We start from the raw sequence: 223,605 nt of genomic DNA on the forward strand, positions 1-223,605 counted from the left end.
AGAATATGTCGCGCGACACCGGGCTCGCTTCATGGGTGACCTGCACTGACCGCTTACGCCCGCACGATCGCAGCCTATGATGAGGCAGCAGCAGATCTGGCTGCGCGATATGAGGCGTTGCCTGGCGGCGCTGCCTTTGTGCAGGCTCATGGCCTGTTGCCCAAAAAGGGTTTGGCGCTCGACGTGGGCGCCGGATCTGGGCGGGATGCTGCCTGGCTCCACGCACAGGGATATGATGTCGTCGCTGTTGAGCCTGCTGACGGATTTCGCCTGGAGGGCCGCGCGCGTCATAGCCTAGATATTCGTTGGCTCGACGACCAGCTGCCCAGCTTGAACCAGGTGCATCGGCTCGGCTTGGCATTCGATCTGATCGTGCTGTCAGCCGTCTGGCAGCATGTCGCGCCAAAAGACCGGGCGCGCGCCTTTCGAAAATTGGTGACCCTGCTTCGTGCGGGTGGCGTGATGGTCCTCACTTTACGGTCCGGGCCGGCGCCTGAAGATCGGCCGATGTTCTCTACCTCGAGTGGCGAGATCGAAGGCCTGGCACGAACCTATGGCATGGAGATCCTTAAGGTCCATGCGTCTCACGATCTACAAGGACGCGATGGCGTCAGCTGGACCACTGTCTGTCTGCGTCTGCCTGATGATGGCACCAGTGCGCTGCCTTTGATCCGCGGCATTGTGCTGGGCGACGAAAAGTCATCCACCTACAAGCTCGGCCTATTGCGCGCAGTGGCTCGGATCGCAGAGCAGACGCCAGCGGCCGCCACGCCTTCGCGCGAACTGGATGATGCTGTCGACCTTCCTCTTGGCCTCGTGGCGCTGACCTGGGTTCGCCTCTACTTGCCTTTGATCCGCTTGGGCTTGCCCCAGGCTCCGCGCAACAGTGGTCCCGACGGGTTGGGTTTTGCCAAAATGGGGTTTCGAGCGCTGCTCGCTGATGGCACGGATGCTTCCGACCTACGCGTGGGCTCAGTCTTTGAAGCCGAGCGCGGTACTGCAATCGCGGCGGCAATTACTGAGGCAGCCCGCACCATCACCGCAATGCCTGCCCATTTTACGCGCTTTCCCAATTCTGATCAGCCGGTCTTCGCTGTGCAGCGCGGGCGATCCGGCCGCCAACAGGGTCTGGAGCTTGGTCTTGATCTGCTGCGGGCATGGGGAACCCTCACTGTCCCCGGCAATGTGTGGCGCGCGCTGTCTCGCTTTGGCCCATGGATCGAGCCGATGCTCGTGACAGAATGGGCAAGGCTTATTCGCCGATATGCCGATCACATCGGGCTTGCGGTCCAAGCCGGCAGCGCTGAGGCCGCGCTCGAATGGCGCGAACCCGTGCGAAGCACGGCAACTGCCCGCTTCGCCGCGCAGAAGCTCGTGGCGGGAGGGCCGGGGCTATCTTGTGTCTGGACGGCCCAGAGATTGAGCGAGGGCAAATTGGATGTGGATCACTGCCTGCCTTGGTCGGCATGGCCCTGTGGCGATCTTTGGAATCTTGCGCCCTGCGACTCTCGGATCAACCGCCACGAAAAGCGGGATCGGTTGCCTTCTGCCGCCATGTTCGCCGAAAGCCGCGAACGCATTATCACATGGTGGCGTGATGCCTATCTCGATGATGCGGGCCTGCGCCACCGGTTCCTGCGCGAAGCCGCCGCCGCACTACCTGTCCTGCAAGGCGAGGATCTGAGCGACATTTTCACTGCCTTTGATTGGCGGCGCCTGAGGCTGTTGCAGGATCAGCGCGTGCCGGAATGGCACTGGTCGGCCTGATTGCCACCTCAAGGCCTTCGGCAAATCTCGCATCCGGAAACGCAAACCGGTCGGTCCGCACCTAGGCGGACAAATCAGCGTTGAATGGCTGACATGGGTCGGATTCGGCGGGGTCTGGGATATTGCCGCCCTTCAAGTCCGCCGTCCCGAAGGGCCGCTCCCGCTGTAAGCGGTCATTCCCGATCGCATCTGAGGATGCCGATGTTGGCGAACGATTGGTGGGAAAGCGGACAATCACGGGATCGCATGATCGAGGTCCGCTAGGGTCAGAAGCGGACTGGTGCCGGACGGATCAGGCAGGAAAATGAATTCCGCACAGTTTGTTACCGTCGGGGTCACGAAAATAGGCCAGTTCGATGGTGCCCATGGAGGCAGTTTCGCGCGGTCCGGGCGGAGCTTCGATCGAGGTCCCGCCAGCGGCAACGGCGGTATCGTGAAGATGCTTCACCTGCTCAGGCGAATCGCAGGAAAAGGCGACGGTGCTGCCGTTGGCGACGCTTGCCGGTTCGTCGTTGATCGGCTGGCTGACGATGAAGTTGGTCCCGTTGCCGTTATTGTAGATCAGACGTGTATGGCCGCTGTCGGCGATGTTCCTCGTCCCTTCCCCTGCACCCAAGATGCCGAGCACCGTGTCGTAGAAGCGCTTGGACCGTTCAATGTCGTTCGATCCGACCATGGTGTGAAAAAGCACGCATACTCTCCTGAAGGCTGATCGACTTCCGATCGCCATTAGCGGTCTCACCTAACAGCCATTTAATCCGCGGTCACCCTCGGGCCCGCGGAATGTCCGCTACTGGAGCGCCTGCCGACCGGCGGCTTCATCACGCTCGATCGGCTGCTCCTGTCAAATCCGGACGCTCACGTCCCCACAGGGGAGCGGCGATATCTGGTCGAATCAGGACGAAAGCTAAGTGGCGTTCGTGCACCCGATGATCCACCCTGCGATCTCAGGTAGGGGAGGAGGGGATGGATGGGAGCGGGTTCCTTAAGTTGCGGTTGTAAATAGTCATTCAGCCGGGGAGCCTCGTTGGAGGTTTCTATGTTCCATTCATCTGTTCAAGAGCTTTTGCAGGCAGCGCGTGACTTCATCGCCGATATTCCGCCTCTCGCACTTCTGAACGCACCACGACGCAGGGGACGCAAGCTGGTGATCGATATTGATCAGGTCCTAGCCGCTGCGCCATGGAAGGCCGCGCCTGTGGATTTGCTCGAAGACGCCAGGAAGCACTGGCAAGGGCGCGCAATCCAAATAGACGATGATGCCGTCATGCGCGCCGACGCCGCAGGCTTGTGGGTCGGTGCGTGGGTGCTGGCGGCACCACCGATCACTACGATTTCGACAATAGGGTTTCGGACAGCTCTTGATGCTCTGCCCATAATGGAGCGCGAGGTATATGTCTTGCATCGCGTCGAGGGTCGTCCTTTCAGCTACCTGGCTGAACGCCTGGGCATCACGATTGGACAGGCCGAAACGCTGCTGCTCAATGCCCTGCATCAGCTTCATGTTGCTATCTACGGCCATTGATGGGTGGCCCTCTCTCGTTTGACTTGAACCGGCCCCTACGGCGCTCCATAGCATCAGGCAAAGCATGAAGACCGACCTTTCCCATCTGCCCCAGGCCAAGCAGCGCGAACTTGCGCGCATCGTCCAGTTCCTGTTCGAGGAATTTGGCGACGCAACGGTGATGGCGGAGGGCAAACGGAAGGCCGGGCGTATCCTGAAGGTCATCCTATTCGGTTCACATGCACGAAACGACTGGGTGGATGAGCCGCACACCGCGAAAGGCTATGTCTCGGACTACGACCTCCTGGTTATCGTCAACCAGCAGGACCTCACCGAACCTGATCTCTGGCACAATGCCGAGGAACGTCTGATCCGCGAGACGCAGATCACGAAGGTTTTGCGCACGCCTGCCAACTTCATCGTTCACAGCTTGAAAGAGGTGAACGATGCGCTCGCGCAGGGCCGATTTTTCTTCATGGACATCGCCCGCGACGGGATCGCGCTCTATCAGTCCAGCGATACCGAACTGCACCAACCCAAGCCCAAAGAACCGACCGACGCGTTCGCGATGGCGCAGGAGTATTTTGACGAATGGTTTCCCTCGGCCAGCCAGTTCCATGGTTCGGCGTTGCACTCGATGGGACAGGGTTGGCTGAAGAAAGCTGCCTTTGATCTCCATCAAGCCACCGAGCGTCTCTATCACTGCCTGCTGCTGACAATGACCTTTTACACGCCGCACCGTCATAACATCGCATTTTTACGGTCGAATGCGGATAAGCTCGACGTCCGCTTGGTGAGCGTCTGGCCGCGGGACGATCGGAAAGCGCGCGCGCTCTTCACCAAACTGCGCGATGCCTATGTGAAGGCGCGCTACTCCAAGCATTACAGCGTGACGGCAGACGATCTCGACTGGCTTGCTGCCAGGGTCGAGGAATTGGGGCAGGTGGTGCACACGGTCTGTACTGAGAAAATCGCAGAGCTCAAGCGGATCGCGGGCGTTCTGTAGCTGGCATCATCGCGCTGTTCTTTATCTGTTGCCGGTGACGGCCGATCGACCCATCCAGGGTTCATCCCTTTCCAAGACTGAGTATGCCCCTGACCGAACTCGGCCGGGATGCGCAACTCGCACCCTGCAAGGGCCGTGTTGTCGTCCTTCGGCCGCCTGCCCGCACCACCCCTTTTGCGCGGAGTTTCCCTCGCCTGTGCTCGGTGCGATCCCGACCGTGCCCGATCCTTTCGGGGCTCAGTCAAGGGAAGAGCCCTGGACGGATCGAACAGCATCAGGAAGGTCAGGCACATGAAGAACATAGTCACTCTCGTCGGCTTCGTCGGAAACGCCCCCGAAACCCGCAGGACGCGCGGCGACGCTTCAATCACCAGCCTCTCGCTCGCCACCAACCGCAGCTTCCGTGACGGGGCAGGGGAGCGCAAGAACGAGACCGAATGGCACCGCATCACCTGCTTCAATGGCGTGGGCAAGACCGTCGCCGAGCATGTCACCAAGGGCGCGATGGTCATGGTGACGGGCCGGCTTCACTACTCCCGCTGGCAGGACAAGAATGGCGCTGAGCGCTTTGGATGCGAGGTCATCGCCGAGCGGGTCGACTTCCTCGCCAAGGCGAAGGCTCAGGCCGACACAAGGCAAGGGCAGCTCTTCGCATGAGGCGCAGACCCGGCGGCGATGGCCGCCGGGTCTTTTTACTCAGGTCCTCTTTTGTTTCGCGCCTGCGCTTTTGAGGATCAGTTGGCCAATCCGTTCCGACGCCGACAGCAAGGAGTCATCGGCGAGGTGGGCATAGCGTGCCGTCATCCGGATATGGCTATGTCCCAGAAGCCTGGAGGTACTGAACAGGGTCTCGCCTGACATCACGGCATGACTTGCAAAACTGTGCCGCAGGTCATGAATGCGAAGCGTCGGGGGCAGTGCGGCTGTTCGCCGCACCACCGCCCAGACGCTCCGCACGGCTTCATAATTCTGTCCAGCCGCAAGGGGAAATACCGGAGCCGAGACTGACTGCGCCGGCTTGGGCAATGCGGCCCGATGGGACTTGAAGAAGCGCCGGACCGGCAGGCCGAGGAGAACGTCTCTTGGTCCGGTCTTGGTGTCGCGAAGATGCAGCCTGTCCGGCTGCACATCGCGCCATTCGAGATTGACCGCTTCGCTCACCCGACATCCTGTTAGGGCGAGGAACCGCAACAGGCTCGATCCAATGCATCCTGCCTTTATGCGGCTTTCCAGGATGCCGCCCAGGCGCTGCATTTGCTCCTCGCTCAGGAACGTGCCAACCGAGCGCCGGGCATTCGCCCTGACGCCCGATGCCGGGTTCCGCCACGTATCGGGCAGATACCCCCAATCCTTGGCCTGGCCCAGCATCTGGCGCAATATACCGAGTGCCCGATTGGCTCCGCCAGGCGCTCGGGCACTGTAGCGCTCGAACCAGCGGACGATGTCGTGACGGTCGATGGTTTCGAGCCGCTTGCCCGCGAAAGCGGGCAGCAGCTCCGCCCGGACATAAATCTGATAGGTGTGCAGCCCCGCCGGCTTGTAGCGGGACGCACAGCGGCCTTCATGCTCAGCCTGGTAAAGCTCGAACAGGGGTGAAGTCGGGCGTGACGCCGGAATCGCGACGCCGTCGGCGAGGACAGCGCTTGCGATTTTTCTGGCATCCTTGACCCTGATCTCGGGAAAGGTGCCGAGCGTGTGTCGGGTCGATTTGCCATCTTTCCTAAGGCGCACGATCCACGCCTTGGTTCCGCCTGGCTGTATGCGCAGTGCCAGCCTTCGCTGGCGTTGATCCAGCAGGCTATATTCCTGCACTTCAGGCTGTGCCAAGGCGCAGAGGCGATCAGTCAGGGAGAGCCGGAGACTAGCCATTGGCCACCCCCTTGCTCTTGCATTGGTGGACGTTTTCCGTCCTGGTTGGAAGCCTTTTGGGTAACCGTCCCGTGGCGGATTCTCCGCGCAACGACCGGTCGATCAAGCCCGATACGCGCGTAGCGGACTTCATCAGCGCGTCGCCGCCCAGATGAGCATAGCCGAGCGTGCTGTCGATATCGACATGGCCGAGCAGTTGACCCACGAGACGAAGATCCACGCCGTTCGATACCGCCACTGAGGCGAAGTGATGGCGCAGGTCATGGACCCGCAATCCGGTGATACCAGCCTCGACGCAAACCTGCTTCCATGCCCGGTCGATGACCTTCATCGGTCCTTCACTTCGCTCGGCAGGGAAAACATGTTGCCCTATGCGCTGCTCGCGCCGCGCGTCGAGAATGGCTCTTGCGGGCGCATTAAGCCAGATCGTCCGCGGCCCCTCCTTGCTATCGGCCAGCACGGCTCGCGAACCCACGATATGGTCCCATCCGAGCGATAATATCTCGCTTCGCCTTGCCCCGGTGAGCATCAAGAGCCGTATGGCGTCACACGCATCCGGCTTGGATGTTTGCACCTTGTCGAGCGCCTGCCAGAGGTCACGCACAGTGGAGGCTGGGAGCAGCCTGCCGCGTCGGCTTCGCTCCTTGCGGCGAAGGCCCTTGCAGGGATTGGTGCCCGCTTCGCGCAGTCCATGATCCTCCGCGTAGAGCATGAGGCCCGACAAAGTGGACAGCGCCATGCGGACGGCCTTGCTCCGCGCGGCGACATCGGCGTGCCAGCGCGTGACCTCCTGACGGGTGATCGCCGCAACCTTTCTCGCCCCGATGAAGGGGATGATATGCACTGCCGCCATGGCGCGCATATTCCGCAAGGTACTTTCTTTCCACCGTATGCCGGGCCGCGCCTTTAGGAACTCAGCCAGCAAGTCCGATATCCGTGTGTCGTCGTTATAGACCGCTATCAATGGATCATTGCGCGGGGGTGAAGCGGGGGAGGGGCTGTGCGCGATCGCCATGCGCCGCGCGATGGTGAGGGAGATCATATTCACGCCCCCCAGGGTGTCGCGGACGGTGCGACCATCGCGTTTTCCAAAGACGATCCAGCTTCGCGCGCCACTGGCCCGCACGCGGATCGCCAGGCACTCGACAATGGCGTCGCGCACGACGCGCTCGCCTTTGTCGGGTGAACACAAGGCCTCAATGTCGAGCGTTTCGAGATCAGTCCGTTCAATGTGCCGCATCGGGCAAGGCTCCATAAATCGCGGCTCGGTTCAGAGCCTGTGGAGCGTGTCCGGGATGACACCCAGGACACGCGGGGATTTATGGGCAGCACTGATTCGCACGGCTCGACGGACCTCTCCGTCCGTCCTTGCCAACCCTTCGGAGCGTAGAATATTTCCGTTCGAGATCAGCAATTTACCCGCCATCGGGAGCGCGAGACTGGCGCATTCGCAAGCTCATGCGAAGCAACAGACGCACGCTCCGAAGAGCGTATTTGTAATGCACCGTACGCACGGGTGCTGCGGGCGCGAATCACCAGTGTTTCTGCCGCTTTCGCGGCGTTCCGCCTTGATTTTGAAGTGGCACTGTCTGGCACCGACGGCACATATTGGCTGACCTGCGCGGCTGCGCTGCTAACAAGCCATTGATCTTTCTTGGCAACCTTTGGCTGCCGGCTCTTATACATCTATTCCCTTGAGATCAGGGCAGATTTCGCCTATCTACGGTCTTGCTTCATCACCGTGATCAGGCGTCGAACAGGAGTTCGGCGCTTGGCAAGAGTTACCATCAGATTCAAAGACGCGCTTTACGAGCGTCTCCTCGTCGGCGCGCGTGCTGCCGACACGAACGTCGCGGATTATGTCCGCAACATTCTCGATCGCTACGAAGGTATGGACGCAGGCGGCTATCATGGCCGCTTCGATGAGCTGCATGCGACGAACATCCAGGTATTCGCGATCCTCGCAGCCTATGTGAGTGCACGCCATCCCGACATCCTCGCTCGGGGTACGGCAGATGCTCGGGCTCTCCTCCTCGAACGGGGTCTCATCGATCCCGTGGAGGAGCGCTCATGAGCATCTTCCGAAACGACACGCTTGGGTCCTGGACCAGGGGCGGACAGGCGATCGTCCACAATGTCCGCATGACCACGCAGGTGTTTCTCCAGACCGTGGTGGCCGGCCTAGTCCTGTGGGTAGGCGGCACGCTCTGGTATGTTCTGGAGAAGGCGAACGACTATCAGCGTTACGTCGCGTTCAAGATCGTCGAGGCGACCCTCAAGAGTGACGTTCCAGGCGGCGCGCCCCTCCTGTTCCGAGGACCCGAAGGCCCGGAATATTGGACCAACTCCGATATGCTGTTGGAGTCGGGCGTTGCCGCCCAGGCGCTCCGGGCAATGGAGCATCACCTCCTAGTCGGCGCGGCCCTGGTGGGGAGTTTCTCCCTGCTCATGCTGTTCTGGGCCTGGTTCTACTTTACGAGGACGGGGAGGGGCCTTGGATCCAACCAGTTCCTGCGCGGCGCGCGCTTCGGGACGCCCAGACAGTTGCGACGCTTGCTATGGGGGAGCCGCAAAGGCAGTTTCGCCATCGGAGGTGTGCCGGTTCCGGACGCCTTCGAGCCCGAACATATATTGATCTGTGGCGCCCCGGGGACGGGCAAGACCAACATCATCGTCAAGATGCTTGCCGGCATCCGCGAGGAGGGCCGCAGAGCCATCGTCTATGACGCGGCGGGGACCTTCGTCGAGAAATTCTACAGGCCCGGGCACGACATCCTGCTCAATCCGCTCGACGCGCGGGCTGACAGCTGGTCGCCCTGGGTCGATGTGCCTCGCGACTATCACTACGATCAGATCGCCGAGTCGACCATTCCCGACAAGTCAGGCGATCCCTTCTGGGCAAAGGCTGCCCGGGGCACGCTGGTCGCCGTTCTCCGCAAGCTCGCCCGCGACGACCGCATGCTTGTCTCGGTTCTCCTCGATACGATTCTGCGTTCTCCGCTCAAGGAGTTGGCGACCTTTGCCGAGGGAACCGACGCTGCCGCCTTCATCTCGACGGAGGGCGATCGCACGTCGGCCGGCATCCGCGCCGAGCTCGCCTCGGTCATGCGCAGCTTCTCCTATCTCGACGACACGCTCGATGGCTTCTCGATCCGTGATTGGGTCTCCAATGAGGAGGACGACAGCTGGCTGTTCATCACGGTGAAGGCAGATCAGTTGCCCTCGCTCCGGCCGCTGATCACCGTCTGGCTCGACATCGCCATCAGCGCGATCATGAGCCTCACGCCCGATCGCATGCGGCGACTCTATTGCGTTATTGACGAGCTCCCCACGCTCCAGAAACTTCCCTCGCTCTCGGACTTTCTCGCCCGTGCGCGGAAATATGGCGGCTGCGGCATATTGGGGTTCCAGAGTTACCCGCAGCTTGAGGCGACCTACGGCATCCAGGATGCAGCGGCGATCACCGGCTATTGCTCGACCTGGGTGGCGTTGCGCGCGAACGACACGCCGACGGCCAAGCATGTCTCCGAGAATTTGGGGCAGGTCGAGCAGGTCGAAGCCAATGAAGGCATGTCCTATGGCGTGAACGATATGCGTGATGGCGTGAACCTCTCGCGCATGCAGGTCACGCGGCCGCTCGTCATGCACACGGAGGTGACCAATCTCCCCAATCTGACCGGATTTCTTCGCTTTGGCCGCGATCTTCCAGTTGCGCGCTTCGCCGACAGTTACAACCGGTCCCCGACATGTTTTCCGGCTTTTGAGGACCGGACAGCCCCTGCGGTACGACTGTCCGCCATCGTCCCGGCGCCTGTTCCGGACGCGTCCAAGACCATGGCGAAGAAAGAGCGCTCATCGCGAAAGGAAACCTCATCGCCTGAACTTCCGCTAGAGGGGAGCGGCCCGCCGCGAGACGAGGCTGCTCCTTTTGCCGGCAGTGTGGCGCAGCCACCGCGATCGCCCACGCCGGGACCGGAACTTTTGGGTCGCTCATCCGGCTTTGGCCTATCTCAGCATGGCCGCAGGGGCGGTGCGCGTAGCGCGTCGAGGCCGGCATGATGCATCCTAGACGATTGACCGGCACAGCCGGCAACATCGCGCGCTACTACACGATCGGCGACTACTACACCAAGGGCGGAACGGAGGGCTCGCAATGGGGTGGCGAGCTTGCAGACGAACTCGGCCTTTCCGGCGAGGTCGATCCGAAAACCTTCGAAACTCTGCTCCGTGGCGAGGTCGCGGGCCAGCAACTCGGGCGGCACCGCAAGGAGGGGATCGAGCACCACCCAGGCTGGGACTTCGCACTCAGCGCGCCTAAATCGGTCTCGGTCATCGCACTGGCGGTCGGCGACACACGGATCGCCAGCGCGCACGAGCGGGCGGTCAGCGTCGCGCTGTCATGGATCGAGGAGCAGGCGCAACTGCGACGCCGGGAGGAGGGTACCGTTAGGCACGAGACGACGGGGCGACTTCTCTGGGCGCGCTTTACCGAACATGCGAGCCGCGAGCTCGATCCGCATCTTCATACCCATGTGGTGGTCCTCAACATGACCAATCGCGAACGGGGCGGCCCCATGGCGAGCCTGGAGACCCGGGCGATGTACAGCGAGCAGATGAGTTCCGGGCAGATCTACCGAAACGAGCTCGCGCACGGCCTGCGGACGCTTGGCTACGAAATCGCCGCCGACCCGCGCCGGGGCCTTTTCGAAATCCGCGGGGTGCCCGAAGAGCTGGTCGCGGAAATGTCGCAGCGGGCAGAGCAGATCGATGCCCATGCCCGCGAACATGGTCTGGAAGGACAGGCCGCGCGCCGACAATCTTTCTACGCGACGCGGGGCCCCAAGGAGAAGGTCGGCCTGGAGGCGCTGCATCTCCAGTGGCGGGCTCGGCTCGGGGGACATACCCCAGCGCTCGACAGCCTGCGCCAGGCTGCGGAGCGGCGCGAAGGACGTGCGATCGTGGTCGCGCCCGCCGACTCGGCGCGCGCAGCCTTATTTGGCATCCGGCAAACCGAGGGGCGCGAGGCGGTCAATCCATTTGGCCGATTGCTTGCGAACGGGCTTGCCGCGCATGTAGGCGAGGTCCGTTTCCGGGATGTGCGTCCGCTCATCGATGAACACGAGGCGCGCCGTAAGTTGCTCGCGACCCGGGAGCAGACGGGCGACCAAATCCTCAACCGCGGACGTACGACACGCCGCTCGGCCCGTTTCGAGCAAGCGCTCGCGCTGCACCTCGCCCTTTCGATAGACGATGGCCGGCCGATCGCTTCTGCCGACCGCCTGCTTGCTTCGCTCGATAGGGCTGGATTGTCTCCGATGCAGGAGCGAGCGCTTGTGGACATGGCCCTGAGCCGCGATCGGGTAACGGCTCTTCATGGGGTGGCCGGCTCGGGCAAATCGACACTGATCGCCGCTCTGCACGCAGCTGCGGAGCCCGGCTCCACGCTACATGCTGTAGCGCCAACGTCTTCTGCCGCTGCCAACCTTGGCGACATGGCGGGGATCGGATCACGAACCGTGGCGAGCCTGCTTGCTGAGGGCGGCTATGGCCTTTCCGGGCGGGATGTCCTGATCCTGGACGAAGCGGGCCAGCTGGGGAACCGCCAGGCACTGCGCGTCCTTGAAATCAGTCGCGCAACCGGAGCGCGGTTGGTTTTGCTGGGAGACAACAAGCAGACGGGCGCAATCGAACAGGGGAAAGCGTTCTGGCTCATGCAGCAGCTCGGAATGCCCACCTCGCAGCTTACCGAATCGCGTCGACAGGAGACGGCGCGCATGAAGGATGCGGTCGCCCGAGCGCGTGCCGGCGATTATGCGGGGTCGCTCGAGCAGTTAGACAAGGTCGTGGCCGGGGCCGACGCGGAGGCGTTGGCGAAGGGACTCGTCGGTGAATGGACAAGGCTCCGGCCCGAAACCCGAGCAACAACCAACATGCTTGTTCTGGATAATGCCACCAGGCTGGTCGTCAATACGCAGGTCCGCGAGGCATTGCAGCGCGAAGGGGTGGTCGCCGCGCAGGACAGCAGGCTTTCTATTCTGGCGCCCGCGGGTTTTTCTGAACAGGAAAAGCATCTCGCTCGCTTCTATTCATCCGGTCAGGTCGTGACCTTTGGTCGCGATCACGCCGAAGCGGGCTTGGCCCGTGACGCGGAATATCGCGTGCTCGGCGCGGCGCGCGACGAACGTGGCAGACCGATAGTTCGCCTGGTCGATGAACATGGCCGAGTCATTCGTTGGGATCCACGCCTTACCAAGGCGGGACGGGTCAACGTGTTCGTCTCGGAAACCCGTGACCTTGCCCAAGGCGATCGCATTCAGTGGAGGCTTGTCTCCCACGAACTAGGCATCAAGAATGCCCAACGTGGTACCGTCGAGCGCCTTGAGGGCGCCATCGCCACAATTCGCTGGGACAAAGCGGATCGCACCCAGGAGATCGACCTCGCCAAGCACAAGAGCTGGGATCATGGCTATGCGGAGACCATTTATTCGGCTCAATCGCGAACCTATTCCCGCGTGTATGTTCTGGCGCCCCTTGGCTCACCTCTCGTTACCGGCCAGAACTATTATACGGCAATCACCCGCGCGCGCTTGGGCGTCAAACTTTGGACCCAGGACAAGAAGGCCCTTATCGAAAAGCTGGAGCAAGCCTCTGGCGAGAAAAGCTCCGCGCTGGAAGGGCTGGGCCGGCTTGATCGTGACAGGGCAGATCGGCTCGCAAGCCGCGACCCATCGCGCATCGATAGGCTGCGCCAAGACCAGCAGCAGGAGCGACATGCACATGCAGAGCGCAGCCTAAGCGCAAGACTGGGCAAACGATTGGGCCGCAAGGATGGATTTGCGGTCCGACTGGCGACAAATGCCAGAAACCTGGCGGAAGCCTTAGATCGGCACTTGAATGGACTGCTGGATCGCCCGGAATCTAACCCGCGCCCTGTCGGCCCTGTCCATGCCGAACACACCGAGGTGGGAGGTCGGCATGGCGTCGATCGCTAAAGGCCTTACGGTCGCAGTTGCTCTGCCTCTTGCGCTTGCGGTTGGGCATCCCGCTGTGCACGCGAAGGCCCTGCCCGGTGGCGAAGCTGAGCAGATCGGCAGTTGCATAAAGGCAGCGTCTCGCGACGCTTTGTGGCTGGAGCGTACCTTATGGGGACTTCGCGATCAGGAGGGCGGCTGGATCGGCGCCCAAGTCGCGAACGCAAACGGCACGCACGATTTGGGTCCGCTGCAAGTCAATAGTTGGTGGGTGCCCAAGATTGCGAAGGCCATCGCGATGAGCGAGGAAGCGGTTCGATACCAACTGCGTTTCGATCCCTGCTTCAACGTTGAAGTCGCTCGCTGGATATTCCTCTCAGGTCTGGCGAGCACTCGCGATTACTGGAAGGCGATCGGCATCTATCACAGCCCGATCGGATGGCGACAGCGTCTCTACGCGCGTAGCGTGGTCCGCCATCTGCAACGAAGATATGGGCCGGAGATATTTCGCGGACTGGCGCAAAGGAGTCTCCGACCATGAGGCGGTTGCGCCTTGAAACCACGCCTTATGGTCCGGTTCCTGAACTTCCTGAATCCGCGTCGCCACCACCTTCCGCAAAATGGGATATGGCCGCCGACTCCCGTGAACACCGTTGGGTGACACGGAAAAGCGCCTTCTCCAACGCGTTGGTCGCCGAGGCGCGCGGGCTTTTTGAGGAGCGCCTGGGACGATCGATATCGGAAGGCGAGGCGAGAAACCTGCTGGGCAATCTGGCCGACTATGCTTGGATGCTGGTCAAATGTGAGATCGACCCTCACTCGGAGATGCCAGTCGATCAGGCGGAGCGGCGGCGCATGGGACGCCCACGCAAGAAGCGCGAATCCAAGCCGCCACTGCGTTCTCGCGGTCGACCTAGAAAGCACCCCTTATCCCAGACATGATCCGGGAGGTGGCTGCGCAACAAAGCCGACTTGGACCTTAGGGTCTGGCCTGTCCAGACCGATGTAATGTTCGAGCGGACCAGCATTCCTCGTCTGTTTGTCCGCCGCTTTCCCACAAGCGCCTGGCGCGCCTCCTCGGGAGGAAGGGGAGGGTGGTGGAGATGGTGGCAACAGAATTGGAAGACAGATGGCAAGACCTCGAAAGCCGAAACCGCAGGGCAGTGCGAATGCTCCGAAATCCTCGGCGCAAAGGGCAGTGCTTTATGCACGCGTTTCAACGGCCGAGCAGGAAAAGGAGGGCTTCTCGATCGATGCCCAGATAAACCTCATTCGAGAATATGCGGGGAAGTCGGACCTCAGGATCGTGGAGGAATATGTCGATGTTGAGTCGGCGAAGCGGACCGGTCGCACGCAGTTCGAGGCGATGCTCAAATATCTTAGGGCGCATGCCGGCGTGCGGCATCTGCTCGTTGAAAAGACCGATCGCCTCTACCGAAATCTCAAGGACTGGGTGACGCTCGACGAGTTCGATATCGAAATCCATCTCGTCAAGGAAGGCGCGATCATATCGCGCGATTCCCGATCGTCAGAGAAGTTCATGCACGGGATCAAGGTCCTCATGGCCAAAAATTACGTGGACAATCTCTCAGAGGAAGCGCGCAAGGGCATGCTTGAAAAGGCCAAGCAGGGGCTCTGGCCATCGACCGCGCCGGTCGGGTATCTCAATGTCGTCGGCCCAAGCGGAAAGAAGATCATCGTTCCCGATCCAGCAGCAGCGCCGATCGTGGCACGCATGTTCGAATGGTTTGAGACCGGCAACTATTCGCTCAAGGAGCTGTCGAAGATGGGGCGTGACGCCGGCCTGCTCCGCCATCGCAGCCAACGTCCCGTCAGCGTCTCGACCGTCCACCACATGTTGCGCAACCGTCTATATGCCGGTGCATTTGAATGGCAGGGACGGATGTTTCAGGGCACGCATGAGCCCCTCGTGTCGACAGAGACCTGGGAGAATGTTCAGGAAGTCCTGGACGGGCGAAGCGTCAGCAATATCAGGGCAAAGCCGCTTTTATTCGCCTTCACAGGCCTCATCACCTGCGGGCACTGCGGTTGCGCTCTGGTCGCGGAGATCAAGCGGGAGCGATACATCTACTATCACTGTTCGGGCTACAAGCAGAAGTGCCCGGAGAAATATGTGCGGCAGGGGGCGCTGGTAGAGGCATTTTCCGAACAGCTCGCGCGGCTGCATCTGGACGATCAGGTCTTCGCGCTGATCGAACGCGCCCTTCGCGAGTCGCATACGGACCGGAGTCGCGAACGGATTGAAACGATGACTCGCTTAAGGGCTGAAGCCGATCGCCTGCAGCAGCGGTTAGACAAGCTCTACGTAGATCATCTTGACGGGCGGATCTCTGGAGACATGCACGATCGGATGGCATCGACCTGGCGTGAGGAGCGGGAGCGCTGCTTGCGGCACCTTGAAGGTCTCCACAGCACCGAGGACCTCATTGTCGATGACGGTATCGCGCTTCTGGAGCTTGGCCGGAACGCGCATAAAATGTTCAATAAACAGTCTCCAGGCACCCAAAATGCCCTTTTAAAACTGTTAGTATCGAACACTGTCTGGGCCGGCGGAATGCTAAGAGTAGAGTTCAACGAACCCTTTGGAATGCTTGACAAAATGTCTGATTTTGCGTTGCGTGAAAATCAGCCAGAAGAGGCCGAAAAATCGCAGCGTACAATTTGGCTCCCCGAGTAGGATTCGAACCTACGGCCATTCGATTAACAGTCGAATGCTCTACCGCTGAGCTATCGGGGAGCAACCCGCTTTCGCTGGGCAGGCCGCGCCTATAGCAGCGGCTTTCCTGACATGGCAAGGGCCAAATGACGGAAATTTATGCGATGAATTGTTCCGCCGCGATGCGGTCGTCCAGGGTATGTTCGGGGTCGAACAACAATGTCAGCGGGGTCGCGCGGTCGATGCCGATCTCCACCTGCGCGATGTCGCGCACTTCGCGCTGGTCGGCCACGGCGCTGACCGGGCGCTTGACGGGATCGAGGACGATGAAACGGATGACCGTATTTTCGGGCAGGATGGCGCCGCGCCAGCGCCGGGGACGGAACGGACTGATCGGGGTCAGCGCGACAAGCGCGGACCCCAGCGGCAGGATCGGCCCGTGGGCGGACAGATTATAGGCGGTTGAGCCGGCCGGGGTCGCCACCAGCACGCCATCGCACACCAGTTCAGGCAGCACGGTGCGGCCGTTTACCTGTACCTCCAGCTTCGCGGTCTGGCGGGTTTCGCGCAGCAGCGACACTTCGTTGATGGCGGGAATGGAGAAGCGCTCACCATCGACCGTGTCGACCGTCATGCGCAGCGGATTGACCTTGAAGCTCTTGGCCTTGTCCAGCCGCTGGTCGAGCCGTTCCAGCCGCCATTCGTTCATCAGGAAGCCGACCGTGCCCAGGTTCATGCCGAAGATGGGGACGATCCGCCGCCCTTCCAGCATCGAATGGAGCGTCTGGAGCATGAAGCCGTCGCCGCCGAGCGCGATGATCATGTCGGCCTGCTCGACCGGCACGAAGTCATAGGCGGCGCGCAACCGTTCCTCAGCCGCCCGCGCAGCCTGGGTGGGGGACGCGACCAGAGCGCGCCTTGGTTCGCTGCTCATCCGCCGGTGACGCTCATATGACGCTGCGTGGCGGCGCCTTCGCCCGCGCCGATGCGGAAGTCGTGGGCGGCGGGCTTCAGCCGCAACGCCCGGTCGATCAGGGGTTCTACAGCGGTCAGGCCGCCTTCACGCAGGGCCGCCTTGAAGTCGACATGGTCCTCATGGCCCAGGCACATGAATATCTTGCCCTCGCACGTCATGCGGATACGGTTGCAGTTGGCGCAGAAATTCTGGGTGAGCGGGGTGATGAGGCCCAGTTTGATGCCCATCCCCTCGACCGCATGATAGCGGGCAGGGCCGCCAGTCCGGTGGGAGAGGGGGGTGAGCGCATGTTCGGCGCGAATGCGGTCGGCGACCAGGGTCAGCGGCAGATAATGGTCGGTGCGATCCTCACCGGTGTTGCCGAGTGGCATGGTTTCGATCAGGGTCAGGTCGAACCCTTCTTCGCCGCACCAGCGCAGCATCGGCAGGATTTCATCGTCATTCACGCCCTTGAGCGCGACCATGTTGATCTTGACCGCAAGCCCCGCGGCACGCGCGCCGTCCAGCCCGGCGAAGACCTGATCAATCTTCCCGCCGCGGGTGACATGGGCGAAGCGCTCGGGATCGCGGCTGTCCAGGCTGACATTGATCCGCCGCACGCCCGCATCCGCCAGCATCTCCGCATGGTCGGCCAGCCGCGTGCCGTTGGTGGTGAGGGTCAGTTCCTCCAACTCCGCGCCGATGTGCCGCCCGATCCGGCGAACCAGATCGCCGATGTCCCGCCGCACCAACGGCTCGCCACCGGTCAGGCGAATCTTGCGGATACCGCGTGCGATGAAAAGATCGGCCAGCAGCGCGATCTCCTCCAGCGTCAGCACCTGATTCTTGGGCAGGAACTGCATCTTTTCCGCCATGCAATAGCGGCAGCGCAAGTCGCAGCGGTCAGTGACCGAAATGCGCAGATAGCTGATCCGGCGGCCCAGGCCGTCGGTCATCAATGTGCGTGAGGGATCGGCCATGGCCATGCCGACTAGCTAGGCGATGGACATGGCCGGTGCAAGCGTCGCGGCTTGCGGGGACCATAGGAAGTTGCAGACGAGGCAAGAGGTCGGTAACGCCTATATGCTAGGGCGTGGCGATGCGCGGCGCCGGGGAAAGAAGATTGTGAGCGCGGACCAGAGCGGCGGGGACCAGAGCGGCGGGGGCCAGAGCGGCGGGGGCCAGCGCAGCCTGTTCATCCTGTCGCCCGGAGACCGCGACGGATTAAGCCAGGCCGCGCAGCGTGCCGGCTGGCGCGCTATTGGCGCACGAAGAGCGAAGGATGCGCCGCAGCGTTATCTGCATAGCGAAGCGCAGGTGGCCCTGGTCGATTTGCGCGGCGGCGGCAATGTCGAGGCGCTGCTGACGCCGCTGGTCCCGGCGATGGAAGCGGGCGGCGGTGCGATACTGATATTGATCGATCCGGAGCATCTGGACCAGGCTCCTGCCTTGCTGGCGGTTGGCGCGACCCATTATCTGGTGGGGCCGATCAGCGACATGGGCTTGCGCGCCGCCCTGGCGTCCGCGCATCGACTGGTGGAAAGGCTGGGCGGCGGTGTCGCGCATAACCAGCGCGCGCAGCGCATCCGGCGCGGCGACGCGCTCTATTGGGCGCTCGGGCGTGACGGACAGTTGCGGTTGAGCGACAATCTGGCGCGGCATATGGGATTGGACGACACGCGGATCGCGCCGGCCGCGCTGGTGCGCCGGCTGCCCCGTGTCGAGCGTCGGGCGGTGCTGGCCGGGCTGAGAGCGATGAGGCGCGCAGGGCGACCGGCTGCGCTCGCCCATGCCTTGCCCGAACGACCGGGCCAGCGGCTGGTCCATCATCTGCGTCATAGCGACGGTGCGATCGCCGCCGATGTCGAGTGGTTGTCGGACGGGCAGGCGCAGGATGGCGCCACGCGCGATTATCTGACCGGGCTGCGGTCGCGTCAGGCGGCGCTCGACTGGCTGGATCGGCGGGCGGGCCTTGCCACCACGATCCTGCTACTGTCGATCAGCCAGTTCGACCGGATGAACGCGGCCTATGGCCAGGTTGTCGGCGACGCTCTGCTGGGCCGGATCGCGCGGCGGATCGAGCGGATGGTCGACGATGTCGCGCCCGGCACCATGGTCGCCCGCATCGCGGGAACGGAATTTCTGGTCGGCCTGACCGGCGAAGCAGCCGGGAGTGACCGGGCGACCTTTCTGGCGCGGCAACTGATCGGCGCGGTCGGGCAGCCGTTCAGCGCGGGCGATCACCTCATCCGCCTGATCGCCCGTTGCGGCATTGCGCAGGCCCGGACGGAGGATGACGCCACCCAGTTGCTGCGGCGTGCGGGCACGGCCCTGTCCGATGCGCGGCAGGCAGGCGGCGAAGGCATCCGCATCCTGTCGGCCGAAAAACATAGCCGCCAGGTAGATGCCGACCGGCTGGAGACGGACCTGCGCCTGGCTCTGGACCGGGGCGAGATCGGCATCGTGTTCCAGCCGCAATATCCGGTCGACAGCGACAAGATCAGCGGCGTGGAGGCGCTGGCGCGCTGGAATCATCCCCATTACGGGCCGCTGGGCGCAGGCATTTTATTCGCTACCGCCGAACGATCCGACTATATGCTGCCTCTGTCGGCGCATATCCAGGCGGAGGCGTTGCGGCAGGCGGCGGCCTGGCCGCGCGCGCTGTCCGACCTGCGTCTGTCGATCAACGTCACCGCGGCCGACATCGCCCAGCCGGGCTTCATGACCGGTCTGCTGGGGCTGGTCGATCGCAGCGGCTTCCCACGGTCGCGCCTGACGGTGGAGATTACCGAAAGCGGGCTGATCGAGGATGTCGGCGCGGCGTCGGCGCTGCTCACGGCGTTGAGGACGGAAGGGCTGGGGGTGGCGATCGACGATTTCGGCACCGGCTATTCCAGCCTCTCCTATCTCAAGAATCTGCCGCTCGACTATCTCAAGATCGACAGCGGACTGGCGCAGGATATTGCCGGCACGGCCCGCGACCGCATTATCGTGCGCGGTGTCATCCACATGGCCAAGTCTCTGGGCCTCAAAGTGATCGCCGAGGGCGTGGAGACGGAGGAGCAGTTGCATCTGCTCGCCCGCGAGGGATGCGATTTTTATCAGGGCTTCCTGCGGTCGGCGGGCGTGTCTTCCGCCGACCTCATCAATCTGGTCCTGGCGACTTAGACAGTCAGCAGCGGCCAGAGGGCGATCAATATACCGACCAGGCTAGCCAGGAAGATGACGGTGCGGACCACCGGGATGCCCGCTGCGTAGAGCGGCAGATAGACGACCCGCGCGCCCAGCCAGATCCAGCCGCCCATGGCCGTCCATTCGCTGGTCTTGTCCGCCACCACCACGCCAATGAGCGCGACGATGGCAATGGGCAGGGTTTCCTTGAAATTGGCTTCCGCGCGGACCAGACGTCCCGCGAGCGGATGGAGGGGCGGCAGTTTTTCGTCGCGGGCGCCCATATTCCATTTGGGGCCATATTGCTTCGTCTTCACATGGGCCGCGGCGAATATGTGGACCAGCAGCAGAACCATGGACCAGGCCAGGATCGTGAGTTCGACGGGCATGATATTTCCCCCTCCATATGGAGGGGGAAGGATAGGTCTGCGGCCGCTGCATAACAAGCGGAATAGGCGGTGGCCTAAAGCGTCAATCCGACCTTGGCGATCAGGCTGGCGCCGGCATGGCGGCTGGCGGGGCCGTCGATGCTGCTGTTGGCATAGCGCAGGCCGGCGGACCAGCGGCCCCTATACCAGTCGAGCGCAACGCCATGGTCCCAATAGCCGCCATCGGGACGGAGCCGTGTGGCGCGCGGGGCGTCACGTACATCGCCCGAAGAGTGGCCGACATGGCCCGACAGCGTAAGCGGTGTGCCGGGGATGCCGACAGCGGAACTGGCCGACAGATAGAGGTTGTCGCCGCCGATCGCCGACTGGCGCGGGGCATAGCGAGCGGCCAAATCCATGCTGGCAGGGCCGAGTGAGAAACCGGCGATCGCGCCGACTTCGCCATAGCCCCATCCGTCGCCATTCGCGCCGGATGCGCCGGGGAAGAGATGGTAGCGCCCCTCCGCGCTCAGCCGCCAGCCGCCTAGCTGCCGCATATAGGTGGCGCCCAGGTCGATCACGGCATCGGCGTCGCCATGGCGGTTGCTGCCCCAGAGCGTGGTGGCCGTGCCATCGAGGCTGAGCCCTTGCGCGACCGGCACCGACACCGTTCCGCGCAGCACGGGATCGCCGTCGCTCCAACTAAGGCCGCGGCGACGTTCGTCGCTGGCGGCTTCGAGTGTGACGGTCGGGTCGGACGCCATCTGCGCGGCGGCCGGAACGGCATGGCCGGCGAGCATGATCGCTCCCAGCCATGCCAGGCGATGGAAACGATCAGTTCGACGCAAGATTGCGCACCGAATCCAGTTCGGCCAGCAGCGGCGCGCGATCGGCCTGCGCCACCGCGACCAGATGCGCCGCAATCTTGTCCTGATGCTGGGCGAGATTGCGCTCGCCCGACTGGCGGCCGGGGGTGCAGGCGCCTGCTTCGCTGCCAGAAAACTGCTTGTCGGTCGCGATAGTGCGGGCCAGCGCTGGGCCATGGTCCAGCTTGCGATCAACGACGATGGTCGCGGTCCATTGGCAGCGCTGGGCATCCATCCGGTTGGGGACTTTGGCGCCAACGGTCCTGGTGCGCATTTCCGCGCGGGCGGTGTAGGTTGCGCCGAGCTGCTGGCCGTGATGTTCGATCGAGACGCTATGGGACGCGGCGGCAGCCGCGAGCGCGATTAGGGTGATGCTCATGTCAATTCTCCTGCTGTGACGCCGGACTTTGCTGGCCGGTCGTCAAAAGCGGATTTAGGTTTCCCCTGTTGCTGCTTGTTTGCTGGATGATGAGGAATGGCGACTTGAGGGTCTAGGTGGAAGCGACGCGATCCGTTTTACCCCGCCGCCTTGGCCAGCCCCTTCGACAGTTGCAAAGCGCCGTTCAGGCGCGCCTGCGGATCGGGCCAGGCGCGATTGACGACGATCTTGCTGTCGGGGCGCAGGCGGGCGACGCCATCCAGGCGCTGGACGTAGGCGACCAGACCCGCGGGATTGGGGAAGCGGTCTTCGAAGAAGCTGACCAGCGCGCCCTTGGCACCCATGTCGATTTTGGCGATGTTCGCTGTCATGCAATTCTGCTTGATCTCTATGATCTTGAGCAGGTTTTGCGTGGGCAGCGGGAGCTTCCCGAAACGGTCGATCAGTTCGGCGGCGAAGGATTCGAGGCCCTGACGGTCCTCGATGTCGTTGATGCGGCGGTAGAGGCCCATGCGCAGATCGAGGTCCGGCACATAATCGTCGGGGATGAGGATGGGCGCGTCGACGCTGATCTGGGGGGAGAAGCTGTCGCTGCGTTTTTCGATCCCGACGCCGCCGGCCTTGGCGTCCATGATCGCCTCTTCCAGCATCGACTGGTAGAGTTCGAAGCCGACTTCCTTGATATGGCCCGACTGTTCGTCACCGACCAGGTTGCCCGCGCCGCGAATGTCGAGATCGTGGGAGGCAAGCTGGAAGCCAGCGCCCAGCGTGTCGAGGTCCGAGAGAACCTTGAGCCGCTTTTCCGCCGTTTCCGTGATGATACGGTTGGCGGGTGTCGTCATATAGGCATAGGCGCGCGTCTTGGATCGGCCGACGCGGCCGCGGAGTTGGTAGAGCTGGGCAAGGCCGAAGCGGTCGGCACGATGGATGATGAGCGTGTTGGCGCTGGGGATGTCCAGGCCGGATTCCACGATGGTGGTGGACAGCAGCACATCGTAGCGCTTGTCGTAGAAGGCGGACATGCGCTCCTCCACTTCGGTTGCGCTCATCTGGCCATGGGCGACGATGGCCTTGATCTCCGGCACCTCGTTGCGGAGATACTCCTCGATCTCGGTCAGGTCGGCGATGCGGGGGACGACGAAGAAGCTCTGTCCGCCGCGATAATGTTCACGCAGCAGCGCTTCGCGGATGACTACGCCGTCCCAGGGCATGATGTAGGTGCGCACCGCGAGGCGATCGACCGGCGGGGTCTGGATGACCGATAGTTCGCGCAAGCCCGACATCGCCATTTGCAGCGTGCGGGGGATCGGCGTTGCAGTGAGGGTCAGGACATGGACGTCGGTCTTGAGGGACTTCAGCCGTTCCTTATGGGTGACGCCGAACCGCTGTTCCTCGTCCACGATGACGAGGCCGAGCCGCTTGAACTCCAGTCCCTTGGCGAGCAGCGCGTGAGTGCCCACGACGATGTCGATCGTGCCCTCGGCCAGACCCGCCTTGGTCGCCTTCGCCTCCTTGTCCGGGACGAGGCGGGAGAGGCGGCCGATATTGACCGGAAAGCCGCGGAACCGCTCCTCGAACTGCATATGATGCTGGCGCGCGAGGAGGGTAGTCGGGCAGATGACCACGACCTGCATTCCGGCCATGGCCGCGACGAAGGCCGCGCGGAGCGCGACCTCGGTCTTGCCGAAGCCGACGTCGCCGCAGACAAGGCGGTCCATGGGCTTGCCCGATCCCAGATCCTCCACCACGTCGTTGATCGCGCGGTCCTGATCGTCCGTCTCCTGATAGGGGAAGCGATCTACGAAAGCGGGGTATCCGGCCTGATCCGGTTCGGCGACGGTTGCGGCGCGCAGGGCGCGTTCGGCGGCGGTTTTCAGGAGTTCACCCGCAATTTCGCGGATGCGCTCCTTCATCTTCGCCTTGCGCCGCTGCCAGGCTTCGCCGCCCAGCTTGTCGAGGCTGACGCCTTCATTCTCGCTGCCGTAGCGGGAGAGAACTTCGAGATTTTCAACCGGAACGTAGAGTTTGTCGCCACCAGCATAGGTCAGGGCGACGCAATCATGGGCGGCCTTGCTGACCGGAATCTGCGTCAGCCCTTCATAGCGGCCGATGCCGTGATCCATGTGGACGACGAGGTCGCCGGGCGAGAGGGTGGCCAGTTCCTGTAGGAAGGCGTCGGCGCTTTTCTTGCGCTTGGCGCGACGGACCAGGCGGTCGCCGAGCATGTCCTGTTCGGTGAGGACGGCAACGTCGGGTGCGGTGAAGCCGTGGTCGAGCGGCAGGACGGTGAGCGTGACGCTGCCACTGGCGGCGACGCCCAGCGCTTCTTGCCAGCCGTCGGCGGTGGCGAGGCGGGGGACGTCATGGTCGGCGAGCAGGCCGGACAGGCGTTCGCGTGCGCCGAGCGAATAGCTGGCGATGACGATCTTTTTTTTGGTCCGGCGCAGGCTGGCGATATGCTTGCTGACCGCTTCGTAGATGTTGCTGTTCTGCGCGCGTTCGGGGGCGAAATCACGGGGGCCGTCGACGGCGAAGTCGAGGACGGTCGCACTTTCCGGTTCGTGGAAGGGCGTGGTGTGGTGCATCCGCCGCGTGGCGACGGCGGCGTCCCATTCGGTGGCGTCGAGATAGAGCGAGTCGGGTTTGAGCGGACGGTAGGCGCCAGGATCGGCCGACTTCGCCTGGACGCGGTTGGCATGATAGTCGCGGATCGCCTCGAACCGGTTTTCCGCCGCGCCCGCGACGCCGGGATCGCGGATCAGGACGGCGTCATCGCCCAGATGGTCGGCGAGGGGGACGAGCTTTTCCTCGAACAGGGGGAGCCAATGTTCCATGCCCGCCAGGCGGCGGCCGTCGCTGACCGCCTGATAGAGCGGGTCGCCGGTCGCGGTCGCGCCGAACGTCTCGCGGTAGCGGCTGCGGAACCGCTTGATCGTGTCTTCGTCCAGCAGCGCTTCGGAGGCGGGGAGGAGGGTGAAGCCATCGACATTTTCGATCGTGCGCTGGTCGGCCGCGTCGAATCGGCGGACCGTCTCGATCTCGTCGCCGAAGAAGTCGAGGCGGAGCGGTTGTTCCTCGCCGCCGGGGAACAGGTCGACGATGCCGCCGCGAATGGCGAATTCGCCCCGGTCGTGGACCGTGTCGGTACGGACATAGCCGTTGGCCTGGAGCATGGCGGCCAGCGTCTGGATCGCGATCCGTTCCTTGGGCGCGAGTTTGGCGACAAGCTGACGCACGCGGAAGGGGGTGAGCGTGCGCTGGGTCATGGCCGCCAGCGTGGTGAGGACCAGTTGCGGGCCTTTGGGCGGGGCTTGCAGCGCATGGAGTCCCGCCAGGCGCGCGGAGGCGGCGCGCAGCGAGGGGCTGGCGCGATCGTAGGGCAGGCAATCCCAGGCCGGGATTTCGATGATCTCGATCTCTGGCGCGAAATAATGCGCCGTGTCTGCGACCGCACGCATCAACTGTTCGTCGGACGCGATGAAGACGGCACGGCCGCCAGCGGCCCCCGCCGCGCGGGCGATGTCGGCCAGCAGCCAGGGCTGGAAGCCTGCGGGCACGCCGGACAGGGTGAGCGGCGCCTTCGCCTTCAGGATTTTCTGGAGATCGGTCATTCTGCTTTTCGTCATTCCCGCGAAGGCGGGAATTTATCTCCCGGCCTGTCGCCTAATTGGTCCGTTAGAAGATGGATCCCCGCGCTGGCTTGCGGCCGCTCTTCGGGTCGCGGGGATGACGAGGATCAGTTCTCGATCTTCACGAAATCGAGCTTCAGGAACTTGTCCATCATCGGGCCTTTCCATTCGTCCGGCACTGGGATGGTGCCGAGCGCCCAGCCGATGATGTCGGCGTCCTGCTCCTCCATGAACCGTTCGAACCAATCGATCTCTTCCGCATTCCATTCCGCATGATAGCGTTCGAAGAAACCGCCGACCGTGTAATCCGATTCGCGCGTGCCGCGGTGCCAGGCCCGAAATTTCAGACGGCGCATCAGGGGGGTGTCGTTCACAATTTGTTCCTTTTGCGGGCATGGCAAAATGGCCGATCGGGGATTTGTATGACCGCCCCTGCTCAGCTACAGGCAGCCAGATAGCCATGCGACCCGATATTCTCAATCCGCTCTTTGCCGAAATATCCCTGTTCAAGGGGATCGGCCCCACGCTGGCCCGTCCTCTGGAGCGGCTGGGGCTGGCGCGGGCGGTCGATGTCGCCTTTCATCTGCCGGTTAGCTGGGTGGACCGCCACCTGACCGACAGGCTGGACATGGCCGATGCCGGGCGAGTGGTCGGGATCGAACTGACGCCGGTCGATTATCGCGCCAGCGGCAGCGCGCGCGCGCCCTTTCGCGTCGATGCGGTCGATCGCTACGGCAATCATGTGGCGCTGGTCTATTTCGGCCGGAATAGCGGCTGGCCGCGCAAATTGCTGCCATTGAACGAGCCGAAATTCGTGTCGGGGAAGCTGGAGGCCTATGGCGACAATCTCCAGATCGTCCACCCGGACTATGTGTTGCCGCCCGAAGAAGGCGGCACGGTGCCGCCGCGCGAATCTGTCTATGGGCTATCCGAAGGGCTGACCAACAACCGGATGCGTGACATTGCGGGACAGGCGCTGAGCCGCGCGCCCGACCTGCCCGAATGGATCGAGCCGAGCCTGCTGGCGCGCAAGGATTGGCCTGCCTGGCGCGAAGCACTGGGTCGGGTTCATGCCGACCCGTCCGACGCCATGGCGCGCGAGCGACTGGCCTATGACGAGATTTTCGCCGGACAGTTGGCGCTGATGCTGGTGCGGCAATCCTCGCGCAGGCGGCGGGGTGTCTCGATCCAGGGCGATGGGCGATTGCGGGACATGCTGAAATTGCCCTTCGCGCCTACGGGCGCGCAGCGACGGGCGATCGGCGAGATCGAAGGCGACATGGCGCAGGCGACGCCGATGCTGCGGCTGCTTCAGGGCGATGTCGGGTCGGGCAAGACCTTGGTGGCGCTGATGGCGCTGCTGAACGCGGTCGAGGCCGGGATGCAGGGTGCGATGCTGGCGCCGACCGAGATTTTGGCGCGGCAACATCATGAGACGCTGCGGAAAATGGCGTCGGGCCTGCCGATCGAGATCGCGATCCTGACCGGGCGTGAGAAGGGCAAGGTCCGGGAAGCCACGCTGATGGGGCTGGCGGACGGCAGCATAGACATCCTTGTCGGCACCCACGCCATCTTTCAGGAAGCGGTGCAATATAAGGCGCTGGGTCTGGCCGTGATCGACGAGCAGCATCGGTTCGGCGTGGCGCAGCGCATGATGCTGGCCAGCAAGGCGGAGCGCTCGCCGCATCTGCTGGTGATGACGGCGACGCCGATTCCGCGCACGCTGACGCTGACATATTATGGCGAGATGGACGTGTCGCGGCTGGACGAGATGCCGCCGGGGCGCCAGCCGATCCAGACGCTCGTCATGGCCGCCAGCCGGCTGGACGAGGTGGTGGAGGCGCTGGCCCGCCATGTCGAGGGCGGGGGGCAGGCCTATTGGGTGTGCCCGCTGGTCGAGGAAAGCGAGACGAGCGATCAGGCCGCGGCGGAAATGCGGGCGGAGTCGCTGCGGCAGCGGTTCGGGGCGCGTGTAGGCCTTGTCCATGGCCGGATGAAGGGACCGGACAAGGATGCGGCGATGGAGGCCTTTGCCGCCAATCGCACGCAGATATTGGTGGCGACGACGGTGATCGAAGTGGGCGTGGATGTGCCCAACTCCAGCCTCATCATCATCGAGGGGGCGGAGCGGTTCGGCCTCGCGCAACTCCACCAGCTACGTGGGCGCGTGGGGCGTGGCGACAAGCCGTCGGTCTGCCTGCTGCTGCGCGGCAATGCGCTGGGCGAGACGTCGCGCGCGCGACTGGCGCTGATGCGCGAGACGAATGACGGATTCCGGATCGCCGAGGAGGATCTGAAGCTGCGTGGCGCGGGCGAAGTGCTGGGCACGCGCCAGTCGGGGGAGGCGGAACTGAAGGTCGCAACGCCGGAGCATGTCGCGGCGCTGGTGGATAGCGCGCGGGACGATGCGCATTTGCTGATCGAACGGGACGGCGGGCTGGACAGCGCGCGGGGGCAGGCGGCGCGGACATGTCTGTATCTGTTCGAGAAGGATGCGGCTGTGGGGTTGTTACGGGGCGGATAGCCCTCCAACGGAACCGCTCGTCGCTTTTTTGCTGCAACTGCGAAACGTCAGAGCGGTCATGGCGTTGCCTTGTCGATGACGGATATAAGTTTGACCCACATCACGCCCATGGCGGCGATGTCGATCGCCATTGCGGTGGCTGCCGCTTTCCTGATCCACTGGGCGCTCTACTGGATCGCACTGCGGGTTGCGAAACATTCGAAGATCGAGCCGGTGCTGCTGCCCGCCATCTTCCAGCCGACGCGATGGCTGGTGGTGTTGCTGGCATTGGGCGCGGGCCTCAAGTCGATCGAGGTAGGGCCGGGCACGGAAGATATCTGGTCGATCGGGGCGCGGATGATCTTTGCGCTGCTGGTCGGCTGGCTGATCTTCCGCGTAATGCGCGCGGGCAAGGCGATGCTGGAGGAGCGCGCCGACATCAGCGTCGAGGATAATCTCAAAGCCCGGCGGCGGCGGACCAAGATCAGCATCCTCTACCGCATCTGCCAGTGCATCATCGGCTTCTTCGTGATCGCGATGATGCTGATCGCCATTCCGGGCGTGCGGACGATCGGCGTGTCGTTGATGGCGTCGGCGGGCCTTGCAGCGCTTGCGGTCGGCGCGGCGGCTCAGCCGGCGCTCAAGAATCTGATCGCGGGCGTGCAGATGGCCTTTTCCGAACCGATCCGGCTTGACGACGTCGTGATCGTCGAGGGCGAATGGGGGCGGGTCGAGGAAATCAGGCTGACCTATGTCATCATCCGTATCTGGGACGACCGGCGAATGGTGGCGCCGGTATCCTACTTCCTGGAAAAACCGTTCCAGAACTGGACCACCAAGACGTCCGACCTGCTGGGCACCGTGTTCCTCTATGTCGACCCCACCGCGGATATCGAGCGTATCCGCACCCAATTCGTCGAGGCGGTGAAGGCGAACGGCCGCTGGGACGGGCGGGTCGCGATCCTGCAGGTGACGGATCATCGCGCCGACGCGCTGGAACTGCGCGGGCTGTTGAGCGCGCGCAATGCGGGTATTGCGTTCGACCTGCGCTGCGAAGTGCGGGAGGCTATGTTGAGCTTCCTGCGCACCGAGATGCCCGAAGCGCTGGTGCGCGGGCGTCAGCGGGTGGAGACAGGAGAGGGCTTAGCCCGGCTGGACGTCGCCGGACTTGACGCCATCAGTCCGGAAATTACCAGGCCGTCCGGCGCGGCGGAATGAGCGACAGCATCGCGTCATAGATTTTGGGGCTGATCGGCTCGTAAAACTCCATGCCGAACCGGCCATCCTCCACCCAGCGTATTTCAGCGGGATAGTCCTTTAGGATCGGCAACCAGATGCTGACCCGTTCGCCCTGTAATAAGGCGCTGTCGCTGCGGCACATCAGGCCGAGGGCGGAGATATTGATGATCCGTACGCCATGACTACGCCCCTGCGCCGTGACATGGCTCACCATGTCGACCAGTTCGCGCTGCGCACGGCGTTGATCGACCGCAGGGTCGCGCGAGCGTAGCACATGGCCGAGATTGGCGAAGACGGAGGACGACATGGTCCCGAGTCTAAGCCGTTGGAAATGGACGAGTCGATAGGAAGGAGCGTTAATCGGGTGCTAACGCTCTTTTGCCAGTTTGTTGCCATGGTCGGTCATTGCGAGCGCTCTGCGCTCGCAATGATGAATTTCAGGCGACGACCAGACCGTGCTTCTTCGCACCGAAGCTCAGCTTATCGCCGGGCTTGAGTGTGACGGCGGGGTCGGTGACGACATCGCCATTTACCCGGATTGCGCCTTCGCCCAGTTTGCGGCGCACTTCCTTGTTGGAGGTGGCGAAGCCAAGGCCGGTGGTGGCCTGCACGACGTTCAGGCCGTCCGCGCCGAGGCTGACGGTCGGCAGGTTGGCGTCCGACGCGCCTTCCTCGAAAGTCTTGCGCGCGGTTTCGGCGGCCGCGGTCGCGGCCTCCTTGCCATGGGCCATGGCGGTGGCGGCATGGGCCAGGATCTTCTTCGCCTCGTTGATCTCCGCGCCTTCCAGCGCCTCCAGCCGGGCGATCTCGTCCAGCGGCAGGTCGGTGAAGAGGCGTAGGAAGCGGCCGACATCGGCATCCTGGGTGTTGCGCCAGAATTGCCAATAGTCATAGGCGGGCAGGGCGTCGGCGTTCAGCCACACCGCGCCGTTCATGGTCTTGCCCATCTTCCCACCGTCGGCGGTGGTGATGAGCGGGCTGGTCAGGCCGAAGACCTGCGTGCCGTCCACCCGGCGCGAAAGTTCGATGCCATTGACGATATTGCCCCACTGGTCGGAGCCGCCCATCTGCAGGCGGCAGGCCGAGCGGCGCGACAGTTCGAGAAAGTCGTAGGCCTGCAGGATCATATAGTTGAATTCGAGGAAGCTGAGCGACTGTTCGCGGTCGAGGCGCATCTTGACCGAGTCGAAGCTGAGCATCCGGTTGACCGAAAAATGCTGGCCGATGTCGCGCAGGAAGGGGATATATTCCAGAGCATCGAGCCAGTCGGCATTATCGACCATCACCGCGTCGGTCGGGCCTTCGCCGAAGGTCAGGAATTTTTCGAACACCCGCTTGATGCTGGCGACGTTGGACGCGATCGTGTCGCCGGTCATCAGCTTGCGGGCTTCATCCTTGAAGCTGGGGTCGCCGATCTTGCCGGTGCCGCCGCCCATCAGCACGATCGGCTTATGGCCGGCCTGCTGCATCCGGCGCAGCATCATGATCTGCACCAGGCTGCCGACATGGAGCGACGGGGCGGTCGGATCGAAGCCGATATAGCCGGGCACCACCTGGCTTTTGGCAAGGGCGTCAAGCCCCTGCGCGTCGGTCAGCTGGTGGATATAGCCGCGCGTGTCGAGCAGGCGGAGAAGATCGGACTGATAGTTGCTCATGGCGCGCGCCTGTAGCATTGCGGTTGCGACTGTTAAAGAGGCGGAGTTTTCGATCATGTTGGCAATCGGCCTGATGTCCGGCACATCGCGCGACGGAATCGACGCGGCGCTGATCGAAACGGACGGCGAGGGGCTTAGCCACGCGATCGAATTTCACGCCATGGCCTATGATGACGGCTTTCGCCTGCGGCTGGCCGAAGCGTGCCAGCGGGCGATGGCGATGGATAAGCCTGGCTTCGAGCCGCTGCTCGCCTCGGTCGAGGCGGAACTGACCGAGCGCCATGTGCAGGCAGTCGCGGATTTGCTGGGCCGTAGCGGGCATATCGCCGAGGATGTGGGCGTGATCGGCTTTCACGGCCATACCGTCGCGCATCGGCCCGATCGAGGCTGGACCTGGCAGATCGGCGACGGGGTGGGTCTGGCCGGGGCGTTCGGCATTCCGGTCGTCGCCGACCTGCGCAGCGCCGATGTGGCGGCGGGCGGGCAGGGCGCACCGCTGTTGCCCGTCTATCATCGGGCGCTGGCGGCGGGGCTGGACAAGCCGGCGGCGGTGCTCAACCTGGGCGGGGTGGCGAACATTACCTTCATCGGATCGGACGGCACGCTGATCGCGTTCGACACCGGCATGGCGAGCGGGCTGATCGACAATTGGATGCAGACGCATGGCGATGCCGCCTATGACGCGGGCGGGGCATGTGCGGCGCGGGGGCGCGTTGATGAGGCGCGGTTGGCGGCGATGATGGCCGATCCCTGGTTCGACGCGCTGCCGCCCAAAAGCATTGATCGCGAGCAGTTCAGCACCGATACGGTGCAGGGTCTTTCACTGGAGGATGGCGCGGCGACGTTGACGGCCTTCACTGCGGCGGCAGTGGCGCGGGCGGTCGATCACTTGCCGGAGCGGCCGCGAGCGATCCATGTCGCGGGTGGCGGACGGCATAATGATGTGCTCATGGCTATGCTGACCGAGCGGACCGGCGCGGCAGTGCTGTCGGTCGATGGATTGGGCTGGAACGGGGACGCGCTGGAGGCGCAGGGCTTCGCTTATATGGCGGTACGGCATTTGAAGGGGCTGCCGATCAGCTTTCCGGGGACCACCGGCGCGCCCGAACCGATGACCGGTGGGGTGCTGTTCCGGTCATGAGGGCTAATGATGTAAGAATGGCGATGAAGGGGGCGGTGCAGGCTGGCATTTCTACATTGTCATCCCTGCCGGCGCCTGGCTCAGGCCGTCGACCTTGACGCCATGGTTCACCGTTTGCGCGTCAGTTCGCGCATCGCCGCGTCTATGCCCTGGATCGTCAGCGGGTACATGCGATCGTTCATCAGGTCGCGGATCATCTTCGTCGACTGGCTATAGCCCCAATGCGCTTGCGCCGCGGGGTTGAGCCAGATGCAGGCGGGATAGGTGTGGGCGACGCGCTGGAGCCAGACGGCGCCGGCTTCCTCGTTCATATGTTCGACCGAACCACCTGGATGGGCGATTTCATAAGGGCTCATTGCCGCGTCGCCGACGAAGATGACCTTATAATCATGGCCATATTTGTGGAGGATGTCCCAGGTCGGGATACGCTCCGAAAAGCGGCGGCGATTATCCTTCCACACGCCTTCATAGAGGCAATTGTGGAAGTAGAAGAATTCCATATTCTTGAATTCGCCGGTCGCGGCTGAAAACAGTTCCTCGCACAGCGTGACGAACGGGTCCATCGATCCGCCGACGTCGAGGAAGAGCAGCAGCTTGACCGCATTATGCCGTTCGGGCCGCATACGGATGTCGAGCCAGCCCTGTCGTGCGGTGCCGCGGATTGTTTCATCGAGGTCCAGTTCATCGGCCGCGCCTTCGCGCGCGAAGCGGCGCAGGCGGCGCAGCGCGACCTTGATGTTGCGGGTGCCCAGTTCCTTGGCATTGTCGAGATTGGCGAATTCGCGCTTTTCCCAGACCTTGATTGCGCGCTTGTGCCGGGATTCGCCGCCGATCCGCACGCCTTCCGGATTGTAGCCGCCATTACCGAAAGGGGAGGTGCCGCCGGTGCCAATCCACTTGTTGCCGCCCTGATGCCGGCCCTTCTGCTCCTCCAGCCGCTCCTTGAGCGTTTTCATGATCTCGTCCCAGTCGCCCAGGGATCTGATCTTCTCCATTTCCTCGGGGCTGAGGAATTTTTCGGCGGCGAGGCGCAGCCATTCCTCGGGTATCTCCGCCTCGACCCCATCCTGGCCCAGCACGCCCTTGAACACCTTGGCGAACACCTGGTCGAACCGGTCGAGCAGCCCTTCGTCCTTCACATAGGTGGCGCGGGCGAGATAATAGAAATCCTCCGGCCGCCGGGCGATGACGTCGCGGTCGAGCGCTTCGAGCAGCAGCAGATGCTCCTTGATGCTGGCGTTGATGCCGGCGGCGCGGAGCGCATCGAGAAAGTTGAGCAGCATGGTCCGCTTGTCGGCCAGCGCGCGGCGCGATGCAAGCTGCCGTCGTCGCATGGATTGTCCGAATATTAAGTGTTGCAGTGCATGGTTAATCCGTCACTATCCGCGGCACAAAGATGAGCAGGGGCGCGCTTGGAAAACAGGGACTTGCTGGCTGATCTGGGGGAACGGTCGGGCGACATCGCATTGCAGTGCAGCGAAACGGCTGGATATCTCGGCGAGTTGAACCGTCGTATCCAGGGCGATTCCGCGCATCTGGCGAATTTGCAGGCCAATATGGAAACGCTGGCCGCCAGCCAGAATGAGAGCGTGGCCGCGGCGCAGGAGCTGAGTCTGACCGCACGGCGCGCCGGACGCATCATCGCCGACGGACATGAGGTGATTGGCCTGTCGCTGGGCGAGGTCGCGGGGCTGGTGGAGCATGTCACCGGGCTGGAGGCGCATTTGCGCCAGTTCCTGACCGTGATCGAAGCGGTGGGCGATATCAGCGAGGAACTGGGCGCGATCGCGCGGCAGACACGAATGCTGGGGGTCAATGCCGCGATCGAGGCGGCGCGCGGTGGCGCAGCGACGCAGGGCTTTGCCGTGGTGGCGGACGAGATCAGGCGCCTGGCGGGGCAAGCGGGCGAATCCGCGGCGTCGGCCGGCGACAAGCTGATCCAGCTGGATCGGGATGCGCGTCATCTGATCGGCGGGGTGGAGGCCAATATCGTGCGCGGCCGGGGGGCGGGTGCGCATATCGACCGACTGCGGCTCAGCATGGCGGAAATCGCTTCGCTCGTCACCCAGTTCGGCGAACGATCGGACGCCATCGTCACCTGCACCGATGCGGCCGACGGCGACGTCAATGCACTGCGCCATGGGCTTGCGACGTTCAGCCGGTCCGCCAGCGACAGCGCTGCGCGGGTCGATGTCGCGCGTGAGCAGCTCGAAGGGCTGGAGGGCATGGCCAACGCCATGCTGAATACCGCCGCGCACGGTCCGCAGAAGACGCGAAACAGCCGCTATATCGGACTGGCGGAAGATGGCGCAGACGAGGTGGGCGCGCTGATCGAACGGGCGCTGGAGACGGGGGAGATCAGCCTGTCGCAGCTATTCGACACTGACTATCGCCTGATCGAAGGATCGGCGCCGCCCCAATATCTCAACGGCTTCACCCATTTCGCCGACGGCATGTTGCGGCCGGTACTGGACCGGCGCACGGGCGAGGACAGTGCGATCGTCGGCTGCTGCCTGCTCGACATTAATGGCTATCTGCCCACCCATATCAGCGCGCGCTGCCAGCCGCAGCGGGCCGGTGCTCACGACTGGAATATGGAGAATGCCCGCAACCGGCAGATTTTCATGGACAGCCAGACCAGCCGGGCGTTGCAGGAAGAGGGCGACTTCTTCCTCTATACCTATCGGCAGGATCTGGGCGAAGGTCGATACCGCGCGCTGCGCAGCGTGTTCGTGCCCCTGGTCTTCGGCGGGCGACGCTGGGGACTGTACGAGGTCGGTTATCTGATCTGATCGCGCTTCGTGCCCATGCCGTGGATCAAGGACACGAGCACGAACGAGATGATGATCAGCAGATACCAGCTGCCCAGTTTGGCGACGCTCACCATCTGCCAGCCATGCCGTTGATCGGGATAGGTCCAGGCATTGGCGAAGGTGCCGATATTTTCCGCGAACCATATGAACAGGGCGACGAGGATGAAGCCGATGAGGAGCGGCATCCGTCGCGGTATGTGCCAGGGCGTAAAGACAATCCAGGTGCGGCCGAACAGCAGGATTGCCGCAGCGAACAGCGCCAAGCGCATGTCCGGCAGCCAATGATGGGCAAAGAAATTGACGTAGATCGTGGCGGCCAGCAGCGCCGTGGCCCAGACCGGCGGATAATAGGTGAAGCGGAAGTCGAAGATGCGCCAGATGCGCGCGATATAGCTGCCTACCGCTGCATACATGAAGCCTGAGAAGAGCGGGACGGGGCCGACATGGAGCAGACTGGCTTCCGGATAGATCCACGAACCGGTATGGGTCTTGAACAATTCCATGACCGTGCCGATGAGGTGGAACGCGAAGATGACCTTCGCCTCGCTCCAGCTTTCGAGCCGGAAGCCCAGCATGGCAGCCTGAATGGAGAGCGCCGCCAGCGTAAGGAAATCATAACGGTGAAGCGGCGCTTCGGATGGATAGAAGAGGTGCGTTGCCAGCAGGAGCGTCAGCATCAGGCCGCCGAACAGGCAGGCCCAGCCTTGCTTGAAGCCGAAGAGGAGAAATTCGAACGCCCATGCCGGTGGGCCAGGCGCGATCTGGATCGTTTCCAGCCGCGCGCGGACACGGGCAAAACGGGTCGCGTCTCGCGGCTGAATCATAAGGGCGGATCAAAGCCGATTTTCAGCGGGACAGGAAGAACGCGATCAGCGCCCCTTTTGCGCCAGGCGGCTAACCGTGATCTCGCCATTGGCGGCATAGGTCGCGACGGCCTGCGCTTCGGCGGTTTGGGTGTCTTTGCCGTCGATAATGGCGGCCACCTGACGCGGGCTGGGCACCTTGTCATAGACGCCGTAGATATCGGTCTGGCCGACCATGTGGATCGAGAGCTTATAGCCTTGTCCATCGGTCGCCGGATCGAAGGCGAGGACGGTGCCGCTGTCGTCGATTGGCACGATGATTGCGCCGTCGTCGCGCCCAGCCTGCTGGAGCATGTCGTAGTTGCCATCGGCAGTGGCCACGGTGCCTCGGATGCAGAGTGCGTCCCTGCCGTCGCGCGGGATGCGGACATCCTGGGGTACGGCTTCCTCGGTAAGCTTGGCCGGGGTCAGTCGGGCGTCGGCAGTCGACGCGGCAGGACAGGCGGCGAAGCTGGCCGGAGCAGTGGCATGCAGGCTGGCGGGATCATCGACCGACAGGTTGGCGAGCATGCCGTCCAGGCCGGCCAGCACTTCACCACGTCGCTCGGTCGGCCCGGTCACGCGAAGCTTGACGATCCAGCGTCCGGCATGGACGAAACCGGCGGCGGTCGTCAGCGCGCCGTCGGCGGCGTCGTCATAGACCGCGCGTATAGCGCTGTCCGCGTGGCCGGCGGCAGGGGCGCTGGCATAGGCCGTGCGGCGGGTTTTCGCGCCAAACCTTTCCATCACCGCCTTGTCGGTCATATAGGCGGCCAGCGAGGCGTCGGCATAGGTCGGGAGATAGACATAGAGGGTCGCCTGGATGGCGCCGTCCTCGGACAGATATTGCGCATAATTGTCGACCGCGCGCCCGCCGTTGGATGCTTCGCCGCTCTTGCTGAGCGACAGGCCGGCCACGGTCTGGGGCAGGGCGATGCCGGCCGAAGCGGCGCGGATAGCGCTTTCGGTCGGGGTCCAGGCTTCGGTATCGGCGGCATGGGCAGGCGATGAAATGGCAAAGCACAACGCCGCGCCAGATATCATGACGGCAATGAGGCCTTGGGTGCGCTTCGGCATCGTCATCACTCTCCAGGTCGATACCGTCTTCGCGCGGCATTGAACTATGACAAGGAGGCTACAGGCTAAACCAGGCCGTGCAAGCGCCTATTTCAAACCACCGGCGGGATTTGCGCCGGATAATGGGGCAGGTCGGGATCATGATGTGCCCATGTCGGCGCGGCATCGGTCCAGATGACCGCCTGCGGCCCGATCAACGAGGGATCCTCCAGCGCACCGGCGCGGATGAAGGTCAGATGCGGGCGTGATTCGGCCAGGCTGAACAGCGGCGTGCCGCAGGTCGGGCAAAAGCCGCGCTTCATCGCGTTGCCGCTGTCGGCGATGCTGTCGTGCCACCGCACCTCGCCGCTGGTCATTATCTTGTCCGATGGAAAGCACACGTTCACCGTGGCCGCGCCGCCGCCCAGATACTGGCACAGCCGGCACCAGCACATGCGTGCGGCGATCGGTTCGGCGTCGATGGCGATGCGGACAGCGCCGCAGAGGCATCCGGCGGAATGAGGCATGGTTGGGCTTTCCCTTCAAATCCCTCTCCCTCAGGAAAGGAGAGACATAGGTGATTCAGGTCATCGCCCTTGACGGCGCGCCATGAAGGCGAGGCGCTCGAACATCATGATGTCCTGCTCATTCTTGAGCAGCGCGCCGTGGAGCGGCGGGATCGCCTTGGTCGGGTCGCTGTTCTGGAGGACGTCGAGCGGCATGTCCTCGTTCAGCAACAGTTTCAGCCAGTCGAGCAGTTCGCTGGTGCTGGGCTTCTTCTTGAGGCCGGGAACTTCCCGGATGTCGTAGAAAATATCCATCGCCTTGCTGACCAATATCTTCTGGATGCCGGGGAAATGGACATCGACGATTTGCGCCAATGTGTCGCGGTCGGGGAATTTGATATAGTGGAAGAAGCAGCGGCGCAGGAAGGCGTCGGGCAGTTCCTTCTCGTTGTTCGAGGTGATGATGACGATCGGGCGATCGGCCGCAGCGATCGTCTCGCCCGTCTCATAGACGTGGAAGGCCATGCGATCGAGCTCCTGCAACAGGTCGTTGGGAAACTCGATGTCGGCCTTGTCGATCTCGTCGATCAGCAGGACGGGCAGCTTAGGTGAGGTGAAGGCCTCCCACAGCTTGCCCTTGCGGATGTAGTTGGCGATGTCGTGGACGCGCTCGTCGCCCAATTGGCCATCGCGCAGGCGTGCGACGGCGTCATATTCGTAGAGGCCCTGATGCGCCTTGGTCGTGGATTTGACGTTCCATTCGATCAGGGGAGCATCCAGCGCCTTGGCGATTTCCTGGGCGAGGACGGTCTTGCCGGTGCCCGGCTCACCCTTCACCAGCAGCGGACGGCGCAGCAGCACGGCGGCGTTGACCGCGACCTTCAGATCGTCGGTGGCGACATAGTCCTGCGTGCCTTCAAAGCGCATATTGCTGTTCCGTTCGGTTGCCGATGGCAACCGGACTAGGCAATGCGGCGGACCTGCGCAATCGGGAAAGGGGGAATCAGCCCTGTCGGGCGCGCACGTCGGCGCGGGCCGCGAGCAGATCCCAGAGGCCGCGATGCTGGTTGAGCAACTGGCGCGCGCCGAACTGGATGGCCCGGTCGATGCCATCGTCGCCGCCGATCGCGCGGGCGACGTCCAGCGTCGCATTGCGATCGGGCATGGCATAGGGATGAGGCTCCAGGCCCGCGCGCAGAGCCGCCATGTCGAGCACATGGCGCACGGCGCGCCAGTCGAGCACCAGCGCCATGGCAGCGCCCATGGCGCAACCCCGCCGATCGGACTGGGCCAGCATATCGAGCGCGTGGCGCTGCTGGCTGACGGCGGTTTCGCAATCGGCCTGGCCCGCTGTGCTGGGAGCGGGGCCGGTGGCGACGGTGACCTGGGTCAGATAGGCGCGTTCGCGGGCAAAGGCATCGGCCGTCTCGATCAGCCACTGGCGCGCGGCGTTGTCGGCCGAGCGGGTCGCGGCATGGTCGATCACGCCGGGATGGCGCCCATGGAGCATACAGAGATAATAGGCCGCGTCGGCAAGGTCGGACAGCGATAGCAGCGCGTCGCGGGCGACGCCTGTGCTGGCGCGATTGGCATAGGCATGGGCAGCCGTTCCATCGGCGGCGACCAGCGCCTCCAGGATTCGCGCTATGTCGCCAAATTGATAGCGCGGTGCCGCTTCGCTCATGCCCAAATCCCTGTAATGCCCGCATCGGCAGGCTATAATCACAAGGCATAGTGCGCCCAAGTAAACGTCCGGTTTACGGAAGCAGAAAGGGCGACCGTGAAAGCCGCCCTTTTCCGTCAACGATGGTTAATTTACATTTACCGATCGATTTTAATTTATTGATCGAGGAAGGATCGCATCTTCCGGCTGCGCGACGGGTGCTTGAGCTTGCGCAGCGCCTTCGCCTCGATCTGGCGGATACGTTCGCGGGTCACGCTGAACTGCTGGCCCACTTCTTCCAGCGTATGATCGGTGTTCATGCCGATGCCGAAGCGCATACGCAGCACGCGTTCCTCACGCGGCGTCAGCGATGCAAGGACGCGGGTGACCGTTTCCTTCAGGTTCGCCTGAATCGCGGCATCGACCGGGATGATCGCATTCTTGTCCTCGATGAAGTCGCCCAGATGGCTGTCTTCCTCGTCGCCGATCGGTGTTTCGAGGGAGATCGGCTCCTTGGCGATCTTCATCACCTTGCGCACCTTCTCCAGCGGCATGGACAGACGCTCTGCCATTTCCTCCGGGGTCGGTTCGCGGCCCTGCTCGTGCAGGAACTGGCGGCTGGTGCGGACCAGCTTGTTGATCGTCTCGATCATATGGACCGGAATACGGATGGTCCGAGCCTGATCCGCGATCGAGCGGGTGATCGCCTGCCTGATCCACCAGGTCGCATAGGTGCTGAACTTGTAGCCGCGACGATATTCGAACTTATCGACCGCCTTCATCAGGCCGATATTGCCTTCCTGAATAAGATCAAGGAATTGCAGGCCGCGGTTCGTATATTTTTTAGCAATGGAAATGACGAGGCGCAGGTTCGCTTCGACCATTTCCTTCTTTGCGATGCGGGCTTCTCGCTCGCCCTTCTGCACCATGTTGACGATGCGGCGGAATTCGCTGAGCGACATGCCGGTCGCCTGGGCGATCTCGCTCACCTCGTTGCGGATGCGGTCGACTGCGCGCCCTTCGGCGGCGGCGAAAGCGGCCCATTTCTTGTCCAGGCCCTGAACCTTATCGAGCCAGGCGTCGTCCAGCTCATGATTCACATAGCGGTCGAGGAAATCCTTGCGGCTGACCTTGTGGCGCTCGGCCAGGCGCAGCATCTGGCCGCCCAGTGCGGTCAGGCGCCGGTTATAGGCATAGAGCTGATCGACCAGATATTCGATCTTCTGCTGATGGAACTGCACGCTCTCGACCTGCGCGGTCAGGCTTTCGCGCAGTTCCTGATAATCATCCTCGTCCTTCTGGCTCAGCGTCTCGCCGATCGCCATGGCGACCATGCGCGATTCCTGGGCATTGGAGAAGGCGCGGAAAATCTCGGTGATGGTCGCGAATTTCTCCAGCGCCATCGGCTTGAGAGTCTCTTCCATCTGCGCGAGGGAGAGGGTGTTGTCTTCCTCCTCTTCTTCTTCCACGCGACGAGTCCGACGTTCGGTACCGTCTTCATCCTCGTCGCCGTCGACGGATTCTTCCTCCGGCTCTTCCTCTTCCTTGAAGCTGGGACCGGCGGTTTTTTCGCTGATCTCGCCATCATCGTCCTCGGCGCCTTCCTCCAGACTTTCCGGGGCAGGATCCTTGGAGAGCATGGCGTCGAGATCGAGGATCTCGCGCAACTGCATCTCGCCGTTGTTGAGCGCGGTCGACCATTCGATGATCGCGTTGAAGGTGGTCGGGCTTTCGCACAGGCCCAGGATCATCGTATCGCGGCCGGCCTCGATCCGTTTGGCGATGGCGATTTCGCCCTCGCGGCTGAGCAGTTCCACCGCGCCCATTTCACGCAGATACATGCGAACGGGATCGTCGGTGCGATCGACCGTTTCCTTCTTCTTCTCGGTGATGAGCTTCGGGCCGTCATCGTCGCTCGAACTCATCTTCGGCGTCCTCGGCATCCTCGCGCTCGCGCTGCTCGTCGCCGTCCTCGCTCGCTTCTTCATTCTCGACGATGTTGACGCCCATGTCGTTGAGCGCGGACATCACATCCTCGATCTGCTCGGAGGACATCTGGTCCTGCGGCAAGGCATCGTTCAGCTCGTCATAGGTGATGTAACCGCGCTTCTTGGCGCGGGCGATCAGCTTCTTGACCGAGGCTTCGTTGAGGTCGAGCAGGGGCGCATCGCCGCCTTCATCCCCGCCATCGCCTGCACCCGCCGCACTTTTGCTGTTCGCCTTGGTCGCCATTTATTCGCCTTAACTCCGCCGTCCCTTGGAGGGACGATCACATCAAACCCGTCGTCCCTCCAAGGGACGATCTATATCAAACAATGTCTTCCGACTGCGCCAGTTCCGCCAGTCGACTGTCATGGTCCGCCTTGAGAGCGCGTAAGCGTTGTTGCTCAGCGAGATTTTCCTCGCTGACGTCATTTCTGAACCGCCTCGTAGCCTCCGCCAGCGCCGTTTCCAACTCCGGTCCCTGCGCCATCACCCGGATGGCTTCCTCCAGATCGCGCGCAAGGCGATCGGGATCGGTTGCCATCCTGTGAGGGGTGAGTGTGAACGTGTCGGCCCGGAGCATCCCCTTAGCCATATTATACACTTCACCTTGCCCCAATATGGTAAGGAGGGCCTGCGTTTCAACTGTTTCTTTTCGGAAGGACGCGGCGATCATCGCCGCAAGCAACTGGGCGAGCATCGGGTCGCCGATCTGGAGGCCCGAAAGCGCTTCCCGATGCGGCGCGATCTGGGCCGGGTGCCGCAGCAAGCCGGCGAGGATAGCGCGCAGCAGCCGCTGCTCCATGCCGCTCGCGCCGATCGCGCGTGCCTCGGTGCCGGCGGACGGGATGGGCGGTTTCCAGTTGCCGCGCTTGTCGCGTTGCCAGCGGCCGCCATCCCCGCCGCCGCGCGCTTGCCTTTGCGCCGGGGCGTTGTCGCGCCGGGCGAAGAAGCGGGCGTCATAGCGTTCGCGAAATTCATGGGCGTAGTGGGCGCGGACGTCGGAATGGGCGATCGCGTCCGTTATGGCGCGAAGCCGCTGCTTGAGCGCGGCCTTCTGTTCGGGCGTGTCGAGCGGCATGGCGCTCAGTTCATGACTCCACAGCCGTTCGATCAGCGGCTCTGCCGCTTTGAGCACCGCTTCCATTGCCTCCGCCCCGCTGGTGCGGATCAGGTCGTCGGGATCCTGGCCGGGCGGCAGCGTCGCAAAACACAGGCTATGTCCGGGGCGCAGCAGGGGCAGGGCGCGGGTGGCGGCGCGGATCGCGGCCTTCTGCCCGGCAGAATCGCCGTCGAAGCATAGGATCGGCACTTCGACCATTTTCCAAAGCCGCTCGATCTGATGTTCGGTCAGCGCGGTGCCGAGCGGAGCGACTGCGTCGCTGAAGCCGGCCTGCGCCAGCGCGATCACGTCCATATAGCCTTCGACCACGATCACCCGCTCGGTCTGGCGGCTGGCGGGGGAGGCGCGGTCGATATTGTAAAGCGTGCGGCCCTTGTCGAACAGCGGCGTATCGGGGGAGTTCAGATATTTTGGCTCGCCCGCGCCCAATATACGGCCACCGAACGCAATGACGCGGCCACGAATGTCGCGGATGGGCAGCATCAGGCGGCCGCGGAAGCGATCATAGCTTTCGCGTTTCTTGGCGTTGCCCTGCTCCAGTGCTTCAGGATCGATCAGCAGTCCGGCCTCGACCAGCATCGGCTCGCCAAATTCCTTGAGCGCGCTCTTCAGACGGCCGCGCCCGTCAGGGGAGAAGCCGAAGCCGAAGGCCCGGCGGATGGCTTCGCTGATGCCGCGCTTTTGCAGATAGGCGCGGGCATCGCCACCGTCGATGCCGCCCAGTTGCTCCTCGAAAAATGCCTGCGCCGCCGCCATGGCGTCATGCAGGCCCTTTGCCTGTTCGGCGCGCCTGGCGGCGCGTGGATCGGCGGCGGGGACGTCCATGCTGGCGGCTTGGGCCAGTTCCTTCACGGCCTCCATGAAGGGCAGGCCGCGCTGGTCGGTCATCCAGCGGATCGCATCGCCATGCGCGCCGCAGCCGAAGCAATGGTAGAAGCCCTTTTCATCGTTGATCGTGAAGCTGGGCGTCTTTTCGTTATGGAAGGGGCAGCAAGCCTTATATTCGCGGCCCGCTTTGGTGACCTTTACGGTCTTGCCGATGAGGGTGGAGAGCGATGTGCGTGCGCGCAGTTCGTCCAGCCATTGGGGGGTGAGGGTCATGCCGTTTAAAGCCCCTCCCTTCCAAGTTCAAACGAGTCACGCGCCTCGTTTGAAGGGTTGGGGTGGGTGATCTTCTGCCTCTCAGGCAGCACGCTTGCTCGATCCAGGATGGCCGTCAGCACGCCGTCCAGATTGTCACGAATGTCGGCATTGGAGAAACGCAAAACCAAATAGCCCTGATTGGCGAGATCGAAGTCGCGATCCTGGTCCTTGATCGCATCATGGCGATCATCATCGACTTCCACGATAAGGCCGATGAGAGGGCACAGAAAGTCGCATATATAGGGGGCGATGACAGCTTGGCGGCGGAATTTGAAACCGTGTAACTGCGATGCCCGTAATTTGCCCCATTGGCGTCGTTCATAGTCGGTGGGTTCCCGGCGCATCTCGTGCGCATATTGGCCGAGTTTTGCATTGATGCGTAGCGCCATCACCCACCCCAACCCCTCCCTTGGAAGGGAGGGGCTTTCTATGTCAGCCCTGCATCATCCTGTCACCCCAGCGCAGCCTTCACCAGCCCGCTGGCCTTGCTCATGTCGATCACGCTGCCATGGCGTTCCTTGAGCACGGCCATCACCTTGCCCATGTCCTTCACGCTTGCGGCACCGACCTCGGCCTTGATGCCCTCGATCGCGGCCTTCGTTTCCTCTTCGCTCAACTGCGCAGGCAGGAAGCCTTCGATCACGGCCAGTTCGGCCTGTTCCCTCGCCGCCAGTTCCTCGCGGCCGCCGGTCGTGAACATCTCGATCAATTCGCGGCGCTGCTTGACCATCTTCTGCAACACTTCGACCACGATGGCGTCGTCGTCCGGCACATTGGAGGCGGTGCGCAGTTCGATGTCGCGGTCCTTCAGCTTCGCCAGGATCAGGCGGACGGCGGCCAGCCTTTCCTTGTCGCCGGCCTTCATGGCGGTGACCTGGGCGCTCTTGATGGTATCGCGAATCATCGACGCATTAATCCTGTTGCTTGCGGAAAGGAGCAGATATAGCGCCAAAAGAGATTTTTAACAGACGTTGACCTTGCGGGCGTGGGGGCATAGGTGACCGGCCGTTTAACCCGCACCAGACGGGTTCCCGCAAAAGCATAAAGGACCGACCGCCATGGCTGACGCCAAAACCCTTACCGTGCCTAAAGGAGCGACAGGGGTCGTGGTTTTCGCCGATGGGTCCGCGGTATTTGGCCGCGGCTTCGGCGCGGTCGGCGAGGCTGTGGGCGAACTGTGCTTCAACACGTCGATCACCGGCTATCAGGAGATCATGACCGATCCGTCCTATGCCGGGCAGATCATCAATTTCACCTTTCCCCATATCGGCAATGTCGGCACCAACCTAGACGATGTCGAGGCGGATCAGCCCTATGCGCTGGGCTGCATCGTGCGCGAGGACGTCACCGCGCCGAGCAATTTCCGCAATGTCGAGCCGTTCGACCAATGGATGGCCGAAAATGGCCGTATTGGCCTCGCCGGTGTCGATACCCGCGCGCTGACCCGCCTGATCCGCGTCAAGGGCGCGCCCAATGTCGTGATCGCCCATGATCCCGACGGCGCGTTCGACATCGCGGCGCTCAGCGCAAAGGCGGCGGGCTGGCCGGGGCTGCAGGGCATGGACCTCGCCATCGCAGTCACCGGCAAGGAAACGCGCCTGTGGAAGGATGGCGGCTGGACGCTCGGCAAGGGCTATGATGTCGACGCCACCGACGCGCTGGAGACAGTCGCGGCGGGCTATCCGGCGAGCGATGCGGAGGGCAATGCGCTGCTGTTCGATCAGCAGGATCTGCCGACCCCCGCGCCGCGCCCGCATGTCGTGGCGATCGATTATGGCGCGAAGAACAATATCTTCCGCAATCTGGTGAAGGCCGGCGCGCGCGTGACCGTGCTGCCCGCGACGGCGACGTTCGAGCAGGTGATGGATTTGCAGCCCGACGGCGTGTTCCTGTCCAATGGACCCGGCGATCCGGCCGCAACCGGCGCCTATGCCGTGCCGGTGATCGCGGCGCTGCTGACCGAGAATGTGCCGATCTTCGGCATTTGCCTGGGCCATCAGTTGCTGGGTCTGGCTGTTGGCGCGAAGACGATCAAGATGCATCAGGGGCATCGCGGCGCGAACCATCCGGTCAAGCGGCTGGACGACGGGCTGGTCGAGATCACGTCCATGAACCACGGCTTTGCCGTGGATGCCGCCACGTTGCCAGCCAATGTCCGCGCGACCCATGTGTCGCTGTTCGACGGCAGCAATTGCGGGATCGAGCTGACCGACAGGAACGCCTTTTCGGTGCAGTATCATCCCGAAGCCTCGCCGGGGCCGCAGGACAGTTTCTATCTGTTCAAGAAGTTCGTGACCGGCCTCAAAGGATCGGTCGCGGCGTGAGCCAGAACCTCCCCCCCGTCGATGAAGCGCGCCTCGCCGCCGAGTGGGAGGCGGACAAGGACGTTCTGGCCAACCTCGCCGCCAATGGCGACGTGGCGCGGATCGCGCGGCCGGTGGACGTGTCCTTCCGGGGCAGCGAAAAGGATTTCGAGCGGCTGCTCACCATCGCCAGCCAGTTCGGCTTTGTCGAACTGGACCGGGAAGAGGATGAGGAGGGCGACCTGTACCTGTTCCTGGAATGCGTGCAGCCGGTCGACGAAGCGTCGATCCGCGCCCTGACCAAGAAATGCCTCCAGATCGAAATCCTCTGCGGCGTCGAATATGACGGCTGGGGGTGCGAGGCGCAGGCGGGGGGCGTGCATTGATTTTCGATTGGCTCTTTCTCCATTGGAGGGGCCTATTAGTATGTTTGATAGTCTTGTTTTTGATTGCCTCGCTGGCAGCCAAATTCGTCATCGACTATCGTGCGGTTGCCGCATTTCGTGGAGATGATCTCAGATATTTTAGGTACTGCGCGACCAGTTGGATGTGTGACCGGATCATCAAGAGAGCAGAGCCTCTGGGATGGGAATTGATCAAACGTGAGGATGCTGGAAATCGCTGCGAGTATATAGTTTTCAAAGCCAATGATGATGCGGCGCCGCTCTCACAGCTTTTGATCAAACTTCACTGGTCGGGTTTTCCGATCAAGCCACAACCTCTGCAACTGGATTGCGAAAAGCCTGATGCCTAAAAGAACCGACATCTCCTCCATCCTCATCATCGGCGCTGGTCCGATCATCATCGGCCAGGCGTGCGAGTTCGATTATTCGGGCACGCAGGCGGTGAAGGCGCTCAAGGAAGAGGGCTATCGCATCATCCTCGTTAATTCCAACCCGGCCACGATCATGACCGACCCGGAATTTGCCGACGCGACCTATGTCGAGCCGATCACGCCCGAAATCGTGGCGAAGATCATCGAGAAGGAGCGGCCGGACGCGGTGCTGCCGACCATGGGCGGGCAGACGGCGCTGAATACGGCGCTGGCGCTGTTCAATGATGGCACGCTGGAAAAGTACGGCGTGCAGATGATCGGCGCGGACGCCGAAGCGATCGACAAGGCGGAGGACCGGATCAAGTTCCGCGACGCCATGGACAAGATCGGTCTGGAATCGGCCCGCTCGCGCATCGCGCATACGATGGAAGAGGCGCTGGAAGGGCTGGAGTTTACCGGCCTGCCGTCGATCATCCGCCCCAGCTTCACCATGGGCGGCACCGGCGGCGGCATCGCCTATAATCGCGACGAGTTCATGACGATCGTGCGTGGCGGGCTGGATGCGTCACCCACGACCGAAGTGCTGATCGAGGAATCGCTGCTCGGCTGGAAAGAATATGAGATGGAGGTCGTGCGGGATCGCAACGACAACTGCATCATCATCTGTTCGATCGAGAATGTCGATCCGATGGGCGTCCATACCGGCGACTCCATCACCGTCGCCCCGGCGCTGACGCTGACCGACAAGGAATATCAGATCATGCGCAATGCATCGATCGCGGTATTGCGGGAAATCGGTGTCGAAACAGGCGGTTCCAACGTCCAATTCGCAGTGAATCCGAAGGATGGCCGTCTGGTCGTGATCGAGATGAACCCGCGCGTGTCGCGCTCGTCCGCGCTGGCGTCCAAGGCGACGGGCTTCCCGATCGCCAAGGTCGCGGCGAAGCTGGCGGTGGGTTATACGCTGGACGAGATCACCAACGACATTACCGGCGCGACGCCTGCGTCGTTCGAACCGACGATCGATTATGTCGTGACGAAGATTCCGCGCTTCGCCTTCGAAAAGTTCAAGGGCGCCGAGCCGCTGCTGGGCACCGCGATGAAGTCGGTCGGCGAAGTCATGGCGATCGGCCGCAACATCCACGAATCGATGCAGAAGGCGCTGCGCGGTCTGGAAACGGGGCTGAGCGGCTTCAACACCGTCGACCATCTGGTCGGCGCGCCCAAGGACGATATTGTCGCAGCGCTCGCTGCCCCGACGCCAGACCGGCTGCTGGTCGCCGCGCAGGCGCTGCGCGAAGGCTTAAGCGTTCAGGAAATCCACAATATCGCGAAGTTCGATCCCTGGTTCCTGGAACGGATCAAGGAAATCGTGGACGCGGAAGGCGAAGTGCTGGCCAACGGCCTGCCGCGCGACGCGGACGGGATGCGGCGCCTGAAGGCCATGGGCTTTTCCGACAAGCGGCTCGCCTGGCTGGCGCTCAAGTCCGCCAATCTGGCGGGCAACGAGCGCGGCATCGCGCGCGGATCGGGCCTGATCCACGAAGCGGTCGTCGCCATGACTGGTGGCGTTACCGAGGATGAGGTCCGTGCGCTGCGCCACAAGCTGGGCGTGCGTCCGGTGTTCAAGCGCATCGACACCTGCGCCGCCGAGTTCGAGGCCAAGACGCCCTATATGTACTCGACCTATGAAGCGCCGATCTTCGGCGAGGCCGAGAATGAATCCGCGCCGACGAACCGGGAGAAGGTCGTGATCCTGGGCGGCGGGCCGAACCGGATCGGGCAAGGGATCGAGTTCGACTATTGCTGCGTCCATGCCTGCTTCGCGCTGAGCGATGTTGGCTATGAAACCATCATGATCAACTGCAATCCCGAGACGGTGTCGACGGACTATGATACGTCTGACCGCCTCTATTTCGAACCGCTGACGGCCGAGGATGTGCTGGAAATCCTGAGCGTCGAAATGTCGAACGGGACGCTTAAGGGCGTGATCGTCCAGTTTGGCGGCCAGACGCCGCTCAAGCTGGCGCAGGCGCTGGAAGATGCGGGCATCCCGATCCTGGGCACCAGCCCCGACGCGATCGACTTGGCCGAAGACCGCGAGCGGTTCGCCGCGCTGATCGACAAGCTGAAATTGAAGCAGCCCGCCAACGGCATCGCGCGCAGCCGGGAAGAGGCGATCGCGGTCGCCAATCGCATCGGCTACCCCGTCCTGATGCGGCCCAGCTATGTGCTGGGTGGTCGGGCGATGGAGATTGTCGACGGTCAGGCGCAGCTTGAGGAATATATCACCACGGCGGTCAAGGTGTCGGGCGACTCGCCGGTGCTGATCGACCAATATCTCCGCGACGCGATCGAGGTCGATGTCGATGCGCTGTGCGATGGCGACGATGTCGTCGTGGCCGGCGTGTTGCAGCATATCGAGGAGGCGGGCGTCCATTCGGGCGACAGCGCCTGCTCGCTGCCGCCCTACAGCCTGTCGGACGACATCATCGCGGAGATCGAGCGCCAGACCGAAGTGCTGGCGCACGCCCTGTCGGTGCGCGGCCTGATGAACATCCAGTTCGCGGTGAAAGACGGCGTCGTTTATCTGATCGAGGTCAATCCCCGCGCCAGCCGCACTGTGCCCTTCGTCGCCAAGGCGATCGGTACGCCCATCGCCAAGATCGCCAGCCGCGTGATGGCGGGGGAGAAGATCAAGGATCTGCCCAGGATCGACCGCAACGCGATTGACCATGTGGCGGTGAAGGAAGCCGTTTTCCCCTTCGGCCGCTTCCCCGGCGTCGATCCCGTGCTGTCACCAGAAATGAAGAGCACCGGTGAAGTCATGGGAATCGACAGCAATTTCGCGATCGCGTTCGCCAAGGCGCAGATCGGCGCGGGCACCCTATTGCCGACCAGCGGCACCGTGTTCATCTCGCTCAAGGACAGCGACAAGCCCGTGATCCTGCCCGCCGCGCGCAAGCTGGTGGACATGGGCTTCAGGCTGATCGCGACTGGCGGCACCGCTCAATATCTGGAAGAACAGGGCATCGCGGTGCAGCGGGTCAACAAGGTTGCCGAGGGGCGGCCGCACATCGTGGACAAGATCACCGACGGCGACGTGCAATTGATCTTCAACACCACCGAAGGCTGGCAGTCCTTGAAGGACAGCAAGGCGATCCGCACCAGCGCGTTGCGCCAGAAGGTTGCGAGCTTCACCACGGCCGCCGCGAGCGTCGCTGCGGCCGATGCGATCGAGGCTTTGCGGGGTCATGCCCTTGAAGTGCGCTCGCTCCAGTCCTATTATCCCCTGTCGCAAGCCTGATCCCCTGCACAAGGAAGCATGCTGCGGGTGACCCGACGTTCGGGTCGCCAAAGGGAAGTTTTGACGAAGGATTTGCACTCATGGCGACCGTCGAGAAGATGCCGATGCTGCAGATGGGCTATGACAAGCTCAATGCGCAGCTCCGCGAACTGAAGGCCGAGCGGCCGCTGATCGTGGACGCCATCGAAGAAGCGCGCGCGCACGGCGATTTGTCCGAAAACGCCGAATATCACGCCGCGAAGGAACGGCAGGGCCAGGTCGAGGCAACGATCAACGACTTGGAGGACAAGCTGTCCCGCGCCCAGGTGATCGACCCCACGACCCTGTCGGGCGACAAGATCGTGTTCGGCGCGACCGTGACGCTGCTGGATGAAGACGACAAGCCGGTAAAATACCAGATTGTCGGTCAGGCCGAAGCCGATGCCAAGCAGGGCATGATCAGCTACAACAGCCCGCTGGGCCGCGCCCTGATCGGCCGGACCGTCGGCGAGGATGTGGAAGTGTCCGTGCCGGCCGGGGATAAATTCTACCAGGTCGACAAGATCGATTTCATCTGACCGTGAAACTGCCTGCTGGCCGACTGACCAACGGGATCGCGGCGATCACGGTCGCCGCCTTCCTGCTGCTCTATCTGACGGGACAAGTCGATAACGCTGCGATCGTCGGCGGCTTCATGCCTGCGCGGCTGGGCGATCCGGCGCTGCTGGAGGGCATGGCGGCGGTGCCGGTCTGGCTGACGCCGCTTAGCTGCACCTTCATCCATGCAGGCTGGCTGCATATCGGCTTCAACATGTTAATGCTGATATTTTGTGGTCGGCAGGTCGAACATGTGCTGGGCTGGGGCGGGACGCTCGCCCTTTATGTCGTCGGCGCCTATGGTGCCTGTCTGGCGCAATGGGCGATCGATCCGGGATCGACCAATCCTATGGTCGGCGCCAGCGGCGCGATTTCCGCCATCATTGCGCCCTACGCGCTGCTCTACAGTCAGCAGCAGGTTCGCGCAATCGGGCAACTGTCGGCCAATCTGGTGCGGCTGTTGTGGCTGGCGGGCGCGTGGATCGCGGTACAGTTGATGATCGGGCTGGCGAGCGGGGCGGGGATGAGCGAACTCGGCCAGATCGCGATCGCCGCGCATATCGGCGGCTTCCTCGTGGGGCTGGCCCTGACCCGGCCGCTATTGCGCTGGCGCTTCAGGAAAAAGCCGCGAGCGGTGCATTAAAGGACAAATATGTCCGCTTCGAACGAAGCCGAGAAGTGGTCGGCCCAATGCCCCCTTGTCTGGCTTCGTTCGACACGAACGGATTGGATTTTCCGGTCAGGCGGCCGGAAGTTCCGGTTCTAGCAGGCGGTGCAGATGTACGATAACATAGCGCATCTCGGCATCATCGACGGTGCGCTGCGCCGCGCCGCGCCAGGCCTTTTCGGCGGATGCATAGTCGGGGAACACGCCGACCAGATCGACCTTGCTGAGATCCTGAAATTCAAGCGTCTGCGGATCGGTTACGCGACCGCCCATCACCAGATGCATTTTGCTCATGGCGTTATCTATTCTCCTTTGGATGAACCGCAACCCTAGCAGGGCAGCGCGGTCCATCCAAGGGGCACGAAAGGCTGAACAGATTGCGTTCGGCGCAGGAGCGATTAGCTTTTGGGCAATCGCGCCTTGATCGCATCGCTCAGCGCATCGACCTTCGCCGCCACAAGAGCAGTCACTTCATCGGCGAGTTTTGACGCCTTGGCCGGCAGGTCGGCCGATGCCACGCTGTCGCGCGCATCCGATGCTACGTCGGTTGCGACGTGCAGCGCGTTAGTGGCCCCTTGCTTCACTGTCTCGGCGCCTTCGGCAGCGGCGGCGCGCGCGGCGACGGCCGCCTCCAACATGCGCGAGCCTGCGGTCATGGCCAGGCCCGGCAACGCCTTCATGGCGGCACGGCTCTTGGGGAACATCCAGGCGACGACTGCGCCCACGGCGACGGCGCCGGCCACGGCGACGATCGGATGCTCCTGCACGATCTCATTGGCGCGGGTGGCGACGCGCTGGGTCTTGTCGCGCGCTTCGCCATAGGCTTCGCTTGCCTTGTCGCGGCTGGTCTGGATCAGTTCGCCGGCGCTTTCGCGCGCCTTTTCGCCGGTATCCTTGATCCGGTCGGTGGCGGTCGCTGCGGCGTCGTTCGCCGCTTCACGAACGCGGGTCAGTTGGGCGCGGATATCAGCCATCGTCATTCTCCGAATTATCTGTCTGGGTGTCTTGGAAGCGAACGTATAGCCGCCGGAAAAGTGCCGCCAGCGGACGTCGCGCAAGAAATAGCCCGAAGGCGGCGGCCGCTGCGCCAATTGCGACGGGCCTCTGCTGCGCTTGCGCCGCCACATTCGCCATGCCGTTCAACATTGCGTTGCTCGCCTTGTCCTTCACATCCTGTTTGAGCCGCGCGGGCGCGACGCGCGCCTTGGCTTCCTTCGCCGCCAGGTCCAGGCGTCCACGCGCGGCATCTGCGCGTTCGCAAGCTTGGCGATAGCGGGTTTCCAGGTTCATGGCGCGATCGCCTTCTTCATTCGCGTAATACAGCCCTTGGCCGCCAGCAGTAGCAGCACGACAAGGATCAAAGCGCCGCTCACGACGATGAGGGTCGCCCAGAGCGGCGCCATCAGTTGTGCCAGGGCGATCGTCAGCCCCACCAGCAGCGCGATTATGCTGGCGAAGGCCAGCATGAGCGCTACCATCCCGAAGATCGCGGCATTGCGCACGCCGACGCCGATAATGCCTGCACGCAGCTTCTGCTTTTCCGCTTCGGCCGCGGCATAGGCGCGGCCGTCGGTGTAGAGGCGCGCGAACACTTCACGCACGCTTTCATCGGGCGCGCCGTCGGGCTGCCCATCGGTGCGCGGCGTCACCGCCGTATCCGCTGGCTCGTCAATCAATTGGCCCTCCGTCCCGCCGTGCAGGATCGTGCGTCGGTCAGGAAATGCGCGTCTGCATCAGGCCTTGTCATCCGATCCCTTGGCCAGACGCATCAGCACGAAGCCGACCACTGCCGCCGCGCCGATCGCCACCGCCGGGCTCTTGCGCACGAAATCGCGGGCTTCACCCAGCAACTGGTCGACATCCTTGGCATCGAGCGTGTCGGCCGCGCCAGCGACCGACTCAGCGGCCTGACGGGCATAGTCGCCATATTGCGGGCCGAGCTTGGAATCGACGGTGCCGGCGGTGTCGGCGATCAGTTTCGCCAGACTCTGCAAGGTCGTGCCGGTCTTGTCCTTGGCGACGCCGGCGGCGGACTTGGCGGTCTTGCCAGCCTGTTCCTTAATGGGGTCGATATGCGCCTTCCAATCGACTGCGTTCAGCTTGTCGGCAGCGGCCTTGGCGGCCTTTTCGGCTTGCGCCTTGATCGGGGCGATCTGCGCGGTCCAGCCATGGGCGGCGGCACCGTTGCCCGGCTTCTTGGCGGCAGGTGCCTTGCGCGTGGCGGCTTTCTTGACCGGTGCGGCCTTGACCGCAGGGGCCGACGGCGTCGCGATGGCGGGCTTGGCGGCCTTCGCCTTCACCGGCTTGACGGCTGCCGTCTTCTTCACGCGCTTGATAGGCGGGGTTCCCGGTGTGTCGGCCATGGTCCTCTTGTCTCCCTTTCAAATACGGCATGGCGGCCGCCAAGGCCGCGGGCATCATGGTTCAAATGCATCGCAGCGGCCTACAGTTCCGTTGCCGTTACATTTTCGACCATCGGCATTTTTTGCATCTGCGCAACCCCCCGCATTGCCATTGGAGGAGGCGCTGGCTAAGCGGAGCGCGCATTCCCGGCCACAGGCCGCCCGTTACGACCGCAAGTGCAGGAGCGATCATGACCGCCATTCTCGACATTCACGCCCGCCAGATTCTCGACAGCCGGGGCAATCCCACCGTCGAAGTCGATGTCATGCTGGAAGACGGCAGCTTCGGCCGCGCCGCCGTGCCGTCGGGCGCGTCGACGGGCGCCTATGAAGCGGTGGAAAAGCGTGACGGCGACATGAGCCAATATCTCGGCAAGGGCGTGCTGGCCGCTGTCGCCGCGGTCAATGACGAGATTGCCGGCGAGCTGATCGGCCTGGATGCCGAGGACCAGGGCGAAGTCGACGCCGCGATGATCGCGCTCGATGGCACGGAAAACAAGTCGCGCCTGGGCGCCAATGCGATCCTGGGCGTGTCGCTTGCCGCCGCCAAGGCGGCTGCCGATGCGCGCGGCCTGCCGCTCTATCGCTATGTCGGCGGCGTGTCGTCGCATGTGCTGCCGGTGCCGATGATGAACATCATCAACGGTGGCGAACATGCCGACAACCCGATCGATTTCCAGGAATTCATGATCATGCCGGTGGGGGCGGACAGCATCGCCGACGCCGTGCGGATCGGGTCCGAAATCTTCCATACGCTCAAGAAGGGCCTGCACGACAAGGGGCTGGCGACGTCGGTCGGCGACGAGGGCGGCTTTGCCCCCAACATCGCGTCGACCCGCGACGCGCTGGACTTCATCATGCTGTCGGTCGAGAAGGCGGGCTACAAGCCCGGCGACGACGTCGTGCTGGCGCTGGATTGCGCCGCGACCGAATTCTTCAAGAATGGCAAATATGAGATTTCGGGCGAGGGCCTGTCCCTCTCGCCGGTCGAAATGGCCGACTACCTCGCTGCGCTGTGCGCCGACTATCCGATCAAGTCGATCGAGGACGGCATGAGCGAGGATGATTTCGAAGGCTGGAAGGCGCTGACCGACAAGATCGGCGACAAGGTCCAGCTGGTGGGCGACGACCTGTTCGTCACCAACCCCAAGCGCCTGGCGATGGGCATCGGCAAGGGGCTGGCCAATTCGCTGCTGGTCAAGGTCAACCAGATCGGCACGCTGACCGAAACGCTGGCCGCCGTCGATATGGCGCATCGCGCGCGTTATAGCGCGGTCATGTCGCACCGGTCGGGCGAGACGGAGGACGCGACCATCGCCGACCTCGCCGTCGCCACCAATTGCGGGCAGATCAAGACCGGTTCGCTCGCCCGTTCGGACCGGCTCGCCAAATATAACCAGCTCATCCGCATCGAGGAAGAACTGGGCGATATCGCCGTATATGCTGGACGTTCGATCTTCCGCTAAGCATCGGGAGACTCGGCTGGCCGCAAGCGACGCATTTTTCGCTTGCGGTCGGCCTTTTCCTGTGATTCTTCTGGTCCATGGCGCATATCGCTAAACTTCGTCTCCTCCTCTGGTCGGCCATCGGCCCCGCGATCGCGCTGCTTTTGCTGCTGTTCTTCGCGGGCTATGTCGTGCTGGGGTCCAACGGCGTGCTCGCCTGGGGCGATTATTCGCGCCAGTTGCAGGCGGCGAAAACGGAATTGAAGCATGTGCAGGCGGCGCGGGCCGAACTGCACAACCGGGTCGACCTGCTCAATCCGCGCCGCGTCGATCCCGATCTGTCGGACGAACTGATCCGCCGTCAATTGGGCGTTATCCATCATGATGAAGTGGTCGTGCCACTAAACTGAGCCCGGTCATCCTGCGCAGGCTCATGAAATGATTTTGCGTTGAAAATGCCGTCTCGGTAATTTTGCTGCGAGCCTTGCGAGGCCACCCTCGCAGATGCGCTCCGCGTCATCAATTTTTGGCCGCAGCTATTGGTTCTGCCCGGATTCCGCGGGGTCCGCCGTTGCAATATATGCAACTCTGCCGCTATATCGGCCTTCCTTCCATCCTACCCCCACGCAAAAGGATAAGAGCCTTGGCGAAACCAACGACGCCGCGTCCTTCACGCGCAACGGCAAAGGCGGCTGCACCCGCTGCCGGCGCGGACCATAACCGGCCTCGCCCCCAGACCCCGACCGATTACAAGGCCAGCAAGGACGAACTGCTGGAATTTTATCGGCAGATGGTCCTCATCCGCCGCTTCGAGGAAAAGGCCGGCCAATTGTACGGCCTGGGCCTGATCGGCGGCTTCTGCCACCTCTATATCGGTCAGGAAGCGGTCGCGGTGGGCATCCAGTCGGCATTGAAGCCCGGCAAGGACAGCGTCATCACCGGCTATCGCGATCACGGCCACATGCTTGCCTATGGTATCGACCCCAATGTCATCATGGCCGAACTGACCGGCCGCGAAGCCGGCATTTCGCGCGGCAAGGGCGGTTCGATGCACATGTTCAGCGTCGAACATAAATTCTTCGGCGGCCATGGCATTGTCGGCGCGCAGGTGTCGTTGGGCGCGGGGCTGGGCTTTGCGCATAAATATAATGGCGATGGTGGTGTGTGCGTCGCCTATTTCGGCGACGGCGCGGCCAATCAGGGCCAGGTCTATGAATCCTTCAACATGGCCGAACTGTGGAAGCTCCCGATCATCTTCGTGATCGAGAATAACCAATATGCCATGGGCACCAGCGTCAATCGCTCGTCGGCGGAAGACCAGCTTTATCGTCGCGGCGAAAGCTTCCGCATTCCGGGGCTTCAGGTCAACGGCATGGACGTGCTGGCCGTGCGCGGCGCGACCGAAGAGGCGCTCAAGTGGGTGCAGGAGGGCAATGGCCCGATCCTGCTGGAAATGAAGACCTATCGCTATCGCGGCCACTCCATGTCCGACCCGGCCAAATACCGGTCGCGCGAGGAAGTGCAGGCGATGCGCGACAAGTCCGATCCGATCGAAGGCGTGAAGAAATATCTGATCGAGGCCGGCGTCAGCGAGGACGACATCAAGGTGATCGACCAGGATATCCGCAAGACCGTCGCCGAAGCGGCCGATTTCGCGGAAACCTCGCCAGAGCCTGAACTGTCCGAACTCTATACCGACGTGCTGGTGGAGCAATATTAATGGGTATCGTAATCAAGATGCCGGCGCTCTCGCCGACGATGGAAGAGGGCACGCTGGCCAAATGGCTGGTGAAGGAAGGCGATGAGGTCAAGTCCGGCGACATCCTCGCCGAGATCGAGACCGACAAGGCGACGATGGAATTCGAAGCCGTCGACGAGGGCAAGATCGGCAAGATCATGATCGCCGAAGGCACCGAAGGCGTGAAGGTCGGCACCGTGATCGCCGAGATGGCGGGAGAGGGCGGTGAAGAAGCCGCGCCGGCGCCCAAGGCCGAAGCGCCCAAGGCGGAAGCCGCGTCAGCGCCCAAGAAGGCCGAAAGCGGCACGTCCAAGCTGGCTAGCGACGTCAAGGCGTCGGTCCAGGACCCCGCCATTCCGGAAGGCACCGAGTTCGTCAAGACGACCGTGCGCGAAGCGCTGCGCGACGCCATGGCCGAGGAGATGCGCAAGGACGAGCGCGTCTTCGTGATGGGCGAGGAAGTTGCGGAATATCAGGGCGCCTATAAGGTGACCCAGGGCCTGCTCGACGAATTCGGCGACAAGCGCGTCATCGACACGCCGATCACCGAATATGGCTTTGCCGGCATCGGTGCGGGTGCGGCGATGGGCGGCCTGCGCCCGATCGTGGAGTTCATGACGTTCAACTTTGCCATGCAGGCGATCGACCACATCATCAACTCGGCCGCCAAGACCAATTACATGTCCGGCGGCCAGATGCGCTGCCCGATCGTGTTCCGCGGTCCCAACGGCGCGGCGAGCCGCGTCGGCGCACAGCACAGCCAGAATTACGGTCCCTGGTATGCCGCCGTCCCCGGCCTGATCGTCATCGCACCTTATGATGCCGCCGACGCCAAGGGCCTGCTGAAAGCCGCGATCCGCTCGACCGACCCGGTCGTGTTCCTGGAAAATGAACTTCTCTACGGCCGCAGCTTCGACGTGCCCAAGCTGGACGATTATGTCCTGCCGATCGGCAAGGCGCGGATCATGCGTCCGGGCAAGGATGTGACGCTGGTCAGCTATTCGATCGGCGTGGGGCTGGCGCTGGACGCGGCGGAAACGCTGGCGGGCGAAGGCATCGACGCCGAAGTGATCGACCTGCGGACGCTGCGGCCGCTCGACACCGCGACGGTGCTGGAAAGCCTGAAGAAGACCAACCGCCTGGTGGTGGTGGAAGAAGGCTGGCCGACCTGCTCGATCGCGTCGGAAATCGCTGCCGTGGTCATGGAGCAGGGCTTCGACGATCTCGACGCCCCGGTCCTGCGCGTCACTAACGAAGACGTGCCGCTGCCTTATGCCGCGAACCTCGAAAAGGCCGCATTGATCGACGCGAGCCGCGTCGTCGCGGCGGCCAAGAAGGTCTGCTACAAGTAGGCACGCATCAAAAATGAGAATGAAGGGCGGCTGGAAAGGCCGCCCTTTTCATATCAGCTGCAGGATGCGGTGGCCGATGTGGCGAGATTGCCGGCATTCTTGATCGCCTGGTCGGTTCGCTCGCGCACGTTGAAGGCGCTGGTATAGCGGATGATTTTCGCGCCGAAGATCGAATTGGTGATCAGCGGCTGATAATTATAGGCGACCTCCACGAACATCACTGCGGTACCGCTGGCGGCCGACACTTTCGTCGCGGCCGTCGTGCCCGGTCCCATGCCATTGGCCATGCTGGCCGTGGTGGCGCCATCACCGGCCACGCCATAGCTGGATGTGAAGGTGCCGGAGCCCCAGCAACGCTGCCAGCGGATATATTGGCCGGCGTTCGCACCCGTCTTGCCGTTAGGCTCCAGGTCGGAGAGGAATATCCGGCCATTGGCTTTCAGGCCCAAGGAGTTGGTCGACAGGTCGGCGCCGGTCATGATCTCATTGATGTCCGCTTCGTCGATCGATGTCCGCACGCGCGCGGCATTGTCGGCGACCAGCATCGCGACCTGGCTGACGCGCATATGCGCCAGCGCCAGGTTCGCGCATTCCAGGCCAGCCATGCACAATATGACCAGCACCGGCAGCGAGAAGGCGAATTCGATGAGCGCCAGGCCGCGATCGTCGCGGCGCAGCCGGTGCATCAGGGCGGTGAGGCGGGGGCGTGCCGACATCATGAGCATCGGATCGTCGGCGTGCCCTGGTTCGCCCAGGGCTGGTTGCGGACGATGGTGGTGGCGGTGGCGGACTGGGTCGCGCTCCAGCCCAGCAATTTCGCCATCGGGAACAGGCGCGGCATCGATATGGTGACTTCATAATAGACGATGTCGTCGGCGCTGCCGAGACCGGTCGATCCGCCCGCGGCGTCATAGGCGCCATTGCCGTTGGCGTCCTCATAACAGTCGCCCGCATTATAACTGCCCAATGGTGCGGTGTCGGTGGTGATCTTCTCCGGCTTGCCCACGCGTGAGAAGTTATAATAGCTTTTCTTGATCGTGGAGGTGGTGCCGTTCTTGGAGTTGATCGCGGCCATTTGCGCCTCGATATAGGTGTCGATGTCGGTGCTGTTGAGCGTCCCGACCGATGCGGAGCGGGACGCCTTCTCCAACACGCCACGCGTCACCGCGCGCAGATAGGACTGATAGCCCAGATCGCCGATCGCCATGATGGTCAGGATCAGCGGCCCGGCGACCAGCCCGAATTCCAGCAGCGTCGCGCCGCGCGCATGAGCGCGCAGGCGAGCGAGGAAGCGGCCGATCCGACCGATCATTGCGACAGCCTCAAGCCGCCGATATTCTTGGCGATGTCCTTGAACTTCTGACGCAGCGTGGACGGCTTATAGGCCATGAACCAATGGTTGCTGCTGTTGGCGCAAGTCTGCAACTCGGTGTCGAGCATCGTCGAATCGGCGGTGCCTGCCGGCGGTTGATCCTTGAAGCCGACGACCCAGATGGTGATGCCCTTGCCCTTGACCGCGTTGCACAGCATTTCCAGCCGCCGTTTGTGGATGGCGGTCAGATCGCTGTTACCGGTACTGGCTGCGGCTACGCGCGCGTCCAGCTTCTGATAACCATAGGCTCCATAGACTGCATCATAGGCGCTCATATCGCCGTCTGTCATGAAGATGATGTGGCGCGAGATGTTGAAGCCATTGGGTGCGGCGCCGTTGTCAGTCGCGAAGATACCCGTCGGCGACAGGAAGCGAGCACCCCAGATCATGCCGATGTCGTGATAGGTGCCGCCGATCGCTATCAGGCCATCGACATAGCTGTCGAAGCTGCTGGACATGCCGGTCGGCACGGCTGTGCGGCTGGAATAGCTCGCCAGCTTGCGCGCCTTGCTGGGGCAGGCATTCCAGCCGCCGGTGCCGGAGCGATAGTCGTTATTGCGATTGTCGTTTAGCCAACGGCCGCTGCGATCGAACTCCACATCCGGCCAATGGGGGCGCCATTTGGTGGCGGTGTTTGTGGGCGCGGTATCGATCTGCAGGTCGTAGGCGCCATTCGGGATGGCAGTTGTGGAAGTCGTCGCGGTTATGCTGCTGTCGGTATCGCGTTCCTCGATGCAACCGGCCCATGTGTTGGTCGCGGACACGGTCGTGCCGTTGGCGTCGGTGGTCGCCCCGGTCACGGACGTCGGATTGGTGGTCGCATTGCCGGTGATGTAATTCGACACGTCGAGCGGATATTGCCCATATTGCCAGCTATATTGCGGCGTCTGGGTCACGGTCGTGCTACGCTGTTCGGTGTAGCTGTTATATGTGACGGAGGTCCAATCCTTCCGGTATTTATTGCTGGAATAATAGCAGCTGCCGTTGGTGTAGTTGATGCCGGTGGTGACGCGCGTTTCCGTTCCGGTGGTTGTGATCACCCCGTTGCCGTCAGTCGTGGACGGATTGGACGAATTGCTACTGGTGGAAGTGACGGTATCCGAGCGGTCGTTGGGACAGGTCCAGCGATCGCCGACATCGGTCCCACTGCCGTTGGTCGTAGATCCGGACGTTTTGGTCCAGCTGCCATAGCTGGTGGAACTGGTGTAGCTACTGATGTAGCGGCGGCGGGTCTGGTAATTCCAGGTTTCACCCGTGGTTCCACCTATTAAAGCGCTGGCCGGCAACGAATAACCTACGTTCACGGTCGAACTATAGGGCATGAAGCCGTAGCGGATACGCCCGGTCGTGTCGGACCCGGCGCCCAGCGTATCGTAGAAATCCTTCACCGCCAGCTTGAGCGCGGCCAGCCGCGTCATGACGGTGCCGTCGGTATCGGTCATGTTGCTGGACATGGACCCGGTGGTGTCGAGCACCAGCATGACGTCGGTATTGCCGATGTCGAACCGGCTTTCGCATGTCACGGCGAGCGGGAGGGTCTGATAGCCGAAGATCTTCATGATGGTGGTCGGCATGGTCGTTTCCGCCGTCACCTGCACCGTGGTGGTTTCGCCCGGCTTGCTCTGGATCACGGGGACGAAGGTCGCAGCCTGGAAAGTATTTTGCGGGAAGTTGAAATCGAAGAATTTCTTCGCTTCATCCTTGTCGGCCTGGCTCATGGAGGAACCGGTCATGGCGCGGCGCCCCGCCAGCGCGGCGGCGTCGCAGGCCTGCTGCATCCGGGCGCGCGCCATATAGGCGCGGCTCATGTCGAGTCCGCCGCCGATCAGCGCCGCGAGCGGGATGATCGCCGCAGCGACCATCGCCATGACGTTGCCCGCCTGGTTGCCCGCCAGCCGCTTCAGGAAGCCTTGTCGATGCTCTTCTGTCTTGCCCATTTGCCTGCAATCACCCATGTCGCGCCCGAGACCCCCCACATATGGGTTGGGCAGCCTGTCCGCCTATGCAGGCGCACTCGTTAGAATGTGTATGAGGAAGATGGTTAAAGGACCGATAACCTGCGTAGTCCTTGTCACGACGGGAGTCGCCCGATGAGCCTTGACGAAGACGCCGTGCCGCCGTTCGGCGCGGTGCTGGCGGCCCATGCCGGCGGTGGGCAGGCGGCGCGGCATCGTGCGCTCTGGGCGTTCGATGCGCGGCTGGCCAAGGTCGCGCGCACCACCAGCGAGGCGATGATCGGCCAGATGCGCCTTGCCTGGTGGAATGACGTCATCGCCGATTCGGCCGGCATCAAGGGGCAGGGCGAACCCGTCGTCGATGCGATGCGGGCGACGGGAGCGATCGGTTCGCCGGGATTGGTGGCGGTGATCGATGGCTGGGAAGTGCTGGTGGTCGAGCCGGACATCGACGTGCAGGGGCTGCGCGACTATGCGACGGGACGGGGCGGGGGATTGTTCCGGGCGCTGGCCGATGCGGCGGAGATGCCGCACTGGCTGGCGGCGGCGGGGCAGGTTTGGGCGCTGTGGGATCTGGCCGGGCATGTTGGGGACAAGGCGCTGGCGGAAGCGGCGCTGGCTCTGGCCTCCGAGTTGCTGCCGCAGGTTGACGGCGCGCGCTGGCCGCGGGGATGGAAGCCGCTGCGGATCGCCTTCACCCTGGCGCGGCAGGATGTGCAGGCCAGGCGGGGCGCGCTCAGAGGCATGCCGCGGGCGCTGGCGGGACGGTTGCTGCGGATCGCGCTTGTCGGACGCTAGTCGGTCGGGATAGGCTGGCCGCCTACGGACTTGAGGAGGGCGGCATGGGGCGATTGCTGGCGGGTGGCATGGCGGCGCTGCTGCTGGTCGCGGGCGGCCTGTTCTGGTGGCAGGGGCGGGCGGACAATGCGCCGGTGCCCCAGCTTGCCTCCGCCCCGCCGCCACCGCCGGAGATGGAGGCGCTGCCGGAGGGCGATCCCGATGCCGTCGGCGACGCGCCGCCGATGCCCGGTGAGGCCAGTCCGCAGAGCCGCGAGCAGAAGCGCTTCGCCCGCTACGACCGGAACCGCGACGGCGTCATCACCCGTGTCGAGATGATGGGCAGCCGCACCAAGGCGTTCAAGGCGCTGGACAAGGATGGCGACAATCTGTTGTCGTTCGAGGAATGGGCGGTGGCGACGGCGGACCGGTTCGGCGCGGCGGATGCCGACAAGGACGGCAAGCTGACCCCGGCGGAGTTCGCCGCCACCGCGCCCAAGCGGGCGGTGAAGGCGAAGTGTAAATGTTGATCTCAACGGGAATGGGGTAATCAGGCGAGTTCCATCTCCCCCATCCACAGGCCGAAGGACGCGCGGGCGCGGGAGGTATAGGCTTCCTTGCGCTGCTTTTTCTTCACGTCGTCCAAAGTCGGGAACAGGCCGAAATTGACGTTCATCGGCTGATAGTCGGCGCTCACCACATTGCCGGTCACATGGCCGAGCAGCGCGCCCAGCGCCGTGTCGGCCGGCGGCGGGGTCAGGTCGCGGCCCAGCAGTTCAGCCGCGGCGAAGCGCCCGGCGATCAGGCCGATCGCGGCGCTTTCCACATAGCCTTCGCAGCCCGTCATTTGGCCTGCAAAGCGGATATGCGGCGCGCTCTTCAGCCGCAAAGTCGGGTCGAGCAGCTTGGGGCTCTGGATGAAGGTGTTGCGGTGCAACCCGCCCAGCCGCGCGAACTCGGCATTCTGGAGGCCGGCTATGGTGCGGAACAATTCGGCCTGCGCGCCATGTTTCAGCTTGGTCTGGAAACCGACCATATTCCATAAAGTGCCGCTGGCATTGTCCTGCCGCAACTGCACCACCGCATAGGGCCAGCGGCCGGTGCGCGGATTGTCGAGGCCCATCGGCTTCATCGGCCCGTGGCGCAGCGTTTCCGGGCCGCGCGACGCCATGACCTCGATCGGCATGCAGCCCTCGAAATAGGGGGTGCTTGCCTCCCACTCCTTGAACTCGGTCTTTTCGCCGTCGAGCAGGCCCTGGACGAAGGCCTGATACTGGTCCTTGTCCATGGGGCAGTTGATATAATCCTTCCCCTCGCCGCCGCCGGGGCCGATCTTGTCCCAGCGATTGGCCATCCAGCACTGATCCATGTCGATGCTGTCAAAATGGACGACCGGCGCGATCGCGTCGAAAAAGGCGAGATGCTCCATGCCCGCCGCCCGGCCGATGCTGGTGGCGAGCGCGGGCGCGGTCAACGGGCCGGTGGCGACGATGGTCATGCCGTCGGTGGGCAGCATGTCGATCCGCTCGCGCACGATCTCCACATTGGGATGGTCGGCGAGCGCGCGGGTGACGGCGTCGGAAAAGACATGGCGGTCGACCGCCAGCGCGGAGCCGGCGGGCACCTTGGCCGGTTCGGCGCTCGCCATGATGAGCGAGTCCAGCCGGCGCATTTCCTGATGCAGCAGGCCCACGGCATTTTTGTCCGCATCGTCGGACCGGAAACTGTTGGAGCAGACCAGTTCGGCCAGCCCCTCGGTCTGGTGTGCGGGGGTCATGTCGCCGCTCCCGCGCATTTCCGACAAGCGCACGCGGATGCCGGCCTGCGCCAACTGCCAGGCGGCTTCCGTTCCGGCGAGGCCGCCGCCGATGATGTGGACCTGATGATGGGGCATGGTGCGTGTGACTTTATGGCTGTGTGGGGAATGCGGATGGTGCGGGCGTCCGTGGGACATATCGCCGCTTTGGGCAAGGGCTATAGCCGATGGCGGGCGTGTAGGACAGGGCGGGGTTGGGGGCTTTGGGAGTAGGCGACGATTGGCGAAGGCTGCGAAGTTCACACCGTCGCAGGGTTCGCTTTTGCGCGGGTGCGGCTACGCAGGGCGGACTTCGCAATAGGAGGGTTTTTGCGAAGTGGTGTTCGTTTATGTCGAGAGGGAAGTGGCAGAGATGGTGGTCGGGCAGAAAGGGCGCACATCAAACACCGTGATCGGCATGGTCGATGGAACCGCCGACAGTCTCGTGGGTAGGGCTATAGCCGATTCAAAAAAAACCGAGGAAACCCGATGACCGATCCGTCTGTCCCCCGCACCACTAACGACGCCGGCATCCCTGTCCAGAGCGACGAATATTCACTCAGTGTCGGCAGCGACGGGCCGATCCTGCTCAACGATCACTATCTGCTGGAGCAGATGGCGAACTTCAATCGGGAGCAGATCCCCGAGAGACAGCCGCACGCAAAGGGGAGCGGTGCATTCGGGCATTTCGAAGTCACCGGGGATGTCGCGAAATATACCAAGGCAAAGCTGTTCCAGCCGGGGGCTAAAACCGATGTCGCCATGCGCTTTTCGACCGTTGCGGGCGAGCGTGGCAGCCCCGACACATGGCGCGATCCGCGCGGTTTCTCAGTAAAATTCTATACCGAGGAGGGCAATTTCGATATGGTCGGCAATAATACGCCGATCTTCTTCGTGCGCGATCCGATGAAGTTTCAGCACTTCATACGCTCGCAGAAGCGCAGGGCCGACAATGGCTTGCGCGATCATGACATGCAGTGGGATTTCTGGACATTGTCGCCCGAAAGCGCTCATCAGGTGACCTATCTGATGGGCGATCGGGGGATTCCCAAGACGTGGCGCGAGATGAACGGCTATTCCAGCCATACCTATTCGCTCATCAATGCCGACGGCGAGAAATTCTGGGTCAAGTTCCATTTCCACACCGATCTGGGCGACGGCAACGCATGTTTCACCCAGGATGACGCCGACAAGATGGCCGGCAAGGATGGCGACTATCATCGCCGCGACCTCTTCAATGCCATTGCCAAGGGCGATCATCCAAGCTGGACGCTTAAATGGCAGATCATGCCCTATGAGGACGCCAAGACCTACCGGATCAATCCGTTCGATTTGACCAAGACCTGGCCGCACGCGGACTATCCGTTGATCGAGGTCGGCAAGTTGATGCTGACCCGCAACCCGACCGATTTTCACACCGAGATCGAGCAACTGGCGTTCGAACCCAACAATATGGTGCCCGGCGTGGGCCTTTCACCCGACAAGATGCTGCTCGCGCGCGGCTTCTCCTATGCCGATGCCCATCGCGCCCGGCTCGGCGTCAACTACAAGCAGATACCGGTCAACCAGCCGGTCGCGCCTGTCCATAGCTATTCGCAGGCAGGCGCCATGCGCGTCGCGAAAGCGACCGATCCGGTCTATGCGCCCAATAGCTATGGTGGTCCGGCGGCGCAGGCCGACGCCCATGAGGCCGGGCTTTGGCAGGCGGACGGCGAAATGGTGCGAACCGCATATAGTTTGCGTGCGAACGATGATGACTGGAGCCAGCCCGGCGCGCTGGTGCGCGATGTGATGGACGATGCCGCGCGTGCGCGGCTGGTCGACAATGTCGTGGGCCATTTGTGCGACGGCGTGAGTGAGAAGGTGCTGATGCGCGCCTTTGCCTATTGGCGCAATATCGACCCGGAAACGGGACAACGGATCGAGAAGGGTGTTCGCGACAAGCTTGGCGGAGCATCGGACGCGCCGGGCATGGCGTCAGCCGAAACGGTGCATGAGACCGAGGCGGCGGAATAGAAAGCGCCAAAGAGACGGAACCTGCCCGGATGGAATGGTGGGCAGGTTCCGTATATTGGCAGCGGCTATGCCCTAAACCTCTACCAGCGCGCCCTCGCCATAATAAGCCGCCTCGTCCAATATCCCCTCCCGCTTGGCGACGATGACGCCGACCAGCACCTGTCCCGCGACGTTGACCGCCGTGCGGCCCATATCCAAAATCGGGTCGATCGCCAGCAACAGCCCCACGCCCTCCAGCGGCAGGCCCAGCGTCGAGAGCGTCAGCGTCAGCATCACGATCGCGCCGGTCAGGCCCGCCGTCGCGGCCGATCCGATGACCGATACGAAGACGATCAGCGCATAGTCCACGAAGTGGAGCGGGATGCCGTAGAAGCCCGCGACGAAGATCGCCGCCAGCGCAGGATAGATCGACGCGCAGCCATCCATCTTGGTGGTGGAGGCCAGCGGAATGGCGAAGGCGGCATAGCCCTTGTCCACGCCCAGCCGTTCGGTCACGGCTTCGGTGACGGGCAGGGTGCCGACCGAGGAGCGCGAGACGAAGCCCAACTGGATCGCGGGCCAGGCCTTGGCGAAATAGGGGCCGGGTTTCAGGCCATTGGCGACCAGCAGCAGCGGATAGACGACCAGCAGCACCAGCGCGAGGCCCAGGTAAATGGCGGCGGTGAAGGCGCCAAGCTGCGCCAGCGCGCTCCAGCCATAAGTGGCGATGGCGGTGCCGATCAGCGCGGCCGAGCCGATCGGCGTCAGGCGGATGACCCAGCCGAGCAACGCGCGCACGACCGCGAGCAACGAGCGGACGAAGCCGAGGAAGGGGTCGGCCTTTTCCCCGACCTTCAAGGTGGCGAGGCCGACCGCGATCGAAATGACCAGCAGTTGCAGGATGTTGAAGCTGATACTGGTGGACGCGCTGCCGTCGGTGATCTTGGTGCTGCCCGACAGGGCCAGGCTGTTGGCAGGCACCAGACCCTTGAGGAAATCGAGCCAGCCGCCCATATTCTCGCTCTTGCCCATGGCGAGCGCCGTGCCGTGCAGGCCCGCGCCCGGCTGGACGATGACGCCGATGGCGATGCCGATCGCGACTGCGATCAGCGCGGTGATGGCGAACCAGAGCAGGGTCTGCCCGGCCAGCCGCGCGGCATTGTCGAGCGCGCGCAGATTGGCGATTGACGCGACGATGGCGGCGAAGACCAGAGGCGGTACGATCGCCTTCAGCAGCGAGACGAAGATAGAGCCGACCGTCTTGAGCGCGGTCGCCAGCCAGTTGAGGTCGCCATCCGGCCCCGCGCCGATCTGGCGGGCGACGAGGCCCAGCAAGAGGCCAACGACCATGCCGGCCAGAACCTGAAATCCGAAACTGCGATAAGGAAGGGCCATGTCTGTTTCCTCTGGGCGACCGGCCGCCTATATCGGGTGATGGCCGGTCGATTGCGCGCAAGCAATTCTTGACGTGTGTATAACAGGGATAAGGTGGCCCTCTTTCCGCTGTGGTGGATCAACGCATTGGCGTGATCGATCCGCTATGCCAGACAGGCGATATCGATCCATCGGGGAGTTCACACTATGATGATGCGCGGCGCATGTTCGGCTTTGGCGCTGCTGGCGCTGCCGCAGGGCGCGATGGCGGCGGCGGATGCCGGGGCGGCCAAGGATATCCTGATGCGATCGGTCGCGATCAAGACGGTGCAGGGCGAAGGGCAGGTGCCGAAACTGGCGGCCTATTATGCGGGCGTGCTGAAGGCCGCGGGCTTTGCCGACGCCGATATCGTCATCACGCCGATGGGCGAGACGGCGACCCTCGCCGCGACGATTCTGGGGAGCGACCCGACGCTGAAGCCCATGGCGCTGATCGGCCATATGGATGTGGTCGCGGCGGACCGGGCGGACTGGACCCGCAATCCCTTCGTGCCGGTGGAGGAGAATGGCTACATCTTCGGGCGCGGGGCGGAGGATAATAAATATGACGTCGCGATGATGGTCTCGACCATGGCGCAGTTGAAGAAGGAAGGCTGGAAACCGCGCCGGACCGTCATCCTGCTTTTGTCGGGGGATGAGGAAACCGACATGGTGACGACCAAGGCGCTGGCGGGGCAATATAAGGACATCGAACTGCTGCTGAACGGCGATGGCGGCGGCGGGCTGCTGAACGACGAGGGCAGGCCGGTGCTGTACCAGTTGCAGGCGGGCGAGAAGAGCTATGCGGATTTCGAATTCGCCTTCACCGATGCGGGCGGTCATTCGAGCGCCCCGACGCCGGGCAATCCCATCTATCGCATGGCCAAGGCGATCGACGCGATCGCGGCCTATCAGTTCCCGCCGATGCGGAACGCACTGACCAGGGCGTCGCTGGCGCTGTCCGCCGACCGGATCGGCGGCGAAGTGGGACAGGCGATGAAGCGCTATGCCGATACGGGCGATGCGGCGGCGGCGGAACTGCTGTCGACCCGGCCGGAATTTGTCGGGCAGGTCCGCACCACCTGCGTCGCGACGATGGCGAGCGCCGGCCATGCGCTCAACGCCCTGCCGCAGAGCGCGAAGGTGCAGGTGAATTGCCGCATCTTCCCAGGCGTCACCATCGAGGATGTGAAGGCGCAACTGGTGAAGGTGGTGGCCGATCCGAGCGCGCGCGTGAAGACGCTGGGCGATCCGCTCGCCAGCGACGCGTCGCCCCTGCGCGCAGACGTGATGAAGGTGGTGCGCGATGCGGTGACGGCGCGGTCGCCGGGCGTCGCGGTGATGCCGGGCATGTCAGCGGGCGCCACCGACAGCCTCTATTTTCGCGCGCTGGGGGTGCCCAGCTACGGCGTGTCCAGCCTGTTCATGAAGGCGGAGGATGGCTTCGCCCACGGGCTGAACGAACGGGTGCCGGTGGCGGGGATTAGGGAATCGCTGGAGCATTGGGACGCGGTGGTGCGCGGGCTGGCGAAGTAGGGGACGGGCTTACCCTCTCTATCCCGTTCGGTTCGAGCAGCTTCGAGCGAAGTCGAGAAGCGTCCGTCGAGAACAGTTCTCGACAAGCTCGAACCGAACGGGGGTAGATGTCGGGTAGGCGCTTAACCCCGCACCGCAATCCCATTCGCCGCCGACAGCACCGCCTGCACCGACGCCGTCGCGACATCCGCGTCCGTGCCCACGCCGAAGACTGTGCGGCCGTCGGGGGTGCGGCATTCGACATAGGCGGCGGCGTTCACGTCGCTGCCTGCGCCGATCGCATGTTCGCTATAGTCGGCGATTTCGAGCTGCACGCCGAATTCGTCGCGCAGGGCGGCCAGCACCGAGGAGAGCAGGCCGTTGCCGCGCCCGGAAATGGAGCGCTCCACGCCTTCATGGGTGATCTTACCAGTGAAGATGCGATCGCCCGCCACGCCGCTCTCATGATAGTCGATCAGGCTATAGGCCTGCTCGCCCGACAGACGGTAATGGGTCTGGAACGCGCTCCAGATGTCGGCGGCGTTGAGTTCGCGGCTGCTTTCGTCGGCCATCGCCTGCACAACCTTGGAAAATTCGGCCTGCATCCGCTTGGGCATCTTATAGCCCTTGTCCTGTTGCAGCACCCAGGCGACGCCGCCTTTGCCCGATTGCGAATTGACGCGGATCACCGCTTCATAATCGCGGCCCAGATCCTTGGGATCGATCGGCAGATAGGGCACGTCCCAGATCAGGTCGTTGCGTGCTTCCTGCGCGGCGAAGCCCTTCTTGATCGCGTCCTGATGGCTGCCGGAAAAGGCCGTGAACACCAGTTCGCCGGCATAGGGATGGCGCGGATGGACGGGCAACTGGTTGCAATATTCGACGGTCTGGATGACCTCGTCAATGTCGCTGAAGTCCAACAGCGGGTTGATGCCCTGCGTGTACATGTTGAGCGCCACGGTCACCAGATCGCAATTGCCGGTGCGCTCGCCATTGCCGAACAGGCAGCCCTCGACACGATCCGCGCCGGCCATCAGGCCCAGTTCCGCCGCCGCGACGCCGGTGCCGCGGTCGTTATGCGGATGCAGCGAGATGACGACGCTGTCGCGCTTGGAGATATGGCGACACATCCATTCGATCTGGTCGGCATAGATGTTGGGCGTCGCGCATTCAACCGTCGCGGGCAGGTTCAGGATCAGCGGACGATCGGGCGTGGGCTGGAGGATATCCATCACCGCCTCGCAGCACTCCAGGCTGAAATCCAGTTCGGCCGTGGAGAAGGTTTCGGGCGAATATTCGAAATGCCAGTCGGTGTCCGGCTGGGCCGCCGCATTGTCGCGCAGCAGCTTGGCGGCGTTGACGGCGATTGCCTTGATCTCCGGCCGGCTCATCTGGAACACGATGTTGCGCCAGGCGGGCGACACGGCGTTGTAGACATGGACGATCGCCTTGGGCGCGCCGCGCAGCGATTCGAAGGTGGTCGCGATCAGGTCGGCGCGCGCCTGCGTCAGCACCTGGACGATCACGTCGTCGGGGATTGCGCCGTCGCGGACGAGCCCGGAAATGAAGTCGAACTCGGTCGCGCCCGCAGCGGGGAAGCCGATCTCGATTTCCTTGACGCCGACCTTCAGCAGCAGGTCGAAGAAGCGGCGCTTCTTTTCCGCGTTCATCGGGTCGATCAGCGACTGGTTGCCATCGCGCATGTCGGTCGACAGCCAGCGCGGCGGCGCGGTGATGACCTGCGAAGGCCATTGGCGATTGGGCAGGTCCACCTGCGGGAAGGCGCGGTATTTCTGCGAGGGATCGGTCAGCATCATGGGATCAAACTACTTCTTTGCCAGCGGCGCGCGGGTCGGCGCTTTCCGGTATACGACTTGACTGCGATGAATGCCCTTAGGCGGATCGGTGCTGCCCATAGTCGAAAGGCAGCATAAAAACCACGCCTAAGGGCGTGTAAGTCGTAGCAGGGTAAGAAGGCTGACGCTCTGCATGATGCCTCCCCTTACCCCTTTTGTGGGGGAGGGGTAAAGCTCATAATTGGGCGCGGCTGAAAATGGCATCGACGCTGAGGTCCACCTTGTCGGACACGAAGGGGCGGCCGAAGCCCATGCCGAACTGGCTGCGTTCGACCGTCATGGCGCCGGAGAAATGCATGGTGGACAGGCCCGGCGCTTCGTCCGGGGTCGTACCGACCAGCCGGACGGAGAGAGTGACGGGACGGGTCTGCCCGTGCATCGTCAGTTCGCCGGCAATGGGCGTGGGCGCATCGCTGCGCGCCAGCGGGGCATTTTGCGCCATGAAGCGGATGGTGGGAAATTTCGCCATGTCGAAGAAGCTGTCGCCCTTCAGCATCGCGTCGGTGGAGGCGTCGCCGGTGGTCAGCTTTTCGACCGGGAAGCTGATGTCGACGGTCGCGCGGTCGGGCTGGGCAGGGTCGATCACCACCGCGCCTTCGGGCGCGACGAAGTCGCCTTCATAGCCGCCGACCAGCGCCTTCACATGGAAATGCACCCTGGTCGCCACGCTATCGACCTGATAGCGGCCGGGTGCATAAAGGGCTGGCGGCGCGGCGGCCGCCGGCGCAAGCGCGACGATGCTCAGGAGCAGCGCGGCTTGCACCGGACGGCGCATGGCTTATTGCTTTTCGAAGCCGGCGATGATCTTCAATTCGATCGCGTCGCCGACGACCGGCACGCCATAGCCCATGCCGAAGTCGCTGCGCTTGATCGTGCCGGTGGCGACGAAGCCGACATTTTCCTTCTTGCTCATCGGCTGCACGCCCGCGCCGTAAAATTCGGCGTCGAGGGTGACGGGCTTGGTCACGCCCTTGATGGTCAGGTTGCCGGTGATTTCGGCGCCGCTCGCGCCTTCTGGCTTCACGCTGGTGGACACGAAGGTCGCGGTGGGGAACTTGGCGGCGTCGAAGAAGTCGGCCTTCATCAGATGCTCGTCCAGCTTCGCCACGCCGGTGCGCAGATTGGCGATGGTGAATTCGACCGACACCTTGGATGCGGCGGGGTTGGCCTTGTCCAGCGTCAGCGTGCCGGTCGGCTCGGCGATGGTGCCGGCATTATTGGTGAAGCCCATATGGTCCCAGGCGAAGACGACCTGGGTATGGCCGCCATCGACCTTGTAGGTGCCGCCGGTGACCTTGGCGACGTCCTTGCTGCCGGGGGCAGAGGTCGGCATCTGGGCGACGACGACGGTGCCACCCGCAATGGCGATCAAGGCGGCGGCGGGGATCAGAAATTTCTTCATGAGACAGACTCTCCGTAAACGCTCAAGGGGCGCAGCTTGAATAAGCCACGCCCCTCGATTGTGCCAGAGCCGTAACCGGAAACGGATCGTTCCGGTTACGCTTTCATCTGGGACTTAGTTCTTTTCCTGGTCCACCAGCTTGTTGGCGCCGATCCAGGGCATCATGGCGCGCAGCTTGGCGCCGGTTTCCTCGATCGGGTGGCGCTGGGCCGCGATGCGGCTGGCCTTGAGTTCCGGCTGGCCAGCGCGGTTGTCGAGGACGAAGTCCTTGACGAAGCGGCCCGACTGGATGTCGGCCAGCACGCGCTTCATTTCCTTCTTCGTTTCTTCGGTGATGATGCGCGGGCCGGTCTTGATATCGCCATATTCGGCGGTGTTCGAGATCGAATAGCGCATGTTGGCGATGCCGCCTTCATACATCAGGTCGACGATCAGCTTGAGTTCGTGCAGGCACTCGAAATAGGCCATTTCCGGCGCGTAGCCGGCTTCGACCAGCGTTTCGAAACCGGCCTGGACCAGCGCGGTCGCGCCGCCGCAGAGGACAGCCTGCTCGCCGAACAGGTCGGTTTCGCATTCTTCGCGGAAGTTGGTTTCGATGATGCCGCTGCGACCGCCGCCCACGCCGCTGGCGTAGGACAGGGCGATGTCATGGGCGTTGCCGGTCGCGTCCTGATGGACCGCGATCAGGCAGGGCACGCCGCCGCCGCGCTGATATTCGCTGCGCACGGTGTGGCCCGGACCCTTGGGCGCGATCATGATGACGTCCACGTCCTTGCGGGTTTCGATCAGGCCGAAATGGACGTTGAGGCCATGGGCGAAGGCCAGCGCCGCTCCGGGGCGCAGATTTTCGTGGATGTCGGCGGCGTAGATGGCGGCCTGATGCTCGTCGGGGGCCAGGATCATGAGCACGTCGGCCCAGGCGGCGGCTTCGGCGTTGGGCAGAACCTTGAAGCCTGCGCCTTCGGCCTTCTTCGCGGACGGCGAACCGGCGCGCAGGGCGATGGCGACTTCGGCGACGCCGCTGTCGCGCAGATTCTGCGCATGGGCGTGACCCTGCGAACCATAGCCCAGGATGGCGACCTTCTTGCCCTTGATCAGGCCGATGTCCGCGTCGTGATCGTAATAAACCTTCATGTCTCTTCCCTCATGTCCATTTTCCTCGCCCTTTCAGGGAGAGGATACAAAATCTTGGCCTGGCGCAGCCGGGCCTAGATGAAGTTGGAGAGGGGGAACACGCTAACGAGCGTCGCGGCCCCCTCTCCCAGCTTCGCCTAGGCAGCAAGCTGCCAAGGCTGCGCAACCCTCTCCCCCCAAGGGGAGAGGGAAATCAGTTCGCCTCTTTTCCGCGGATCAGGCCGACGACGCCGGTGCGGCCGACTTCGACCAGGCCGATCTGGCGCATCAGGGCGACGAAATTGTCGATCTTGTCGGTGGTGCCGGTAATCTCGAAGATGAAGCTCTCGATCGTCGTATCGACCACCTTGGCGCGGAACACGTCGGCCAGGCGCAGCGCCTCGATCCGGTCCTCGCCCGTGCCCGCGACCTTCACCAGCGCCAGTTCGCGCTCGACGAAGGGACCGGCTTCGGTCAGGTCGGTCACCTTGTGCACCGGCACCAGCCGGTCGAGCTGGGCGATGATCTGGTCGATCACCTTGGGCGGGCCGTTGGTGACGATGGTGATGCGGCTGACGCCATGGTCCTGCGTGATGTCCGCCACGGTCAGGCTGTCGATATTATAGCCGCGCGCGGTGAACAGGCCCGCGATGCGCGCCAATATGCCCGCCTCGTTCGAAACGGTCAGCGACAGAACGTGCCGCTGGCTGAGTTCTTCCTGGATATGCATCAGATGCTTGTCCCGTTATCCGTAACCGCGCCATCGTCATGATCGTCATAGCGCTGCGAAATCATCGCGGTGAAGGCATAGTGCCAGCCGCCGTCCTGTCGATGGGCGAGGCGAACGGGAAAACCCGTCACCGCATCGAACATGCGGACCAGATGTTCGCCCACATAGCGGGGACCGGCCAGCAATGTGCCGATATGCCGCTCGTGAAAATCGAACCCTTCGTCCAGATGCACTTCCCATTCCTCATTGTCCGGGTCGGCATGATCGGTGGTCCAGCCGGTAATGTCGGCCATGCCCGCGATCCGTTCGAAATCCCAGGGCTCCGTCACATGGATGCGGAGCTTCAGATGCTGCGTCACAGGACGGCCATCATACGAGCGCCTTCGCCTCGTCCGACATCACGCCTTCGACCTGGCTGGGGTCGAGCAGCATGTCGGTGTGCGCCGCGCCCGACGGGATCATCGGGAAGCAGTTGGACATTTTGGCGACGCGGCAATCGACGATCACCGGGCCGTCGGTTTCCAGCATCTGGCGGATGCCGGCTTCCAGTTCCTGCGGCCCTTCGATGCGGATGCCGGTCCAGCCATAGGCTTCGCCCAGCTTCACGAAATCGGGCAGACTGTCCGAATAGCTGTTCGAATAGCGGCTTTCATAGGTCAGTTCCTGCCACTGGCGGACCATGCCCATATATTCATTGTTGAGGATGAACAGCTTCACCGGCAGGCGATACTGGCTGGCCGTGCCCAGTTCCTGGATATTCATCTGGACCGAGGCGTCGCCTGCGATGCAGATGCACAGGCTGTCGGCATTGCCCATCTGCGCGCCGATGGCGGCCGGGAAGCCATAGCCCATGGTGCCAAGCCCGCCCGAGGTCAGCCATTTATTGGGCGCCTCAAAACCGAAATGCTGGGCCGCCCACATCTGGTGCTGGCCGACTTCGGTGGTGATGATGACGTCCTTGCCGGTCGCCTGGGTCGCCTTGTACAGGTCGGCGATCGCGCGCTGGGGCATGATCTCGACGCCGTTTTCGGCATAGTCCAGGCTGCGCTTCGCGCGCCAGCCGTCGATCCGCGACCACCATTGCGTCAGGTCCGCCTTCTGGTGCCCGCGCTGCTTCCACAGCGCGATCATGTCGTCCAGCGCGCTGGCGACGTCGGCGACGATGGCAACATCGACATCGACGATCTTGTTGATCGAGCTGCGGTCGATGTCGATATGGACCTTGCGGCTGTTGGGCGCAAAGGCATCCAGTCGGCCCGTCACGCGATCGTCGAAGCGCGCGCCGATGCACAGGATCAGGTCCGCCTGATTCATCGCCCAATTGGCTTCATAGGTGCCGTGCATCCCCAGCATCCCCAGCCATGCGTCCCCGGACGCGGGATAAGCGCCCAGACCCATCAGGGTCGAGGTGACGGGCGCGCCCGTCAGCGCCGCCAGTTCGCGCAGCAAGGCGCTCGCCTGCGGCCCGGCATTGATGACGCCGCCGCCGGTATAGAGGATCGGCCGTTCCGCCGCCGCCAGCATTTCGACCGCCGCGTCGATGCCCGCCGCATCCGCCTTTGTCTGCGGATGGTAGCTGGCATGGACCTTCAGTTCCGGCTTCGCATAGGGCGCGGTCGCGATCTGGACGTTCTTGGGGATATCCACGACGACCGGGCCGGGGCGGCCGGTGGTGGCGATATGAAACGCCTCATGCACGACCTCGGCCAGCTTGGCCGGCGACTTGACCAGATAGTTGTGCTTCGAACAGTGGCGCGTGATGCCGATCGTGTCGGCTTCCTGGAAGGCGTCGGTGCCGATCAGTTGCGTTGGCACCTGGCCGGTGATGACGACCATGGGGATCGAATCCATCAGCGCGTCGGTAATGCCGGTGACGGCATTGGTCGCGCCGGGGCCGGATGTGACCAGCACGACGCCGGGCTTGCCGGTTGACCGGGCATAGCCCTCCGCCATGTGGGTCGCGCCCTGTTCGTGGCGGACCAGCACATGCTTGATCGTGGGATGATTGTAGAGCGCGTCATAAATCGGCAGCACCGCGCCGCCGGGATAGCCGAACACGACCTCGACACCGAGATCGATCAGGCATTCAACCAATATGTCCGCGCCGCTCTTTTCGGCCACGATAAAATCCTTCTGTTCTGGGTGCAGGGCGACGTCCTTTGCGACAGCACGCCTGCGATGGCAAGGAGGCTGCCTCTAGTGGACATAAAATGACGGGTCAACCCCTATAGTTGTAATTTAGTTGCTAATTCATCAATGATTTTAGCATCTATCTCTCGTCCTTCGCGTGGCCAGGCGGGTGGGGGCTGGTTGGTGAACCAGGTATATTGCCGCTTGGCATATTGGCGGGTGGCCAGGCTCGCCTTGGCGATACAGATGTCCAGATCGCTGTCTCCGCGCAGATAGGCCGCGATGTCCGGCACGCCGATCGCGCGCATCACCGGTAGGTCGGGATGGAGGTTGCGGATCAGCAGCGCCGCCACTTCCGCCACCGCGCCCTGTTCGATCATCTGCGCAAAACGCCGGTCGCACCGCTCGATCAGCCAGTCGCGCGGCGGGCGCAGGATCATGGGGGCCAGGGTGATCTGGTCGCCAATGCCGCCCGCCTTATGCTGCTGCCATATCTTGAGCGGCCGACCCGTCGATCGCACCACCTCCAGCGCGCGAGCGACGCGGGTGGTGTCGGCCGGGGCAAGGCGCGCGGCAGCTTCGGGGTCTTCGCGCGTCAGCGCATCATGGGCATCAGCCACCGGTAGCGCGCGCACGACGGCGCGGATATCAGGGTCGATCTCCGGCACCGGGGCGATACCGTCCAGCAGGGTGCGGATATAGAGGCCAGTGCCGCCGACCAGTATCGGCAGCTTGCCAGCCTCATGCGCGGCGGCGATCTGCGCCTTCGCCTCGGCCGCCCAGCGCGGCGCGGTGCAGGCTTTCGCGCCGTCGATATGGCCGAAAAGCCGATGGGGGACATCGCCCATCTCTTCGGCGGAGGGGCGGGCGGACAGGATCGCGAGATCGGCATAGACCTGGCTGGCGTCGGCATTGATGACGATGCCGCCGGTCGCTTTGGCCAGCGCAATGGCGAGCGCGCTCTTGCCGCTGGCGGTCGGCCCGGCAATAAGCGCGACGCGGGGGCGGGATTCGCCCGATGATGGTTCAGGAGTGTGCATGTTCGTCGCGACCTTAGTGGCAAGTGGCTCGATCGGGCAGGGGGATATTGCACAGGCCGTCGACCGGTTGCGCGACGCCGGATGCCAGCCGGGCGATGTCGCATGGCTGGATGACAGCAAGGCGGCCGATATCTTCTTCGCCGGCGATCCGGTCGCGGCCCGCGCGGCGTTGAACGGCGTGGGCGACAAGGTGGACGTGATCGTCCAGCGGGTTGCGACCCGCGCAAAGACGCTGCTGATCGCCGACATGGATTCCACCATGATTACGGTCGAGTGCATCGACGAACTGGCCGACTATGCCGGGATCAAGCCGCAGATTGCCGAGATCACAGAGCGGGCGATGCGCGGTGAACTGGATTTCGAAGGCGCGCTGCACGGCCGGGTCGCGTTGTTGAAGGGCTTGCCCGACGGCGCCATCGACCAGTGCCGCGAGGAACGCGTCGTCATCATGGGCGGCGCCAAGGCGCTGGTCCGCACTATGAAGGCGCGGGGGGCGAAGACGCTGCTGGTGTCGGGCGGCTTCACCCGCTTCACCGGGCCGGTGGCGGCGGAGATCGGTTTCGACGCCAATGTGGCCAATGTGCTGGAGATTGCCGACGGCGCGCTTCTGGGCACCGTCACCACGCCGATTGTGGACGCCGCGCGCAAGCGGACCGAACTGGAGGCGGCGATCGCGGGCGGCATCGACCGGGCGCTGACGCTGGCGGTTGGGGACGGCGCCAACGACATTCCGATGATCCAGGGCGCGGGATTGGGCGTCGCCTATCATGCCAAGCCGGTGACGCGCGCCGCCGCCGCGGCCGAGATCGTCCATGGCGACCTGTCGGTGCTGCTTTATGCGCAGGGCATCCCTTCGTCGGAATGGGTCGCCTGAATCCAAAGGGCAGCCTGTTCCCGCGCAGGCGAGAACCCAGTCCCAAGGTCTGAACTGGGTTCCCGCCTGCGCGGGAACACCTTCTTCATCCTATGGCGGTTCGCCGCTGATAGGCCACGCTTTATCGTCATTTCGATCGGGTAATGGATTTTATTCCGTGCCTGCACGTTGACGTCGAGCCGCATGGGTCGCGGCGAGGAGTCTAACGGCGCAAGGCGGCCTGCCGCCTGGGGCGTTCAGGGAGTTTTTATGCACTATAAATATCTGGCTTTGGCCGCTGGCGGTCTATTGGCGCTGAGCGCCTGTGCCAAGAATGAAGCGCCGGTCACGGCCGCGCCGCCGGTCGGCCCCGGCGCCATTGCCGGAACCGTCGCCGCCGACCGCGATGGCGACGGCTATGTCGATGGATATTATACTGCCGACGGCATCTATCACGCCGTCCAGGGACCGCCTTGCCCGCCGCCTCCGCCTCCGCCGCCGTCGCGCCGGGGAGAACGCGGCTGATCCACGCGGTATTTCGGGCGCGGCGAGTTCGTCGCGCCCCTTCGCTTTCGCTGCTCGCCTGCCTGCTGGCCGCCGCCGCGGTGCCTTCTGGAGCGCTGGCGCAGAGTGGCGCGGCCGACAAGGCCGCCCAATCGAGCGTCGCCGCCGAAATTCGCGCGGGCGTGAGCGGGAAGCTCAAGGATTTCTACAGCCCGCGCGGTTTCTGGCAGCTCTGGGTGGAAAAGGATCGCATCGGACCGCAGGCCGACGCGCTGCTGGCGTTGATCGAGGATAGCGAGGCCGATGGCCTGAACCCGCGCGACTATGACGCGCGCGACCTCAAGCGCCTGATCGAGGTGGCCGACACCGAGGGCAGCCCGAAAGCGCTCGCCCGCGCCGACCTCGCTCTGTCGCGCGCCTTCGCCGCGCTGGTCGGCGACATGCGCCGCCCGGCCAGGGGCGTGAAGATGCGCTATATCGACCAGGAGGCTGAACCCAAACCGCCCAGCCCGGCCGATATCGTGCGCGCCGCATCGCTCGCCCCGTCGCTGACCGACTATATCCAGACTGCCGGGTGGATGAGTCCGCTTTATATGCGGTTGCGCAGCGCGCGGGCGCATTATCTCGACACATGGGGCGGTCTGCCCGCGGTGCAGATCCCCGAAGGCGTCAAGCTGCGCCCCGGCGGAAAGACACCGGAAATCACGCTGCTGCGCCATCGGCTCGGCCTGTCGGACGGCGTCGCCTATGACAAGGCGCTGGCGGCGAAGGTGAAGGCGTTCCAGACCGACCATGGCCTCAAGCCCGACGGCGTCGCGGGCGCGATGACGATCGCGGCGCTGAACGACGGGCCGGACCGCTACGACCGGCTGCTGGCGCTCAATCTGGAGCGGGCGCGCGTGCTGCCCGGCCCCTGGACCCGTCATGTGGTGGTGGACGCGGCCTCGGCGCGGCTCTGGTATTATAGCAAGGGCGCGCTGGACGGCACGATGAAGGTCGTCGCCGGCACGAAGGAGACGCAGACGCCGCTGATGGCGGGGATGATCCGTTATGCGACGCTCAACCCCTATTGGAACATCCCGTCCGACCTGGTGGAGCGCAAGGTTGCGCCCAAGATACTGAGCGGCGCGTCGCTGAAAAGCCTGCGTTATGAAGCGCTGTCCGACTGGAGCGCCAATCCTGCGCCGCTGGCGCAGAGCGCGATCGACTGGGAGGCGGTGGCGGCCGGACAGAGCGAAGTGCGCGTGCGGCAGTTGCCCGGCGGCACCAATGCCATGGGGCGGATCAAGTTCATGTTCCCCAACGATCTGGGCATATATCTGCACGACACGCCCCAGCGCGACCTGTTCGCCAAGGAGGATCGCCATTATAGCAATGGCTGCGTCCGGCTGGAGGATGCGCAGCGGCTGGGGCGCTGGTTCTTCGGCAAGACGCCGACGACCGACAGCGATGCGCCCGAGCAGCATGAACCACTGCCCCAGCCGGTGCCGGTGTTCCTGACCTATCTGACCGCGGTGCCGACCGCGGGCGGGGTGCAGTTCCTGCCCGATGTCTATGGGCGGGACGGGGAGTAACCAACCTCCGTTCGTTTCGAGCGTGTCGAGAGACGGGGAGCGCTGTGCCAGCGGCTTCTCGACTTCGCTCGAAGCGAACGGATGTGGTCTGGTTTAGTGGATGCCGGCCAGCATCCACGCATTTGGCTAGTGGATGCCTGCCAGCATCCACAGGGCCATCGCGACCATCATCACATTCTCGGTCAGCGATACGAAGCCCAGCGGCACGCTGCTGCTGCCGCCGACACAGGCGCATTTGAGGTCGCGCTTTTCGACATAGACCGCCTGGAAGACGGACACCGCGCCGATGCCGCCGATGAACAGGGCTACGGGGATCGAGAGCCAGTCGAGCGTCCGCGTCAGCATCAGCACGCCCGCGCCCAGTTCCAGGAAGGGATAGACGAGGCCATAGGGCGGCAGGCGGCGGGCGAGCAGGTCGTAGTTCAGGAACATGGTCGCGAACCGGTCCACATCCTGCAATTTCAGCATGGCGAGCAGGATCATCGCGATCGCGACGAACCGCTCCAGCGTCATGAAGGAAACGAGCGGCAGGAAGGTCAGCCAGTCGACCGCCAGCGCCAGCAGCGCCGCTACGGCGAACACCGCCAGCACCGGGACATAGCTGGTCGCGCCGGCGTCCTTCACCTTAAGGCCAAGGAAGCGGCGCAGATCGTCATGGCCACCGATCCGCTGACCGTCGATGAAGATTTGTGGGGTGGTCTTGACGTCATGCTGCACCTTGAAGGCGTCGGTTTCCGCGCGGGTCGTCAGCCAGTGATCGTCCACGGCATAGCCGTGGCGCTCGAGCAGCCAGCGCGCCTTGACGCCATAGGGACAGGTGTGGCCGGGCATCACCATGCGGTACAGGCTGGCGCCGGTTCTGGCATCGGTTCCGGGGGCGGGGCTGGTCATCGGTGCATCCTTGGCAGTGTGGCGGATGCAGCCCATATAGGAGCCGTACCATGGTACGGAGTCAAGCGAGGATTTTTGGGATGAGCATGACGATTTCCGCGCTGGCGCAGGCCGGTGGCGTCGGGGTGGAGACGGTGCGCTATTATCAGCGGCGCGGGCTGCTGGAAACGCCGGCGCGGGGGACGGGCATACGCCGCTATGGCGAAGCGGACGCAAGGCGGCTGTGTTTCATCCGCTCGGCGCAGGGGGCTGGCTTCACGCTGGAGCAGATCGGCGAGTTGCTGCATCTGGACGCCGGGCAGGATCGGGCGCGCGCGCGGGCGCTGGCGGCGGAGCGGATCGCTGCGCTCGATGTGAAGATTGCGGAGATGCAGGCGGCGCGCAGTGCGCTGGAACGGCTGGCGCGGCAATGCCATGCAAGCGACGAGGGGCCATGCCCGATCATCGCGGCGTTCGAGGGGTGAGATTGGGGGATGGGGTGGGCCTCGGTCCGTGCGAGGACCATAGTCCATGCCACGGAGCGAACACGTCGCTAGCCGTCAGGCAGTTCCTGTTCGTTGACGATGACGCTTTCAGCCCCGAAATGATGTCGCCACAGATGCGCGCCCAGGTTCGCGGACCGATCCAGCGACGACCCCACCGTCAACCATTGTAACATGGTCGGATATAGCCCCGCATCGAACAACATGAACCCGGCAGCGAGGCAGCAGGTGTCCGCCTGAATGCCGCATACAAGCACGCGCCCGACATCTTCTTCCTTCAGATAGGCGATCAGCGCGACCGGCGGGGAATAGCCATGCTTCACGAACAGCCTGTCCGTGCGCACCAACGGATCATCGTCGGGCGCCGGTTTCCAACCGAGTTGGCCCCAGAAGGGCGTAACCGACTCATCGTGCCGCTCCACGGTCGCAACCGACAGCATGGTAGATGCAAGCCGTGCAATGCCTTGAACCTGCCATTCCGGCGGGTCGAAGCTGGGCTGCACGTCGATGACGAGGAGAGCTTGTTTCATGCCCCGCCATAGGCGCTCGGCCTCGGTCAAGAAAGCGTGGCGATTATCGCGTCGCCTATGATCCTCAAGCCAGCCTTCGGGCGAACCTATCGCCCTCAGCGCTTCTTGCGGCTCTTCTTCTTCACCGGTCCCTTGGTCGCGGTCGGGCAAGGCCAGGCCTTGCGGGTGGCGGCGAAGACCTGGGAGGAAGCGGATTTCTTGCGGTCGATCGGGTTCTTGCCCAGATAATCGACCGTAGCCGCGCGCAACTGATTGATCGTCACGTCGCCGGGGATGCAGCTTTTGAGCTTGTTGGCCTCCCGCGTCGTGTTGAACGCATCGACCGCGCCGCTGATATAGCCGACGCATTCATAGCTTTTCTCGAAATAATCCTTGCCGTCCTTGTCGGTGGTGCAGACGGCATAGAGTTCGTCGCCGCTGTAGAAGCCGGCCTGCGCCGCGATGGGTAGGCACGCGCCGTTGGCGAGGAGGAGGGCATAGAGAAGATGTCGGGGCTGCATCGTCATGTCACTCCATCCCGGCGACCAGCCCGTCGATCGCCCCTTGCAAGATATAGCTGGCGGCGAGCTTGTCGACCAGTTCGTCGCGGCGGGCGCGGCTGGCGTCGGCTTCCAGCAGGGTGCGAGTCACCGCCTGGGTCGACCAGCGTTCGTCCCACAGCAACACCGGGCAGCCCAGGTCGGCGACATTATGGGCGAAGGCGCGGCTCGACTGGCTGCGCGGCGAATTGGTGCCGTCCAGGTTCAGGGGCAGACCGATGACGATTCCCTTCACATGCTGCTGCGTGATGAAGGCAGCGAGGCCGATCTTGTCCTTGCTGAACTTGCCGCGCGTCACCGTGTAGGCGGGACTCGCGATCGACCATTCTGCGTCACACAGCGCCAGGCCGATCGTCTTGGTGCCGACATCCATGCCGATGAGGCGTCCGCCCCGCGGCAGCGCCGCGCGGAAGACCGCGCGATCCGTTGTAACCAATGTCATGGCGCCCGCCCTGTCATGTCTTCAGCGCAAAGTCACTTCTTCAGGAAAGCCGCCAGTCGTTTCTGCGCATCTTCCCGTACATTGCCCCAGAAGAGACTGTAGTCGTAGACATGGTAATTATTGCCCGGCAGGGTGAACGGCCCCATGTCGACCGGCTCGCCGATCATCAGCACGCCGCTGGTGTCGCAGCGCGCCGGAACGATGCCGGTCAGCAGCTTGGGCGGCTGGCCCTGCTCGCGCGCATCGAGCGTGCCCTTGTTGGCGCTGGCCGGGGCGGCGCCGTTGAAGGCGCCGGTGATCGGGTTGGTGCAGAGCATATGCGTACCCTTGCGGGGCTTGCCGGTATAGCCGGTCTTGCGTTCGAAACTCTCGACCACGGCGGACGGATCGGCCGGTTCGGCATAGCTTTGCCAACTGACGATGCAATGCGCCTGGTCCTGCCGGCCGCAGGCGGGGAGGCCGAGCGCGGGCAGGTCCGCTTCCACCGATACCGGCCAGCCGACCGCATAGACCGCGGCGATGCGGTCGGCGACGGGCTTGCCCGCCACCTGTTCGCGCAGCAGTTGCAACAGGTGGCGCGATCCCTGGCTATGCCCGGCCAGGATCAGCGGGCCGGTGGGATTGGCCTTCAGGAAGGCGGCGAAGGCCTGGGCCACGTCGCGATAGGCGGCGGCCAATGCCTGGTCGCCGGCCGGCTTGTCGGTCAGGAAGGCGCCATAATTGGCCTGGCGATAGCGCGGCGCCCAGACGGCGCCGGCGGCGTTGAAGGCACTGGCCTGGCCCATGACGAAGCGGCGGGCGGTCGCGTCCGCGTCCTTGTCCCCGATCCGGGCGTTCCAGTGCGCATCGCCGAAGGTGGTGATGTAGCTGGTCGGGTGGATGAAGAAGATGGCGGCCTTCTGCGCCGCCCTGGCCGGCGCTGCCCCGGCCGGGGTCCAGAGCGCCACATTGTCCTTCACGATGTCGGGACGGGCGATCCACATATCGGCACTGTCATAGGCATTGGCGGGCAGCGGCTGAAGCTGGGTGAAGGCTTCGCGCGGCACCATCACCAGCCGGATGAGTTGCATCCCCCACACCCGGTAGACGAGCAAGGCAGCGATCACCAGCACGACGAGGGTCGCGATGATATAGAGGAATTTGCGGGCCACCCATGCTCTCCGAATTTGTCGCCCTTGTCTGGCGCATGGCGTGGGCGGGCGCAAGAGGCGCTAAAGCGGCTTGAAGCGGACGGGCGCGGGTGGTAGCGGCGGCCCATGTCGATAGACCTTCAGACCGTGAAAAAGATCGCCAGCCTTTCGCGCATTTCGGTGACGGATGCAGAAGCGGAGGCCATGGTGCCCGAACTCAACAACATCCTTGGCTGGGTGGAGCAACTGGGCGAGGTGGACGTCACCGGCATAGAGCCGATGACCGCCGTCATCCCCAACCACCAGCGGCTGCGCCAGGACGTCGTCACCGACGGCGACGTGCGCGACAAGGTGCTGGCCAATGCGCCGCAGGCCGAACATGGCTTTTTCGCGGTGCCCAAGGTGATCGAATAATGACCGACATTACTGATCTGACGGTCGCGGGCATCCGCGACGGCTTTCGCGCAGGCGATTTTTCGGCGCGCGAAGTGGCGAGCGCATTCAACGCCAACGTCGCCGCCGCCAAGGCGCTGAACGCCTTCATCGTCGAAACGCCGGACAAGGCGCTGCAAGCCGCCGACGCCGCGGACAAGGCGAAAGCCGCTGGCGAAACGCCGGGCGCGCTGGCCGGCGTGCCGATCGGCATGAAAGATCTGTTCTGCACCGAAGGGACGCAGACCACCGCCGCCAGCCATATGCTGGAAGGCTTCGTGCCGACCTATGAGTCGACCGTGTCGGCCAAGCTGTGGGCCGCGGGGGCGGGGATGCTGGGCAAGCTCAACCTCGACCAGTTCGCCATGGGATCGTCCAACGAAACGAGCTATTATGGCAATGTGATCTCGCCCTGGCGGCGCAATGACGGCGGCAATGCCGCCCTCGCGCCCGGTGGGTCTTCGGGCGGTTCCTCCTCGGCGATTGCCGCGCGGCTGTGCCCGGCGGCGACCGGCACCGACACGGGTGGTTCCATCCGCCAGCCGGCCGCCTTCACCGGCATTTCCGGCATCAAGCCGACCTATGGCCGCTGCTCGCGCTGGGGCATCGTGGCCTTCGCGTCTTCGCTGGATCAGGCCGGGCCGATGGCGCGGACGGTGCGCGACAATGCGATCCTGCTGGAAGTCATGGCGGGCTTCGACCCCAAGGATTCGACCAGCCTCGACCTGGCCGTGCCGCAGTGGGAAGCCGGCCTGTCGAACGATCTGCGCGGCAAAAAGGTTGGTATTCCAAAGGAATATCGCCCCGATGGCCTGAACGCGGAAATCTCCGCCATGTGGGATCGCGGCATCGCCTGGCTCAAGGATGCGGGTGCCGAAGTGGTGGAAGTGTCGCTGCCGCATACCCAATATGCGCTGCCGACCTATTATATCATCGCCCCTGCCGAAGCCTCGTCCAACCTCGCTCGCTATGACGGCGTGCGGTACGGCCAGCGCGACCTGCCCGATGGCGCAGGCTTGCAGGACATGTATGCCGCGACCCGCGCTGCCGGTTTCGGGCCGGAAGTGAAGCGCCGCATCATGATCGGCACCTATGTGCTGTCGGCGGGCTTCTATGATGCCTATTATACGCAGGCGCAGAAGGTCCGAGCGCTGATCGCGCGCGATTTCGAACAGGCCTTTGAAAAGTGCGACCTGCTGCTGACGCCGACCGCGCCGAGCGCGTCCTTCGCGCTGGGCGAGAAGCAGGCCGATCCGCTCGCCATGTATCTGAACGACGTCTTCACCGTGCCGGCGTCGCTGGCCGGACTGCCGGCGATGGCTGTGCCGGGCGGGCTGGACAGCCAGGGCTTGCCCATCGGCCTCCAGATCATCGGCAAGGCGCTGGACGAGCAGACGGTTCTGAACGCGGGTCTGGCGATCGAGGAACGGGCGGGCTTCGTCGCACGGCCAGGCAAGTGGTGGTAAGCTAGAGAGACAAGGGCCAGAGGCGGAGAAGGCATGTTCAGGCCAGGCGGTTTTCGGGAACGCAATGTCGAAGTGCTGCGGGAGGCGCAGAATGCGCTGAACGTCGCCTTCGGCGCGATCCTGAGCGCCTATGTCGGCAATTCGCTGACCGATATCGACAATCGGCCGTTCGACCATGTGCTGCTGGCCAAATTCTTCGTTCTCATCGCGCTCTTCATCCTGGGGCTGTGCGTGGGCAATGCGGTGATCCTGCGCGGCGATTTCTGGATGGGCGGGCTTTTCCTGGCCGGTGCGCTGCTGGCGGCGCTGTTCGCGCATCATGCCGGAGCGGAACTGGGCTTTGAAGTCATCGTCCTGCGCGTCTTGACGGCATGTTGGGTTTTCGGCCTGCTCGGCAGCAATGCGGTCCTGACCACGATCAACTATATTCATCATCGGAACATGAAAAAATGAGCAGCTATCGCATCCAGGGCGCAACCGGCGAGTGGGAGGTCGTGATCGGCCTGGAAGTCCATGCGCAGGTGACGTCGAACGCCAAGCTCTTTTCGGGCGCCGCCACCGCCTTCGGCGCGGAGCCGAACACGCAGGTCAGCCTGGTCGACGCGGCCATGCCCGGCATGTTGCCCGTGCCCAATCAGGAATGCATCCGTCAGGCAGTGCGTACCGGCATGGCGATCGACGCGCAGATCAATAAGTGGTCGCGCTTCGACCGCAAAAATTACTTCTACGCCGACCTGCCGCAGGGCTATCAGATCAGCCAGCTCTACCACCCGATCGTGGGTGAGGGGCAGATCGAGATCGTGCTGGACGAGAAGAATCCCGACACCAGCACGAAGGTGATCGGCGTCGAGCGCATCCATGTCGAGCAGGACGCCGGCAAGCTGATGCATGACCAGCATCCCACCAGCTCCTATGTCGACCTCAACCGGTCGGGCGTGGCGCTGATGGAGATCGTGTCGAAGCCGGATATGCGCTCGCCCGCCGAAGCAGGCGCCTATCTGGCGAAGCTGCGCACGATCCTGCGCTATGTCGGAAGTTGCGACGGCAATATGGACCAGGGGTCGATGCGCGCCGACGTGAACGTGTCCGTGCGCAAGCCGGGCGAGGAATTCGGCACCCGGACCGAGACGAAGAACGTCAATTCGGTGCGCTTCGTGATGGCCGTGGTCGAGCATGAGGCGAACCGTCAGGTCGACGTGCTGGAGGCCGGCGGCAAGATCGTGCAGGAAACGCGCCTCTACGATCCGGATCGCAACGAGACGCGCTCGATGCGGTCGAAGGAAGATGCGCACGACTATCGCTACTTCCCCGATCCCGACCTGTTGCCGCTGGAACTGGACGATGCGTTTCTGGCGGAATGCCGCGCCTCGCTGCCCGAACTGCCCGACGTCAAGCGCAAGCGCTACGAGCAGGCGCTGGGCCTGTCGGCCTATAACGCCGCGACGCTGACCGCCGACGCCGACACGGCGCGTTGGTTCGAAACGCTGGTGGCGGAGGCCGCGCACATCCAGGGCAAGAGCGAGAGCGACGTCGCCAAGGCATCGGCCAACTGGCTATTGTCGGAACTCTATGGCGCGCTTAACCGCCTCGGCAAGACGCTGGACACCAGCCCGGTCGGCCCGACCGACGGCGCGGAACTGCTGGCGCTGGTGGCCGACGGCACGATCAGCGGCACGATCGCCAAGCAGGTGTTCGAGATCATGCTCGAAACCGGCGACAAGCCCGGCAAGATCGTCGAGGAAAAGGGGCTGAAGCAGACGTCCGACACTGGCGCGATCAAGGCGGCGGTGGCTGAGGTGCTTGCCCGCAATGGCGACAAGGTCGAACAATATCGCGGCGGCAAGGAAGCCTTGTTCGGCTTCTTCGTCGGCCAGACGATGAAGGCGATGCAGGGCAAGGCCAACCCGCAGGTCGTCAACGAAATGGTGAAGAAGGCGCTGGCGTAAGCCAGCACCTTCTTCTGATATTTCAGTTCGTGTTGAAGTTTGACAACACGACATATCGGATTTTCTGGTTATCGGCCGTCAAGACTTTTATCCGCGCACCACGATAAGCAATCTCTGTTGAGGCCGACAAATCATATTCGGCTTCGTTCGAAAAAGCGGGGCGTGCGATGCTGCCGCTACTTTCCCGATAACCTATTTTGATGCGATCACCGACACGACCGCTGTAAAGGAGGGTCTGCTGCAAATCACGATCGGAAAGGACGGGCTGCCGCTTCCTTTGAAAGGCGTGTTCCGTATCGCACATGGGTCCGTTTAGGCCACCTGTAATGATGCAGGTTTCCTGTTTGGTCTTTGAGGCGCGTATGGACTGAGGGAAGGGCAACGGTAGGCCTAACAAATCGCGTGCTTGGGGCAAATATCCAGCGCCCTCTCGGTTCGGCGTCATACGATAGGAATGATATGTACTGTCTTTATCCTCGGCAATTTGGGGGTAAAATCCTTTGCTGAGTCGATAGCCCTTGATATTGTTCTCTGTCGAAAAATCAATTCCATCTTCCTCAGTGTAGAATCCTTGGCGGAGCATATCCTCTCCGAGCGAAACTTGCGTTTCTTCCCCAAGTTTTGGAAAACTAATCGGCGTCCGTATAGGTGTGTAGTTGGGGGCTGGCGTTGAAGCGCAGGCCGATAAGGCTATAGTTATTGCGACCAGAAAATAAGCACGCATGTTGGCCCCCCTTGTTTGAAAAATTCGGTAGTCCGTCGGTTTATAATTCAACGCGATGAATGTGAAAGCTACTGAATTATACAAACACAACAAAAATAAGGGGCGCCGCCGGGGGGCCGGCGACGCCCCTCTCTTTATGTCCGGCGCCCTTGGGGAGGGATATTGCCGGAGCGGAAGGGACGGACCGGGAGGGTCTGTGGGGTGTGGCCCGTCCTTTCCTGTTCAAGACGTCACAGGACGAAGTTAACCGTCGCCCTAAATGAGATGGCGACGTGATTTTGTTGTTCCTCCGCGCCGAATTCCCCGCCGACGCGGAACGTGTCGGTGCCGCCATAGAGGCGCGCGCGTCCGGTCCAGCCGTTGGTGCGGTCTTCCGATACCAGCGTGAACTGGTCGCCATCCTTGAAGGAGGCGGTGGTGTCGCCCAGCGATCCGCCCAGTATCTGGCGCCGGCCGCCTTCCAGTTCGATGCGGACCCAGCCGTCTTCCCTGTTCAGGCTGCCAAAATCGTATCCGGCCGTGACCGTGCCGTTGGCGGTCAGTTCGTCGCTGGTGCGGCCCAGCACGGTCAGGTTGAACGCGTCGCCGCCGCCGGTTTCGCTATAACCGTCTTCCTTAAGCCGGTAATAGTCGATGCCGACCGCCGGACGCAGGCTGAAGCGGCCCATGTCGATCTGGTAGGCCGCGCCCGCCGTGGCGGACATCAGCGTGCCGTTCCACTTGCCGTCCGCGGTGCGGGTGACGTCGCCGCTTTCGAAATGGCGGGTGCCGTCGAACTTGATGCGGGCGGCCGACAAGCGGGCGAAGCTGAGCAGCGGCCCCCATTGGCCGCGCCAGTGCGCCGCCAGCTCGAACTGGTCGGAATCGACCGCATTGTTCGAACTGCCGCTGCTGTCGCTGCCATGGATATAGGCGAAGGAACCGCCGAACGCGCCAATGTCGCTCAGATATTCCAGGCCGCCGCCCGCACCCCAACCCGTGATGTCGTAGGAAGCGGTGCTGCCCACGCTCTTGGCGCTGCCGAAGGCGACCTGCTGGAGCCAGAAGCCGAGGCGTCCGTCCTTGGTGCGATAAATGCCGTTGGGGTCGGACAGGATGCGGGCGGTGGCGCGCGATCCCGACGTGACCGCTTCGAAGGTGCCGCCGGCATGGTCGGGCAGCATCTGGCGCAGGTTGCTGGTCAGGGTCGCCCCGTCGTTGATCGCCAGATAGGCGCCAGCGACACCGGCATCATTGTCCAGCGCGTTGAAGATCGCCGAATAGGCGCTGGCGGTCGATCCGCTCAGGCCCAGTTCCGATACGCTCTTGGCCGCGACGGACAGGGTGACGGTGCCGGCCGTGCTGTCGCCGGCCACGCTGCCCTTGAACATATAGGGCAGCAGCGTGGTGGTGGCGAGCGTCGGCGAACCGCTGAGCGATCCGGCGCGGACGATGACATAGTCGCCCACCGATCCGCCGACCTGGGTCAGGTTCACCTTGACCTGCGATCCGCTGGCGAAGCTGGCGGCCCCGGCCACGTCATAGACGGTGCTGGCCCCGGTTGCGCCGTTGATGGTGACGCCCAGGGTCGATGTACCGCTGGCGGAGAGCGAGCCGAGCGCGACCGAGCCGGTGGCGCTGCTGCCCAATGTACCGCCATTCAGCACGACGGCGACATTGCCGGCGTTGGCGATCGTGCCCGACAGGGACGATGTGCCACCCAGCGTCAGCGTGCCGGCGCCGCCGCCGAAATCGACCGCGCCGGCGGCCTTGGCGGTGTCCGTCAGGGTCAGGCTGTTGGCACCGGCGCCAAAAGCGATATTGCCGGTCAGGCTGGACGTGCCCGACAGGGCGACGCTGTCATTGCCCGCGCCCAGGCTGAGGTCGCCTGTGATGCTGCCGGCCGACACGGTCAGCGCATCATTGCCCGATCCCAGGCGGATATCGCCGATGATGCTGGGGGCGGTGGCGGTCGAGGATGCCAGCGCCTGGGTCAAAGTGACGCCGCTATTGTTGGCGGACAGGTCGATCGCGATGTTCGATCCCGTCTTGCCGCCGGTGGCGCTGATCTTGCCGGTATTGGCCAGGCTGGACACGGCGCCTGAAGAATCGAAAATCGCGATCGCGCTGCCCTTTTCGGTGCTGCCTGCGGCCGCGCCCACGGCGCCGCTGACGACGATCGATCCCACCGTCGCGCCGGAGTCGATCACCAGGCCGCGTGCGACCGTGCCGTCCTTCGTCGATCCGCTGGCCGCCACCGATCCGCTGACCTCGATCGTGCCGGCGCTCGCGCCGGAGCCGACGCGCAGGGCGGTGGCGTTGCTGTCATAGGAAACGGCCGCAACCGTCCCCTTCACCTGCACGCCCTTGGCGATCGACACGTCGCCGCCCAGGCCGCCGATGACCAGGCCGTTGGCATCGATGCCGTCATAGACGCCATAGCCGGCGATACCGCCATTGACGATCAGGCCGTAACCGGTGTTGCCTGCCGCGACCGCGCCGATGACGGTGTCGCTGTCGGCCGCGCCGATCTGGACCGCTGCCGCCTTGCCATAGGAGATGACGGCGGCCGTGCCTTCGCTGCTGTCGGTCAGTCCGTCGTCATCGACGTCGGTGTCCTTGTCGTCCAGCGTCGGGGGGACGTCGAAAATGATGCCGCCGGTCACATTGCCGGCGATGACGAGCGCGGAACCGCCTTGCAGCAGGTCGTCCGCGTCGAGCTTCGTCACGTCGGTCGGACGGGTCGTGCTGCGGTATCCGGTGCTGGTGATCGTACCCTGGATCTTGACCGCCCCGTTCACATCGCCCAGCAGCGCCGCGCCGATGCTGTTGGCGCCCGCGACGGAGGTGGTGCCGCGCAACGTGACATTGCCGGTCACGTCGTTGGCGACCACGCCATAGCTGTTGTCGCCGATCACGCTAGTGGTGCCGCTGGTCGACAGATTGCCCGTCAGCGCGCCATCGAGGCGGATGCCCGCCGACTGGTTGCCCTCGATCGAGATCGTGCCGCTATGGTCGATATTGCCCGTGTGGCCTGCGCCGGACTGGACCCAGATCGCGGTCTTGCCCGTGCCTTTGGCGAAGGGACCGTCAATGTCGCCATCGCTGTCCGTGTCGGTCGCGGTATAATCTTCGGTCAGCGTGATGGTGCCGCTGTTGGTGATGGCGCCGGTCGTGCCGGGCGCAATCAGGATGCCGGTGACATTGTTCGCGTCGTTGATGGTGATGGTGCCCGCGTTCGACACCTTGTTGTTGCTGTCGACCGTGACCGCGGCGCCGCTGGTCAGCTTGATCGATCCCGCCGCGCTGATGGTGATGTCGTCCGCCGCACCGTTGGCCACGGTGGAGGTCTTGACGGCAGCGGTGGTGGCGGTGGCGATGGTGGTTTCGGCCGCGGCGTTGGCCACGGTAAGGGCCACAAGCACGGGCGCGATCGCCGTGCAGGCCAGTAGATGTCGCATGATGTCTCCTCTGCGTATCGCGCTGTATCAAATGCGCGCGTGCGCATGGGACGACGCCGGACCGTGGCTTCCGTCAGGCGATGCGATGAATGGTTGTTCAGAAAGCGAAATCGATCCCGAAGCGGACGGTGCGTGGCCGCAGCGGCGTATAATAGTCGGTGCGCAGGTCGAACGGCGTGCCGAGCGAGAAGCGGTTGCCGTCGCTGTCCATCAGGTTGGTCAGCGACAGCGAATATTGCACCGGCCCGCGGGTCAGGCTGGCGGACAGGCTGGTATCGACATAGTCGCCCTGGGTCTGACCCAATATCGGCCCGACGCCCAGGCGCGACTTGCCGACATAGCGGGCCGATCCGGACAGGTGCAGATCTATCGCGTCGCCGATCGGCGTCCGATAGTCGAACGCCAGCCGGCCGCCCAGATTGGCGACATTGGGCAGGGTCAGCGACCGGCCGTCATAGGAGAGTGCGCGCACGAAATCATTGGGCTGGGTCAGGCGGCTGTCATTATAGATGACGCTGCCGTCCAGGGTGATCGCCGGGGTCGGCCGTACGACGATGCGCCCTTCGACCGTGTAGATGCGCCCGTCGCCGATATTGGCGGTGGTGGGCAGGCCGATGCGGTCGGTGACATCGGCCTGGATATTGCGCCAGTCGGTATAGGCGATGTTGGCGCTCGCGGCGAAGAGGTCGCGGCCCGGCACGCCCTTGCGCGCGCCGATTTCCACGGTGGACACGCGATCATTCTGGAACCGGCGCACCCGCTGGTCGTCGACGGCCAGGCCGCCGGGGCGGAAGCCCTGCTGGAAGCGGGCGTAGAGCGTCAGGTCGGGGATGGCGTCGGTCAAGATCGAGGCGGAGGGCAGGAATATCGTTTCGCTGCGGTCGGCCTGCGCCTCCGCGCGCGCCAGTTCGCTGTCGGAAAGCGCGGCGACCGGATCGAGCGCCTCGCCCGACAGGCGGCTGTTGGTCAGGCGGCCGCCAAAGGTCGCGATCAGCCCCTTGACCGGTTCGAAGGAGGCTTCGCCGAACAGGGTCGCTTCCTTGACCATGTTGCGCACGCCGGTTGCCGGTGCTGCCATGCCGCGGCCGAACATCGCGACGCCGGGGATGATGACGGGCTGCATCGCGGCGGTGCCGAAGGACGTCAGCGATCGATTGAGGTCGGACGTGCTTTGCAGATAGGAGGCGCCCAATATCCAGCCCAGCCCGTTATCGAGATCGCGCACCAGCCGGTTCTCGGTCGAAAAGATGGTGACCTTGTTGCGCTGGCGGAACAGGGCGGGGGGGCCGTCCGGCTGGGTCGCATCATAGCTTTCGGCCAATATGTTGCGGACATAGCCGGTCGAAGAGACGAAGCGCAGGCTGTCCCATTGCTTTTCGATCCGCAGATTGGCCAGCATATAGTCCGAATAATAGGGCTGGGCGACGGCGGAGGCGCGTTCCAGCCGGCCGACCGATCGGGTCGCATATTGGGCGTCGTCGCCGTCGATATGCTGGTAGACGCCGTTCAGGTCGATGGTCCAGTCGGCGTCGGGCGCGAAGCGCAGCGCAGCGCGGCCGCCATAGGTGCCGGTGCGGTTGACGTCATCCTTGCCGCGATTGACGTCGTCGATATAGCCGCCATCCCGCACGCCATAACCCACGACGCGCAGCGCCAGCTTCTCCGCCACGATCGGCAGGTTGAGCGTCGCACTGATGTCGCCGCCCGGATCGCCATGCTGGGTGGCGGACAGGCCGGCCGACATCTGTCCGCCATATTCGGCGAGATTCGGCGCATTGGGCATGACGCGGATGATGCCGCCCAAAGATCCCGCGCCATAGAGCGTACCCTGCGGCCCCTCCAGCACCTCGACCCGGCCGACATCATAGAGCTTCAGGTCCGGGTCGGGCGCGGCATAGTTCAGGCGCATGTCGCCCAGATACTGGCCGGTGGTCGCCTGGGTCGGTCCGGCGACCCCCGAATCCGCGATCGCGCGGATGAACAGCTTGTTGCGGCCCGCCCCGGCATGGGTGGAACTGAGGCTGGCGACGCGCGCCAGCAACGTGGCGGTGCCACCCGATGCTTCGGCCGTGGTGAACAGGCCGGCGTCCAGCGCCTCGACCATGCCGGCATAGCGGGGCAGCGGCGTGTCGCGCTTGGACGCGGTGACGATGATCTCCGCCGGGGCCTGTTCGGCTGTGGGCGCGATCTGGATCGGGGCGGGCGCAACGGCGGGGCGCGCCGGCGCGATGCGGGCGCGCACGATGCGCCAGCCATTGCCGCCGATCCGCTGCGCCTTTGCGCCGCTGCCCTTGAGGAGTTGCTTGAGCGCTGCCTCCGCGCTCATCCGGCCCTGGACGGGAGGGGTGCGGATGCCGGCCAGCGACTGGTCCGACATGCCGATGCTGGCGCCGGTTTGACGGCCGAGCGCTATCGCTGCCTCGCCCAACCTGCCGGGGGCGATGCTGATATCCTGTCTGTCCGCCCCTGATGCGGGCGTTGCCGTCGCTAGGACGATCGCGATTGCGGGGGCGGTGACGAAAAGGAGGTCAGCTCTGCGGCCCATTCCCTTCTTTCATTGGCCCTTCTTTCATTGGCCCTTCCTGCAAGAGCCAGCCATCGCCCTGACGCACGGCGGTCAGCCCCATCAGCGGCGCGGCCTGCGCAAGGAAGCGCGCCGGATCGCGATCCAGCCGGATCGTGCCGGTAAAACGCATGGCCTGCGCCTGCGGCGTGAAATATACCGTCAGGCCCAGCGACCGGGCGGCGTCTTCCGCCACCTGCGTGACGGGGGCGTTGCTATAGACCAGCTGCCCCTGCCGCCAACTGGCGACGGCGGACGGCGCGATATCCATCACGCGCAGGCCCTGCGCGTCCTCCGCCAGCGCGCGACCGGCAGGCAGGGCGATCGCTTCGGCCTGCGGATTGTAGATCACCTTGCCTTCCGACACGCCGATGCGGGTCGCAGCGTTGGTGTGGACGATGTTGAATATCGTGCCGGCATCTTCGAACACCGTGTCGCCCACGGTCACGCGGAACGGGTTGGCGGCGTCATGGCGCACGGTGAAGGCGGCTTCGCCCGTGTCGAGCGCGGCGAAACGCGCATCCTTGCGATCGAAGCGCATCGTCGTGCCGCCATTTAGTGCGACGCTGGTGCCGTCGTCCAGCGCGATCACGCGGGTTTCGCCGGGGCGGGTGCTGACGCTGTAGATATCGCTGCGGTTGAGGACGGCGATCGAGACGGTCGCGACCAGTGCGGCCGCAATCGCGCCGCCGCCGATCCAGCGCAGCGGACGGCGGGGGCGCACACCCGGATCGTTCGCCGGGACTGGCAATATGGGGGGCATGGCGACCGGATCGGACGGCAGGATGCTGTCCAACTCGCCGTCTGCCAGCATCATCGCGTCATAGGCTGACACATGCGCAGGATCAGCCTCCAGCCATGTGGTGAAGGCGTCCCAGTCGGCAAAGTCGGGATCGCGCGTGCGGACGACCCAGCCCAGCGCCTCCTCGTTTATCATGGCTCCAGCCCCGTTTCTTTTGTGCCCCTTGTCGACACTGACGCCGCCGCCGCGCTCATTCCGTATCCAGTTTCTGCTTGAGCGTCAGCATCGCACGATAGGCTTTTTGCAAATCCTTCTCCACCGTGGTCAGGCTGACCCCCAGTTCATCGGCGATCAGGCGCTGGCCCACGCCTTCGATCCGGAAGCGGCGAAACACCATTTCGACCCGCGGCCCCAGGTCGCGTAGCACGGCGCGGGCCTGGTCCAGCTGTTCGTTGAGGACCATGCGGTCGTCGACGGCGATATCCTCGGTCGGATCGGCCATCACGCCGCCCGCGCCCCCGGCCCAATCCTGTTCGCGCCGCTCGCGCCGCGTGGCCGAGCGATAACGGTCCAGCATCAGATTGTTGGCCATGCGATAGAGATAGGGCAGCGGATCGGAAACGGGGCCAAGATCCTTCGCCTCCAGCTTCATCCACATATCCTGCAACAGATCCTCGGCATCTTCGCCCGCCCCGCGCGCACGCAAGAAGCGGAGCAGGGCGGCGCGGTTGGCCATGAAGATTGCGGAGAGGCCGGTGGCCATGCCTGTCATGCGTCCAGTCAATATGGTCTGGCGCGTTGCCATAGAGGGGCGGGTGGGGTCTTGGCAACGTCCAAGCTGTTTACCTGTCCGCGTCGCTGGGTTAGCGGGAGGGATGATTAGCGGAGCGGCGAGCGGCATGGCGGACGGAATCGGTGCGGAGAGGGTCGGCGCGAACGGCATCGGCGCGAACGGCATCGGCGTAGACGGCATCGACAGGGCGGCGTGTCAGGCGGCGGGGATGGACCCGGACCGGCTGGAGGCGCTGGTCGGCTTTCTCGACCGCACCTATCTGGTCACGGGCAAGCTGCCGCACATGCAATTGCTGCTGTCGCGCGACGAGCTGCCGCTGCTATCGGTGACGCGCGGCGCGGCACGGGCGACCGGGGAGCCGCTACGTGACGACGCGCTGTTCCGTATCGCATCAATGACCAAGCCGGTCACGTCCGTGGCCTTCATGATGCTGGTGGAGGCCGGGCGGGTCGCGCTCGATACGCCCGTCGCCGACGTCATCCCCGAATTTGCCGACCTGCGCGTGGGGCAGGCCAATCGCGCCAGGCCCAAACGGGCGATGCTGATGATCGACCTGCTGCGGCATACGTCCGGCCTGACCTATGGCCTGCAACGCCAGACCCCGATCGATGCGCGCTATCGCAAGCTGGGCCTGGACGAGTTCCAGCAGAAGCGCACCTCAGACCAGTTCATCATCGACCTCGCCACCCTGCCGCTGGAATTTTCGCCGGGCGATCGTTGGAATTATTCGGTGTCGACCGACGTGCTGGGCGTGGTGGTCGAGCGGCTGTCGGGCATGGACCTGGAGACGTTTTTCCGCACCCGCATCTTCGATCCGCTGGCCATGGTCGATACGACCTTCGTCCTGCCCGATGACAAGGCGCATCGCATGACCGACGCCTGGCGGCTGGACGAGACGGGCGGCCTTGCCATCGCGGACATCGGCGCGCGCAGCGGCTGGCGCCGCACCGGGCGTTTCCTGTCGGGCGGCGGCGGGCTGGTGTCGTGCGTGGCGGACTATCACCGCTTCGCCCGCATGTTGCTGCGCGGCGGCGAGTTGGACGGCGTGCGGCTGCTGGCGGCGGAGACGGTGGAGCGGATGCGCAGCAACCAGTTGCCGGGCGGCGGCGACCTGTCCAGCCTGTCCAGCGCAATGTTCAGCGAAGCGGATTATCAGGGCGTCGGCTTCGGCCTGGGTTTCGCCATGGGCATGGAAAGCCACGAATATTATTGGGGTGGTGTGTTTTCGACCTATTTCTGGATCGATCCGGTCGCACGGCTGATCGGCATTTTCATGACCCAGCATCTGCCTTCCAGCACCTATCCGGTGCGCGCCGAACTGCGCGCTGGCGTGGCCGGGGCCGTAATAGGGCGATAACGGCGTAAGGTTCCATCCGAAAACGGCTGAAAACAGCCGATATTTCTTGCTGCGCTGCAAAAATGTGCATGGCGTGGCGCGGGGGGCTGTGTCATCATCGGGTCCGACTCAGCGAAGGGGGACCGCGCCTGTGAATCTCAAGGGCCAGACCAAGCTTCCCATACCCGCACCGCGGCAGGTGGACCCGGAAGTCCTGGCCCATGAGATTGTCGAGCGCCTGACCTATCGCATCGGCAAGAATGCGGCGGCGGCCAAGCCGCATGACTGGCTGCATGCCGTCATCCTCGCGATCCGCGACCGGGTGATCGACGCCTGGATCATCTCGACGCAGAAAACCTATGAGGAGGAAGGACGACGGGTCTATTATCTGTCCCTCGAATTCCTCATCGGCCGGCTGATGCGCGATGCGGCGTCCAACATGGAAATGCTGGACGACATGCAGGCGGCGCTCGCTTCCCTGGGGGTCGATATCGACATCATCGCCGCGCTGGAGCCGGATGCGGCGCTGGGCAATGGCGGGCTGGGGCGGCTGGCGGCCTGCTTCATGGAGAGCATGGCGACGGTGGACGTGCCCGCCTATGGCTATGGCATCCGTTATGTGAACGGCATGTTCCGGCAGGAGATCAGCGACGGCTGGCAGGTCGAACTGCCCGAAAACTGGCTGGCGCACGGCAATCCGTGGGAGTTTGAACGGCGCGAGGCGAGTTACGAGATCGGTTTCGGCGGACGGGTCGATCCGGCCGAGGGCGAGGATGCCGGGCCGCACCAGATGCGCTGGCGGCCGGCCGAGCGCGTCATCGCCACGCCTTATGATACGCCGATCGCGGGCTGGCGCGGCAAGCGGGTCAACACGCTGCGCCTGTGGGAAGCGCAGCCGATCGACCCGATCCTGCTCGACAAGTTCAATGCCGGCGACCATCTGGGGGCGCTCGCGGAGAGCAACCGGGCGGAATCGCTGACCCGCGTCCTCTATCCCGCCGACAGTTCGGCCGCAGGGCAGGAATTGCGGCTGCGGCAGGAATATTTCTTCTCCTCCGCCTCGCTACAGGACATCGTCCGGCGGCATATTCAATATTTCGGCAGCATCCTGACGCTGCCGGACAAGGCGGCGATCCAGCTCAACGATACCCATCCCGCGGTCGCGGTGGCGGAGCTGATGCGCATCCTGCTGGACGATCATGGCGTGGATTTCGCCGAGGCGTGGGACATTACCCGGCGCACCTTCAGCTACACCAACCACACCTTGCTGCCCGAAGCGCTGGAAAGCTGGCCGGTGCCGCTGTTCGAACGGCTGCTGCCCCGGCATATGCAGATCGTCTATGCGATCAACAGCAAGCTGCTGGGCGAAGCCCGCAAATCGGGCCAGTTCACCGACAGCGCGATCGGCGCCATATCCCTGATAGACGAAGGCGGCGACCGGCGCGTGCGCATGGGCAACCTCGCCTTTGCCGGCTCGCACAGCGTGAACGGCGTGTCGGCGCTGCATACCGATTTGATGAAGGTCACGGTCTTCGCCGACCTGCACAAGCTTTATCCGACGCGGATCAACAACAAGACCAACGGCGTCACCTTCCGTCGCTGGCTGATGCAGTGCAATCCGGGCCTGACCGGTCTGGTCCGCGAGGCGATCGGCGACCGTTTCCTGGACGATCCCGAAGCGCTCCGCGATCTGGACGCTTTCGCCGACGACAGCGGCTTTCAGGAAAAGTTCGTCGCGGTGAAGCGCGCCAACAAGGCCGCCCTGTCGGACCTGCTGCGCAAGCGGGTCAATGCGCGGGTCGACCCCGCCGCCCTGTTCGACATCCAGATCAAGCGCATCCACGAATATAAGCGGCAGTTGCTCAACATCGTCGAGGCGGTGTCGCTCTACGACCAGATCCGCTCGCACCCGGAAAAGGACTGGGTGCCGCGGGTGAAGCTGTTCGGCGGCAAGGCGGCGTCGAGCTATCACAACGCCAAGCTGATCATCAAACTGGCGGGCGATGTCGCCCGTGCGGTCAATCACGACCCGGCGGTGCAGGGGCTGCTCAAGCTGCAATTCGTGCCGAACTACAATGTCTCGATGGCGGAGGTGATGATCCCCGCCGCCGACCTCTCCGAACAGATTTCGACCGCGGGCATGGAAGCGTCGGGCACCGGCAACATGAAGTTCGCGGTCAATGGCGCGCTGACGATCGGGACGCTGGACGGCGCCAATGTCGAGATGCGCGACCATGTGGGCGAGGATAATATCGTCATCTTCGGCCTGACCGCGCAGGAGGTGAACGACCGTCGGGCGCAGGGCTATGTCCCGCGCGAGGTGATCGGCCAGAGCCGCGAACTGGGGCAGGCGCTCGATGCGATCGCCAGCGGCGTCTTCTCGCCCGACGACCCCGATCGTTACAAGGGGCTGGTGCAGGGCATTTACGACCATGACTGGTTCATGGTCGCGGCCGATTTCGACAGCTATTCCGCCGCCCAGCGACAGGTCGATGCGCTTTGGCTGGACCAGCCGCTCTGGGCGAAGAAGGCGATCCACAATGTCGCGCGCATGGGCTGGTTCTCGTCCGACCGCACGATCCGCGAATATGCGGCCGACATATGGAAGATCACGCCATGAGCGTAAGCGAAGGATAGGTCGGTGCTGACGCCGGAACAGATCGACCGGCTGGTCACGGGCCTTGACGACGATCCCTTCGCCACGCTTGGCGTGCATCCGGCTGGAAAGCATTTCACCGCCTGCCTGTTGATGCCCGAAGCGGTCAGCGTGACGGCGCAGACGCTGGACGGCAAGCCTGTCGGCGCTCTGGCGCGGGTCCATGGCGATGGCTTGTTCTTCGGCAATGTCTCCATCCGCAAGCGCCAGCCGCTGCGCTATGTCGCCACCTTTGGGGATGGCGGCACCTATGCGTTGGTCGATCCCTATGGCTTCGGGCCGGTGCTGGGGCCGATGGACGACCATTATCTGGCGCAAGGATCGCACGGCCGCCTGTTCGACAAGCTGGGCGCGCATGTGATGACGCATGAGGGTGTCGAGGGCACGCATTTCGCGGTCTGGGCGCCCAATGCGCGGCGCGTGTCGGTGGTCGGCGACTTCAATCGCTGGGACGGGCGGCGCGGGCTGATGCGCCGTCGCGCCGATGCGGGCCTGTGGGAGATTTTCCTGCCCGAAGTCGGAGCGTGCAGCGCCTACAAGTTCGAGATCATCGGCGCGGACGGCGTGCTGCTGCCGCTCAAGGCCGATCCCTATGCCTTTCAGAGCGAATTGCGCCCCTCCACTGCCTCGATCGTCGCGCCGCCGCTTGACCACAAATGGGGCGATGATCGCCATCGGGACCATTGGCGCACAACCGACGCACGCCGCCAGCCGGTGTCGATCTACGAAGTCCATGCCGGATCGTGGCAACGCGACGATCGCGGCGAATTTCTCAGTTGGGACGACCTCGCCAACCGCCTGATCCCCTATGTCGTCGGCATGGGCTTCACCCATATCGAATTTCTGCCGATCAGCGAATATCCCTATGATCCGAGCTGGGGATATCAGACGCTGGGCCTCTATGCGCCGACCGCACGCTTCGGCGATCCGGCGGGGTTCGCGCGCTTCGTCGATGGGGCGCATCGGGCGGGGGTCGGCGTCATCCTGGACTGGGTGCCGGCGCATTTCCCGACCGACGAACATGGGCTGGCGCATTTCGACGGCACGGCGCTCTACGAACATGCCGACCCGCGCAAGGGCTTCCACCCCGACTGGAACACCGCCATCTATAATTTCGGCCGGCGCGAAGTGGCGCAATATCTGGTCAACAATGCGCTATTCTGGGCCGAGCGCTATCATGTCGACGGGCTTCGCGTCGATGCCGTCGCCTCGATGCTCTACCTCGATTATTCGCGCAAGCCCGGCGAATGGGTGCCCAACGACCATGGCGGCCGCGAAAATGTGGAGGCGGTCGCCTTCCTCCAGCAGATGAACAAGGCGCTATATGGTGCGCAGCCCGGCATCATGACCATCGCCGAGGAATTGACCAGCTGGCCCGGCGTGTCGAAACCGGTCCACACTGGCGGGCTGGGCTTCGGCTTCAAATGGAATATGGGCTTCATGCACGACACGCTGCGCTATCTGCAGCGCGATCCGGTGCATCGCGCCCATCATCATGACGATATCACCTTCGGCCTGCTCTACGCCTTTACCGAAAATTTCGTGCTGGCGCTGAGCCATGACGAGGTGGTGCATGGCAAGGCCTCGCTGCTGCACAAGATGCCGGGCGACGACTGGCAGAAATTCGCGACGCTGCGGGCCTATTACGGCTTCATGTGGGGCTATCCCGGCAAGAAGCTGCTGTTCATGGGGCAGGAATTCGCCCAGCGCGGCGAATGGAGCGAAGAGCGCGCGCTCGACTGGGATCTGCTCGACCATGCGCCCCATCTGGGGGTGCAGAAACTCGTCGGCGATCTCAACCATCTCTATCGATCCCGCCCGGCCCTGCATGAGCGCGATTGCGAGGCGGAAGGATTTGAATGGGTGCTGGTCGACGGTGCCGCGGATTCTATCTTCGCCTGGCAACGGCGCGCGCCCGGCATCCGGCCGATCGTCGTCATCAGCCATTTCACCCCGATGCTGCGGCATGGCTATCGCATGCGGCTGCCGTCGGGCGGGCGCTGGCGCGAGATATTGAACAGCGATGCGGCCGATTATGGCGGCAGCGGCGCGGGTAACATGGGTCAGGTGCAGGCGGACGAGGAAGGGTGGGCGAACATCACCATCCCGCCCTTTGCAACCTTGATGCTGGAATTGGATTATTGAACACCGACGGCGCGTGCAGGCAGTCGCGGGCGAAATGAGGAGAGGCCCTATGCAGAGCAAGTATCAGCCGATCGCACGCGACGCCATGGCCTATGTCCTGGCCGGTGGACGCGGCAGTCGGCTGGCGGAACTGACCGACAAGCGCGCCAAGCCCGCGGTGCATTTCGGCGGCAAGGCGCGGATCATCGATTTCGCCCTGTCCAATGCGCTCAACAGCGGCATCCGCCGCATCGGCGTGGCGACCCAGTATAAGGCCCATTCGCTGATCCGGCACTTGCAGCGCGGCTGGAATTTCCTGCGCCCCGAGCGCAATGAAAGTTTCGATATCCTGCCCGCCAGCCAGCGCGTGTCGGAAAGCCAATGGTATGAAGGCACGGCCGATGCGGTGTTCCAGAATATCGACATCATCGAAAGCTATGCGCCCGAATATATGGTGCTGCTGGCCGGCGACCATGTGTACAAGATGGACTATGAGCTGATGCTGCAACAGCATGTCGACAGCGGCGCGGACGTCACCGTCGGCTGCCTGGAGGTGCCGCGGATGGAGGCGGTGGGCTTCGGCGTCATGCATGTCGATGACACGGACAGGATCACCGCCTTCATCGAAAAGCCCAAAAACCCGCCCGGTATTCCCGGCCAGCCTGACATGGCGCTGGCGTCGATGGGCATCTATGTGTTCCAGACCAAATTCCTGATCGAACAACTGCGCCGCGACGCCGACGATCCGAACAGCAAGCGCGATTTCGGCGGCGACATCATTCCCCATATCGTCAAACATGGCAAAGCGGTCGCGCATCGCTTTTCCAGCAGTTGCGTGCGCGCCGAAAGCGAACTGGAACCCTATTGGCGCGATGTCGGCACGATCGACGCCTATTGGCAGGCGAGCGTCGACCTGACCGACGTGGTGCCCAGCCTGGACCTGTACGACCGTAGCTGGCCGCTCTGGACCTATTCGGAAGTCACGCCGCCGGCCAAGTTCGTCCATAATGAGGATGGCCGGCGCGGGTCCGCGACATCGTCGCTGGTGGCGGGCGGTTGCATCGTGTCGGGTTCCTCGCTCCATCGCAGCCTGCTCTTTTCGGGGGTGCGCACCCACAGCTTCTCGTCGGTGACGGAAAGCGTCATCATGCCCAATTGCGAGATTGGGCGCGGGGCGCGACTGCATAAATGCGTGCTCGACTCCGGGATCATCATCCCGCCGGGCCTCATCATCGGCGAACATCCCGAAGAGGATGCGCAGCGCTTCCGCCGCACCGACAGCGGCATATGCCTGGTGACGCAGCCGATGATCGACCGGCTGGTGGCCTGACGCGCGCCATGACGATCAAACTGCTGTCGGTCGCATCCGAAATCTATCCGCTGATCAAGACCGGGGGGCTGGCCGATGTCGTCGGCGCGCTGCCCGGCGCGCTGGCGGGGCAGGGGGTGCAGGTACGCACGCTGGTGCCCGGCTATCCCGCCGTCATCGCGCGATTGGGCAAGGCGAAGGCGGTGCGCCGCTACGACGCCCTGTTCGGCGCGGGCGCCAGCGTGCTGGCCGCGACCGTTGACGGGCTGGACCTGCTGGTGCTGGATGCGCCGGATTTCTTCGCCCGCGAAGGCGGCCCCTATGGCGATCATAGCGGCAATGACTGGGCCGACAATTGGCGGCGTTTTGCGGCCCTGTCGCGCGCGGGGGCCGACATTGCGGCCGACGGGGTGAAGGGCTGGCGGCCCGACATCGTCCATGTCCATGACTGGCAGGCGGCGATGACCGCCGCCTATATGCGTTTCGGTCCGGCGGCGCAGGTGCCCAAGGTCGTGACGATCCACAATCTCGCCTTCCAGGGCCGGTTCAGCGCGGGCATCTTCCCGGATCTCGGCCTGCCGCCCGAAGCCTGGGGCGTGGACGGGGTGGAATATTATGGCGGCACGGGCTATCTGAAGGCCGGGTTGGTGTCGGCCGACGCGATCACCACGGTCAGCCCCAGCTATGCGCAGGAAATCCGCTCGCCGGTCCATGGCATGGGACTGGACGGCCTGATCAACGGCCGGGTCGACCGGCTGCATGGCATATTGAACGGTGTCGATACCGACATCTGGAACCCGGCGACCGATGGGCTGATCGCCAAGCCTTACAGCCTGCGCGCGCCGGGCGGGCGGGCGGTGAACCGCCGCGCGCTCGAACGGCGCTTCGGGCTGGATCATGACGGCGCGCCGATCGTCGTCATCGTCAGCCGCCTGACCTGGCAGAAGGGCATGGACCTGATGATCGACGCGGCCGAACATCTGGTCGCGATGGGCGGCAAGCTGGCCGTGCTGGGATCGGGCGATCATCCGCTGGAAGGCGCGCTGCTGGGCGCGGCGGACCGGCATCGCGGGCGGATCGGCGTGCAGATCGGCTATGACGAGCCGCTATCGCACCTGATGCAAGCGGGCGGCGACGCCATCTTGATCCCCTCCCGCTTCGAACCCTGCGGCCTGACCCAGCTCTATGCGCTGCGCTATGGCTGCGTGCCGGTGGTGGCGCGGGTCGGCGGGCTGGCCGATACGGTGATCGACGCCAATGAGGCCGCGGTGGGCGCGGGCGCGGCGACCGGCATCGTCTTCACCCCGTCCGATCCGATGGCGTTGCATGGCGCGATCAACCGGCTGATGGACCTGTATGGCGACAAGGCGGCGTGGCAGGCGATGCAGCGCGCGGGAATGCGCGCCGACTTCTCCTGGCCCCATAGCGCGGCGAAATATGCGGACCTCTATCGCGCGCTGATAGCGGAGGCGGCGTGAAGCCGGGGGTGTCGGTGGAGCCAAGCGGCACACGCTTTTGCGTCTGGTCGCCCGACGCGACCCAATTGTGGCTCTGCCTGTTCGACGGCGCCGATCGCGAAACCCGCCTGCCGATGCTGCGCGATGCCGATGGCTGCTGGCATGTCGAAGCGGCCGGCGTGGGCGCGGGCGCGCGCTATGGCTTGCGCGCCGATGGTCCCTATGATCCGGGCGCGGGCCTGTGGTTCGATCCCGACAAGCTGCTGCTCGACCCCTATGCACTGGCGATCGACCGGGCGTTCCGCTATGACCCCGTGCTGGCGGCGCCGCGTGGCGAGGGAGGCGACACCGCCCCCTTGATGCCCAAGGGCGTCGTTGCCGCTGCCATCGAACCCTTGCCGCAGGCACCGCCCCGCTTCGCGCCGGGCGGGCTGATCTACGAAGTACAGGTGCGCGGTTTCACCATGTTGCATCCGGACGTGCCGGAAACGCAGCGCGGCACCATCGCCGCGCTCGCCCATCCGGCGGTGATCGCGCATCTGCAAAGCCTGCATGTATCAGCGATCGAACTGATGCCGATCAACGCCTGGATCGACGAGCGGCATCTGGGGCCGCTGGGCCTGACCAACGCCTGGGGCTATAATCCGGTCAGCTATTTCGCGCTCGACCCGCGGCTGGCGCCGGGCGGCATCGCAGAACTGCGCGCGACCGTGGCGGCGCTGCATGAGGCCGGGATCGGCGTGATCCTCGACATGGTCTATAATCATGACGGCGAAAGCGACGCGCAGGGGCCGACTCTGTCCCTGCGCGGGCTGGATGCGCGCGGTTATTTCCGCCACGATGCCGAGGGTCGGCTGATCAACGATACCGGCACCGGCAACAGCATCGCCTGCAACGCGCCGGTCACGCGCCGCCTGATTCTCGACTCCCTGCGGCATTTCGTGGCGCAGGCCGGGGTGGACGGCTTCCGTTTCGACCTTGGCCCGGCGCTGGGGCGGATGGCGGACGGCTTCGATCCACAGGCACCGCTGTTGCAAGAGATGCGCGCCGATCCGCTGCTGGCCGATCGCATCATGATTGCCGAACCCTGGGACATCGGGCCGGGCGGCTATCAGCTCGGCAATTTCGGCGAGGGCTGGCTGGAATGGAACGATCGCTATCGCGACGACATCCGCCGCTTCTGGCGCGGCGACGCCGGGACGCTGGGGGCATTCGCGATGCGGCTGGCCGGATCGTCGGATATTTTCGGCAGCGGCCAGACCCGGAGCGTCAATTTCCTCGCCGCCCATGACGGCTTCACCCTGGCCGACCTCACCGCCTATGAACACCGTCACAACGACGCCAATGGTGAGCAGAATCGCGATGGTCATGGCGAGAATCTGAGCTGGAACAACGGCGTCGAGGGCGTGAGCGACGATCCGGCCGTGCAGGCCGTCCGGACCCGCGACGGCAAGGCCCTGCTGTCCACCCTGTTCGCGACACGTGGCGCGATCATGCTGACGGCGGGCGACGAATTCGGCCGTAGCCAGCAGGGCAACAACAACGCCTATGCGCAGGACAATGCGATCGGCTGGATCGACTGGGAGAGGCGGAATCGCGATCTGGAGGCGCATAGCTTCGCGCTGGCGGCGCTGCGGGCGGAGACGCCCGATCTGCGCGGCACGGCGATGCTGTCCGACGCGGACGTCGAATGGCTGGACGAACATGGACAGGCATTGACGATAGGTCAGTGGGAAGACCCGGCGCGCCGCCGCCTGACGCTGCGCTATCGGGCGAGCGGGGTCGCGATCTGCGTCAATGGCGATACGGAACCCTGCCGCTTTCGGCTGGTGGACGGCGATGCCGATGTGGACGGCCGCTCCGTTGCCCTGATGCGACCGGCGCGATGATGGTGAGTCCAGCTGGGTTCGAACCAGCGACCTACTGATTAAAAGTCAGTTGCTCTACCGACTGAGCTATGGACCCCCGAAGCGGTGGAGGCTGCCCTAAAGGCGGCGGGGCGGATGGTCAACTCTTTGGCGCGGCTTTTTGCAGTCGCGCATGAAGATGGCGCACGGTCATCGCCAGATGCGGGTCGCGCCAGTCGGGGGCGACCGCCAGCAGCGGCGTCAGCACGAAGGCGCGGGTGCGATAGGCGGCATGGGGAATGGTCAGCGTCCGGCTGCGCCATGGGCCGCCCGACCAGAGGATGATGTCGATGTCGACACTGCGCGCGCCCCAGCGGCGATAGCGGCGGCGGCCCAGCCTGTGTTCGATGTGCTGAAGGAAGGCCAGCATCGCAGGCGGCGAGAGCGGGCTTTCAACCAGGATCGCGCCATTGGCGAAGCGGCGTGCGGAAGGACCGAGCGGCGGGGTGGAGAGCGTCGGCGAGATGCGCAGCACCCGTGCCTGTTCGCCCATCAGCGCTATGGCCTCCGCCAGCAGCCGGGCGGGCGTGCGCCGCGCGGACAGCGGCCGGTTCGATCCCAGCGCCAGCGCATAGAGATGGGGCGCGTCTATCGTACCCCGTCCCTGGCCTGCGCCTTCATCTGCGCATAGGCGGCCTCGCGCGTGTCGATGGCCAGCGACAGCAGATAGCGCAGGGCTTCCTTATAGGTCAGGAAAGGCCGATCGTCCGCCATGACCGGGACTGTCCGCCCATTATAGAGCCGTTTCAGCAGCCGCTTTTGCGGACGGCTGAGGTCGTCAGGCTGATCGGTCGCGTCTTCGCCAACGGTCGCGTCCATTCAGATGTCCTGCGCGATCCGGCCGTAAAGCTCCGGCCGACGATCGCGGAAGAAGCCCATGCCGGCGCGATGCATGCGCGCCTTGGCCAGGTCCAGCGTCGCCACCAGCGCGCCCTGGTCCTTCGCATCGGCTTCGGCGGCGAAATCGCCCCATTCGTCGGTGATGAAGCTGTGGCCGTAGAAGAGCTGGCCGTCCTCGTCGCCGATCCGGTTGGCGGCGATCACCGGCATACAGTTGCTGACCGCATGGCCGATCATCGCCCGGCGCCACATGCGGCTGGTGTCCAGCTCGCTGTCATAGGGTTCGGAGCCGATCGCGGTGGGGTAGAAGAGCATCTCCGCTCCCATCAGCGCCATGCAGCGCGCGGTTTCGGGATACCATTGGTCCCAGCAGATGCCGACGCCGATAGTGCCATATTTGGTCGGCCACACCTTGAACCCCGTATTGCCGGGGCGGAAATAATATTTTTCCTCATAGCCCGGTCCGTCGGGAATATGGCTCTTGCGATAGACGCCCATGATCTCGCCTGTGTCATCGATCATCGCGAGCGAGTTGTAATGATGATGGCCGTCGCGCTCGAAAAAGCTGGTGGGGATATAGACGCCCAGTTCTTTCGCCAGCTTGCGCATTGCCTGCACCGCGGGATGGGTGTCGGTCGGCTCGGCGCTGGCGAACAGCGCTTCGTCTTCGACCCGGCAGAAATAAGGCCCCTCGAACAGTTCTGGCGGCAGGATGATCTTTGCGCCGCGGCTGGCGGCCTTGCGCACATGGTCCGCGACCTTGGCGATATTCTCGCCCATATCGTCGGAAAAGCTGAGTTGCAGCGCGGCTACGGTCACTTTGGTCATGTCTGTCCCTGAATTTATCAGACGGATGGCATCTGCTGGCTGCAACAATGGAAGCTGCCGCCGCCCGACAATATGGCGTCACTGCGCAGCCCGACAATATCCCGGCCCGGAAAGAAGGGACGGAAGGCGTCGAGCGCGGCCTGGTCGTTGGGCTGGCCATAGATGGGCACGATGACGGCGGCGTTGCCGACATAGAAATTCATATAGCTGGCCGGGATCGCCTCGCCATCCACCAGCACCAGACCGGGGGAGGGGATGTCCATCACCTCGACGCCATGTGCTTTCGCGCGGCCGCGGGCGTCGGCATAGAGGGCCGCATTGGGATCGTCGTCGGTCGTCGCGATCGGCAGCGCCAGCTTGCCCGGCCCGACGAAACGGGCGAGATTGTCGACATGGCCGTCGGTATGATCGTTCAGCAAGCCGTCGCCCAGCCACAGCATGTCCGACAGGCCCAACGCGCCGGCCAGCAGCGTTTCGATCTTGCCGCGGTCCAGGTCAGGGTTGCGATTGGGGTTCAGCAGACATTGCTCCGTGGTCACGAACAGGCCGGAGCCGTCGGTGTCGATCGCGCCGCCTTCGAACACCCAATGCTGGGTGGAAACGGGCATATCGGTGGTTGCAGCCAGCCGCGCGCCGATATCCTCGTCGCCCGGCATCTGATATTTGCCGCCCCAGCCGTTGAAGCCGAAATCGACCAGTGCGCGACTCCCTGCGCCGTTCAGCACCGCGATCGGCGCGGTGTCGCGCAGCCAGACGTCGCCCAGCTTATGGACGATGATCGATACGCCCGGCGCAACCAGCGCGCGCGCCGCTTGCGCATCGCCCTCATTGGCGACGACCAGCCGCACCTCCTCGCCCTTGCCGTCGGCATGGAGGGCGCTGGCGAAGGCGGCGATCTGCGCGCGCGCCTCCTCGAACGCGCCGGGCCATTCTGCGGGGTTGGTCGGAAAGCCGATCCAGGTCCAGTCGTGCGGCGCCCATTCGGCGGGCATGCGGAAAGTCATGGCTTTTGTCCTTGCTCGACCGGGGGCCGATCCGTGATAGCGGGCGTTGCGCGCGCTCCATAGCGTGCCGGATGGCGTGTGGACAGAGGGCGAAGGCCATGAAGAGACGAGTTTCGACGATCGCGGCCGGGCTGCTGCTGCTGTTCTCCGGCCAGGGTCAGGCGGGCGAACTGCCCGACTGGCTGACCGGCGAATGGCTGCAAAAGCGGGACGATCGCTGGACCGAGGAAGTCTGGACGCTGCCGCGCGGCGGCACGATGATCGGCGTTGGGCGGACGGGGCGCGGGGAAACGCTGCGATCCTGGGAGGTGATGCGCATCGTGCGCGCGCCCGACGGAGCGCTGACCCTCCATGCCGCGCCCGAAGGCGGTGCGACGACGATCTTCCCCGTCGTCGCCGAAGGTGTGCGTGACATCAGCTTCGCCAACCCGAACCATGATTATCCCCAGCGCATCCGCTACTGGCGGGAGGGGCGGCTGCTGATGGCCGAAACCGCCAGGATGGATGGCAGCCAGGCGCAGAATTGGACCTATTCCCCGGCCGGGGAATAGGTCGCTTCCCTCTACTTCCCCGCGCGATCCTTGTCGCGAATGGCGCGGAATTCGTCGCCGTCCACCCAGTTGGGCCAGTCGGTCGTGGTCGCCAGGTCGCGACCTACGCTGTAATAGAGCTTCAGGTCCGCCAGCACCCCGGTCCAGTCCCAATTGGGATCATATTCGTCCTTGGGGCCATGATAGCGGTTCTTGGTATAATCCTCCGCCGCGGCCAGCCCCGCCGCGGTACCGCCCTGCACCAGATCCTCGCCGCCCTCGAAATAGAGCATCGGCAAGCCGTGCTTGGCGAAGCTGAAATGGTCGGAACGATAGTAGAAGCCCTTTTCCGGGGTCGGCTCCAGCGTCGATACCCGGCCCTGCGCGCTCAGCGCCCGGTCGAGATAGGCGTCGAGCTGCGACTTGCCCTTGCCGATCACTACGACATTCTTGGCGAGGCCCGCGACGCTGAGCGCGTCCATGTTGACGCCGCCTACCGTCTTGCTGAACGGGAAGACGGGGTTATCGCCATAATAGGCCGATCCCAGCAGCCCCGATTCCTCGGCCGTCACCGCCAGGAACACCTGGCTGCGGTCGGTCGGACCGGCCTTCACATTGGCCTGCGCCAGCGCCACCAGCGCCGCAGTGCCGGTCGCGTTGTCCACTGCGCCGTTGCAGATGTCGTCGCCGTCCGGCGCCGCCTGGCAATGGCCCAGATGGTCCCAATGGGCGCTGTAGAGCACATATTCGTCGGGCCGCGTCTTGCCCGGCAGCAGCGCCACGACGTTTTTCGACATATGCTTGCGCAGGTCGTTGTCGAACGAGACCGTCGCCTTGACGCCCGTCAGCGCCACCGCCTTGAAGCCCGGCTTCTTCGCCGCGGCCATCTGCGCGTCGAGGTTCAGGCCCGCGCTGGCGAACAAAGCGGCGGCCTTGTCCTTCTGGATCCAACCGATCGCCTGGCTCTGGTCGGCATTGCCGTTGGCGCTGTCGGCGACATGCTGCGCGCCGGTCCAGCTCGACTGCACCACGTTCCAGCCATAGGCGGCGGGCACGGTATCATGCACAATGATCGCGGCAGCCGCGCCTTGGCGTGCGGCTTCCTCGAACTTGTAGGTCCAGCGGCCATAATAGGTCATCGCCCGGCCGTTGAACGGGCCGGTCAGCCCCGGCGTCTCATAATCCGGGTCGTTGACCAGGATGACCACCGTCTTGCCCTTGACGTCCAGCCCGGCATAGTCGTTCCAGCCCTTTTCGGGCGCGTTGATGCCATAGCCGACGAAGACGACCGGGCTGTCCTTGATCGCGATCCTGGGCTGCGTGGTGCGATAGGTGCCGATCACCATTTCGGGGCCGTAGTTGGCGGTGACGGCGCTCTTGCCGCCGGTGAAGCGCAGCGGCGAGACATTCCTGGCATTGATCTCGACCAGCGGCACGTCCTGAAACCAGCTACCCTTGTTGCCGGGCTGGAGGCCGAGCTTGCCGAATTCGGCGGCGAGCAGGGCCAGCGTTTTTTCTTCGCCGGGCGATCCGGGCGCGCGGCCCTCATAGGCGTCCGAAGACAGTAACTGCACCAGCCGCTTCATCGTGTCGATCGACGGCTCTGCGGCGGCCGTTGCGGGCGGCGTTGCGGATGCCGCAGCGGGCGCGGTGTCGGCACCGTCGGTCGCGCAGGCCGACAGGGCAAGGACGGCGGCAATCGCCGCGATGGAGCTACGCATGGAAGTCACCCTTTATTTTACGAATGATCAGGTGATGCCACCGTGCGCGTGCAAGGGCAAGCAAGGCGGTTGCCAACTTACGATGCTTGTCTTAGCCGTTGATACAGAGGGATTTTAGCAGGGGGAATTTTGGGGCATGTATTATTTTGCCAAGTCGGCGCTGCTCGCGCTTCTGGCGACGGGAACGGCGCAGGGCGCACTGGCGCAGGGCCAGCCGGATGCGCTGGCCAGGGCTTTCGGCGCGCGCGAAACGGTGATTTCCGCCAGCCTGTCTCCCGATGGGCAGAAGATCGCGCTGATCGCGGCCGGCAACGGGCGCACGACCAAGGCCTATGTGCTGGAGGCGAAGGAGGGTGCAGAGCCCAAATCGGTGGCGGCCACGACCGGCCAGCCGGAGAATCTCTATCGGTGCAACTGGGTGTCCAATGATCGGCTGGCCTGCGAGATTGGCGGCGCCAGCCGCGTGGGAGACGATGTCTACGGGTTCAGCAGCATCTTCGCCGTCGATGCGGCGGGGGGCAATATCCGTGCGTTGAGTCGTCGTCAGAGCCAGAATGCGCTGGGCTTTGATCTGCGTGGCGGCGATATTCTCGATCTGCTGCCGGCCGAAGACGGCGCGGTGTTAATGACGCGATCCTATGTGCCCGAAGCCAAGATCGGCAGTTTGGTGGATAACAAGCTGCGCGGTTTGGGGGTCGATCGGATCGATACGCGGTCGGGTGCAACCAAGCGGATCGAACAGCCAGAGACGTTGGCCATCGACTATATTTCTGATGGTCACGGCACGGTCCGGGTGATGGGCTTGCAAGAGAATAAAGGCTCCGGCTTCGCCAAGGGCACGTTCCGTTACCTCTATCGTCCGCAGGGCAAGTCGGGATGGAGCGACCTGAGCATCTACGACATGCGCAATCGCAGCGGTTTCTATCCGGTCGCCGTCGATGCCGAAAAGAATATCGCCTATGGCTATGAACGGATCGACGGCAGGCAGGCGCTGGTCAGCGTGGCGCTCGATCCAGGCCTCGAAAAAACGGTGTTGTTCACCCATCCCAGGGTCGACGTTGCCGGGTTGGTCACCGTGGGGCGGGATCGTCGTGTCGTGGGCGTCGGCTATACCGAAGAACATAGCGAAGTCGCCTATTTCGACGAGAAGGTGAAGGCGCTCTCGGCATCGCTCGGCAAGGCGCTAGGTGGGAAGGCCGTCCATATCGGCGATATGAGCCAGGACGGGCAACGCGTTCTGGTGTGGGCGGGCAGCGATACCGATCCCGGTCAATATTATCTGTTCGACCGGACCGCCAAGAAATTGTCACCGGTGATGCCCGACCGGCCGGCGCTGGCCGACCGGCTGCTGGCGACAATGAAGCCGGTTACCTACAAGGCCAGCGACGGCACGACGATCCCAGCCTATCTGACCCTGCCGCCGGGCAAGGAGGATGCGAAGGGTTTGCCCGCCATCGTCATGCCCCATGGTGGGCCGGAGGCGCGCGACGAATGGGGGTTCGACTGGCTGGCACAATATTTCGCCGCCCGCGGGTTCGCCGTGATCCAGCCGCAGTTCCGCGGCTCCAATGGGTTTGGCGAACAATGGCTAATCCAGAACGCGTTCAAATCCTGGCGCACCGCCATCGGTGACGTCGCCGACAGCGGACGCTGGCTGGTGTCACAGGGGATCGCCGATCCTTCAAGGTTGACGATCCTGGGCTGGTCCTATGGTGGCTATGCGGCGCTGCAGGCGCAGGCGATCGATCCCAATCTGTTCAAGGCGGTCGTGGCAATCGCGCCGGTGACCGATATTGGCGACATGCTGCGTCGCGGGCGCTGGAATGCGGACTATGTGATCTCTAGCGAGTATCTCGGGCAAGGGACGAAGGCGCAGGAAGCCTCGCCCGCCAATCATGCGGCCGAATTTGCAGCACCCGTACTGATGTTTCATGGCACAGACGACAATAATGTCGACATCAGCCAATCGAAAATCATGCAGGGTAAATTACAGGGCGTGGGCAAGCGCAGCCGCCTCGTGGTATATGACGGACTGACCCATAATTTGAACGACAGCGATGCGCGCGCCGACATGCTGCAGCAGAGCGCCGACTTCCTGCTGGCGGCAGGAAAATGACAGGAAAGGAGGGCGTGGCGACCCTTCTTCCTTTCCCAATCGTTTCAGACATAAAAGAAGGGCGGCTCCTTACGGGGCCGCCCTTCTTTGTAACTCTGCTCGGAAGACCGATTAGCGCGAATAGAATTCGACGACCAGATTCGGTTCCATCTTCACCGGATAGGGCACTTCGTCCAGCGTGGGCACGCGGACATAGCTGACCTTGGCGGCGCCGTCGGGGGCGACATAGTCGGGGATGTCACGCTCGGGCAGGCTCTGCGCTTCCAGAACCAGCGCCATTTCCTGCGCCTTCTTGCCCAGGGTGATTTCGTCGCCCGGCTTCACCAGACGCGACGCGATGTTGCACTTCACGCCGTTCACATAGATGTGGCCGTGCGACACGATCTGGCGGGCCGAGAAGATGGTCGGCGCGAACTTGGCGCGGTACACGACGGCATCCAGGCGGCGCTCCAGCAGGCCGATCAGGTTCTGGCCGGTGTCGCCCTTCATGCGGCTGGCTTCGAAATAGTTCTTCTTGAACTGCTTCTCGGTGATGTCGCCATAATAGCCCTTCAGCTTCTGCTTGGCGCGCAGCTGGATGCCATAGTCCGACATCTTGCCCTTGCGGCGCTGGCCGTGCTGACCGGGACCATATTCGCGCTTGTTGACAGGCGACTTGGGACGGCCCCAGATATTCTCGCCCATACGACGGTCGAGCTTGTACTTGGCGCTGGTGCGCTTCGTCATAGATAATTCCTAGTCATTGCGTCTAACGTTGTTCCCGGTATCGCCTACGTCCGTTTTGCGTTTGTGCGCTCAGGGGCAGGGCCGCCGCTTCACCGGGATGCGGAGCCAATTGCGAAGGCGCGCCTATGACCAGAAGAGGGATATATGTCAAGCCTCGACAGGTTGCGTGCGGCGGCTTAGTCGGACAGGCATGACTCCCGAACACTATTCCACCATGGCGCAGGTGCGCGCCGGCGTCGACAATCTCGACCGGCAGATCGTGGCCCTGCTGGCCCAGCGCTTCGCCCATATGCGCGCCGCCGCCCGGATCAAGCCCGATCGCAGCGCCGTCCGCGACGAAGCGCGCAAGGCGGAGGTCATCGCCAACGCCTGCGCCGAGGCGGAGGCGTTGGGGGTGCCGTGCGACCTGATCGCGGGCATGTGGGAAGAGCTGGTCGAAGCGTCGATCGCCTATGAAATGGCGGAGTTCGACCGGACGCGGGGTTAACTTGCCCCCGTTCGGTTCGAGCCTGTCGAGAACCCTGGCGCCAGGGTTCTCGACAGGCTCGAACCGAACGGAAGATGAGCTCACCGCTCCCGCGGTCTCGCCAGGTGCGACAGCACGCCGCGCAGCGTCCGTACCTCCAGATGGTTCCAGCCCGGCTTGGTCAGCAGGTTGCGCAGCGTCAGGCGGGTCGCACCGGCGCGGTCGGGCGGGAAAAAATAGCCGGCCTTCACCAGCAGCGCATCGAGCTGCTCGATCATGCCCTCCAGCTCCGCCTGTGGCGCAGGTTCGCCCAGATCGGTGATGGTGGGCTGTGCCAGATCGGCCTGTTTCGACCATTCATAGGCGCACAGGATCACCGCCTGCGCCAGATTGAGCGACCCGAATTCCGGGTTGATCGGCACGGTCAGGATCTTGCGCGCGACCGCGACATCCTCCGTCTCCAGCCCCGACCGCTCCGGGCCGAAGACATAGGCGCAACGGCCCTGCGCGGCATGGATTTCACGCGCGGCTTCCTCCGGTGTCACGACCGGCTTGGTCACGCCGCGCTTGCGGACCGTGGTGGCATAGACATGAGCGCAGTCCGCGACCGCATCGGCCAGCGTCTCATAGACTTGCGCCTGATCCAGGATGAAGTCCGCGCCGGCCGCCGCCGGGCCGGCATCGGGATTGGGCCAGCCGTCGCGCGGGGTCACCAGCCGCATGTCGGTCAGCCCAAAATTCAGCATCGCGCGCGCGGCCTTCCCGATATTCTCGCCCAGTTGCGGGCGGACCAGGATGATGACGGGGGAGGGGTTGGGGCTATTCATTGAACCGTTCTTTTGAAAGGCCTCTTCTTCCGTTCGCCCTGAGCGAAGTCGAAGGGCATCACTGAGCGGAGGCGAAGTGCGGGGCGAAGGCGAGGCGTGGGAAATGGCAGCCTCTTTCAGCTTTGGCCAGTTTCCTGCGATCAGCGCTTCCTTCTTTTTTCTCGACCAGCCTTTAATCTGGAATTCGCTTTCCATCGCCTCTGCCCGTGTTCCGTACTCTTGCGACCACATGAGTTCGACGGGAAGGCGTTCGGACGTGTAACCCTTGATCGCGCCAGACTGATGAGCAGCGAACCGGGCATCCAGATTGTCAGTGTGCCCGGTATAGTAGGAGCCGTCCGCGCATCTCAATATGTAGCTGTAGAAGGCCATATTGCTTCATTAACCTCGCTGCGCTCGGTCCTGGCCTTCGACTTCGCTCAGGCTGAACGGAGGAGAGATTTGTTATGTCTCACTCCCGCCCGACTTCCTTCACCGTCCCGGCAAATTCCTCGAAATCCTTGGCGTCGGTGAAGTCCTTATAGACGCTGGCGAAGCGGATATAGGCGACACTGTCGAGGCGTTTCAGCCCTTCCATCACCAGTTCACCGATCGCGCGGGCGGGGACTTCGCTGTCGCCGCTGGTTTCCAACTGGCGCTGGATGCCGGAGATCAGCTTTTCCAGGCGGCTGGGGTCGATCGGCCGTTTGCGGCAGGCGATGCCGATGGAGCGGGCCAGCTTGTCGCGCTCGAACGCTTCCTTGCGGCCTTCGCTCTTCACCACCCAGATGTCGCGCAACTGGATGCGTTCGAAGGTGGTGAAGCGCGCGCCGCACGCTTCGCACTGGCGGCGGCGGCGGATGGCGTTGCCATCTTCCGTCGGCCGGCTGTCCTTCACCTGGCTGTCTTCATGGGCGCAGAAGGGGCAGCGCATGGGTCTTTTTACTCCGTTCGCCCTGAGCGAAAGTTGAAGCCTGTCCTGAGCGTAGCGAAGCCTTCACTCCGTTCGGGCTGAGGCTTAGACGTCGCTCAGCCCGAACGGATCAGGTATATCAGTAAATCGGGAAGCGCGCGGTCAGGCCCAGCACCTTTTCCCGCACATGCTGCTCGACCTGGCCATCGCCTTCGTCGCCATTGCGCTTCAGGCCTTCCACGACCTCGGCGATCAGGCGGCCGATTTCGCGGAATTCTTCCTCGCGGAAGCCGCGCGTCGTGCCCGCAGGCGTACCCAAACGGACACCCGAGGTGACGAACGGGCTGGTCGTGTCGAACGGCACGTTGTTCTTGTTGCAGGTGATATAGGCGCGATCGAGCGCCTTTTCCGCGGCCTTGCCGGTGGTGTTCTTGGCGCGCAGGTCGACCAGCATCAGATGATTGTCGGTGCCGCCCGACACGATCGACAGGCCGGCATCGGCCAGCGTCTCGCTCAGCGCGCGGGCGTTGGCGACGATCTGATGGGCATAGGCTTTGAATTCGGGCGTCAGCGCTTCCTTGAACGCCACCGCCTTGGCCGCGATGATGTGCATCAGTGGGCCGCCCTGCAAGCCGGGGAAGATCGCGCTGTTCAGCTTCTTGGCGATCGCCTCGTCATTGCTGAGGATGATGCCCGATCGCGGACCGCGCAGCGACTTGTGGGTCGTGGTCGTGGTGACATGGGCGTGAGGGACCGGCGAGGGATGCGCGCCGCCCGCGACCAGGCCGGAAAAATGCGACATATCGGCCAGCAGATAGGCGCCGACCTCATCCGCGATTTCGCGGAAGCGCTTGAAGTCCCACACGCGCGAATAGGCCGTGCCGCCGCAGATGATGAGCTTTGGCTTGCATTCGCGCGCGATGCGGGCGACCTCGTCCATGTCGATCAGATGATCGTCGGGGCGCACGCCATAGGCGACCGGCTTGAACCACTTGCCCGACATATTGACCGGCGACCCGTGGGTCAGGTGGCCGCCCGACGACAGGTCGAGGCCCATGAAGGTATCGCCCGGCTGGAGCAGCGCCAGGAACACGGCCTGGTTCATCTGGCTGCCGCTATTGGGTTGGACGTTGGCGAAGTTCGCACCGAACAGCTCTTTCGCGCGTTCGATCGCCAGTGTCTCGACCACATCGGCATATTCGCAGCCGCCATAATAGCGCTTGCCCGGATAGCCTTCAGCATATTTGTTGGTGAAGATCGAACCGGCCGCTTCCAGCACCGCCTTCGACACGATGTTCTCGGACGCGATCAGTTCGATCTTGTCCTGCTGGCGCTTCAGCTCATTGCCAATCGCGCCGAAGATTTCCGGGTCCGCAAGGCCAAGCGATTCGCTGAAGAAGCCGTCCTGGCGGATGGCGGGGGCGAGGATGTCAGTGCTCATCGAAACTTCCTTTCAGAGCGCGGGCTGGGACAGTTTTTCGACGCGGCCGGCATGGCGGCCACCGCCGAAATCGGTGGTGAGGAAGGCGGTGACGCAGGCTTTCGCCATGTCCACGCCGGTCAGGCGGGCGCCCATGGCGAGGACGTTGGCGTCATTATGCTCGCGCGACAGGGCGGCCGACAGCGGCTCACCCACCAGCGCGCAGCGGCAGGCCGGGTTGCGGTTGACCGCGATCGAAATGCCGATGCCGGAGCCGCATAGCGCAATGCCGCGTTCCGCGTCGCCGGATGCGACCGCTGTCGCAAGCTTGTAACCATAATCGGGATAATCGACGCGGTCGGCGGTCGCGGGGCCGAGGTCGGCGACCGCATGGCCCTCGTCGCGCAGCCACTGCGCAAGTTCCGCTTTCAGGTCGATGGCGGCATGATCGGAAGCGATGGCGATTTTCATAGGTGCAGCCCCTGCGTTCCTGGGGTGATTCGTTCTGCGCGCCTCATAAGGGGACAGGACGGCAATTGCCACCGTCGAGCTTGGCGCTTAAGGCAACGCCCATGGCTGGCACGATTTTATCCATATTGATGCTCGCGGGTATGCTGCTGACCGGCGGCGGCGTCTATGCGATCGTGAAGAAGGGCGACCGCAAGCGCGGCGGCCTGATGATCCTCGCGGGGATCGTCATGTTCGGCAATGTCGCGATCAGCGCGATTCCCGGCCCGGATCTGCCGGCGCTGGAGCAGCGCTAGCCCGAAGCGCCAGCGAGGCCAGCAAATCGGTCTGGGTCACCAGCCCCTGCAATCTGTGATCGGCATCGACGACGATGGCGGCGCGCCGCGCGCCGCTGCTCAGGGGACCGATGAGCCGCGCGACCGGCGTGTCGGCATGGACCAGCAGGGCGCGGCGGGCAATGTCGCCGGCGCGTTCGCCCTCCCGGCCAAGGTCGAGAGCGCCTATGATTCCCTGCACGCGCCCTGCATCGTCCAATACCGGCAGCGACAACAGGTCGCGCGCCAGCATCAAGGCGCGCACCTGCTCCATCGGCTGGCTGGCGGGCACATGGATCACGTCGCGCGCCATGATCTGCGCGCAGGGCACCGCGCCATGCAGCCGTTCGGCCGCGCGCAGTTCGGCGTCCGCCAGCAACTGGCGCAGGTCCGCCTGGTCCACGTCCAGCGCATCGCCATAGCCCTGCACCGCGTCGGCCACGTCCTGCGCGCTCGGACCGGCGCGCAGCAGCGGCGCGGGATCGGCGGTGCCGTGCGGGGCGGGCGCTTTGGGCGCCACATGGGGATAATTATGACCGGCGATGCGATGGAACAGGACCGCCACGACCAGCAGCAGCAGGGTGTTCACCCCCACCGGCACCAGCGCGAACAGATAGCTGCTCGCCACCCCCTTTACGCCCAGCGCGGCGGACAGCGCCACCGCGCCGCCGGGCGGGTGGAGGCAGCGGAGCAGCGACATGATGGCGATCGCCGCGCCCACCGCCAGCGCGGCGGCGAAGGTGGGATCGGGAACGGCCTTCGCCACGAAGATACCGACCAGCGCGGAAATGACGTTGCCGCCCAGCACCGGCCAGGGCTGGGCCAGCGGACTGGCAGGAACCGCGAACAGCAGCACCGCCGACGCGCCCATCGGCGCGACCAGCAGCGGATGGGCCAGACCATTGCCCAGCATCAGCCCGCACAGCAGCCCCGTCACCGCGATCCCGCCGATCGCCCCGCTCGCCGCTTTCAGTCGGTCGACAAAGCCCGGTCCCGACGGACCGGCGGGGATGAAGGCGCTGTAATAGCGGCTCCAGATCAGGCGAACGTCGTTTTTCGGGGCGTCGGACATGGCGCGGATCGCTATCGCCGGCCGGACGGTGCGCCAAGCGGGAAATTATGGGGCGGGGTAAAGGGGGCTTTGCACGGTCGCGTCCGGCTGTCAGGCGCGGCTTGTGCTAGCCGGTATCCTGCGTCCCGCATGTCTGGTAGGATCGACGTCATGCTCAACCGATCGGCCTCGACCATCCTGGCAGCGCTTGGCTGCCTGATTGCGACCCCTAGTCTTGCCGCCCCAGGCCATGCTGCGCCGCCGGCCGTTTCGCCCGTGCCGCCTGCTCCGGCGCAGATCCGCGGCCTGTCCTGTACCGCCGACGACCGATCCGTGCGGGAAATCGTGATCGATTTCACCGCTGGCCGGTGGCGCGAAGGCGGCCAGGGCTGGAACAAGATCGCGGCGCAGGACGATGCGACGATCACCCTGGTCCAGCAAGGCGGCGGGATGTTCAGCGGCCTGCTCAGCGACATGCGGCGGCTGGAGCGGCTGGACCGGTCGACCCTTGTCCTGTCGACCGAACTGCACACCGGCCTGATCGACGAAGTGCGCGCCTACCGCTGCAAGATCGTCACGCCGTTCGATACGAAGCGCCAGATATAGGGAAGGGCGTGAAAGCGGTTGGTCGGGAATCGACCAAAGGTGATCACTCAGCCATTGTCAACCAAAGCCCAAAACTCGCCGCTCATTCAGATGGCAAGTCGAAAGCCGGATACCCGACTCTGGGTAGTTAGCGGTCGTCGCTCGGTGGGCACGTTTTTACAATCGTCACGCATACATGGTCTCCTCCGCAGGAGGCGCCCGTAGCCCAGACATTCGATTGATCGTTAACTGCGGTTGCCTCGGCTAGAAATCTCCATGACTGGAAAGCCCTAGCGATATATCCCGAAGCACGGCCAAAATGACGCTCTTTGGAAAGGAGTTGCGCCCAAGCGAGCATAGCGTGCTGCTCGTCAGCAGCGTACACCTGAAGGCTACTCGTTGTGCCGCGAAAATCTGAAACTACAGTGAAGAGATTATCGGCCATGCGATGATCTAATCCGTTTAGCGCCACGTCCGCAACGGGGCCATTGTTGCGGAATGATCTTAACCGCACTGCTTCTGCGATTGGGGTTCGTCTCCCCAAAAACCGCCAGTCAGCTAACCACCCCTCCCAGCCTCACATTCCACAAAAAAAGGCCGCCTCGCGGGCGGCCTTTCTCGTTCGTAGACTTCCCGATCGCTCAGCGGATCGGGGAATCCGGGGACAGGCGCATGTCGAGATAATTGTCGACCGACTTCATCAACTGGTCCAGCTCATGCTCGAAGAAATGGTTCGCGCCGCGAATTTCGTCGTGATGGATGGTGATGCCCTTTTGCGTGCGCAGCTTGTCGACCAGCTTCTGCACCGCGCTCGCGGTCACCACTTCGTCCGACGTGCCCTGCACGATGATGCCCGACGAGGGGCAGGGCGCGAGGAAGGAGAAGTCGTACATGTTGGCGGGCGGCGCGACCGAGATGAAGCCGCGGATTTCCGGGCGACGCATCAGCAATTGCATGCCGATCCAGGCGCCGAAGGAGAAGCCCGCGATCCAGGTGGTCTGCGCTTCGGGGTGGAAGCTCTGCACCCAGTCGAGCGCGGCGGCGGCATCGCTCAGTTCACCGATGCCATTGTCGAACGTGCCCTGGCTGCGGCCGACGCCGCGGAAGTTGAAGCGCAGCACGGCGAAGCCGCGCTTCACGAAGGTCTTGTAGAGCGCCTGGGTGATGCGGTCGTTCATCGTGCCGCCGCCCTGGGGATGCGGATGCAGGATCATGGCGACCGGCGCACGCGGGCGGGGCGGGGGGCTGAAGCGGCCTTCGAGGCGACCTTCGGGTCCGGGGAAAATGACGTCGGGCATGGCACCTGTTATCGTTCTGGGCCGTCCTGCCCGCATGGGCTGGCGGCGAATGGATGCGGATCGCACAGACGGTCGCATGGGCAAATGCTATTGCTGGCGCTGCGCGGCAGACCGCCTATATAGAAGCCGCCGCCATTTCCGCAATCAATGAGTAACGCCGCTTGGCCGCCGACCGCCTTTATCTCGATCATGCCGCTACCACGCCCATGCTGCCCGCCGCGCGCGACGCGATGATGGAGGCGATGGCGAACTGGGCCAACCCGTCCAGCCCCCATGCCGACGGCCGCGCCGCCCGCGCCCGGTTGGAGGATGCCCGGCGGCGCATCGCGGCGGCGCTGGACTGGAGCGGGCATGTGATCTTCACCTCCGGCGCGAGCGAGGCGATCGCGATCGGCCTGCTGCGCGCGAAGGGCGGGCGCATCGTCACATCGCCGGTCGAGCATGACGCGGTGCTGCGCGTGACGAAGGACGCGGCGCGGCTGGCGGTGGATGGGAATGGGATCGCTATATCCCCCCGTCATCCCAACGAAAGCTGGGATCTCCCTTCTTCTAGTGCGTCGGAAGAACAAAAGAGAGACGCCAGCCTTCGCTGGCATGACGGAAAACAGGGAAACCCGCCACTGCTCGCCATCCAACACGTCAACAACGAAACCGGCGTCATCCAGCCGCTCGACCGCATCGACCGCGACGGCGCGATCCTGTTCGCCGATTGCGCCCAGAGCGCGGGCAAGCTGCCCCTGCCGGACGCGGACATGATCGCGATCAGCGCGCACAAATTCGGCGGTCCGCCCGGCATTGGCGCGCTGCTGATCCGCGACCTGGCGCTGATCGAGCCGAGCGGCGGGCAGGAGCAGGGCTATCGCGCCGGCACCGAAAATCTGCCCGCGATCCTGGCCATGGTGGCGGCGCTGGAGGCGCGGGAGGACTGGCTGCCCCGCGCGACCGCCCTGCGCACGCGGCTGGACGCAGGGATAGAGGCGGCGGGCGGCGTCATCGTGGCGCGCGACGCGCCGCGCCTGCCCGCCATCGCCAGTTACCGGATGCCCGGCCTGTCGGCCCGCGCGCAACTGATCCAGTTCGACCTGGCGGGCATTTCCGTGTCCGCTGGCAGCGCCTGTTCCTCCGGCTCGCTCAAGACCAGCCATGTGCTGGGCGCGATGGGCTGGGACGAGGACGCCGCGGCTGAGGTCGTCCGCGTCAGCTTCGGCCCGCAAACATGCGACAGCGACATGGACAGGTTCCTCGCCATTTGGAAAAGCATGGCGGCCAAGGCTTTTGGGCGAGCAAGCCAATGATCTATCTCGATTATCAGGCCACGACACCGCTCGCGCCCGAAGCCTTCGATGCGATGGTGCCGTTGTTGCGCGACCAGTTCGCCAACCCGCACAGCGCGCATCGCCTGGGCCGCTTCGCCGCCGCGCAGGTGGAGGTGGCGCGGGACGAGATTGTCCGATTGCTCCCCCCCGGCGGCACGTTGCTGTTCACCTCCGGCGCGACCGAAGCGCTCAACATCGCGATCCAGGGCGCGCCGCCGGGCGGCATCGTGACCATCGCGACCGAACATGCCGCGGTGCTGGATACAGCCGAAGCGACGGCCCGGACCGGGCGGGATGTGACCGTGTTGCCGGTCGGACCGGACGGTGTCGTCGATCTGGAGGCCGCGGCCCGCGCCATCGGTCCAGCTGTCGCACTCGTCGTCGCGATGCTGGTGAATAACGAGATCGGCGTGATCCAGCCGGTCGCGGCGCTCGCCGACCTCGCGCACCGCGCGGGTGCGCTGTTCCTGTGCGATGCGGTGCAGGGCTATGGCCGCGTCCCCATTCCGTCCATCTGCGACATGGTCGCGATCAGCGCGCACAAGATCCATGGCCCCAAGGGCGTGGGCGCGCTCTGGCTGCGCGACGGTGTCCGGCCAGCGCCGCTGATCCATGGCGGCGGGCAGGAGGGTGGGCTGCGCTCCGGCACATTGTCGCCCGCCCTGTGCGCGGGATTCGGCGTCGCGGCGCGGCTGATGCGCGACCGGGCGGACAGCGACCGCGCCCATGTCGAAAGCCTCGCCGCGCTGGCCGCCAAGCTCTTTGCGGACTGGACGTTGAACGGCTCGCAAACGGCGCGCTATCCGGGCAATCTCAACCTGCGGCGCGACGGAATCGACGGCGCGCGGCTGTTGTCGGATTGCCGCAATGTTGCTTTTTCGCTCGGTAGCGCTTGCGCAAGCGGGTCCGGGCGGCCTAGCCATGTCCTGCGCGCGCTCGGGCTGACAGATGCACAGGCGCGCGGATCGGTGCGGATCGGCTTTGGCCGATACACGCGCCGGGAAGAGTTGGAGAGGGCGGCAGAGGCATTGCAGGAAGCGGCAGCCGCACAAGCGGCGCCGTAAAAGGGAGCGCACGCATTAGCATGACCAGGGTCACCTTCATCAGCGCCGACGGCGAGAGACGACAGGAGGTTGACGCGCCCGCGGGATCGGTGCTGCTCGATATCGCCCAGGCCGCCGGCCAGCCGCTGGAGGGCACATGCGAAGGGCAGATGGCCTGTTCCACCTGCCATGTCGTCGTCGATGCCGAAGATTTTGCGCGCCTGCCGCGCGCCAGCGAGGATGAAGAGGATATGCTCGACCTTGCCGCCGCCGCCACCCGGACCAGCCGCCTGTCCTGCCAGATCATCATTGACGACAAGATGGACCGGCTGACCGTCCGTATTCCCGGTGAATTCAACAATATGCAGGGCATGTAACCGTGAAGATTCTGACCGCTCTGGCAACGCTGGCCCTGCTGGCGGCGCCGTCGATCGCCGCCGACAGGAAGAAGGCGCCGGCCAGGCCGCCCGGACCCACCGGCCGGCTCGATTCGCTGCTGCCGGCTGCGCCGCGCTATCTGGTGCCGCAATCGGCGCTCGCCTCGGTGCGCAACCCGGCGGAGATCGAGAAGGAGACCGGCGGCCGCCTCGGTGTCGCGCTGGTTGATCGGAGTGGCGCGCTGCTGCTGGGCTTCAACCGCGACGAGCGGTTCGCCATGTGCTCGACCTTCAAGGCGCCGTTGGCCGCCGCCGTGCTGATCGGCGCGGAAGGGGGCAAGTTCGGGCTGGAAGGCGAAATCCCGTTCAGCGGCGACGACATCCTCGATTACGCCCCGGTGGTGAAGAAGAACAAGAAGCGCGGCCGCATGAGCATGGGTGAACTGGCCCAGGCCGCGGTCGAGGTGAGCGACAACAGCGCCGCCAACCTGCTGCTGCCGATGCTGGGCGGGCCGGAGGGGCTGACCGCCTTCATGCGCGCCCATGGCGACGCCGTGACCCGGCTCGACCGCACCGAACCGACGCTCAATGAAAATGCGGAGGGTGATCCGCGCGACACCACCACGCCGGCCGCCATGGCCGGGCTGATGGGTCGGCTCTTCTTCCGCGACATGCAGCCGACGAGCGTCGACAAGCTGCGCACCTGGTTCAACGCCAGCAGCACCGGCGACAAGCGGATCAAGGCGGGCCTGCCCGCGGGATGGACATCGGGCAGCAAGACCGGGACATGCGGCACCGCTTATAATGACGTGGCGCTGGTGAAGGCGCCCAATGGCGACGAATATGTCCTGGCCATCTATCTCGACCGGCCAACGGTGGACGCGAAGAAGGCCGAGGCCGCGATCGCCGAAACCGCGCGCGCCGCGCTCGATTTCGTGGGCAAGGCGCAGAAGAGCGGGCTGGAGTAGCCAAAAATCATCCGTTCGCTTCGAGCGAAGTCGAGAAGCGCGCAGGAAAGATTTCTCGACTTCGCTCGAAACGAACGGAGACGGGATTGTGCCCTTGCCATCCCGGTCCCCTTTCGCCATATGCCGCGCCGGGAGTCGGGCGGACGTGATCGTCGCGAACCTGGTCAGGTCCTGACGGAAGCAGCCACAGTGATTTCGTCACGGGTCGTTCCGGCTCCCACCCTCCACCTTCATCCAGCTTCGACAATAGCCACCCGAACGGCTAGACGATGACTATGTCCGATTCCCCGCAGCCCTATCGCGTCCTGGCGCGCAAATATCGACCGCGCAGTTTCGGTGAACTGATCGGGCAGGATGCGATGGTCCAGACGCTGGGCAATGCGATCAAGCGCGGCCGGCTGGCCCACGCCTTCCTGATGACCGGCGTGCGCGGGGTAGGGAAGACCTCCACCGCGCGGCTGATCGCCAAGGCGCTCAACTGTATCGGCCCGGACGGGCAGGGCGGCCCGACCATCGACCCCTGCGGCGTCTGCGAACCCTGCGTCGCCATTGCCGAGGGTCGGCATATCGACGTGGTCGAAATGGACGCCGCCAGCCATACCGGCGTGGACGATGTGCGCGAGATTATCGAGGCGGTGCGCTATGCCGCCGTGTCGGCGCGCTACAAAATCTACATCATCGACGAAGTCCATATGCTCTCCAAAAACGCCTTCAACGCGCTGTTGAAGACGCTGGAGGAGCCGCCCGCCCATGTGAAATTCCTGTTCGCCACGACCGAGGTGAACAAGGTGCCGGTGACGGTGCTGTCGCGCTGCCAGCGCTTCGACCTGCGCCGCATCCCTGCCGAACTGCTCGCCGCCCATTTCGCCCATGTGGTGGAAGCCGAAAGCGTCGCCGCCGAACCCGATGCGCTGGCGCTGATCGCGCAGGCGGCCGAAGGCTCCGCGCGCGATGGCCTCTCGATCCTCGATCAGGCGATCGCCCATGCGGAAATGGGGCCAGATGGCGAGAACGGTGGTGCGCCGCTGGTCACGGCGGTTCAGGTGCGCGACATGTTGGGCCTGTCCGATCGCGGATCGGTGCGCCGCTTGCTGGGTTTGCTGCTGGAAGGCGATACGGGCGCGTTGCTGGGCGCGGTGCGCGACCAATATGCGCTGGGCGTCGAGCCGCTTGCGCTGATGCGCGGCCTGATGGAGCTGGTCCATGCCGTGACCCTGGCGAAGGCCGGTCGCGACATCGCCAGCCCCGGCCAGTCGGCCGAAGAGCGGGAAGCGCTGGCCGACTGGGCCGCGCAACTGGGCTTCGCGCCGCTCCATCGCCTGTGGCAATTGCTGCTCAAGGGGCATGACGAGGTGGCCAGCGCCGTCCTGCCGATCGAAAGCTGCGAAATGGCGCTGCTGCGCGTCATGCACGCCGCCACCATGCCCGATCCGGGCGAACTGGCGCGGATGCTGCGGGAGGGGGCGCCCGCCATGGTTGCGCCTGCTTCCGGTGGAACGCCTGCCGCGCCGTCCTCCGCGCCCGCCGCGCGGCTGCCCGCTACGATGCAGGAAATCGTCGCGCTGATCGACCGGCAGAAGCCGTTGCTGGCCAATCATCTCAATGATTGCGCCGCGCTCGTTTCGCTCAGCCCGCCCGATATCGCCATTCGCCTGACCCATGCGTGGACGCATGGCGACTTCAAGCGCGACCTGGAGCAGGCGCTGAACGCCGCGACATCCGGCACGCGCTGGATCGTGACGCTGGCGGAGAGCGGCGGCGAGCAGACGCTGCTGGAGCAGGAGCAGGCGGTGAAGGCCGCTGCGCGCGCCGATATATTGGAAACCCCGGTGGTCAAGGCGGCGATCGCCGCCTTCCCCGAAGCGGAGTTGGTCGAGACCGACCGGCCCGAACAATGGAGTGCAGGACAATGAAGGACTTGAACGAAATCCTCGGCATGGCGAGCCGTGTTCAGGAAGAATTGCAGCGTGCGCAGGACAATCTCGACAAGCTGGAGGTCGAGGGCGCGGCCGGCGGCGGGCTGGTCAGGGTGCGCGCCTCGGCCAAGGGGCGCATCCTGGGCGTATCGATCGACGACACGCTGCTCGCGCCGTCGGAAAAGCCGATATTGGAAGACCTTATCACCGCTGCGTTCAACGATGCGCGCAAGAAGGCGGACGAGATTAGCAATGCCGAAATGGGCAAGATGACCGCGGGCCTGCCGCTGCCCCCCGGCTTCAAACTGCCCTTTTGATGACGGCTTGGCTGGGCGGCGATGGATCGATCACCTGACGTTCATCGTTTCGTCATTATGACAGCTCGCAATTGATTGCTGCGACGGGCATCCCCATAAAGGCGATGAACCGTAGGAGAGGGCCGCTTCTTTCGGCCCCGGAGACTGAATGACTGTGCAATATCCCCTTCTGCCGCTGCGCGACATCGTCGTCTTCCCGCAGATGATCGTCCCGCTGTTCGTCGGTCGCGACAAGAGCGTCGCTGCGCTCGAAGCGGCGATGGAAGGCTCGAAGGAAATCTTCCTCGTGTCGCAGCTCGACCCGGCGGAGGATGATCCGGGCCGGGATTCGCTCTACGACACCGGCGTCGTCGCGATTGTGCTGCAACTGCTCAAGCTGCCCGACGGCACCGTCCGCGTGCTGGTGGAGGGCAAGCATCGCGCCCAGCTCGAATCGATGGAGGCGCGCGACACCTATCTCGTCGCCAATGTCGACGATGTCGAAGAGATCGTGGCGGAAGGCCCCGAAGCCTCCGCGCTGATGCGCTCGGTCGCCGAGCAGTTTGAAAATTACGCCAAGCTCAACAAGAAGCTGCCGGCCGAAACCCCGGTCCAGTTGCGCGAGATCGAGGATGCCGGTCGTCTGGCCGACGCCGTGTCGGCTAACATCAACGTCAAGGTGTCCGACAAGCAGTCGCTGCTGGTCGAGGCCGATCCCGTCAAGCGCCTCGAAATGGTCTTCGCCTTCATGGAAGGCGAATTGGGCGTGTTGCAGGTCGAAAAGAAGATCCGCGGTCGCGTGAAGCGCCAGATGGAAAAGACCCAGCGCGAATATTATCTCAACGAGCAGCTCAAGGCGATTCAGCGCGAACTGGGCAATGGCGAGGGTGAGGAAGGCGATGAACTCGCCGAACTGACCGAGAAGATCGCCAAGACCAAGCTGTCCAAGGAAGCACGGTCGAAGGCCACGGCGGAACTGAAGAAGCTCAAGGGCATGCAGCCCATGTCGGCCGAAGCGACCGTCGTGCGCAACTATCTGGACGTGCTGCTCGGCCTGCCCTGGGGCAAGAAGGGCAAGGTCAAGAATGACCTCAAGAAAGCGCAGGATATCCTCGATGAGGATCATTTCGCGCTGGAGAAGGTCAAGGACCGGATCATCGAATATCTGGCCGTGCAGGCGCGCACCAACAAGCTGAAGGGGCCGATCCTGTGCCTCGTCGGCCCGCCGGGCGTCGGCAAGACGTCGCTGGGTCGCTCGATCGCCAAGGCGACCGGGCGCGAGTTCGTGCGCCAGTCGCTGGGCGGCGTGCGCGACGAGGCTGAAATTCGCGGCCACCGCCGCACCTATATCGGCTCGCTGCCGGGCAAGATCGTCACCAACCTCAAGAAAGCGGGGACGATGAACCCGCTCTTCCTGCTGGATGAGATCGACAAGCTGGGTCAGGATTTCCGGGGCGATCCGGCATCGGCGCTGCTGGAGGTGCTGGACCCGGAACAGAATAGCAAGTTTCAGGATCATTATCTGGAGATCGACGTCGATCTTTCGGACATCATGTTCGTGACGACCGCCAACTCGCTGAATTTGCCGCAGCCTTTGCTCGACCGCATGGAGATCATCCGGCTGGAAGGCTATACCGAGGACGAGAAGGTCGAGATCGCCCAGCGCCATCTGGTCGCCAAGCAGATCGACGCCCATGGCCTCAAGGGCGACGAGTTCGTGGTGACGGAAGATGCCGTCCGCGACCTCATCCGCTATTATACCCGCGAGGCTGGCGTCCGCACGCTGGAGCGCGAGATTGCGCGCCTCGCCCGCAAGGCGCTGCGCAAGATCCTGGAAGGCGCCTATGACAAGGTCGTCATCACGCCCGACAATCTGGCCGATTATGCCGGTGTGCGGAAATTCCGCCACGGCGTGGGCGAGGAAGAGGATCAGATCGGCGCGGTGACGGGCCTGGCCTGGACCGAGGTTGGCGGCGAGCTGCTGACGATCGAGGCGGTGACCGTGCCCGGCAAGGGCATGATCAAGACCACCGGCAAGCTCGGCGAGGTCATGAACGAATCGATCCAGGCGGCCTTTTCTTATGTCCGGGCGCGCTCGCCCGGCTATGGCATCAAGCCCAGCGTCTTCAACCGCAAGGACATCCATATCCATCTGCCCGAAGGCGCAGTGCCCAAAGATGGTCCGTCTGCGGGCATCGGCATGGTGACCTGCATCGTGTCCACGCTGACCGGCATCCCCGTCCACAAGGACGTGGCGATGACCGGCGAGGTCACGTTGCGCGGGCGGGTGCTGCCGATCGGCGGCCTCAAGGAGAAGCTGCTGGCCGCGCTGCGCGGCGGCATCAAGACGGTGCTGATCCCGCAGGAAAACGAGAAGGACCTGGCGGAAATTCCGGCCAACATCCGCGACGGTCTGGAAATCGTGCCGGTCAGCCATGTGGACGAGGTGCTGGCGCGTGCGCTGGCGTCGGTTCCCGAAGCGATCGCCTGGACCGAAGAGGACGACCTCGCCGCCCAGCCGAGCAATGCGCCCGGCCGCGACAGCGATCCCGCGCTGCGGCATTAAGCCAAACCGAAACCGGCGGTTTGCCGTCGGTTTCGGCATATTTCGCGCAGGCGGGCGCAAATTTCGATCGCAGCGAAGGACTTTGTCGCTTTCCCTTTGACAGGCGCAGAAATCCGCGCCTTATTGCGCCGCCTACGCCGCGATTCCTAAATCAACCAACAGCACAAGGGGGTTCCCAAGGCATGAACAAGCAGGATTTGATCAGCGCAGTCGCTGAAAGCAGCGGCCTCAGCAAGAATGACGCGACGAAGGCTGTAGAAGGCGTGTTCGACGCCATCACCGGCGCTCTGAAGAAGGGCGACGAAGTGCGCCTCGTCGGCTTCGGCACCTTCTCGGTTTCGCAGCGCAAGGCTTCGACCGGCCGTAACCCGCGCACCGGCGAAACCATGACCATCAAGGCTTCGGCGCAGCCGAAGTTCAAGGCCGGCAAGGGCCTGAAGGATTCGGTCAACTGACGGATGGGGCGCCTGCCATTGGCGGGCGCCCACCGTTTGACGACCTACCGGCATCGCGGCCGGAAAGTTTTTCAGGAGAGTGATGCGGCGACAGGAAGTTGATCTTCCGCGACGCAGATGCCGAAAGGCGAAGGGGATGAAGAGGCGCCATGCCTTTTCGGCCCCTTCTTTTTGCCCGATCGGCCTCGACCCGCCCGCCTGCCGGCGATAGGAAGGCGGCATGACGGGACGCGCGGGCAGGCACATCTGGATCATTTGCGGGTTCGCGACGCTCTCCGCTTGCGCCGGCGGCGACTATCGTCCGGTGCGCGATACGCCGGTCCGGATCGGCCCGCCCTACAAGGTGCGCGGCGCCACCTATGTCCCGGCGGCGGACCCCGGCTATGACATGTTGGGCTATGCGAGCTGGTATGGTTCGGAATCGGGCAATCGCACCGCCAATGGCGAACGCTTTCGCGCCAAATGGATCACCGCCGCGCACACCAGCCTGCCGCTGCCCAGCTATGTCGAGGTGACCGCGCTCGATACCGGCCGGACCATCCTGGTTCGCGTCAACGATCGCGGCCCCTTCGCCGGGCGCAGGCGGGTGATCGACCTGTCGCGCGGCGCGGCCGAGCAATTGGGCATCCGCGCCCAGGGTCATGCCGCGGTGCGCGTGCGGTTCGTCGATCCGCCGGAAAAGGACAGGGAACGACTGCGCAAGGGGAAGCCCGCGTCGGATCGCCCAAAGGTGCCGGAACGGACGCTCGTCAATCTCCGGGCGCAATTGCAGGCGGCTGTGCCGCCACCATGATTGTGGCGCCATGACCGTGGCGCAGGAGAAGGCGGTGCGCCGCATCGCCTCCAACCATCCGGTCGCCGACGCTATTCTGCGGCGCTGGTCGCAACTGGGCCTGCCCGACGCCTGGCTGTCGGGCAGCCTTCTGGCCCAGGCCTGGTGGAACGCCTGTTTCCATCTGCCGCCGCTGCATGGCATCGCCGACGCGGACATCATCTATCATGACGCCGCCGACCTGTCGGAAGCGGGCGAGGCCGCGGCCGCGGCGCATGTGGCGCAATTGTTCGCCGATCTGCCGGTCCGTTTCGACGTCAAGAATCAGGCGCGCGTCCACCTCTGGTATCCCGACCGCTTCGGCATCGTGATTCCGCCTTACCGTTCGGCGTTGCAGGCGACCACGACCTATCCGGCCACCGTGTCCGCGGTGGCCATCAGCGACGTCGCCCTGTCCGCGCCTTTCGGCCTGGACGATTTTCTGGCGCCCGTCGTGCGAGCCAATGCGACGCTGATCGACCGGTCGGTATATGAAGCCAAGACGCAGCGCTGGGCCGCTTGCTGGCCCGATCTGGCGATCCTGCCATGGAGCGCGGCAGTCCGTCATTCGCACCTGCAATGACGGCATAATCGCGATCATCCGGCATCGGGTGCATTTGTCTGCTTGACGGCCGGTAATGGGCCGCATATGTGGCCAACTCTCGCGGGCCGGAAGGCCCTGTGGCGATCGTAGCTCAGTTGGTTAGAGCGCCGGTTTGTGGTACCGGAGGTCGCGGGTTCGGATCCCGTCGATCGCCCCATTTTCTGATTTTCCCCTGATCCGAGGGGATCGTCTCGCGCCGGGACGGTCATGCCTTTCCTATCATCGGATACGCAAAAGCGGTTCCCACTTGTCCGCGCGATGCTCTATAGCGCCCCCATGACCGATGCGCGCGACAAGGGGCTGACCCTTAATCCCAAATATGACGATCATGGCCTGATCACCGCTGTCGTGACCGACGCGGCCGACGGTGAAGTGCTGATGGTCGCGCATATGAATGCGCAGGCGCTGGCGCTGACGGTCGAAACCGGCCTCGCCCATTTCTGGTCGCGCAGCCGCCAGGCGCTGTGGAAGAAGGGCGAGACGTCCGGCCATATGCTGGAGGTGCGCGACATCCGCATCGATTGCGATCAGGACGCGGTCTGGGTGAAAGCGGTCCCGGCCGGCCCGACCTGCCACACCGGCGCGCGGTCCTGCTTTTTCCGTCGGGTCGGGCCGGATGGCCTGACGCCCGTCGATCTTGCGGCTGATCCATCCATCGATGCCGCGGGCTAGCCTCGCGCTTCTTCTCCTGCTGGCGGCGTGCCAGCGCGCGCCGACGGCCGCCGACGCCGCCGCATCGGATGCTGGTGGTGCGCCGGCGTCCGGGCTGGAACGGGCCGCTATCGAAAGCGGGGCGATCACCGATACGGGCAAGACGTCGCCCGTCGGCCTCTACCAGCGCAGCCATGAAGCCGGGCGCGACCTGCTCTGCGTCATGCCGGCCAAGGATGCGGCCTTCCGCTTCGGCTTGCAGGCCAATTTCGGCGAGGAGCAGAGCTGTCGCGGGCAGGGTATGGCACGCCGCGCGGGCGACAAGCTGATCCTCAGCTTCAAGGGCGGCGACCGCTGCATCGTGGTCGCCCAATATGATGGCGACCAGGTGGCGCTGCCGGGCGTGGTCGACATGGCCTGTGCGGACCTGTGCGAGGGCCGCGGCACGCTGGAGGGAGTCAGCTTCCCCCGCATCGCCAATGACGCCGCCAGCGCGCTGCGCGCCCGCGACAGCGACGGCAAGGCGCTCTGCGAGGGCTAGCGGCCTTGGAGCGATTTCTAATCCGATGGAATCATCTGATGACTCGGACATCGCGTAAATCCAATAATCTGGAGCGGCTGGTCCGATGCAATCGGACCGCGAACCGCTCTAGTGGCCGATATAACGCCCCGGCCGGTGATTGACGATCAGCACCGCATTGATGGCGGCGGCGGACAGGATCGACAGGCCGAACCGCTCGACGCTCAGGATCGGCAAAGACGCCAGCAGGATCGCGATGTCGCACAGCATCTGGGTACGCCCCGCATTCCAGCCGCGCGACCGTTGCAGGATCAATGCGACGACGCCCACGCCGCCCACGCCCGCGCCATGGCGGGCGATCGCCAATATGCCGAAGCCGATGATCGACCCGCCGAACAGGGCGGCGAAGAAGGGGCTGATTCGCGCGATGTGCAGCGCCGCCGGCATGGCCAGCCCCACGCCCATGATCGCGACATTGGCGAATAGCGTCTTCAACCCGAACGCCACCCCCATCGCCCGGCCCGCGAAGAGAAAGAAGGGAATGTTGATGAGCAGGAACAGGAGCGCAGGCGACCAGTGGAGCAGATAGGATAGCAGCAGCGCGATCCCCGCCATCCCGCCGGTCACCAGATTGGCGGCCTTCAGCATCATCAGCCCCAGCGCGATGAAGGCGCAGCCGATGGCGATGGCATAGCCGTCCTCGGCCAGACTGTGGGGACGGGGAGAAGGGGCAGTGATGGTCATGTGGGCAAGGTTCCTGGGATCATGCCCGGCCATCCTCTTGCCCATTTTCCGGCGTCATATGTGCTTATGCGCTGCTGATAGCGGGACGGCGCGTCCCGTTCAACCGCCGGTATCGACCTGCGCCGGCCCGAAGGCGTCGATCGCCTGGAACAATCGGATCAGCGCCTCGCGCTCCTCCGCGCCGATTTCCGGCCGCCACATCTCGAACAGCAGCACGACGCGCGTCTCCGCGCTGCGGTTCCACGCCTCATGCTCGACGCTGTCGTCGAAGATCAGCATTTCGCCCCGGCGCCAGTTGCGCGTCTCCGCGCCCACGCGCAGCGCGCAATCGGGTGGCGTCAGCAGCGGCAGGTGGCAGATCAGCCGGGTGTTGAGCAGGCCATGATGCGGCTGGATATGGGTGCCGGGCTTGAGCAGCGACCATAATGCCATCGGCGATCGGCCTGCGATCACCGGCATGGGCGCCAGCGCCAGTGCCTCCATCACCGCGGGGCAGCGCTGCGCATTTTCCGCGACCGGCGCGCCGCCCTGCCAGAAATAGAGCGCGCCCCAACTGGGATCGTCGCGCAGCGGATTGTTGGGCGCAGGGCGATCGGCGGCGGTCTGGACATAGGGAGCGAAATCCGCCTCCTGCGCGCGCACGGCGTGCAGCTCCGCGACGATCGCATCGGTCATCGCCTCCATCGGCGCGGCCCAGTCGAACTCGTCCCGTTCGTAGAAGGCGCGCTGGGGCAGGCCGGGGAAATAGAACATGCTGGGCTGTTGCAGAAACAGGTCGCGCTTGCCCAGCAGCAGGTCGGTGGCGTGGGCGATCCGGGGCAGCGGCGGCAGGTCGGCAATCGCGGCGGTCAGATGATCCTCGAACCGCTGGCTCGACCGGGCGACGCTGGCCTGCGCCTGTTGCAACAGCGGCTGGAGCTGCGGCGGCGCGCCGGTCGCGGCCGCCTGCGCCAGCGCCGCGCGGAACCAGCTTATCGATCCGCGCTCGTCGTCGCGCCGCAGCGCATTCTGCCCCATGGCGAGCAGTGCCGGCAGGTTGCGCATGTCGCTGTCCAGGATGCGCCGCAGCGCCGCCGCTTCGCCATCCAGGTCGCCGCTGCGGTTGCAGGCCTGCGCCAGCAGCATCGCGGGCGGATCGCCCATCTCGCGCAGCGTCGCCAATGCACCATCGGCATCGCCGCGGCGCAGGGCGGCCACCGCCGCCTCCTGCAGTCTCGTCTCTCTCGCCGGATCATTCATGCCACTGCCATATCCGGCGGCGATGCGGCGCGAAAGCGGCTTATTCGGCGGCGGCGGGGATCAGGCCCGGTCCGCGCCGTTCCAGCACGATCGCCAGCAGGAAGACGGCGAGGCCGCCCAGCGCCAGCGCGGCGCCGATCCAGCCAGTCGAAACAAGACCATAGCCTGCCGCGATCGACAGACCGCCCAGCCAGGGGCCGATCGCATTGGCGACGTTGAAGGCGCTGTGGTGCAGCGCGGCGGCCAGTGTCTGCGCGTCGCCCGACACGTCCATCAGCCGCGCCTGCAACGGCGTGCCCAGCCCCCCGCCAATGCCGATCAGGAAGACGATCAGGCTGAGCGTCCAGATATTGCCGGCCATCAGCGGGAACAGCGCCAGCGACGCGGCGCTCCATAGCAGCACTCCGATGACGGTGCGGTTGCGCGCCTTGTCCGCCAGCCAGGCCACCGCCAGATTGCCCAGCGTCATGCCGATGCCGAAGATTGCCAGGATGAACGGAACATAGGTTTCCGACACATGGGTGACTTCCATCATGGTCGAGGCGACATAGGTATAGACGGCGAACAGGCCGCCGAAACCGATCGCGCCGGTCAGCAGGGTCAGCCATACCTGCCCCTTGCCCAGCGCCGTCAACTCGCGCATTGGGCTGGCCTTTGCGTCGCCCGCGTCGCGCGGGGCGTAGAGCGCCACCAGCGTCATCGTCGCCACGGCCAGCGCCGCCACGACGAAGAAGCCGGAGCGCCAGCCCAGCGCCTGCCCCATCCAGTTGGCGACCGGCACGCCGATCACCGTGGCCACGGTCAGGCCCGACATGACCTTGGCGATCGCCAGCGTGCGCTGTTCGATCGGCACCAGATTGGCGGCCACCAGCGCCGCGACGCCGAAATAGGCGCCATGCGGCACGCCGCTCAGGAACCGGAACAGCAGCATCCAATGATAGCTGGGCGACAGGGCGGACAAGCCGTTGGCGAGCGCGAACATCGCCATCAGGCCGATCAGCAGCGTGCGCCGCGGCAGGCGCGCGCCCAGGGCGGCGATGACCGGCGCGCCCGCGACCACGCCCAGGGCATAGGCGCTGATCGCATGGCCGGCGGTCGGCAGGTCGATGCCCAGATCCCGCGCGAAGAAAGGCAGCAGGCTCATGGCCGCAAATTCGGTGGTCCCGATCGCGAACGCGCCGACCGCCAGGGCGAACAGGACGAGCGCGGGGGGCGCCTTATGGGGAAGCGCGGTCTGGAAAGGGGCGCCCATGGCAAGCTCCATGCTGCAATGCAAAATTATACGGAAGTCGCGCAGATGGGCTTCATGACAGCGCTGGTCAACCCTGCATTCGTATGAGTTTTCTGCACCTGCGTCATCACGCGGTGCAATCGTTGCCGAGCGCGCGCAAGGCGCTCGCGCGCGGCGTCGGATCGTCTATAGGCTTGGCGCATGGACAGAAACGGCGGACAGGATACGGGCAGGGTGGCGCTGATGGGGGCGGGGGCGGTGCTGGCGTCGCTCATCTCGGTCAATTTCGGCGCGGCCTTCGCCAAGACGGTATTTCCGCTCCTCGGTGCGGCGGGCGTCTCGGCGCTACGCATCAGCCTGGCGGCAGCCCTGCTATGGCTGATCCGACGTCCATGGCGACGGCGCGTGCCAGCGGGTGCGGGCTGGTGGCTGGCCGGCTATGGCGCGACGCTGGGGCTGATGAACCTGTGCATCTATCTGGCGTTCGCGCGTATCCCGCTGGGCGTGGCCATCGCGATCGAGGTGGCGGGGCCGCTGGCGGTCGTGCTGTTCGGGTCGCGGCGGCCGCGCGATTTCTGCTGGCTGGCGGCGGCGGTGGCCGGCCTGCTGCTGTTGCTGCCGCTGCGCAGCGACGCCCCGCTCGATCCGGTCGGCGTCGCCTTCGCCTGCGCGGCCGGCCTGTGCTGGGCACTCTATATCGTGGCGGGCAAGCGGGTGTCGGGCGCGGTCGGCGGGGATGCCGTCGCCTGGGGGATGCTGGCCGCGGCGATCCTCGTCCTGCCGCTGGGCGTCGCCCATGCAGGCGCGGCGCTGCTATCGCCCGGCGTCCTGCTCGTCGGGCTGGTCATCGCCATCCTGTCGAGCGCCCTGCCCTATTCGCTGGAGATGGAAGCGATGCGGCGCCTGCCCGCCCATGTCTTCGGCCTGCTGGTCAGCGCGTCGCCGGCCGTCGGGGCGCTGGCCGGTTTTATCGTGCTGGGCGAGCGGCTGACGCCGCTTCAGTGGATTGCGATCGCGTGCATCATGGCCGCGTCGGCCGGCAGCGCGCTGACCGCGGGCCACAAGCCCGCAATCGAGGATGCGCCGCAATAAGCGGATGGCCTACCCGCTCACCTGCGCCTGGCTGACGTCCAGCATCTTGCCGTCGGTAATCACCACCATGTCGCCAACCTTTGTGACGCCAAAGAGCTTCTTGGCGAATGCGACAGGTACGCCGATGCAGCCATGGGTGCCCCGGCCCCATTGCACGTCGCTGCCGTGGATGAAGACGCCGTCGCTGGTCAGCCGCTGCGCGAAGGGCATGGGCGCATTGTCATAGGTGCGCGAAAAATAGTCGGCATGTTTCGCCATGATCGGGAAAGCGCCCTTGGGGCTGGGTTTGTCGGTCGCGCCATAGAGGATCACCGCCGCGCCGATCTCATAGCCCGCGCGGAACACCGACAGGGTCTGCGCGCGCAGGTCGACGGTGATGATGACGGGGCCGGTCGCCGGCGCGCCCTGTTCGTCCCAGGCATAGTCGCCATGGCGGAACGGCCCGTCGATTTTGAGCACGCGCTTGACCCGCAACGCGCCCGGATCGACCGCCATGCCCTGGTCGCTGCGCCGCTCGATCGGCTTGGCGGGGGCAGGGGCAGGGACGGAGGGAGGGGAGGGTGTAGCGGCGGGCGCGGCCGCCGTTTCGGACGACGCATGGCCTTCCAGCGCCGGCCGATCGATCGATGCGAACACAACCAGGCCGGTCAACGCCACTATCCCGCCGATCGCCAGCTTCGGCCCGACCTGTTTCAGGAAACCCGCCATCTCTATCCTCATGCCTCCATGCCCGGCCAGCATAGGCGCCAAAGGTTAATCCTAGCCTTCCCGGGCCACTTCCGCCGCTGCGATCGCGGTCAGATTGAGGATGCCGCGCGACGTGACGCCGGGCGTCAGCACATGGATCGGCTTGCTCAGGCCCATCAGCATCGGCCCGACCGTGGGCGAACTGGATGACGCCGACAGCGCGGTCAGCGTGATGTTCGCCGCGTCGAGGTTCGGCATCACCAGCAGGTTGGCCGGCCCCTCGAACCGCGAATCCGGGATCAGCCGTTCGCGCAGCGCCTGGCTGAGCGCCGCGTCGGCATGCATTTCGCCGTCCACCGCCAGTTCGGGCGCAGCGTCGCGCACGATCTTGAACGCTTTGCGCATCTTGCGCGCGCTGTCGGTGTGCGACGCGCCGAAATTGGAGTGGGACAGCAAAGCCGCGCGCGGCGTCAGCCCGAAATGCTGGATCTCGGTCGCCGCCAGCAGCGTCATTTCGGCGATCTGCTCGGGCGTCGGGTCCGGCACCATATGGGTGTCGGTGATGAACAGCGCGCCTGCGTCCAGGATCAGGCCCGACAGCGCATAGACGCGGCTGTGGCCCGGCGTGCGATCGATGATGCGCAGCACATGCTCGACCTGGCCCCAATATTCGGACCGTCCGCCGACCAGCGCGGCGTCGACCCGTCCGGTCCGCAGCAGCATCGCAGCGGTGATGGTCGGGCGGCGATAGACATGGCGCAATATCTCGTCGGCTGGCACGCCCCGGCGCGACGCGACCGTGCGATAGGCTTCGACCAGTTCGCCCATCACCAGATGGTCGGTCTCCGGATCGATCACCTCGACATCGCGGTCCAGGTCGAAGCTCAGCCCCAGTTCGGGCAGCTTCTGCGCCAGGATACGGCGACGCGCGACGATGGTCGGGCGGACGATGCCTTCGTCCAGCGCATCACGGATGGCGCGCAGCACGCGATCGTCCTCGCCCTCGCCATAGGCGATGCGGCATTCGGTGCCGCGCGCGGCTTCGAACACCGGCAGCATCAACTGGCCCGACCGCGCGCTCTGGCGCGACAGGCTGCGCCGATAGTCGTCCAGGTCCAGCGTCTTCTTCGCAACGCCGCTGTCCATCGCCGCCCGCGCGACGGCGACAGCGATCTCGCCGATCAGGCGCGGATCGAAAGGCGTGGGAATGATATAGTCCGGCCCGAACACCAGCCTGCGCCCGCCATAGGCCTGCGCGACGCTGTCATGCGCGGGCATCCGGGCGAGCGCCGCAATGGCGTCGGCGGCGGCGACCTTCATCGCCTCGTTGATCTGCGTCGCGCCGCAATCCAGCGCGCCGCGGAAGATATAGGGGAAGCACAGAACATTGTTGACCTGATTGGGATAGTCGGACCGGCCCGTCGCGATGATCGCGTCCGGCCGCACTTCGCGCGCGGCCTCCGGGCGAATTTCCGGCTCCGGATTGGCGAGCGCGAAGATCAGCGGATTGGGGGCCATCAGCGGCAGCCATTCGGGCTTCAGCACGCCGGGCGCCGACAGGCCCAGGAACAGGTTGGCGCCCGGCAGCACATCGGGCAGGGTGCGCGCATTGGTGGTGCGGGCATAGCGCGCCATATTGGGCAACATACCCTCGCGCCCCGCATGGATCACGCCATCCTTGTCGGTCATGGTGACGTTTTCGATCGGCAGGCCCATCGACACCAGCAGGTCGACACAGGCCAGCGCCGCTGCACCCGCGCCCGACGTCACAAGCTTCGCGTCGGCCAGCGTCTTGCCCTGCAGCACCAGCGCGTTGCGCACGGCGGCCGCGACGACGATGGCGGTGCCATGCTGGTCGTCATGGAAGACCGGAATGTTCATCCGTTCCTTCAGGCGACGCTCGATCTCGAAGCACTCAGGCGCCTTGATGTCTTCCAGGTTGATGCCGCCGAAAGTCGGCTCCATCAGCGCCACCGCTTCGACGAACTTGTCCGCGTCGGTCGTGTCGATTTCGATGTCGAACACGTCGATATCGGCGAATTTCTTGAAGAGGACGGCCTTGCCCTCCATCACCGGCTTCGACGCCAGCGCGCCGATCGCGCCCAGCCCCAGAACCGCCGTGCCGTTGGAGATGACGGCGACCAGGTTGCCGCGCGCGGTATAGTCCATCGCCTTGTCGGGATCGGCCGCGATCTCCACGCAGGGCGCGGCGACGCCGGGCGAATAGGCCAGCGCCAGGTCGCGCTGGTTCACCATGCGCTTGGTCGGCTCTATGCGGAGCTTACCGGGCTGGGGATAGCGATGATAGTCGAGGGCGGCGCGGCGGGTGTTATCGTCCATGCGATGGGCCTTAGTGACTGCGTTTCGTCAGGGCAACCCAATGCGGTCCCAGGGCGGCTTCGGGACATAAAGTGTAACAAGAAAATCGATGAACGCGGTGATCGCGGCAGGCGGATTCTGCTGTGGCAGTTGCACGGCGAACAGGCTGACATCGGTCGACCCCTCATAATCCGGCAGGATTTGCCGAACATCGCCGCGGTCGAGCGCGGCGCTGATATCCCATAGCGATCGCAGCGCGATGCCGCCGCCCGCCAGCGCCAGTTCGCGCACCAGTTCGCTGCTGTTGGTGCGGACATGGCTGCGCCCCTCGACCGCTACCGGCCCCTTCGGCCCGACCAGTCGCCAGGGCATCTGTCCTTCGGCGGCCAGCAGGCGATGGTTTTTCAGGTCCGCGATCGTCTCCGGCACGTCGAACCGCTCCAGATAGGCGGGCGCGGCGCACAGGATGCGGCGGTTGGCGGCGAGCTGGCGCGCGGTCAGGCCCGGACCAGGATCGGCGGTGATGCGGATGGCGAGGTCCGCGCGGCTCTCGATCAGGTCGCTGAAATCGTCCGACAGGTCGATGCTCAACTCCACCTTCGGATGCGCGTCGATGAAGCGCGGAAGATAGGGCGCCAGATGCATTCGCCCGAAGGATGTCGGCGCGGTGATGCGCAGCGGCCCGCTCGCCACCGCCGACGCACCCGACACGCGCCGCTCCGCCTCGTCCAGCGCTGCCAATATGCCGCGCAGGTCGGCATGGAGCCGCTCGCCCGCCGGCGTCAGCGCCAGCCGCCGCGTGGTGCGATGCACCAGCTTGGCACCCAGCCGCTCCTCCAGCCGCGCCAGCCGCTTGGACATCATCGCGGGCGAGATATGCAGCCGTCGCCCGGCCGCCGCCAGCCCGCCCTCATCCACCACGCATACGAACAGTTCATGATCGGGGTCCATCATATTCGTTCACCAAAGGAATGACTGTCTTCGTATAATAGCGTCTACACGGCATAATGGGAATCGGCTATCGCTATCGCAACAGTCGTCCTTTCCGCCTGCGCGGGAAGGATGAAGGATGGAGCAGGAGAAGACGATGACCGACCGCATGATCGACAAGGCCGGCCTTCAGGTCGCCGAGCCACTGGCCGATTTCATCGACAGCCGCGCGCTGCCCGGCACCGGTATCGCGCCCGACGCCTTCTGGGCGGGCACGGCGGACCTGTTCGCCCGTTTCGCCCCGGAAAACGCGACGCTGCTGCGCAAGCGCGACACGTTGCAGGCGCAGATCGATAGCTGGCATGAGCGGCGCAAGGGGCAGCCGCATGACGCCACCGCCTATCAGGCCTTTCTGCGCGAGATCGGCTATCTGGTCCCCGAACCCGCACCTTTCGCCATCGGTAGTGAAAATGTCGATGACGAGGTCGCGCGGCTGGCGGGGCCGCAACTGGTCGTCCCGATCCTCAACGCCCGCTTCCTGCTCAACGCCGCCAATGCGCGCTGGGGCAGCCTCTATGATGCGCTCTACGGCACCGATGCGATACCGGGCGCGGCGGCGGGACAGGGCTATGACGCCGCGCGCGGCGCACAGGTCATCGCCTGGGCCAAGGCCTTTCTGGACGATGCGATCCCGCTGGCGGACGGCAGTTGGGCGGATCTGTCCAGCGACGCCATCATCCTGCGCGATCCGACCCAATATATCGGCGCCAGCGAGAAGGGCCGCCTGTTCCGCCACAATGGTCTGCACATCGAAATCGTCTTCGATGCCACGCATCCGATCGGCGCGACCGATCCGGCAGGCATAGCCGACGTCATCCTCGAATCCGCCCTGACCGCGATCTGCGACCTCGAAGACTCCGTCGCCGCCGTCGATGCGCAGGACAAGGTCGCGGCCTATGCCAACTGGCTGGGCCTGATGCGCGGCGACCTGACCGAGACGTTCGAGAAGGGCGGCGCGACCATGACCCGCGCGCTCAACCCCGACCGCGCCTATACCGCGCCGGATGGCAGCAGCTTGACCCTGCCGGGGCGCAGCCTGCTGTTCGTCCGCAATGTCGGCCATCTGATGACCAACCCGGCGGTCCGCCTGCCCGATGGCGACGAAGCGCCCGAAGGCATATTGGACGGGATCGTCACCAGCCTGATCGCGCTCCAAGATTTGAAGCGCGACGGCGGCAACAGCCGCGCGGGCAGCGTCTATATCGTCAAGCCCAAGATGCATGGGCCGGAGGAAGCGGCTTTCACCAACCGTCTTTTCGATGCGATCGAGGATCTGCTGGGCATGGCGCGCCACACGATCAAGGTCGGCGTCATGGACGAAGAGCGCCGCACGTCGGCGAACCTTGCCGCCTGTATCGAGGCTGTCCGCGACCGCATCGTCTTCATCAACACCGGCTTCCTCGACCGCACGGGGGACGAGATGCACACGTCGATGCAGGCCGGCCCGATGATCCGCAAGGGCGAGATGAAGAGCAGCGACTGGATCACCGCCTATGAGGATCGCAACGTCCAGATCGGCCTGGCCTGCGGCCTGTCGGGCCGGGCGCAGATCGGCAAGGGCATGTGGGCCGCGCCCGATCGCATGGCCGACATGCTGGAGCAGAAGGCGGGCCATCCGAAGAGCGGGGCCAACACCGCCTGGGTTCCCTCGCCGACGGCCGCCACCCTGCACGCGACCCATTATCACCGCATCGACGTCTTCGCTCGCCAGGAAGAGCGCAAGGCGGAAGGCATCGCCTCGCTCGACAGGCTGCTGACCATCCCCGTCGCGGTCGGCCGCAACTTCTCCGAAGAGGAGATCGCGCAGGAACTGGACAACAACGCGCAGGGCATCCTCGGCTATGTCGTCCGCTGGGTCGATCAGGGCGTCGGCTGTTCCAAGGTGCCCGATATCCACGATATCGGCCTGATGGAGGATCGCGCGACGCTGCGCATTTCCTCGCAGCATATGGCCAACTGGCTGTTGCACGGCGTCTGCACGGCGGAGCAGGTCGATGCTGCGCTGCAACGCATGGCCGCCAAGGTCGACGCCCAGAACGCCGGCGATCCGCTCTATCAGCAGATGAGCGGGCGCGAAGCCGAAAGCCTGGCCTATCAGGCCGCCCGCGCCCTGATATTCGAAGGCGTCGAACAGCCCAGCGGCTATACCGAACCGCTGCTCCACGCCTTCCGTGCGGAACAGAAGGCCGAGGCGCTGGAAGACGCATAACATTTCCAAACCTGTTGTGGCGGTTCCCATGCTGCGTTACGCCCTCACCGGCGGGCAGCATGGGAGCCATCATGACGATCCTCGTCCACCACCTCAATAACAGCCGATCGCAGCGAATCCTCTGGCTGCTGGAGGAACTGGGCGAACCTTATGAAGTCCGCCGCTATGAGCGCGACCGCAAGACGATGCGCGCGCCCGAAAGCCTGCGCGCCATCCATCCGCTCGGCCGGTCGCCGGTGGTGGAGGTGGACGGCCATCGCCTGATCGAAACCGGCGCGATCATGGAACATCTGGTCGCCCGCGCCGGCAGCCGCTTCGGCCCGCCCGCCGATACGGAAAGCGCGATCCGTTATCGCCAATATATGCACTATGCCGAAGGATCGATGATGCCGCCGCTGCTGGCGTTGCTCATCATCGGCAAGCTGGGCCTGCTCGGCCGCCCCGCGCGTCCGACCGTGCAAAAGATGCTGGACGACCATCTCGACTGGATCGAAACCGAACTGGCGAGCCGCCCCTATTTCGCGGGCGATGCCTTCACCGCCGCCGACATGATGATGAGCTTCCCGCTGGAAGCCTCCCGCGCACGCGGCGGCCTCAGCGAATCACGCCCCAACACTCTCCGCTGGCTGACCGCAATGCATGACCGCCCCGCCTATCAGGCCGCTCTCCAGACCGGAGGCAAATATGCCTACGCCTGACCGCCGCACGCTTCTGCGCTATGCCGCCGCGACCCTCGCCACCGCCGCGATAAGCCCGCGCCTCTTCGCGCAGGAGCGAGCCGCCGAAGCGCTCGCGTCCCTCACCGGCGCCGTGACCCCGATCGGCAAGGCCGAACGCGCCGACCGCCTCGCTCGCGCGCAGAAGATGATGCAGGCGGCGGGCATCGACGCCCTGCTGGTCGAACCGGGCGCCAGCCTTATCTATTTTAGCGGCATCCGCTGGCACCGGTCGGAGCGCCTGACCGCGCTGGTTATTCCGGCCAGCGGCACGCCGCTGGTCGTCTGCCCCTCCTTCGAAAAGCCCTCTATCGACGAATCGCTCGCCATCCCCGCAGAGGTGCGCGTCTGGCAGGAGCATGAAAGCCCCTATGCGCCGATCGCCGACTATCTGACCGCCAAAGGCCTTGCGAAGGGCCGCATCGGCATCGAGGAAACGGTCCGCTATTTCGCGGTCGATGGCCTCAAGGCCGCGCTGCCCGCCGCAAGCCTTGTGAAAGACCCCGTCACCCGCGCCATCCGTATGCGCAAGACCGCCGCCGAAATCGCCCTGATGCAGACGGCCGCCGACGTCACCATGGCCGCCTATCGCTGGACCTACCGCCAAGTAAAGGCCGGCATGACCCCTGCCGATATCGGCGCGCTGATGAGTGCCGCGACGAAGCAACTGGGCGGGCAGGTGGAGTTCAACCTGATCCTGCTGGGCGAGGCCGCCGCCTATCCGCACGGCTCCGGCAAGCCGCAGGCGGTGCGCGCGGGGGAGGTGGTGCTGATGGACTGCGGCTGCACGGTCGAGGATTATCAGTCCGACATCAGCCGCACCTGGGTCCATGGCGCCACCCCCACCTCGCAGCAGCGCAAGGTCTGGAATGACGTGTCGCAGGGGCAGAAGATCGCCTTCGCCGCCGCCAAACTGGGCGCGCCCGCCGGCTCGGTCGATGACGCGGTGCGCAGCTATTATGAAAAACAGGGTTATGGCCCCGGCTATGCACTGCCCGGCCTGTCCCACCGCACCGGCCATGGCATCGGCATGGAAGGGCATGAGCCGGTGAACCTGGTCCACGGTGAAACCACGAAGCTGGACGTTGGCATGTGCTTCTCCAACGAACCCGGCCTGTATCTGCCCGGCACCATGGGCATCCGCATGGAGGATTGCTTCCACATGACCGCGCAGGGACCGGCATGGTTTTCCAAGCCGCCGGTGTCGATCGAACAGCCGATCGGGTAAGCGCCGGACCATGGAGTTGATTGAACTCGATGCGTCCGGCTGGGCAAAGCCGTTGGACTTCTATCTCGCCCTGTTGCCACGACTGGGCGCGCCTGAATGGCATGGTCTTAATCTGGATGCCCTGTACGACAGTTTGCTGGGCGACATTAACGCCGTTGAGCCGCCCTTCGCTGTAACGATAGCAAATATCGACAACCTGCCGGTCGAGATGGCCGACTTCATGGCGCGGGTGGCAACTGTGTTCGCCGATGCCCGACATGACCATGGTGTGGAGGTCACGCTGCAATTGATCTGACGCGGGTTGTGACATCGCGACCAAATCCCCCGCTTGTGCGGCGGGCCGCTTCCCACTAAATCGCCCCCATGACCTCGACCAACGACATTCGCCGCTCTTTCCTCGACTATTTCGGGGCCAACGGCCACACCATCGTCCCGTCCGCGCCGCTGGTGCCGCACAACGACCCGACCTTGATGTTCGTCAATGCGGGCATGGTGCCGTTCAAGAATGTCTTCACGGGTCTGGAAACGCGCCCCTACAAGACCGCGACGTCGAGCCAGAAGTCGGTCCGCGCAGGCGGCAAGCATAATGACCTCGACAATGTCGGCTATACCGCGCGCCATCATACTTTCTTCGAAATGCTGGGCAATTTCAGCTTCGGCGATTATTTCAAGGAACAGGCGATCACCCACGCCTGGACCCTGCTGACCAAGGAATGGGGCCTGCCCGCGGACAAGCTGACCGCGACCGTCTATCACACGGACGACGAGGCGTTCGACCTGTGGAAGAAGATCGCCGGCCTGCCCGAACAGCGCATCATTCGCATCCCGACAAAGGATAATTTCTGGGCGATGGGCGACAGCGGCCCGTGCGGTCCCTGTTCGGAAATCTTCTACGACCATGGCGACCATATCTGGGGCGGCCCTCCCGGTTCGCCGGAGGAAGATGGCGACCGCTTCGTCGAAATCTGGAACCTCGTCTTCATGCAATATGAGCAGGAAGCGAACGAGATCGTCAGCGAACTGCCCAAGCCGTCGATCGACACCGGCATGGGTCTGGAGCGCATCGCCGCCGTCATGCAGGGCGTGCACAACAATTACGATACGGACACGTTCAAGGCGCTGATCGCGGAGTCCGGCGCGATCACCCGCACCGCGACGGATGGCGAATTTCAGGCAAGCCACCGCGTCATCGCCGATCATCTCCGCTCGACCAGCTTCCTGATTGCAGACGGCGTGCTGCCCGCCAATGAAGGCCGCGGCTATGTCCTGCGCCGCATCATGCGCCGCGCCATGCGCCATGCGCATATCATCGGCGCCAAAGACCCGTTGATGTATCGCCTCGTTTCCAGCCTCGTGTCGGAAATGGGCGGCGCCTATCCCGAACTGGTCCGCGCCCAACCGCTGATCGAGGAAACCCTGCTGCGCGAGGAAACCCGTTTCCGCAAGACGCTGGAAAACGGCCTGCGCCTGCTGGATGAAGCCACCACCGGCCTGGGCGACGGCGCGACGTTGCCGGGCGAAACCGCGTTCAAGCTCTATGACACCTATGGCTTCCCCTATGACCTGACAGAGGATGCGCTGCGCACCCAGGGGCTGTCGGTCGACCGCGCAGGTTTCGACGCCGCCATGGCCGAACAGAAAGCCGCCGCCCGCGCCGCCTGGAAGGGCTCCGGCGAAAAGGCGTCGGACGAAATCTGGTACGACATCGCCGAAACCTTCGGCACGTCCGAGTTCGTCGGCTACGCCTCCACCCAGGGCGAAGGCGAAGTGCAGGCCATCGTCAAGGACGGCGCGCGCGTAGACAGCGCCACGGTCGGCGACACGGTCGCGATCATCACCAACCAGACGCCCTTCTACGGCGAAAGCGGCGGCCAGAATGGCGACGCGGGCACGATCACCTCGCTGGGCGGCCTGTCCGCCGACGTGGCCGACACGTCCAAGCCGCTGGGTCGCCTTCACGCCCATCAGGCGACGATCAGCGCAGGCAGCGTGAAGGTCGGCGACACCGTCCAGTTGACCGTCGATGTCGAGCGCCGCGACCGCATCCGCGCCAACCACAGCGCTACCCATTTGCTGCACGCAGCCCTCCGCAAGGAACTGGGCCAGCATGTGACGCAGAAGGGCAGCATGGTCGCGGCCGAACGCCTGCGCTTCGACTTCTCCCACCCCGAAGCGCTGACCCACGCCCAGATCGCAAAGGTCGAGGCGGATGTGAATGCGCAAATCCGCCATAATGAGGAAGTCACGACCCGCCTCATGACCCCGGACGATGCGATCGGCGCAGGCGCGATGGCGCTGTTCGGCGAAAAATATGGCGACGAAGTCCGCGTCCTCTCCATGGGCCGGGGCGATGAACATCATTATTCGGTCGAACTGTGCGGCGGCACCCATGTCCGCGCGACCGGCGACATCGCTTTGTTCAAGATCGTGTCGGAAAGCGCCGTCTCGTCGGGTGTCCGCCGGATCGAGGCGCTGACCGGCGAGGCCGCGCGCCTCTGGCTGGTGGACCGCGACGACAAGCTGCGCCAGACCGCCAACGCGCTCAAGACTTCGCCCGAGGAAGTGCCCGCCCGCATCGCCGCGCTGGTCGAACAAAGCCGCAAGCTGGAACGGGAACTGGCCGAAGCGAAGAAAGCGCTGGCCCTTGGCGGCGGATCGGGCGCAGCCCCGGCCGGTCCCGAACAGGTCGGCGCTGTCAGCTTCCTGGGCCAGGTCATCGACGGCCTCGACCCCAAGGAACTGCGCGGCATCGTGGACGGCAACAAGAAGACCCTGGGCAGCGGCGTGTCCGCGATCGTCGCGGTGGTCGACGGCCGCGCGACCATCGCGGTCGGCGTTACCGACGACCTGACCGCCAGCATCAGCGCGGTCGATCTCGTCCGCGTCGGCGTCGAAGCGCTGGGTGGCAAGGGCGGCGGCGGGCGTCCCGATATGGCACAGGGCGGCGGCCCGGACGGCGACAAGGCCGCGGCGGCGATCGACGCGGTGAAGGCGGCGCTGGCGAGCGTGCCGGTTTCGTAACGCGACGGTAAGATTTTGCTGTGACATCATGCCTCTGCCTGACAGTGGAGGGATGACATGCGCTTAGTTGTGATCGGGATGGTCGCCATGATGGCGACGTCCGCTACGGCGCAGGTGTCCGCAGCGCCGCCGCCACCACCTATCGCGGTGCCATCTGCGACCCGCGTCCCGCCCCCTGTCTTCTCCCCATCGCCGGGGGATCGGCGCGGGTTGCCCGTGACGTCGATCATGGTCCGTATGATGCTGGGTAAGCAGATTCTGTGGAATGGCCCGCTCAATATCGGGGGGAATGGCGTCGCCCGCATATCTGTTAACGAACCGGTCGACAGGCCGGACGATTGCAATGCATCGCCAGAGAATAGAGCGTATCGGCAGATCGAGCTGTCGATAAACAGCCAGACCTACAGGTCTGGCAATATGCCTGAATATAGGCTGTCTGCCCGCTATGTCCGGCCCGGTGAAGGTGCCGACTGTCCCATGGGAACGCGGACCATTGCCATTGACCAAGGCTTTTCGCTCGATGGCAGGAAGAGCTTCTTGTTCGAAGGGGATGGCGGTATGCAGGTGCAGATCATTCTACAATGATAGCATATGGCGCTACGCTCTGGCTTTTTCTCGCCTGATCGGATGAACCAGGTAAGGCGATATTATGCGGATAAAGCGCTGAACCATGTCCCTGGATTTAACCGCGATCATCGATGACATTATCGCCCAGATCGCCATGGCGGAGGATCGCGGAACGGTCGCCAGCTACATCCCCGAACTGGCGAAGATCGATCCGGCGCAGTTCGGCATCGCCATCGCAACAGCCGACGGCCGCCTCCTGACCGGCGGTGACGCCGACACCGGCTTTTCGATCCAGTCCGTGTCGAAAGTCTTCGCCCTGACCCTGGCGCTGGGCAAGGTCGGCGACCAGCTATGGGACCGTGTCGGGCGCGAGCCATCGGGCAATGCCTTCAATTCCATCGTCCAGTTGGAGCAGGAGAAGGGCATCCCGCGCAATCCCTTCATCAACGCCGGCGCGATCGTGGTGGCGGACGTCAATCTGGGCGGGCACCAGCCGCGCGTCGCCATCGGCGAGATGCTGCGTTTCGTGCGCTACCTGACCGGCGACGACAGCGTCGCCATCAATGAAGATGTCGCCGCGTCCGAAACCGCCACCGGCTATCGCAACATGGCGCTCGCCAACTATATGCGCGCCTTCGCCAATGTCCGACATCCGGTCGATCTGGTGCTCGGCACCTATTTCCATCAATGCGCGATCGAGATGAGCTGCCGCCAACTGGCGCTCGCCGGCCGCTATCTGATGCTGGATGGCCGGCATCCCGACGGGGGCAGGGTGGTGTCGCCCAGCCGCGCCCGGCGCATCAACGCGCTGATGCTGACCTGCGGCCATTATGACGCCTCGGGCGATTTCGCCTTTCGCGTCGGCATACCCGGCAAGTCGGGCGTAGGAGGCGGGATTCTCGCCATCGTGCCGGGCCGTGCCTCGATCGCGGTCTGGTCGCCGGGCCTCAACGACAGCGGCAACAGTTGCCTGGGCACCCAGGCGCTGGAGCTATTGGCGCGCCGCACCGGCTGGTCGGTTTTCAGCCCGCCCGAAGAGGGCGATTAGCCTACCTCGTCCGGCCGCAGCCGCCGCAGCTTGGGTGCGGTCGCCATCTGCGCCGCCTCCTTGATCCCGACGCGCAGATCCTCGCGGGTCTGGTGGATCGATGCGATCACCGGCCCCATGGCGACGCCAAGGTCGACCAGCGCCGTCTCGGCCAGTTGCAGCGAGCTTTCCAGCGTCTCGGGCACCGCATCGCTCGCCCCCGCCTTGTAGAGTTGGGCGGCATGATCGGTATCGCGCGCACGGGCGATGATTGGCAGGTCCGGCACCCATCCGCGCACCCGCTTGGTGACGCGCACCGAAAGGACCGGGTCGTCCATCGTCAGGATCAGCGCGCGGGCATGGCCCAGCCGCAGCCGGTCGAGCATCTCCACCCGCGCGACGTCGCCGAACAGGATCGGATAGCCCAGCCGCCGCGCCTCCGCGACCACATCGGGGTCCGATTCGACGACGACGAAACGCTGCTTGTGCGCCTTGAGCAGGTCGCACACCATGCGGCCCACGCGGCCGAAACCGATGACGACCGCTGCCGCCTCGATATGGTCCTCGGTCGCTTCGATCCGCTCCTCGCCCAGCGCCATTTCCAGCCGCCGGGCGACGTCATGGCCGATCCGCGCCAGCAGCGGCGTGATGGTGAGGCCAATGGCGGTCACGATCTGCCAGAAGGCAGCGGTGGACGGCAGGATCAATTGCGCAGCCGCGGCGGTCGACAGCACGATCAGCGTGGTTTCCGACGGGCTGGACATCAGCACCCCGACCTCCAGCGCCACGCCCTTGCGCACGCCCGACAGATAGAGCAGCGCCGACGTCACCAGCGTCTTGGCCAGCACCACGCCCAGGACGGCGAGCAGCAGGCTGGGCCAGTTGGCCAGGATGACGCGGATGTCCAGGCTCATGCCCACGGTGATCAGGAACACGCCCAGCGCGAGGCCCTTGAACGGGGCGGTCATCACCTCGACCTCGCTATGATAGTCGGTTTCGGCGATCAATATCCCGGCGAGCAGCGCGCCGACGATCGGCGACAGCCCCGCGATCGAGGTGGCGAGGCTGGAGACGATCACGACCAGCAGGCTCGCCGCCAGGAACACTTCGGGGCTTTTCGTGCGCGCCGCCTGGCTGAAGATATGGGGCAGGACCAGCCGACCCAGCACCAGCATCACGGCGATGGTGATGCCGCCCTTCATTAGCGTATTGGCCATTTCGCTCCACGCGCCGTCGGGACTTGCGGCTACGGAAGGGGCGAGCGCGCCCAGCATGAAGATGATCGGCACCAGCGCCAGATCCTCGAACAACAGCATGGAGAAGGCGGCGCGTCCGACCGCGCTCTGCGTGCCGACCATCGGCAGCACGACTGCCGTGGAGGACAAAGCCAGTGCGAGGCCCAGGCCGATCGCCCCGGCGGTTGGCTGTCCCAGCAGGTACAGACCCGTCGCGATCAGCAGCGCGCCGCCGATCAATTCGGTCGCACCGACCCCGAAGACCTGCGCGCGCATCGTCCATAATCGCCGGAAACTCAGTTCCAGGCCGATCGAGAAGAGCAATAATATGACGCCCAGTTCGGCGAAAGGCTCGATCGCCGCGCCATTGGATATGGTGACATGGTATAGCCAGGGATATTGGCCGACCAGCGATCCCAGACCCGCCGGTCCGACCGCGAGGCCGACCAGAATGAAGCCGATCACCGGACTGATGCGAAGCCGCGCGAAACCGGGAATGACGAGTCCCGCCGCCCCCAGGATGACGAGGGAGTCGCTGAAACTATTGGGATTGATTGCACCGGCCATGGCGGCATCATTGCGGCAACGGGTCGCAATATCCAGCCTTTTGGTCGAAAAAAGCATATTGTCGATGATGGTGCGGACGGCGGGACTTGAACCCGCATTTCCAGGGGAAGGCGGATTTTAAGTCCGCATTTTACCCTTATTTATCATGCCTTTTTCCGACAGGTTCTCCTTTTGTTGCCGTATTTGATATCAATCGGTTAGCCATTTTGTCGGAATGGCGGAGGTCCGCTGCGCGCGTCCGCCTTCCTTGCTTTCCGGCCGGGAATATATCGCAATATTCATCCACCGGCGGACGCGGCGGATAAATGATCTGCGGGCTGGGCTTCGGTTGGGGCAGGGCGGGGGTCGATCCGTCAGCGCTCGCGCGAATCACACAGCCCCAGGTGTCCGCACTTTGGAAGACGGCCCGGCCGACGGAGACAAGGCCGGGCATCTTGGCGAGGTCATCAGGGCTGACATAGCCGACCTGGACGCCGCGCTCAGAATAGACACCCACTGATCGCTTGCCATCGGCCGGGCCGCGCAGACGGCGGAACGTCAGCGGGTCGCCCGGCCGGCACTGCGCGATCTCGGCGCGCCGCTCCGCGCCCCGGTGGTTCGGGTAGCTGGCGCCAGCAATGGCGAGCGATGCTGTGCCTGAGAACATGGCATGAACATAAGCCTTCGCTCGGCTGGTCGCAATGACCATCGACCGATTAGGGTCACCATCTTGAATGGCGTAGATCGGTAATTTATTGGTCGCCCGATCCCGACGAATCAGAGCGCGACCCATTCGGTTTGTCGGGGTCACCCTTGATCGCCTTCACCAGCGCCCGCCCGGCGACGACGAGATAGCCGACACCCTTGATCAGCATCCCGACCTTGCCCAGCCCACGCGCGATCTTGCCGATGCCCATCAGCTTTTGCCCTTGATGGCGTCGGCCGCGGTGACGGCAGCATCCGCGACCTGATCGGCCGCGCGCGCCGAGCGGCGCCGGCTCTTCGCCAAGCTGGGTGAGCAGCTGGATATTGACTAGCTCCCCGGCAGCGCCAGCACATCAAAGGTGACCCCAGCCCCCGCCACCTTGCGCGGCAATAGGCCCAGTCCCAGGATCGTCTGATCCTGAAAGCATTTGATAGTGGCACCGGTCGTGGTGACGGTTCCGGTCACCGGCTTGCAGTCCCAGATCGCCGTGTCGCTGGCGCCAACATAGGATGTGACCGTCAACTTCGGGACCGATGGCATCGCGGGCCAGGCGAGCGCCGCCGATCCTGTCGCCAGCGTCGTACCGCTGACCGTTCGCGAAATGCGCGGTGCCTGGTCGTCAGGCCGACGATAGCGCGGGGACGATCCCAGCGAGCCGGCCGTGGACATATCGGCGCTGGGCACGGCGTCGGATGGCTTGGGGATGCTCGCCTGAATGGCGGCCAGTTCGGAGGCCGACGCGCCGGGCGGATAGATGACCTGAGCGACCGCGAGCGAAGGAATCAGGCAGGCTATGGCAAGGAGTATGCGGACCATGGCAACACCTCAATATTGCTCAATGAAGCTGACGGTGGTGGTGGCGGAGCAGGCGCCGTAGATCGCCGCGGACGTCTCTATCGGGTAGCTCGCGCCATCGACGCCTTTGATGCGAAAACCGGTAGTCGTCGTGACACCAGCGTTTCCGAAATAGCAGTCATTAGCTCCATGGAGCGTCACCGTAATTTTGCCGCGCCCGCTGCGCGCCGCGGCGACCAGCGTGCTGGATGTGCCGACGGATATTTGCCCGGTCGCTAGAGACGGGGCACCCTTCGAGACACTATATGCGCCGGTCGTATCACCGGGTGCGCGGACCCATTGCGCGGCACCGGCATTGTAAAGGCTGCCTGCCGAATAGACCCGAAGCGCATTGAGTGTGTTGCTGCCCGTGTCATTTGCCGTGCCAACGCCTGCAAAGGCCGTGACACTGTCGGCCGTCATCAATTGCACCTGTAGAGCGCCGCGCGACCCCAATTGAAGATTGCCTCGCAGGCTGTCTGTCAAGGTCGGCGGCGTGGTGGAATAGATGCCGCCGACCCCTACCGGGTTGCCGACAGCCGCCGCGCCAGCCGCGCCAGCGCCTTGCACCTGGTCCGACGTCGCGCCGCTTCCACCGCTGCTCGCGGTCACCGGCAGCGGCGCGGTGGCAGAGACAGGCACGCAGGTGCCATCGACCTGCTTGACGCACGGCGCTTGCATCGGCGCATAACCTGCGGGCGCCTGGACAGATGAGCCGGTCGTCTGCGCCATGGCTGGCGAGAGGATCAGGGCAAGCGCCAGCGCGCACGCCAATCTGATAATGGTCATGGAAATAGTCTCCTATGTGGGTTTCTCAGGTGGCTGGCGTGTCGCCATCAGGCGGCGGAACATCGCCGCCATCGTCCGGCCGCTTTCGGCGGATCGCCTTCCACAGCGAGGCTCCGGCCGCGACGACATAGCCCAGCCCCTCGATCGCCAGTCCGATCTTGCCGAGGCTGCGCGCGATCTTGCCGATGCCCATCAGCTTTTGCCCTTGATGGCATCGGCCGCGGTGACGGCAGCATCCGCGACCTGATCGGCTGCTACACCAGCAGCGCCGGGCGAGCTTGCCCCGGACACCGCAATCACGGCATCCGCAAGCTTGCCCGTCGTCGCGGTCCGCTTCGCGTCCAGCTCGGCGTCACCCGCCTTCTGCGTATAATGATAGGCGACGATGCCACCGGCAAAGCCGGAAAGCTGGCCGATCATGTAGGTCACGATCTGCTCATTGCCCTTGGGGATCGGAATGATGAACAAGGCGAACAACGCCCCCAGGAAGCCGCTGATCAGCGCAACGCCGATCACATTGGCCAGCATCCGCAAATTGATGGGACGGCCCAGCGCGAGCCGGGCGCGGCGCTCGCCGACGCGATCGAGATATTCCCAGAGCGTCATGCCGCGATTCCCATGCGCACCTGCCGGGCGATCCAGCCATAGGCGAACTCTTCATTGGCCGGGCGGGCGATGCTGATGTCCTCATAGCGGCCGGTGCGGAAACCATGGATCGTCCAGAGCAGCACTTGCAGGCCTTCCCCCGTCCGGCCGCGCTTCTGGAAATAGCTGTCGAGCGCCGCCCGCGTCATCGCCCCGCAGGCGCCGTCCACCTTCAGGTCGGGATAGAAGGACGCGCCACGGTTGAAGAGGTTCAGGGCGCGCTGGAGGAACTGGCCGGCGACCGCCTGCCCCATGTTGATGCCGGTATCGAATAGCAGTTCGCCGACGCGCGCGGACATGGCCGCGATCTTGTCGAAGCCGGGATCGATCGCGTAGCGCTGGCGATAGATGGCGACCGCCGTTTCGCGCGGCAACAGCTTCATATCGCCCTTGTAGCCATAGGCGCGCGCCACCTGCTCGGTGACCCCCCAGCGGGTCGGGCCACCCTTGTCCTTCGGGTTATTGACGTAATCGCCTTCTCGCCCGATCGCCTCGTCAATCATCTGGTCGATGGTCATTGCTCATTTCCTTTCGGACGCTCGGCGGCCAGCGCCAGCCGGTCGGCCGCGACGATCGCCTGCGCTTTCTGATCGATGATGCCCTTGCCCTCGATGATGGCCTTGAGTTTCAGCACTTCAGCTTCGGCCCTGGCGTGCTGCTTCTGGCAGTCGGCCAGCAGCGCCTCGACCGCGTCCAGCCGCTGGGTGAGTTTGTCGATGCGCTGATCCTGATTGCTGAAAAGCTTGTCCGCAGCGCTGTCCAGGCGGGCCTCCCGCTTATCAAGGCGGCTCGCCAGCCACTCCGCGAACCATTTGACCGCGAAGAACCCGCCGCCGCCGCTGGCCCCCAGGGTCGCGACGGCGCCGATCTGCTCGATATATTCAGAGGCCATCCGCCGCTGCTCCTTGTGTAGATACGAGCTATCAGATCGCGATATCGACCGTAGAGGCGAGCAGCTTTGCCCAGGCATAGGCATCCAGACGCTCGCTCGAAGTCAGCAGCCTCGACCATGCCATAGCCAGCGCAACGTCGCCGGAGCCGCCGTACACGCTGGAATAGCCGCTGCCGATCAGGATAGCCTTGTTCGGGTTGGTACGAACATAACCGTCATTGAGCGCCCCGATGCCGATGCCGCCGCTGGTCATGTTTCGGATCGTCGGGCCGTCGTCATTCGTCGAAGTGAGGCCCGTCTTTGCTGCGGTCCCGATCAGGCAGGCAAAATCAGACGCTAACACAGCGCCGCTTACCGTCGTGACAGTGCTGCCGCCGTTGTTCGAATAGGTCGCCTGCATACGCGGGCCGGTGACCGATCCTGCCATGAAGGATGTCGCAGTAGAGGCGCCATAGTTGCCGCCGAAGACAAAGCGGCTCGCGGGCGTGGCATCGACCGCGCCTGTTTCGCGCGCGATGAACAGGTAAGTGATGTCTTCGCCGATATCGACAAAGGACGTTTCCAGATAATTGGCCGCCGAGTGCAGCGATACAAAGCCATCGCCATCGACCGGGGCCCCGATCTGGCGGGCGTTTGCCTTGCCCTTCGCCCAGTTGCGCAGGAAGGCCTCCGACCCCGCGACGCCGGCATGGAGAAATTCCAGGCCCGTGTCCAACGTCCCCGGAAGGATCAGTTCGGCGGCAGCCGGGTTCCAGCTCAACTCGCCGGTGTTAAATTCTACGCCCATGATGAGTTCTCCTTCAAGCGATGCAGGCGATGGCGCTGGCGAGGGCGAGCGCTTGCTGCTCGCGGGCGATGCCAAAGGGGTGGATGATGTCGCTGATTGTCGTCGTGCGCACGCCAGTTGCAGGATCGGTGACGCCGGTGGCGGTCGCCCATCCGGCCTCCGCTGTTTGGTGCGCCCAGGCCGAACACAGGTGGACATTGGTCTTCCCGGCGTCGCGGCGCGCTTTGACGATCGCCGTGACGGCGTTGATGATCGCCGCCCAGCTTCCCTGCCATGTCGCGTCGCCCGTCAGGTCCACAGGCATGGCCGACGCCCATGCGATGACCTTGGTGGCGGGCCATGCGCGCTCGATTTCGTCCAGCACATAGCCATAGCCCTGATTGACCTGCTCCAGCGCCTTGACCGCGCCCTGCTCGTTGCGGTCGTTCATGCCGAAATTGAGCGGGATGATGTCAGGGCGCACGAAACCGAACGGCGCGAAACGCTGCTCGAAGAAGCTCAGGTCAGCCCGATATTGCTGGCCGCCAACGGTGACGATGGGCGTGGAGGCGGATGAACTGCCGATCGGGCAGAGATACGGGTTCCACTTGTTCTTTTCCGCCTTGGACAGCGCCATGTAGGCGGCCTCCTGCCCCAAGGGGAGCGGGCCATAGGGAATGTCGCCGTCCGTCAGGTCATAGCCCAGCACGTCGCTGAACGCCCATCCCTCATGCGCTTCACCCAGCGGGCCTGCGACATTCTGCGCATCGGTGGAGGATGCAGAGCCGTTGATCGTGCCGACAAAGATCACCGTGAAGCCCCAGGACTCCAGATAGGCTTTGATAAACTGAGCCATCTGGCGGTTCGTGGTGCTGTCACCCCACGGCATCAGGATCACGGTCTTTGCGGCAGTGAGCGGCACCGTCTTGACCATGACGCTCAGTGTCTTCACCAGTCGCGCCGTCCGGTTGCCGATGGTACGCACGGTCAATGTCGCCGTGCCGGCCATCCGCGACGGGTCCAGTTCGATCACATTATCAACCGAACTGCCGCAAAAGGATTTCGCCGGTGGACCGGCGCGACTGTCGATCGTGACACGCCCGAACCGGTCGTCCGACCGCGACATGCGGATATTTTCGACATAGAGCGGCAATGCGCGGTCGCTGGTCAGGAACAGTTCGGACCCGATCATGGGAAGCACGTCGATGACCGGCTCGGGCGGGGGGATCACGCCCCCATCGTCGCCGTCGCCGGACCTGAAACCGCTGGCATCGGCTACGAAATTGACTTGCCCCAGCCCATTGACGGATCGCACATATGCATCGCTGATCGCGCGGACGACCATGCCGGGCAGGCGGGTGCCGCTCTCTTCGCTGCCGATGATGAGGTCGCCCAGATCATTGCGATAACTCATGCCGCCGCACACGTCGCCCGTCAGCCGACCACCGGGCAGGATAACCGCGCCGTCGTCATCGACGCCGAAGGGAGATTGACCCAATCGGTTCGTCCCGCGCAGAAACGGGCCACTGTCGGAAGGGCGTCCGAACTTGAAGCCGGGGAGGTCGAAGCCGCCCTGGGAATAAAAATAGGCCCAGAACTGACCGAGCAGATTTTTCCACTGAACGGCGGCCTCATTCGGCATGGCGGGACCATCCGTTCGGCGAACCGTGTCCGCGACGAACAAGACCAGTTCCGCGCTTGGCGTGGTCTTGCCGGTCGGAACCGCGATGCCCGCCAGCTTCAGATATTCTTCTGCGACGCGCTGATCGTCGGCAGATCGCACCCAAAAGGGTGCGCCCTCGTCCGTTTGCGCCAGGCCCTCGCCCGTTGTGCTGTATAGCTTACCGATGGTTTGCGCCGTAGTGGCCGCAATCTCGGCCCGACCAGCCGCTGTCTCGGCTTGCCCACGAAATGTGTTCGCGGCGCCCTTGGCGGCATCGGCTTGATCGACCAGGTTTTCCACGGTCTCGACGAACGGCGCCACCGCCGCGACTGCCTCCGCGCGATTATGTGCATCCATCGCCGCGGCCGTTGGCTCATCGATGATGTCGGCTTTGAACAATTCCAGCGATGCACGATCACCCGCCGCCCCGCGCTGGACGATCGCCAGCGTTGCCGCGTCCATCGTCACCTCGATCGCCGGGATGGCCGCGACGATCGGCGCACGATCGGTCGGGAAATCCGGCCCCGGTTCGACCTTAACCTGCTCATAATAATGGGTGAAGGACGCGCCGCTGGTCGTTTCGGTGAAATAATAGCTGATCGCCTTGGATGCACCGGTCAGGAATATCTGCGTCGCGGCGGCGGCATCCCCCATCAGCAGGGCGGATTTGCCGCCTTCCTCCAGATAGCTGTCCCGCACCAGAAAGGGGTCGGTCTGCCCGCTGATCAGGAAGGCCAGGGCGAAGGTTTTGCCGACCATATCCTGCGGCGCGCCCTGGGCGTCGGTCACGATCACGCGCAGCGCAAAAGGTTCGCCGGCGCGCACGATCAGGGCGCCGGCGGGGGACAACCCCATCGGATGGCTCATTGCTGGTCCTTTTTCGGTTAATTCAGCTGATCGGCACCAGCGCGCCGTCCACGACGCGATGGGTGACATCCCAGTTGCCGCGATACTGGTCCACCTCGACATAGGGCCGACCATCGGCCTTGATCTCGAAGTCCGGACCAGTATCGCACTGGATGATGCGGCCGTCCGACGGCGCGAAGAAGACGACGATCATCAGTCGTAGATGATCGTGGTGGCGATGTTGCGGCCGTTCACGGTCATGGTCGATGGTCCATTGAACATGATCTCCACGCTATAGGTGCCGGCGGCAAGGCCGCTCTTCGATCCCGACAACGGCACCGCAGGTGCGGCGGCCGCGCCGCCGGCCGAGAAGACTTCGGTGCCGTCGATATACAACGCCAGATCGGCGGCCGCCGGCGTGCCGCTATAGGCCGTCGCCACCGCCGCGACGGCCTGGATTGAACCGGGGGCCAGAAGCGTCACCGACTTGCTCAGCACGACCTGCGCCGCCCCGGTCCCCGCCAGCGATCCGGATGCCGACGCACTGCCGAACTGGGCGCTGTTGCCGGTGCCAGCCTTGATCCGGTTCACCTGCACGTCATTCATGGCGATGCCGTCATCGCCGACCTCGAACAACAGGTCGTCGGTGCCCGGCTTGAACAGCCGAAGGGCATCGAGCTCTGCGTCGAAGCCGGTCTGAATCTGGCTGTTGGTCAGCATGATCGCGCCGACACGGCCATTCGGCTTGATGAGCAGCACGGCCTTGGCGATATAGTCCGGCGCGGGCTTGATCAGCAGATCTTCCAGCCCGTCGATAGCTTCCTGTATCGGCGATTGAGGCAGCGGCGGCACATTGGTCAGCCCCTCGATCGTCAAGGTGCAATAGCTTTTCGCGACCAGCGACAGGTCGATCGAGAAATCCTTGAAGAAGCCGTAGATCGTCAGGCTGTCATATTCCTCCTCGCCGATCCACAGGCAGGCGCGGGCGCGCAGCGCGGCTAGGCGTCGCTGGACGATGTCCGCGTCAGCGGCATCGATCAGGGAACGGATGCCCATCCGCTTGGCCCATCCCCGCTCGACCACCGTGGTGGTCCCGAAATCGTCGGTATTGCGCCGGCTGAAATCGGTGATGGAGACAGACGGGCCGGTTTCGGTGATGCCCAGGTCCACGATCGAACCGATGATCAGCGTGCCGATCTCGACCGTCGCCATGGCGCTGGCGGCGGATGCCGTCATGCTGACGGTCGCCGCCGGATCGACGGGGAGGTCACGAAAGATCAGGCTCGTCTGTTCGACACCGCGCGCCAGCGTCTCGTCATAGACATCCGACCCGCCGATCGACACCTGCACGCGCACGTCGACGGCATCGGTGTCCAGCACGGCCAGCGTATCGACAAATTGACCGGACGCGATCGTCACGGCGATCGTATCGCTTTGCCGGGTCGCCGATCCCACCGCCTCGTCGAACATGGCCCAGCGGTTGGTGGCCCCGACCTCGATCCACCAACTGCCGTCATCCTCCTGCGGATCATTGCCGACATTCTCGACCGCGACGCTCTCATAGACGCGGTGGACCGACGCCTTGATGACGCGATAGCCTAGCGGATAGGTGGTGCCGGATACCCATTCGGGATGGTCGGTTTCAGGCACATTGCTGGCCGTCAGCATGGCGTCCGTCACGATGACGGGGGGCACGACCTTCATGCGGCGGGCACCGTCGAAATGGCGTCACCGCCACTCTGCGCCGTAACATTGTCCAGCGTGCGAACCATCTTGCCGGTATTGCCTGCCGTGGCGGCATGGCCCGCATTGTTATCAGCGCGCATCTGCTCCAGCTCGGCTTTGAGAGCATCGATCTTGGCCCCCAGGTCCGCTGTGCTGGCGGCGCTGCCGGTTGCCGAACTGGTCGATATGGCTGCAGCGTCGGCCGCCGCGCTCAGCGTGTCGTCGATCGATGTCAGCAACAGCACGCTGGCGTTGGTCGCGTCCAGCGTTGCCTGCGCGACGTCGATCTGATTTTGCGCCGCATCGATGCCGCCGTCGACATAACGCGCGACCATGGCGACATCGCGCTGATATTGGGCCAGGCTCGACGCGTTGTTGCGCGCCGATGTCAGGAAATCCTGGCTGACACCTTGCAAGTCCGCCAACGCGGTAGCGTCGCCACCGGCGGCCAGGCCGCCCGTCTGCATCAATTTGATCAGCGCGGCGCGGTAGGACAGGCCGCCATCCTCCTGACCGAACAGGGTATCGCGATAGTCCTGCAACGACTCGACCAGCGGACGCATCTTCTCGATGATTGCGCTGGCATCCTCCATCGCCCACACCCGCTGTTGTAACGGGCGCAGGCTCGCGTCCATCTGCTCGATCTCGATCTGACGCAGTATCGCGACCGATTGCAGATCCTTGCCCTGCAACTCCAATATGCGCGCCTCCAACGTGCGGCGATCCCGGCTCAGCTCTTCTGCCTCACTGTTAGCCTGCTTGATCGCGTCGATCTTCTTCAGCTGGTAAAGCTGCTCCAGATCGGCATATTCCGCCGCACTGGCGCCCGCCTCGGCAAATACGTCGCGTAGCTGGGCGAACTGCTTGTCGAGCGCGTCGACCGCTGCGCCGACAGGATCGGTGTACGATTTCAATTCCGTGAAGACGCCTTCGAACTGCACGGCCTTTTCCAACGCGGATTGCAGATCGTCGCCCGCGCTGAGCAGGCGTTGCGTCGAAGCCCGGATGCCGGTGATAACGCCCTTGTCGAGCGCGCTCTGGATCGCGGCGGCGATAGCTTCTTCGGCCGTTTCGAACGATTGCCGATCGGCAGACGTGCCGGAGGTCGGGTCGAAGATATACTTCTTGTTGCGCATACCGAGCGACCCGAGATTCAGACCGCCGTTGAGGCCGCCGCCCAGCGCGCTGGCAATATCGTAGAGCGATGACCCGAATGCGGTCGCCATGCTCTGGCCCGCAGAATAGCGGCCACCGCTGTTGCTGACCTGGTTATAATCGACGCCGCCGGTGGCACCGACGTTGATGCCGCTCGCATAGCCGTATTTGGTGCCGCTGAAGAGCTTGCCCAATATCCCGCCAGCTAGGCCACCCACGATGCTGCCGATCGGCCCGGCAAAATCGCCCAAGCCCTTGGCAATGCTTTCCAGTCCCTTGGAAAGCAATTTCTCGCCCAGCTTTTCACCAAACGCGCCACCAATAAACGATCCCATGCTGCTACCCTGGCTGCCGAGCAGCAGTTTGCTGGCCGCCGATCCTGTCGCGCCGCCATTCAGCAAGCTGCCCATCGTTTTTGCAAAGGAGCCATTGCCGCCGAATATATGGTCCAGCTTGGCCGTGACCTTATCCCACCCATCCTTGCCAACCATGCCGGTGACGCCCTGGAGAAGGTTGCCGAAGTTTCCTCCAACGCCGGAGAAGTTGCCAGTATATAGCCCACTCACGAAGCCAGCGATCGTCCCGGCAGCTCCGCCAATCTGCTGAATGACATCGAGCTGGCGGAGATAGAGGTCCAATATATCCTGCTGGCCCTGCTTTTCGGCTTCCAGCAATTTGGCGCGATCTTGATCTTGCTCGATCATCTTTTCGCCGACGGTCTGTATACCTCGACCCCATTCGAGATGCTGCTTTAGCATGTCCGCTGCCAGTTTTTGCACATTGCCCTGGGCAGTAAGGCGCGTATCGCCCAGCCATTTCACCAGCTTTTCATATTCGGCTGCGGCCTCTTTCGCAGCGCGGGCCGCTTCGCGCAGATCCTTGTTATGACCACGCGTCGCCTCCCGCGCCGCCTTCTGAGCAGCCTCAGCAGCATTGACGGCCGTCATGGCTGCGGTCAGGTCGTCCCGGTATTTGATCAAAGCCGCGCCACCCGCCTTGTCTGCCGCAGTCGCCCCCTGCTGCACGAGAGCAAGTTTGGCCCGCGCTCGCTCGACAGCTGACGTGGCGGTGGCGAATCCAACCTGCTTTTCGATTAGGCTCGTGGTGCCCCGTGCAAGGGCAGAAGTGTCCCCCGCCAAGCCGCGCAGTTCCTTGCTCAGTTTCTCATTCTCGCGCTGAGCCATGATCGCAGCCCCGGCTTGGCCGGTAATATCCAGAGTGAGGCCTTTGAGATCGGGACGGGTCGTCTGTGCGAGGCGCGCCAAACTTTGCGATAGCTTATCGATGTTGCCGCCCGCTGCAGCTAGTGCCTTCTGTACATCTGGGTCGAGCACGCGCTGAACTGCGGCGATATCGGGATCCCATGACTGCGGATTGCCGGCGACATCGAGCCGAGCATTGCGTGCAGCTGCAAATGCGGCGTTGCGCTGCTGGGACATGGCCGCCTCATTGTCAGCGATCTGTTTTTTGCGGGTCAAGATCGCGTTCAGCACCAACACACGATTTTGCTCGACCAGCTTGCCAGTGGCCTGATCGATGAAATTGCCGATATCGGACTGACGGGCCTGAAACTCCTTCATGCCGTCAGCCGCTTTTTTGGCAGCTTCACCGCTTTCAAGGAATTTGTCTGCCATACCGGCAAGCAACGTGATGCCGAGCGTAATGGCGATGCCCCAGGGGCCGTTGAGAAAACGGCCAACGGTACCTAGTTTCCCTTCGAAGCCAGAAAGCGCGCCGGTCGCCTGCGGGAACTGCATCGCAAAGGCGCGAAGGACAGATGTCCCGCCAATCACCTGGACGCTGAAATCGGACATCTGAAAGCCGAGATTCTGCACAGCCGCCCGCGATGCGTTCGACGCCCCGGCAGCGTTTTTGGTAGCATGCTCCAGTCGAGTGATTTCGGCACTCGCGCTCCGCAGTCGAGCCGCTAACTCTGTAAGGCCTTGACTTTCGGCTGCGACTGCCTTCATCTCTGTGCGCATCTGGCGGATTTCTGACGCGCTTTTCCCAAACACCTCGATCTGTCGTTCCAACTGACGGACCATACTCTCGCCAGCTTTTTCGGCACGGTTGGTGTCACGAACAACGTTCGCAAATTCACGGCTGACGGCGTTGCCGAACGTCGATATCTGCGACGTCGCTCCCCCCAGCTTTACCATGCCGCCAGTAGCGCGCTCGATTTTGGTCGCTTCGGCCAGCACCTTGCCCTCTGTGCTTTCCATGACCTGCTGCAGGCGCGTCAATTCATCAAAAGACGCGCCCGTCTCGATCGCAAAGCCAACCTCCAGGGTCGGGACATCATAATCTGCCATCGCCGACCTTTCTCAGATTAACCAAGCAGCGCGCGCAGGCGCCGTTCTTCAACTTCACGCTCACGCGCGGTTACGACCATGCGCCAGGGCGGCGGACAGGTTTCGGCTTCCGCCCGACGGCTTTCGACCAGATAGGCATTGGACAATTTCCGCAGCAGCCGGCCTTCCCATGGCGCGAGACGGACGCCGGTCACCTGCTGCCAGCCATGGATGGCCGCCCAGCTGATGGGCGCGGCCCCCATGCCCGCGGCCTCGGTCAGCCCGATCTCGACCAGCCGATGGATGATGTGGGGTGCAGGATTGGGTGGCATCGACAATGCCAGCCCATCCCGCTTGCGCTGTTCGCCACGGCTCAGCACCGCTGCCGGCTCTTCCCGTTGGCCCCGCCGACTGCGCGGGTCCGGCTTGGGCGTGGCATTGAACCACGCCATCTGCCGGACGAAGAGGGTTAGTTCCCGGCCGAGCCGGGCTTGAAGTTTCCCCAGTCCTGCACCGACTTCATCACCTGCTGCGCCATATAGCCGAGCTTCGGATCGGCATAGAAGGCCTGGAACAACTCAGCGCCCTGCTTGTCCGCAGCGGGCGGATAGGTGAAGTTTTCGAACGCCACCGTGATGGCCGCCAGATCCTCGGCACGTTCGGCGTTGCGCTCGATGGGCGGCACAGCGGAAGGCTTGCCGTCATTATCGGCCATGCGCTTGAGGACGCGACTGGTCTGCCGCGACTCGATCATCGCGAACTGTTCGGAGCCGGGACCGTAGACGATCACGCGGCACGGCTTGCTGGTATCGCCATTCGAATAGAGCAGGTCGCCGGTCGCGCTTTTCAGGTGGATGGGAGCGGTGGCCGCAACGGCCTGGGTGGTGATGTCCATGGGATAGTCCTTCGCGGGTTGAGGATGCACCGACCCGCCCCGTGACCCGCGAGGCGCGAGACGGGTCGATGCGCAGTGATCCGGGCCGATGCGGCGCAGAAATGGTGTTAGGAGGCGGCGACCTTGACGACGTCGCTGCAGATCTCGACGGTCGGATTGGCCATGACGACCGTGTCGGCGCCGTCGACGGTTTCGGGCATCCCGAATACGCGGCCCATGAAAAAGCGCTTGGCCCCGTCTTGGAGCGTCACCTTGAACGGATAGAGCTTCTGCGTCTTGTCGGCCGCTGCCGTCTGCATCAGGATTTGGCCAGCGTCGAGCATGTCCAGCGCCATGGACGGCGAAAGCGAACCGGAGTCATACGACCCCTTCAGCTTGTCTTTCGCGCCCTTGAGGGGCTGAAATTCGACCTTGGCGAACGTAGGGTTGATCGTACCGATCTTGTCGACGCCGCCCACCTCGGTCAGCGTCAGGGCGGCATAGCCGGCAGCGTCGAAGGTCGCGGGCGGCGTAGCCCCGACGGCGATGGTCGAACCGGCCGCAGTTTGCGCAGTCATGATGTGTCTCCTGTTGGGCGAGCCGGCTCAACCGGCGCGATTCTCTTGCGGAAGAAGGGTCAGGCGGCGGCGCCGGACGCGCCCGACGCCTTGCTGGCGTCTTTGCGATCCTCGGCGGTCGCCTTGCGCACCAGGCCGGCGGCCTCGTAATTGGCAAACGCGCCTTCCTCGATCGCGACGACCGATCCACCGGCAAACGACGTTTCCGTGCCGCTGTCTTTGAAATCGCGAATGATGAAGGCGTCCTTTTTCTTGGCATCGGTCATATCAAGTCTCCTGTTCTTAACGGGTTCAGCGCGGCGCGTCGTAGAACACGCGAAAGTCATGGGTTCGCTCGAAGCTATTGCCCGGCCCCAGCAAGCTCGGCCCGGCGCCGGCGGACAGCACTGAAATGCGCTGTGCGTCGCCCAGGCTGCTGCCGGTCCATAAAGTGAGGCACCGGCGCACCAGCACCAGCCTGGCGTCCCGGTCGATCACGCTGCCGGCGCGCACGGTGGCCGACACGCGCTCTACCGATCGCACCAGCGGCTCTCGGGACAGCGTCTGACGATCGGTCAGGCTGACCGACTTCAGGACGATCCCAAACTGATTTTCCGGCAGCATATCTTCCTTGATCGATGCCGCCGGGATGATGGCTATCAGAGGTGCATAGTCACGCAACAGCGTGCCCACGATCTCGACGCCCCTCATGGCTCGTCTCCCTGATCCGAACCGGTGATTCCGCTCGGCATGACCCGTGCGCTGATAAAGGCCTGCGCTGCGCGGATCGCGTCCGCTTCCTCCATATCCAGCGCCGGACGAAGGAACGGATGCGCCCGCGCGCCGGGATGGAACACGGTTTCGCCGACGAAATTGCCACCGATCACCAGTGAGGCATTGCCGCCCTCTTCGCGGACCTTCGAGTTGATCCTCCTGATGCCCTGGCCCCGGCGCTGACTGTCGGACACGCTGATGAAATGCGGGTCCGTTCCATATTCGAGCCACAAGGGCAGATTGTAATTGCCCATCAGCACCTGGACGCGGGCGATGATCTTGCCGTCCTCCCGCTTGGTCCGGACCTTGATCTTGTCCGACACCTCCGACGAGATGGACAATTCCTTGGCTTTGGTCGCGACGACAGCGCCCGCCGCGCGGGCCGCGCCGCGCAGGACACGCTCCCGCAACGCCTCGGGCGCATCTTTCATGTAGCGCATTACCGCTGCCTTGCCGCGCGACGTGGCCATCAGGCCGGGTTCCCAGCGGGCCGATAATCCTCGACCATGAATTCCAGTCCCTCGCGAAAACCGAGTTCCGCAGGACCACCCACAATCTGCATGATCCGGTCGCCCATGACGAACCGCATGTCGGGCGTGATCCCTTCGCGATACAGCATCCGCACCCGCGCAGGCCGCCGTGCCGTGGTCATGCCCTCGCTAACCTGCTCGCCACGCGAGGGCAGCACGTCCTCGAGATTGACAACGGATATGCCAAACAGCCTCCATTTCCCCGATCCTGCACCTTTCAGGCTCGTGTCCGGCATCGGCCGTTCTATCCGGATGGTATGACGCCGCTTCTTGCGACTGAGGGATGGGTGCATCAGATATACACTCTGAACGGGCTCAACAGATTATCTGCTGAGGCAGGTATCCTGACCTGCGAGAGGGCACCGCTAGTGACGCTCTCCGGGTACTGAAACATATCTGCGATCATAAAGCGGACAGCTTGCTTGATCGGCTCGGGCACAGTCACATATCCCGCCCGATACCTAATTCTGACCGCTTCTCGACGAGATGACGCACCTACCCAAGGCCAACCCGCGAGCGGCACGATCTCGGCGCCAAGCAACTCTAGATCGCTGAGGCTCGCGGATTGTTCTGTACCGTCAACGTTCAGATATTTTACACTGACCAACTCGACAACTGGAGGTGATGGCAAGCGGATTGAACAAGGATTCTGTGCATCACAACGGAGTTCTAACGTCTGTAGCCCGATCGACCGACCCAGCCATCCATCCGGGTTGTCGATATGGGCGCACGCTGCGGCCAACAAGCTCGCAAGGCGCCGGCGATCAGATAGGTCGTCCCCCAGTCCTAGATAGTCTGACATTTCGTCCAAAGTGACAAACGGTGCAGGCGGGGTGACGACCAGAACGCGCATCATTCGGCCTTGGCTTCCCGCGCCAGCTCGATCGCGGCTATGATATCGTCTTTCTTGGTCGCGTCCCCCAGATCGATCTCTTCCTTGGCGGCCAGCGCCTTAAGGTCGTCAACCTTCATCTTGGCAAGGGCGCCAGCATCCTCCGACTTATCCCGAAAACGCTGGATCATGGTGCGCAGATCGTCGTCGCTTGCGCTGGCCATTTTGGATCGAACGACCTCGATCGCTACCGCTTCTAGTTCGGCGCGGGTCATGTCCTCGACTGGCTTCACGCCAACATCCTGGGCGGGCGTTCCGCCCGACACTGCGCCATTGCGTTTCAATTCCTTATAGTCGGCCTCCGAGAAGGTTCGCTTCGTGCCGATCGGGTCGCCGTCGAGCGGCTTGGTCAAAATTGCTTCGATGTCAGGCATGACTGTTCTCCACATAGTGAGAGGGCGAGGCCGAAGCCCCGCCCTCTGTCATCAGGCGACGCGGCCGAGGTCGCCGTAGACGAAGGCCTGCGGGCGGTAGATCGCCAGCGCCAGCCGCTCTTCCGCGCGGATGGTGACCTTGTTCTTGGTGAAGTTGTCGCCGTCCTCCGTCGACACCTCGACGGTGGCATCCTGCCGGTCGAAGATCTGCGCGCCCAAGTTGAACGCGCCGACCAGCGCCTTGTCGACGGTCATGGCCTGCGTTTCGACTACGGGGAGGCCCCACAGGCGCTTGTCGATGGTGCCCTGCGGATTGCCAATCAGATAGCGACCCTGACCATCTTTCAGCATCTCAATCGCTGCCATGTCGATCGGATTCATCACGATGCCGTTCGCCGGATATTCGGCGAGGGAGACCTGAAGGATCATCAGGCGGAGAATGTCGATAGATGCGGTAGCGGTCAGACTGCCCGGCGCCGCATAGGCGGTTGCGTTGGTTACCAGGCCGGGCAGGTTCTGGCCGGTGCCGGAACCATTCAGGAGCTGGGTTTCCTCGACATAGGATAGGCCGTAGCGCAGGCGCTGGTCGATGATCGAACGCAGGGCCGGGACGTCCGCCAGCACCTGAACCGATGCGCGCATCCAGTGCGCGATGGTGCGGACGGTGGCCGTCGCATCCTCGAACTGCAGGTCCGACTGCGGCTTGGATGCACCTTCCGCAACGGGCGCGGCGCTGTTCGTGAACAGCTTCTCGCGCTCATATTCGATGCTGCTGCTGGACGTGTTGCCCTGCGCCAGCAACGCACGGACGGTCATGCGGCGCTGGGGCAGCATGACAGGCGCGGCGCGATCCGGCTGAATGAGGGCGCCAACACTGCCAGCCGCGTCGGTGGTGAGCGAAGAAATGTCCTTCACCTCCACGATCTGGCGACCGCGCGGACGCGTCTGGGCCGCAAAGGACTTGAACCCTTCGTCATTGACGAAGCGCTCGCCCGCAGTGGTCGGGCCTTCGTTCTCGTTGGTGCGACGCGCCATCTTTTGTTCGAGATCGTCCATGCGCGTCTTGGCTTCGTTCATGCCGGTGATGGCCTGATCCGCCAATTCCTTGACGGTCCCGGACAGGGTCTTGCCTTCCTTGGCCTCTGTCAGCGCCTGTTCGGCGATGGACTTGACCTCGTCATGCTTCTTTTCGAACGCAGCCTTGGTTTCAGCCGCCAGTTCGGCCATCGACTTGCCAGAGCCATGGCCTGCGCCATCGCGCAGGAAGCGGCCCATGCGGCGTTCGTTGGGGGTCAGCGTGCCGATCAGGGCAAGCGCGAACACGCCGCGGGCCGAGCCCGCGAACATCATCTTCTTCATCGTGATAGTCCTTGGAATAGGGGCCTATTCGCCCGTGAGGTCTTCGATCGGCGCGTCGCGCATTGCTGCCCAAAGCGCCGCCATCGGATCTGCCGTGACGTCAGGCTCCCCCTGACCCTTGAGGTTGATGCGCACGGCGCGCTCAGCCTCCGAGTTGGAAAGGTCGAAGCCCTTCTTGAGCAGACCTTCCCATTCGCGCTCGGTCAGCCGGTCCCCGGCCGCGAGGCGCGCTCGCAAATCTTGAATTTCCTTGACCCGCGTAATCTGGGTCTTTTCGTTCATCGGGATCGCCACAAGGGAAACCTCGTGCAGGACGACCTCAATCAGTTCGCGAGCCTTGTCGGTAAAGCGCTCCTTGACCGAGCGATAACCGATGGAGAGGCCAGACAGCGCGCCCTCGCGTGCCAGCGCCAAAGCCTCAATCCCGGCGGCCGTGCTGGTAACGATTCGACCCTTCATCGACACGCCGCGTTGTGAATCGGAGAACTCCGACCAAACTCCAACCGGAATGCGCTGATCGTGATACATCAGCATAGGCAGCGACTTGCGACCCTTCAGGGTTTTCGTGAAGGCACCTGGAAGGATGATGTCGCCGCCAAAGTCGATATTGTTGTAAGCGGCGGCGAGGCCTTCGATGGCGCCGTCTTCGCCGACATCCTTAACGTCGAGCGGAAAATCGATATAGTCCATGGCTATTCCTTCGCCGCTGGCTTCTGGCCCAAAGGCTCATCCTGCATCTGCCGATAGATCTGATCGCCACCGGGGACAGGCTCCCAGCCTTCCAGCGCGCGCACCTGATTGATGGTCATGAAGGGCTTCATCTTTTCGTAGAATTCGGCGCGGCCCTGGCTGTCGCCGCGCAGGAAGCCTTCAATATTGAACTCGATCGACACGCCAGCCTCGATGTCGGCGCGGGTCAGAAGCTGCATTTCGACGGCCGATTCGATCCGCTTCAGGCGCTTGCGCATCTTGAATTTGATGAACCCCTGCGTCTGCTCCTTGATGCTGCTGCCCAGCGTGGTGTTGCCTTCGGTGTGGCCGACAAGGTGCGGCGGCACGTCGAAAATCCGGCAAATCTCTTCGACGCTGAATTTCCGGCTTTCCAGCATTTCAGCGTCGCCAGGGTCGATGGACAGGGCCTGCCATGACAGACCGTTGTCGAGCAGCATCGGCCGCCCCGCATTGATCGCGCCGATATATTTCTCTTGCAGCAAGCGCTCCAGCTCTTCGCGCTGCGGCTTCGTTAAGGCGACGCCCTCCTTCGTCAGGATACCACTAGACATCACGCCGTTGGCGAAAATCTTGGCCGCGGCATCTTCGACCGAGGCCGCGGCGGAGAAGGCTTTGCGACAGACCGCCAGTGGCGAGAGGCCGCCCAACGGCGATCCGCCGAAGCCCCGGACATGGACCATGCGTTCCTGGGTGACGATGCGGGCTTTGCCATCCTCCGACCAGCTATATTCAATGTCGCCCGACGCCAGTCGACGGACGTTCATGATATCGGGACGGACCGGAGTGAGCGAGATCACGCGCTCGCCAGAGCCAATCGTCTTTTCTGCGAAGGCGTTACCGTGCAGTTCGATCGATGCCGCCATGAACTCCCAAAAATCAAAGGCTGATTGATCGAAGTTCGGGCGGCTATGGAGCAGGCGGTAAAGCGGGTGGTCGGTAGCTTCGACCGGAACGCCGCCAGCGCCTTTGCGATAGATGGTCAGGGGCAGCGATGCGATGGTGCCTGCAATGAAGTTGACGCAAGCCCATGTGGTAGCCAGCCCAAGAATACCGCCGCCGCGGTCGTTATGCTCCGCAACAGTGATCTTGTTGGTGCGGAAATTGTCCTCGTCCTGGGCGCCCGCCGGCAGGCCGTTGCGCAGATATGATACGTCCTTGCGCTCCATCGAGCGATTCCAGTGGGCTTCGGTCTGGGCGGCGCGGGCGGATAGCTTGTATCCGGTCATGCGTAGCTCTGAATCCAACTGTCGACATCCAAGGTATCGACAGGAAGGAGCATCGGGGCGGTCGCATTGATCATAGCATCCACTCCGTCGATCTTGTTCGCGCTGTTGGGCGTCTCCTTCTTGGGAAGGAGGCTGCCGTTGATGCGGCGGTCGACCACCGCGTTAGCGACCATCCACCCCATAACCGGATTGCCATCGTGGCGAAGGTGTTCAGGCCCGGCTTTTACGCGCGCCTCAATGGCTTTGGCGGGGTCGGTATGGTTCGCGGCGTTCTTGGGAAGCTGCGCGGCGAAGGCGTCGTCCCCTTCGCTGAAATCTTCATTGAGGCGCGACGCCATCGCAAGGCCACTGTTCCACTGGTCGAAGGTTGCCTTGCGCAACGCCAGCGCCGCCTTGATCTCCCGGATCTTGTCCTCGATGGTCCGGTGATCGATGAAGTTGCCTTCGGTAGCGGTCAGGTGCCCGTCCTTGTGCCACCGCTTGAGCATGTCGGTGACCTGCTTCACCGAATTGTCCACGCTCTTGAGCCGGGCTTCCGGGCAGTAGAACCACGTCTTGATGAGCAACCGGCCCTCAGCGTCGAGCGCCGCCAGCACGAGGGCGGAAAGGTCATCGACGTTGGAAAGGTCGCCGCCGAGCCAGCAATCAAGCCCGGCGAAATCATCCAGGGTCAGCGACTGGTCGCCGCACTTGATCCACTGCGCCACGTTGAGCCAGGCAGACAGTGCGCCGGACCATATGTTCAAGCGCTTGGTCTTGAAATCACCCTCGGCAGCGGGGTTCTGCTGCGCCTCCAGCGCCGCTTCGCGCAATCCCTTTAGGTCGACAGCCTTGCCCAGAAGCGGGTTGGCCTTGATCCAGAACCGTTCGTCAAACGGATCGTCGCCCTCTTTCCGGTCATCGCCGTAATCTTCGGCGCGATCGAGGGTGAAGATGATCCCGAAATAATGCTCCGCTTCGATTGATCGGTCCAGCACCTTGGCGATGAAGGTTCGCTCTTCATAACATGGGCCGTGGATATTCGGCCCGGCCGTGGTGATGATCCACATGAGCGGCTGCTTGCGGGCGCCAAAGGCGGACCGCATGACATCGAAAAGGCCGCGATCTGCATGGGCATGGAACTCGTCCAGCGTCACAAGATGCGGGTTATGACCGTCCTGCGATTTCGACTTGGCGTGCAGCGGCTGCATATAGCCGCCGTTTTCGTCGCAGGTGATGGACTTCGCCCACGGCGTCAGCCCGAATGCTTCCTGAATTTCCGGTAGCTTCTCGACCATGCGCTTGGCCGGGTGGAACACTTTCTTGGCCTGGTCGAATGTCGTTGCGACCGTCAGGATTTGCGGCCCGATCTCGCCCTCACAGCACAGGCAGTAGAGCGATATCCCGGCTGTCAGCGTCGACTTGGCGTTCTTGCGGGCCATCTCCTGATAGACCATCGTGAAGCGGCGCAGCCCTGTGGCCTTGCTGCGCCAGCCGAACACGACCGCCAGGATGAAAACCTGCACCGGCTCAAGATCGATCGTAGGCTTTTCCCAGACGCCCTCGATGTGAACCAGCTTCTCCATGAAGTCGCACACATCGTTGGCGTGCCATGGGTCGAATCGGTACGGCCAATCCTTCGCCTTCGCCCGCTTCAGATCGTCCAGGTGGCGCTGACATGCCTGCCGGACGAACTTGCAATGACGCCGCTGTTTCTTGTCGGCCACCGCCGCCTTCGCATAGGCGAGGGCGATGGCCGCATAATCTCTAGCGTGCCCCGTTCCTTGCGAATGGGTTGCGGTTTTTCGTCGGGTCATCAACCACCTTGCCGACCCGGCTCTTGCGTCCAGCGATGCCCAGCAACTCGGCATATTGCCGTAGCAGCGTAAGGTACGCGGCGGAGGGTGGCTCGCCGCCAGCCTTGAAAGCCAGCCGCACCAGCGCCTCGGCTGAGCAGTATCGCGCGAACAGGTCGCTATCGAGTTCGGACGTGCCGGCCGCCATCACGCGCCCGATGTTTTCCTGCCAGACGTCGATCGCTTCGGCGGTCAGATAGTCCGGCATCGCTGGCGGATCGCCGGGAACGATGATCTCGGTCTTGAGGCCGTCGCGCACTGGCTGTAGAGTGCCGCGCGCAGCCTTGACGCCCTTGGGATCAGGCTTTCTGCCTCGCTCCATAAAGCCCTCGCAACATAGTTGCGGGCCAGCGTCGCAAAGTTTTATCGGCCCGAAAGTTTAATTCGCACGCGCAAGAAAAGACCCCAGCGCTCGGTCCCAGAGCCGCCGACCCCGGACTTTTGATCCCCCCGCCCCCCTGTCAGGGGGCAAATCGGATCCGATCCGGCCGGAAATCGGCCGAAAACGGCGGTTTCCCGTGGGTTTCAGCCATGCGCCAGCGTCACGTCGGCGCCGTTGATGACGAAGGTCACCTGAGCCGTCGACGTTCCATCAGCCTGCGTCGTCACCTGGCACGTCACCTGACCGGGCAGCGGTTCGCCTGCATGATCGCACATGACCAGCATCGGCAGACCACCGGCCCAGCGCGGGGGCCGGAGACGAACGAGCAACGGCATGACATCATCAGCCATGGTCAGCGAACCTCCATGCGCATCGCACGCTTTGCCAGCCATTCGGCCGCCGCGTCGAAGTCTGTAAGGATGCGAGCGTGCAGGAGGGCGGCCAGCACATAGAGCGCCGGGCCGAAGAACCAGCGCTTGCGCAGATGCAGGGTGACAATCACCGTGGCCATCCATCGTCTCCTATGTCGACACGCCTGCGTGACCGAACCCCGCGCGCCCGTGTCGCTTCCTGAGCCGTCTTGGCATCATGGCAGGGCTTGCATATGCCCTGATAGTTCTCACGATCGCCCGTGCCGCCCTCGCTCAGCGGCTTGATGTGATCGGCAATGGTCGATGGCGTGATGCGTCCGCGCGCCTGGCACGGCCGACACAGCGGCTCTTCCCTCAAAACCACGGCTCGCATCAGATCATGCTCGCGGCCATAGCCACGCTCCTGCCTGCTCTTGCGGGTGCTGGCCCACGCCTTGGGCTTGGCGCGGGGCTTCTGCTTAAGGCTGGGCGGACGGCTGGGCATCAGGGGCGCGAGGGGAGCGGTGGCGGCTTGGCCCTGTTGGCCCTGTTGGCCTGCACAAGTATGGGGCCGTTGCACGTCGGACAAGCAACGCTCAGATAAAGACCGTCGCGCGGGCAATCTACCAATCGTGCGTCGCGCCGCTCAAACTCAACCTCAGTCTTGCAGCGGTGACAGGTGCCGTCGAACAGATCATGATCGGGCAGAGAGCCTTGCTTCGTCACCTTAATCATGCTGCCTCCGAACTGGTTGCCACAGCGGGATTTGAACCCGCGACCTCCAGCTTATGAGGCTGGCGAGCTACCGGACTGCTCTATGCGGCTATATAGAAATGCGTTGCAATGCCGGCCAAACGCCAATCGGCTTCGGTCGGTTTGGTCGGGGAGCGCAAGGGTCGATGCCCCAGATCGTCTAGCCCCGCCTGCTGCTTCAGGCAGCGTCGCTCATTTGCGAACCATCAGTGCGTAACACAACCGGGAGGATGCGCCAAGCCTCTACCGTCATAGAATAAATGCCGCCAAAATCAATCTCAGCGGTGGAGCCGTTGCTCTTCGTGATGGCGCCTTCCAGGCCCGCCAGCGCATGCGACCCGCTCACCCTAACTAGTTCGCCCGGCTCGAATGACCGACGCACCTGGCGCAGGGCCTTCAACTTCGCGCGTTCGCTACCAAGGCGTTCGGCACGTGCGCGCCGCGCTTCATCACGGCTTTCAGCGTCGCGTTCACACTGGATTGCATCCTCGGCAGCGCGTTCAGCATTTCGCAGCCCTGACACACTGGCTTCACTTACCAGCGCAGCATGGCCGCACCGCTGCATGACGGTGAACGGCAAATGCGCGTTGCTCTGACTTCGAGCAAAGCGCACGAGATCATCTTCCGCACCCTCACGCACGAAGACGAAACCGGAGAGGATTGCCGCAGCGACCTCGATCATCCGGCGCCGTTGGCCCATGACCAGGCGCCGGCGCTGGCCAGGCGCAGGGCGGCGGATGAATCGCCGCGGCGTCCATGCCTCAAATCCGACGCTGTTCAGGGCGTCCGCAAGCGCCAAAGTCTTCGGGCCATTCGTCCGCAAAATGCACCACCGCTTGCCTTGTTCGCTCATGTCCCGCTCGCTCCGTTCTACTCTTGTTCTTACTGCTGTTCGCCGTCGCCCGCCAGCGGCGCGGCAAGTATCCTGCCCAACTTCGCCGCCTCGTCCGCTGTGAGGAGCGGCTGCGGCTCCCGCCATTCGCGCTCGTGCTTGAGGATCAGAAGTTCGGCGCGGTTTGCCCGCGCCATGCGCTTTGCCCGTATCGGCGCAACGATCTCTTCGATCTCCGCGACGGTCGGGAAAAATCGGCACCGGCGGAGGATGACGTCGAAAGCCGCTTGCAGGTCCGGGAGCGCGTGACTGCTGAGCGTGCGCCGATACAGCATCATCCGCTCTTCCGCCTGCTCCTGGGTCAGCCCGCGCGGGCTGGGCATCATGTTGGCCACGCGGGTCATCATCTGGTTGACCTGATACTCGGTGGCATGCGGTGGGCGGCAGGCGGCGACATAGGCGCGCAACTGGCCCGCGCTGACCGGTCCGACGATCGGCAGGTCATTGAGACCAGCGGGGCGATCCAGCAGCATGCTCAGCTTCGAAGGCAAGCCCGGCTCCGACCAGCGTGTTGCCGTCTGGCCGCTCCGAGTGCTGATGGCGGTTTGAGCGTTCATATCGTCCGATCCTGTCGTCGGCCTGTATCAGCCAGTTGATCCACGTTCGTTGCCAGCTGATCTTCAACCCGTCCTTTCCGGGCTTGGAGATCCAGAAATTGAGGAACTTCTGCAGTTCCCGGTCGATCGCCCCAGGCGGCCATCCAGCGACCATGTCCACCGCCTTCCCGATCAACGGTTCCGGTTCCCAATCCTCGGACAAGCGGGTGCCCTTACGCGCGGGCGCGGTGTTCGCGGGGGTGTGGGTGGGGGCGGGGGTTGGTTGGGGGTTTGGGGGAAGGAAGGGGGAGGGGGCGGGAGAGGGGGAGTTGTCCGCAATGTCCGCGTAGTCGGCGGACTCCGGTGGATGTCCGGTGGACAGCTTGGCGGCGGCCCGCTCCGCCCGCTTGCGATCGCGGTCATATTCGCGGCGCTTCTCGGCAACGGGATCGCGCGGGACAGCCATGCTCGCCTCCATCTCCGCGACGGCAGCGACGATGGCATCCGCAGGCATCCCTGCGGCCAGCATATGCTTCAGTGCGGACGCAATGACGCTCACGCAATCCATCCCCACTCGCGCACGACGTCGAGCGCCTGCTCAGGCGTGCGGATCATCGCCCAAGGGAAGCCCCAGGCCTGCAGGTCATCGCGCCACTTCTTTTGATCATCGCCCAGATCGTTGCCGATCTCCCGCTTTACCTCTACGAACCCCACCTGCAGGACCATCTTACGGTTGAACAGGATCAGGTCGGGGAAGCCGGGGCGCAGGCCATCTTTGCGCAGCGCCGCCATCTGCTTAGCGCGCGCGAGCTTGTCGCCAGCCAGATGCGAGCCGTTGGGCACATGCACCGCCTCGATGCCGCGCATGGCGAGCAGGCGGATCGCGCCGCGCTGCACCGGGCGTTCGTGCATGCCAGCGGGTGCAGCCCTGCCCTTGCCGCCAGACGACGGGCGGCGTTTATTGATCCAAGACGCGGCCACAGTCGACTATTCCATTCCCAGCGCGGAGAGATAGGTCTGAAGGATGGCCTCCATCTCCTGCCGGTCGTGCGGCTGCATCTTCCGCAGGCGGATGACCTGGCGCATGATCTTGCCGTCATATCCATTGGCCTTTGCCTCCAGATAGACGTCTTTCACATCCTCCCCGATGCCCTTCTTCTCTTCCTCCAGCCGCTCTATGCGCTCTATGAACAGGCGCAGTTGGTCGGCAGCGACATTTCCATCAGACATTGGACAGTTCCTCGAATATGGACCGCTGCGGGTCCGGGTTTGCTACCTGCCATGCGGCGAGGCGGTGTATGGCCGCTTCCAACGCCGATAGGGCGGATGCTTGTTCGGCCAGCGCCGCCGCCACCTTCGCCGCCGCGCGATCGATGCGCTTGCGGCACAGCAGGATGGCTTCCTCCATCTGCTCCGGGGCGACGGGGCGTGGTTCAATCTGCATGGGCGCCTGCAGCGGTGATGGCGAAGCCGAGATATGCGCGGGCGAAGTCCTGGCGACGGTCTGCCCATTCGGGCGGCACGTCGAGCGCGTCGGCGGTGCGGACGATCAGCGTCTGGATTGCTACGGCCAGCCGGGCTGATCCATCCCGCGCAGCAGTCTTGCGCAGGGTCAGCTCGCTGTCGCCAATCGGCGGCAGGGCGTCGCGGACGGGGGCAGCGGCGCGAAATGCCGGCCGCTTCGCGTATCGAGGCCCGGTCATGCATCTTCCTCGGTGACAGGAGTGGAAAGATGCAGGCCCTGCTCAACCTGCTCGACAAAGGCGCCCAGCCGGGTGACGAGGAGGGATCCGCTCTCTGCGTCGACCTTCCCGGCGGCGATGAGGTTGGTGACGGCGGCGATCTGCCACCGGCCGAACTGCGCGACCTGGGCGCGCTCGGCGATGTGCGCCTGCGCGGCCACCTCGGCGAAGGTGCGGCGGCGGTAGCGGCGGGTCATGCTGCCTGGTGTCCCATGCTGGCCGCCAGCGCGTGGAAGCGACTGATACAGGCGTTCTTGCTCTTGTGCAGGATTTTACCCATGGCGGCGAAGGTCAGGCCTTCGGCGATGCCATCCATAAGGATCGCGTCCCGATCCTCCGTCCAGCCGCCCTTTTGTCGCCGCCTGCCTATGGTCCCAGCCGTTTTCTTGCCGGTCTTCACGATCGTGACGATGCGGCTTGCGAAACCGCGATCAACCGTGATGAATCCCATTGCCTCCAGCATGGAGATCAAGTCAGAGGCTTTTGAAGGCCCGGCATAGCCCATCAGATGCGACAGATCCTCGTTCGATGGGCAGGGGGCATTATTGTTTGCTGCGCGTTCCAGTGCGCGAAGCATCTTCTCAAGCCGATCGTCGCGGGTGCGCTGCTGCGGGGTGCGCGCCTTGCGCACTGCGGCGATACCGGCGCTCATGCCGCTTGCTCCAAATCCAGCAGGTCGAAGAGCGACGGGACCGCCATCTGATCTTCCGCCTCGCGCAGATAGCTGATGCTATGCGCCCAATAATCAGGATTAAGCTCGCTGCCCGCGCCGCGCCGGCCGGACAGGATCGCGCGCATGGGCACGGTGCCCAGCCCGCAGAACGGATCATAGACAAGGTCGCCCTTCGCCGAATATCGCTCGATCAGCCGATCAACGATGTCGAACTGGAGCGGGCAGACGTGCTTTTCCCGGCCCTTCTGGACCTGATCGGCATTGAGCGTGCGCATCCGCACGACATCATCCCAGACGTCCGGATGATGGCTGCCAGGGTCGAGCGCCATGAAGGTGCGGGGCAGCTTGCCGCGCGTGTCGGTGCCCGGCCGGGCCTCGATCTCTTCGCCTATGTCGACATGCGCCTTGAAGCTGTAGATGAGATCACGGCTTTCCTCGCGGAACCGCTTCGCCAATCGCCCGGTCGCCATGCTGGAGAACCGCTCAGACACCTCCCACAATTCCGGGATGGTGAGCGGGCGTTCGCCGCTGGAACGCCAGAAGGCATGCGCGTCGACCTGCCAGCGGGCCAGGCTGTAATCGTCGGCCGCCTTTACAACCGGACGATCGGCATAGCCGCGGCTGCGGTCGCTCTGGGGCTTGCGCATCAGCAGCACATATTCCGGGCTGCCCACGCCCATCTTCGTGCCGTCCTTGAGCATCTCGGTGTAGGAGAGCCGGTAGGTCTGGTTGTTCTCGCGCACGACGTCGGTGACGATCGTGATCATGCCCATGAACTGGAAGCCGTGGCGCATATAATGCTCGATACACCGGGCGTGGAACGGGCTGACGGTGGGCACGCCCTCGCCGGTGACCGAGCCGAACAGGATCCGGTCCTTCACATGGATGCAGGCGAGGCGGCCGGGCGCGAGGGCGCGGAAAAGCGCAGGCGTCAGGAAATCCATCTGCGCGAAGAAGTGCGTGTCGTCGTCGGTATGGCCGAAATCGTTATAGCTCGGCGTATATTCATAGTGGTTGGAGAAGGGGATCGAGGTGACGATCAGGTCCAGCGACCCTTCGTCCAGCCGCTGCGCTTCGGCGACGCAATCATTATGGGCGAGCGTCCAGCCGTTACCGCTCGCCTCCCGGCGTTCGCAACCGATCGACCGCTTCACATTCTCGGCGGCTGCATCGTGGTTGAGGCCATAGCGGCGGATCAGGTCCGACATGGTAGAGCGGAACTCTTCGTCGCGCGCCCACTTCGCCTGCAGTTCGCGGACGACCTCGACCTCCGTCTCGGCATGGATGATGTCGATCTCGACCGGTGAAGACTGGCCGAACCGCTGGATGCGATGGATTGCCTGGATGAAGTCGCGGAACTTAAAGCCGACGCCGGCGAAGATGGCGCGGTGGCAATGGCGCTGGAGATTGACGCCGCCGCCCAGCATGATCGGCTTCGCGCCGATCAGGGGCAAGGCACCGTCGGCGAACCGGCCGACAATCTCTTCGCGCACGTCCAGCTTCTGCGCGCCGAACACGGTGGCGCAGCCGGGGAGCGCCTTTTCGATCGCGCGGCGCTCATTCTCCAAATCGTGCCAGATGATGAAATGATCATTGGGCGCAGCGGCGACGATCTCGGCCGCCTTGGCGATCCGGATATCAAGCGTCCGATTCTTCTCGCGGGATGCTTGCACCACGCCAAGCGCCGTGTCGCGCATCAGTCGGCCCTGGCCGTTGCTCTCGGGCTCCACGTCGCTGATGTCCGCTTCGACCTGATGCCAGCGCACCTCGATCGGGGGCAGGTCATAGCCTTCATCGGAAAAGCCCAAATCGCTGGGGCGCTGGATGCAGACGGACCAGCTGTTAACCCAGGTCCAGAACTCATCGACCTTGTGCGGATAGAGGGTGAGATCGCCAGCCTTCTCGCTGTTGCGCTGGAAGAAGCGGGTCAGCGCCTGCCCGGTATCCATGATGCCGAGAAACCCGGCATAGTGGATCATTTCCTTGTAGCGATTGGGCGCAGGGGTGGCGGTGGCGACGAAGCGGTATGGCACCGGCTCGAAAAGCGGCAGGAACTCCTGATAGGTCTTCGAGCCGTAGGAGCGCAGCACGTCCGCTTCGTCCAGGCTGGCGGCGCGGAAGCGATTGACGCTGAGCTTGCCCTCGCGCACGCTCTCGTAATTGGTCAGGAAGATGCCGCCTTCGTCGCCGGCGGCGTCCATCTCTGCATCGGACTGGACGAACCGCACTTCGATGCCGAGCAGCATCGCATCATTGATGAATTCGCGGCGCACGTTGAGCGGCACGACGATAAGGGCGTCGGGCTTGAAGCCTTCGGCGGCCTCGATCTTGCGCAGGATGATGTCGAGGATCAGCAGCTGCTGCATGGTCTTGTGCAGGCCGAAGCTCTCGAACAGGCCGCGTCGGCCGCCTTCGACCGCCCAGCGGACGATATGGCGGACATGCTCCTTCATCGGCCGGCCGTCGGTCAGATGCGTCGGCACCTCTTCTAGTGAGCAGGGGAAGCCCACCGGGGGAACCGATGGGATTTTCGCCTCCAGAAAGGCGCGGTATTCAGGATGCAGTTCTTCGTTCGCGGAACTGCCCATCGGCAGCACCGCGCTGGTCGCGCTGTCCATATTCTCACTCCTGGGCGCTGCGGCCCGCTAAATGCCTATCTGATGATGTGCGCCCGAAGGGTCGGGATCAGGGCTTCCGCCCGTTCGGAAAACATCGCCTTCTCACGCGGATCGATGATGCCATCGGCAAGGAACTCGTTGCCGTCCGCCACCAGTTGCGACGCTTGGGCGAGGGCACGGCGCATGCAGGCCGTCTCTTCGTCCTCGATGCGCGGCGGCGCGCAGAAGCCCATGGCCGCGTTCACTTTGGCCCACGCGGCGGCGGGCAGCTGGGCGAAGACGCGCATCATCATCGGCGCGGGCATCGCGGGCGGCGCCTGCTCGACATAGCTGCGCAGCGTGCCTTCCTTGTCGCCCGTGGCAGCGGCCAGGTCTTCCCAGCTCAACACCTTGCCCCGGCCGACGAAAAGGCGGAGCGTGTCGGCGATGACGCGTTTTCCGACCTCGTCCGAAATTGAATGGTTCATTTCCATGGTGAAACCTTCGCAAGCGCGGCATCGTCGCCGCTATGAAACAGGGAAATCATCAGGCAGCCTCGCGCTGCGCGTGCGGGCAGCCGCGGACCGGGCAGGCGCGGATGGCCGTGTCGTCCAGGCGGTGGTCGCAGGTCGTGCAGAGGGCGGGGCTTTCGCCGGAGAGGCTTGCGACCCCTCCGGCGTCCGCTACAGTCGGAACAGCAACGACACCGACTGAAAGGGATTTTGATGGACGATTGGGACACGCTGCCAAACGGCAATCTTGCGATCTATCCAGTGGTGGGCTGGGACAGCGCCATTGGACAGATGATAGGACTTCTACGTCTTCGCTACGCACGGTCGGAAAGCGAGTTCGAAAGTGGCGGGGTTCCGGTTCAGATACATCTGACGCCGGTGCAATTGCGCATGCTGTCGCAGGATCTATCGAATATGGCAGATCGCATAGATGCGCAGAATTTGGGGACGAGGCAGTAGGCACCTATGCGGCCTCCTGCTGGATCGGCCGGGAAAGCAGAGCTTCAATAGCTAGGCTCGTACGCTCGTCTATCGGCAGCGTCCCATTCTCGAAACGAGATATGGTCGACTGGTGGAGGCCCAGCTTTTCAGCCAGCCCGATCTGCGTGAGGCCCAGCCGATGGCGGGCTTGCCGGATTGCGTTCATGTCGATGTTTATATGCACGTGAGAATATAGCGTCAATGCAAATATGCACACGGGAATTAGCATCGGCGCTAAATGGCAATTATGCGTTGCGCATGCCAAACACGCTCGCGCGCAACATTGCTGCTCTACGCAAATCTTTGGGAGACACCCAAGCGCGGTTCGCGGAGCGATTAGAGGTTCCTCAATCCTATATCTCGAAGTGGGAAAACCACGGGACCGAGCCAGCGGCGCGCTCGTTGGCGCGCATGGCAGATTTGGCTGGCGTCGCACTTGAGCAGTTTATGGACAAGGATTGGAGCTCTTCCAGTTCGGCGGGGGAGGCGGATGCCGCACCACCTCGTCGTTTTTTGGGGATTAAGCCTGCGCCGCAACCGGACATTCCGCCGACCCGCGGCGCATCAGACGGCGACGGTGCCATCACGCTCAAGCGCATCAACCTTGGCTTTGCCATGGGCGACGGCTCCAACCTTGATGACTATGTCGAGGAAGGCACGGTAGAGTTCGATCCGAACTTGCTTCGCGCAATCAGCCAGTCGCCCGCTCACCGTCTGCTGGTGGCGGACGGTGTCGGCGACAGCATGCAGCCAACACTGCTCGACAGCGACCTGCTCGTTATCGACACGCTACAGACGCGCCTCAATATGACGGACCGCATCTGGGCGATCGCGCTCTATGGAGCAGGTGCCGTGAAGCGCCTGCGCCCGGCCGCCGGCGGCAAGCTGGAGATCATTTCCGATAACACGTTGCATGAGAAGCAGATCGTGGACGCGCAGGATGTGCGGATCATCGGGCGGGTCGTTTGGTCGGGGCGACGGCATTGAGGGGGCGGAAGTGAAACATCCAGCTGGTGATGGAAACGGCAATCTAAGTGAGGCCTCTCTCACTATGATTGCATCGGCGTTTGTGCAGAAGCTAGATTCGCCGCCATGTGAAATGTGCGGGACGAAAGCATGGTTTTTTCGGAATACGTTACTTTCTCCTGTCGTGCTCATCCCACTTCCGTTCATGGCATCCGAAGCTGATCTATCGAGGTTTGTGCCATGCTTCGCGCTGGAATGCTCGCATTGCGGCAATCTCAAATTGTTTAACCTCGCTCGCTATGGCCTCGAAAGTATTGCATCTGAAGGGGTCGTCTACACTGAGGATCTTGATGATGGTCGACAGGAAAGGTAACGTGGTCTCATTCCCGACAGCGTCCAACATCATCAGCAGCGAACCGCGCCGCTTGAAAGATCATGGCGGGGGTGGCACATATGATGGCATGGAAGCGCGCGTCGCAAAGCTGGAGGCGGATGTAGCCCACTTGGTAAAGCAGGTGGATCGTATTGACGCGCGCACGGAGCAGATGCCCGCTGACATCGCCGTTATAAAGGCAACAATGGCCGGTAAGGGCTTTATTGTGACGGCGCTAGGCGTCGTGCTAACCCTTATGGTGGCCGCCCTGACGATTCTGTCCAAGTTGGGCGTGCTCGGCACTTGAAACATGCCTCAACTCTCCCTCGTAATTGTCGGCGCCGACCATCCGAACAAGGATAGGTCGAATCGCCGATCGGAGATCCTCTGGTCCGAGCCGGGCGAAGAAGTCAGCCTGATTCCGGAACCGAAGAACCCGGTCGATCCCCAGGCGGTCGCCGTGTTCAGCGCGCGCGGCGTGCAGATCGGGTATGTCAAATCCTTCCAGGCGCAGTTGATCCGCACCTACATCGGGCGCCGCCGGATCACGGCGGCCATCTTCCAGGGACTGCACAAGGAAGGGGCGATCATTCGGCTTGGGCTGGATGGAGAGGCCCCGACCTTGCCCGAGCCGCCTCCCGAATCACCCAAAGACGACAGTGGCTTCTATCCTGACTGGATACCGCCCGACGATTAAAAATATGCACGTAAGAATTTTTACGCATTGACGATATTCTTACGTGCATATATCTAGGCTCCATCACCTGACGCGCCGCGCATCCAGCCGGCCGCCACGGTGGGGAGGTTCCGATGGCAATCCCATCTTACATTGTCGGCACGGCGGCAGCGGAAACGCTCTCGCGTCTGGGCGCCCTTCACCGGCCGGATGCGCCGCAGTATCGCCCCGTCGATCTGATCAATATCGCGGGCTACAGCGTCGCCGAAGCGCATGAGCTGCTGCTGGCGGACGCGGCCGGGGCGCGCGAACTCATTCTCAACGCGGCCAGCCGCCTGATCCGCGCTGCGGAGCAACTCGAGCCGCACGCACGCGGCCGGAACATCGCACCGCTGCGGGTGGCGTCGTGACCGCCGCCTTCTTCTTCGCCGGCCGCGCGCTGATCACGCTCGCGGGCCTGTGCGCCGTCGGCGTCATCGTGCGTCAGTTCCAGCTCTATGCCGACAAGGCGTTCGACGCGCTGCTGATGGGGGAGGGCGACGATGTCCGCTCCTGAAGCCGGACCGCCCCGCGCCATCCACCCGGCCGCGCTCATCACCCTCAGCCTGATCGGCGCTGCGCTGTGCCTGGGCATGTTCAAGCTGCTCGCTGCCGCCTGCCGGGCGACCGCGGCCATCATCGGGGTGCAGTGATGATCGACTTCGCCGGCATCTCCCTGTCGCGCCTCATCCGCATGCGCCGCGACATGCACCTATCCCCCTTGCCTGACATGCGCGTCATCCCCCCGACCGCGCAGCAGGCAGGAGCCTCGGACGGCCTGACCCTCTCCAGGGGGCCGTCATCTGATCCGCGCGTGTCGGCCGTCGAGGCCGGTCGACACGCCACGCAATCCGATCCGGGCGACGAATGCGACTGCCCGGCCTGTCGTAGCGACTGTGCGGGCATCGTGCCGTGCCAGCGAAAGGGGAACTGACCCATGTCGTTTGTGACGCTTAACGAGTGCCCGCCGGGCATCTTCCGCACCGAGGAAGGAAGCTACGGCTTCAAGTCCGAATACAGCTCGAAGGGCAAATGCGACGCCTATTGCCTCGACAGCGGCGAATATTTTTATGGCGGGGAGATGGATGCGGAAGGGCGCGGCCTTCAGATGGTCGAGCCGGCCGACGTCGTCGCGGACCTGACCGCCACCAAAGCCGAACTGCAGAAGGTCCGGCAGATCGCTGATGAGAGGCTTGCCGCGCTCGACCGGGCGAATGCTCAGATCACCGAACTGAAGGCCGACCTGCGCCGCGCGCAGAGCGACGCTGCAGACCGTGAGCGTGACGCGCGGCATGCCCGCGAGGCTACCGACCTGGCCCGCCAAGCCGCCGCCGAACTGCGCGGCCGCCTTAAAGAAGTGCGCGCCAACCAGATGGTCCGACGCGGCGATCTCGTCGGCTTTGGCGAGGCCCGCGTGCCGAATTTCGACCCTTATGATGATGGAGTGCCGTTCTGATGCGCTGCAACGCCATCAACATGCTGCGTCAGGCAGCGCGCGCGATCGATCCCCGCAAGGATGTCGGCGCCTATGCCTTTTGCCTGGGCGAAATGGCGCAGCATTTGCAGCAGGTCCGCGACGGACAGTTCCAGTGGGAAGACTTCGCGGAAGCCTACTGCCTCACTGAGCGGGATCGGTCGAATCCATGAGCAAGTTCGGCGGCACCCTCGAAAGCGGCGCGGACGTCATCATCCTGCCGTCGAAATACGGCCCGGCGCACGCGATCAGGCAGTTCGACGGGCGCTATGTGATCTGCCGCCGCCGCCCGGAGCTTTGCAAGTTCTGCGCGGAGGATGGGGTGCCTCTCTATCCGCCGGACCCCTTCGAAGTCGCCTGCGCCGCGCTGCGCGCCAATTGGGGCAAGCGCTGGGCGGAGAGCCACCGGCACCCGGCCGAACTGGCCGGCGATGAGGTCTGGACGGGCGAGGGACTGCACATCGTTGCGCTGGCCGACGACAACCCGGCCGATCGCACCGTGCTGGTGAGCTTCGGCAGCAACGACACCGCCGCCGGTGCGATCGGCGCGCTGGTGGCGGTCCACAATGAGATGATTGGGAAACCGGACTGATGGGCGGCTCTTTCACCCTGGACGATCTTACCCAGATCCGCAGCCTGATGCCGGCCGATGGCACGCGGATCAGGCGCGTCACCATAGCACCTGAGAAAATGACCAGCCTGCTGGAGGCGGCGCCGTCCAACGACCCGCGCGGCAGTCCAGTTGCCTTCGCGGGCGTGCCGATCGAGGAAAGCCGTCTCTTTCCCTGGCGCCAGCCGTGCGGTGCTTGTGCCGGGACCGGGGAGGGCGGCGCTGACGCAACCTTCTGCCCGACCTGCATCGGGGCCGGAGCTTATCAGGTCGACGGCATGATGGAGCATGGCGCGGGCTTCGCGCTCATCATTTCGCGCCTGCCACGCAAGATCGCGGTGGCATGGCCGCGCGATGTGCTGGTGCCGCTGCGCGCCGTGCGTGGGGTGGTCGAGATCGGAGGGCAACGCTAATGGCTAAGACACCCGCGCCCATGTCTCTCTTTCCTGCGATCGAGCCGACAGAAGATTCCCGCGTCGTAAGCTGGTTTTCCTGCGGCGCAGCGTCAGCGGTCGCTACAAAGCTGGCCTTGGACAAGTACGGCGATCGGCTTGTCATCGTCTACACGGATCCTAAGGGCGAGCACGAGGACAACAAGCGCTTTTTGGCCGATTGCGAACGGTGGTTCGGGCGGAAGGTGATCGTCCTGTCTAGCCGCTTTTATAGCGATCCGTGGGATGTCATGAGGCGCGAGCGGTACATAGTCGGGCCAGACGGAGCGAAATGCACTGGCGAGATGAAGCGCGTCCTTCGGTTCACCTTTCAACGTCCCGACGACATCCAGGTTTTTGGCTACACCTCGGAGGAGGTGCGCCGCGCAGACCTCTTCCGGAGGGAAAATTTCGAGGTCTGTCTCGAAACGCCTCTGATCGAGCATGGCCTCGACAAAGAGGCCTGCAAGGCGATCGTGTGCGCGGCAGGTATTGAATTGCCGGTGATGTACCGTCTGGGGTTCCAGAACAATAACTGCATCGGCTGCTGCAAGGGCGGCATGGGCTACTGGAACATGATCCGCAGGCATTTCCCTAGCGCCTTCGATCGTATGGCAAAGCTGGAGCGTGAAATCGGCGCCAGCTGCTGCCGGGAAACCCTAGCCGACGGAACGAAGCGACGCGTGTTTCTTGACGAGCTGGACCCCAGTCGGGGCAACATCCTCGAAGAGCCAGATATGGAATGCTCACTGATGTGCCACAGCGGGCAGGACACGGCATGACCTATCCCCGCATCCGTATCACGTTCAAGCGCAAGCCGCCGCCCCCGGCGCTGCCGCCGTTTGAGTGCGCCATCTGCGAGCAGCAGATCGAGCGCGATCCCTATTCGCCTGATTATCAGGCGCCGCCCGTCTGCTGGTCCTGCTGCTGGGCGCATGGTCAGATCAGGCTTCAGATACATCAGCTTCCGTTCGAAATGTGGGCCGGCTTTCGCGCCGCCTACGCATTGCTCAAAGCCATGGATAAGGAGATCGCGCGTGCAAGACGCACCCACTGACCTGGGCGACCGCTACAGCCTGGACATGATCGTCAGGGGCATCGCCGACGATCTGCTTGCCCTGCGCGCCGGAACCATCAGCATCAAGGATGCCCAGGCCCGCGCCCTGCTGGCCAAGCAATATATGAACGGCGTCCGTCTGGTCATCAACGCGCGCAAGAGCCTGGAGGAAACCGCGCGGCCGGCCGCGATCGGCGCGGGCCGGGCGGGGGAGCAGGATCATGGTTGAGAACACAAAAATTGAGTGGGCGCACCACACTTTCAACGGATGGATTGGCTGCACAAAGGTAGGGGCGGGATGCGACAATTGTTATGCCGCCGACCTCGCTCAGGCACGCTTAGGGGTTGCATGGGGGGCGGGCCAGCCGCGCCGCCGCACCGCCGCGTCAACATGGAAGCAGCCGCGCCGCTGGAACAACCGCGCCGCGAAGGAGGGCGTGCGCTATCGAGTGTTCTGCTCATCGCTTGCCGACGTGTTCGACAACGAAGTGCCAGCCAAATGGCGCGCTGACCTTTTCCAACTGATCCGCGAGACGCCGCATCTCGATTGGCTGCTGGTGACGAAGCGCGTGGGCAACGTCATGAAGATGGCGGAGGCAGCTGGCCGCCTGCCGGATAATGTCTGGCTCGGGATCACCGTCGTGAATCAGGCGGAGGCGGATCGGGACATTCCCAAGCTCCGGATTCTTCGCGCACTCTACGAACTGCCCGTCGCCTTCCTGTCGGTCGAGCCGATGCTTGGGCCCATCGACCTGTCATTGCTGCTCTATCATGAATGTCCGAACTGGCTGGACGAAGATGGCCGTCCGCCAATCATCCAACGAGACTGCGGCGCGCAGGAATGTTGTTCGACCTGCGACTTCACCGGCATAAGCGACGAGCTTGCCATCAACTGGGTAATATGCGGAGGTGAGAGCGGACCGCATGCCAGGCCCATGCACCCGGATTGGGCGCGGAGCCTTCACGAACAGTGCGAGGGGGTGGGCGTCCCCTTCCTGTTCAAACAGTGGGGCGAGTGGGAAGCGTCACTTGATCGCGATCGGGACGATCCTGACTGGCGCGCGAACTATAGCAATGATTACATCGATGATCAGACGAAGCGCGGCAAATCTCGCTGGTTAAATCTGGCGGGCGGCTGCGGCTTCCATGGCGAGCGCTTCCATGTGATGCGCAAGGTCGGGAAGAAGAGGGCCGGGCGCCTGCTCGACGGCGTGCAGCATGATGGGGTGCCGGGATGAACTATCCTTCTCCCTGCGACCTGTTCGGTCACGAAACCGTGCAGCGCGACGCGATCTTCAGCGGAGAGGATCGCCTTGAACTGCGCCGCACCTGGGGGCCGGGACCGATCGCATGCGTAATCGGCTGCAACCCGTCGACGGCCAATGCGCTGCAGGACGATCCGACGAGCCTCTGGTGGAACGCCTGGTTCCAACTGTTCGGCTTCGGCGGCTACCGGGCGGTCAATCTCTACCCCTTCTGCACCTCCAGCCCGGCGGAATGCCGGGCGCGCGCCGACTGGGCAAAGACAGACGACTGGTACGCGCGCGATCAGATCCTGATGACCAACCTGCCGCACGTGGTCGAGGTGGCGAAGTCGGCCGATCAGTTATTCGCCTGCTGGGGCAACATCGCATGGGATGACGTGTGGATCGATCATGTGGTCGAGGAAATCCAAAGCGGCGAAGAGCCTTGGCCCGATATCTGGTGCTGGGGAAAGACGAAGAGCGGCGCGCCGACGCATCCGATGGCCCGCGGCAAGCATCGCATTCCGCGCGATCAGAAGCCTATTCTCTGGAGGGCAGCGGTATGACTTGGCCGAACCTCACCGAACCCCAGCGCCGCATGCTGCTCGACAGTGAGCCCGACGACATCACAGGCATGGAAGGGATCGGTGTCGAACTGCGTACCGGCGCAGACTATGCGGTAGCCAAGGCGCTGGAGCGCCGGAAGCTGGGCCTGCGCACCGGGCCGGGCGGCTTTCTGCCGGGCATGTACTGGAACAACGCCCTGGGCCTGTCGGTCCGGGCCGCGATAAAGGATCAACGCTGATGGGCGCCCCTGCACATCAGGTGACGTTCAACACGCCGCCCTTCGCCTTCACCCGCGATGAGGCACTGCGCTACACCGCACTCGCGCCCAAGATGTTCGACCATCTGGAGCGAGCGGGTGCGATCACCGGCCGCCGGTTCGGCCGCAATGGCGCCACAGTCTATTTGCGCGAGCAGTTGGAGAAGGTGACCGCCAACCTGTTCGGCGTGGTGGCGACCGACATAGACAGCGAATTCGAGGGCCTTGGTGGGTAGACTGGATAGGATCAAGCTCCCGCGCTACCTGCGCGCCAAGCGACTGGCGGGCGGTCTGGCCTATTTCTGGGAGCGCCCGACCTGGGCGAGGCCGCCGGCCGAAAAGCACGGCCGGACATGCCCGGTCGATTCGGAGGCGCTCGGCACGGACCTGCCCGTCGCGATCGGCAAGGCCGAGTTGCTCAACGCGGCGCTGGACGACTGGCGCAACGGCGTGGAAGGAAAGGTGGCCGAAGGCACGGTCGCGGCCCTGTTCGCCTGGTATCGTGGCCACGTCCGCTTTACCGAGTCCAGCCACCGGACGCGCGAAGACTATCGCGAGATGATGACGCACGTCGAAGGGGTCCAGCTCAAGACGATGACCTTTGGCCAGCGCCGGGCGGCGGAGGTCAACGCCAGCCACGCGGATGCGCTTTACCGGTTGCTCGTGAAGCAGCGCGGCGATCGACAAGGGGCATATTGTATGCAGGTCTGCCGGCGAGTGTGGAACGAAGCGATCCGCGCCAAGAAGGTGAAAGACCCTAACCCCTTCGCCCGCATGGGGATCAAGATGAAGGCGAAGAAGGGCAACCGGGCGAACACGCGGGCCGAGTATGATCGTTTCCGGGAAGAGGCGCGCAAGCAGGGTTTTCAGTCGATGGCGACAGCCGCCGCGATCTCCTTCGAAATCTTGCGTCGCGTGTCGGACGTGTTCGGCTATATCAACGAGCCGGGCGACGAAGAGCGCGGTTTCTTCTGGGAGGATTACCAGCCGGGCGTCCAGATCGCCATGCGCCAGGGCAAGACAGGTGATTCGCAGATCATCCCGTTGCGCGGCGATCCTGACCCTGACAGCGATGATCCAGAGGTTCGCGATTTCGGCGCGCGGCTTTATCCCGAACTTGAAGCTGAGTTGGCGCGGATGAAGCCCGGCCGCGGACATATCGTCATCAATGAGCAGACCGGCAAACGCTACACCGAATCACAGGCGACTTGGCGCTGGCGCGCGATCCGCGATGCAGCCGGATTGCATGACGGCTTCACGATGACGGGTAACCGCCATGGAGGCGCGACCGAGCTGGGGGACGCGGGCGTCTATGACATCCGGCCGGTATCGGGTCACCGGACACTGCAACAGACCGCAACCTACAACAAGGCCACCCAGGAGAAGGCGCGCAGCGCCGGCACCGTGCGCCAGCGGCATATCGCCGAGCGGGCCAGGAAAGAGAAGGATCGACCATGACCGACAAAACCACCCCCGCGCAGGATTTGCGGAGCGCGCTGGAGGATGCCTTGAGCATAGCCGATCTGCTCTCTGGCGATGTTCCTTTGACCAGCGCCGCCCATAAAAAGCTGGCACGCGCCCGCGCAGCCCTCGCCCAACCCGCAGAAAACGCAAAGGGCGGGGAGGTGGTGGCGATCCCGCCCATCGTCGAATGGATCATTGAGCTGTCCCGCCGCGACATCATGCGTGAGCAGACTGATTTCATCGGACGGATGCATCAAGCGATGGGTGAATTTGAGAGCATTTGCTACGATCATCCTGATGGTGATCTGGACGAGGCTGAGCGCGATGACGCCGGCGAGGCGCTTGCCGGACTTGCCGGACTGGCCCTTGCTCAACTGGCGATGGTGAGCAGCCCGGCCGATCCGCTGTCGCAACTCGCCCACCCTCCCGCCACCCAACCGATCGGTGATGCAGCGGGGATGCGTGAGGCAGTAGAGCGGTTTATCGCGGACGTTGATGACGGCGACCGCGCCGATGCTGGGACGAACCCGCTGATGCTGGCGCACATCGAAGATTTCCGCACCGCCATCCGCGCCCTCCCGCTCCCAGCCGCAGAGGAAAAGGCGGCGGGTGCGGGGGAGGTCGATCCAGATTTCCGAGAATATGTGCGCAAGGCTGGCGAACGCTTGGCCCCGCATAGCGCCGATGCTCCCGGAACACCGACGCGCGACGCCCTAGTTTGGATCAATGCGGCGCTGCATCCCTCTGCCCGCTCTAAGGTGCCGCTGGACGCCCCCATCGCGCCCAACATCGCGCCTCTATCCCCCGCCGCCCATGCCGATGGGCTGGAGGCAACCGGCGGGTTTTCGGTGGGAGACCCGGTTATCAAGTGCGAAGGCTTCCCGTTCGGCTCGGGTGACGCGGTTGTAGTGGCCGCTTATCGCTGTGCAGCAGGAACGGGGCCTTGGCGCTATGTCGTGGAGCATCCCGAAGGCTGGCAGCACATATTCAGCGGAAAGCAGCTTAGCCTCTCCACCCCGCCCGCCGCTCTGGACGAGGGGGAGGGGTGATGCGCGTCCTGTTCCTCGACATTGACGGTGTGGTGCTGAGCGGCGAAGAACTATGGGCCAGCCAGAACAGCCGGTATCTGCCGCCGCACAAGATCGCGATGGTGAAAGAGGTTTGTGATCGATCCGGCGCGGTGGTGGTCGTTTCCAGCACATGGCGGTTTTCAGAAGGGACCGAGAGCGATCTTCGCAACGCCGGGCTTTGCGTGCATCGCGACTGGCGCACACCGATGAGCGGTCGGATCGGAAGTATCTTCGTGGGCCGATGCCGGGGCGACGAGATTGCAGCATGGCTTGCAGATCATCCAGAGGTTGAAAGCTGGGCAATAGTAGATGATGATAGCGATATGTTGGCTGCTCAGATGGATCGGTTCGTCCGGACGCCCTTTGTGACCGGAATCGATCGCTCGCACGTTGATCGACTTGTAAGCATCCTCAATACACCGTTAATTGCCGCTGCTTGATCCTCCCGGTTCTCCTCCTCTCCATCTGGACACCAGCCATGCCGATTGAGCCGAGCAAGGAGGCGCGGGAGGCGGCCGATTCGCGGGCCAGAACAAGGCGCGAACACCGCCAATTTGTCGGAATGTTGTCGGAATAGCTTGTCGGAACGCCGAAAGTCCGGCAGCGCTAAGCGCTCCGGAAAATCCAGATAATTCAATATGGTGCGGACGGCGGGACTTGAACCCGCATTTCCAGGGGAAGGCGGATTTTAAGTCCGCTGCGTCTACCGATTTCGCCACGTCCGCCCATCATGCCGCTGGGCAGGGCATCCCCTGACGGCTGGCGCGCGGCAGGTCAAGCCATGGATCGACACGATGGATCGACTCAGGCGTCGTCCTTGCCGTTAAGCCGTTCGCGCATTTCCTTGCCCGGCTTGAAATAGGGCACCCGCTTGGCGGATACCGGCACCTGCTCGCCGGTGCGGGGATTGCGCCCGGTGCGCGCATCGCGGGCGCGGGTTGTGAAAGCACCGAATCCGCGCAATTCCACGCGGCCGCCGGTGGAAAGCCGGTCGACAATTTCCCTGAAGAAGAGATCGACGATCTTTTCCACTTCCGGCAGGCTGAGCCCCGGATTTTCCTCGGCCAGCTTCTGGATCAGTTCCGAACGGATCATTGGTTCTCCAGCGCCCCTCTGCCGTGCCCCATGTTCTGCATAGAGGTTCCGCAAGGCGTTGACAATCGGGCAACATCAAGATCGTTACGTTTCCAAAAGGACGATGGCATCACGGACATGAAAAAGCCCGCCGGACATGGGTCCGGCGGGCTTTTCATTTGTCGAAGGACAGGAAGGCTCAGCCTTCGGTCTTCGCCTTGAGCGCTTCGCCCAGGATGTCGCCCAGCGACGCGCCGCTGTCGGACGAACCATATTGTGCGACTGCCTGCTTCTCTTCGGCGATCTGCATCGCCTTGACCGAGAAGGTCGGCTTCTTGGCGCGGTCGAAACCGGTCACCATGGCGTCGAACTTCTGGCCGATCTGGAAGCGTTCCGAACGCTGCTCGTCGCGGTCGCGACCCAGGTCGCTGCGCTTGATGAAGCCGGCGGCACCATCTTCGCCAGCCTGGACTTCCAGGCCGCCGTCGCGGACTTCCAGAACGGTCACGGTGACGATCGCGTTCTTGTTGAGGCCGGCAGCCGCAGCAGCGGTGCCGCCAGCGGCCGGGCCGCCACGCTCAAGCTGCTTCATGCCCAGGCTGATGCGCTCCTTCTCGACGTCGATGTCGAGAACGACGGCCTGAACGGCCTCACCCTTCCGGTGCAGCGCCAGCGCGTCTTCGCCCGAAATGCCCCAGGCGATGTCGGACATGTGGACCATGCCGTCGACGTCGCCGTCCAGGCCGATGAACAGGCCGAACTCGGTCGCATTCTTGACTTCGCCTTCGACGGTCGAACCGATCGGGTGACGCTCTGCGAAGCTGTCCCACGGGTTCGACTGGGCCTGCTTGAGGCCGAGCGAGATGCGGCGCTTTTCGGGATCGACTTCGAGGACCAGAACTTCGACTTCCTGGCTGGTCGAAACGATCTTGCCGGGGTGGACGTTCTTCTTGGTCCAGGACATTTCCGACACATGGACCAGGCCTTCGATGCCCGGCTCCAGCTCGACGAACGCACCATATTCGGTGATGTTCGTGACGCGGCCCGACAGCTTGGCGCCGATCGGATACTTGGCGGCGGCGCCTTCCCACGGATCGCTTTCCAGCTGCTTCATGCCGAGGCTGATGCGCTGGGTGTCGCGGTTGATGCGGATGATCTGAACGCGGACGGTGTCGCCGATGTTGATCATCTCATTGGGGTGGTTGATGCGCTTGTACGACAGGTCGGTGACGTGCAGCAGGCCATCGATGCCGCCCAGGTCAACGAACGCACCATAGTCGGTGATGTTCTTGACGACGCCTTCGATGATCTGGCCTTCGGCCAGCGTCTGGATCAGGCCGCTGCGCTGTTCGGCGCGGGTTTCTTCCAGGATGGCGCGACGCGACACGACGATATTGCCGCGGCGACGATCCATCTTCAGGATCTGGAAGGGCTGCGGAATGTCCATGAGCGGGGTGACGTCGCGCACCGGGCGGATATCGACCTGCGAACCGGGCAGGAACGCCACGGCGCCGTCCAGGTCGACGGTGAAGCCACCCTTGACGCGGCCGAAGATGACGCCTTCGACGCGCGCGCTTTCGGTGAACTCGGCTTCCAGCTTGTCCCAAGCGGCTTCACGGCGAGCGCGGTCGCGCGACAGCATGGCTTCGCCATGGGCGTTTTCGACGCGGTCGACGTAGACTTCGACTTCGTCGCCGACCTTCAGGTCAGCCTTCTGGCCCGGCGCGGCGAATTCGCGCAGCGGCACGCGGCCTTCGGACTTCAGACCGACGTCGATGACGGCCAGGTCGTTTTCGATGGCGGTAACGGTGCCCTTGACGACGCGGCCTTCGAAACCGCCGTCCTCGCCACCGAGAGAATCATTGAGAAGCGCGGCAAAATCGTCGCGCGAGGGAAATGCCGTAGAGGCCATGGTTGGTCCTTCACTCATCATTGCTGGCCAATCGGTTGTGTCCGATGGTCTTTGGCCAAAGCATGTTCAGGACCGAATATCCTGAACATATCCCGCGAGTTAGGAGCTTGGGAACGCGCATTCTTGAAAAGCGAAAAGGGCGCCCGGAACAACCGCGCGCCTTGACGGGTCAACTTCTGGAGCGACCTTCAAGCTGGGCGTCCACAAGCGCGATCGCCCGCTGGACGGCCGCGTCTATAGTCAAATCGCTCGTATCTAGCAAGTCTGCGCCTTGCGCGACCTTGAGCGGGGCATGGTCGCGGCTCATGTCGCGCGTGTCGCGGGCCTGGATGTCGGCGATCAGGCTATCCATGTCCGGGTGCCCGCCATGGCTGAGCGCGTCCTTGTAGCGGCGCTCGGCACGCACATGGACGCTGGCCGTCACGAAAATCTTGGCGTCGGCGTCGGGTGCGATGACCGTGCCGATGTCGCGCCCGTCCAGGATGGCGCCGCCCGGCTGGGTCGCGAAATCGCGTTGCCGCTGGACGAGGGCGTCACGTACGCTCTGATGCACCGACACGCGCGAGGCGAGGGAGCCGACCGCTTCGCTGCGCAGCGCCGGATCGGCCAGGATCGCGTCCTCGAATCCGGCGGCGGCCAACGCATCGGCTTCCACATCCGGGTCGCCGCCCGCCTTCAGCACGGACAGGCCGACCGCGCGATAGAGCAGGCCGGTGTCCAGCACGGGCAGGCCGTAATGGCGGCCCAGCGCCTTGGCGATGGTGCCCTTGCCCGATGCGGCGGGTCCGTCGACGGCGATGATCATCGCTTCTTCCCTTTCAGCGCATTACCCAGCCCCAGCAGGGCGATCGCGGCCCACACGACCTCCAGCGCCATCGACGCCAGATTGAAATGAACGGTCAACGACCAGATAAGCAGCAGTGCGCCGACCAGGTTCATCGCGTTGAAAATGACGAAATTCAGGGTTTTGGCCATATTGCTATAGGCATAGGCGACAACCATCAGCGCGCTGCCCATCAACCCGATGACGTTGGCAAGGTCGAACGTCATGCGATGGCTCCCAATTGGGCCAACAGCGGTGCGAAGGTCGGAAAGCTGGTCGCCACCGGGCGCATGTCGTCGATCGTGACGCCGTCCCTCGACACGAGACCCGCGACGGCGAAGCTCATCGCGATCCGATGGTCCAGTTTCGTCGCGATCGGCCCGCCCCCGGCCAGGGGCGCGCCGCCGCTGCCCTCGATGATGATGCCATCCTCCAGTTCCTCGACGGATACGCCGATCGCCCGCAGCCCGGCCGCCATCGTGGCGATGCGGTCCGATTCCTTGACGCGCAGCTCGTCCAGCCCGCGAAACACGCTGCGCCCCCGCGCCAGCGCGGCGGCGATGAATGCGACCGGATATTCGTCGATCATGCTGGGCGCGCGCGCCGGGTCCGGCTCGACACCCTTGAGCGCCGACGCCGTGACGATGAGGTCGCCGACCGGCTCGCCGCCGACGTCGCGGGCGTTGATGACCTCGATGTCGCCGCCCATCTCGCGCAGCAGGTCGATGAGGCCGGCGCGCGTCGCATTCAGTCCGACATTGGCGATCGTCACCTGCGATCCGGGCACCAGCAGCGCGGCGACCATGGGGAAGGCGGCGGAGGAGGGGTCGCCGGGCACCACGATCTGCTGCGGCTGCAACTCCGCCTCGCCGACCAAGGTGATGATCCGCGTGCCGTCTGCCTCCACCTCGACGTTCAGTTCGGCGCCGAAGCCCTTGAGCATCCGCTCGCTATGGTCGCGGGTCGGGATCGGCTCGACGATGCGGGTGATGCCAGGCGTGTTGAGGCCGGCGAGCAGGATCGCCGATTTGACCTGCGCCGATGCGACGGGAAGGCGATAGTCGAGCGGTACGGCCGGGCAGGCGCCCTTCATCGTCAGCGGCAGACGGTCGCCGGGGCTGGTCGTGAAGCTCGCCCCCATGCGCGCCAGCGGCTCGGTGACCCGCGCCATCGGGCGCTTGCTCAGGGACGCGTCGCCCACGAACGTCGCCGTCAGGTCATGGCTGGCGAGCAGGCCCATCAGCAGGCGCGTCGATGTGCCGCTATTGCCCATGTCGAGCGCGACGTCAGGCTGGAGCAGTCCGCCCACGCCCACGCCATGAATGTGCCACACGCCATCGGCATCGCGCTCTATGGTCGCGCCCATCGCCCGCATCGCGGCGGCCGTGGACAGCACGTCCTCGCCTTCCAGCAGGCCTTCGACCCGGCTGTGCCCGATGGCCAGGGCCGACAGCATCAGCGATCGGTGGGAAATGCTCTTGTCGCCCGGCACGATCACGCTGCCCGCCAGCGGCGGCGCGGCGGTGAAGGTCATGGGGGTTGGCTGGTCTTCAATTTGGGTCACGGGGTATCCATTGTCCTGGAACCGAAAAAATGCGCCCGGCTTTTGACAGCGCGGTCCCGCTATGGCAAGGCGCCCGACGTTTCGCGGGCAACGTCTGTTGTGCCGCGTGAATTTCTATTTGAGCATCTAAGAAGGAACAGGCCGGACATGGTGAAGGCTGAATGGGGCACGAAGCGGACCTGCCCGAAATGCGCGACTCGCTTCTACGACCTGGGCAAGGATGATCCGGTAACCTGCATCAATTGCGGCAGCGCCTGGGAACCAGAGCCGGTGCTGAAGTCGAAGCAGCCGCTGCCTTATGAGGAAGCGGCGCCCAAGAAGGTGATCGAGACCGCCGACGGCGAGCTGGAAACGGCCGACGACGATCTGGACATCGACGTCGATGACGATGGCGATTCGCCGGACAATGACGTCGATCTGGGTGGTGACGACGATCTCGGCGTCGATGCGGCGAGCGATGACGACAGCGACGACAATTAACTGAAATTTGTTCTTGCCAAGGAGATTGCCGCCACCTAATGGCAGCGACCTCCGAGGCGCCGGACCCAACGGCGCTTCACTGGTGACGGGGCCTTAGCTCAGCTGGGAGAGCGCCTGCATGGCATGCAGGAGGTCAGCGGTTCGATCCCGCTAGGCTCCACCAATTTTTCGGGAAAATGTCCGGGGGACATTTTCCCGAAAAATGCCTGAGCGCAAGCGAGGGGCGCCCTATCCTGCGGGAGGGGCGGCGCTTGCAACTTGCCAGGAAATATAGTTGGCCGACGGCATTGCCGGACATGGCCTGACCATATGATTGCGGCCCGGCCGCGCATGATGGGGCCTTAGCTCAGCTGGGAGAGCGCCTGCATGGCATGCAGGAGGTCAGCGGTTCGATCCCGCTAGGCTCCACCAATGTCGTCGAAGAGGAAGCCGTCGGTGAAGATGGTTTCCAGCGGCCTTTCTCCCATCGCCAAACATGTTCGGGACGCAGGATTTTACGCGTTCATTGCGCTCCAGACTCGCCAAAGCGTCGCTTTCCTGCCATCGCTGCGGCATGAAGGACGAATTGTCCATCCAGGCCGCCGAACTGGGCGACGACGACGCGATCCGCGCCATCCTGACGCGCTTGTGCGACGTGACGCATATGGGCTTCGCCGCTGTTGCGCACGTGACCGAAGATCGCTGGATCGCCTGCCAGGTGCTCGACAAGATCGCCTTCGGCCTTGAGCCCGGCGCCGAGTTGGAGGTGCAGATGACGATCTGCAACGAAATCCGCCAGACCGAAAATTATGTGGTCATCGACCATGTCGATGCCGACATCGCCTGGCGGAAGCATCCCGTGCCGATCTTCTATGGCTTCAAAAGCTATGTGTCCTTCCCGGTCATACTGGCGGACGGCAGCTTTTATGGCACGCTCTGCGCGATCGATCCCATGCCGCGGCTGGTGAGCGGGGCCGCGACGATTGCGATTATCGAAGATTGCGTGCGCGACGTGAGCGCTCTCCTGTCAGCCCGCCTCCTGCCGCACCTCATGGCTGCCGGCGCGACGACGGACGCCCCGCGCCCTCAGGCCGGCTGAACGAAGCTGTCCATCACCCGCTTGCGGCCGGCCGTCTCGAAATCGATCTCCAGCTTGTTGCCCTCGATTTCCGCCACGGTGCCATAGCCGAACTTCTGGTGGAATATGCGCAGGCCCACGCGCATGTCGTCGCGACCCTTATTGCCCAGAGATACGGCCGATGACCGCGCCTCCACGATCCGCACCGGCTCCCGGCTGAACTGGCCGCTCGTCTGCGCGCGCTGCCAGCCCGGACCCCGACCGCTGCCCCGCGCGACATTGGCGAAGGGGTCGTCGCGTTCCGACCAGTTGGCGCGCCACAGCGATGCGCCACCGCTCATGCTGCTTTCCGATTCGACATGTTCGGGCGGCAACTCCCCGACGAAACGCGACGGGATGCTGCTGGTCCACTGGCCATAGATGCGGCGATTGGCGGCATGGATGATGGTGCAGCGCTTGCGTGCGCGCGTGATCGCGACATAGGCGAGCCGGCGCTCCTCCTCCAGACTGTTGAGGCCGCCCTCGTCCAGCGCGCGCTGCGACGGGAAGACGCCTTCCTCCCACCCCACCAGGAATGTAGTGTCATACTCCAGCCCCTTGGCGGCATGGATGGTCATGATCGTGATCTTGGCGGACTCCGCCTGCGCCTCATTGTCCATGACGAGGCTGACATGCTCCAGGAACGCGCCCAGCGTCTCATATTCCTCCATCGCGCGGGCCAGTTCGGACAGATTCTCCAGCCGCCCGGCGCTCTCGGTCGTACGTTCGGCCTGTAGCATCGCGGTGTAGCCGCTCTCGTCCAATATCTGCCGCGCCAGTTCGGCATGGGGCAGTTGCGTCGCCCGGTCGCGCCAGCGCGCCAGATCGCCGATGAAACTGCCCAGCGACCGCCGCGCCTGCGGCGTCAGTTCGTCGGTGTCGAGGATGCGCGCCGCCGCCAGCGCCAGCGGTATCCCCTCCGCCCGCGCCAGTCGATGCAATTTCTCCACCGCCTTGTCGCCCAGCCCGCGCTTGGGCACATTGACGATCCGCTCGAACGCCAGATCGTCGGCCGGTTGATTGACGAGGCGCAGATAGGCCAGCGCATCGCGAATTTCCGCGCGCTCGTAAAAGCGAAAGCCGCCGACGATGCGATAGGGCAGGCCGATCTGGATGAAACGGTCCTCGAACTCGCGGGTCTGGTGCTGGGCGCGCACCAGGATCGCGACCTCGTCCAGCGATCCGCCGCTGCGTTCGATCGCCTCTATCTCCTCGCCTACGCGCCGCGCTTCCTCCGGCCCGTCCCATACGCCGACGACCTGCACCTTTTCGCCCACGTCGATATCGGTCCACAATGTCTTGCCCAGGCGGTTGCCATTTTCGGCGATCACCCCTGATGCGGCGCCCAGTATGTGGGGCGTGGAGCGATAATTCTGCTCCAGCCGGATGATGGTCGCGCCGGGAAAATCCTTTTCGAACCGCAGGATATTGGCGACCTCTGCGCCGCGCCATGAATAGATGGACTGGTCGTCGTCGCCGACGCAGCAGATATTCTTGCGCGTTTGGGCCAGCAGCCGCAGCCAGAGATATTGGCTGGAGTTGGTGTCCTGATATTCGTCCACCATGATGTAACGGAAACGTTCCTGATATTGCTCCAGCACGTCGCGATGCTTCTTCAATATCGTCAGAACATGCAGCAGCAAGTCTCCGAAATCACAGGCATTTACCGCGCGAAGCCGGGCCTGATAGGCGGCATAGAGCGTCTGCCCCTTGCCATGGGCATAGCCTTCCGCTTCGCCCGCGCCGACATCTTCCGGGGTCCAGCCCTTATTCTTCCACTGGTCGATCAGCCCGGCCAGTTGCCGTGCGGGCCAGCGCTTCTCGTCGACCCCCTCCGCCTGGATGAGCTGCTTGAGCAGCCGCAACTGATCGTCGGTATCGAGGATGGTGAAATTGGATTGCAGTCCGACCAGTTCGGCATGACGGCGCAGCATCTTCGCCGCGATCGCATGGAAAGTGCCGAGCCAGGGCATCCCCTCTACCGCGTCGCCGATCATCCGCCCGACGCGCGCCCGCATCTCGCGCGCGGCCTTGTTGGTGAAGGTCACGGCCAGGATCTCGGACGGCCAGGCCCGCCGCGTGCCGATCAGATGCGCCAGCCGCGCGGTCAGCGCCGCCGTCTTGCCGGTGCCCGCACCCGCCAGCACCAGCACCGGCCCCTCGGTCGTCAGCACAGCCTCCCGCTGGGGCGGATTGAGCCCGTCGAGATAGGGCGGGTCATTGGGGGAGGGGGTAGGGACTGTCATGGCTGGACAACTAGGCATGGGGTGGATCGGGGGCAAGGGGCGCGCCTCTTGCGGTGACAGGGCTTCTATGAGAACAAAAGGCGAATCATGCAAGGGAGCAAGCCGATGGTGACGGGACGATGCCAATGTGGGGCGATACGCTATGAAGCGACCGGCGAGCCGGCTTATAGCGCCATTTGTCATTGCAGCGACTGCCGCGCCAGCGCCGGCGCGCCGATGGTGGGCTGGGCGCTGTTCCCGGCGGACGCCGTGACGATCACCGGCGATCCGGTCCGCTACCAGTCGTCCGAAAATGCGACCCGGCATTTCTGCGGCACTTGCGGCACCGGCCTTTTCTACACCAATCCTGTGGTTTTTCCCGGCGCCATCGATATTCAGAGCGCCACGCTGGACGACGCCGCGGCCCTTCCGCCGGAGGGGCATGTGCAGATGGCCGACGCCGTGCCATGGATGGCGACGGCGCACGAACTGCCCAAATATGATCGCTACCCCGACGGCCCCTGACCCCCGACGCCGTTCATCTGGTCGCACCTATGCCACGTTCGGCCGTCATGGCGGAACGGGGATGTCCTGAAACCGGTTCTTCGTCCGCCCGTCCGAGAAGCGGGCGACCTGCGGGTCGAAGAACATAGGAAAGGATGATCCCGATGAAATCCATCATGCTGGCCGGCGTTGCGATGCTGAGCTTCACCACTTTGGGCGCCGCGGCCGTGGCGCAGGATACGCCCGCGCCCAGCAGCCAGCCGCCCGGTGACGCCATGACGCCGCCGTCCGAACCCGCAGCCCCGGCGACGCCAGCCACACCCGGCGATGCGGGTATGGCGACCCCGCCAGCGCCTGCCGCGCCGGCAACTCCCGCCATGCCTGCAACGCCGCCACAAGGCGATCCCAATGCCGGCCAGCCGACCGGCGCGGTGCCGGCGGACCCCGGCATGGTTCCTGCGCCTGCTGGCGTGCCCAAAGACCCGGCCGCTCCGGTCGGCTCTTCCGCCAACCCTGTGACGGTCGGCGGCAACATGACCCCGCCGCCGACAGAGGCGAAGGACTATCCGCGCTGTTCCCGCACGGTGCAGGACAGTTGCGTCAATCCGGGCGAGGCCGGGAAGATGCGCAAGCGCCGCTGACCGCCGATGCCGGGACGGGCAGGGCGGCGATCAACGCCGCCAGCCCGGCCCGGTTCCGTGCCGCATCGGCTAGGCTGTATCCGTCGAGCACGGCCATGAAGGCGACAGTGGCTTCCGCCAATATGGCGGTCAGGCCACAAGCCCGGCGGATCGCGCAGTTTGCGCAGTCCGCCATTTTCATGTCCGGCTCGCTATACCGGACCACCGCGCCGATGCGCGTCTCTCCGGGGGCCTCCGCCAGCGCGAAGCCTCCGCCGCGCCCGCGCCGGGTGGTAATGAAGCCGCCCTGCGCGAGATGGTGCACCACCTTCATCAGATGGTTGCGCGACAGCCCATAGGCGTCGGCAATCTCTGGAATGGTTGCCCATCCGGTCGGCGCGACGGCGAGGTGGATCAGCACGCGCAGCGCATAGTCGGTGTGACGGGTCAATTGCATGGCGTCATCCGATACCGGTGCGGTGTCGCGCTTTAAACATATATTCTATTTACTCCTTTAAAGACGTAAATTAAATACATCTTATCGACTCGACAAAAAGGTCAATCAGATGTCCAACTCGCTGTCTCCGCGCACCATCGCCATCGTCAAATCCACCGGCCCGGCGCTGCGCCAGCACGGCGTGGCGATCACCACCGCCATGTATGCCCGCCTGTTCCAGGATGCCGAAGTGAAGGCGATGTTCGATCAGGCGGCGCAGGATAGCGGCGAGCAGCCCAGGCGGCTGGCTGCGGCGATCCTTGGCTATGCGGAGAATATCGACCGGCTGGAGGCACTGGGCGGCGCGGTGTCGCGCATGGTGGCGCGCCATGTCGATACCGGCGTGAAGCCCGAACATTATCCCAAGGTCGCGGCTGCGCTGCTCCCCGCCATCCGCGAGGTGCTGGGCGAAGATGTCGCCACCGACGTCGTGCTGGCCGCCTGGGGCGAAGCCTATCAGTTTCTGGCCGACATATTGATCGCGCAGGAGGCTGAAGCCTACGCCGCCTCGGCTTGATTTCAGTCCGTTGGATTCGCGCAAAGCCAGGCAGCGGTCAGGCGCCCTGACGGCGTTTCTCGCCATGCTCGAATCAAGCGGAGGCGGGTCAGGCCCGTTCGTCAGTCTTCCATTCGCAACAGCGTGATCCGCGCCTTGCCGATGTCGCGCACCGTGTCGATGGCGAAGCCCTTGACGACCACATCTTCGCGCCTGTCGGTTTCGATGCTGATCCAACTTGCGGCGTTGGTCCATCCCAGCCGCCCCAGCTTGTCGAGCGCTACCTGGCCTGCGCCGGTGCCATAGGGCGGGTCCATGAAGATGAGGTCGAGCGGCCTGGCCGCGGACCCCAGCGACAGCACGCTGGATGGCCGGATGTCGGGACGGATGCCCAGCCGGTCGCCATTGGCGCGGATGGCGTCCAGCGCCGGCTTGTCCTGCTCGACGAACAGGCAGGACGCCGCGCCGCGCGACAGCGCCTCAAAGCCCAGCGCGCCCGAACCGGCGAAGAAATCGCCCACGGCCAGCCCCTCGAACGATCCCAGACGACTGGTCAGCATCGAAAACAGCGCCTCGCGCGTCCGGTCCGCCGTCGGCCGGGTGGCGTCGCCCTTGGGCGCGGTCAGCGGCCGGCCGCGCCATTGGCCCGAAATGATCCTCATGCCCAGATAATCCTTATACCATGGCCTTCAGGCTCTTGCGGAACAGCACCAGATCATGCTGCCGCACCTCCTCGACCGCGCCGACCGGCAGTTCGCCCAGATGGAACGGGCCATAGCTGGTACGGATCAGCCGGTTGACCTTCAGGTCCAGATGTTCAAGCACGCGGCGGACTTCGCGGTTCTTGCCTTCGGTCAGGGTCATCTCGATCCATTGGTTGCGCCCGGTGCGCCGCTCCAGATTGGCCTCGATCGCGCCATAGCGGATGCCATCGATCTCCAGCCCGTCGAACAGATCCTCCAACTGCTGCTGGCTCACCTCGCCAAAGGCGCGGGCGCGATAGGTGCGCGGCACGCCGGTCGCGGGCAGTTCCATCTCGCGCTTGAAACCGCCATCGGTGGTCATCAACAGCAAGCCTTCGGTGTTCATGTCCAGCCGGCCGATCGGCATCAGCCGCGGCAGGTCCGGCGGCAGCCGGTCATAGATGGTCGGCCGCCCCGCCGGATCGCGCTCGGTGGTCAGGAAGCCGGTCGGCTTGTGGAACAGGAACAGGCGCATCGGCGCGGGCGCCGCGATCGCCACCTCATCGACGGTCACGCCATGCAGCGATGTCAGCAGCGTCGCGGGCGTATCGATCACCACGCCGTCTTTGGAAACGCGCCCTTCCTCGATCATCCGCTCGATTTCGCGGCGGGAAGCGACCCCGGCGCGGGCCAGCAGCTTGGCGATGCGCTGCGGCTCGCCCTTGCCGTCGCTCGCCGCCGCTGCGCGGGCCGGGTGCGGATTGGCGGCATGGACCGGCGCAGCGCCCTTGGCCCGCGGCTTGCGCGGCGGATAGGATTTGGCCGCGCCGAAACGGGGCGCATCGCCCCCTGCGCGATCGGGTCGGGCGCGATCGGGCCGGCCCCGATCCGTCCGGGGACGATCAGTGCGTTCGCCTTCGTTGCGGGGGGAGCGCGGCTTGTCGATGGTGTCGCGTGGCCCCGCGCTGCGTGCAGGGCGCGATGGTGCGCCGTCGGTCTTGGCCCGATCGGGGCGAGTCCTGCCGCCGCTCGGCCGATCCGTCCGGCTATCGTCCTTCTTCTCGAAACGCGGCTTGGCGTCGCCCCGTGGTCCTGCGGTCGGCCGCACGTCGCCCCGGCGGCCCTCGCTCCGCCGCCCGTCATCCTGTCGCCCATCCCCCTGTCGCCCATCCCCCTGTCGCGGTGCCGCGCCGCGCCCAGTGGGCGCGCCGGGACGCCCGCCCGATCCGCTCCGGCCGGGGCCGGCGGGACGTTTCGGGCCGCCTGGTCCTGCCCTGCGGGGCGGTCCTGATTTTTTCGGCGGTTCCAAGGGCGGGTTCCTTTTCATGGGCACTGGCACTTCCCATATGGGTACAAAGCCAGCAACAGGCTGAAATGTGCCGCTCCGGCGCTTGGGCGAGGGGGCTATGCCTCCCAGCAGGCAACCCGGTGCGGGGGCGCGGCGTTTCATCGGGTGCATGGCGGAATCAGGGCGGATCGGCAAATGTTTTTCGGGCTGGTGAAAGAGGGAGGCGCGCACCTGTCGCGCCGTAAGGCGATCCGCACCGTGCTGGTGGTGGAGGATGAGGCGCTGGTCGCCTTCGATAACGAACATGCGCTGGAGCAGGCGGGCTACCGGATAGCGGCGACGGTGGACGATCATGACCATGCGGTGCGGGTCATGGACGGCGGCGGCGTGGACCTGGTGATCGCAGACGTCGCCCTGCATGGGGAGAAGACCGGCATCGACGTCGCCCGTCACGCTGGAGCGCTGGGCCTGCCGGTCCTGTTCGTCACCGCCCGCTGCCCGATGGAGGCGCGCGCACTGGCGGTGGGCTGCCTCGCCAAGCCCTATGCGCCGCGCGATCTGGTCGCGGCGATCGGCGTTGTCGATGCGCAGTTGCGCGGCGCAAGGCGGCCCAAGCTGCCGCCGGGGCTCAGCCTGTTCGCGCCCGCGGGCTGATCGGCGCACAGGACGCTTGCCTGGCGGCGATCAGGCCATATGGTGGCGCGCAATTCGACGCCACCGGGGACGCACGCCAAAATGACCGACGCCATAGAGGGCCGCAGCAGCTGGCTCGACGCCGTGAAACCCTATGTCGAAAAGGCGCCGCTGGCGGCCTTTTTCCTGGGCGTCTCGTCAGGCTTTCCTTATGCGATGATCGGCGCGACGCTGACCACGCGTCTGGCGCAGGACGGCATCGACAAGAAGGCCGTGACCGCCTTCACCCTTGCGTTCCTCGTCTATAATCTCAAATGGCTATGGGCCTGGGTGGTCGATGGCGTGCGGCTGCCGATCATCGGCCGGCTGGGGCAGCGCGTGTCCTGGCTACTGCTGGCGGGCATTCTGGTCATGGCGGCAGTCGCCAATCTGGCGCTGGTCGATCCGACGTCCAGTCTCTTGCAGACCGCCTATGCCGCCATTCTTGTCGGGGCGGCGGGCGCGACTTACGACATCGTCATCGACGCCTATCGCATCGAAACGCTCAAGCCCGAACAACTGGGCGTCGGATCGGGCATGTCGCAATATGGCTGGCGCATCGGATCGGTCGCAGCCGGTTCTCTGGCTCTGATCCTGGCGGCCCGGATCGGCTGGCACGGCGCTTATCTCGCCTGCGCCGTCTTTGCGCTCCCGGGGATGCTCACCGGCCTCCTTCTCGGCGAACCGGAGCGGCGTCGCGATCCCGTCGTGCGCCGTGGCATGGAGGAAGTGATGGCGTCGATCACCGGGCCGCTGGTCGAATTCTTCCGGCGCAAGGGCGCATTCCTCGTCCTGCTCTTCATCCTGCTGCACAAGATCGGCGACACGCTGGCGAACCTCACCTTCCGCCTGCTGTTCGACGATATGGGCTACACCAATGACGAAATCGTCATCTATGATGTCGGCATCGGCTTCTGGGCCTATCTGATCGGTATTTTCATCGGCGGCATCCTCTATGCGCGACTGGGCATGAAACGGTCGGTATTGTTCAGCCTGATCCTTATGGGCGTGTCCAATTTCAGCTTCGCCGCGCTGGCCGCGCTGGGGAAGAGCAATTGGGGCATGGCCGGGGCGATCGGGTTCGAAAATATCGCCAGCGGCATCGGCGGCGTCACCGTGGTCGCCTATTTCTCGGCCCTGTGCGACCTGCGTTTCACCGCCGCGCAATATGCGCTGATCTCGGCGGCGGCGAGCATCGTCGGGCGCTTCCTGACCGGCACGACGGCGGGCGGCCTGATCGAGCGCTTCGGCTATGTCGATTTCTATCTGCTCACGACCGCGCTCGCGGTGCCGGGCATCCTGCTCTTCTGGCTGATGATGCGCGCCGGCCTGATCGACGCCAGCGTCGGCACCGCCGCGACCATCGACCCTGCCGATCAGCCCGCAGCGTAGAGATCCAGCGGCCGGCCCAGGTCGCTATGGGCCTGCGCCACCGCCTGCAGGCAGGTCAGCGCGCCCAGCGCATGATCGTTGCCCAGCAAGGCGCTCACCTGCCCAAAGGCGGCGTTGGGATCGCGCAGCGCGTCGCCCGTCGCCTGCATCATCAGCGCCTCGTCGGCGGTCATGCGCGCGCAGCAACAGGGGGCGACCAGGATCTTGCGGCTCGACGCGCGGGCCAGTTCCAGCATCATCGCGCGCATCAGCACCAGCGGGCGGCGATAGCTCCGGCCGAACGCGCCTAGCATCGCATTGGCGGCGTGGGCATCATTGACCCCAGCGGTGGCCATCCGGCGCATCACGAACAGGAAGAGGCGATTGCCATAGCCGCCCGGAATGGGCCGGGGCAGGTCGAGGGGGGAAGTCTCTCCATAAGCCATAGAATCGCGCCTTCTGCATAGGTCAGAGGCTCATCCTACGCTATTGCGAGTCAGTCGCAAGTCTATTCAGTCGGGCAATTGCTCGTTCAGTCGCAAAATTTCGCCGGCCAGATAGAGCGAACCGCCGATCAGCAGCTTGGGCGCGTCGTCGCCGGAAGCCACGCACTCTGCGGCAATTGCAGCGATGGCCTGGCGCGCGTCATCATGGGCGGTGCAACCGATGCCCCATTTGGCGGCGATGGCCGTGAAGCGATCGGCCGGATGATGGTCGTGGCCCGGCACCGGGAGCGCATGGATATGCGCGATCTTGCCCGCGAAGGGGGCGAGGAAGGCGTCCACTTCCTTGTTCGCCAACATGCCGATGACGAGATGGAGCTTGTGCCCCTCCAGCCGGTCTGTGGTGAAGAAGGCGCCGATCGCCTCGCCCGCGCCGGCATTATGCCCGCCATCGAGCCAGGCGGTGGCGTCCTGCGGCAGGGCGTCCAGCAATGGCCCCCGGTCCAGTCGCTGCAATCGCGCCGGCCAATGCGCCCAGAGCGGGGCGGCCTTGAGCGCGGCCTCGGACAAGGGCACCGCGTCCTGATGGCGTAGCATGGCGAAAGCGAGCGCGGCATTCTGGACCTGATGCGCCCCGGCCAGGCGCGGCAGTGGCGTTTCCAGCCGCCCCTGTTCGTCGCGATAATGCAGCCGGTCGCGATAGACGGCGGCGTCCCAGGCGTCGCCCTGTCCGATCCAGCGCGTGGGCGCCTTCGCGGCCGCGTCCATGATGACGGGGAAGAGCGATTCGGCGTAGCGCTGCGTCACCAGCGCTGCGCCGGCCTTGGCGATGCCGGCCTTTTCCGCGGCGATCTGGGCCAGCGTGTCGCCGAGAAAGGCCTGATGGTCGATGCCGAGCTGGGCGATGCCGCATACCGCCGGGTCGATGATGACATTGGTCGCATCGAGCCGGCCGCCCAGGCCCACTTCGATGATGCAGCCGTCCGCAGGATGTTCGGCGAAAGCCAGGAAGGCGGCGGCCGTCGTTACCTCGAAGAAGCTGGCGTTGACGCCTTCCGCGATATCGAGAACCCGTTCAAGATAACGCGCGAGCAGCGCGTCGGAAATGAGCTGGCCCGACACGCGGATGCGTTCGTTGAAGCGCACCAGATGGGGGGAGGTGAAAACATGGACGGTCTTGCCGTCCGCCTCCATCGCGGCGCGCAGGAAGGCGCAAGTCGATCCCTTGCCGTTGGTGCCCGCGACATGGAAGACCGGGGGCAGGGCGCGGTGCGGATCGCCCAGCCGCTCCAGCAGCCGGGTGATGCGTTCCAGCCCCAATATGTCCGCGCCGGGCGAGAGCGACCAGAGCCGGTCGAGTTGCGCCTGCACTTGTGCATCGTCCGAAACCGCATGGTCAGCCATGGCGCGCCCGTTCCCCTTTAGCGCGAGCGCTGCTTCAATCCGCCGCGCGGGGCGTCAGATAGCCGATCACACGCGCCAGCGTGTCGCGCAGTTCGCCGCGATGAACGACCATGTCGATCATGCCATGGTCCAGCAGATATTCGGCGCGCTGGAAGCCTTCGGGCAGCTTTTCGCGGATCGTGCTTTCGATCACGCGCTGGCCCGCGAAGCCGATCAGCGCATTGGGTTCGGACATCTGGATATCGCCCAGCATGGCGTAGCTGGCCGTCACGCCGCCGGTGGTCGGATCGGTCAGCACGACGATATAGGGCAGGCCCGCGGCATGCAGCTTCTGGATCGCCACGGTCGCGCGCGGCATCTGCATCAGGGAGAGAATACCCTCCTGCATCCGTGCGCCGCCGGCGGCGGTGAAGATGACATAGGGGCATTTATGGGCGATCGCATCGTTGACGCCCTGGATGAAGGCCGCGCCCACGCCCATGCCCATGGACCCGCCCATGAAGGCGAAATTTTGTACGCCCATCACCAGCGGCACATCATCGATCGCGCCTCGCGCGTTGATGAGGGCGTCCTGGTCCCCGGTCGCCGCGCGGGCGGCCTTGATCCGGTCGGGATAGCGCTTGCTATCGCGGAATTTGAGCGGATCTTCCTGCACTTGCGGCGTCGGCAGCAGGATGAAGCCGGCGTCCAATATCTGTTCGAACCGTTCCGACGGACCGATGCGGCCATGATGGTCGCACCGTGGGCAGACCGACAGATTCTCTTCCCATTCCTTGATGAAGATCATCTCGTGGCAAGACGGGCATTTGTGCCACAGCGTTTCGGCGGTGCTTTCCTTCTTGGTGAAAGGCAGGGCGTTACGAACGCGGTTGATCCAGCTCATGCGGCGGTCTCCCGAATATGAAGGGCGTCGCGCAGCGTGGCGACAAAGTCCTGGACGAAGGGCGCGGCGGCATCGCCATGCGACCCGATGATATCGACGATGGCGGAGCCGACGACCACGCCGTCGGCGATCCGGCCGATGGCGGCGGCCTGTTCCGGTCCGCGCACGCCGAACCCGACGGCGATCGGCAGCTTGGTGGCGGCCTTCAGCTTGTTGACGGCGATCTCGATATTGGCCTGTGCCGCCGACTGCTTGCCGGTGATGCCCGCGACCGAGACATGGTAGAGGAAGCCGCTGGCGCCATCGAGCACTGCGGGCAGGCGCGCCGCGTCGGTCGTGGGGGTGGCGAGGCGGATCAAGTGAACGCTGGCCGCGCGCAGGGCGGGGCCGATCTCGGCATCTTCTTCCGGCGGAATATCGACGCAAATGACGCCATCGACGCCGGCCGCCTTGCACTGTTCGGCGAACCAGTCGGCGCCGCGGATCAGCATCGGATTGGCGTAGCCCATCAGCACCAAGGGCGTATCGGGGTGGCGCGCGCGGAAATCGGCGGCGAGGGCGAAGATATGTTTCGTCTTCGTGCCGGACCCCAGGCTGCGCAGGTTTGCCAGTTCGATCGCCGGGCCATCGGCCATCGGGTCGGTGAAGGGCATGCCCAGCTCGATGATGTCAGCCCCCCCTGCGACCAGCGCGTCGAGGATGGCGGGGGTCGCGCCGACGTCGGGATCACCGGCGGTCACGAAGGTGATGAGCGCGGCGCGGCCCTGCGCCTTGCAGGCGGCGAAGCGGGTGGCGAGACGATCCATACTCACATCTCCACTCCCAGCGCATCGGCGACGGTGAAGATATCCTTGTCCCCCCGGCCGGAAAGGTTGACGACGATGATCTTGTCCGCGTCCAGCGTCGGCGCGACCTGCTCGGCGGCCGCAACGGCGTGGGCGGATTCGAGCGCGGGGATGATGCCTTCCAGCTTGCTGAGCGTCTGGAAACTGGTCAGCGCCTCGTCATCCCTGATCGGCATATATTTCACTCGGCCGATCTCATGCAACCAGCTATGCTCAGGCCCGATGCCGGGATAGTCTAGACCAGCGGAAATGCTGTGCGCTTCGGTGATTTGGCCGTCCTCGTCCTGGAGCAGATAGGTGCGGTTGCCGTGCAATATGCCCGACGCGCCCCCGGCCAGCGAGGCGGCATGTTTCTTGTCCAGCCCTTCGCCGGCCGCTTCCACGCCGATCATTGCGACGTCGGGATCGTCCAGGAACGGATGGAACAGTCCGATCGCGTTGGAACCGCCGCCGACCGGCGCGATCAGCAGGTCGGGCAGGCGACCTTCGGCCTCCATGATCTGCGCGCGGGTTTCCTTGCCGATGATCGACTGGAAGTCGCGCACCAGTTCGGGATAGGGGTGCGGACCCGCGGCCGTGCCGATGATGTAGAAGGTGTCGTGGACGTTCGACACCCAGTAGCGCAGGGCGTCGTTCATCGAATCCTTGAGCGTGGACGACCCCGAATGGACCGGGATGACTTCCGCGCCCAGCAGCTTCATGCGGAAGACGTTGGGCTTCTGCCGCTCGACGTCCTTGGCGCCCATGAAGATCTTGCATTCCATGCCGAACAGGGCGGCGACGGTCGCGGTGGCGACGCCATGCTGGCCCGCGCCGGTTTCGGCGATGACCTTCTTCTTGCCCATGCGACGGGCGAGCAGCGCCTGGCCGATGCAATTGTTGATCTTGTGCGCGCCGGTATGGTTCAGCTCTTCGCGCTTCAGGTAGATTTTCGCGCCCCTCTTTTCTCCATTTGGGCCCGGTTGCGCCTTGGCGCGCAGCGCCTCGGTCAGCCGCTCGGCATAATAGAGCGGATTTGGGCGGCCGACATAGGAGCGCAGCAGTTCGGCGAACTCGGCGTCGAAGGCGGGATCGGCCTTGGCGGTCTTATAGACCTTTTCCAGTTCCAGGATCAGCGGCATCAGCGTTTCGGCGACGTAGCGGCCGCCGAACGCACCGAAATGGCCGCTGGCGTCGGGCTGCGATCGCAGGCTGTTGGGCAAGGATAGGGTGTCAGTCATGATGTCGGTCTTTCCGGGACAGATGGGGCGTTCGCTTCGGTTCTGAGAGAAGCGATCAGCGCCATCGTCCTTCGATGCGCATGGCAGGGGCGTTCAGCGTCAACATGGCTGAACCGCTTTGCAGAAGGCCATGATCTTGTCCACACTCTTGATGCCGGGCGCGCTTTCGACGCCGGACGAAATGTCGATCAGCGGCGCGCCGGTGATGCGGATCGCCTCCAGGACATTGTCGATCCCAAGCCCGCCCGAAAGCCCCCATGGCGCCGGGACGGCCAGGCCGCGCAGCAGCGTCCAGTCGAACCGCAGGCCCATGCCGCCGGGCAGGGCCGCGCCGTCGGGCGTCTTGGCGTCGAACAACAGCCGGTCGGCGGCACCGGCATAGGCGCTGGCACCGTCGATATCGGCGCGGGTCTTGACCGCTATCGCTTTCCACACCGGCAGGCCGAACCGCTGGCGGATGGCGGCGACGCGCTGCGGGCTTTCCTTGCCATGCAGTTGCAGCGCGGTGATCGCGCCGGTGCCGACCAATTCGCCCAGCATCTCGTCAGTCGGATCGACGACGACCGCGACCTTTTCGATATGGGCGGGGGCGTGGGCGGCGAGGCCGCGAATCTGCTCGGCCTCCACATGGCGCGGGCTTTTGGCAAAATGGACGAAGCCGACATGGCTCGCCCCGGCGCTGACTGCCGCGCCCACCGTTTCGGGCGTGGACAGGCCGCAAATCTTGATCGCGAGTCGGGACATGGAGCGGGCTTTAGCGGGGATAGGCCGCCAAGTCACATGTCCGGCTGGAGCGATGGCGGCAGCGGCGTAGCGTCCTGGGTCAGGTCCATGTCATGCAGGCCCAGCCACTGGTCGGCTTGGGAGATGCAGGCGTCCCCCAAAAAACGATCGAGGACGGCGACGATCTCGGCATCGCTCATCGTCGCAGGGTCGAGCGGGGGATGCCAGTGGAGGTCGAAATGCGGGCCGCTGGTGCGCAGCAGGTAGAAGGGCAGGAAGCGTGCGCCGACCTTGCGTGCCAGACGCAGCGCGATCGACAGGTTGCCCGACGGCTCGATCGGCCGGCCGAAGGTGGGGAACCAGACCTGCCGATCGCGCCGTTCGTCGGCCAGGATATAGAGCGTCGCCCGGTCCTTCTGGGTCAAATGCTTGAGCACGCCCCGCGCCGCGCCGCCGCCGCCGATCGCCTCGCCCATGTAGCTGGAGCGCGCCTTCTTGAGCTGGGCGGCGATTTTGGGATCTTCGGGGTCTTCATAGACGCCCAGGCCCGGACGGTCGGTCGACCATTTGATATAGGCGGCGAGCAGATCCCAATTGCCGAGATGACAGGTGAAGGCCACCATCGGGCCGGGACCGTCCAGCACCGCCTTATAGCCCGGCTGATCGACCACGGTCACATGGGCGTCGTTCACCAGCCGGTCGATATTGGCGAGTTCGGCCATGGTGCGGCCGATGTTCGTCCAGCGTCGCGTCAATATCGCCTCGCGGTCCGCTTCGGGCAGGTCGGGACGCAGCAGGGCCAGGTTGGCGCGCGCGCGCGCATCGCGCAGTTTCATGGTGCGCCGCGCGACATGGGCCGACAGCCAGCCGCCGAGCCAGGACGCGACCGGCGCGGGCAGGGTGCGCATCAGGAAGAAGAGAAAGGGGTTGGAGAGCATCGACCAAGCGTCATACAGCAGCGGACATGACGGTAAAGAGGGCGTAGGCGCTTGTGATGATGCTGTGGGTCTGGTTCGGATTGCAGGCGCTGACCGTGCTGGGCGTCGCCAATTATTGGCGGAACCTGCCGAAGGATCGGCAGGAGGAAGCGCCTGCGGATGTCGTGCTTATCCTGAGTGTCCGCGACGACTGGGATGGCGGGCCGGACCTGATCGCCCGGCTGAAGGCGCAGAACGCGCCGTTTCGCTTGCTGCTGGCGACATCGGGTAACTGCGCTGCTGCCAATGCGCTGGCGGCGCGGGAAGGCGATTGGGCGCAGGTGGTTGCGGCCGGGGTGGCGCAGGATGAGGGCCAGAAGGTCCATAAGCTGCGCGCGGCGCTGCGGGCGTTGCGGCCGGACGATCGCTATCTGGTCTTCATCGACGCCGACATAGAGCCGCCGGCGCGGCTGGTCGGGCGGCTGCTCTTCCCGCTGGTGCGGGGCAAGGCGGATATCGCGACGGGCTATCGGATGCTGTTGCCGGAGGGCAGCGGCCTGGCAGCGCTGGTCGGCGCGGTGGAGATGCAGTTGGCGACGCTGCCCCGTTTCGCCAGCGCGACCATGCCCTGGGGCGGGGCGATGGCGATGACGCGGGCGGTCGCGGATCGGCTCGACCTCGGCCGGGCGCTGGCGGGGCGGCTGTCGGACGATATGACGATCGGGCTGGCCGGATGGCGCGCCAAGCTGCGGCTGCGGCCGGTGCGCGATCTGTTGGTGGCCAGTCCGCTGGATGGGAAGGCTGCCGATCTGCTGGGCTTTGGCGTGCGCCAATATCGGCATGTCGTCACCAACAGCGCTGGCATGTGGGCGCTCGCGACCGGCGTTGTTGCGATCCAGTCGACGGCGTGGGGCTGGGCTTTGATTTGGGGCGGCTGGCCGGCAGTGGCGATCGGCTATGGCGCGGCCTGGGGCCGGGCGCTGGCGCGGCGGCGTATCATCACGTCGGTGCTGGAACAGGGGCAGGTAGCGAAAGCGCAGCGATCGCTGGTATGGGATATCATCGCTCCGTTTGCTGTCATATGGGCGCATCTAGCTGTGCAGGGGATGGCGGTGACGTCCAGCCATATCCGGTGGGGGGGCTGGGACTATCGGGTCCGGCGTGGCCAGGTGGTGAAGATGGAGCGTTGCGGCTAACTTCGCACATTTCCCGTCGATATTGAAATATCGCTACAACAATTGGAAATTTCCTGTCGCAGACCAGTGGGATGCGCAGGGGTTTTACGATATTTGCCGGCAGTAGGACAGCCGAGCGAAAACAATCCGGCCAGAATGTTTCGTTGCTTAAAATCCCGCCGGAAACTGATGCCGCCCGTCGTCGCCGATGCGCAGCACGACCTTGCCCGCGACCGTGCTGATCGGCAGATCACCATAAAGATGCGGGAAGAGCGCACCACCGCGCGACTCCTCCCATTTGATCGCATCACCGAAGGGGGCGAGGTCGATCATGAGCATGACCAGCCGATCCTGCCCGTCAAAATGCCTGGCCACTGTTTCGGCCGCCTGATCGCGGGTCGACATATGGATATATCCGTCCGTCAGATCGATCGGCGCGCCTTTGAACACACCGTCGGCCTTGAACCGGTCATATTGCTCCGCCGTCAGCACCTTGTAGGCGAACAGGTCGCTCATGCCTCCGGGGTCGTCTCGGCCGATTCGGCGTCTTCGCTTTCCTCGATCTTGGCGGCGCTCACGACATGTTCGTCCTTGGCCACATCGAACAGCCGCACGCCCGCCGAATTGCGTCCAATGACGCGCAGGCTGTCGAGGCCCATGCGGATCAGCTTCGCCTGATCGGTGACGAGCATCAACTGGTTGGCCTGCGTGGCGGCGAAGCTGGCGACAACCGGGCCGTTGCGGCCGATATTGTCGATGTTTGTGATGCCCTGACCGCCGCGGCCGGTGCGGCGGTAATCATAGGCGGACGACAATTTTCCATAGCCATTGGAGCAGACGGTCAGGATGAACTGCTCCCGCTCCTTCATCAGGGCGAACATCGCCTGATCGCCCATTTCGCCATCCTTTTCCGGCTTCCAGGGCGCGAAACGGAGATATTCCTCGCGCTGTTCCTGATTGGCGCCGGAGCGATGGAGAATGGAGAGCGAGATCACCTCGTCGTCATTCTTCAGCGTCATGCCGCGCACGCCGGTCGAGGTGCGGCTCTGGAATTCGCGCACGTCGGTCGCGGCGAATTGGATCGCCTTGCCCTGGCGCGTGGCGAGCAGCACGTCGTCCTCTTCGGTCAGCAGCGCGACGCCGATCAGCCGATCGTCGCTGCCTTCGTCGAAGCGCATGGCCAGCTTGCCGTTGCTTGGCACATTGGCGAAGGCGTCCATGCTGTTGCGGCGTACCGTCCCGTTCGCCGTCGCGAACATGACGTGCAGATCCTTCCAGCTATCCTCATCCTCGGGCAGCGGCAGCACGGTGCGGATGGTTTCGCCGGGGCCGAGCGGCAGCAGGTTGACCATCGGCCGACCGCGCGTCGCCGGGCCGCCTTCGGGCAGGCGCCACACCTTCATGCGATAGACCTTGCCGGCGGTCGAGAAGAACAGGACCGGCGTATGGGTCGACGTCACGAACAATTCGGTGACGGCATCCTCATCCTTGGTCGCCATGCCCGACCGGCCCTTGCCGCCGCGCGCCTGGGCGCGGAAGCTTTCGAGCGGGGTGCGCTTGATATAGCCCTGCACCGTGACGGTGACGACCATCTCCTCGCGCTCGATCAGGTCTTCGTCCTCGATGCCGTCGGCGGCGGCGGTGATTTCGGACAGGCGCGGGGTCGCGAATTCCTTTTCGACCGCTTCCAGCTCTTCGCGCATGACAGCATAGAGCTTCACCCGGTCGCCCAATATGGCGAGATATTCGGCGATGGCTTCGGCCAGTTCGGCCAGTTCCTTGCCGATTTCGTCGCGGCCCAGAGCGGTAAGGCGATGCAGGCGCAGGTCCAGGATCGCGCGGACCTGAATGTCGCTCAACTTGTAGACGTCGCCATGGACATCGGTTTCGATCGCTTCGACCAGGCGCAGATAGGGCGCGATCTCGCCGATCGGCCATTCGCGCGCCAGCAGCCTTTCGCGGGCTTCGGCCGGGCTGGACGATCCGCGGATGATCTTCACCATCTCATCGAGATTGCTGACCGCGACGACCAGACCCAGCAAGATATGCGCCCGGTCGCGCGCCTTGTTCAGCTCGAACTTGGTGCGGCGGGTAATGACCTCTTCACGGAACTTGACGAAGGCTTCGATGATCTCGCGCAGGCCCAGCAATTCGGGGCGGCCGCCACGGATGGCCAGCATATTGGCGGGGAAGCTCGATTGTGCGGGCGTGTTGCGCCACAGCTGGTTCAGCACGACTTCGGGCGTTGCGTCGCGCTTCAGGTCCATGACGATCCGCACGCCTTCACGGCTGGATTCGTCGCGAATGTCGCTGATGCCCTCGATCCGCTTGTCCTTGGCGGCTTCGGCGATCTTTTCGACCAGGCCGTTCTTGCCGACCTGATAGGGGATGGCGGTCAGCACGATCGACTGGCGATCGCCGCGCCCTTCCTCGACCACATGGCGCGAGCGCATCATGATGGAGCCGCGGCCGGTATGATAGGCGCTGCGCGCGCCCGACTGGCCCAGGATCAGCGGCGCGGTGGGGAAATCGGGACCGGGGACGATGGCGATCAGTTCGTCGGTCGTGATGCCGGGATTGTCGATATATGCGAGGCAGGCGCGCAGCACTTCGCCCAGATTATGCGGCGGGATGTTGGTCGCCATGCCGACCGCGATGCCACCCGCGCCATTGACCAGCAGGTTGGGGAAGCGCGCGGGCAGAACCTGCGGCTCGCTTTCCGATGCATCATAGTTGGGCGTGAAGTCGACCGTGTCCTTGTCGAGATCGTCCAGCAGCGCGGTCGCGACCTTGGCCAGGCGCGCTTCGGTGTAGCGCATGGCCGCTGGCGGATCGGGGTCCATCGAGCCGAAATTGCCCTGACCGTCGATGAGCGGAACCCGCATCGACCAGTCCTGAGTCATGCGCGCCAAAGCGTCGTAGATCGAGCTGTCGCCGTGTGGGTGATATTTACCCATTACCTCACCGACGAGGCGCGCGGACTTGCGATAGGGACGGTTGTAGACGAAGCCCGATTCCTGGGCGGAGAAGAGAATGCGGCGATGCACCGGCTTCAACCCGTCGCGCACATCGGGGAGGGCGCGGGCCACGATGACGGACATGGCATAGTCGAGATAGCTTGCCTTCATCTCGTCTACGATGGAGATGGGGCTGATGTCCGAAGGGTCGGCGAGGACAGTCTCGTCGGTCAATGCGATTCTCTTTTTTCAGGATGGATTCTGTTACTCAACCCCTAGCCGAGCGAAACAAATCTGTCACCCCTCGCGCGCGCACGCGCGCCCGCATGTGCAACCAAGACGGTATGGGGAGGGGATATGTTCGCAAGTGGAACGAAGCGGCTGTATAACGGTTGCAAAATCCGACGATATCGGCTTGTTCAATGGCCGTTCACGCGCCGCCCCCTAATCGGCGCTCAACCGCGAAAGGTCGCCTGTTGTCCCCCAATCAGGCGCGCAAAGGAGATGAGGATCATGCGTTTTGTTACCCCGGTGGCGCTCGTGCTGGCTTTGGCAATGACCGGCGGCGCGATCAGCGCGCCTGCCTTCGCCGCGAAGAAGGAAGAAAAGAAGGCCGGCCCGAAGCTCAATGTTTCGCCCGACGTCATCAAGGCGCTGCAAACCGCGCAGAAGGCCGCCGAAGGGCAGGATTTCGCCGGAGCCAAGGCTGCGCTGGCCGAAGCCGACAGCAAGGCCACATCCAATGACGACAAATATCAGATTGGCGCGATCAAGCTGAACACATCGATCGCCGCCAAGGATACGGCATTGCAGAGCGAGGCGCTGAACCAGATGCTCGACAGCGGCCTGACTCCGCCCGAACAGGCTGGGCAGTTCAACGCGATCGCTGCCGACCAGGCGATGCAGGCGAAGAATTACGACGTCGCGATCCAGCGCGGCCAGGCGGCGCTTGCCGCCGGTTACAAGGCGGAATCGGTGCAGCCCACCATCGCCCAGGCCTATTTCGGCAAGGCCGGCACCGGCAATGGTTCGGTCGAGCCGGCGCGTGGCTTCAACCAGCAGGGCCTGACCGCGCTCAAGGCCGCGGCCGACGCGATGAAGGCGTCGGGGCAGCAGGTTCCGGCCCAATGGTATCAGATCGGCGTCAGCCGCGCGGAGGCGGCCAAGCTGCCCGACGTGACGGAATGGGCGAAGATGGCCTATCAGGCCGAACCCAGCGGCCAGAATCTGCGGACGCTGGTGCGCCTGTTCCAGCGCGCCAACCCCAATATTTCGAACCGCGAAAATCTTGACGTTCTGCGTCTCCTGTCGATTTCCGGCGGCCTGGTCATCGCGGCGGACTATACCGAATATGCCGAAATGGCGTCGAAGACCGGCATCTATGGCGAGGTCAAGTCGGCGATCGACGCCGGCCGGTCCAAGGGCGTGCTGAGCGCGACCCAGGGCGCCGACGTCTATCAGACCGCCGTGCCAAAGATCGCGGGCGACAAGAGCACGCTGGGCGCTGCTGAGGCCGACGCGCAAAAGGCCGCCAACGGCAAGATCGCCGCCGCCACCGGCGACGCCTATCTCGGCTATGGCGACTATGCCAAGGCTGCGGCGATGTTCGAACTGGCCAAGCAGAAGGGCGGCGTGGAAGCGGACGAGATCAACTCGCGCCTCGGCATCGCCAAGGCACTGGGCGGCGACAATGCCGGCGCCAAGGTCGCTTTCGAAGCGGTGCAGGCCGGTTCGCGCAAGCAGATCGCTGGTTTGTGGCTTGCCTATCTGGGCACCAAGGGCGCCTGATTAGCCGGTGTGGGCGCGCGGTTGTCGCGCGCCCACAGGTTTTAATGACTTTATTCTGGGGGAGCCGGGGCGGCCCATGCGCATCGATATCAAGATTTCCCGCCTGCCGATGGCGGCGCTGGCGGCGACCGTGGCGATTGTGGCAACCCCGGTGGCGGCAAAGAAGCAGCCGGTCGTGGCTGGTCCGCCGATCGTCATGTCCGACGGTTTCCGTGCCGCAGCCCAGGCTGCCGAAGCCGCCTTGAAGGCACGCGATGGGACGACGGCTGGCGCGCGCATTGCATCGCTCAGCCCCACCAATGATTTTGAATCCTATGTTGCGGCCGGGATGCGCTTTCAGCTTGCGGCGCAACGCCGCGACGTGCAGGCCGAACGCATCGCCCTGACCGACATGTTCAAGACCACGGCTTTGCCGCGCAGCGAGGCGCCGCGGTTGCGCTATGTCGCAGGCTATCTGTCCTACATGGTCGGCAACTATGCGGATGCCACCGCCCAGCTCGACTATGCCAAGACGCTGGGCTATGACGGCATCGACGCGACCATGTTGCGTGCCGACATCGCTCTGCGCCGTAACAAGCCCAAGGAAGCACGCCCCTTCGTGCAGGAGGTGATTGCCCGGCAGAAGGCGTCGGGACAGCCTGTGCCGCTGGCCTGGACCGATCGCGCCATCGCCATGGCCTATCAGGCTGGCGACTGGACCGAAGTCGGGCAGCTTTACCGCGACCGGCTCAACCAGCAGGATGGCAAGGAAGAATGGCGCTCCGCTCTGGTCAACTACCAGTCGGCCGCCGAACTGGAACCGCAATTGCAGCTCGACCTCTATCGCCTGCAGGCGGCCAATGGCGCGATGGCGAGCGAGCGGGACTATCAGGCCTATGCGCAGGCGGCCGAGAAATCAGGCTATTATTCCGAAGCCAAGGCGATCATCGAATCCGGCCGCAAGGCGGGCAAGCTCACGCCGACCCAGAGCGTGACCAGCCAGTTGCTCAAGAGCGTCACGCCCAAGGCGACCAAGGAAATCGCCGCCTTGCCCGCCATGGCCAAGAAGGCGACGACGGCAAGCAATGGCAAGGACGCGCTGGCCGTCGCGGACAGTTATTTCTCGCTGGGACAGTTTCCGCAGGCCGTCGAACAATATCGGCTGGCGCTGACCAAGGGCGGGATCGATGCCGGGCGCGCCAATGCGCGGCTGGGCGTGGCGCTGGCGCGGTCCGGCGACCTGCCCAATGCCCAGGCGACGCTGGCGCAGGTCAGTGGCCCATGGACTGCGATCGCCGGCTTCTGGACTGCCTGGGCGCAGCATCAGGATCGCAAGGCCGGCTGACGCACGCCGGCCTGTTCCGCTGCCCGGTTCAGACGGGCAGGGGGACGCCGGGCTGGTTCTTGGACGTGCGGATGGTCAGCGATGTCTTGACGCTGACCACATTGGGCGCAGGCGTCAGCTTCGACGTCAGGAATTGCTGGAAGCTTTGCAGGTCGCGCGCCACCACTTTCAGGATGAAGTCGATTTCGCCGTTCAGCATGTGGCATTCGCGCACTTCGGGCAGCGATGCGACATGATCCTGGAACGCCTTGAGATCGGCTTCGGCCTGGCTCTTCAGGCTGACCATGGCGAAAACGGTAATGGTATAGCCCAGCATAGCCGGATCGACGACGGCATGGTAGGATTTGATCGCCCCCGCTTCCTCCAGCGCACGTACGCGGCGCAGGCACGGCGGCGCGGTCAGGCCGACTTTGCGGGCCAATTCCACATTGGTCATCCTGCCGTCCTGTTGCAGTTCGCCCAGGATCTGCATGTCGATGTCGTCGATATTGGGGCCGGCCATTATTTCGCTTATTTCCTGTCCTGTTTATGCAAGCCATCATAATAATGTTTCAGGGCAATGCAATTGTCCCACTATGCGACGATCGCTTTCGTTCGCGGCATCGGGGCCTTTTCCTTTCCGCGTTGAGCGCCTATCGATGATCGGGGCCGTATCGGCGCGCTGCGGGGCGCAGGCTTTCAACCCGCATGATTTGGGGATTTTGGTGCGTTTCAACGATCTCATGCAGACAGTGCTGGCGGCGCAAGACCGTAGCGGTCTGGGCGCGGTGACGTTGTGGCGCCAATGTGTCGATCTCCTGGCCCAGCACGATCGGCCGGACCGGATCGCCATGGCGGCGCAGGATCGAGGGGCGCTGCTCGAACGGCTGTCCACTCTCCAGTCACAATTGACCGAAACGCAGCGAATCGCGACCGTGGTGGAACTGGGCGGCCGTCTGCGTTCGCCCAGCCTGGTCGCCTTCTTCGCCAATGACCGGCCCTCGATCGCCGCCGCCGCCGCTGCGCGCGCCCAACTGCCGGAGGCGGCATGGGTCGAACTGCTGCCGCACCTGACGCCCACGGCGCGCGGCGTGCTGCGTGGCCGGCGTGACATAGGTACGAAGACCCGGCAGGCGCTGGAAGCCTTTGGCGCGCATGATCTGGTGCTGTCTACCGCACGGCCGGACATGGTCGGCGACAGCGACATGATCCTGACGCAGGAGATGCGGGCGGAACCCGATCCGTCGCCGATCGAGCCGAAGGCTTCCGCGACGGTGACGCCGCTGCGTCCGCAGCCGGGCGACGAAAGCCAGATCCGCAATCTGGTCGACCGGATCGCGCGGTTCACCAGCACGCGCAAGCCGCCGGAGGCCGCCAATGCCGACGCCTTCCCCGTCAGGGAGGCCGCGCCCCGCGAGTTCGCGTTCGAAACCGATGCGGAAGGCGTGATCCTGTGGATCGACCAGGGGCCGCGCGCGGCGCTGATCGGCCTGATGCTTGGCGATGTCGCGCTGGAGGGGGGCAGCGGACCCGACGCCTATGTCGCCGGCGCCTTCACGCGTCGCAGCGGATTCCAGAACGGACGCTATACGATCGTCGGCGGGGCGATGGCGGGCGAGTGGCGGCTGTCCGCCACGCCGTTTTTCGATCCGCGCTCCGGGCGTTTCCAGGGCTATCGCGGACAGGCGCGTCGCCCCTTCCTGCATGAAGTCGCCAGCGAACCGAAGCCCGCGGCCATGGCCATCGCCGGGCTTTCGGCGGACTCGCTGCGGCAACTGGTCCACGAATTGCGCACGCCGCTGAACGCCATATTGGGGTTTGCCGAGATCATCGAACAGGAACTGTTCGGCGCTGCCGGCGTCCAGTATCGCGACATGGCGGGCAAGATCGCGGTCGACGCGCGCCACCTGCTCGCCGCGTTCGACGATCTGGATCTGGCGGCGAGGGTCTCGCGTGGCGATGGTGCGACCATGCCCCAGCTGATCGACCCCGCGCTGCTGGTGACGCAGGTCGCAACGCGCTTTGCGGATCAGGGCGCCGTCGGCATCGACATCGCCGTCGCGCCTGGATTGCCGCAGGTGCGGATCGATCCGGTGCAGGGCGAGCGGATGGTGCAGCATCTGCTGCGTACCGCTATTTCGGTTGCGCCGGCGGGCGAGGCCGTCACCGGCGCCTGCTGGTTTCAGCCGGATGGCGCGGCTGGACGGGTGGTGTTCGCAGTCGACCGCCCATCCACCCTGATCGGCA

The 223,605-nt window shown here is 64.2% G+C and carries 231 protein-coding genes, 7 tRNA genes, 1 other RNA gene and 2 pseudogenes (2 of these 241 only partly in view); 107 read left to right on the plus strand and 134 right to left on the minus strand.

The window, feature by feature from the left end; genetic code table 11:
• Both ABT375_RS01395 and ABT375_RS01400 read left to right on the plus strand, forming a co-directional pair.
• Window positions 1–49, plus strand: partial view of an HNH endonuclease gene (locus ABT375_RS01395; RefSeq protein ID WP_224549273.1) — the end only. The gene continues 866 nt to the left of window position 1, outside the view; 49 of the gene's 915 nt are visible here — the last part of the coding sequence; its start codon lies beyond the left edge, outside the window; the stop codon is at window positions 47–49.
• A gap of 107 nt (window positions 50–156) precedes the next feature.
• Window positions 157–1,767 (plus strand): methyltransferase domain-containing protein, encoded by a 1,611-nt coding sequence (locus ABT375_RS01400; RefSeq protein WP_416463850.1) that lies wholly within the window; start codon window positions 157–159, stop codon window positions 1,765–1,767.
• Window positions 1,768–2,059: 292 nt separating this feature from the next.
• Here ABT375_RS01400 and ABT375_RS01405 read toward each other — a convergent pair whose 3' ends face one another.
• Window positions 2,060–2,458, minus strand: coding sequence for a VOC family protein (locus ABT375_RS01405; RefSeq protein WP_416463851.1), 399 nt, complete (start codon window positions 2,456–2,458; stop codon window positions 2,060–2,062).
• A 348-nt stretch (window positions 2,459–2,806) separates the two neighbouring features.
• On the opposite strand from ABT375_RS01405, the gene ABT375_RS01410 reads away from it, so the two are divergent.
• The 3 genes from ABT375_RS01410 (at window position 2,807) to ABT375_RS01420 (ending at window position 4,934) form a co-directional block, all read left to right on the plus strand.
• Window positions 2,807–3,292 carry an RNA polymerase sigma factor gene (locus ABT375_RS01410; RefSeq protein WP_416463852.1) on the plus strand — a complete coding sequence of 162 codons (486 nt, stop codon included), beginning with the start codon at window positions 2,807–2,809 and terminating at the stop codon, window positions 3,290–3,292.
• 64 nt (window positions 3,293–3,356) lie between these two features.
• Window positions 3,357–4,277, plus strand: a complete 921-nt coding sequence (locus ABT375_RS01415) for a nucleotidyltransferase and HEPN domain-containing protein (protein WP_416463853.1) — start codon at window positions 3,357–3,359, stop codon at window positions 4,275–4,277.
• Between the two features lie 291 nt (window positions 4,278–4,568).
• Window positions 4,569–4,934 carry a single-stranded DNA-binding protein gene (locus ABT375_RS01420; protein ID WP_416463854.1) on the plus strand — a complete coding sequence of 122 codons (366 nt, stop codon included), beginning with the start codon at window positions 4,569–4,571 and terminating at the stop codon, window positions 4,932–4,934.
• A gap of 39 nt (window positions 4,935–4,973) precedes the next feature.
• On the opposite strand, the gene ABT375_RS01425 is transcribed toward ABT375_RS01420, so the two are convergent.
• A complete protein-coding gene (locus ABT375_RS01425; RefSeq protein WP_416463855.1) occupies window positions 4,974–6,146 on the minus strand; it encodes a tyrosine-type recombinase/integrase in 1,173 nt (390 codons plus the stop codon).
• Complete coding sequence (locus ABT375_RS01430) at window positions 6,139–7,386, minus strand: tyrosine-type recombinase/integrase (RefSeq protein WP_416463856.1); 1,248 nt, start codon at window positions 7,384–7,386, stop codon at window positions 6,139–6,141. The genes ABT375_RS01425 and ABT375_RS01430 overlap by 8 nt, the downstream gene beginning before the upstream one ends.
• A gap of 531 nt (window positions 7,387–7,917) precedes the next feature.
• Here ABT375_RS01430 and ABT375_RS01435 point away from each other — a divergent pair.
• From ABT375_RS01435 to ABT375_RS01460, 6 genes are all read left to right on the plus strand, one after another.
• Window positions 7,918–8,220, plus strand: coding sequence for a hypothetical protein (locus ABT375_RS01435; RefSeq protein WP_416463857.1), 303 nt, complete (start codon window positions 7,918–7,920; stop codon window positions 8,218–8,220).
• Window positions 8,217–10,205 (plus strand): type IV secretion system DNA-binding domain-containing protein, encoded by a 1,989-nt coding sequence (locus tag ABT375_RS01440; protein WP_416463858.1) that lies wholly within the window; start codon window positions 8,217–8,219, stop codon window positions 10,203–10,205. Before ABT375_RS01435 ends, ABT375_RS01440 begins: the two co-directional genes overlap by 4 nt.
• Window positions 10,202–13,138 (plus strand): MobF family relaxase, encoded by a 2,937-nt coding sequence (mobF, locus tag ABT375_RS01445; protein WP_416463859.1) that lies wholly within the window; start codon window positions 10,202–10,204, stop codon window positions 13,136–13,138. Before ABT375_RS01440 ends, mobF begins: the two co-directional genes overlap by 4 nt.
• A complete protein-coding gene (locus tag ABT375_RS01450; RefSeq protein ID WP_416463860.1) occupies window positions 13,122–13,658 on the plus strand; it encodes a lytic transglycosylase domain-containing protein in 537 nt (178 codons plus the stop codon). Before mobF ends, ABT375_RS01450 begins: the two co-directional genes overlap by 17 nt.
• Window positions 13,655–14,059 carry a hypothetical protein gene (locus ABT375_RS01455; protein WP_416463861.1) on the plus strand — a complete coding sequence of 135 codons (405 nt, stop codon included), beginning with the start codon at window positions 13,655–13,657 and terminating at the stop codon, window positions 14,057–14,059. Before ABT375_RS01450 ends, ABT375_RS01455 begins: the two co-directional genes overlap by 4 nt.
• A 187-nt stretch (window positions 14,060–14,246) precedes the next feature.
• Complete coding sequence (locus tag ABT375_RS01460; RefSeq protein ID WP_416463862.1) at window positions 14,247–15,815, plus strand: recombinase family protein; 1,569 nt, start codon at window positions 14,247–14,249, stop codon at window positions 15,813–15,815.
• Here ABT375_RS01460 and ABT375_RS01465 read toward each other — a convergent pair.
• The 3 genes from ABT375_RS01465 to moaA all read right to left on the minus strand — a co-directional run bounded on the left by ABT375_RS01465 (window position 15,801) and on the right by moaA (window position 17,735).
• Window positions 15,801–15,875, minus strand: a tRNA-Asn gene (locus tag ABT375_RS01465). The genes ABT375_RS01460 and ABT375_RS01465 overlap by 15 nt on opposite strands.
• Before the next feature lie 76 nt (window positions 15,876–15,951).
• Window positions 15,952–16,728 carry an NAD kinase gene (locus ABT375_RS01470; RefSeq protein WP_224549272.1) on the minus strand — a complete coding sequence of 259 codons (777 nt, stop codon included), beginning with the start codon at window positions 16,726–16,728 and terminating at the stop codon, window positions 15,952–15,954.
• A complete protein-coding gene (gene moaA, locus ABT375_RS01475) occupies window positions 16,725–17,735 on the minus strand; it encodes a GTP 3',8-cyclase MoaA (RefSeq protein ID WP_224549270.1) in 1,011 nt (336 codons plus the stop codon). The genes ABT375_RS01470 and moaA overlap by 4 nt, the downstream gene beginning before the upstream one ends.
• 139 nt (window positions 17,736–17,874) lie before the next feature.
• Between moaA and ABT375_RS01480 the strand changes: the two genes are divergently transcribed.
• Window positions 17,875–19,917: a putative bifunctional diguanylate cyclase/phosphodiesterase gene (locus ABT375_RS01480; protein ID WP_416463863.1), complete on the plus strand. Its 2,043-nt coding sequence runs from the start codon at window positions 17,875–17,877 to the stop codon at window positions 19,915–19,917.
• On the opposite strand, the gene ABT375_RS01485 is transcribed toward ABT375_RS01480, so the two are convergent.
• The 5 genes from ABT375_RS01485 to ABT375_RS01505 all read right to left on the minus strand — a co-directional run bounded on the left by ABT375_RS01485 (window position 19,914) and on the right by ABT375_RS01505 (window position 25,536).
• Complete coding sequence (locus ABT375_RS01485; RefSeq protein WP_416463864.1) at window positions 19,914–20,309, minus strand: MAPEG family protein; 396 nt, start codon at window positions 20,307–20,309, stop codon at window positions 19,914–19,916. The genes ABT375_RS01480 and ABT375_RS01485 overlap by 4 nt on opposite strands.
• Window positions 20,310–20,383: 74 nt before the next feature.
• Complete coding sequence (locus ABT375_RS01490) at window positions 20,384–21,088, minus strand: TorF family putative porin (RefSeq protein WP_416463865.1); 705 nt, start codon at window positions 21,086–21,088, stop codon at window positions 20,384–20,386.
• 34 nt (window positions 21,089–21,122) lie between these two features.
• The gene (locus tag ABT375_RS01495; protein WP_416463866.1) at window positions 21,123–21,533 is read right to left on the minus strand and encodes a hypothetical protein; all 411 of its coding nucleotides are present in this window, start codon (window positions 21,531–21,533) and stop codon (window positions 21,123–21,125) included.
• A 137-nt stretch (window positions 21,534–21,670) separates the two neighbouring features.
• Window positions 21,671–25,144, minus strand: coding sequence for a transcription-repair coupling factor (gene mfd / locus ABT375_RS01500; RefSeq protein ID WP_416463867.1), 3,474 nt, complete (start codon window positions 25,142–25,144; stop codon window positions 21,671–21,673).
• 125 nt (window positions 25,145–25,269) lie between these two features.
• A complete protein-coding gene (locus ABT375_RS01505; RefSeq protein ID WP_224549258.1) occupies window positions 25,270–25,536 on the minus strand; it encodes a succinate dehydrogenase assembly factor 2 in 267 nt (88 codons plus the stop codon).
• Between the two features lie 86 nt (window positions 25,537–25,622).
• On the opposite strand from ABT375_RS01505, the gene recG reads away from it, so the two are divergent.
• Window positions 25,623–27,686 carry an ATP-dependent DNA helicase RecG gene (recG, locus tag ABT375_RS01510; RefSeq protein ID WP_261935049.1) on the plus strand — a complete coding sequence of 688 codons (2,064 nt, stop codon included), beginning with the start codon at window positions 25,623–25,625 and terminating at the stop codon, window positions 27,684–27,686.
• A 75-nt stretch (window positions 27,687–27,761) separates the two neighbouring features.
• A complete protein-coding gene (locus ABT375_RS01515; RefSeq protein ID WP_416463868.1) occupies window positions 27,762–28,883 on the plus strand; it encodes a mechanosensitive ion channel family protein in 1,122 nt (373 codons plus the stop codon).
• Here the strand turns inward: ABT375_RS01515 and ABT375_RS01520 are convergent.
• Both ABT375_RS01520 and tyrS read right to left on the minus strand, forming a co-directional pair.
• On the minus strand, window positions 28,855–29,211 hold the full coding sequence (locus ABT375_RS01520; protein ID WP_416463869.1) for a PilZ domain-containing protein: 357 nt from the start codon (window positions 29,209–29,211) through the stop codon (window positions 28,855–28,857). The two genes, ABT375_RS01515 and ABT375_RS01520, sit on opposite strands and share 29 nt — an antisense overlap.
• 130 nt (window positions 29,212–29,341) lie before the next feature.
• Window positions 29,342–30,559, minus strand: coding sequence for a tyrosine--tRNA ligase (gene tyrS, locus ABT375_RS01525; protein WP_224549251.1), 1,218 nt, complete (start codon window positions 30,557–30,559; stop codon window positions 29,342–29,344).
• A 55-nt stretch (window positions 30,560–30,614) separates the two neighbouring features.
• Here tyrS and ABT375_RS01530 point away from each other — a divergent pair, with 55 nt between their 5' ends.
• Entirely contained in the window at window positions 30,615–31,700 is a 1,086-nt protein-coding gene (locus ABT375_RS01530; protein ID WP_416463870.1) for an anhydro-N-acetylmuramic acid kinase, read from the plus strand.
• Between the two features lie 107 nt (window positions 31,701–31,807).
• On the opposite strand, the gene ABT375_RS01535 is transcribed toward ABT375_RS01530, so the two are convergent.
• Entirely contained in the window at window positions 31,808–32,983 is a 1,176-nt protein-coding gene (locus ABT375_RS01535) for a vWA domain-containing protein (protein ID WP_416464959.1), read from the minus strand.
• 144 nt (window positions 32,984–33,127) lie between these two features.
• On the opposite strand from ABT375_RS01535, the gene ABT375_RS01540 reads away from it, so the two are divergent.
• Entirely contained in the window at window positions 33,128–34,492 is a 1,365-nt protein-coding gene (locus ABT375_RS01540) for a methyl-accepting chemotaxis protein (protein ID WP_261936752.1), read from the plus strand.
• On the opposite strand, the gene ABT375_RS01545 is transcribed toward ABT375_RS01540, so the two are convergent.
• From ABT375_RS01545 to ABT375_RS01585, 9 genes and pseudogenes are all read right to left on the minus strand, one after another.
• Complete coding sequence (locus tag ABT375_RS01545; protein ID WP_416463871.1) at window positions 34,480–35,337, minus strand: DUF817 domain-containing protein; 858 nt, start codon at window positions 35,335–35,337, stop codon at window positions 34,480–34,482. The two genes, ABT375_RS01540 and ABT375_RS01545, sit on opposite strands and share 13 nt — an antisense overlap.
• A 45-nt stretch (window positions 35,338–35,382) precedes the next feature.
• A complete protein-coding gene (locus ABT375_RS01550; RefSeq protein ID WP_416464960.1) occupies window positions 35,383–36,432 on the minus strand; it encodes a hypothetical protein in 1,050 nt (349 codons plus the stop codon).
• 92 nt (window positions 36,433–36,524) lie between these two features.
• Window positions 36,525–36,938 (minus strand): GFA family protein, encoded by a 414-nt coding sequence (locus tag ABT375_RS01555; RefSeq protein ID WP_416463872.1) that lies wholly within the window; start codon window positions 36,936–36,938, stop codon window positions 36,525–36,527.
• Window positions 36,939–36,998: 60 nt separating this feature from the next.
• The gene (locus ABT375_RS01560; protein WP_416463873.1) at window positions 36,999–37,844 is read right to left on the minus strand and encodes an AAA family ATPase; all 846 of its coding nucleotides are present in this window, start codon (window positions 37,842–37,844) and stop codon (window positions 36,999–37,001) included.
• Window positions 37,845–37,920: 76 nt separating this feature from the next.
• The gene (locus tag ABT375_RS01565) at window positions 37,921–38,601 is read right to left on the minus strand and encodes a DUF6975 family protein (RefSeq protein ID WP_224549244.1); all 681 of its coding nucleotides are present in this window, start codon (window positions 38,599–38,601) and stop codon (window positions 37,921–37,923) included.
• A 155-nt stretch (window positions 38,602–38,756) separates the two neighbouring features.
• Window positions 38,757–40,812, minus strand: a pseudogene (gene rpoD, locus ABT375_RS01570) (RNA polymerase sigma factor RpoD).
• Between the two features lie 76 nt (window positions 40,813–40,888).
• Window positions 40,889–42,787: a DNA primase gene (dnaG, locus tag ABT375_RS01575; RefSeq protein WP_416463874.1), complete on the minus strand. Its 1,899-nt coding sequence runs from the start codon at window positions 42,785–42,787 to the stop codon at window positions 40,889–40,891.
• Between the two features lie 5 nt (window positions 42,788–42,792).
• Window positions 42,793–43,218: an endonuclease domain-containing protein gene (locus ABT375_RS01580; protein WP_416463875.1), complete on the minus strand. Its 426-nt coding sequence runs from the start codon at window positions 43,216–43,218 to the stop codon at window positions 42,793–42,795.
• 62 nt (window positions 43,219–43,280) lie between these two features.
• Entirely contained in the window at window positions 43,281–43,733 is a 453-nt protein-coding gene (locus tag ABT375_RS01585) for a GatB/YqeY domain-containing protein (protein WP_416463876.1), read from the minus strand.
• Window positions 43,734–43,887: 154 nt separating this feature from the next.
• Here ABT375_RS01585 and carA point away from each other — a divergent pair, with 154 nt between their 5' ends.
• The 6 genes from carA to ABT375_RS01615 all read left to right on the plus strand — a co-directional run bounded on the left by carA (window position 43,888) and on the right by ABT375_RS01615 (window position 50,433).
• Window positions 43,888–45,153: a glutamine-hydrolyzing carbamoyl-phosphate synthase small subunit gene (gene carA / locus ABT375_RS01590; protein WP_416463877.1), complete on the plus strand. Its 1,266-nt coding sequence runs from the start codon at window positions 43,888–43,890 to the stop codon at window positions 45,151–45,153.
• A complete protein-coding gene (locus ABT375_RS01595) occupies window positions 45,150–45,518 on the plus strand; it encodes a ribonuclease E inhibitor RraB (RefSeq protein WP_416463878.1) in 369 nt (122 codons plus the stop codon). Before carA ends, ABT375_RS01595 begins: the two co-directional genes overlap by 4 nt.
• Before the next feature lie 53 nt (window positions 45,519–45,571).
• The gene (locus tag ABT375_RS01600) at window positions 45,572–45,886 is read left to right on the plus strand and encodes a hypothetical protein (RefSeq protein ID WP_416463879.1); all 315 of its coding nucleotides are present in this window, start codon (window positions 45,572–45,574) and stop codon (window positions 45,884–45,886) included.
• Window positions 45,879–49,214, plus strand: coding sequence for a carbamoyl-phosphate synthase large subunit (carB, locus tag ABT375_RS01605; protein ID WP_416463880.1), 3,336 nt, complete (start codon window positions 45,879–45,881; stop codon window positions 49,212–49,214). The genes ABT375_RS01600 and carB overlap by 8 nt, the downstream gene beginning before the upstream one ends.
• Window positions 49,215–49,294: 80 nt before the next feature.
• On the plus strand, window positions 49,295–49,771 hold the full coding sequence (gene greA, locus ABT375_RS01610; protein WP_224549231.1) for a transcription elongation factor GreA: 477 nt from the start codon (window positions 49,295–49,297) through the stop codon (window positions 49,769–49,771).
• Between the two features lie 2 nt (window positions 49,772–49,773).
• Window positions 49,774–50,433, plus strand: coding sequence for a rhomboid family intramembrane serine protease (locus ABT375_RS01615; RefSeq protein ID WP_416463881.1), 660 nt, complete (start codon window positions 49,774–49,776; stop codon window positions 50,431–50,433).
• Between the two features lie 96 nt (window positions 50,434–50,529).
• On the opposite strand, the gene ABT375_RS01620 is transcribed toward ABT375_RS01615, so the two are convergent.
• The 5 genes from ABT375_RS01620 to ABT375_RS01640 all read right to left on the minus strand — a co-directional run bounded on the left by ABT375_RS01620 (window position 50,530) and on the right by ABT375_RS01640 (window position 52,820).
• A complete protein-coding gene (locus ABT375_RS01620; protein ID WP_416463882.1) occupies window positions 50,530–50,751 on the minus strand; it encodes a DUF4170 domain-containing protein in 222 nt (73 codons plus the stop codon).
• A 104-nt stretch (window positions 50,752–50,855) separates the two neighbouring features.
• Window positions 50,856–51,431, minus strand: a complete 576-nt coding sequence (locus ABT375_RS01625) for a hypothetical protein (RefSeq protein WP_416463883.1) — start codon at window positions 51,429–51,431, stop codon at window positions 50,856–50,858.
• Window positions 51,424–51,747, minus strand: a complete 324-nt coding sequence (locus ABT375_RS01630) for a hypothetical protein (protein WP_261935034.1) — start codon at window positions 51,745–51,747, stop codon at window positions 51,424–51,426. The genes ABT375_RS01625 and ABT375_RS01630 overlap by 8 nt, the downstream gene beginning before the upstream one ends.
• Complete coding sequence (locus tag ABT375_RS01635) at window positions 51,744–52,133, minus strand: phage holin family protein (RefSeq protein ID WP_416463884.1); 390 nt, start codon at window positions 52,131–52,133, stop codon at window positions 51,744–51,746. Before ABT375_RS01635 ends, ABT375_RS01630 begins: the two co-directional genes overlap by 4 nt.
• 57 nt (window positions 52,134–52,190) lie before the next feature.
• Entirely contained in the window at window positions 52,191–52,820 is a 630-nt protein-coding gene (locus tag ABT375_RS01640; RefSeq protein WP_224549224.1) for a hypothetical protein, read from the minus strand.
• Window positions 52,821–53,050: 230 nt separating this feature from the next.
• On the opposite strand from ABT375_RS01640, the gene eno reads away from it, so the two are divergent.
• The 4 genes from eno (at window position 53,051) to ABT375_RS01660 (ending at window position 57,394) form a co-directional block, all read left to right on the plus strand.
• On the plus strand, window positions 53,051–54,325 hold the full coding sequence (gene eno / locus ABT375_RS01645; RefSeq protein ID WP_416463885.1) for a phosphopyruvate hydratase: 1,275 nt from the start codon (window positions 53,051–53,053) through the stop codon (window positions 54,323–54,325).
• 77 nt (window positions 54,326–54,402) lie between these two features.
• Window positions 54,403–54,714, plus strand: a complete 312-nt coding sequence (locus tag ABT375_RS01650) for an FtsB family cell division protein (protein WP_224549221.1) — start codon at window positions 54,403–54,405, stop codon at window positions 54,712–54,714.
• 233 nt (window positions 54,715–54,947) lie between these two features.
• A complete protein-coding gene (gene pdhA / locus ABT375_RS01655; protein ID WP_066603179.1) occupies window positions 54,948–56,024 on the plus strand; it encodes a pyruvate dehydrogenase (acetyl-transferring) E1 component subunit alpha in 1,077 nt (358 codons plus the stop codon).
• A complete protein-coding gene (locus ABT375_RS01660; RefSeq protein ID WP_224549220.1) occupies window positions 56,024–57,394 on the plus strand; it encodes a pyruvate dehydrogenase complex E1 component subunit beta in 1,371 nt (456 codons plus the stop codon). The genes pdhA and ABT375_RS01660 overlap by 1 nt, the downstream gene beginning before the upstream one ends.
• A gap of 53 nt (window positions 57,395–57,447) precedes the next feature.
• Here ABT375_RS01660 and ABT375_RS01665 read toward each other — a convergent pair whose 3' ends face one another.
• From ABT375_RS01665 to ABT375_RS01675, 3 genes are read right to left on the minus strand one after another with little or no spacing between them, the layout of a single operon-like run.
• Window positions 57,448–58,113, minus strand: a complete 666-nt coding sequence (locus ABT375_RS01665) for a TadE/TadG family type IV pilus assembly protein (RefSeq protein WP_416463886.1) — start codon at window positions 58,111–58,113, stop codon at window positions 57,448–57,450.
• Window positions 58,110–58,706 carry a TadE/TadG family type IV pilus assembly protein gene (locus tag ABT375_RS01670; RefSeq protein WP_261935028.1) on the minus strand — a complete coding sequence of 199 codons (597 nt, stop codon included), beginning with the start codon at window positions 58,704–58,706 and terminating at the stop codon, window positions 58,110–58,112. The genes ABT375_RS01665 and ABT375_RS01670 overlap by 4 nt, the downstream gene beginning before the upstream one ends.
• Window positions 58,703–60,703 (minus strand): pilus assembly protein TadG-related protein, encoded by a 2,001-nt coding sequence (locus tag ABT375_RS01675; protein ID WP_416463887.1) that lies wholly within the window; start codon window positions 60,701–60,703, stop codon window positions 58,703–58,705. The genes ABT375_RS01670 and ABT375_RS01675 overlap by 4 nt, the downstream gene beginning before the upstream one ends.
• A 153-nt stretch (window positions 60,704–60,856) precedes the next feature.
• Here ABT375_RS01675 and ABT375_RS01680 point away from each other — a divergent pair, with 153 nt between their 5' ends.
• On the plus strand, window positions 60,857–61,519 hold the full coding sequence (locus tag ABT375_RS01680) for a hypothetical protein (protein WP_416463888.1): 663 nt from the start codon (window positions 60,857–60,859) through the stop codon (window positions 61,517–61,519).
• A gap of 44 nt (window positions 61,520–61,563) precedes the next feature.
• Window positions 61,564–62,028 carry an EF-hand domain-containing protein gene (locus tag ABT375_RS01685; RefSeq protein WP_224549215.1) on the plus strand — a complete coding sequence of 155 codons (465 nt, stop codon included), beginning with the start codon at window positions 61,564–61,566 and terminating at the stop codon, window positions 62,026–62,028.
• Window positions 62,029–62,048: 20 nt separating this feature from the next.
• Here the strand turns inward: ABT375_RS01685 and trmFO are convergent, their stop codons facing one another.
• Window positions 62,049–63,392: a methylenetetrahydrofolate--tRNA-(uracil(54)-C(5))-methyltransferase (FADH(2)-oxidizing) TrmFO gene (trmFO, locus tag ABT375_RS01690; protein WP_416463889.1), complete on the minus strand. Its 1,344-nt coding sequence runs from the start codon at window positions 63,390–63,392 to the stop codon at window positions 62,049–62,051.
• A 390-nt stretch (window positions 63,393–63,782) separates the two neighbouring features.
• On the opposite strand from trmFO, the gene ABT375_RS01695 reads away from it, so the two are divergent.
• A complete protein-coding gene (locus ABT375_RS01695; RefSeq protein WP_416463890.1) occupies window positions 63,783–65,309 on the plus strand; it encodes a catalase in 1,527 nt (508 codons plus the stop codon).
• Window positions 65,310–65,381: 72 nt separating this feature from the next.
• Here the strand turns inward: ABT375_RS01695 and ABT375_RS01700 are convergent, their stop codons facing one another.
• Window positions 65,382–66,683 carry a dicarboxylate/amino acid:cation symporter gene (locus ABT375_RS01700; protein WP_416463891.1) on the minus strand — a complete coding sequence of 434 codons (1,302 nt, stop codon included), beginning with the start codon at window positions 66,681–66,683 and terminating at the stop codon, window positions 65,382–65,384.
• Between the two features lie 186 nt (window positions 66,684–66,869).
• On the opposite strand from ABT375_RS01700, the gene ABT375_RS01705 reads away from it, so the two are divergent.
• On the plus strand, window positions 66,870–68,237 hold the full coding sequence (locus ABT375_RS01705) for a M20/M25/M40 family metallo-hydrolase (protein ID WP_416463892.1): 1,368 nt from the start codon (window positions 66,870–66,872) through the stop codon (window positions 68,235–68,237).
• Between the two features lie 122 nt (window positions 68,238–68,359).
• Here the strand turns inward: ABT375_RS01705 and leuA are convergent, their stop codons facing one another.
• The 8 genes from leuA to miaA form a co-directional block, all read right to left on the minus strand.
• Window positions 68,360–70,033 carry a 2-isopropylmalate synthase gene (leuA, locus tag ABT375_RS01710; RefSeq protein ID WP_416463893.1) on the minus strand — a complete coding sequence of 558 codons (1,674 nt, stop codon included), beginning with the start codon at window positions 70,031–70,033 and terminating at the stop codon, window positions 68,360–68,362.
• A 214-nt stretch (window positions 70,034–70,247) separates the two neighbouring features.
• The gene (locus tag ABT375_RS01715; RefSeq protein WP_416463894.1) at window positions 70,248–70,847 is read right to left on the minus strand and encodes a YceI family protein; all 600 of its coding nucleotides are present in this window, start codon (window positions 70,845–70,847) and stop codon (window positions 70,248–70,250) included.
• 3 nt (window positions 70,848–70,850) lie between these two features.
• Window positions 70,851–71,474: a YceI family protein gene (locus tag ABT375_RS01720; RefSeq protein WP_416463895.1), complete on the minus strand. Its 624-nt coding sequence runs from the start codon at window positions 71,472–71,474 to the stop codon at window positions 70,851–70,853.
• A 114-nt stretch (window positions 71,475–71,588) separates the two neighbouring features.
• The gene (gene ilvC / locus ABT375_RS01725; protein ID WP_129926326.1) at window positions 71,589–72,608 is read right to left on the minus strand and encodes a ketol-acid reductoisomerase; all 1,020 of its coding nucleotides are present in this window, start codon (window positions 72,606–72,608) and stop codon (window positions 71,589–71,591) included.
• Window positions 72,609–72,801: 193 nt separating this feature from the next.
• A complete protein-coding gene (gene ilvN / locus ABT375_RS01730) occupies window positions 72,802–73,317 on the minus strand; it encodes an acetolactate synthase small subunit (protein ID WP_224549203.1) in 516 nt (171 codons plus the stop codon).
• On the minus strand, window positions 73,317–73,676 hold the full coding sequence (locus ABT375_RS01735) for a hypothetical protein (protein ID WP_224549201.1): 360 nt from the start codon (window positions 73,674–73,676) through the stop codon (window positions 73,317–73,319). Before ABT375_RS01735 ends, ilvN begins: the two co-directional genes overlap by 1 nt.
• A gap of 10 nt (window positions 73,677–73,686) precedes the next feature.
• Entirely contained in the window at window positions 73,687–75,438 is a 1,752-nt protein-coding gene (locus ABT375_RS01740) for an acetolactate synthase 3 large subunit (protein ID WP_416463896.1), read from the minus strand.
• Between the two features lie 104 nt (window positions 75,439–75,542).
• The gene (miaA, locus tag ABT375_RS01745; RefSeq protein WP_416463897.1) at window positions 75,543–76,487 is read right to left on the minus strand and encodes a tRNA (adenosine(37)-N6)-dimethylallyltransferase MiaA; all 945 of its coding nucleotides are present in this window, start codon (window positions 76,485–76,487) and stop codon (window positions 75,543–75,545) included.
• Here miaA and serB point away from each other — a divergent pair.
• The 3 genes from serB to ABT375_RS01760 all read left to right on the plus strand — a co-directional run bounded on the left by serB (window position 76,486) and on the right by ABT375_RS01760 (window position 79,418).
• Complete coding sequence (serB, locus tag ABT375_RS01750; RefSeq protein WP_416463898.1) at window positions 76,486–77,361, plus strand: phosphoserine phosphatase SerB; 876 nt, start codon at window positions 76,486–76,488, stop codon at window positions 77,359–77,361. The genes miaA and serB overlap by 2 nt on opposite strands.
• A gap of 249 nt (window positions 77,362–77,610) precedes the next feature.
• The gene (locus ABT375_RS01755; RefSeq protein WP_224549193.1) at window positions 77,611–77,865 is read left to right on the plus strand and encodes a hypothetical protein; all 255 of its coding nucleotides are present in this window, start codon (window positions 77,611–77,613) and stop codon (window positions 77,863–77,865) included.
• 62 nt (window positions 77,866–77,927) lie between these two features.
• Window positions 77,928–79,418 (plus strand): L,D-transpeptidase family protein, encoded by a 1,491-nt coding sequence (locus tag ABT375_RS01760; protein WP_416464961.1) that lies wholly within the window; start codon window positions 77,928–77,930, stop codon window positions 79,416–79,418.
• Between the two features lie 126 nt (window positions 79,419–79,544).
• Here ABT375_RS01760 and ABT375_RS01765 read toward each other — a convergent pair whose 3' ends face one another.
• Window positions 79,545–80,309: a MauE/DoxX family redox-associated membrane protein gene (locus ABT375_RS01765; RefSeq protein ID WP_416463899.1), complete on the minus strand. Its 765-nt coding sequence runs from the start codon at window positions 80,307–80,309 to the stop codon at window positions 79,545–79,547.
• An 80-nt stretch (window positions 80,310–80,389) separates the two neighbouring features.
• Here ABT375_RS01765 and ABT375_RS01770 point away from each other — a divergent pair, with 80 nt between their 5' ends.
• The gene (locus tag ABT375_RS01770) at window positions 80,390–80,773 is read left to right on the plus strand and encodes a MerR family transcriptional regulator (RefSeq protein ID WP_261935014.1); all 384 of its coding nucleotides are present in this window, start codon (window positions 80,390–80,392) and stop codon (window positions 80,771–80,773) included.
• 68 nt (window positions 80,774–80,841) lie between these two features.
• Here the strand turns inward: ABT375_RS01770 and ABT375_RS01775 are convergent, their stop codons facing one another.
• From ABT375_RS01775 to ABT375_RS01790, 4 genes are read right to left on the minus strand one after another with little or no spacing between them, the layout of a single operon-like run.
• On the minus strand, window positions 80,842–81,471 hold the full coding sequence (locus ABT375_RS01775) for an isochorismatase family protein (protein ID WP_416463900.1): 630 nt from the start codon (window positions 81,469–81,471) through the stop codon (window positions 80,842–80,844).
• A complete protein-coding gene (locus ABT375_RS01780; RefSeq protein WP_416463901.1) occupies window positions 81,417–81,827 on the minus strand; it encodes a Rap1a/Tai family immunity protein in 411 nt (136 codons plus the stop codon). Before ABT375_RS01780 ends, ABT375_RS01775 begins: the two co-directional genes overlap by 55 nt.
• A 1-nt stretch (window position 81,828) precedes the next feature.
• Window positions 81,829–82,302 (minus strand): Holliday junction resolvase RuvX, encoded by a 474-nt coding sequence (gene ruvX, locus ABT375_RS01785; protein WP_416463902.1) that lies wholly within the window; start codon window positions 82,300–82,302, stop codon window positions 81,829–81,831.
• A 32-nt stretch (window positions 82,303–82,334) separates the two neighbouring features.
• Window positions 82,335–83,453 carry a DUF3089 domain-containing protein gene (locus tag ABT375_RS01790; protein WP_416463903.1) on the minus strand — a complete coding sequence of 373 codons (1,119 nt, stop codon included), beginning with the start codon at window positions 83,451–83,453 and terminating at the stop codon, window positions 82,335–82,337.
• A 105-nt stretch (window positions 83,454–83,558) separates the two neighbouring features.
• On the opposite strand from ABT375_RS01790, the gene gatC reads away from it, so the two are divergent.
• The 4 genes from gatC to gatB are packed head-to-tail and all read left to right on the plus strand — an operon-like array spanning window position 83,559 to window position 87,276.
• Window positions 83,559–83,846: an Asp-tRNA(Asn)/Glu-tRNA(Gln) amidotransferase subunit GatC gene (gene gatC / locus ABT375_RS01795; protein WP_224549179.1), complete on the plus strand. Its 288-nt coding sequence runs from the start codon at window positions 83,559–83,561 to the stop codon at window positions 83,844–83,846.
• The gene (gene gatA / locus ABT375_RS01800) at window positions 83,846–85,330 is read left to right on the plus strand and encodes an Asp-tRNA(Asn)/Glu-tRNA(Gln) amidotransferase subunit GatA (protein ID WP_416463904.1); all 1,485 of its coding nucleotides are present in this window, start codon (window positions 83,846–83,848) and stop codon (window positions 85,328–85,330) included. Before gatC ends, gatA begins: the two co-directional genes overlap by 1 nt.
• A 33-nt stretch (window positions 85,331–85,363) precedes the next feature.
• The gene (locus tag ABT375_RS01805; protein WP_224549177.1) at window positions 85,364–85,783 is read left to right on the plus strand and encodes a hypothetical protein; all 420 of its coding nucleotides are present in this window, start codon (window positions 85,364–85,366) and stop codon (window positions 85,781–85,783) included.
• Window positions 85,780–87,276 (plus strand): Asp-tRNA(Asn)/Glu-tRNA(Gln) amidotransferase subunit GatB, encoded by a 1,497-nt coding sequence (gene gatB / locus ABT375_RS01810; protein ID WP_416463905.1) that lies wholly within the window; start codon window positions 85,780–85,782, stop codon window positions 87,274–87,276. The genes ABT375_RS01805 and gatB overlap by 4 nt, the downstream gene beginning before the upstream one ends.
• Before the next feature lie 22 nt (window positions 87,277–87,298).
• Here the strand turns inward: gatB and ABT375_RS01815 are convergent, their stop codons facing one another.
• The 5 genes from ABT375_RS01815 to ABT375_RS01835 all read right to left on the minus strand — a co-directional run bounded on the left by ABT375_RS01815 (window position 87,299) and on the right by ABT375_RS01835 (window position 95,508).
• Entirely contained in the window at window positions 87,299–88,000 is a 702-nt protein-coding gene (locus tag ABT375_RS01815; protein ID WP_416463906.1) for a hypothetical protein, read from the minus strand.
• Between the two features lie 230 nt (window positions 88,001–88,230).
• The gene (locus ABT375_RS01820) at window positions 88,231–91,440 is read right to left on the minus strand and encodes an autotransporter outer membrane beta-barrel domain-containing protein (protein WP_416463907.1); all 3,210 of its coding nucleotides are present in this window, start codon (window positions 91,438–91,440) and stop codon (window positions 88,231–88,233) included.
• A 97-nt stretch (window positions 91,441–91,537) separates the two neighbouring features.
• Window positions 91,538–93,985 carry a TonB-dependent receptor domain-containing protein gene (locus tag ABT375_RS01825; protein WP_416463908.1) on the minus strand — a complete coding sequence of 816 codons (2,448 nt, stop codon included), beginning with the start codon at window positions 93,983–93,985 and terminating at the stop codon, window positions 91,538–91,540.
• Window positions 93,969–94,940: a FecR family protein gene (locus ABT375_RS01830; RefSeq protein WP_416463909.1), complete on the minus strand. Its 972-nt coding sequence runs from the start codon at window positions 94,938–94,940 to the stop codon at window positions 93,969–93,971. Before ABT375_RS01830 ends, ABT375_RS01825 begins: the two co-directional genes overlap by 17 nt.
• Before the next feature lie 55 nt (window positions 94,941–94,995).
• Window positions 94,996–95,508: an RNA polymerase sigma factor gene (locus tag ABT375_RS01835; protein WP_224550150.1), complete on the minus strand. Its 513-nt coding sequence runs from the start codon at window positions 95,506–95,508 to the stop codon at window positions 94,996–94,998.
• Between the two features lie 238 nt (window positions 95,509–95,746).
• Here ABT375_RS01835 and ABT375_RS01840 point away from each other — a divergent pair, with 238 nt between their 5' ends.
• From ABT375_RS01840 to glgX, 6 genes are all read left to right on the plus strand, one after another.
• A complete protein-coding gene (locus tag ABT375_RS01840; RefSeq protein ID WP_416464962.1) occupies window positions 95,747–96,895 on the plus strand; it encodes a serine hydrolase domain-containing protein in 1,149 nt (382 codons plus the stop codon).
• A gap of 130 nt (window positions 96,896–97,025) precedes the next feature.
• Entirely contained in the window at window positions 97,026–99,494 is a 2,469-nt protein-coding gene (locus ABT375_RS01845; protein ID WP_416463910.1) for a glycogen/starch/alpha-glucan phosphorylase, read from the plus strand.
• Between the two features lie 21 nt (window positions 99,495–99,515).
• Window positions 99,516–101,675: a 1,4-alpha-glucan branching protein GlgB gene (gene glgB, locus ABT375_RS01850; RefSeq protein WP_416463911.1), complete on the plus strand. Its 2,160-nt coding sequence runs from the start codon at window positions 99,516–99,518 to the stop codon at window positions 101,673–101,675.
• A gap of 49 nt (window positions 101,676–101,724) precedes the next feature.
• Window positions 101,725–102,984 (plus strand): glucose-1-phosphate adenylyltransferase, encoded by a 1,260-nt coding sequence (gene glgC, locus ABT375_RS01855; protein ID WP_224550065.1) that lies wholly within the window; start codon window positions 101,725–101,727, stop codon window positions 102,982–102,984.
• 8 nt (window positions 102,985–102,992) lie between these two features.
• Window positions 102,993–104,441, plus strand: a complete 1,449-nt coding sequence (glgA, locus tag ABT375_RS01860; protein ID WP_416463912.1) for a glycogen synthase GlgA — start codon at window positions 102,993–102,995, stop codon at window positions 104,439–104,441.
• Entirely contained in the window at window positions 104,438–106,309 is a 1,872-nt protein-coding gene (gene glgX, locus ABT375_RS01865) for a glycogen debranching protein GlgX (protein WP_416463913.1), read from the plus strand. The genes glgA and glgX overlap by 4 nt, the downstream gene beginning before the upstream one ends.
• Here glgX and ABT375_RS01870 read toward each other — a convergent pair.
• From ABT375_RS01870 to ABT375_RS01890, 5 genes and pseudogenes are all read right to left on the minus strand, one after another.
• Window positions 106,310–106,385, minus strand: a tRNA-Lys gene (locus ABT375_RS01870). It abuts the gene before it with no gap.
• Between the two features lie 20 nt (window positions 106,386–106,405).
• Window positions 106,406–106,919 (minus strand): annotated as a pseudogene (gene folK, locus ABT375_RS01875) (2-amino-4-hydroxy-6-hydroxymethyldihydropteridine diphosphokinase).
• Window positions 106,916–107,146, minus strand: a complete 231-nt coding sequence (locus ABT375_RS01880) for a hypothetical protein (RefSeq protein WP_416463914.1) — start codon at window positions 107,144–107,146, stop codon at window positions 106,916–106,918. Before ABT375_RS01880 ends, folK begins: the two are co-directional and overlap by 4 nt.
• Entirely contained in the window at window positions 107,147–107,995 is an 849-nt protein-coding gene (gene aguB / locus ABT375_RS01885) for an N-carbamoylputrescine amidase (RefSeq protein ID WP_416463915.1), read from the minus strand.
• A gap of 17 nt (window positions 107,996–108,012) precedes the next feature.
• Entirely contained in the window at window positions 108,013–108,999 is a 987-nt protein-coding gene (locus tag ABT375_RS01890; RefSeq protein WP_416463916.1) for an agmatine deiminase family protein, read from the minus strand.
• Window positions 109,000–109,097: 98 nt separating this feature from the next.
• On the opposite strand from ABT375_RS01890, the gene ABT375_RS01895 reads away from it, so the two are divergent.
• Window positions 109,098–109,550 (plus strand): DUF6265 family protein, encoded by a 453-nt coding sequence (locus ABT375_RS01895; protein ID WP_416463917.1) that lies wholly within the window; start codon window positions 109,098–109,100, stop codon window positions 109,548–109,550.
• 11 nt (window positions 109,551–109,561) lie between these two features.
• Here ABT375_RS01895 and ABT375_RS01900 read toward each other — a convergent pair whose 3' ends face one another.
• On the minus strand, window positions 109,562–111,250 hold the full coding sequence (locus ABT375_RS01900) for a M28 family metallopeptidase (RefSeq protein ID WP_416463918.1): 1,689 nt from the start codon (window positions 111,248–111,250) through the stop codon (window positions 109,562–109,564).
• Between the two features lie 136 nt (window positions 111,251–111,386).
• Between ABT375_RS01900 and ABT375_RS01905 the strand changes: the two genes are divergently transcribed.
• Window positions 111,387–113,366: an alpha/beta hydrolase family protein gene (locus tag ABT375_RS01905; protein WP_416463919.1), complete on the plus strand. Its 1,980-nt coding sequence runs from the start codon at window positions 111,387–111,389 to the stop codon at window positions 113,364–113,366.
• 111 nt (window positions 113,367–113,477) lie between these two features.
• Here the strand turns inward: ABT375_RS01905 and rpsD are convergent, their stop codons facing one another.
• Window positions 113,478–114,092, minus strand: a complete 615-nt coding sequence (rpsD, locus tag ABT375_RS01910; protein WP_088183640.1) for a 30S ribosomal protein S4 — start codon at window positions 114,090–114,092, stop codon at window positions 113,478–113,480.
• Window positions 114,093–114,282: 190 nt separating this feature from the next.
• Between rpsD and ABT375_RS01915 the strand changes: the two genes are divergently transcribed.
• Window positions 114,283–114,579: a chorismate mutase gene (locus tag ABT375_RS01915; RefSeq protein WP_326290776.1), complete on the plus strand. Its 297-nt coding sequence runs from the start codon at window positions 114,283–114,285 to the stop codon at window positions 114,577–114,579.
• Window positions 114,580–114,659: 80 nt separating this feature from the next.
• Here ABT375_RS01915 and ABT375_RS01920 read toward each other — a convergent pair whose 3' ends face one another.
• The 4 genes from ABT375_RS01920 to rpiB form a co-directional block, all read right to left on the minus strand.
• Window positions 114,660–115,757 (minus strand): TrmJ/YjtD family RNA methyltransferase, encoded by a 1,098-nt coding sequence (locus ABT375_RS01920; protein WP_416463920.1) that lies wholly within the window; start codon window positions 115,755–115,757, stop codon window positions 114,660–114,662.
• A gap of 79 nt (window positions 115,758–115,836) precedes the next feature.
• Entirely contained in the window at window positions 115,837–116,298 is a 462-nt protein-coding gene (gene nrdR, locus ABT375_RS01925; RefSeq protein WP_224550076.1) for a transcriptional regulator NrdR, read from the minus strand.
• Between the two features lie 118 nt (window positions 116,299–116,416).
• The gene (glyA, locus tag ABT375_RS01930) at window positions 116,417–117,718 is read right to left on the minus strand and encodes a serine hydroxymethyltransferase (protein WP_416463921.1); all 1,302 of its coding nucleotides are present in this window, start codon (window positions 117,716–117,718) and stop codon (window positions 116,417–116,419) included.
• 12 nt (window positions 117,719–117,730) lie between these two features.
• On the minus strand, window positions 117,731–118,168 hold the full coding sequence (gene rpiB / locus ABT375_RS01935; protein WP_261934996.1) for a ribose 5-phosphate isomerase B: 438 nt from the start codon (window positions 118,166–118,168) through the stop codon (window positions 117,731–117,733).
• Window positions 118,169–118,269: 101 nt separating this feature from the next.
• Here rpiB and ABT375_RS01940 point away from each other — a divergent pair, with 101 nt between their 5' ends.
• Window positions 118,270–118,461: a hypothetical protein gene (locus ABT375_RS01940; protein ID WP_224550079.1), complete on the plus strand. Its 192-nt coding sequence runs from the start codon at window positions 118,270–118,272 to the stop codon at window positions 118,459–118,461.
• Here the strand turns inward: ABT375_RS01940 and ABT375_RS01945 are convergent.
• Window positions 118,415–119,551, minus strand: a complete 1,137-nt coding sequence (locus ABT375_RS01945; RefSeq protein ID WP_416463922.1) for an HPP family protein — start codon at window positions 119,549–119,551, stop codon at window positions 118,415–118,417. The genes ABT375_RS01940 and ABT375_RS01945 overlap by 47 nt on opposite strands.
• Before the next feature lie 129 nt (window positions 119,552–119,680).
• On the opposite strand from ABT375_RS01945, the gene ABT375_RS01950 reads away from it, so the two are divergent.
• Window positions 119,681–120,136 (plus strand): hypothetical protein, encoded by a 456-nt coding sequence (locus tag ABT375_RS01950; RefSeq protein ID WP_416463923.1) that lies wholly within the window; start codon window positions 119,681–119,683, stop codon window positions 120,134–120,136.
• A gap of 620 nt (window positions 120,137–120,756) precedes the next feature.
• On the opposite strand, the gene ABT375_RS01955 is transcribed toward ABT375_RS01950, so the two are convergent.
• The gene (locus ABT375_RS01955) at window positions 120,757–121,413 is read right to left on the minus strand and encodes an alpha/beta hydrolase (RefSeq protein ID WP_155186460.1); all 657 of its coding nucleotides are present in this window, start codon (window positions 121,411–121,413) and stop codon (window positions 120,757–120,759) included.
• A gap of 161 nt (window positions 121,414–121,574) precedes the next feature.
• On the opposite strand from ABT375_RS01955, the gene ABT375_RS01960 reads away from it, so the two are divergent.
• The 14 genes from ABT375_RS01960 to ABT375_RS02025 all read left to right on the plus strand — a co-directional run bounded on the left by ABT375_RS01960 (window position 121,575) and on the right by ABT375_RS02025 (window position 132,957).
• A complete protein-coding gene (locus ABT375_RS01960) occupies window positions 121,575–122,708 on the plus strand; it encodes a cysteine desulfurase family protein (protein WP_416463924.1) in 1,134 nt (377 codons plus the stop codon).
• Window positions 122,705–123,793: a cysteine desulfurase family protein gene (locus tag ABT375_RS01965; protein WP_416463925.1), complete on the plus strand. Its 1,089-nt coding sequence runs from the start codon at window positions 122,705–122,707 to the stop codon at window positions 123,791–123,793. Before ABT375_RS01960 ends, ABT375_RS01965 begins: the two co-directional genes overlap by 4 nt.
• 20 nt (window positions 123,794–123,813) lie before the next feature.
• Window positions 123,814–124,149, plus strand: a complete 336-nt coding sequence (locus ABT375_RS01970; protein WP_066603001.1) for a 2Fe-2S iron-sulfur cluster-binding protein — start codon at window positions 123,814–123,816, stop codon at window positions 124,147–124,149.
• Between the two features lie 2 nt (window positions 124,150–124,151).
• Window positions 124,152–125,117 carry an SGM family class A beta-lactamase gene (blaSGM, locus tag ABT375_RS01975; RefSeq protein ID WP_416463926.1) on the plus strand — a complete coding sequence of 322 codons (966 nt, stop codon included), beginning with the start codon at window positions 124,152–124,154 and terminating at the stop codon, window positions 125,115–125,117.
• A 127-nt stretch (window positions 125,118–125,244) separates the two neighbouring features.
• Window positions 125,245–125,342: signal recognition particle sRNA small type (ffs, locus tag ABT375_RS01980), an RNA gene on the plus strand.
• A 50-nt stretch (window positions 125,343–125,392) separates the two neighbouring features.
• Entirely contained in the window at window positions 125,393–127,030 is a 1,638-nt protein-coding gene (locus tag ABT375_RS01985) for a DNA polymerase III subunit gamma/tau (protein ID WP_416463927.1), read from the plus strand.
• Complete coding sequence (locus ABT375_RS01990) at window positions 127,027–127,350, plus strand: YbaB/EbfC family nucleoid-associated protein (protein ID WP_416463928.1); 324 nt, start codon at window positions 127,027–127,029, stop codon at window positions 127,348–127,350. Before ABT375_RS01985 ends, ABT375_RS01990 begins: the two co-directional genes overlap by 4 nt.
• A gap of 148 nt (window positions 127,351–127,498) precedes the next feature.
• On the plus strand, window positions 127,499–129,895 hold the full coding sequence (lon, locus tag ABT375_RS01995; protein ID WP_416463929.1) for an endopeptidase La: 2,397 nt from the start codon (window positions 127,499–127,501) through the stop codon (window positions 129,893–129,895).
• A gap of 182 nt (window positions 129,896–130,077) precedes the next feature.
• Entirely contained in the window at window positions 130,078–130,350 is a 273-nt protein-coding gene (locus ABT375_RS02000; RefSeq protein WP_024019962.1) for an HU family DNA-binding protein, read from the plus strand.
• A gap of 220 nt (window positions 130,351–130,570) precedes the next feature.
• Entirely contained in the window at window positions 130,571–131,143 is a 573-nt protein-coding gene (locus ABT375_RS02005) for a septal ring lytic transglycosylase RlpA family protein (protein WP_416463930.1), read from the plus strand.
• Between the two features lie 10 nt (window positions 131,144–131,153).
• A complete protein-coding gene (locus tag ABT375_RS02010) occupies window positions 131,154–131,744 on the plus strand; it encodes a nucleotidyltransferase family protein (protein ID WP_416463931.1) in 591 nt (196 codons plus the stop codon).
• Between the two features lie 101 nt (window positions 131,745–131,845).
• Window positions 131,846–131,922: transfer RNA gene (locus ABT375_RS02015), tRNA-His, on the plus strand.
• A gap of 119 nt (window positions 131,923–132,041) precedes the next feature.
• Window positions 132,042–132,437 carry a phosphoribosyl-AMP cyclohydrolase gene (gene hisI / locus ABT375_RS02020; RefSeq protein WP_224550091.1) on the plus strand — a complete coding sequence of 132 codons (396 nt, stop codon included), beginning with the start codon at window positions 132,042–132,044 and terminating at the stop codon, window positions 132,435–132,437.
• Window positions 132,424–132,957, plus strand: coding sequence for a hypothetical protein (locus ABT375_RS02025; RefSeq protein ID WP_416463932.1), 534 nt, complete (start codon window positions 132,424–132,426; stop codon window positions 132,955–132,957). The genes hisI and ABT375_RS02025 overlap by 14 nt, the downstream gene beginning before the upstream one ends.
• Window positions 132,958–133,065: 108 nt before the next feature.
• On the opposite strand, the gene ABT375_RS02030 is transcribed toward ABT375_RS02025, so the two are convergent.
• The 3 genes from ABT375_RS02030 to ABT375_RS02040 form a co-directional block, all read right to left on the minus strand.
• The gene (locus tag ABT375_RS02030) at window positions 133,066–133,680 is read right to left on the minus strand and encodes a YitT family protein (RefSeq protein WP_066602978.1); all 615 of its coding nucleotides are present in this window, start codon (window positions 133,678–133,680) and stop codon (window positions 133,066–133,068) included.
• Window positions 133,681–133,779: 99 nt separating this feature from the next.
• Complete coding sequence (locus ABT375_RS02035) at window positions 133,780–134,919, minus strand: aspartyl/asparaginyl beta-hydroxylase domain-containing protein (protein ID WP_416463933.1); 1,140 nt, start codon at window positions 134,917–134,919, stop codon at window positions 133,780–133,782.
• 40 nt (window positions 134,920–134,959) lie between these two features.
• Complete coding sequence (locus ABT375_RS02040; protein WP_411974029.1) at window positions 134,960–136,183, minus strand: MFS transporter; 1,224 nt, start codon at window positions 136,181–136,183, stop codon at window positions 134,960–134,962.
• A gap of 168 nt (window positions 136,184–136,351) precedes the next feature.
• Between ABT375_RS02040 and ABT375_RS02045 the strand changes: the two genes are divergently transcribed.
• Window positions 136,352–137,242: an EamA family transporter gene (locus ABT375_RS02045; RefSeq protein ID WP_416463934.1), complete on the plus strand. Its 891-nt coding sequence runs from the start codon at window positions 136,352–136,354 to the stop codon at window positions 137,240–137,242.
• A gap of 9 nt (window positions 137,243–137,251) precedes the next feature.
• Here ABT375_RS02045 and ABT375_RS02050 read toward each other — a convergent pair whose 3' ends face one another.
• From ABT375_RS02050 to ABT375_RS02060, 3 genes are read right to left on the minus strand one after another with little or no spacing between them, the layout of a single operon-like run.
• Window positions 137,252–137,962, minus strand: a complete 711-nt coding sequence (locus ABT375_RS02050; protein ID WP_408021493.1) for a L,D-transpeptidase family protein — start codon at window positions 137,960–137,962, stop codon at window positions 137,252–137,254.
• 39 nt (window positions 137,963–138,001) lie between these two features.
• The gene (locus tag ABT375_RS02055; protein ID WP_416463935.1) at window positions 138,002–140,269 is read right to left on the minus strand and encodes an NADP-dependent malic enzyme; all 2,268 of its coding nucleotides are present in this window, start codon (window positions 140,267–140,269) and stop codon (window positions 138,002–138,004) included.
• 27 nt (window positions 140,270–140,296) lie between these two features.
• On the minus strand, window positions 140,297–141,202 hold the full coding sequence (locus ABT375_RS02060; RefSeq protein WP_224550097.1) for a LysR family transcriptional regulator: 906 nt from the start codon (window positions 141,200–141,202) through the stop codon (window positions 140,297–140,299).
• Between the two features lie 133 nt (window positions 141,203–141,335).
• Between ABT375_RS02060 and ABT375_RS02065 the strand changes: the two genes are divergently transcribed.
• The 7 genes from ABT375_RS02065 (at window position 141,336) to ABT375_RS02095 (ending at window position 150,027) form a co-directional block, all read left to right on the plus strand.
• Window positions 141,336–143,447: a malate synthase G gene (locus tag ABT375_RS02065; RefSeq protein WP_416463936.1), complete on the plus strand. Its 2,112-nt coding sequence runs from the start codon at window positions 141,336–141,338 to the stop codon at window positions 143,445–143,447.
• 71 nt (window positions 143,448–143,518) lie between these two features.
• Complete coding sequence (locus tag ABT375_RS02070) at window positions 143,519–144,145, plus strand: glutathione S-transferase family protein (RefSeq protein WP_416463937.1); 627 nt, start codon at window positions 143,519–143,521, stop codon at window positions 144,143–144,145.
• Entirely contained in the window at window positions 144,132–145,391 is a 1,260-nt protein-coding gene (locus ABT375_RS02075) for a M24 family metallopeptidase (protein ID WP_416463938.1), read from the plus strand. Before ABT375_RS02070 ends, ABT375_RS02075 begins: the two co-directional genes overlap by 14 nt.
• Window positions 145,392–145,401: 10 nt before the next feature.
• A complete protein-coding gene (locus ABT375_RS02080) occupies window positions 145,402–145,686 on the plus strand; it encodes a barstar family protein (RefSeq protein WP_224550101.1) in 285 nt (94 codons plus the stop codon).
• A gap of 68 nt (window positions 145,687–145,754) precedes the next feature.
• Window positions 145,755–148,412: an alanine--tRNA ligase gene (gene alaS, locus ABT375_RS02085; RefSeq protein WP_416463939.1), complete on the plus strand. Its 2,658-nt coding sequence runs from the start codon at window positions 145,755–145,757 to the stop codon at window positions 148,410–148,412.
• A gap of 228 nt (window positions 148,413–148,640) precedes the next feature.
• The gene (locus tag ABT375_RS02090) at window positions 148,641–148,997 is read left to right on the plus strand and encodes a hypothetical protein (RefSeq protein WP_416463940.1); all 357 of its coding nucleotides are present in this window, start codon (window positions 148,641–148,643) and stop codon (window positions 148,995–148,997) included.
• Between the two features lie 85 nt (window positions 148,998–149,082).
• Complete coding sequence (locus tag ABT375_RS02095) at window positions 149,083–150,027, plus strand: glutaminase (RefSeq protein WP_416463941.1); 945 nt, start codon at window positions 149,083–149,085, stop codon at window positions 150,025–150,027.
• Here ABT375_RS02095 and ABT375_RS02100 read toward each other — a convergent pair.
• The 43 genes from ABT375_RS02100 to ABT375_RS02310 all read right to left on the minus strand — a co-directional run bounded on the left by ABT375_RS02100 (window position 150,024) and on the right by ABT375_RS02310 (window position 181,584).
• Window positions 150,024–151,808, minus strand: a complete 1,785-nt coding sequence (locus ABT375_RS02100; RefSeq protein ID WP_224550105.1) for a cation:proton antiporter — start codon at window positions 151,806–151,808, stop codon at window positions 150,024–150,026. The two genes, ABT375_RS02095 and ABT375_RS02100, sit on opposite strands and share 4 nt — an antisense overlap.
• A 136-nt stretch (window positions 151,809–151,944) precedes the next feature.
• Window positions 151,945–152,580 carry a hypothetical protein gene (locus tag ABT375_RS02105; RefSeq protein ID WP_416463942.1) on the minus strand — a complete coding sequence of 212 codons (636 nt, stop codon included), beginning with the start codon at window positions 152,578–152,580 and terminating at the stop codon, window positions 151,945–151,947.
• A complete protein-coding gene (locus ABT375_RS02110) occupies window positions 152,540–152,704 on the minus strand; it encodes a hypothetical protein (RefSeq protein ID WP_416463943.1) in 165 nt (54 codons plus the stop codon). Before ABT375_RS02110 ends, ABT375_RS02105 begins: the two co-directional genes overlap by 41 nt.
• 116 nt (window positions 152,705–152,820) lie before the next feature.
• A complete protein-coding gene (locus ABT375_RS02115) occupies window positions 152,821–153,309 on the minus strand; it encodes a hypothetical protein (protein ID WP_416463944.1) in 489 nt (162 codons plus the stop codon).
• 9 nt (window positions 153,310–153,318) lie between these two features.
• Window positions 153,319–154,116, minus strand: a complete 798-nt coding sequence (locus ABT375_RS02120; protein WP_416463945.1) for a hypothetical protein — start codon at window positions 154,114–154,116, stop codon at window positions 153,319–153,321.
• 25 nt (window positions 154,117–154,141) lie between these two features.
• Window positions 154,142–154,309, minus strand: coding sequence for a hypothetical protein (locus tag ABT375_RS02125; protein ID WP_416463946.1), 168 nt, complete (start codon window positions 154,307–154,309; stop codon window positions 154,142–154,144).
• Window positions 154,309–154,722, minus strand: coding sequence for a hypothetical protein (locus ABT375_RS02130; RefSeq protein WP_416463947.1), 414 nt, complete (start codon window positions 154,720–154,722; stop codon window positions 154,309–154,311). Before ABT375_RS02130 ends, ABT375_RS02125 begins: the two co-directional genes overlap by 1 nt.
• Complete coding sequence (locus ABT375_RS02135; protein ID WP_416463948.1) at window positions 154,719–155,279, minus strand: glycoside hydrolase family 108 protein; 561 nt, start codon at window positions 155,277–155,279, stop codon at window positions 154,719–154,721. Before ABT375_RS02135 ends, ABT375_RS02130 begins: the two co-directional genes overlap by 4 nt.
• On the minus strand, window positions 155,276–155,653 hold the full coding sequence (locus ABT375_RS02140) for a hypothetical protein (protein ID WP_416463950.1): 378 nt from the start codon (window positions 155,651–155,653) through the stop codon (window positions 155,276–155,278). The genes ABT375_RS02135 and ABT375_RS02140 overlap by 4 nt, the downstream gene beginning before the upstream one ends.
• 31 nt (window positions 155,654–155,684) lie before the next feature.
• The gene (locus ABT375_RS02145) at window positions 155,685–156,440 is read right to left on the minus strand and encodes a hypothetical protein (protein WP_416463952.1); all 756 of its coding nucleotides are present in this window, start codon (window positions 156,438–156,440) and stop codon (window positions 155,685–155,687) included.
• A 13-nt stretch (window positions 156,441–156,453) separates the two neighbouring features.
• Entirely contained in the window at window positions 156,454–158,949 is a 2,496-nt protein-coding gene (locus tag ABT375_RS02150; protein ID WP_416463954.1) for an SGNH/GDSL hydrolase family protein, read from the minus strand.
• Between the two features lie 22 nt (window positions 158,950–158,971).
• Complete coding sequence (locus ABT375_RS02155; protein WP_416463185.1) at window positions 158,972–159,142, minus strand: hypothetical protein; 171 nt, start codon at window positions 159,140–159,142, stop codon at window positions 158,972–158,974.
• On the minus strand, window positions 159,142–160,632 hold the full coding sequence (locus tag ABT375_RS02160) for a hypothetical protein (RefSeq protein WP_416463955.1): 1,491 nt from the start codon (window positions 160,630–160,632) through the stop codon (window positions 159,142–159,144). The genes ABT375_RS02155 and ABT375_RS02160 overlap by 1 nt, the downstream gene beginning before the upstream one ends.
• The gene (locus ABT375_RS02165; protein WP_416463957.1) at window positions 160,629–164,120 is read right to left on the minus strand and encodes a hypothetical protein; all 3,492 of its coding nucleotides are present in this window, start codon (window positions 164,118–164,120) and stop codon (window positions 160,629–160,631) included. The genes ABT375_RS02160 and ABT375_RS02165 overlap by 4 nt, the downstream gene beginning before the upstream one ends.
• Window positions 164,121–164,137: 17 nt before the next feature.
• The gene (locus ABT375_RS02170; RefSeq protein WP_416463958.1) at window positions 164,138–164,551 is read right to left on the minus strand and encodes a hypothetical protein; all 414 of its coding nucleotides are present in this window, start codon (window positions 164,549–164,551) and stop codon (window positions 164,138–164,140) included.
• A gap of 17 nt (window positions 164,552–164,568) precedes the next feature.
• On the minus strand, window positions 164,569–164,994 hold the full coding sequence (locus tag ABT375_RS02175) for a hypothetical protein (protein WP_416463960.1): 426 nt from the start codon (window positions 164,992–164,994) through the stop codon (window positions 164,569–164,571).
• Window positions 164,995–165,101: 107 nt separating this feature from the next.
• Window positions 165,102–165,551 carry a hypothetical protein gene (locus ABT375_RS02180; protein WP_416463961.1) on the minus strand — a complete coding sequence of 150 codons (450 nt, stop codon included), beginning with the start codon at window positions 165,549–165,551 and terminating at the stop codon, window positions 165,102–165,104.
• 59 nt (window positions 165,552–165,610) lie between these two features.
• A complete protein-coding gene (locus ABT375_RS02185) occupies window positions 165,611–165,817 on the minus strand; it encodes a hypothetical protein (RefSeq protein ID WP_416463963.1) in 207 nt (68 codons plus the stop codon).
• Between the two features lie 25 nt (window positions 165,818–165,842).
• A complete protein-coding gene (locus ABT375_RS02190) occupies window positions 165,843–166,241 on the minus strand; it encodes a hypothetical protein (protein WP_416463964.1) in 399 nt (132 codons plus the stop codon).
• Window positions 166,238–166,774, minus strand: a complete 537-nt coding sequence (locus tag ABT375_RS02195; protein WP_416463966.1) for an HK97 gp10 family phage protein — start codon at window positions 166,772–166,774, stop codon at window positions 166,238–166,240. Before ABT375_RS02195 ends, ABT375_RS02190 begins: the two co-directional genes overlap by 4 nt.
• Entirely contained in the window at window positions 166,774–167,070 is a 297-nt protein-coding gene (locus ABT375_RS02200; RefSeq protein WP_416463967.1) for a head-tail adaptor protein, read from the minus strand. Before ABT375_RS02200 ends, ABT375_RS02195 begins: the two co-directional genes overlap by 1 nt.
• Before the next feature lie 56 nt (window positions 167,071–167,126).
• Entirely contained in the window at window positions 167,127–167,690 is a 564-nt protein-coding gene (locus ABT375_RS02205) for a head-tail connector protein (RefSeq protein ID WP_416463968.1), read from the minus strand.
• The gene (locus ABT375_RS02210) at window positions 167,687–168,100 is read right to left on the minus strand and encodes a hypothetical protein (protein ID WP_416463969.1); all 414 of its coding nucleotides are present in this window, start codon (window positions 168,098–168,100) and stop codon (window positions 167,687–167,689) included. The genes ABT375_RS02205 and ABT375_RS02210 overlap by 4 nt, the downstream gene beginning before the upstream one ends.
• Window positions 168,101–168,151: 51 nt before the next feature.
• Entirely contained in the window at window positions 168,152–169,459 is a 1,308-nt protein-coding gene (locus ABT375_RS02215) for a phage major capsid protein (protein WP_416463971.1), read from the minus strand.
• A 24-nt stretch (window positions 169,460–169,483) separates the two neighbouring features.
• Window positions 169,484–170,149 carry an HK97 family phage prohead protease gene (locus tag ABT375_RS02220; RefSeq protein ID WP_416463973.1) on the minus strand — a complete coding sequence of 222 codons (666 nt, stop codon included), beginning with the start codon at window positions 170,147–170,149 and terminating at the stop codon, window positions 169,484–169,486.
• Window positions 170,150–170,151: 2 nt separating this feature from the next.
• On the minus strand, window positions 170,152–171,417 hold the full coding sequence (locus ABT375_RS02225) for a phage portal protein (protein WP_416463975.1): 1,266 nt from the start codon (window positions 171,415–171,417) through the stop codon (window positions 170,152–170,154).
• Window positions 171,414–173,213 carry a terminase large subunit gene (locus ABT375_RS02230; protein WP_416463976.1) on the minus strand — a complete coding sequence of 600 codons (1,800 nt, stop codon included), beginning with the start codon at window positions 173,211–173,213 and terminating at the stop codon, window positions 171,414–171,416. The genes ABT375_RS02225 and ABT375_RS02230 overlap by 4 nt, the downstream gene beginning before the upstream one ends.
• Entirely contained in the window at window positions 173,164–173,574 is a 411-nt protein-coding gene (locus tag ABT375_RS02235) for a hypothetical protein (RefSeq protein ID WP_416463977.1), read from the minus strand. The genes ABT375_RS02230 and ABT375_RS02235 overlap by 50 nt, the downstream gene beginning before the upstream one ends.
• 203 nt (window positions 173,575–173,777) lie before the next feature.
• On the minus strand, window positions 173,778–173,984 hold the full coding sequence (locus ABT375_RS02240; RefSeq protein ID WP_416463978.1) for a hypothetical protein: 207 nt from the start codon (window positions 173,982–173,984) through the stop codon (window positions 173,778–173,780).
• A 2-nt stretch (window positions 173,985–173,986) separates the two neighbouring features.
• Window positions 173,987–174,145: a hypothetical protein gene (locus ABT375_RS02245; RefSeq protein WP_416463980.1), complete on the minus strand. Its 159-nt coding sequence runs from the start codon at window positions 174,143–174,145 to the stop codon at window positions 173,987–173,989.
• Window positions 174,133–174,489, minus strand: coding sequence for an HNH endonuclease (locus ABT375_RS02250; protein WP_416463982.1), 357 nt, complete (start codon window positions 174,487–174,489; stop codon window positions 174,133–174,135). Before ABT375_RS02250 ends, ABT375_RS02245 begins: the two co-directional genes overlap by 13 nt.
• A gap of 243 nt (window positions 174,490–174,732) precedes the next feature.
• Window positions 174,733–174,809 (minus strand) — tRNA-Met (locus tag ABT375_RS02255).
• Between the two features lie 106 nt (window positions 174,810–174,915).
• Window positions 174,916–175,590, minus strand: a complete 675-nt coding sequence (locus ABT375_RS02260) for a hypothetical protein (protein ID WP_416463983.1) — start codon at window positions 175,588–175,590, stop codon at window positions 174,916–174,918.
• Between the two features lie 29 nt (window positions 175,591–175,619).
• Window positions 175,620–176,102, minus strand: coding sequence for a hypothetical protein (locus ABT375_RS02265; protein ID WP_416463985.1), 483 nt, complete (start codon window positions 176,100–176,102; stop codon window positions 175,620–175,622).
• Window positions 176,071–176,724 (minus strand): hypothetical protein, encoded by a 654-nt coding sequence (locus ABT375_RS02270; RefSeq protein WP_416463986.1) that lies wholly within the window; start codon window positions 176,722–176,724, stop codon window positions 176,071–176,073. The genes ABT375_RS02265 and ABT375_RS02270 overlap by 32 nt, the downstream gene beginning before the upstream one ends.
• Window positions 176,721–177,077 carry a VRR-NUC domain-containing protein gene (locus ABT375_RS02275; RefSeq protein ID WP_416463987.1) on the minus strand — a complete coding sequence of 119 codons (357 nt, stop codon included), beginning with the start codon at window positions 177,075–177,077 and terminating at the stop codon, window positions 176,721–176,723. The genes ABT375_RS02270 and ABT375_RS02275 overlap by 4 nt, the downstream gene beginning before the upstream one ends.
• Window positions 177,078–177,152: 75 nt before the next feature.
• A complete protein-coding gene (locus ABT375_RS02280; RefSeq protein ID WP_416463989.1) occupies window positions 177,153–177,395 on the minus strand; it encodes a DUF2312 domain-containing protein in 243 nt (80 codons plus the stop codon).
• Window positions 177,388–177,609, minus strand: a complete 222-nt coding sequence (locus tag ABT375_RS02285) for a hypothetical protein (RefSeq protein WP_416463991.1) — start codon at window positions 177,607–177,609, stop codon at window positions 177,388–177,390. Before ABT375_RS02285 ends, ABT375_RS02280 begins: the two co-directional genes overlap by 8 nt.
• A complete protein-coding gene (locus ABT375_RS02290; RefSeq protein ID WP_416463992.1) occupies window positions 177,599–177,868 on the minus strand; it encodes a hypothetical protein in 270 nt (89 codons plus the stop codon). The genes ABT375_RS02285 and ABT375_RS02290 overlap by 11 nt, the downstream gene beginning before the upstream one ends.
• Window positions 177,865–178,104, minus strand: coding sequence for a hypothetical protein (locus tag ABT375_RS02295; RefSeq protein WP_416463993.1), 240 nt, complete (start codon window positions 178,102–178,104; stop codon window positions 177,865–177,867). Before ABT375_RS02295 ends, ABT375_RS02290 begins: the two co-directional genes overlap by 4 nt.
• On the minus strand, window positions 178,101–178,559 hold the full coding sequence (locus ABT375_RS02300; RefSeq protein ID WP_416463995.1) for a hypothetical protein: 459 nt from the start codon (window positions 178,557–178,559) through the stop codon (window positions 178,101–178,103). Before ABT375_RS02300 ends, ABT375_RS02295 begins: the two co-directional genes overlap by 4 nt.
• Entirely contained in the window at window positions 178,556–181,198 is a 2,643-nt protein-coding gene (locus tag ABT375_RS02305) for a DNA methyltransferase (protein ID WP_416463996.1), read from the minus strand. The genes ABT375_RS02300 and ABT375_RS02305 overlap by 4 nt, the downstream gene beginning before the upstream one ends.
• Window positions 181,199–181,233: 35 nt before the next feature.
• Entirely contained in the window at window positions 181,234–181,584 is a 351-nt protein-coding gene (locus tag ABT375_RS02310; protein ID WP_416463998.1) for a hypothetical protein, read from the minus strand.
• 40 nt (window positions 181,585–181,624) lie between these two features.
• Between ABT375_RS02310 and ABT375_RS02315 the strand changes: the two genes are divergently transcribed.
• Window positions 181,625–181,891, plus strand: coding sequence for a hypothetical protein (locus tag ABT375_RS02315; protein WP_416464000.1), 267 nt, complete (start codon window positions 181,625–181,627; stop codon window positions 181,889–181,891).
• 11 nt (window positions 181,892–181,902) lie between these two features.
• Window positions 181,903–182,148 (plus strand): hypothetical protein, encoded by a 246-nt coding sequence (locus ABT375_RS02320; RefSeq protein WP_416464001.1) that lies wholly within the window; start codon window positions 181,903–181,905, stop codon window positions 182,146–182,148.
• Window positions 182,149–182,152: 4 nt separating this feature from the next.
• On the opposite strand, the gene ABT375_RS02325 is transcribed toward ABT375_RS02320, so the two are convergent.
• Entirely contained in the window at window positions 182,153–182,398 is a 246-nt protein-coding gene (locus ABT375_RS02325) for a helix-turn-helix domain-containing protein (protein ID WP_416464002.1), read from the minus strand.
• A 29-nt stretch (window positions 182,399–182,427) separates the two neighbouring features.
• Here ABT375_RS02325 and ABT375_RS02330 point away from each other — a divergent pair, with 29 nt between their 5' ends.
• The 21 genes from ABT375_RS02330 to ABT375_RS02430 all read left to right on the plus strand — a co-directional run bounded on the left by ABT375_RS02330 (window position 182,428) and on the right by ABT375_RS02430 (window position 192,836).
• A complete protein-coding gene (locus ABT375_RS02330) occupies window positions 182,428–183,156 on the plus strand; it encodes an XRE family transcriptional regulator (protein ID WP_416464004.1) in 729 nt (242 codons plus the stop codon).
• Between the two features lie 329 nt (window positions 183,157–183,485).
• Window positions 183,486–183,815 (plus strand): hypothetical protein, encoded by a 330-nt coding sequence (locus ABT375_RS02335; RefSeq protein ID WP_416464005.1) that lies wholly within the window; start codon window positions 183,486–183,488, stop codon window positions 183,813–183,815.
• 3 nt (window positions 183,816–183,818) lie between these two features.
• Complete coding sequence (locus ABT375_RS02340) at window positions 183,819–184,205, plus strand: HIRAN domain-containing protein (RefSeq protein ID WP_416464007.1); 387 nt, start codon at window positions 183,819–183,821, stop codon at window positions 184,203–184,205.
• A 113-nt stretch (window positions 184,206–184,318) separates the two neighbouring features.
• On the plus strand, window positions 184,319–184,594 hold the full coding sequence (locus tag ABT375_RS02345) for a hypothetical protein (RefSeq protein ID WP_416464008.1): 276 nt from the start codon (window positions 184,319–184,321) through the stop codon (window positions 184,592–184,594).
• Window positions 184,591–184,740: a hypothetical protein gene (locus tag ABT375_RS02350; protein WP_416464010.1), complete on the plus strand. Its 150-nt coding sequence runs from the start codon at window positions 184,591–184,593 to the stop codon at window positions 184,738–184,740. Before ABT375_RS02345 ends, ABT375_RS02350 begins: the two co-directional genes overlap by 4 nt.
• Entirely contained in the window at window positions 184,727–184,876 is a 150-nt protein-coding gene (locus ABT375_RS02355) for a hypothetical protein (RefSeq protein WP_416464011.1), read from the plus strand. The genes ABT375_RS02350 and ABT375_RS02355 overlap by 14 nt, the downstream gene beginning before the upstream one ends.
• Entirely contained in the window at window positions 184,876–185,157 is a 282-nt protein-coding gene (locus tag ABT375_RS02360; protein WP_416464012.1) for a hypothetical protein, read from the plus strand. Before ABT375_RS02355 ends, ABT375_RS02360 begins: the two co-directional genes overlap by 1 nt.
• Window positions 185,158–185,160: 3 nt before the next feature.
• The gene (locus tag ABT375_RS02365) at window positions 185,161–185,679 is read left to right on the plus strand and encodes a hypothetical protein (protein ID WP_416464013.1); all 519 of its coding nucleotides are present in this window, start codon (window positions 185,161–185,163) and stop codon (window positions 185,677–185,679) included.
• Window positions 185,679–185,870 carry a hypothetical protein gene (locus ABT375_RS02370; RefSeq protein WP_416464014.1) on the plus strand — a complete coding sequence of 64 codons (192 nt, stop codon included), beginning with the start codon at window positions 185,679–185,681 and terminating at the stop codon, window positions 185,868–185,870. The genes ABT375_RS02365 and ABT375_RS02370 overlap by 1 nt, the downstream gene beginning before the upstream one ends.
• On the plus strand, window positions 185,867–186,289 hold the full coding sequence (locus ABT375_RS02375) for a hypothetical protein (RefSeq protein ID WP_416464015.1): 423 nt from the start codon (window positions 185,867–185,869) through the stop codon (window positions 186,287–186,289). Before ABT375_RS02370 ends, ABT375_RS02375 begins: the two co-directional genes overlap by 4 nt.
• Window positions 186,289–186,720 (plus strand): hypothetical protein, encoded by a 432-nt coding sequence (locus ABT375_RS02380; RefSeq protein WP_416464016.1) that lies wholly within the window; start codon window positions 186,289–186,291, stop codon window positions 186,718–186,720. Before ABT375_RS02375 ends, ABT375_RS02380 begins: the two co-directional genes overlap by 1 nt.
• Window positions 186,720–187,520, plus strand: a complete 801-nt coding sequence (locus tag ABT375_RS02385; protein ID WP_416464017.1) for a hypothetical protein — start codon at window positions 186,720–186,722, stop codon at window positions 187,518–187,520. Before ABT375_RS02380 ends, ABT375_RS02385 begins: the two co-directional genes overlap by 1 nt.
• Window positions 187,517–187,795: a hypothetical protein gene (locus ABT375_RS02390; protein ID WP_416464018.1), complete on the plus strand. Its 279-nt coding sequence runs from the start codon at window positions 187,517–187,519 to the stop codon at window positions 187,793–187,795. The genes ABT375_RS02385 and ABT375_RS02390 overlap by 4 nt, the downstream gene beginning before the upstream one ends.
• Window positions 187,776–188,024, plus strand: a complete 249-nt coding sequence (locus tag ABT375_RS02395; protein WP_416464019.1) for a hypothetical protein — start codon at window positions 187,776–187,778, stop codon at window positions 188,022–188,024. The genes ABT375_RS02390 and ABT375_RS02395 overlap by 20 nt, the downstream gene beginning before the upstream one ends.
• The gene (locus ABT375_RS02400; protein ID WP_416464020.1) at window positions 188,017–189,033 is read left to right on the plus strand and encodes a phage Gp37/Gp68 family protein; all 1,017 of its coding nucleotides are present in this window, start codon (window positions 188,017–188,019) and stop codon (window positions 189,031–189,033) included. The genes ABT375_RS02395 and ABT375_RS02400 overlap by 8 nt, the downstream gene beginning before the upstream one ends.
• A complete protein-coding gene (locus tag ABT375_RS02405; RefSeq protein ID WP_416464021.1) occupies window positions 189,030–189,605 on the plus strand; it encodes a DUF1643 domain-containing protein in 576 nt (191 codons plus the stop codon). Before ABT375_RS02400 ends, ABT375_RS02405 begins: the two co-directional genes overlap by 4 nt.
• Window positions 189,602–189,844: a hypothetical protein gene (locus ABT375_RS02410; protein ID WP_416464022.1), complete on the plus strand. Its 243-nt coding sequence runs from the start codon at window positions 189,602–189,604 to the stop codon at window positions 189,842–189,844. Before ABT375_RS02405 ends, ABT375_RS02410 begins: the two co-directional genes overlap by 4 nt.
• Window positions 189,844–190,098 carry a hypothetical protein gene (locus tag ABT375_RS02415; RefSeq protein WP_416464023.1) on the plus strand — a complete coding sequence of 85 codons (255 nt, stop codon included), beginning with the start codon at window positions 189,844–189,846 and terminating at the stop codon, window positions 190,096–190,098. The genes ABT375_RS02410 and ABT375_RS02415 overlap by 1 nt, the downstream gene beginning before the upstream one ends.
• A complete protein-coding gene (locus ABT375_RS02420) occupies window positions 190,091–191,320 on the plus strand; it encodes a hypothetical protein (protein WP_416464024.1) in 1,230 nt (409 codons plus the stop codon). Before ABT375_RS02415 ends, ABT375_RS02420 begins: the two co-directional genes overlap by 8 nt.
• The gene (locus tag ABT375_RS02425; RefSeq protein ID WP_416464025.1) at window positions 191,317–192,375 is read left to right on the plus strand and encodes a hypothetical protein; all 1,059 of its coding nucleotides are present in this window, start codon (window positions 191,317–191,319) and stop codon (window positions 192,373–192,375) included. The genes ABT375_RS02420 and ABT375_RS02425 overlap by 4 nt, the downstream gene beginning before the upstream one ends.
• On the plus strand, window positions 192,375–192,836 hold the full coding sequence (locus tag ABT375_RS02430) for an HAD domain-containing protein (RefSeq protein ID WP_416464026.1): 462 nt from the start codon (window positions 192,375–192,377) through the stop codon (window positions 192,834–192,836). The genes ABT375_RS02425 and ABT375_RS02430 overlap by 1 nt, the downstream gene beginning before the upstream one ends.
• 199 nt (window positions 192,837–193,035) lie before the next feature.
• On the opposite strand, the gene ABT375_RS02435 is transcribed toward ABT375_RS02430, so the two are convergent.
• The 6 genes from ABT375_RS02435 to aroA form a co-directional block, all read right to left on the minus strand.
• Window positions 193,036–193,121 (minus strand) — tRNA-Leu (locus ABT375_RS02435).
• A 79-nt stretch (window positions 193,122–193,200) separates the two neighbouring features.
• Window positions 193,201–193,491, minus strand: coding sequence for an integration host factor subunit beta (locus ABT375_RS02440; RefSeq protein ID WP_169573269.1), 291 nt, complete (start codon window positions 193,489–193,491; stop codon window positions 193,201–193,203).
• 178 nt (window positions 193,492–193,669) lie between these two features.
• Window positions 193,670–195,382, minus strand: coding sequence for a 30S ribosomal protein S1 (gene rpsA, locus ABT375_RS02445; protein WP_224550106.1), 1,713 nt, complete (start codon window positions 195,380–195,382; stop codon window positions 193,670–193,672).
• Between the two features lie 169 nt (window positions 195,383–195,551).
• Window positions 195,552–196,187: a (d)CMP kinase gene (gene cmk / locus ABT375_RS02450; protein ID WP_224550107.1), complete on the minus strand. Its 636-nt coding sequence runs from the start codon at window positions 196,185–196,187 to the stop codon at window positions 195,552–195,554.
• Window positions 196,184–196,432, minus strand: coding sequence for a CBU_0592 family membrane protein (locus ABT375_RS02455; protein WP_224550108.1), 249 nt, complete (start codon window positions 196,430–196,432; stop codon window positions 196,184–196,186). The genes cmk and ABT375_RS02455 overlap by 4 nt, the downstream gene beginning before the upstream one ends.
• Window positions 196,429–197,769: a 3-phosphoshikimate 1-carboxyvinyltransferase gene (gene aroA, locus ABT375_RS02460; protein ID WP_416464027.1), complete on the minus strand. Its 1,341-nt coding sequence runs from the start codon at window positions 197,767–197,769 to the stop codon at window positions 196,429–196,431. Before aroA ends, ABT375_RS02455 begins: the two co-directional genes overlap by 4 nt.
• Before the next feature lie 147 nt (window positions 197,770–197,916).
• Here aroA and ABT375_RS02465 point away from each other — a divergent pair, with 147 nt between their 5' ends.
• The 4 genes from ABT375_RS02465 to ABT375_RS02480 all read left to right on the plus strand — a co-directional run bounded on the left by ABT375_RS02465 (window position 197,917) and on the right by ABT375_RS02480 (window position 199,327).
• Window positions 197,917–198,249 (plus strand): TIGR02300 family protein, encoded by a 333-nt coding sequence (locus ABT375_RS02465; RefSeq protein ID WP_224550109.1) that lies wholly within the window; start codon window positions 197,917–197,919, stop codon window positions 198,247–198,249.
• An 87-nt stretch (window positions 198,250–198,336) separates the two neighbouring features.
• A tRNA-Ala gene (locus tag ABT375_RS02470) sits at window positions 198,337–198,412 on the plus strand.
• A gap of 172 nt (window positions 198,413–198,584) precedes the next feature.
• A tRNA-Ala gene (locus ABT375_RS02475) sits at window positions 198,585–198,660 on the plus strand.
• Between the two features lie 142 nt (window positions 198,661–198,802).
• Window positions 198,803–199,327 carry a GAF domain-containing protein gene (locus ABT375_RS02480; protein ID WP_416464028.1) on the plus strand — a complete coding sequence of 175 codons (525 nt, stop codon included), beginning with the start codon at window positions 198,803–198,805 and terminating at the stop codon, window positions 199,325–199,327.
• Here ABT375_RS02480 and ABT375_RS02485 read toward each other — a convergent pair.
• Window positions 199,315–201,591, minus strand: a complete 2,277-nt coding sequence (locus ABT375_RS02485) for an ATP-dependent helicase (protein WP_224550111.1) — start codon at window positions 201,589–201,591, stop codon at window positions 199,315–199,317. The two genes, ABT375_RS02480 and ABT375_RS02485, sit on opposite strands and share 13 nt — an antisense overlap.
• A 105-nt stretch (window positions 201,592–201,696) precedes the next feature.
• Between ABT375_RS02485 and ABT375_RS02490 the strand changes: the two genes are divergently transcribed.
• Window positions 201,697–202,095 (plus strand): GFA family protein, encoded by a 399-nt coding sequence (locus ABT375_RS02490; protein WP_416464828.1) that lies wholly within the window; start codon window positions 201,697–201,699, stop codon window positions 202,093–202,095.
• Between the two features lie 143 nt (window positions 202,096–202,238).
• Complete coding sequence (locus ABT375_RS02495; protein WP_416464029.1) at window positions 202,239–202,715, plus strand: Fe-S oxidoreductase; 477 nt, start codon at window positions 202,239–202,241, stop codon at window positions 202,713–202,715.
• Here ABT375_RS02495 and ABT375_RS02500 read toward each other — a convergent pair.
• Window positions 202,675–203,151 carry an RrF2 family transcriptional regulator gene (locus ABT375_RS02500; protein WP_416464030.1) on the minus strand — a complete coding sequence of 159 codons (477 nt, stop codon included), beginning with the start codon at window positions 203,149–203,151 and terminating at the stop codon, window positions 202,675–202,677. The genes ABT375_RS02495 and ABT375_RS02500 overlap by 41 nt on opposite strands.
• Window positions 203,152–203,260: 109 nt before the next feature.
• Between ABT375_RS02500 and ABT375_RS02505 the strand changes: the two genes are divergently transcribed.
• Window positions 203,261–203,707 (plus strand): globin domain-containing protein, encoded by a 447-nt coding sequence (locus ABT375_RS02505; RefSeq protein ID WP_261934970.1) that lies wholly within the window; start codon window positions 203,261–203,263, stop codon window positions 203,705–203,707.
• Window positions 203,708–203,808: 101 nt separating this feature from the next.
• On the opposite strand, the gene rsmD is transcribed toward ABT375_RS02505, so the two are convergent.
• Both rsmD and ABT375_RS02515 read right to left on the minus strand, forming a co-directional pair.
• Window positions 203,809–204,348, minus strand: coding sequence for a 16S rRNA (guanine(966)-N(2))-methyltransferase RsmD (gene rsmD / locus ABT375_RS02510; protein ID WP_224550115.1), 540 nt, complete (start codon window positions 204,346–204,348; stop codon window positions 203,809–203,811).
• 13 nt (window positions 204,349–204,361) lie between these two features.
• Window positions 204,362–205,315 carry a pseudouridine synthase gene (locus ABT375_RS02515; protein ID WP_315975812.1) on the minus strand — a complete coding sequence of 318 codons (954 nt, stop codon included), beginning with the start codon at window positions 205,313–205,315 and terminating at the stop codon, window positions 204,362–204,364.
• A gap of 537 nt (window positions 205,316–205,852) precedes the next feature.
• Between ABT375_RS02515 and ABT375_RS02520 the strand changes: the two genes are divergently transcribed.
• The gene (locus ABT375_RS02520) at window positions 205,853–206,311 is read left to right on the plus strand and encodes a response regulator (protein ID WP_261934968.1); all 459 of its coding nucleotides are present in this window, start codon (window positions 205,853–205,855) and stop codon (window positions 206,309–206,311) included.
• A gap of 81 nt (window positions 206,312–206,392) precedes the next feature.
• A complete protein-coding gene (locus ABT375_RS02525; protein WP_416464031.1) occupies window positions 206,393–207,721 on the plus strand; it encodes an AmpG family muropeptide MFS transporter in 1,329 nt (442 codons plus the stop codon).
• Here the strand turns inward: ABT375_RS02525 and ABT375_RS02530 are convergent.
• The 7 genes from ABT375_RS02530 to ABT375_RS02560 form a co-directional block, all read right to left on the minus strand.
• Complete coding sequence (locus ABT375_RS02530; RefSeq protein ID WP_129927000.1) at window positions 207,706–208,146, minus strand: DUF6628 family protein; 441 nt, start codon at window positions 208,144–208,146, stop codon at window positions 207,706–207,708. The genes ABT375_RS02525 and ABT375_RS02530 overlap by 16 nt on opposite strands.
• Window positions 208,147–208,212: 66 nt before the next feature.
• A complete protein-coding gene (locus ABT375_RS02535) occupies window positions 208,213–209,547 on the minus strand; it encodes a bifunctional folylpolyglutamate synthase/dihydrofolate synthase (RefSeq protein WP_416464032.1) in 1,335 nt (444 codons plus the stop codon).
• 34 nt (window positions 209,548–209,581) lie between these two features.
• Window positions 209,582–210,430 (minus strand): acetyl-CoA carboxylase, carboxyltransferase subunit beta, encoded by an 849-nt coding sequence (accD, locus tag ABT375_RS02540; RefSeq protein ID WP_224550120.1) that lies wholly within the window; start codon window positions 210,428–210,430, stop codon window positions 209,582–209,584.
• Window positions 210,427–211,236, minus strand: a complete 810-nt coding sequence (trpA, locus tag ABT375_RS02545; protein WP_416464829.1) for a tryptophan synthase subunit alpha — start codon at window positions 211,234–211,236, stop codon at window positions 210,427–210,429. The genes accD and trpA overlap by 4 nt, the downstream gene beginning before the upstream one ends.
• A 2-nt stretch (window positions 211,237–211,238) precedes the next feature.
• Window positions 211,239–212,495, minus strand: a complete 1,257-nt coding sequence (gene trpB, locus ABT375_RS02550; protein WP_224550122.1) for a tryptophan synthase subunit beta — start codon at window positions 212,493–212,495, stop codon at window positions 211,239–211,241.
• Window positions 212,496–212,594: 99 nt separating this feature from the next.
• Window positions 212,595–213,239, minus strand: coding sequence for a phosphoribosylanthranilate isomerase (locus ABT375_RS02555; protein WP_224550123.1), 645 nt, complete (start codon window positions 213,237–213,239; stop codon window positions 212,595–212,597).
• 32 nt (window positions 213,240–213,271) lie between these two features.
• Entirely contained in the window at window positions 213,272–214,156 is an 885-nt protein-coding gene (locus ABT375_RS02560; protein WP_416464033.1) for a lysophospholipid acyltransferase family protein, read from the minus strand.
• 59 nt (window positions 214,157–214,215) lie between these two features.
• On the opposite strand from ABT375_RS02560, the gene ABT375_RS02565 reads away from it, so the two are divergent.
• The gene (locus ABT375_RS02565) at window positions 214,216–215,331 is read left to right on the plus strand and encodes a glycosyltransferase (protein WP_416464830.1); all 1,116 of its coding nucleotides are present in this window, start codon (window positions 214,216–214,218) and stop codon (window positions 215,329–215,331) included.
• A 147-nt stretch (window positions 215,332–215,478) separates the two neighbouring features.
• On the opposite strand, the gene ABT375_RS02570 is transcribed toward ABT375_RS02565, so the two are convergent.
• A complete protein-coding gene (locus ABT375_RS02570; protein ID WP_416464034.1) occupies window positions 215,479–215,826 on the minus strand; it encodes a DUF952 domain-containing protein in 348 nt (115 codons plus the stop codon).
• On the minus strand, window positions 215,823–218,501 hold the full coding sequence (gyrA, locus tag ABT375_RS02575) for a DNA gyrase subunit A (protein ID WP_416464035.1): 2,679 nt from the start codon (window positions 218,499–218,501) through the stop codon (window positions 215,823–215,825). Before gyrA ends, ABT375_RS02570 begins: the two co-directional genes overlap by 4 nt.
• 279 nt (window positions 218,502–218,780) lie before the next feature.
• Here gyrA and ABT375_RS02580 point away from each other — a divergent pair, with 279 nt between their 5' ends.
• Both ABT375_RS02580 and ABT375_RS02585 read left to right on the plus strand, forming a co-directional pair.
• On the plus strand, window positions 218,781–220,055 hold the full coding sequence (locus tag ABT375_RS02580; protein WP_261934960.1) for a hypothetical protein: 1,275 nt from the start codon (window positions 218,781–218,783) through the stop codon (window positions 220,053–220,055).
• A 76-nt stretch (window positions 220,056–220,131) separates the two neighbouring features.
• Window positions 220,132–221,379 carry a hypothetical protein gene (locus ABT375_RS02585; RefSeq protein WP_416464036.1) on the plus strand — a complete coding sequence of 416 codons (1,248 nt, stop codon included), beginning with the start codon at window positions 220,132–220,134 and terminating at the stop codon, window positions 221,377–221,379.
• 28 nt (window positions 221,380–221,407) lie between these two features.
• Here ABT375_RS02585 and ABT375_RS02590 read toward each other — a convergent pair whose 3' ends face one another.
• Window positions 221,408–221,881 (minus strand): Lrp/AsnC family transcriptional regulator, encoded by a 474-nt coding sequence (locus ABT375_RS02590; RefSeq protein ID WP_066602894.1) that lies wholly within the window; start codon window positions 221,879–221,881, stop codon window positions 221,408–221,410.
• A gap of 202 nt (window positions 221,882–222,083) precedes the next feature.
• Between ABT375_RS02590 and ABT375_RS02595 the strand changes: the two genes are divergently transcribed.
• Window positions 222,084–223,605: the 5' portion of a sensor histidine kinase gene (locus tag ABT375_RS02595; RefSeq protein WP_416464037.1), read on the plus strand. It continues 203 nt past the right edge of the window; only the first 1,522 of its 1,725 coding nucleotides appear in the window; the start codon lies at window positions 222,084–222,086; the stop codon falls past the right edge of the window.

This window comes from Sphingomonas sp. VDB2 (genome assembly GCF_047946695.1).
Lineage (GTDB): Bacteria > Pseudomonadota > Alphaproteobacteria > Sphingomonadales > Sphingomonadaceae > Sphingobium > Sphingobium bisphenolicum.

Bases quoted from the DNA above. Each gene is read 5' to 3' on its own strand.
- ABT375_RS01410 (WP_416463852.1), top strand. From the start codon at position 2,807: ATGTTCCATTCATCTGTTCAAGAGCTTTTGCAGGCAGCGCGTGACTTC.
- ABT375_RS01415 (WP_416463853.1), top strand. From the start codon at position 3,357: ATGAAGACCGACCTTTCCCATCTGCCCCAGGCCAAGCAGCGCGAACTT.
- ABT375_RS01420 (WP_416463854.1), top strand. From the start codon at position 4,569: ATGAAGAACATAGTCACTCTCGTCGGCTTCGTCGGAAACGCCCCCGAA.
- ABT375_RS01425 (WP_416463855.1), bottom strand. From the start codon at position 6,146: ATGGCTAGTCTCCGGCTCTCCCTGACTGATCGCCTCTGCGCCTTGGCA.
- ABT375_RS01430 (WP_416463856.1), bottom strand. From the start codon at position 7,386: ATGCGGCACATTGAACGGACTGATCTCGAAACGCTCGACATTGAGGCC.
- ABT375_RS01440 (WP_416463858.1), top strand. From the start codon at position 8,217: ATGAGCATCTTCCGAAACGACACGCTTGGGTCCTGGACCAGGGGCGGA.
- mobF (WP_416463859.1), top strand. From the start codon at position 10,202: ATGATGCATCCTAGACGATTGACCGGCACAGCCGGCAACATCGCGCGC.
- ABT375_RS01450 (WP_416463860.1), top strand. From the start codon at position 13,122: ATGGCGTCGATCGCTAAAGGCCTTACGGTCGCAGTTGCTCTGCCTCTT.
- ABT375_RS01455 (WP_416463861.1), top strand. From the start codon at position 13,655: ATGAGGCGGTTGCGCCTTGAAACCACGCCTTATGGTCCGGTTCCTGAA.
- ABT375_RS01460 (WP_416463862.1), top strand. From the start codon at position 14,247: ATGGCAAGACCTCGAAAGCCGAAACCGCAGGGCAGTGCGAATGCTCCG.
- ABT375_RS01470 (WP_224549272.1), bottom strand. From the start codon at position 16,728: ATGAGCAGCGAACCAAGGCGCGCTCTGGTCGCGTCCCCCACCCAGGCT.
- moaA (WP_224549270.1), bottom strand. From the start codon at position 17,735: ATGGCCATGGCCGATCCCTCACGCACATTGATGACCGACGGCCTGGGC.
- ABT375_RS01485 (WP_416463864.1), bottom strand. From the start codon at position 20,309: ATGCCCGTCGAACTCACGATCCTGGCCTGGTCCATGGTTCTGCTGCTG.
- ABT375_RS01490 (WP_416463865.1), bottom strand. From the start codon at position 21,088: ATGCTCGCCGGCCATGCCGTTCCGGCCGCCGCGCAGATGGCGTCCGAC.
- ABT375_RS01495 (WP_416463866.1), bottom strand. From the start codon at position 21,533: ATGAGCATCACCCTAATCGCGCTCGCGGCTGCCGCCGCGTCCCATAGC.
- mfd (WP_416463867.1), bottom strand. From the start codon at position 25,144: ATGACCGATCTCCAGAAAATCCTGAAGGCGAAGGCGCCGCTCACCCTG.
- recG (WP_261935049.1), top strand. From the start codon at position 25,623: ATGCGACCCGATATTCTCAATCCGCTCTTTGCCGAAATATCCCTGTTC.
- ABT375_RS01515 (WP_416463868.1), top strand. From the start codon at position 27,762: ATGACGGATATAAGTTTGACCCACATCACGCCCATGGCGGCGATGTCG.
- ABT375_RS01520 (WP_416463869.1), bottom strand. From the start codon at position 29,211: ATGTCGTCCTCCGTCTTCGCCAATCTCGGCCATGTGCTACGCTCGCGC.
- tyrS (WP_224549251.1), bottom strand. From the start codon at position 30,559: ATGAGCAACTATCAGTCCGATCTTCTCCGCCTGCTCGACACGCGCGGC.
- ABT375_RS01530 (WP_416463870.1), top strand. From the start codon at position 30,615: ATGTTGGCAATCGGCCTGATGTCCGGCACATCGCGCGACGGAATCGAC.
- ABT375_RS01535 (WP_416464959.1), bottom strand. From the start codon at position 32,983: ATGCTGCTCAACTTTCTCGATGCGCTCCGCGCCGCCGGCATCAACGCC.
- ABT375_RS01545 (WP_416463871.1), bottom strand. From the start codon at position 35,337: ATGATTCAGCCGCGAGACGCGACCCGTTTTGCCCGTGTCCGCGCGCGG.
- ABT375_RS01550 (WP_416464960.1), bottom strand. From the start codon at position 36,432: ATGCCGAAGCGCACCCAAGGCCTCATTGCCGTCATGATATCTGGCGCG.
- ABT375_RS01555 (WP_416463872.1), bottom strand. From the start codon at position 36,938: ATGCCTCATTCCGCCGGATGCCTCTGCGGCGCTGTCCGCATCGCCATC.
- ABT375_RS01560 (WP_416463873.1), bottom strand. From the start codon at position 37,844: ATGCGCTTTGAAGGCACGCAGGACTATGTCGCCACCGACGATCTGAAG.
- ABT375_RS01565 (WP_224549244.1), bottom strand. From the start codon at position 38,601: ATGAGCGAAGCGGCACCGCGCTATCAATTTGGCGACATAGCGCGAATC.
- dnaG (WP_416463874.1), bottom strand. From the start codon at position 42,787: ATGACCCTCACCCCCCAATGGCTGGACGAACTGCGCGCACGCACATCG.
- ABT375_RS01580 (WP_416463875.1), bottom strand. From the start codon at position 43,218: ATGGCGCTACGCATCAATGCAAAACTCGGCCAATATGCGCACGAGATG.
- ABT375_RS01585 (WP_416463876.1), bottom strand. From the start codon at position 43,733: ATGATTCGCGATACCATCAAGAGCGCCCAGGTCACCGCCATGAAGGCC.
- carA (WP_416463877.1), top strand. From the start codon at position 43,888: ATGGCTGACGCCAAAACCCTTACCGTGCCTAAAGGAGCGACAGGGGTC.
- carB (WP_416463880.1), top strand. From the start codon at position 45,879: ATGCCTAAAAGAACCGACATCTCCTCCATCCTCATCATCGGCGCTGGT.
- greA (WP_224549231.1), top strand. From the start codon at position 49,295: ATGGCGACCGTCGAGAAGATGCCGATGCTGCAGATGGGCTATGACAAG.
- ABT375_RS01620 (WP_416463882.1), bottom strand. From the start codon at position 50,751: ATGAGCAAAATGCATCTGGTGATGGGCGGTCGCGTAACCGATCCGCAG.
- ABT375_RS01625 (WP_416463883.1), bottom strand. From the start codon at position 51,431: ATGGCTGATATCCGCGCCCAACTGACCCGCGTTCGTGAAGCGGCGAAC.
- ABT375_RS01630 (WP_261935034.1), bottom strand. From the start codon at position 51,747: ATGAACCTGGAAACCCGCTATCGCCAAGCTTGCGAACGCGCAGATGCC.
- ABT375_RS01640 (WP_224549224.1), bottom strand. From the start codon at position 52,820: ATGGCCGACACACCGGGAACCCCGCCTATCAAGCGCGTGAAGAAGACG.
- eno (WP_416463885.1), top strand. From the start codon at position 53,051: ATGACCGCCATTCTCGACATTCACGCCCGCCAGATTCTCGACAGCCGG.
- ABT375_RS01650 (WP_224549221.1), top strand. From the start codon at position 54,403: ATGGCGCATATCGCTAAACTTCGTCTCCTCCTCTGGTCGGCCATCGGC.
- ABT375_RS01660 (WP_224549220.1), top strand. From the start codon at position 56,024: ATGGGTATCGTAATCAAGATGCCGGCGCTCTCGCCGACGATGGAAGAG.
- ABT375_RS01665 (WP_416463886.1), bottom strand. From the start codon at position 58,113: ATGATGTCGGCACGCCCCCGCCTCACCGCCCTGATGCACCGGCTGCGC.
- ABT375_RS01670 (WP_261935028.1), bottom strand. From the start codon at position 58,706: ATGATCGGTCGGATCGGCCGCTTCCTCGCTCGCCTGCGCGCTCATGCG.
- ABT375_RS01675 (WP_416463887.1), bottom strand. From the start codon at position 60,703: ATGGGCAAGACAGAAGAGCATCGACAAGGCTTCCTGAAGCGGCTGGCG.
- ABT375_RS01680 (WP_416463888.1), top strand. From the start codon at position 60,857: ATGAGCCTTGACGAAGACGCCGTGCCGCCGTTCGGCGCGGTGCTGGCG.
- ABT375_RS01685 (WP_224549215.1), top strand. From the start codon at position 61,564: ATGGGGCGATTGCTGGCGGGTGGCATGGCGGCGCTGCTGCTGGTCGCG.
- trmFO (WP_416463889.1), bottom strand. From the start codon at position 63,392: ATGCCCCATCATCAGGTCCACATCATCGGCGGCGGCCTCGCCGGAACG.
- ABT375_RS01695 (WP_416463890.1), top strand. From the start codon at position 63,783: ATGACCGATCCGTCTGTCCCCCGCACCACTAACGACGCCGGCATCCCT.
- ABT375_RS01700 (WP_416463891.1), bottom strand. From the start codon at position 66,683: ATGGCCCTTCCTTATCGCAGTTTCGGATTTCAGGTTCTGGCCGGCATG.
- ABT375_RS01705 (WP_416463892.1), top strand. From the start codon at position 66,870: ATGATGATGCGCGGCGCATGTTCGGCTTTGGCGCTGCTGGCGCTGCCG.
- leuA (WP_416463893.1), bottom strand. From the start codon at position 70,033: ATGATGCTGACCGATCCCTCGCAGAAATACCGCGCCTTCCCGCAGGTG.
- ABT375_RS01715 (WP_416463894.1), bottom strand. From the start codon at position 70,847: ATGCGCCGTCCGGTGCAAGCCGCGCTGCTCCTGAGCATCGTCGCGCTT.
- ABT375_RS01720 (WP_416463895.1), bottom strand. From the start codon at position 71,474: ATGAAGAAATTTCTGATCCCCGCCGCCGCCTTGATCGCCATTGCGGGT.
- ilvC (WP_129926326.1), bottom strand. From the start codon at position 72,608: ATGAAGGTTTATTACGATCACGACGCGGACATCGGCCTGATCAAGGGC.
- ilvN (WP_224549203.1), bottom strand. From the start codon at position 73,317: ATGCATATCCAGGAAGAACTCAGCCAGCGGCACGTTCTGTCGCTGACC.
- serB (WP_416463898.1), top strand. From the start codon at position 76,486: ATGTTCGTCGCGACCTTAGTGGCAAGTGGCTCGATCGGGCAGGGGGAT.
- miaA (WP_416463897.1), bottom strand. From the start codon at position 76,487: ATGCACACTCCTGAACCATCATCGGGCGAATCCCGCCCCCGCGTCGCG.
- ABT375_RS01755 (WP_224549193.1), top strand. From the start codon at position 77,611: ATGCACTATAAATATCTGGCTTTGGCCGCTGGCGGTCTATTGGCGCTG.
- ABT375_RS01765 (WP_416463899.1), bottom strand. From the start codon at position 80,309: ATGACCAGCCCCGCCCCCGGAACCGATGCCAGAACCGGCGCCAGCCTG.
- ABT375_RS01770 (WP_261935014.1), top strand. From the start codon at position 80,390: ATGAGCATGACGATTTCCGCGCTGGCGCAGGCCGGTGGCGTCGGGGTG.
- ABT375_RS01780 (WP_416463901.1), bottom strand. From the start codon at position 81,827: ATGACGATGCAGCCCCGACATCTTCTCTATGCCCTCCTCCTCGCCAAC.
- ruvX (WP_416463902.1), bottom strand. From the start codon at position 82,302: ATGACATTGGTTACAACGGATCGCGCGGTCTTCCGCGCGGCGCTGCCG.
- gatC (WP_224549179.1), top strand. From the start codon at position 83,559: ATGTCGATAGACCTTCAGACCGTGAAAAAGATCGCCAGCCTTTCGCGC.
- gatA (WP_416463904.1), top strand. From the start codon at position 83,846: ATGACCGACATTACTGATCTGACGGTCGCGGGCATCCGCGACGGCTTT.
- ABT375_RS01805 (WP_224549177.1), top strand. From the start codon at position 85,364: ATGTTCAGGCCAGGCGGTTTTCGGGAACGCAATGTCGAAGTGCTGCGG.
- gatB (WP_416463905.1), top strand. From the start codon at position 85,780: ATGAGCAGCTATCGCATCCAGGGCGCAACCGGCGAGTGGGAGGTCGTG.
- ABT375_RS01815 (WP_416463906.1), bottom strand. From the start codon at position 88,000: ATGCGTGCTTATTTTCTGGTCGCAATAACTATAGCCTTATCGGCCTGC.
- ABT375_RS01820 (WP_416463907.1), bottom strand. From the start codon at position 91,440: ATGCGACATCTACTGGCCTGCACGGCGATCGCGCCCGTGCTTGTGGCC.
- ABT375_RS01825 (WP_416463908.1), bottom strand. From the start codon at position 93,985: ATGGGCCGCAGAGCTGACCTCCTTTTCGTCACCGCCCCCGCAATCGCG.
- ABT375_RS01830 (WP_416463909.1), bottom strand. From the start codon at position 94,940: ATGATAAACGAGGAGGCGCTGGGCTGGGTCGTCCGCACGCGCGATCCC.
- ABT375_RS01835 (WP_224550150.1), bottom strand. From the start codon at position 95,508: ATGGCCACCGGCCTCTCCGCAATCTTCATGGCCAACCGCGCCGCCCTG.
- ABT375_RS01840 (WP_416464962.1), top strand. From the start codon at position 95,747: ATGGACCCGGACCGGCTGGAGGCGCTGGTCGGCTTTCTCGACCGCACC.
- glgC (WP_224550065.1), top strand. From the start codon at position 101,725: ATGCAGAGCAAGTATCAGCCGATCGCACGCGACGCCATGGCCTATGTC.
- glgA (WP_416463912.1), top strand. From the start codon at position 102,993: ATGACGATCAAACTGCTGTCGGTCGCATCCGAAATCTATCCGCTGATC.
- ABT375_RS01880 (WP_416463914.1), bottom strand. From the start codon at position 107,146: ATGGACGCGACCGTTGGCGAAGACGCGACCGATCAGCCTGACGACCTC.
- aguB (WP_416463915.1), bottom strand. From the start codon at position 107,995: ATGACCAAAGTGACCGTAGCCGCGCTGCAACTCAGCTTTTCCGACGAT.
- ABT375_RS01890 (WP_416463916.1), bottom strand. From the start codon at position 108,999: ATGACTTTCCGCATGCCCGCCGAATGGGCGCCGCACGACTGGACCTGG.
- ABT375_RS01895 (WP_416463917.1), top strand. From the start codon at position 109,098: ATGAAGAGACGAGTTTCGACGATCGCGGCCGGGCTGCTGCTGCTGTTC.
- ABT375_RS01900 (WP_416463918.1), bottom strand. From the start codon at position 111,250: ATGCGTAGCTCCATCGCGGCGATTGCCGCCGTCCTTGCCCTGTCGGCC.
- ABT375_RS01905 (WP_416463919.1), top strand. From the start codon at position 111,387: ATGTATTATTTTGCCAAGTCGGCGCTGCTCGCGCTTCTGGCGACGGGA.
- rpsD (WP_088183640.1), bottom strand. From the start codon at position 114,092: ATGACGAAGCGCACCAGCGCCAAGTACAAGCTCGACCGTCGTATGGGC.
- ABT375_RS01915 (WP_326290776.1), top strand. From the start codon at position 114,283: ATGACTCCCGAACACTATTCCACCATGGCGCAGGTGCGCGCCGGCGTC.
- ABT375_RS01920 (WP_416463920.1), bottom strand. From the start codon at position 115,757: ATGGCCTTCTACAGCTACATATTGAGATGCGCGGACGGCTCCTACTAT.
- nrdR (WP_224550076.1), bottom strand. From the start codon at position 116,298: ATGCGCTGCCCCTTCTGCGCCCATGAAGACAGCCAGGTGAAGGACAGC.
- glyA (WP_416463921.1), bottom strand. From the start codon at position 117,718: ATGAGCACTGACATCCTCGCCCCCGCCATCCGCCAGGACGGCTTCTTC.
- rpiB (WP_261934996.1), bottom strand. From the start codon at position 118,168: ATGAAAATCGCCATCGCTTCCGATCATGCCGCCATCGACCTGAAAGCG.
- ABT375_RS01940 (WP_224550079.1), top strand. From the start codon at position 118,270: ATGGCTGGCACGATTTTATCCATATTGATGCTCGCGGGTATGCTGCTG.
- ABT375_RS01945 (WP_416463922.1), bottom strand. From the start codon at position 119,551: ATGTCCGACGCCCCGAAAAACGACGTTCGCCTGATCTGGAGCCGCTAT.
- ABT375_RS01950 (WP_416463923.1), top strand. From the start codon at position 119,681: ATGTCTGGTAGGATCGACGTCATGCTCAACCGATCGGCCTCGACCATC.
- ABT375_RS01955 (WP_155186460.1), bottom strand. From the start codon at position 121,413: ATGCCCGACGTCATTTTCCCCGGACCCGAAGGTCGCCTCGAAGGCCGC.
- ABT375_RS01965 (WP_416463925.1), top strand. From the start codon at position 122,705: ATGATCTATCTCGATTATCAGGCCACGACACCGCTCGCGCCCGAAGCC.
- ABT375_RS01970 (WP_066603001.1), top strand. From the start codon at position 123,814: ATGACCAGGGTCACCTTCATCAGCGCCGACGGCGAGAGACGACAGGAG.
- ABT375_RS01985 (WP_416463927.1), top strand. From the start codon at position 125,393: ATGTCCGATTCCCCGCAGCCCTATCGCGTCCTGGCGCGCAAATATCGA.
- ABT375_RS01990 (WP_416463928.1), top strand. From the start codon at position 127,027: ATGAAGGACTTGAACGAAATCCTCGGCATGGCGAGCCGTGTTCAGGAA.
- lon (WP_416463929.1), top strand. From the start codon at position 127,499: ATGACTGTGCAATATCCCCTTCTGCCGCTGCGCGACATCGTCGTCTTC.
- ABT375_RS02000 (WP_024019962.1), top strand. From the start codon at position 130,078: ATGAACAAGCAGGATTTGATCAGCGCAGTCGCTGAAAGCAGCGGCCTC.
- ABT375_RS02005 (WP_416463930.1), top strand. From the start codon at position 130,571: ATGACGGGACGCGCGGGCAGGCACATCTGGATCATTTGCGGGTTCGCG.
- ABT375_RS02010 (WP_416463931.1), top strand. From the start codon at position 131,154: ATGACCGTGGCGCAGGAGAAGGCGGTGCGCCGCATCGCCTCCAACCAT.
- hisI (WP_224550091.1), top strand. From the start codon at position 132,042: ATGACCGATGCGCGCGACAAGGGGCTGACCCTTAATCCCAAATATGAC.
- ABT375_RS02025 (WP_416463932.1), top strand. From the start codon at position 132,424: ATGCCGCGGGCTAGCCTCGCGCTTCTTCTCCTGCTGGCGGCGTGCCAG.
- ABT375_RS02030 (WP_066602978.1), bottom strand. From the start codon at position 133,680: ATGACCATCACTGCCCCTTCTCCCCGTCCCCACAGTCTGGCCGAGGAC.
- ABT375_RS02035 (WP_416463933.1), bottom strand. From the start codon at position 134,919: ATGAATGATCCGGCGAGAGAGACGAGACTGCAGGAGGCGGCGGTGGCC.
- ABT375_RS02040 (WP_411974029.1), bottom strand. From the start codon at position 136,183: ATGGAGCTTGCCATGGGCGCCCCTTTCCAGACCGCGCTTCCCCATAAG.
- ABT375_RS02045 (WP_416463934.1), top strand. From the start codon at position 136,352: ATGGACAGAAACGGCGGACAGGATACGGGCAGGGTGGCGCTGATGGGG.
- ABT375_RS02050 (WP_408021493.1), bottom strand. From the start codon at position 137,962: ATGAGGATAGAGATGGCGGGTTTCCTGAAACAGGTCGGGCCGAAGCTG.
- ABT375_RS02055 (WP_416463935.1), bottom strand. From the start codon at position 140,269: ATGGACGATAACACCCGCCGCGCCGCCCTCGACTATCATCGCTATCCC.
- ABT375_RS02060 (WP_224550097.1), bottom strand. From the start codon at position 141,202: ATGATGGACCCCGATCATGAACTGTTCGTATGCGTGGTGGATGAGGGC.
- ABT375_RS02065 (WP_416463936.1), top strand. From the start codon at position 141,336: ATGACCGACCGCATGATCGACAAGGCCGGCCTTCAGGTCGCCGAGCCA.
- ABT375_RS02070 (WP_416463937.1), top strand. From the start codon at position 143,519: ATGACGATCCTCGTCCACCACCTCAATAACAGCCGATCGCAGCGAATC.
- ABT375_RS02075 (WP_416463938.1), top strand. From the start codon at position 144,132: ATGCCTACGCCTGACCGCCGCACGCTTCTGCGCTATGCCGCCGCGACC.
- ABT375_RS02080 (WP_224550101.1), top strand. From the start codon at position 145,402: ATGGAGTTGATTGAACTCGATGCGTCCGGCTGGGCAAAGCCGTTGGAC.
- alaS (WP_416463939.1), top strand. From the start codon at position 145,755: ATGACCTCGACCAACGACATTCGCCGCTCTTTCCTCGACTATTTCGGG.
- ABT375_RS02090 (WP_416463940.1), top strand. From the start codon at position 148,641: ATGGTCCGTATGATGCTGGGTAAGCAGATTCTGTGGAATGGCCCGCTC.
- ABT375_RS02095 (WP_416463941.1), top strand. From the start codon at position 149,083: ATGTCCCTGGATTTAACCGCGATCATCGATGACATTATCGCCCAGATC.
- ABT375_RS02100 (WP_224550105.1), bottom strand. From the start codon at position 151,808: ATGGCCGGTGCAATCAATCCCAATAGTTTCAGCGACTCCCTCGTCATC.
- ABT375_RS02105 (WP_416463942.1), bottom strand. From the start codon at position 152,580: ATGGGTCGCGCTCTGATTCGTCGGGATCGGGCGACCAATAAATTACCG.
- ABT375_RS02110 (WP_416463943.1), bottom strand. From the start codon at position 152,704: ATGGGCATCGGCAAGATCGCGCGTGGGCTGGGCAAGGTCGGGATGCTG.
- ABT375_RS02115 (WP_416463944.1), bottom strand. From the start codon at position 153,309: ATGGTCCGCATACTCCTTGCCATAGCCTGCCTGATTCCTTCGCTCGCG.
- ABT375_RS02120 (WP_416463945.1), bottom strand. From the start codon at position 154,116: ATGACCATTATCAGATTGGCGTGCGCGCTGGCGCTTGCCCTGATCCTC.
- ABT375_RS02125 (WP_416463946.1), bottom strand. From the start codon at position 154,309: ATGGGCATCGGCAAGATCGCGCGCAGCCTCGGCAAGATCGGACTGGCG.
- ABT375_RS02130 (WP_416463947.1), bottom strand. From the start codon at position 154,722: ATGACGCTCTGGGAATATCTCGATCGCGTCGGCGAGCGCCGCGCCCGG.
- ABT375_RS02135 (WP_416463948.1), bottom strand. From the start codon at position 155,279: ATGACCATCGACCAGATGATTGACGAGGCGATCGGGCGAGAAGGCGAT.
- ABT375_RS02140 (WP_416463950.1), bottom strand. From the start codon at position 155,653: ATGGCCTCTGAATATATCGAGCAGATCGGCGCCGTCGCGACCCTGGGG.
- ABT375_RS02145 (WP_416463952.1), bottom strand. From the start codon at position 156,440: ATGGGCGTAGAATTTAACACCGGCGAGTTGAGCTGGAACCCGGCTGCC.
- ABT375_RS02150 (WP_416463954.1), bottom strand. From the start codon at position 158,949: ATGAGCCATCCGATGGGGTTGTCCCCCGCCGGCGCCCTGATCGTGCGC.
- ABT375_RS02155 (WP_416463185.1), bottom strand. From the start codon at position 159,142: ATGATCGTCGTCTTCTTCGCGCCGTCGGACGGCCGCATCATCCAGTGC.
- ABT375_RS02160 (WP_416463955.1), bottom strand. From the start codon at position 160,632: ATGAAGGTCGTGCCCCCCGTCATCGTGACGGACGCCATGCTGACGGCC.
- ABT375_RS02165 (WP_416463957.1), bottom strand. From the start codon at position 164,120: ATGGCAGATTATGATGTCCCGACCCTGGAGGTTGGCTTTGCGATCGAG.
- ABT375_RS02170 (WP_416463958.1), bottom strand. From the start codon at position 164,551: ATGGCGTGGTTCAATGCCACGCCCAAGCCGGACCCGCGCAGTCGGCGG.
- ABT375_RS02175 (WP_416463960.1), bottom strand. From the start codon at position 164,994: ATGGACATCACCACCCAGGCCGTTGCGGCCACCGCTCCCATCCACCTG.
- ABT375_RS02180 (WP_416463961.1), bottom strand. From the start codon at position 165,551: ATGACTGCGCAAACTGCGGCCGGTTCGACCATCGCCGTCGGGGCTACG.
- ABT375_RS02185 (WP_416463963.1), bottom strand. From the start codon at position 165,817: ATGACCGATGCCAAGAAAAAGGACGCCTTCATCATTCGCGATTTCAAA.
- ABT375_RS02190 (WP_416463964.1), bottom strand. From the start codon at position 166,241: ATGAGGGGCGTCGAGATCGTGGGCACGCTGTTGCGTGACTATGCACCT.
- ABT375_RS02195 (WP_416463966.1), bottom strand. From the start codon at position 166,774: ATGGCCACGTCGCGCGGCAAGGCAGCGGTAATGCGCTACATGAAAGAT.
- ABT375_RS02200 (WP_416463967.1), bottom strand. From the start codon at position 167,070: ATGCCGGACACGAGCCTGAAAGGTGCAGGATCGGGGAAATGGAGGCTG.
- ABT375_RS02205 (WP_416463968.1), bottom strand. From the start codon at position 167,690: ATGATGCGCGTTCTGGTCGTCACCCCGCCTGCACCGTTTGTCACTTTG.
- ABT375_RS02210 (WP_416463969.1), bottom strand. From the start codon at position 168,100: ATGCCTGACATCGAAGCAATTTTGACCAAGCCGCTCGACGGCGACCCG.
- ABT375_RS02215 (WP_416463971.1), bottom strand. From the start codon at position 169,459: ATGAAGAAGATGATGTTCGCGGGCTCGGCCCGCGGCGTGTTCGCGCTT.
- ABT375_RS02220 (WP_416463973.1), bottom strand. From the start codon at position 170,149: ATGGACTATATCGATTTTCCGCTCGACGTTAAGGATGTCGGCGAAGAC.
- ABT375_RS02225 (WP_416463975.1), bottom strand. From the start codon at position 171,417: ATGACCGGATACAAGCTATCCGCCCGCGCCGCCCAGACCGAAGCCCAC.
- ABT375_RS02230 (WP_416463976.1), bottom strand. From the start codon at position 173,213: ATGACCCGACGAAAAACCGCAACCCATTCGCAAGGAACGGGGCACGCT.
- ABT375_RS02235 (WP_416463977.1), bottom strand. From the start codon at position 173,574: ATGGAGCGAGGCAGAAAGCCTGATCCCAAGGGCGTCAAGGCTGCGCGC.
- ABT375_RS02240 (WP_416463978.1), bottom strand. From the start codon at position 173,984: ATGGCTGATGATGTCATGCCGTTGCTCGTTCGTCTCCGGCCCCCGCGC.
- ABT375_RS02245 (WP_416463980.1), bottom strand. From the start codon at position 174,145: ATGGCCACGGTGATTGTCACCCTGCATCTGCGCAAGCGCTGGTTCTTC.
- ABT375_RS02250 (WP_416463982.1), bottom strand. From the start codon at position 174,489: ATGCCCAGCCGTCCGCCCAGCCTTAAGCAGAAGCCCCGCGCCAAGCCC.
- ABT375_RS02260 (WP_416463983.1), bottom strand. From the start codon at position 175,590: ATGAGCGAACAAGGCAAGCGGTGGTGCATTTTGCGGACGAATGGCCCG.
- ABT375_RS02265 (WP_416463985.1), bottom strand. From the start codon at position 176,102: ATGCTGCTGGATCGCCCCGCTGGTCTCAATGACCTGCCGATCGTCGGA.
- ABT375_RS02275 (WP_416463987.1), bottom strand. From the start codon at position 177,077: ATGCACGAACGCCCGGTGCAGCGCGGCGCGATCCGCCTGCTCGCCATG.
- ABT375_RS02280 (WP_416463989.1), bottom strand. From the start codon at position 177,395: ATGTCTGATGGAAATGTCGCTGCCGACCAACTGCGCCTGTTCATAGAG.
- ABT375_RS02285 (WP_416463991.1), bottom strand. From the start codon at position 177,609: ATGCAGATTGAACCACGCCCCGTCGCCCCGGAGCAGATGGAGGAAGCC.
- ABT375_RS02290 (WP_416463992.1), bottom strand. From the start codon at position 177,868: ATGACCGGGCCTCGATACGCGAAGCGGCCGGCATTTCGCGCCGCTGCC.
- ABT375_RS02295 (WP_416463993.1), bottom strand. From the start codon at position 178,104: ATGACCCGCCGCTACCGCCGCCGCACCTTCGCCGAGGTGGCCGCGCAG.
- ABT375_RS02300 (WP_416463995.1), bottom strand. From the start codon at position 178,559: ATGAGCGCCGGTATCGCCGCAGTGCGCAAGGCGCGCACCCCGCAGCAG.
- ABT375_RS02305 (WP_416463996.1), bottom strand. From the start codon at position 181,198: ATGGACAGCGCGACCAGCGCGGTGCTGCCGATGGGCAGTTCCGCGAAC.
- ABT375_RS02315 (WP_416464000.1), top strand. From the start codon at position 181,625: ATGACGCGTTTTCCGACCTCGTCCGAAATTGAATGGTTCATTTCCATG.
- ABT375_RS02320 (WP_416464001.1), top strand. From the start codon at position 181,903: ATGGACGATTGGGACACGCTGCCAAACGGCAATCTTGCGATCTATCCA.
- ABT375_RS02325 (WP_416464002.1), bottom strand. From the start codon at position 182,398: ATGCTAATTCCCGTGTGCATATTTGCATTGACGCTATATTCTCACGTG.
- ABT375_RS02330 (WP_416464004.1), top strand. From the start codon at position 182,428: ATGCCAAACACGCTCGCGCGCAACATTGCTGCTCTACGCAAATCTTTG.
- ABT375_RS02335 (WP_416464005.1), top strand. From the start codon at position 183,486: ATGATGGTCGACAGGAAAGGTAACGTGGTCTCATTCCCGACAGCGTCC.
- ABT375_RS02340 (WP_416464007.1), top strand. From the start codon at position 183,819: ATGCCTCAACTCTCCCTCGTAATTGTCGGCGCCGACCATCCGAACAAG.
- ABT375_RS02345 (WP_416464008.1), top strand. From the start codon at position 184,319: ATGGCAATCCCATCTTACATTGTCGGCACGGCGGCAGCGGAAACGCTC.
- ABT375_RS02355 (WP_416464011.1), top strand. From the start codon at position 184,727: ATGTCCGCTCCTGAAGCCGGACCGCCCCGCGCCATCCACCCGGCCGCG.
- ABT375_RS02360 (WP_416464012.1), top strand. From the start codon at position 184,876: ATGATCGACTTCGCCGGCATCTCCCTGTCGCGCCTCATCCGCATGCGC.
- ABT375_RS02365 (WP_416464013.1), top strand. From the start codon at position 185,161: ATGTCGTTTGTGACGCTTAACGAGTGCCCGCCGGGCATCTTCCGCACC.
- ABT375_RS02370 (WP_416464014.1), top strand. From the start codon at position 185,679: ATGCGCTGCAACGCCATCAACATGCTGCGTCAGGCAGCGCGCGCGATC.
- ABT375_RS02375 (WP_416464015.1), top strand. From the start codon at position 185,867: ATGAGCAAGTTCGGCGGCACCCTCGAAAGCGGCGCGGACGTCATCATC.
- ABT375_RS02380 (WP_416464016.1), top strand. From the start codon at position 186,289: ATGGGCGGCTCTTTCACCCTGGACGATCTTACCCAGATCCGCAGCCTG.
- ABT375_RS02385 (WP_416464017.1), top strand. From the start codon at position 186,720: ATGGCTAAGACACCCGCGCCCATGTCTCTCTTTCCTGCGATCGAGCCG.
- ABT375_RS02390 (WP_416464018.1), top strand. From the start codon at position 187,517: ATGACCTATCCCCGCATCCGTATCACGTTCAAGCGCAAGCCGCCGCCC.
- ABT375_RS02400 (WP_416464020.1), top strand. From the start codon at position 188,017: ATGGTTGAGAACACAAAAATTGAGTGGGCGCACCACACTTTCAACGGA.
- ABT375_RS02405 (WP_416464021.1), top strand. From the start codon at position 189,030: ATGAACTATCCTTCTCCCTGCGACCTGTTCGGTCACGAAACCGTGCAG.
- ABT375_RS02410 (WP_416464022.1), top strand. From the start codon at position 189,602: ATGACTTGGCCGAACCTCACCGAACCCCAGCGCCGCATGCTGCTCGAC.
- ABT375_RS02415 (WP_416464023.1), top strand. From the start codon at position 189,844: ATGGGCGCCCCTGCACATCAGGTGACGTTCAACACGCCGCCCTTCGCC.
- ABT375_RS02425 (WP_416464025.1), top strand. From the start codon at position 191,317: ATGACCGACAAAACCACCCCCGCGCAGGATTTGCGGAGCGCGCTGGAG.
- ABT375_RS02430 (WP_416464026.1), top strand. From the start codon at position 192,375: ATGCGCGTCCTGTTCCTCGACATTGACGGTGTGGTGCTGAGCGGCGAA.
- ABT375_RS02440 (WP_169573269.1), bottom strand. From the start codon at position 193,491: ATGATCCGTTCGGAACTGATCCAGAAGCTGGCCGAGGAAAATCCGGGG.
- rpsA (WP_224550106.1), bottom strand. From the start codon at position 195,382: ATGGCCTCTACGGCATTTCCCTCGCGCGACGATTTTGCCGCGCTTCTC.
- cmk (WP_224550107.1), bottom strand. From the start codon at position 196,187: ATGATCATCGCCGTCGACGGACCCGCCGCATCGGGCAAGGGCACCATC.
- ABT375_RS02455 (WP_224550108.1), bottom strand. From the start codon at position 196,432: ATGACGTTCGACCTTGCCAACGTCATCGGGTTGATGGGCAGCGCGCTG.
- ABT375_RS02465 (WP_224550109.1), top strand. From the start codon at position 197,917: ATGGTGAAGGCTGAATGGGGCACGAAGCGGACCTGCCCGAAATGCGCG.
- ABT375_RS02480 (WP_416464028.1), top strand. From the start codon at position 198,803: ATGAAGGACGAATTGTCCATCCAGGCCGCCGAACTGGGCGACGACGAC.
- ABT375_RS02485 (WP_224550111.1), bottom strand. From the start codon at position 201,591: ATGACAGTCCCTACCCCCTCCCCCAATGACCCGCCCTATCTCGACGGG.
- ABT375_RS02490 (WP_416464828.1), top strand. From the start codon at position 201,697: ATGGTGACGGGACGATGCCAATGTGGGGCGATACGCTATGAAGCGACC.
- ABT375_RS02495 (WP_416464029.1), top strand. From the start codon at position 202,239: ATGAAATCCATCATGCTGGCCGGCGTTGCGATGCTGAGCTTCACCACT.
- ABT375_RS02500 (WP_416464030.1), bottom strand. From the start codon at position 203,151: ATGCAATTGACCCGTCACACCGACTATGCGCTGCGCGTGCTGATCCAC.
- ABT375_RS02505 (WP_261934970.1), top strand. From the start codon at position 203,261: ATGTCCAACTCGCTGTCTCCGCGCACCATCGCCATCGTCAAATCCACC.
- rsmD (WP_224550115.1), bottom strand. From the start codon at position 204,348: ATGAGGATCATTTCGGGCCAATGGCGCGGCCGGCCGCTGACCGCGCCC.
- ABT375_RS02520 (WP_261934968.1), top strand. From the start codon at position 205,853: ATGTTTTTCGGGCTGGTGAAAGAGGGAGGCGCGCACCTGTCGCGCCGT.
- ABT375_RS02525 (WP_416464031.1), top strand. From the start codon at position 206,393: ATGACCGACGCCATAGAGGGCCGCAGCAGCTGGCTCGACGCCGTGAAA.
- ABT375_RS02530 (WP_129927000.1), bottom strand. From the start codon at position 208,146: ATGGCTTATGGAGAGACTTCCCCCCTCGACCTGCCCCGGCCCATTCCG.
- ABT375_RS02535 (WP_416464032.1), bottom strand. From the start codon at position 209,547: ATGGCTGACCATGCGGTTTCGGACGATGCACAAGTGCAGGCGCAACTC.
- accD (WP_224550120.1), bottom strand. From the start codon at position 210,430: ATGAGCTGGATCAACCGCGTTCGTAACGCCCTGCCTTTCACCAAGAAG.
- trpA (WP_416464829.1), bottom strand. From the start codon at position 211,236: ATGGATCGTCTCGCCACCCGCTTCGCCGCCTGCAAGGCGCAGGGCCGC.
- trpB (WP_224550122.1), bottom strand. From the start codon at position 212,495: ATGACTGACACCCTATCCTTGCCCAACAGCCTGCGATCGCAGCCCGAC.
- ABT375_RS02555 (WP_224550123.1), bottom strand. From the start codon at position 213,239: ATGTCCCGACTCGCGATCAAGATTTGCGGCCTGTCCACGCCCGAAACG.
- ABT375_RS02560 (WP_416464033.1), bottom strand. From the start codon at position 214,156: ATGCTCTCCAACCCCTTTCTCTTCTTCCTGATGCGCACCCTGCCCGCG.
- ABT375_RS02565 (WP_416464830.1), top strand. From the start codon at position 214,216: ATGCTGTGGGTCTGGTTCGGATTGCAGGCGCTGACCGTGCTGGGCGTC.
- ABT375_RS02570 (WP_416464034.1), bottom strand. From the start codon at position 215,826: ATGAGCGACCTGTTCGCCTACAAGGTGCTGACGGCGGAGCAATATGAC.
- ABT375_RS02580 (WP_261934960.1), top strand. From the start codon at position 218,781: ATGCGTTTTGTTACCCCGGTGGCGCTCGTGCTGGCTTTGGCAATGACC.
- ABT375_RS02585 (WP_416464036.1), top strand. From the start codon at position 220,132: ATGCGCATCGATATCAAGATTTCCCGCCTGCCGATGGCGGCGCTGGCG.
- ABT375_RS02590 (WP_066602894.1), bottom strand. From the start codon at position 221,881: ATGGCCGGCCCCAATATCGACGACATCGACATGCAGATCCTGGGCGAA.